Origin of the sequence: Rhizobium bangladeshense, assembly GCF_017357245.1 — a bacterium.
Taxonomy (GTDB): domain Bacteria; phylum Pseudomonadota; class Alphaproteobacteria; order Rhizobiales; family Rhizobiaceae; genus Rhizobium; species Rhizobium bangladeshense.
In genome coordinates this window covers 3957501-4180459 of sequence record NZ_CP071612.1, presented here as the reverse complement: position 1 = coordinate 4180459, position 222959 = coordinate 3957501, and the positions used below count along the sequence as shown (strand labels likewise).

Here is a 222959-nt window from a genome sequence, read left to right as displayed (position 1 = left end):
CTCCAGGGCGGAAGAGCCGCGCGATCGTCCGGTTCGGCGCAATCACCGTCCCGGCCGCGATCGGCCGTTCGGGGCGTACCATCCTCAAACGCGAGGGCGATGGCGCCACGCCGATCGCGGCGATGCGGTTGATATTCGGTTTCCGGCGCGGTGAACGGAACGGTCAACTCATCACCTCGCTTCCCATCCGGCGTATCCGCGCGGACATGCTCTGGTGCGACCAGCCCGGCGATGCCAACTACAACCGCCTCGTCCGGGCGCCCTTCGCCGCAAGCCATGAGGAAATGCGGCGCGGAGACGGCGTCTACGATATCTGCCTGGTTATGGACTGGAACATTTCCTCGCGGGCGCGCAATCGAGGTTCGGCGATCTTCTTCCATCTTATCAGACCCGGCTACGAGCCGACGGCCGGCTGCGTGGCCGTAAGCCTCAGCGATATGCGCCGCCTTCTGCCTCACCTTCGAAAGGGCACGATTGTCCGGGTCCTCTGATTGTCTTCAAGCCGCCGCCACCTATATGGTCTCGGTGACCGGACGCTCCGGCTGAAATGCGATCCGGGACGTCCGCAGGTGCGGACGCAATCCATGCCTCGTCCAATTCTTCAAACTCCCGGAGATATATTGTGACCGCTCAACCCATCATCACTTTCCATGACGGACATTCCATTCCCCAGGTTGGTCTCGGCGTCTGGCAAACGCCGCAGGAGATTGCCGCCCCGACGGTACGCACTGCCATCGCCGCCGGCTATCGGCATATCGATACGGCTTCGGGTTACGACAATGAAGAGGGCGTCGGCGAAGGCATCCGCTCGTCCGGCCTCGACCGCAAGGATATATTCGTCACCACCAAGCTCAGGAACACCGATCAGGGTTACGACAATACTTTGCGCGCCTTCGACGGCAGCCTCAAGAAGCTTGGTTCGGACTATGTCGATCTCTATCTCATTCACTGGCCGTCGCCGCATCGCGGCCTCTACACCGAGACCTGGAAGGCTTTCGTGCGCATCCGCGAAGAGGGCCGCGCCCGCTCGATCGGCGTGTCGAATTTCTATCCGGAACATCTCGAGCGCATCATCGGTGAGACCGGCGTCGTTCCGGTCATCAACCAGATCGAACTGCACCCCGACTTTCAGCAGAGGGCGGCGCAGGAGGCTCACAAGAAACTGAACATCGCCACCGAATCCTGGAGCCCGCTCGGCCAGGGCAAATTCATCTCGAACCCTGCCATCGGCGAGATCGCCAGGAAGCATGGCAAGACGCCGGCCCAGGTCATCATCCGCTGGCATATCGATACCGGCCTCGTCGTGATCCCGAAATCGGTCACGCCGTCGCGAATCGAGGAGAACTTCCAGGTGTTCGACTTCAAGCTCGATGCCGACGACATGGCGGCGATCGCCAAGCTTGACAATGCCGGCGCCCGCATGGGGCCGGATCCGATGACGGCGGCTTTCTGATCGCCGGTCACGCTCGATATAAAAGCCGCCCGATGCGCAGAGACGCGTCGGGCGGCTTCATCCTTCATTCCGCCGGACGGATCAGTTCCATTCGCGGATATCGACGAAGTGCCCGGCAATCGCGGCGGCGGCGGCCATGGCCGGCGAGACGAGATGCGTGCGGCCCTTGAAGCCCTGACGACCTTCGAAATTGCGGTTCGACGTGGAGGCGCAACGCTCGCCCGGTTTCAGGCGGTCGTCGTTCATGGCAAGGCACATGGAGCAGCCGGGCTCGCGCCAGTCAAAACCGGCGGCCTTGAAGATCTTGTCGAGGCCTTCGGCTTCAGCCTGTTCCTTGACGAGGCCGGAGCCCGGGACGATCATGGCGTTGACGGTCGCGGCGACCGTCTTGCCCTCGACGACCTTGGCAGCGGCACGCAGGTCTTCGATGCGGCCGTTGGTGCACGAGCCGATGAAGACGCGGTCGACGGCGATGTCGGTCATTTTCGTGCCCGGCTTCAGGCCCATATAATCAAGCGCCCGCCACTTGGAGGCACGCTTCGTTTCGTCCTGGATTTCGTCCGGGTTCGGCACGGTGCCCTGAACGGAGACGACGTCCTCCGGCGAGGAGCCCCAAGAAACGATCGGCGGCAATTCGGCGGCGTTCAGTTTGACGACGCGGTCGAAATGAGCGCCTTCGTCTGATTTCAGCGTCTTCCAATAGGCGATCGCCTGTTCGAGGGCTTCGCCCTTCGGTGCGCGCGGCTTGCCCTTGATATATTCGAAGGTGGTTTCGTCAGGGGCGATGAGGCCGGCGCGGGCGCCGCCTTCGATCGACATGTTGCAGATCGTCATGCGGCCTTCCATCGAAAGCGCACGGATCGCTTCGCCGGCATATTCGATGACGTAGCCAGTGCCGCCTGCAGTGCCAATCTCGCCGATGATGGCAAGAACGATATCCTTGGCGGTGACGCCCGCCGGCAGCTGGCCGTCGACCTGCACCAGCATGTTCTTCGCCTTTTTCTGAATCAGCGTCTGGGTGGCGAGAACGTGCTCGACCTCGGACGTGCCGATGCCGTGGGCGAGAGAGCCGAAGGCGCCGTGCGTGGAGGTATGGCTATCGCCGCAAACGATCGTCATGCCCGGCAGGGTGAAGCCCTGTTCCGGCCCGATGATGTGGACGATGCCCTGGCGTTTATCGTTCTCGGAATAATATTCGACATTGAACTCGGCGGCATTCTTGGCGAGCTGCTCGACCTGGATGCGGCTTTCCTCGTTCTTGATGCCGAGATGGCGGTCGGCCGAAGTGGGAACGTTGTGATCGACGACGGCAAGCGTCTTCTCCGGGGCGCGAACCTTGCGGCCGGACATGCGCAGGCCTTCGAAAGCCTGCGGCGAGGTGACTTCATGGACCAGGTGACGGTCGATGTAGAGAAGACAGGTGCCGTCTGCCTGTTCATCGACCAGATGGTCGTCCCAAATCTTGTCGTAGAGGGTACGCGGTGCGCTCATTGCGGTAAGTCCGTTTTTGGAAGCTTTTGAAAATCGGAAATAAGCGGATCAGGCTCCGCCGGCCGTCATTCGATCAACGAAGTCGGCTGTTGAGCGCACCGGAAACGCATGCGAAGAACCGCGCCGGCAGGCGATAATGATCCTGCAGCACGAAAATATGCGCGCCAGTGCATCTGAACTTGGATTCCATGGCGCTGGATATAGCGATTTTTGATGGAAACGGCAATTCGAATCATGAAGCTCTATCGCCGCGGCATCTGCTTCATCTTCTTCTCGATCCGCCGCAGCGCCAGCGACAGGCCGATTGTCAGGATCAGGTAGATATAGGTGACAATCGAGTAAGTCTCGAAGAAGCGGAAGGAGCCGGACGCATAGACCTTACCCATCTGAGTGATATCGGCCACGCCGAGCACGGAGACAAGGGAGGAGTCCTTCACCATCGAGACGAAATCGTTGGAGAGCGGCGGGAAGATGACCCCGATCGCCTGCGGGAAGACGACGAGCCGGAAGCGGCGGTAGCGCGATAAGCCGAGCGACTTTGCTGCCTCGATCTGGCCGATATCGACCGACTGGAAGCCGGCGCGGAAGATCTCGGCAATGAAGGAGGAATAGCCGATCATCAGCGCGATGATGGCCCGCCACATCAACGAGAGGTCGCGCACCAGGATCGGTTCGGCGACGCCGGCCTTCACCAAAGGTGTGATGATCGCGTTATAGGCCGCGACAAATCCCGGCGCTCCGACGAAGGCGACGTAGAAGAGCAGCACCAGGATTGGGATTCCGCGGATGATCTCGATGTAGAAGCGGGCGATCTGGCGCAGCACGACGCTGTCCGCCAGGCCTAGCAGCGCGATGCCGAGACCAAGCACCGTAGCCAGCGCAAAAGCGACGAGCGTCACAAATACGGTGACGCCGACGCCATTCACCACGGTGCGGAAGACCTGGGTGTAAATGTCGTTGGTGATGATAACGACGGCGAGAACGATGCCGATCAGGATAAGGACGGCCAGCCACCAGGGACGGTCGTCCTTCTCCTGTCGCGGGGATGGTTGTGGCGCCATCTGCGATCGCTCGAGGGACTATTCGCCCATCTTGTAGTCGAGAAACCACTTCTTGTTCAGCGCATCGAATGTTCCGTCAGCCTTCAGCGCGGCGATGGCGGCATTGACGGGAGCGACGAGATCGGAGCCTTTCGGGAAGATGAAACCGAAATCCTCGGTGCCGAGCGGTTCGCCGACCACCTTCAGTCCGCCGTTCGAGGAATCGACATAACCCTTTGCAGCGACGCTGTCGGTGAGGACGAGATCGACGTCGCCTGTCTTCAAGGCTTGCACGGTTGCGCCGAAGGTTTCGAAAAGTTTGATGCGCGGGTTCTGCTCGTTGCCGTCGAGGATTTCATAGACGGCGGTGTAGAAAGGCGAAGTGCCCGGCTGGGCGCCGATCAGGCCATCCTTGAAATCACCGAAGGACTTGGCGTCGGTGAAGCGTTTCTCATCGCCGCGCACCAGCATGAATTGCTGAGAGCGCATATAGGGATCGGAGAAGTCGACCTTCTGCTTGCGGTCGTCCTTGATGGTGATGCCGGTCATGCCGATGTTGTACTGGCCGTCGGAAACCGCCTGGATCATCGCGTCCCAGCTGGTGTTCTGGTACTCGACCTTGAAATTCAGCCGCTTGGCGATCTCATTCATCGCATCATATTCCCAGCCGATCGCCTTCCCTGATTTCGGATCGACGAACTGCAGCGGCGGATAGGCATTCTCGGTGACGACGACGACGCTCTTGCCGCCGAGGTCCGGCAGTTCGGCGGCCGATGCGGCGAACGGCAGAAGAGAAAGGGCGGCGAGGCCCGCAAGGACGGTACGACGAAACAGCATTGAACGCTCCAAATTGAACGCGAAAATTGTCACGGAAAATAGGCCTGTGGCAAGGCCGTCATCTGCACGGGCGCGCAAAAAACAGAAAAGGCGATCCGAAGACCGCCTTTCCAGAAACAGAATTTTGCGCAGATATTATTCTGCTGCCTTCTCGGCCTCGGCTGCAGCGGCTGCTTCAGCAGCGGCCTTGGCTTCGGCAGCCTCGGCTGCTGCCTTCTCGGCGGCGAGCGCCTGGGCTGCTGCAACCTTCTCAGCTTCGATACGGGCCTTTTCCTCGGCGACAGCAGCGCGCTCGGCGTCGTTGAGCTTGCGGGCGCGAACGCCGGTGTCTTCAACGATACGGGCGGACTTGCCGCGACGGTCGCGGAGGTAATAGAGCTTGGCGCGGCGGACCTTACCGCGGCGAACGACGTCGACGCTTTCGATCAGCGGCGAGTAGACCGGGAATACGCGCTCGACGCCTTCACCGTAGGAGATCTTGCGGACCGTGAAGTTTTCCTGCAGGCCGCCTCCGGAGCGGGCGATGCAGACGCCTTCATAGGCCTGAACGCGGGTACGGTTGCCTTCCGTGACCTTGACGTTGACGCGGACGGTGTCGCCCGGGGAGAATTCGGGAAGCGTGCGCTTGGCTTCGATCTTGGCGGCCTGTTCGGCCTCGAGCTGCTGGATGATGTTCATCGTCTTAACCTTTGGTTCTTCTGAAACAGCCAGAGCGCTCGACACTGATCCCTTGGGTAACCTCAGGATTTTGCCCTTGCGGGCGGGAGCGGATTCGCCATTCTTTGTTTGCTGGCAGACGGGGTTAACCCCATTTCCGCGTGCGCCAATACACGAAAGGCCGGCGCTTGTCATCCCTCGCACGACATTTTTGTGAAATGGCCGGCGGAATCAGCCGTTTTTATCGCGCTTCGCCTTTTCGAGCAGATCCGGCCGCCGCTCCTCCGTCAGTCGAACTGCCTGCTCGCGCCGCCATTTCTCGATCGCGCCGTGGTTGCCCGAGGTAAGAACCGAAGGAATTTCGCGGCCCTCCCACTCCTGCGGGCGGGTATAATGGGGATGTTCCAGCAGCCCGCCTTCGAAGCTTTCGTGCAGGCCGGAGAGGTCATTGCCCATGACGCCCGGCAGGATGCGGATGATCGCATCGAGCAGGACCAGCGCCGCTGGCTCGCCGCCCGACAGCACATAGTCGCCGATCGAGACTTCTTCCAGTCTACGCGCCTCGATTACCCGCTGGTCGACGCCCTCGAAACGGCCGCAGACGATGATGACGCCGTCACCCGCCGCAAGCTCGCGCACGCGCTGCTGCGTCAGCGGCCGGCCGCGCGGGCTCATCAGCAGGCGCGGGCGGAGGTCATCTTCACCGGCACTGTCGATCGCGCGCGCCAGAACGTCAGCCTTAAGCACCATGCCGGCGCCGCCGCCGGCCGGCGTGTCATCGACGGTGCGGTGTCTATCGGTGGCGAAGTCGCGGATCTGTACCGGATCCAGCGACCATTGCCCGCGCTCCATCGCCTTGCCGGCGAGCGAGAAACCAAGATGCCCCGGAAACATTTCCGGATAAAGTGTCAGTACGCGCGCGCGAAAAGCCATTACTTCTTCTTTTTTGGCTTGCCCGCGGTGAACGGCGAAAGCTCGGGGTCGTCGACCAGTCCCGCCGCCAGCGGATCGATCAGCAGCGTGCCGGCTTCAAGATCGATTTCCAGCACAGAGGCTTCCGAGAAGGGAATGAGAACCGGCCGCTTGCCCGGGCCCTTGAGCTCCAGCAGATCGCCGGCGCCGAAATCGAAGATGCCGGTGACCGTGCCGTAGCTGACGCCCTTGTTATCAAGCGCTTCGAGCCCTTCGAGATCGGCATAATAGAATTCGTCTTCCTCGAGCTCATCGTCCGGCAGGTTGTCTCGCTCGATATAGAGTTCAAGCCCGTTCAGCGCTTCGGCGGCGTTGCGGTCGTTGATGCCGCGGAAACGGACGACGACGACGTTCTTCATCTCGCGGATTTCGAGAATTTCGAAGCTGCGTCCGTCCATGCTGTGCAGATGGCCGTAATCGCCGATCGCCGTCGGATCGGCCGTGTAGGCCTTGGCGCGCACCTCGCCCCTGAGGCCCTGAGCGCCACCGATCGTTGCCATCAAAACCGGGTTTTCAAGCTTTGTCATGGGTTCCTACATGTGAAGCCGGAAGACAGCTTCTCATAAACGAAGTGCGGGCGATTGGAAACGAAAACGGGCGGCATGTCGCCATGCCGCCCGCTCGATAGGGAGAGGTCCCGATTATTCCGCAGCGTCGGCAGCAGCTGCAGCGGCGTCAGCGGCCTTTTGAGCCTTTTCGGCGGCGCGTTCCTGGGCGCGTTTGCCGGGCTTAGCCTTGATCGGGTTGTTCTTGGCTTCGCGCTTGGCAACGCCGGCTTCATCGAGGAAGCGCAGAACGCGGTCGGTCGGCTGGGCGCCGTTGTCGATCCAGTGCTTGATGCGCTCGGCGTTCAGCTGAACGCGCTTCTCATCGTCCTTGGCGAGCATCGGGTTCCAGGAGCCGAGGTTTTCGAGGAAGCGGCCGTCACGCGGGCTGCGCGCATCGGCGAGCACGACGTGGTAGTACGGACGCTTCTTGGAGCCACCGCGGGCGAGACGAATTTTCAGTGCCATGTTCTTTACTCCTTAGGCTTTTCTTGACCGCTTCGTAAGGCGGTAGGGTTATCGGGCTGCGGCGCTCTGTTCAGCGTGATCCGCAGCGATCTGCTCATGATGCCGGATGACTTCCTTGATGACGAAGTTCAGGAACTTCTCGGCGAAATCCGGATCCAGATTGGCGGCCTTCGCCAGCTGGCGAAGGCGTTCGATCTGGTATTCTTCGCGCGCCGGATCGGCCGGCGGCAGATTATATTTGGCCTTCAGCAGGCCGACCTCTTTCGTGCAGCGGAAGCGTTCGGCCAGCATGTGCACGAGAGCGGCATCTATATTGTCGATCGACTGACGATAGCTCGCGAGCTGGGCTTTGACGTCTGGATCAATCATGGGGCAAGCGATCCTTTCACTTCTTCTTCGGCAAGCCGGGCAATCCCGGGAAACCACCGCCAAGGCCCGGCAGCTTGGCGCCGCCGAGGCTAGGCAAACCACCCGGCAGTCCGCCGAGACCGGGCATGCCCGCACCCGGCTTACCAAGCCCCGCCGCTTCCGCCTGCTTCTGCAGGGCTTCTAACTGCTTCGGGTCGATATTCGAGAGGTCGGGCATGCCGCCCCCCATGCCGCCGCCAAGCCCCATCTTGCCCGCAAGGCCGCTCATCATCTGCTTCATCATGCCGCCTTTGCCCTTGCCGCCCATCATCTTCATCATATCAGCCATCTGGCGGTGCATCTTCAGAAGCTTGTTGATGGCGGCTGCATCGGTGCCGGAGCCGGCGGCGATGCGCTTCTTGCGCGAATGCTTGAGCAGGTCGGGATTGGCGCGTTCGGCCTTGGTCATCGACTGGATAATGGCGATCTGACGGCCGAAAAGCTTGTCGTCGAGACCGGCGGCGGCCATCTTGTCCTTCATGCCGGCCATGCCGGGCATCATGCCCATGATACCGCCCATGCCACCCATCTTCTGCATCTGGCGCAGCTGGTCGGCGAGGTCGTTGAGGTCGAATTTGCCCTTGGCCATCTTGGCGGCCATGGCGGCCGCCTTCTCGGCATCGATATTCTCGGCGGCACGCTCCACGAGCGAGACGATGTCGCCCATGCCGAGGATGCGGTCGGCGATGCGGCGGGGATGGAACTCCTCGAGCTCGCTCATCTTCTCGCCGACGCCGATCAGCTTGATCGGCTTGCCGGTGACGGCGCGCATCGAAAGGGCAGCACCGCCGCGGCCATCGCCGTCCATACGGGTTAGTACAAGGCCGGTGATGCCGACGCGTTCGTCGAAATTGCGGGCGAGGTTGACGGCGTCCTGGCCGGTGAGGCTATCGGCGACCAGCAGGATTTCGTGTGGGATCGAGCGCTTCTTGATGTCGGCCATCTCGACCATCAAGGGCTCGTCGATATGAGTGCGGCCGGCGGTGTCGAGAATGACGACGTCATGGCCGCCGAGCTTGGCCGCCTGCACGGCGCGGGCGGCGATATCGGTCGGCGACTGGCCTGCAATGATCGGCAGCGTGTCGATATTGGTCTGCGCGCCGAGCTGGCGAAGCTGTTCCTGGGCTGCCGGACGACGCGTATCGAGCGACGCCATCAGCACCTTCTTCTTATCGCGCGTCGACAGGCGATTGGCGATCTTGGCGGTCGTCGTCGTCTTGCCCGAGCCCTGCAGGCCGACCATCATGACCACGACAGGGGCCGGCGCATGCAGATCGATGCCTACACCTTCGCCGCCCAGCATCTCAACCAGTTCGTCATGCACGATCTTGACGACCATCTGACCAGGCTTGATCGACTTCAGGATCTCGGCGCCGACGGCTTTTTCACGCACGCGGTCGGTGAAGGAGCGGACGACATCGAGCGCGACATCGGCCTCCAGCAACGCGCGGCGAACCTCGCGCAGCGCTGCGGAAACATCGGCTTCCGAAAGCGCGCCACGGCCTGTCAGTCCATTAAGAATGGATCCAAGACGGTCCTGGAGGTTTTCAAACATCGGTTCTTCCTTGATACGTTTCGGGCGGGTTCGATATGCCCGGAAACGTCGTGCTTTTCCGTGACGAAAACAAGACGCAAAGCCAAAAAGCACCCGAGGGCGCATCGCGCTGTCGGGTGTTGACCTCCGGGATCTCGAAGTCCCGGTCGGCGGCTCGGAGTCATGCGGCTCGTCGCGGATTGGGCGCGATAAACAGGAAAGCGGCGGGAAAGTCAAGGTGAATACGCGGAACAGGCGCGTGGCCGGATGTCAGAGGCCCATGTGGCGGGCGGCCGCGAACGTTAAAACTTCTGCTCGCAGTCACAATCCACAATACAAGGTAGTTGCAAAATATTCCGCTTATGATTCTATTTTCTACTTAAGTGCATCCTGTAAAATGATTCGTGAATATCCTTGATGCCGGATGATCCGGCGGAGATATCGATGATGAATCCCGATATTGAAAGTTGGGCACTGGCACGAGCCCATCATATTGTTCTGAACGAAGGCCTTAGTCTTGCAAAGGCGGCACAGGACCTGGATCGAAAACGGTCCCGCTCGCTGGTCTACGAGCTGAGGAAGGTCATCACCGCCGCTATCGTCGAGGCGCATGCGGCGTCGTTCGAATCCGACGGCAGGCAGCGGTAGAAACCGGACTGCTCCGAAGGCTCAGTCGGCGGCAATGCCCCCGCGGCACTCACCCACTGGTAATTCCCTCGCATTTCCGCCATATACAGCCGAAAAGCGGACGGAATGACAATATGAGTGCAACGGTCGAATTCGCAAGGATGAACGGGCTTGGCAACAAGATCCTGGTCGTCGACATGCGCGGCCGGCCTGACAAGGTGACGCCCGCAGCGGCTGTGGCGCTCAATGCCGATCCGCAGACCGAGTTCGATCAGATCATGGCAATCCATGATCCGAAGGCCAAAGGTACCGATGCCTTCATCGATATCTTGAATTCCGACGGCTCGAAGGCGCAGGCCTGCGGCAACGGTACGCGTTGCGTCGTGCAGGCGCTCGCCGCCGAGACCGGCCGGAAGGCTTTCACCTTCCAGACGGTCGCCGGCATTCTCAATGCCGTCGAGCACGACGACGGGACGATCTCCGTCGATATGGGCAAGCCGGTCTTCGAATGGAACCGGATCCCGCTGGCGGAGGAATTTCACGACACAAGCCGTATCGAACTGCAGATCGGCCCGATCGACAACCCCGTCCTGCATTCGCCTTCCGCGATGTCGATGGGCAATCCGCATGCGATCTTTTGGGTGGACAAGGACGTGATGTCCTATGATCTCGCCCGCTTCGGGCCGCTGCTCGAAAATCACCCGATGTTTCCCGAACGCGCCAATATCACGCTTGCGCAGGTGACGTCGCCGACATCCTTGACGACGCGCACCTGGGAGCGTGGCGCGGGGTTGACGCTTGCCTGCGGCTCGGCCGCCTGTTCCGCCGCTGTCAGCGCCGCGCGTACCGGCCGTACCGGCCGCAAGGTGACGATCAACGTGGCGAGCGCCAAGCCGTCGGCGACACTTTCGATCGAATGGCGCGAGCGCGACGATCACGTCATCATGACGGGTCCTGCCGAATGGGAATGGTCGGGCCGGCTCGATCCCTCGACAGGCCTCTGGTCGCGTGATGGAACGCAAGAGGTCGAGGCACAGTGAGCGGCATCGAGGTCATTACCTTCGGCTGCCGCCTCAACACATATGAATCCGAAGTGATGAAGGTGCAGGCCGAGAAGGCGGGGCTCAACAACGCCATCCTGGTCAATACCTGTGCCGTGACCGGCGAAGCCGTGCGCCAGGCCCGCCAGGCGATCCGTCGGGCGCGGCGCGACAATCCGCATGCCCGCATCATCGTCACCGGCTGCGCCGCGCAGACGGAAAAAGAGACCTTCGCCGCCATGGCGGAGGTCGACGCGGTGCTCGGTAACGAGGAAAAGCTCGCGAGCGCCTCCTATCGCAGCCTGCCGGATTTCGGCGTTTCGGCCGAAGAGAAGCTGCGCGTCAACGATATCATGAGCGTCAAGGCGACGGCGCCGCAGATGGTCAGGCACATCGACGGCCATGTGCGCGCCTTCATCCAGGTGCAGAACGGCTGTGACCATCGCTGCACTTTCTGCATCATTCCCTATGGCCGCGGTAATTCCCGCTCGGTGCCGATGGGCGCAGTCGTCGACCAGGCCAGCAAGCTGGTCGACAGCGGTTATCGCGAAATCGTACTGACCGGAGTCGATGCCACCAGCTATGGCGGCGATTTGCCCGGCGCGCCGACCCTCGGGCTTCTCGCGAAGACGCTGCTGAAGCAGATTCCGCATATCCGCCGTCTCAGGCTTTCCTCGATCGACAGCATCGAGGCCGACGCTCATCTGATGGACCTCATTGCCGACGAGCCCCGCTTCATGCCGCATCTGCATCTGTCGCTGCAGCATGGCGACGACATGATCCTGAAGCGCATGAAGCGCCGGCATTCGCGCGCCGATGCGCTGCGGTTCATAGAGGACGCGCGGCGGCTCCGCCCGGACATGAGCTTCGGCGCCGATATGATCGCCGGTTTTCCGACGGAAACGGAAGAGATGTTCGCCAATTCCGTGCGGCTTGCCGAAGAGGCCGGCATCGCGCATCTGCACGTTTTCCCCTACAGCCCGCGTCCCGGGACGCCGGCCGCCAGAATGCCGCAGCTCGACCGGTCGCTGGTCAAGGATCGCGCCGCCCGGCTGCGCGCCACTGGACATAGGCTGCACCAATCCCATCTCGATCGCATGGTCGGAACCCGGCAGTGGCTGCTTGTCGAAAACAATGGCCTGGCGCATACGGAGAATTTCACGCTGGTCGCAGCCCCCGGTCTTCGCCCCGGCGAGCTTGTGCCGGCGACGATCACCGGCCACAATGGCAAGCATCTCGACATGCAATTGACGGCCGCAGCGGCCTGACTTTCACGGAATCCCCATGGCGCTCAGTTTCATCAAAAAGGTCTTCACCTTCGGCAAGCCGGCTGAAGAGCGCGTGCCCGAGGCAGTGGAGCGGGAACTTGAACCGCGCTCGCGCGACGAAGACCTGCCGATCGCGGAAGATCCTGTTCGTCCCGAGGAGATGGATACGGCAGGCGGGCCGGCCGCCGATGTCGGCGAGGGCGGGGCCGAGGAGCCTGTTGGGGCCGAAGCGGAAGTTCTGCTGCCGGCCGATCATTTGGGTGACATGGGTGTCGTGCCGCTTTCATTGCTGGAAGCTGAGGCGGTAGCGGAGGTGCAGGGCGAAATCCAGGCGCCTGTCGAAACCGTTGGGGAAACACCCCCCTCTGTCCCTCCGGGACATTTCCCCAACAAGGGGGGAGATCATTTGGAGCCTGACGCGCCGATTTCGGCTGAAAAAGTCGAGGAAGCCGCAGAAACGCCTCCAGAGGAGATTTCGCCTGAGATCGATGAGATACCAAACATCTCCGTTCAGCCGACCTCTCCCCTTGTGGGGGAGATAACCGGCAGGGCCGGACCCGTCGATGCGATCCCAGAACAGCCGAAACTTGAATCTCCCATCCTCCCCAAAGGCTTCGCCACCGGCCCGAAGGTTGCCGAACCCGAACCCGTTCTCCCCCAACCGAAGCTCAGCTGGTTCCAGCGCCTGCGCAACGGTCTCGCGCGCACCTCCTCGCAGCTCACCGGTCAGATCACCGCGCTCTTCACCAAGCGCAAACTCGATGACGAGACGTTGCAGGATCTCGAGGACTTGTTGATCCAGGCCGATCTCGGCGTCGAGACGGCAATGCGCGTCACCGATACGCTCGCTTCCGAACGCTACGGCAAGGATGTGACGGGCGAGGATGTCAGCCGCATCATGGCATCCGAAATCGCCAAGGTGTTGAAGCCCGTCGCCAAGCCGCTGCAGCTCGACCTCTCGCACAAGCCGCACGTCATCCTCGTCGTTGGCGTCAACGGCACCGGCAAGACGACGACAATCGGCAAGCTCGCGGCGAAACTTTCGGGCGCCGGGCTGAAGGTGATGCTGGCTGCCGGCGATACATTCCGCGCGGCGGCGATCGAGCAGCTGAAGATCTGGGCCGAGCGGACAAATTCCGAATTCATCGGCACCAAGCTCGGCGCGGATGCCGCCGGCCTCGCCTATGACGCCTTCGAACAGGCCAAGGCGAAAAAATGCGACGTGCTGATCGTCGATACAGCCGGTCGCCTGCAGAACAAGGCCGAACTGATGGCCGAACTCGAGAAGATCGTGCGCGTGCTCGGCAAACTCGATCCCGATGCGCCGCATACCGTGCTGCAGACGCTCGATGCCACGACGGGACAGAATGCGCTGAGCCAGGTTGAGATCTTCCGCAATGTCGCCGGCGTCAACGGGCTGATCATGACCAAGCTCGACGGCACTGCGCGCGGCGGCATTCTCGTCGCGATCTCTGCCAAGCACAAGCTGCCGGTCTATTTCATCGGCGTCGGCGAGGGTGTGGACGATTTGGAGCCGTTCGAGGCCGAGGATTTTGCTCACGCCATTGCCGGGCTTCCCCAATGATGCCACAGATATGCCGCCGAAAGCCTGCAAGGGACGGTCGGGAAACAGGTTTTCAGCAATAGCAGGTTTGAAGAGCGCATGACTACCGAAAGCGATATCACCCCGAGCGCGGCCGACCGCCATCATCCGATGCTGAAACTGGCGCTGGAACTCGGGCCGCTGATGATTTTCTTTTTTGCCAATCTTCGCGGTCAGTGGCTGGTGGAGAGATTTCCTGCTCTTTCGGAGCTGGGCGGTCCTCTGTTCGTCGCGACCGCTCTTTTCATGGCGGCGACGGTCATTTCGCTGACCGTGTCGAAGATCGTGCTCGGCCATTTGCCGATCATGCCCTTTGTCTCTGGCATCGTCGTGGTCATCTTCGGCTCGCTGTCGATCTGGCTGCAGAACGAGACGTTCATCAAGATGAAGCCGACCATCGTCAATACGCTCTTCGGAGTGGCGCTTCTCGGCGGGCTTGCCTTCGGCCGGTCGCTGCTCGGCTATGTATTCAATGCGGCCTTCCAACTCGATGCCGCGGGGTGGCGCAAGCTTACCATCCGCTGGGGCGTCTTCTTCCTGTTTCTGGCCGTGCTGAACGAAGTCGTCTGGCGCAATTTTTCCAACGATACCTGGGTCGCCTTCAAGGTCTGGGGCACGATGCCGATCACCATCATCTTCACGCTGGCGCAGATGCCGCTGGTGCTGAAACATAGCGTCAATCTGGAAACGGACGGCGAGACGTGAGCGCAGCAGACGCCGAATATCGAGCAAGACATCAGACCTTCTGGTTCGTCGCCTGCCTCGCGGTCCTGGTCGCCCAGGTCGTTGCCGAATATCTGATCGGCCGCGTACCGATCTGCGCCTGCGGCTATGTCAAGCTGTGGGAGGGCGGGGTCAATACCAGCGGCAATTCGCAGCATCTGTCTGACTGGTACACGCCGTCGCACATCATCCACGGCTTCCTGTTCTACGGGCTCGCTCACCTGGTCCTGCGCGGCAAGCCGCTTGCGGCAAGGCTGCTGCTGGCGCTGTTCATCGAATCCGCCTGGGAACTGTTGGAAAATTCGCCTCTTATCATCGACCGCTACCGCACGGCGACGATCGCGCTCGATTATTACGGCGACAGCATCCTGAATTCGGCGATGGACACCGTCTTCATGTGCCTCGGCTTCTTCTTCGCCTGGCGCGCGCCGGTCGCGCTGACGGTGGCGATCGCCATCTTCTTCGAGGTTTTCACCGGCTATGTGATCCGCGACAACCTGACGCTCAATGTGCTGATGCTGATCTGGCCCGTCGAGGCTATCAGGGTATGGCAGGGTGGGGGTTAATTCCGGTTTGCGGGAGCCGCTCTCCAAAAACCTACGACGCCTGCTTGCCCAGCGCCTTTTCCATCGCCGGAAACAGCCCTTCCTTCAGGCTGATATCGTCGAAGGGACCGACCCGCTTGTATAGGATGGTGCCGTCGGGGCCGACCAGATAGCTTTCCGGAATGCCGTAGACGCCCCAATCGATCGCCGCCTTGCCGTTCGGATCGACGCCGATCGCCTTATAGGGATTGCCGAGTTCGCCAAGGAAGCGCAGCGCGTTCTCGTTCTTGTCCTTGTAATTGATGGCGACGATGTTCAGCCGGCCATCTTTCGCGAGTTCCTTCAGGATAGGGTGCTCGTCACGGCAGGGGATGCACCAGGAGGCGAAGACGTTCACGAGGGTCAGCTTGCCGACGATCGCGGCGTCGGTCAGCGGCGGCAGGTTGGCGCCTTCGAGCGGTGGAAGGTTCAGCGACGGCGCCTTGGTGCCGATCAGGGCGGAAGGAATTTCGGCGATGTTCTTGCCATGGAAATCCTGATCGTAGAGCATCTTCGCAGCCGTCGCGGCAATGCCGCCGAATACGATCAGCGGCAGAAGCGCCAGCGCGTAGCGGCCAAATCCGCGCGGCTTGGCAGTTCTGGTTTCGGGTGTCTCGGTCATTCGCCGTCCTTCGGCCGCGCCGAGCGGCGGCGGATACCGGCGGCCTCGAGCGCTGCAAGCTCGCGGCGGCACGCCCTGCCGTCGGCCCAGGTCCACAGGATGATGGCGGTCGTCACCAATGCGGCGGCGCCATAGGATGCATAGACATAGAAGGCGTGGGTCAAGGCCTATTCCTCCCGGCTGGCCATGCGGGCGGCGAGACGGCGCTGGGCGGCGACGCGGCGGCGCCAGATCTCGTTTCTCATTGCCATGATGTGCAGCGTGAAGAAGAGCAGCGTGAAGGCGATGGCCATGACGAGGAGCGGGCGCAGAAATTCCGGATCGATCGCAGGGCCGTCGAGGCGCATCACGCTTGCCGGCTGGTGCAGCGTGTTCCACCAGTCGACCGAGAACTTTATGATCGGGATGTTGACGAAGCCGACCAGGATGAGCACGGCGGAGACGCGCGCCGCTCTGGATGGGTCATCGATGGCGCGGCTCAACGCAATGAGGCCAAGGTACATCAGGAAGAGAATGAAGACGGAGGTGAGCCTCGCATCCCAGACCCACCAGGTGCCCCACATCGGTTTGCCCCAGAGCGAGCCGGTGACGAGCGCGAGCAGCGTAAACGCTGCGCCGAGCGGAGCTGCTGCCTTGGCGGAGACGTCGGCCAACGGGTGGCGCCAGACGAGCGTACCGATCGCCGAGACGCTCATGATCGTGTAGCACATCATCGAAAGCCAGGCCGAGGGCACATGGATATACATGATGCGTACCGTCTCGCCCTGCTGGTAATCGCCTTCCGTGGCGAAGCTCAGATAAAGGCCGATCGCAAAACAGACGGCGGTGATGCCGGCCATCCAGGGAACGACTCGGGCCGCCAGCGCCAGAAACCGCGTCGGGTTGGCGAGATCGCTGATTTTGCTGATGGCAAGGCTGGTTTGGCTCATGCCCGCTTCCTTACCTTGATCCAGCCATTCCCGCAATCGAATGGCATTCAATCCGACGTGTTTCGCAGCGCCAAGGCGGCGGCGGCCGGACCGATGACCGCGAAGAAGAGCGTCAGTGCGATCAATATGAGGAAGGGCGGCAGGAATGGCGCCGGATCCTCGACTGCGGCATAGGTGGCGCTGACGCCGAAGATCAGCACGGGGATGGTCAGCGGCAGCACGAGGATCGAGACCAGCAAGCCGCCGCGGGGCAGGGCGACGGCGACGGCAGCGCCGACGGCGCCGATGAAGGTGATCGCGGGCGATCCGACGAAGAGCGTCAGCATGGTGGCGCCGATCGACGTCTCGTTCATGTTCATGAAGAGGCCGAGCAGCGGCGAGGCGATGACCAGCGGCAGGCTGGTGGCGGTCCAGTGGGCGAAGCATTTGACCAGCACGGTGAGCACGAGCGGCGTTTCCTGCATCAGCATCAGATCGAGCGATCCGTCATCACGCTCGGCCTGGAACAGGCGGTCGAGACCGAGAAGGGCGGCGAGCAACGCGCCGATCCAGACGATGGCGGGGCCGATGCGTGAAAGCAGCTTGAGATCCGGCCCGACGCCGAAGGGGATGACGGCGACGACGGTCAGGAAGAACAGCACGCCGATCAGTGCGCCGCCGCCGGCGCGGATCGAAAGTTTGAGGTCGCGGAGGAATAGGGCGGTCATGCGGGGCGGCTCTCTGCAGGTACGCAGGACGGGGCATCGACAAGCATCATCCCCATACCCTCTGATCCATGCCAGCAAAGCCCGTCATCTTCATCTCATGCACATTCTTCAATCCCAGCGGCTGATGCGTCGCCGCGAGCACGATTCCACCCTTGGCCAGATGGGTTTCGATCAATCCTGCAAACAGCCGGTCGGCGCTGGCGTCCAATGCCGCCGTGGGTTCATCGAGGATCCAGACGGGGCGGTGGGCGACGAGCAGCTTGGCGAAGGCGAAGCGACGCTGCTGGCCGGCGGAGAGATAACCGAAGGGAAGGTGGGTGATTCCCGAGAGGCCGACTGCTTCGGCGGCGTCTTCGAGAGGGAGGCCGGCGGCGGCAGGATGGCCAAGGAAGGACTGCCAGAATTCCAAATTCTCCGCAACCGTGAGCTCATCCTTCATCGCATTTCGGTGGCCGAGGTAGTGGCTGACCTCGCCGGGATGCCGGCCTTGCGGGCTCTCTTCATCGCGGAAGATGACAGTCCCTTTTTCGGGCTTGAGAAGACCGGCGGCAACGCGCAGCAAAGTGGATTTTCCCGATCCATTTTTGCCAGTCAGGACAAGCGTTTCTCCTGCCGTCAAGTGGAAGGAAACGTTTATGAAAATGAGATCCTCACCGCGTCTTGCAGCCAGATTTTCGGCGGTGAGTTGCATGCGTCGGTTCTTTCTTCGTTGCGGCTTTCGGAAGGCTCAAAAAATGTCTGGTTTTGGCAGTGCTCGGGTATGGCAAGTTTTTAGGAAATTATCTATAAGACCGGCAACCACGCCAGCGGTCGGCGTGAATTTCATCCTTGCGCCGAACTTGGAGCGTCTCCTCCACGTGCGGACAGCGGAAATGGCCGCACCCGCATCCTGATGTGCATTAAGTGCATAGGCGTTCGCACGACTGTGTTGGCTATCAGAACGGGGTCTCTCGTGTCTAAATCTCTTGACAGTTTCAATTGTCGTTCCATGCTTTCCGTGAACGGGAAGGACTATGTCTATTACAGCCTGCCCAAGGCTGAGGCAAACGGTCTGGCCGGCGTATCGAAGCTTCCCTATTCGATGAAGGTGCTGCTCGAAAACCTGCTGCGCTTCGAAGACGGCCAGTCGGTCACCAAGGAGCACATCCTCGCAGTCGCGGAGTGGCTGAACAACAAGGGTGCGGTCGAAAATGAAATCGCCTATCGCCCGGCGCGCGTGCTGATGCAGGACTTCACCGGCGTTCCCGCCGTCGTCGACCTTGCCGCGATGCGCGACGCGATGGTGTCGCTGGGCGGCGATCCCGAGAAGATCAACCCGCTCGTTCCCGTCGATCTCGTCATCGACCACTCGGTCATCGTGGACGAATTCGGCACGCCGCAGGCCTTCGCCAAGAACGTCGAGCTGGAATATCAGCGCAACGGCGAACGCTACCGCTTCCTGAAATGGGGCCAGCAGGCGTTCAAGAATTTCCGGGTCGTTCCTCCGGGTACCGGCATCTGTCACCAGGTCAATCTCGAATATCTCGGCCAGACCGTCTGGACCAAGGAAGAGGACGGCGAGACGATCGCCTATCCCGACACCTGCGTCGGCACGGACAGCCACACGACGATGATCAACGGTCTCGGCGTTCTCGGCTGGGGCGTGGGCGGTATCGAGGCTGAAGCCGCGATGCTCGGCCAGCCGGTTTCGATGCTGCTGCCGGAAGTCATCGGCTTCAAGCTTACCGGTAAGCTCAAGGAAGGTGTCACGGCGACTGACCTCGTTTTGACCGTCGTGCAGATGCTGCGCAAGAAGGGCGTCGTCTCGAAGTTCGTCGAGTTCTTCGGTCCAGGCATGGACAACATGCCGCTCGCCGACCGTGCGACGATCGGCAATATGGGGCCGGAATACGGTGCGACCTGCGGCTTCTTCCCGGTCGATGGCGAAACCATCAACTACCTCACCATGTCCGGCCGCACGCATGACCGGATCGCCCTTGTCGAAGCCTATTCAAAGGCCCAGGGCATGTGGCGCGAAGGCGATGGTTCGGATCTCGTCTTCACTGACACACTGGAACTCGACCTCGGCGACGTCGTACCGTCGATGGCCGGCCCGAAGCGTCCGGAAGGCCGCATCGCGCTCGAAAACATCGCTTCAGGTTTCGCGACGTCGATGGAAGCCGACTACAAGAAGCCGGGGCAGCTCAACAACCGCTACGCTGTCGAGGGCACCGATTTCGATCTCGGCCATGGTGACGTTGCGATTGCCGCCATCACCTCCTGCACCAACACCTCCAACCCGTCGGTGCTGATCGCTGCCGGCCTTCTCGCCCGCAACGCCGTCGCCAAGGGCCTGAAGACCAAGCCGTGGGTCAAGACCTCGCTCGCGCCCGGATCGCAGGTCGTCGGCGAATATCTTGCCAAATCCGGCCTGCAGGCCGACCTCGACAAACTCGGCTTCAACCTCGTCGGCTTCGGCTGCACCACCTGCATCGGCAATTCCGGTCCGTTGCCGGCGCCGATTTCCAAGACGATCAACGACAAGGGCCTGATCGTATCCGGCGTGCTGTCCGGCAACCGTAACTTCGAGGGCCGTATTTCGCCTGATGTCCAGGCGAATTACCTCGCTTCGCCGCCGCTCGTCGTCGCCTACGCTCTCGCTGGCACGGTCCAGAAGGACCTGACCAAGGAGCCGATCGGCGAAGACCAGAACGGCAACCCGGTCTATCTCAAGGATATCTGGCCGACTTCGCACGAGGTACAGCAGTTCATCCAGAAGTACGTGACACGCGAACTCTACGAAACCAAATATGCCGATGTCTTCAAGGGTGACGTCAACTGGCAGGCCGTTCAGGTTCCGCCGGGCCAGACCTATGCCTGGGACGACAACTCGACCTATGTCCAGAACCCGCCCTATTTCGTCGGCATGGGCAAGAAGGGCACCGGCGTCTCAGACATCAAGGGCGCTCGCGTCCTCGGCCTGTTCGGCGACAAGATCACCACCGACCACATTTCTCCGGCCGGTTCGATCAAGGCGGCATCGCCGGCCGGCGCCTATCTCATCGGCCATGACGTCGCCGTTGCCGACTTCAACCAGTACGGCACGCGGCGCGGCAACCATGAAGTGATGATGCGCGGCACCTTTGCCAATATCCGCATCCGCAACCACATGCTTGGCCCGAACGGCAAGGAAGGCGGCTACACCATCCACTATCCGTCGAAGGAAGAGACCTCGATCTACGACGCCGCCATGCAGTACAAGGCCGAAGGCGTGCCGCTCGTCATCTTCGCCGGTGTCGAATATGGCAATGGCTCTTCGCGCGACTGGGCTGCCAAGGGCACCAACCTGCTCGGCGTCAAGGCCGTGATCGCCCAGTCCTTCGAGCGCATCCATCGTTCGAACCTGGTCGGCATGGGCGTCATCCCCTTCGTCTTCGAGGAGGGCACGACCTGGCAGAGTCTCGGGCTCAAGGGCGACGAGCTCGTCACCATCGAGGGGCTTGATAAGATCAAGCCACGCGAGAGGAAGATCGCCAAGATCAGCTATAGCGACGGCTCCGTGAAGGAAGTTCCGCTGCTGTCGCGCGTTGATACGCTCGACGAGGTGATCTACCTCAACAATGGCGGCATTCTGCAGACGGTTCTGCGCGATCTCGCTGCCTGATTTTTAAGAGACCTCACTGATAATGGCCGCCGGAAAGCAGTTTCCGGCGGCTTTTTCTTGGCGGCGACAGTCTTTTCCAGAGGCTCACCTCAGGCGCGTTCCGGCCGAGTTGCGGTCTCACCCGTTCGTGATTTTTCGTTTGGAGCCGGAAGGATTATTCGTACGTTCATATCTCAGGGCCTTCGGTTCCAAACGCCGTCGGCGCTGAAAAAGAGGTGCAGGTGAATGTCCCCCCGTTTCTTGATTCCGCTGATCGCCGGTGTTGCTCTTGCAGGCTCGTTGCATGCCGAAGACGGCAAGCCCAGAGGCGTTGTCGAACTTTTCACGTCACAGGGTTGCTCCTCCTGTCCTCCCGCTGATGCCGCTTTCCGCAAACTGGTCAACCAGGGCGATGTCATCGCCCTCGCCTATCACATCGACTACTGGAATTATCTCGGCTGGGCCGATACGCTGAGTTCCAAGGAAAATACCGAGCGGCAGTACGGCTATGCCAGGACGATGGGCCGCAGCAACGTTTATACGCCGCAGGTCATCGTCAACGGACGCGGCCATCTTGCCGGCGCCGATCTGAACGGCATCAACAGCCGGATCGACAGCTACAGCAGCGAAGGCAACGGTCTGACCGTTCCGATCAGCGCCACGATGCGCGGCGACGAGCTGGAGATCAAGATCGGCGCCGGACAGGGCAAAGCCAATGTCGTTATGGTCTATTTCGACAAGGAGAAGACGATCAACGTCGAAAAGGGCGAAAATAGCGGAAAGAAGATCTCCTATCTGCACAGCGTCACCAATGTCGAAACCGTTGGGATGTGGGACGGCAAGGCGACCAGTCTGACGCTGCCGGCGAGCGTCCTGCAGCGTCCGCAGCTCGAGGGTTGCGCTATCCTGCTGCAGACGGCGACGGCGGACGGCGACCCGGCGGCGATCCTCGGCGCGACCGTGGTGATGGCGGGAAAAAACATCTGATATTCCACCCGTTTACGGGTGGAATGCCGGGCGGCCCGGCCGAGCGTATTCGGGGCTGGGGTTAAGGTCGATACGCTCCGCCGGGCCCTTTGGCGCGCTGGCGCCAAACCGGGATGCATAAATCCCCCGCAAATGAGGCGCTGTTTTGACTGAAATGCGGCAGTGCGGAGAAAGCGTCCTTTCTCCCCAGGCCATCGTACCTGCCTGCGTGGCGCCGCAGTGCGGCCTAAAGTGACAGGCCGCGCTCTTGCAATTTGCGGCGGCTCGGGCAAACTGTCACTCTCCTGTCACAAGCGGAGGCCTTGGAGACCTGATGACAGATCAGCCGGATTTGCGACACGGCGAAAGCCGCTCCGTCGACAATGGTTCCTCGGTCGTCGTCGATCTCAGGGAATACAAACAAAGCAAGGACCCGCTTCCGGTGACCTTCCACCGGCGCGAGCTGGATGCGATCCTCTGGATCTACGGCCGTATGGTCGGCGAGGGAGAATGGCGCGATTACGCCATCGATCATCTGAGGGACAGGGCGGTTTTTTCAGTCTTCAAGCGCTCCGGCGAGATGCCGCTCTTTCGGATCGAGAAGAACCCGAAGCTTGCCGCCAAGCAGGGCGCCTATTCCGTGATTAATATCAACGGCATGATCCTGAAGCGCGGTCACGAGTTGAACCAGGTGTTGAAGGTGTTCGACAAGGCCCTGAAGCTCGTCGACAAGTAGGCTTATCAACCCGCAAATAATGTGCCGGGATAGGCGGCCGCATCCGGATTGGTCGTCATGCCCTCGCCGAGGGCGCGCTGCATGAACATCGTGTCCAGCCAGCGCCCGTGTTTATATCCGGTGCCCCTCATCAGACCGACCTCCTCAAAGCCGGCTCCGCGATGAAGCGCGATCGAGGCGGGGCTGGCGCCGCCGATGACGGCAGCCATCTGTCGAAAGCCGAGCACGGTGCAGCGTTCGATCAGTTCGGTAAGGAGGGCCTTGCCGATACCTCGGCCGCGGGCTTCAGGCGCCAGATAGATCGAATCCTCCACCAGCCAGCGATAGGCGGGGCGCGTGCGAAAAGCCGAGGCATAGGCGTAGCCGAGCAGTATCCCGTCTCCATTTACGGCGGCGATATAGGGATAGTGCTGGCTGACGATCGCGGAGAAACGCTGGGCCATCTCGGCTTCGGACGGCGGTGCAATCTCGTAGCTCGCAACGCCATTTAGGACGGCTTCGCGATAAATACCGGCAATAGCGGAGATATCGGCTTCGGAGGCATCGCGCAACAGGAAGGACATTCGGCAACAAATCCATCGAGGGAGGTCTTTCAAACCACTCCGCTGAAGCCAGCGCAATAAAAAAGGCGGCCCGGAGCCGCCTTTTTCGATCGTGATAGACCTGCTTATTTACGGTTGCCCATGAACTGCAGCAGGAACATGAAGAGGTTGATGAAGTCGAGATAGAGCGTCAGCGCACCCATGATCGCCTTGCGGCCGGCAACAGCGACGTCATCAGCTTCGTAGTAGAGTTCCTTGATCCGCTGCGTGTCGTAGGCGGTGAGGCCTGCGAAGATCAGCACGCCGATTACCGAGATCGCGAACTGCAGCGCGGACGAAGCCAGGAAGATGTTGACGAGCGACGCGATGATCAGACCGAACAGGCCCATGATCAGGAACGAGCCTATCGCCGACAGGTCACGCTTCGTCGTGTAGCCGTAAAGCGACAGCGCGCCAAAGGAGGCGGCGGTCACAAAGAAGGTCTGTGTGATGCTTGACTGGGTGTAGACCAGAAAGATCGACGACAGGGACAGACCCACCAGCGCGGCATAGACCCAGAAGGTGGTCTGCGCGGCGGCCACGCTCATCCGGTGAATGCGGAAGCTCAGGAAGAAGACAGCCGCGAGAGGCGCAAGAATCACGACCCAGCGCAAGGGCGACTGGAACAGAAGCACGCCGAATTGGGTGAGCTGGCCGTCCTGGACCGCGAAGTTGAAGCCAAGATATGCGGCCACGCCCGTGATCGCCAGGCCCAGCGCCATCAGGTTGTAGACCTTGAGCATATATGCGCGCAGGCCTTGATCAATCATCTCGCCGGTCTGGACGCGGCTTTGATAGTTACGAAGATCAGCCATAGTTTCCTCTTACAAGCTCCGATGGAGATACGGTGTCGGGTTTTCGACCCGGGCGCCGCTGCGGAGCTCCAGCATGCCTGCAGACAATATGAGGCCTTCACCCATCGCAAACAAGGGGCTTGCGGGGGCTGCGCCGGTTAAATCGGCGTAAGGTGAAGGCTTTTCGGCCGCGCTATCTACCTAAAGCTCGCGCAGTACGGGCGCCGCCTTCTGTCCGAGGATGCGCCAGGTGCCGATGAGGCCGATGCCGACGGTGAGCACCAGTGCGGTGACGAGCGTCAGTCCCGCCACATCGGGCAGGAAGGTGGACGGCAGGCGCATGATGCGGGCGACGATGAACCAGGCAGCGGCGGCGCCGGCGATCAGCGAGAAAATCGCGGTCGCGAGCCCGAGGATCAGATATTCGTAGCTGAAGGCGCGGATCAGCATGGCGCGGGTGGCGCCGAGCGTCTTCAGCACCACGGCGTCGTGGGTGCGTGCCCGATTTCCGGCGGCGAGCGCACCGGCAAGAACGAGGACCGAGGCGACGAGGGCCACGGAGGCTGCGGCACGGATCGCGGTCGCAAGCTGCGCTACCAGCCGATTGACGATATCGATCGCGTCCTTGACGCGAACGCTGGTGATCGTCGGGTAGGCGTTGGTGACGGATTTCAGGATCGCTGCATCCTCGGCCGGCGTCGAGGAGGGATCTGTCAGCGTCGCCAGCCAGGCGTGCGGGGCGCCGCGGAAGGTATTGGGCGAGAAGACCATGACGAAATTGATCGACAGCGATTCCCATTCGACACGGCGCAGATTGGCGATCTTCGCCGTAATGTTACGTCCGAGGACGTTGACGGTGACGGTGTCGCCGATCTTGAGGCCAAGCTCGTGCGCCTCTTCCGAGGAGAAGGATACAAGCGGCTCGCCGCTGTAATCCTTGTCCCACCAGCTGCCTTCGCTGAGGGCGGCATTTTCCGGAAGCGCGTCGGCGTATGTGATACCGCGATCACCGTTCAGCACCCAGCGACCGGCGGCCGGCACGTTCATCTTGGTGACGTCTTCGCCGTTGAAGGCGACGATCCGGCCGCGCAGCATCGGCACTTCCATCAGCTTGCCCTTCGGCGCCTGCGCCTGGACGAGATTGCGGAAGGCGTCGACCTCGGCGCTCTGTATATCGACGAAGAAGAAGTTGGGTGCACCCTCGTTCATGCGGCCGGTCAATTGCTGGCGAAGGTTGCCGTCGATCAGCGTCAGCGTCACCAGCAATGCCAGCCCGAGGCCGAGCGAAAGCACCACCGAGGGGGTAAGTGCGCCGGGGCGGTGGATATTGCCGATAGCAAGCCTGAGGGCCGGCGAACTGACGCGCGGGCTGCGGCGCGCGAGCCAGGCGATTAAGGCGGCGACGAGGCGCAGGACGACGAAGGCGAAGACGATCGCACCGACGAAGACGACGGCGATGAAACGATCATAGGCGGTGAGGATGGCGAGGGCGGCAAGGCCCACCATGAAGAGGGCGGCCAGCAAGATATAGGGCCAGGACGGCAGACGGCGGGTCTCGAAGCCCTGCTCGCGGAACAGTGCGGTCGCCGGCACTTCGCGGGCATGGCCGAGCGGCAGAATGGCGAAAGCCAGCGTCGTCAGGATGCCGAAGAGCGTCGCAAGCACCAGCGCACCGGGATAGAGGGTCGGCGCGGTCGAGACCGGCAGGAATTGCGCCAGGAACTGCGCCGCAAAGATCGGCGACAGGGCGCCGATGACGAGGCCGATCACGATGCCGCCAAGGGAGATGATAGCGATCTGAAAGAGATAGATCAGAACGACGACAACTGCCGGAGCGCCGAGACATTTGAAGGTGGCGATTGTCGTGCGCTTGGAGTCGAGGAAAGCACGCACTGCATTGGCGACGCCGACGCCACCGACAACCAGCGCGGTGAGGCCGACCAGCGTCAGGAATTGCGAGAAACGGGTGATGTTTTCGGTGAGCGACGGTGCTGCGCGGTCGCTGGTACGGATCGCCCAGCCGGCGGAGGGAAACTCCCTGGATGCACGCGCCTGGATGCCCGACATCGTGCTCCTGTCTTCCAATCGGATCTTGTAGGCATGTTCGACCAAGCTTCCGGTCTGGATCAGCCCCGAGGATTCGAGCGCCTGCCGGCTGACCAGCAGACGCGGCGCAAAGCCGAAGCCTTCAGACAGCGCGTCCGGCTCGGTCTTCACCGTCCCGGTGATACTGAGTTTGACGTTGCCGAGCAGCAATTCGTCGCCAACCGCAAGGCCAAGCCGATCGAGAAGCAGAGGCGCTGCCAACGCGCCGTAAGTGCCACCTTGGCCGGAAAGCAGGGCTGCAAGCGGATAGTCCGGCTCTGCCTCGAACCGGCCGTAGAGCGGATAGGCGTCGTCGACGGCCTTAACCTCGACCAGCGCCTGGTCCGAACCGTCGGGCTTGCGGGCCATCGAGCGCAGGCCCGTTGAAACCGAAACTGTCCCCAGGCCTTCGAGGAAGCTCATTTCCTGAGGCGTCGCCTCGCGGTTGTTGAGTTCGAAACGCACGTCGCCGGCCAGCAGCTCCTGGCCCTGAGAGGCGATCGTGTCGGTAATCGACTGTGAAACGGAATTGACTGCGGCGATCGCCCCCGTGCCGAGCGCGATACAGGCGAGGAAGATGTAGAAGCCGCGAATGCCGCCGCGTAGCTCGCGGAGCGCCAGGCGAAAAGCGAGCGAAACACGCGGTGTAAGGATACTCATGCGAATGCCGCCTCGCTGTGGCGGGCGGCGCTGTCGCCTTCGATCCTTCCGGAGCGGACGCGGATCTGGCGCGAGCAGCGGTTGGCAAGCGAGACGTCGTGGGTGACGAGAAGCAGGGTCATGCCGCGTTCGGCCTGCTTGGCAAACAGCAGGTCGGCGATCTGGCGGCCGGTCTCGGTATCGAGATTTCCGGTCGGTTCATCGGCAATCAGCAAAGCGGGCGAGGGGGCGAGCGCCCTGGCGATAGCCACACGCTGCTGTTCGCCGCCGGAAAGCTGGCCGGGATAATGGTTCAGCCTCTGTCCGAGGCCGACCGAATTCAGCTCGCGATGAGCGATGTCGAAAGCATTGGGAACATTGGCGAGTTCCAGCGGCACGGCGACGTTTTCCAGCGCCGTCATATTGGCGATCAGGTGGAAGGACTGGAAGACGATACCGATATTGCGGCCGCGGAAATCGGCGACCTGATCCTCACTCAGGCTATGGAGCGGCGTGTCATTGATATTGATTTCGCCGCTGTCAAGCTTCTCCAGTCCGGCGAGCACCATCAGCAGGGTGGACTTTCCGGAACCGGAGGGACCGACGATGCCGACGGATTCTCCGGCGGCGATATCGAGATCGATGCCCTTCAGCACATGCACGGAGGCCGCGGCGCTGCCAAGGGTCAGATCGGCGCTCTTCAACTCGATGATAGTTTTTGCCAACGGAAATCGCCCTATATAAGCCCGTAATCGAATTGCCGCATAACGGCACCCCGCCAATCTAGGGAAAGCAGGATGAGATTTAAAGTTGCCGCCCTTCAATTCACCGTCATTGCCGTCTCGCTAATCTTTGCCGCCAGCGCAAATGCGCGGACGATCAATCTCGTCGGATTCGGGGACAGCCTGATGGCAGGCTATCAGCTGCCGCCCGGCGACGGCTTTCCCGAAAAGCTGCAGGCGGCCTTGAAGGGGAAGGGGTTCGACGTCGCTATCGCCAATGCGGGCGTCTCAGGCGATACGACGACTGGCGGCCTCGCCCGCATAGACTGGTCGGTGCCTGACGGCACAGATGGCGTCATCCTGGAGCTCGGCGCCAACGATGCGCTGCGGGGCATTCCGCCCGAAGAAAGCGAGAAGAATCTCGACCAGATGATAACGCGGCTGAAGGAACGCGGCATTGCGGTGCTCCTCGTCGGCATGATGGCACCGCCCAATATGGGCGCGGATTATGCCGCACGCTTCAATCCGATTTATCGGAAACTTTCGGAGAAACACGGAGTTCGGCTTTATGCATTCTTCCTTGATGGCGTGGTGCTCGATGCAGGGCTCAAACTCAGCGACGGCATGCATCCGAATGCGAAGGGTGTCGACGTCATGGTCGAAAAGATGGAAGCCGATGTCACAAATTTCGTCGAAGCGATTTCTTCTGTGAAGAAATAGGGGCTTGCGCGGCTCTTGATTGCGTGATTCCGTGTGAGCACCTGCAAAAGATTCGGGGAGTGCTCGTTATGCCGAGACTGTTTACCGCCCTCGAAGTTCCGCGCAATGCTGCAATGAGCCTTTCATTGCTGCGCGGTGGCCTCCCCGGAGCACGATGGATCGATGTGGAAAATTACCACATCACGCTACGCTTCATCGGTGATGTCGACGGTCGCACGGCCGATGAAATCGTTGAACGCCTTGACCGGATCGACCGGCCGGAATTCCAGTTTCGGCTCGAAGGCGTTGGCTCCTTCGGCTCGAAGAAACCGCATTCGGTCTGGGCCGGGGTTTCACAATCGCCCGAAATGTACGCCCTGCAGGCCGAGATAGAACGCATCTGCCAGCGCATCGGCCTGCCGCCGGATCCGCGCAAATTCACGCCGCATGTGACGCTGGCACGGCTCAAATCCTCGCGGCTCGACGACGTCGTGCAATATCTGACTGGACGCGGCAACTTCCACACCGCGACCTTCACGGCACCGCGTTTCGTGCTGCTTTCATCGCGCGAATCGGTCGGCGGCGGCCCCTATCTCACCGAAGAAGTGTTCCCGCTGCACGAGGGGCGCTCGGCGCCCAGCGTTCCCAGCAGGCTGCTGCAACCGGTCAAGAGCCTGGTATAGACCAGCTCGAAACCGTCTGGTCCGCCATAATAGGGATCGGGGATATTCTCTCCCGTTCCAAGCGCGGTATCGCCGAAAAGACCGATGTTCGCTCCGTCAGGCGCGATCCTCCCGAGCGCTGCCATGTTATCGCGGTCCATAGCCAGGATCAGACCGAAATCCCTGAAATCCTGCGGCTGGATGCGGCGGGCGCGTTGTCCCGAGATGTCGATGCCGTGGCTCCTCGCGATGGCGACTGAACGCCAGTCGGGCGGCTCGCCGTCATGCCAGCCGCCGGTGCCGGCGGAACCGATCGTGAAACAGCCGTTCAGGCCCGCCTCGGCGACGAGATGGCTAAATATTCCCTCCGCCAGCGGAGAACGGCATATATTGCCCATGCAAACGAAGAGGATGCTGATGCGTTTCATCGGTAGGCCTGTCGGATAGATGAGAGGAGCATGGCATGAAATGGGAAAAACTGGAACGGGCCGCTGCCGAGGCGCAATTGGCTGATCTCAAGGGCTGGGCGCTCAATGACGCGGCTTCGTCGATATCGAAAAGCTTCAAGTTTTCCAACTTCATCGAGGCTTTCGGCTTCATGACGGAAGCAGCAATCACGGCGGAGAAGCTCAACCACCATCCAGAGTGGTTCAACGTCTACTCCAAGGTGGAGGTAACGCTGAACACGCATGACGCCGGCGGACTGACGGAACTCGATTTCAAGCTCGCCAAGGCCATGGAGAAGGCGGCGGCCCGGCGTCTTGTTTAAAAGCTGAAGCGCCATCACCATATGCTTGCATGGACGAAAGGATGTGAGGGATGGACGACGTCAAATTCGGAGAAATCCTATTGCCGGGAGACGAGGACACGCAAAGCCGCCGGGAGAAGACCGTCCGGCAGAAATTCTGGCCGACCTTCCGTCGGGCGGTGCGGCAGGTTCCGTTTTCGCGCGATGTCGTCGCCGGTTTCTACTGCGCGCTCGATCCGCAGACACCGACGAAGGTGCGTGGCGTGCTGCTGGCAGCGCTCGCCTATTTCGTCATGCCCGTCGACATGATCCCTGACATTTTCGCTCTCGTCGGCTTTTCCGACGATATCGCAGTGCTCTCAGCCGCCTTCGCCATGGTGCGCGGCAACATCCGGCCGAGCCATTACGAGGCGGCCGACCGCGTTCTCGCCGACGGACCTGAGGAAGCGATGAAGACGATCTAGATTCATTCCTGCTCCAGCATCTTGCGAAGCTTGCCGAAAGCCAGCCGGATGCGCGATTTCACCGTGCCGAGGGGCAGCCCGGCCGCTTCTGCGATCTCCGAATGCGATTGGCCGAGAAAGAAGGCGGCGCGGAGCATTTCGCGCTGTTCCTCCGGCAATTGTTCGACTGCGGCGCGTATCTTGGCGTCGCGGTCATCATTGGCGACCATTTCGTCTGCGGCGATCTCGGCCGGCGGCAGCAGGGCCGGGTCGGTTTCGTCGAAAATGCGGGTGCTGGTGCGGCGCCTGAGGTCGATGCGGCGGTTGCGGGCAATGCGAAAGAGCCAGGTCGAAAGAGAAGACCGCGTGGAATCGTAGAGATAGGCTTTATGCCAGAGCACGATCATGATCTCCTGGACCAGCTCTTCGGCCTCGCTCGATGTCATCTTCTGGCGCATCAGCCAGGTCTTCATGCGCGGAGCGAAGTAATCGAACAGGATAGAAAAGGCCTGGTGGTCGCGATTATCTGCGACGGCCTTTGCGAGGGCAGCAAAACGCTGTCTTTCCTCGGCATCCATGTCGTCTCACCAGCCCCCTGCGGCGAAAATTTCGTCCCGGATTTCCAAAGCCTTAATGAGGTACAACGGAATTTTGAAAGGTCAAACTCTTGCCTGAATCTTTGTGTCTTAAATTCAGCCGAACGGCCGGCCGGTGCCATCGGCGCACGGCATCGCAGCCGATTTCAGCAAGGGGCAAAAGTGATAGTCGAGCTGAAATGACACAGGCACATACAAATCGCAGCTATTGTTGACCATTTGGTAACCTGAATTAAGTCAAAATAAAGCAGATCGTGATTATGCGCTGCCCGCTATGATCGCTTCGGGCCTTGAATCGCAAGAACCGGCAGGAATCCATGTTTGTAAGAAGTATCGTATCCGCCCTCGCCCTCACCCTGACAATGGCCGGAGTGGCGGCAGCGCAGCAGGCCGCGCCGACCCGCATTCAGCAGTTCCAGGCATGGGGCGCCTATTCCTACAAGTCGGGCAACAGCACCGTGTGCTACGTGCTGTCCGTTCCAACGGCCAAGCAGCCGGCAAGCGTCGACCACGGTGACAACTTCTTCATCGTCTCGCAGCGCCCGGGCCAGAACATCTCCTATGAACCGCAGGCGATGATGGGTTATACGGTGAAGGAAAATTCGAAGATCAACGTCGTTATCGACAACAAGACCTTCGTGATGTTCACCAAGGACAAAGCCGGCTGGGTCGAGAACGCTGCTCAAGAGCCGGCGCTCGTCGCGGCGATGAAGACCGGCCGTTCGATGACTGTGAGTGCCGTTTCGCGGAAGGGCACCGGCACCTCCTACAGCTACTCGCTGTCGGGCATCTCAGCTGCGCTGAAACAGATCGAAACCTGCAAATAAAAGGGTTTGGTGGATAAAGTTCCAAAAGGCCGGCCCTTGCGCCGGCCTTTGTTATTTTCCATCTATGGTGACGCGCGGGTAAAATGATGCTAAAGCCCGCGCAACAGCGGACAGATCGCGATACATCAGTCGCCGTTCCGCCATTCAATTTCTGCCAATGTGCCGCCACGCGCCTCAAGTCTTCCGGCTTACTCCTGAAGTCTGCGGGGCTTGAGGGGCGGTTTACGTGTTCGAACTCGGGATCAAAAGCTATGTCCGTCATGGATGCGATCGTTGTCACCAAGCCGCAGGCCGCGCGCGCCTCTTCCGGCGGCGAGAAGCCTTCCTTGATCGGGCTGTCGCGCGAAGAGATGGCGGCAGCACTCCGGCAAAAGGGCGTGGCCGAGAAGCAGATCAAGATGCGCGTCTCGCAGCTCTGGAACTGGATCTATGTGCGCGGCGTTTCTGATTTCGATCATATGACGAATGTCGCCAAGGACATGCGTGAAATGCTCAAACAGCATTTCACCATCGAACGTCCCGAGATCGTCGAAGAGCAGGTTTCCAACGACGGCACGCGCAAATGGCTGCTGCGCTTTCCGCCACGTGGCGCAGGCCGCCCCGTCGAGGTCGAGACGGTCTATATTCCGGAAGAAGGGCGCGGAACGCTCTGCATTTCCAGCCAGGTAGGCTGTTCTCTCACCTGTTCCTTCTGTCACACGGGGACGCAGCGCCTGGTGCGCAACCTGACGGCCGAAGAAATCCTCTCACAGCTTCTGCTCGCCCGCGACCGGCTCGGCGACTTTCCCGACCGTCATGTGCCGGTCGGCGCCATGGTGCCTTCGGAAGGCCGCAAGGTCAGCAATATCGTGATGATGGGCATGGGCGAGCCGCTCTATAATTTCGAGAGCGTCAAGCAGGCGTTGCTGATCGCTACGGATGGCGACGGCCTGTCGCTGTCCAAGCGACGGGTGACGCTTTCCACCTCGGGCGTCGTGCCTGAAATCTTCCGTACTGGCGAGGAGATCGGCGTTATGCTGGCGATCTCGCTGCATGCGGTGCGCGATGACCTGCGCGACATCCTCGTGCCGATCAACAAGAAGTACCCCTTGAAGGAGCTGATCGACGCCTGCCGCGACTATCCCGGTCTTTCCAACGCCCGGCGCATCACCTTCGAATATGTGATGCTGAAGGACGTCAACGACAGCCTGGAGGACGCAAAGGGGCTGATCAAGCTCCTGAAGGGCGTGCCGGCGAAGATCAACCTCATTCCGTTCAATCCCTGGCCCGGCACCAATTACCAGTGTTCCGACTTGGAGCAGATCGAGAAGTTCGCCGATTTCATCAACTCGGCGGGTTATGCCTCGCCGATCCGCACTCCGCGCGGGCGCGACATTCTTGCCGCCTGCGGCCAGCTGAAATCGGAGTCCGAACGCATGCGCAAGACCGAGCGGCTGGCTTTCGAGGCGATGATGATCGCCAATCACGGTGCCGACGACTGATCAGCAAGTTTGATCCTCGCTACAATTCTCCTGGATTGATTTAAGCATGCGCTTTTCCTAATAGTGCCGCCAAAATCATTCAGGAGGACACCCATGCGCCCGATTCTGCTCGCACTTGCCGCCACTTTGGCGCTTTCCCTTCCCGCCAGGGCCGATAATGTGACCGTTGCCGTGACGGCGATCGTCGAGCATCCCGCGCTCGATGCCACACGCAAAGGCGTTCTTGATGTGCTGACGGCGGCCGGCTACAAAGAAGGCGAGAATCTGAAATTCGTGTTCGAATCGGCGCAGGGCAATCCGGCGACGGCAGCCCAGATCGCCCGCCAGTTCGCCGGTGACGAACCCAATGTGATCGTGCCAATTTCGACACCCTCGGCGCAGGCTGTCGTGTCGGCGACGCGCGACATCCCTGTCGTCTTTACGGCCGTCTCCGATCCGCTCGGCGCCCAGCTTGTCAAGAACATGGAAAAGCCCGGCGGCAATGTCACCGGCCTTTCCGACATGTCGCCGGTCGCCGAACACCTGGCGCTGATCAAGGAAATCGTTCCGAACGCTAAAACGATCGGCTATCTCTACAACTCAGGCGAAGCAAATTCCGTTTCGCTGCTCGCCGTGCTGAAGGCTGACGCCGAGAAAGCGGGCCTGACGGTTGTGGAATCGGCCGCCACCAAGTCGGCCGAGGTCCAGGGTGCTGCGCGCGCCCTCGTCGGCCGCGCCGATGCGATTTACATCCCGACCGACAACACGATCATCTCCGCGCTCGAAGGCGCCGTCGCAGTTGCCGAAGAGAGCAAACTGCCACTCTTCACCGCCGATACGGATTCGGTTTCGCGCGGTTCGATCGCCGCCCTCGGCTTCAATTATTACGACGTCGGCAAGCAGACGGGCGAGATCGTCGTTCGCGTGCTGAAGGGCGAAAACCCGGGCGAAATCGCGGTCAAGACCGCTGCCGGCAGCGACCTGGTCGTCAACAAGGCGGCTGCTGCCAAGATGGGCGTCACCCTGCCTCAGAGCGTGCTGTCGCGCGCCAACAAAGTCATCGAATAAACAGCCATCGTTTCTTCGAGCAATCACATTCAGCCGCTCCCGTTTGCACGGGGGCGGCTGTAGTATTACAAGGCTCCGGTTTCGCGACGGGCGGAACGGAAACAAAAGGGGCTGAAAGCCTTGAGCCAAATCGCATTCTGGGGGGCCGTCGAGCTCGGTCTGGTCTTTTCCTTCGTCGCTCTCGGCGTCTATCTCGCCTTCCGCGTCCTCGATTTTCCCGATCTGACGGTGGACGGTTCCTTTCCGCTCGGCGCTGCGGTCACCGCGGTGCTGATCATCGCCGGCGTCAATGCCTGGCTTGCAGCCCTGATCGCCATGGCGGCAGGCGCGGCTGCAGGCATGGTGACGGCGCTTCTCAATGTGCGCTTCAAGATCCTCAACCTGCTCGCTTCGATCCTGACGATGATCGCGCTGTTTTCTGTCAACCTCAGAGTCATGGGAAAACCCAACGTCGCACTCATCAACGCCGACACGATGATCAGCCCGTTCTTCGGTCACGGCCTGCGTGATTTCTACGTGCGGCCGCTCTTCGTCGGCGTTCTTGTTATCGTCGCGCTGATTCTGGTCTGGCGCTTCCTGGAAAGCGATGCCGGGCTTGCCATGCGCGCAACCGGCGCTAATGCGCGCATGGCCCGCGCCCAGGGCGTCGACACCAGCCGGCAGATTTATCTCGGCATGGCGATCTCGAACGCGCTGGTGGCGTTCGGCGGCGCCTTGTTTGCCCAGACCAACGGCTTTGCCGACGTCACTTCGGGTGTCGGCACGATCGTCGTCGGGCTTGCGGCGGTCATCATCGGCGAAACGTTGCTGGGCCGGCGCGGTCTCTTGATCGCGCTCATTGGCTGTGTGTTTGGTTCGATCCTCTATCGCATCGCGATTCAGCTGGCACTGTCGAGCGACGTCATCGGCCTGCAGGCCTCCGACCTCAATTTCGTAACCGCGGTTCTCGTGACCTTCGCGCTCATTCTTCCCCGTCTTCGCCGAGGTGCCGCATCGTGATCAGCGTCAAGGACATCAAGGTCGTCTTCGGACGCGGCACGCCGCTGCAGAAGCAGGCGCTGAACGGCGTCAGCCTGACCATTGAACAAGGCTCCTTCGTCACCGTCATCGGCTCCAACGGCGCCGGCAAATCGACGCTGCTCGGCGTGCTTGCCGGTGACGTCCTGCCGAGCGAAGGACAGGTGCTGATCGGCAAGAGCGACGTGACGCGCAAATCGACGGCGGCGCGCGCGGGCCTGGTTGCGCGCGTCTTCCAGGATCCGCTGACGGGCAGCTGCGGCTCGCTGTCGATCGAGGAGAATCTTGCTCTGGCTGCACGGCGCGGCGAGAAGCGCGGGCTTGCGCCGGCGCTCGGTGGTAACAGGCGCGGCTATTTCAGAGAGCGGATCGCCGAGCTCAACCTAGGGCTGGAAAATCGGTTGAAGGACCGCATGGACCTGCTCTCGGGCGGGCAGCGGCAGGCCGTGTCGCTCGTCATGGCGACACTTGCCGGGTCCGAAGTGCTTCTGCTCGATGAACATACGGCGGCCCTTGATCCTGGCATGGCCGAGTTCGTGATGAACCTCACGCAGAAGATTGTTGCCGAGCGCAAGCTGACGACGATGATGGTAACGCATTCGATGCGCCAGGCGCTGGACTACGGTCACCGCACGATTATGCTGCATGGCGGCGAGATCGTTCTCGACGTGGCAGGCGAGAACAGGAAGAACCTGCAGGTCGAGGATCTGATCGCTATGTTCCGCAAGATGCGCGGCCAGACGCTCGATGACGATGCTTTGCTGATTGGCTGAGCCGAACCGCGGGCTGACCGGTAGCGCCGACAGCGGGCTGACCGGCAAGCCGACGGCGGCCTATCTTGCCTGGGTCAGCAGGATCTTGGCGGCGAAGATCGAGAAGACGCCGGCAAAGGTGTAGTCCATGCCGCGCAGAACCTTCTTGTTGTTCTGCAGCCAGGACGCCAGCCAGTCGGCGGCAAAGACGACTGCGGCATTGACGGGCATGCCGATCAGGATGAAGCAAAAGCCGAGAAACAGCAGTTTCTGCGTCACGGAGGGATCGCCGGCGCTGACGAATTGCGGCAGGAAGGTCATGAAGAAGATGATGACCTTCGGGTTAAGGAGATTGACCCAAAAGCCGGATGAGATGTTGGCAAGTGCGGTGCCCTTCTGCGTCTCGAGCTTGGCGACGGTGAGTTTCGAGCCGAAGCGGATCGCCTGCACCGCGAGCCAGAGCAGATAGGCGGCGCCGCCGGTCTTGAGGACCAGGAATGCGGTCGGCGAGGCGGTGATCAGCGCCGAGATGCCGAAGGCGACAAGCATGGTGTGGACGACAATGCCGAGGCTGGTGCCGACGACGACGAAAAGAGCCGCCTTCTTGCCCTGGGCGAGCGCGCGGCTGATCGAGAGCGTCATGTCAGGGCCTGGGGTCGCCGCGAGCAGCAGCGTCGCGGCAGCAAAGGCGAGAAGGGTGGGCAGGCTCGGCAGAAAATCCATGGCACACTCTGAAAGCCGGAAGTCTGGTGATCTCTTACCCGGCTTGGAGAAAATTACCAATCAAACCTTCTAATGCACGTCGCATTAAACTTGATTCATGCGACGCGCATTGGCCGTCTATTGCGGATGCCGTTATGCCGGAACCGCCATACGCCTCCGGGGCGGCACGCATCCGCCACCGATTACTTCTGTTCGAGGAAAGCCTTGAACTTCTCGGCATAATCCTTGTGCCAGCGCGACAGCGGCGGGCGGTTCTCGACGATATCGCCGGCCGCCCAGAGCATGCGGCGTTCGTCCACCGCGCGGGTCACGTCATTGTCGGGGCAGAGGATGTAGAAATCGCCGCGTTCGAGACTCTCGACCATGAAATCGACGGTCTGTTCCGGTGTCCAGGCGCCAGCCGGCTTTTCCGCGCGGTCACCCTTGGTGAGGCCGGTGAAGACGAAGCCGGGGATCAGCAGATGCGCGGAGATCTTCGACCCTTGGGTATTGCGTAGCTCGTGCTCGAGCGCTTCGGTAAAGACTTTCACGCCAGCCTTGGAGATGTTGTAGGCGGGGCTGCCCGGCGGCGTGGTAATGCCCTGCTTGGAGCCGGTGTTGATGATCAGGCCGGGCTCACCGTGGGACAGCATCTTGGGGCCGAAGACGCGGGTGCCGTTGACGACACCCATCAGGTTGACGGCGAAGATATGGTCCCAACTCGCTTGCGAACTGAAGATCGAGGTTTCCGGTCCGATACCGGCATTGTTCATCAGCACGTGCACGCGGCCGAAACGCTGGAGTACGGCGCGTTCGAGCGCCTCCAGGGAGTCCCGGCTGGCGACGTCGGTCTCGACCGCCATTACATCCTCTTCGCCGGCAATGGCTTTGAGCTCCTCGGCGGCATTGGCCAGCCGATCGCCGCCGAGATCGGCGATGACGACGCTCATGCCGCATCCGGCAAAATACTTCGCCGCCGCAAGCCCGATGCCGGAGGCGCCGCCGGTGATGACGGCAACATTGGACTTCTTGAAAATATCTTGAATATTGGTCACGGGGAAAGCCCCTCCTCGAGCGTTGTTCGCACGCAGCCGAATATGGGCGCCGCTTTCGCACTGTCAAACGCTATCGGCGCCATGCGCCGTCGCACTTGCCCTTGCGTCACGCGCCAATCTCGCTAAAAGTGCCGCGACACCGGGTTTTCGCCGGCCTTTATGCAACGGACCTCATCACCATGGCATCATACAAAGACGTGAAGAAAGTCGTGCTCGCCTATTCCGGCGGCCTCGACACCTCGATCATCCTGAAGTGGCTGCAGACGGAACTCGGCGCCGAAGTCGTCACCTTCACCGCCGATCTCGGCCAGGGCGAGGAGCTGGAGCCGGCGCGCAAAAAGGCCGAAATGCTCGGCATCAAGGAGATCTACATCGAGGACGTCCGCGAAGAATTCGTGCGGGATTTCGTCTTCCCGATGTTCCGCGCCAATGCCGTCTACGAGGGCGTCTATCTGCTCGGCACCTCGATTGCCCGGCCGCTGATCTCCAAGCATCTGATCGACATCGCCCGCAAGACCGGCGCGGATGCGATCGCTCATGGCGCGACCGGCAAGGGCAACGACCAGGTCCGCTTCGAGCTCTCAGCCTATGCCCTGAACCCGGACATCAAGATCATCGCGCCGTGGCGCGACTGGGCGTTCAAGAGCCGCACGGAGCTGCTCGCCTTTGCCGAACAGCACCAGATCCCGGTTGCCAAGGACAAGAAGGGCGAGGCTCCCTTCTCCGTCGACGCCAACCTGTTGCACTCCTCCTCCGAGGGCAAGGTTCTCGAAGACCCGGCGCAGGAGGCTCCCGAGTATGTGCATATGCGCACGATTTCGCCGGAGGCCGCGCCCGACAAGGCGACCACCATCAAGGTTGGCTTCCGCAAGGGTGATGCCGTCTCGATCAATGGCGTCGAGATGTCGCCGGCGACCTTGCTGGCCACACTCAACACCTATGGCCGCGACAACGGCATCGGCCGTCTCGATCTCGTCGAGAACCGCTTTGTCGGCATGAAGTCGCGTGGCGTCTACGAAACGCCGGGCGGCACGATCCTGCTCTCGGCCCATCGCGCCATTGAGTCCATCACGCTTGACCGGGGTGCTGCCCATCTCAAGGACGAGATCATGCCGCGCTACGCAGAACTCATCTATTACGGCTTCTGGTTCTCGCCGGAGCGCGAGATGCTGCAGGCGCTGATCGACAAGAGCCAGGAGCATGTCGAAGGCGAAGTGACGCTGAAGCTCTACAAGGGCAATGTCATGGTCATCGGCCGCGAAAGCGAAAAGTCCCTTTATTCCGATAAGCTCGTCACTTTCGAGGACGATCAGGGCGCCTATGACCAGAAGGACGCGGCCGGCTTCATCAAGCTCAATGCGCTGCGCCTGCGCACGCTCGGCAAGCGGAACCTCGCGAAGTAATCGCGAGTTTTCTTGGACTCGATACGAGCCCGCCGGCATTTTTGCCGTGCGGGCTTTTTCGTGGAATGAGGTAGCAAGCGCCACTAACACTTGGAGCTGTCAGGATGACCGAGTGAGGAGCGGACGGCGTTGAGTAATCTCCTATTGTGCCGCCTGACAACGCAAAGATCACTTTCGAGGAAAAGGGCGAATGGGCGAAATTCCAATCCGTTGTTTTGCTGTATCGGTCGTAGTCATCCGCCAACGAACGGCCGGACATGAGGTGCTGCTTTTACGCCGAAATCACACCTTGATTGGCGAGTGGTGCCAGGTTGCCGGCGGCATCGAGGACGGTGAGAAGGCCTGGGAAACTGCGTTACGAGAGGTCCATGAAGAGACAGGCCTGATCTGCGACTCTCTCTATTCCGCCGATATCTGCGAGCAATTTTATGAGGCTGATCGCAATGCTATCAGCATGCTGCCGGTCTTCGTCGGCGTTGTGGATGCCGAACAGACAGTTTTTCTCAACGATGAGCACAGCGAACTTCAGTGGGTATCATTCGCACAGGCTATGGAGATGGTGCCGTTCGCCGGGCAGCGCCATGTTCTAAAACACGTAGAGGCAGAATTCGTGAATCGGGAGCCCAATGGACATCTTCTCATCCATGAGATGTCGCGGAAAATTTAAACTTCTGCGAAGCCTGTGCCCGGTTTGAGACGTAAGCCACCGGCGCGGCAAGGGCAACGACCAAGTTCGCTTCGAGCTCTCCGCCTATGCCCTGCCCCGCCTTCTCGTTAGACGCCATCCTGCTGCACTCTTCTTCCGAGGACAAAGGTTCTGGAAGATCCGGCGCCGCCATTTGCCTGCGTCCGGGCGTTGCCGATACCCTCTCCGCGACGGTCAACGACCCCAGTTGACATGATCGCAAAATTGCGTCACTATAAGTGACATCAATACTTCATTAGAGACATAAAATGTCCCAACAGTCGCCCACACGAAAGTACAACTCTCCCTTACGGGAGTCGCAGGCCCAGGAAACACGAGAGCGCATCCTGCGCGCCACCTCAGACCTTCTCAACGGCAATGTCTTCGCGGACATATCCATGGACGATGTAGCGCGGTCTGCCGGGGTGGAGAGGCGAACCGTGTTCCGGCATTTTGCAACGAAGGAAGCGCTGTTCGACGCGTTCTGGGTCTACATTAACCAAAGTATGGATGCGGCGACCCTTCCTACGACCCTGGAGGAGCTTCTTCGCTCGCCGCTCGCCGCCTTTCCCCAGTTCGACAAGAACGAAGGTATCATTCGCGCCAGCCTTCATACGCCGACGGGTCACGCCATGCGGATGCGGACGGTCAAGGCACGACGCACCGCGTTCCAGACGTGCCTTGAACAGGCCAATCTGGATGTAAATTCCATGAGCGCCCGCAAGATCGAAGCGCTCTTCCACCTTCTCTACAGCGCCAGCGCCTGGGAAACGCTTAAGGACTACGGCGGATTGACAGGGAAGGACGCGGGACAGGTCGCCTCCTGGGCGATGCAGACGCTGTTGAAGGCTGCCGAGGCCGACGAGAACTGATCACACACATGCCGGCGAGAGCCGGCTCGACGATGGAGACGATGATGAATCAAGCATTCAAGACACGAGATACCGCGGACGCCCTTTGGGTCGTTCGCGACAAGGTGCAGTTCATGGGCGAAGTGCCGGAGAAGGGCTTGTCCATTCTGGAGGTGACCGTGCCTCCCGGTTCCGGTACGCCACCGCACAAGCACCAATCCGTCGAGATATTCCGGGTCCTGAGCGGCGAGATCACTTTCACTGTGTTCGACAGCGTGCCTCCCTCGCAAATGGTCGCGGGGCCGGGCGACGTTCTCATCCTGCGTTCCTTCCAGCCGCACAATTATGCCAATACCGGAAGCCTCCCGGCCCAGATGATCGCCGTCGTGGAAGACTCTATGAACCACTTCTTCCGCGACGTCGGCCAGAGCGAGGTACCGCCAGACGGTCCCCCTTCGGCGGAGGAAATCGGCGCGGTATTGGCGGCGTGCCAGAGGCACGGAATTGAGATCCTGGGCACATGATGGGTGGCCAGGCGAACGGCACATCCCTTGCCTCCCAATCGACAACGAGCCATCGCGGAAGCCCCGGACGCGGCGGCGGGATCGAGCCCGGCCGACGCCAACCGGAAGGTGATGACAACGTGCAGATTGCGATTGGAGCAGTTCAGCCTTTTACAGAGCGCAGAATCGCTCCAACAATTTCATGGCAGTGTAATCGCCCTTGACGGATGCCTGCCATCGCTTAGTCTGCTGCGATCATTCTCCGGAGCATGTCCATGACGCAGTCCCTGCTCTTCGGCGCCTTCCTGGCGGCGCTGTTCTATGTGCTCATTCCAGGGCCTGCATTTCTGCAGTTGCTCGGCATCGGCGCCGGGCAGGGACGCAAGGCCGGTGCCTTGTTCATGATGGGGCATCTGGTCGGGGATCTCATCTGGTCGTCGCTGGCGCTGATTGCGATCGTCGGGGCAAAGACGATCGGAACCTTCGTCTTCGATCTGCTTGGGCTCGCCTGCGGCTTCTACCTCGCCTGGATCGGCTGGAGCGCCGTCAACGCCAAGGCGAAAGCGGATGGGCAGGCGCTTGTGGTGGTCGAGCGGCCGTTCCGGCGTGGCTTGATTTTCGGCGTCACCAACCCGAAGGGTTATCCGGTGGCGCTTGCCACATTCACAGCGCTGGTCGCAGGCTCGGCCGGCGCGCTCGATTTCGAGGCGCTGCCGGTGCTTCTCGTTGTGTCCTTCCTGGGTTTCGTGACCGCCGACGTCATCCTGATCGGCGTCATTGGTGCGGGGGCAGTTCGCCGCTTCTATCGCGCACATGAGCGGCTGATCGTGCGCTCATCCGGCGTGCTGTTCATGGGCTTTGCCGCCCAGGCTCTATGGCATGCAACGCCCGGCCTCATCGGCTGGCGCAAGGCTTGACGCGCGTCGGTCCATGCCAGGCGCTTCAGCTCTGATGGATTGTGCAAGTCTCGGCGGCACGCGCTCGCTCAGCTGTTCAGGAAATTGACGATCGACTTCAACGTCTGAACTTCATGAGGATCGCCGATCGACATGGCGATCTGCAGCTGGTTCTTATAATAATCGAGGAAATTGAAACTCGTGCCGTCGGTGACGCTGGAGAGATCGATGATATTGCCGAGCGGATCGATCGCATGCATCGGCAGGGGTTCGGAGATCGCGGCGTAGGTGTTCTGATCAATCAGGCCGCTATCGAAGCTTTGGCGGGCGTAGTTGCGCAGCTCGCCAGGGCTGACTGCAGTGAAATCAGGCCCCTCCTCAAGATTGGCTTCAATCTGGAACGAGACCGAAGCCGGAGCCCTGGTCTCGATTTGAATGTCGGCAGTCTTCGAATTTCCTGCGTTATTAGGGTTGTTTTTGAACAGCAAACTCTGAGAAGACCGCAGGGAAAAAATTTCCATGGCGCATGTCCCCTGGCAGGAAGATCATCCGGAAACTAGCGCTTGCGCGTGATTCGCGTCAATCGTTAACAAATGGTTAATTTTCAACTGTCAAATCTTGTCCACCGGCTTTGGCTGACGTGCGTCACGTCGCCAGACAAGGCAAAAGCTCTGTCGCGGCGACATACCAATTCTGTGGCGGCTCTCCTATATTGACCATCCCCGCATACAAAAGGAATTCTCCGATGCCTTCTCAACAGAATTTCAATCCGGCGCTGGTCAACTGGGATGGCCTCCACGGCCTGCCACGTTTTGATGCCATCGATGATGGCGATTTTTCCGCCGCTTTCGACGCGGCACTCGCCGCGCATGAACAGGAGATCGACGACATTGCCGCAAACGGCGACGCGCCGACGTTCGACAATACGGTGGTGGCGCTGGAGATTGCCGGCGATGCGCTCTCGCGCGTTTCGGCGCTGTTCTGGAACAAGGCAGGCGCGCATACCAATGAGGTCATCCAGGCGCTGGAGCGGGAAATCTCGCCGAAGATGTCACGGCACTATTCAAAGATCGGGATGAACGCCGCGCTCTTTTCCCGCATCGATATGCTTTGGGAGAACCGCGAGACCCTCGGCCTGACGCTGGAGCAGACGCGAGTGCTGGAACGCCATTGGAAAGGTTTCGTCAAATCCGGCGCCAAGCTCGAAAAGGCAGAGCAGGAGAAGCTTGCGGAGATCAATGAAAAGCTCGCGGGTCTCGGCACGCAATTCGGCCAGAACGTGCTGGCCGACGAGAAGGCCTGGGCGCTCATGCTTTCCGAAGGCGCGGAGCTCGAAGGGCTGCCGGAATTCCTCCGCGACGCGATGGCGGCGGCGGCGCGTGAGCGCGGCGAGGAGGGCAAATATGCCGTGACGCTGTCCCGCTCGATCATCGAGCCGTTTCTGACCTTTTCGGAGCGCCGGGACCTGCGCGAACAGGCATTCAAGGCATGGGTCGCCCGCGGTGCAAACGGCGGCGAAACGGACAACCGCGCCGTCATCAAGGAAACGCTGACCCTGCGCCATGAGGTCGCGAAGATGCTTGGTTACCGCAATTTCGCCGAGTTGAAGCTCGACAACACCATGGCGAAGACGGCGGATGCGGTGAACGGCCTTTTGAGGGCTGTCTGGGCGCGGGCGGTCAAACGCGCCGGCGAGGAAGAGGTCGACATCGCGACGCTGATCGCCGAGGAAGGCCGAAACCATGAGGTGATGCCGTGGGACTGGCGCCACTACGCCGAAAAGATTCGGGCGCGGAAGTTCGATTTCTCCGAGGCCGAGCTCAAGCCTTATCTGCAGCTGGAGAAGATCATCGACGCCTGCTTCGACGTGGCGGGCCGGCTTTTCGGCATCCGCGCCGTCGAGAAGAAGGACGTGCCGGCGTATCACCCCGATGTCAGGGTTTTCGAAATCAGGGATCGCGACGACAGGCTCCTTGCCCTCTTCCTCGGCGACTATTTCGCCCGCAGTTCGAAACGGTCCGGTGCCTGGATGAGCTCGCTGCAATCGCAGCACCGGCTGGAGCTGAAGAACGGCCGCCGCGGCGAATTGCCGATCATCTACAATGTCTGCAACTTCGCCAAGCCCGCCGAGGGCAAGCCGGCGCTTCTGTCGCTCGACGATGCCCGAACGCTGTTCCACGAATTCGGCCATGCGCTGCACGGCATTCTTTCGAACGTCACCTATCCCTCGGTCTCCGGCACCGCCGTCTCGCGCGATTTCGTGGAACTGCCCTCGCAGCTCTACGAGCATTGGTTGACCGTCCCTGCCATCCTCAGGGAGTACGCCATGCATTTCGAGACTGGCGAGCCGATGCCACAGGTTCTGCTCGACAAGGTCCTAGCGGCCCGCACCTTCAATGCCGGCTTCAATACCGTCGAATTCACCTCGTCGGCGCTTGTTGACATGGCGTTCCATACGCGTGAACCTGTCGACGACCCGATGGCGGTACAGGCGGAGGTGCTGGCCGAGATCGGCATGCCGAAGTCGATCGTCATGCGACACGCCACACCGCACTTCCAGCACATCTTCTCCGGCGGTTACTCAGCCGGCTATTATTCCTACATGTGGTCAGAAGTTCTCGATGCCGATGCCTTTGCCGCCTTCGAGGAGACGGGAGACGCCTTCAACGGCGAAATGGCGCATAGGCTCAAGGAGAATATCTATTCCACCGGCGGCTCAGTCGACCCGGAAGATGCCTACAAGGCTTTCCGCGGTAAGCTGCCGAGGCCGGATGCGATGCTCGTCAAAAAGGGACTTGCGACCTTCGAGGAATTGACAGGCAGCGACGCATAAGACAGTTTGATGACAGATACCCATGCGGCATGGCGGCGGCCATGCCGCAGCTTTCGCGCGCGACCCCCTTTCGCAATCGCGAAAAAAACGGTAAGAGCGCGCCAAACGTAAATGGCGCGTCCACTTGGCGTAGCGCCCCAGCCTCAGAGATTATGACATATGGCACTTCGCAACATCGCGATCATCGCGCACGTTGACCATGGCAAGACCACTCTCGTTGACGAGCTCCTGAAGCAGTCCGGCTCGTTCCGCGAGAACCAGCGCGTCATGGAACGCGTGATGGACTCCAACGACATCGAAAAAGAGCGCGGCATCACCATTCTCGCCAAGGCGACCTCCATCGAATGGAGGGACACGCGCATCAACATCGTCGACACGCCCGGCCACGCCGACTTCGGCGGCGAAGTCGAGCGCATTCTCTCGATGGTGGACGGCGCGATCGTTCTCGTGGACGCTGCCGAAGGCCCGATGCCGCAGACCAAGTTCGTCGTCGGCAAGGCCCTGAAGGTCGGCCTGCGCCCGATCGTCGCCATCAACAAGATCGACCGTCCCGACGCCCGTGCCGACGAAGTGGTCAACGAAGTTTTCGACCTCTTCGCCGCCCTCGATGCGACCGACGAACAGCTCGACTTCCCGATCCTTTACGGTTCCGGCCGCGCCGGTTGGATGAACTACGATCCGGCAGGCCCAACCGACGAAGGCCTCGCACCGCTGCTCGACCTCGTCGTCAAGCACGTGCCCGAGCCGAAGGTCGAGGAAGGTCCGTTCCGGATGATCGGCACCATCCTCGAGGCCAACAACTTCCTCGGCCGCATCATCACCGGCCGCATCGCCTCCGGCTCTATCAAGCCGAACCAGGCCGTCAAGGTTCTCGGTCAGGACGGCAAGCTGATCGAACAGGGCCGTATTTCCAAGATCCTCGCGTTCCGCGGTATCGAGCGCCAGCCGATCGAGGAAGCGCATGCGGGCGATATCGTCGCCATTGCCGGCCTTTCCAAGGGCACGGTCGCCGACACCTTCTGCGATCCCTCGGTGACGGAAGCCCTGAAGGCGCAGCCGATCGACCCGCCGACCGTTACCATGTCCTTCATCGTCAACGACTCGCCGCTTGCCGGCACCGAAGGGGACAAGGTCACGAGCCGCGTCATCCGCGATCGTCTGTTCAAGGAAGCCGAAGGCAATGTCGCTCTGAAGATCGAAGAAAGCGCTGACAAGGATTCGTTCTTCGTCTCCGGCCGCGGCGAACTTCAGCTCGCGGTTCTGATCGAAAACATGCGCCGCGAAGGTTTCGAGCTTGCCGTTTCGCGTCCGCGCGTGGTCATGCACAAGGACGAGAGCGGCCAGCTTCTGGAGCCGATCGAAGAAGTTCTGATCGACGTCGATGAAGAGCATTCCGGCGTCGTTGTGCAGAAGATGTCGGAGCGCAAGGCCGAAATGGTCGAGCTTCGTCCGTCCGGTGGCAACCGCGTCCGTCTCGTCTTCTACGCGCCGACCCGCGGCCTGATCGGCTATCAGTCGGAACTGCTGACGGATACGCGCGGTACGGCGATCATGAACCGTCTGTTCCACAGCTACCAGCCCTACAAGGGCGAGATCGGCGGCCGCGTCAACGGCGTGCTGCTCGCCAATGAAGCCGGTGAAGCCGTTGCCTACGCCTTGTTCAACCTGGAAGACCGCGGCCCGATGATTATCGATGCCGGCGAAAAGGTCTATATGGGCATGATCATCGGCATCCATACCCGCGACAACGACCTCGAGGTCAATGTGCTGAAGGGCAAGAAGCTGACCAACATTCGCGCCGCTGGCAAGGACGAAGCCGTCAAGCTCACTCCGCCGATTCGCATGACGCTCGAGCGCGCCCTCTCCTGGATCCAGGAAGACGAGCTGGTCGAGGTCACGCCGAAGTCCATTCGCCTGCGCAAGATGTATCTCGACGCCAACGACCGCAAGCGGTTCGAAAAGACCAAGGCGGCTCTCTAAGAGCTCAGTCGTGACCGGTTTTAAACCCCGGCCCTTGCGCCGGGGTTTTTTATTGTGCGCTGCGCCGATTCCGGCTTGTGACATTCGTTAAAAAAGCGTTAAAATTTGATCATCGTCCACATGTTAAGTCTGTGGGCAATCGAGCCGAATGCATCGTTGCATATGGTTAATTGCCCGCGGCAGGACCAGAGTAAACGTTATGAAGACGTTGTCGATCGATGTCCGGCGGGCCGAACCGCACGATGCCCGAGCCATTTCGGAAACGCACAGGCTCGCCTGGCAACACACCTATGCGGGCATCATTCCGCATCGCGCGCTGACGCAGATGATCGAGCGACGCGGCGAAAACTGGTGGCGCAAGGCAACACGCGGACCCGCGACATTGCTGGTTCTCGATGTGGCAGGAACGGTCGCCGGCTATGCCACGCTCGGTCTCAACCGTGCTCGCGCCCTGCCGCAAGAAGGCGAAATCTACGAGCTTTATCTTCGCCCTGAATATCAGGGCATCGGCCTCGGCCACATGTTGTTCGGCGAGGCGCGCCGGCTGTTGAAGTCGCTCGGCTGCAACGGGCTGGTCGTCTGGTGCCTTGAAGAAAACGAGGCCGCCAGCCGCTTCTACCGCCATCATGGCGGGACCGATTTCTGCGAAGGCATGGAAAATTTCGACGACAAGCAGTTGAAGAAAATTGGTTTCATCTGGAACTGATGCGCTTTTCCGATACCTCGCTCACCTTCCGCTAGAATTTTGATCCAGTTGGGCGCTGGCGCCATCACGCATTGGTGATCTCCAATGTTGCGTTGCCGCATGAAACCGATTAACTGGCTGCGACCAAATTCAACCTCCCAGGAGTTTCGTATGCGCATCGACGCCGTTTCAATCGGTAAGAATCCCCCTGAAGACGTCAACGTAATCGTCGAGGTTCCGGTCGGCGGTCATCCGATCAAGTACGAAATGGACAAGGAGGCTGGCACGCTGGTCGTCGATCGTTTCCTCTATACGCCGATGACCTATCCGGGCAATTACGGTTTCGTGCCGCACACCCTGTCTGAAGACGGTGACCCGATCGACGTCCTGATCGCCAGCACCCGTCCGCTGGTCCCGGGCTGCGTCATCAACGTGCGCCCGATCGGCGTCCTGAAGATGGAAGACAATTCCGGCAAGGACGAGAAGATCATTGCCGTGCCGTCGCCGAAGCTGACGCTGCGTTACGAGAAGGTGAAGGATTATACCGATCTTCCGGAGATCACGCTGAAGCAGATCGAGCATTTCTTCGAGCATTACAAGGATCTGGAGCCCGGCAAGTGGGTGAAGATCTTCGGCTGGGGCGATTCCAAGGAAGCCGGCCAGCTCATCATCGAAGCCGTCGAGCGCGCCAAGAAGGCGAAGGGCTGATCCCTCAGCCTAATAAAGCTTCAAGCCTTTTTACCAAATCCTCCGGGTCTCCGTCGATCCGGAGGATTTTTTTGCGCGCAGTCTCGCCCGAGACGAGACTGACGCTGGATTTGGGAATGCGCAGCGACCGGGCGACCAGAAGGATCAGCGCCTTGTTGGCCCTGCCCTTCTCGGGCACTGATGTGACGCGTGCTCTCAGCAGGGTCTCGCCGTCGCCATCGGCCTCGATGCCATCGATCGCGTCACGCCCACCATTAGGTGTCAGCCGCATGGCGAGGCGGACATGATCGCCGGAAAGCCGCCAGGGAGGGCTCAAGCGACCAGCGGGTATAGTGTGGTCCAAAGGAAAGTACGCAGGAAGAAGATAATCACCAGCAGGATGATCGGAGAAATATCGATGCCGCCGAGATTCGGCAGCAGGCGGCGGATCGGCTTCAGCGCGGGTTCGGTGACATTATAGAGGAACATGCCGACCGAATTGACGAACTGGTTGCTGGAATTGATGACGTTGAACGCATAGAGCCAGGAGAAAACGGCACTGGCAATCAGTATCCAGGTGTAAATATTCAAAACCAAATCAATGGTTTGAAACAAGGCAAACATCGTCGTCTCCAATTGGTTGTTGACAGACATGTAGACATTGGCGACTAAACGGGCAAGTGCCGTGTCGAAACGCATGGCAGATCATGTTTAACGGGCGGCCTCACAGCCATTCCGGCGCCCGTTTCCTCGGACAAGGCCCATGTCGTTTTCGCCCACCGGAGACCGTTTTGCCGCGTTTCGGCATCAGTCCTACACGCGCTTCTTTTTCGCGCGTTTCCTGCTTTCCTTTTCGCAGCAGATCGTCAGCGTCGCCGTCGGCTGGCAGATGTACGACCAGACCGGCAAAGCGATCTATCTCGGCCTGATCGGGCTGGTACAATTCCTGCCGTCGCTGCTGCTCATCCTCGTCACCGGTTCTGTGGCCGACCGGCACAATCGCCGCGCCATCGCCGCTCTTTGTTCGCTGGTGAGCGCCCTCTGCACGCTGACGTTGCTCATCATGACGGCGACGGACACATTCGCGCCCTGGCCGGTCTTTGCGGTGCTTTTGATCTTCGGCGTCGAGCGCGCCTTCATGTCGCCGGCAGTGCAGTCTCTTGCGCCCAATCTGGTGCCTGAGCATGCCCTGTCCAATGCCATCGCATGGAACTCGTCGTCGTGGCAGCTCGCCGCAATCACAGGGCCAGTCATCGGTGGCCTGCTCTACGGCGTAAGCGCTTCGACCGCCTATACGGTGGCAGTCATCTTTTCCATCCTCGGCGCGGCTCTTCTCTTCATGATCCCGAGGCCGGAACAGAAGACGACGGGCGAGGCCAAGAGCTGGGCGATGATCCTCGGCGGCTTCAGCTTCATCCGCGCGGAAAAGGTCGTGCTCGGCGCGATCTCGCTCGATCTCTTCGCTGTGCTGCTCGGCGGCGCCACCGCACTGATGCCGATCTTCGCACGCGATATTCTGACGCTTGGCCCCTGGGGGCTGGGATTGTTGCGCGCCGCACCGGGCCTGGGGGCCATCGTCATGGCGATCTTCCTTGCCGCCTATCCGCTCAAGCACCGCGCCGGCCTCTACATGTTCATCGGCGTTGCCCTGTTCGGTGTCGGCACCATCGTCTTCGGCGTTTCGACCAATACCGAAATTTCGATCGCAGCGCTGGCGGTGATGGGCGCGGCCGACATGATATCGGTCTATGTGCGCGAGAGCCTGATCGCGCTCTGGACGCCCGACCACCTGCGCGGCCGCGTCAATGCGGTCAATATGGTTTTTGTCGGCGCATCGAACGAACTCGGTGAATTTAGAGCAGGTACGATGGCATCGATCTTCGGCGCGGTGCCGGCAGTCGTCGTCGGCGGTGTTGGAACCCTTGTCGTTGCAGCGATCTGGGCTTCCAGTTTTCCGAAACTGCGCAGGATCGACACGCTCGACGCGCCCGCCTGACCTCTTTAAGCGGGAGCGGGATTATGCGCGCAGAGGGATAGAGGGTGCCGCCTTCGCCGGTTTTCCCTCGAAGACGATATCGAGAAACTCTGTCAGCCAGGCTTTCAGCGGCGAGTCGAACAGCATGCGGCCTTCCAGATGTTCGCGGCCCTGCTGGGCGTTCGGCAGAATGAAGCGATGCGCGCCGTGCACGACCCAGCGATGCATCATCACCCGGGTGAGCTCGGCATGGAACTGCAGACCCCAGGCGTTGCCCTCGTATCGGAAGGCCTGGTTCGGGTAGGCATCGCCTTCGGCCAAAAGATCGGCGCCGTGTGGCAGCTCGAAGCCTTCGCGGTGAAAATGATAGACCATCTTCGGCCAGTGCATCAGCAGACGGCCCTTCTCGGTCGGGTGCAGCGGGTACCAGCCGATCTCTGTCGAGCCGTCGGCATTCGGCTGCACCTTGCCGCCGAGATGACGCACCAGCATCTGGGCGCCGAGGCAGATGCCGAGAAAGGGACGTCCTTCCCGCAGCGGAACCTCGATCCATGCGATCTCCTTCTTGACGAAGTCATCCGGATCATTGGCGCTCATCGGTCCGCCGAAGACGACGGCACCGGCATGGTCTTGGAGCGTCGTCGGAAGCGGATCGCCGAGGACCGGCCGACGGATATCGAGGCGGTAGCCTTTTTCAACCAGCAACTGGCCGACGCGGCCAGGACTGGACCGCTCCTGATGCAGGACGATGAGGACCGGGCGCCGGTCGCGGTTTGGGTTTTGCTCAGTCGGCATCATCTTGCGCAACCTGAACATCCGTGACCCTGGCGGCGGCCTCCTGCCGCTTCTGGATGCGTTCGCGTGAGGAAACCCCGAGCAGATCGGCTATGCGCCAGATGACGTGGTCTTCCATCTCGCTGCGCTCGCCATCGGCATAGACGATATCCCAGAGAATGCCGATCAGCTCAAGCCGTTGCTCGGTATCGAGATGGCGTTTCAGGTCGGCGGTGAAGCGATAGTAGTCGACGGCAGAGCTTTCGGCTTCGAAGCCGGCGGCCATCAAAGCATTGAGCTGCCGGCTGTCGAGCGAATACTGCTCCTTCAACAGCTTGCGTAGCCGCTTCTTTTCGCTTGCCTTGATCTGACCGTCTGCTTCCATGACCTGCATGCAGAGTGCCGCCACCGCGATGCGCGGATCATCGGGGGCAAAGCCTTTCTTCGGACGGTCGGCGGTGAGATTCTGGAAGAATGCCTGAAAGCGTTCGAACATGCGGGTTTCGTTCCGTCTCAGAAAAGGCGAAGCCGTGTCTTGGGTTCTGGTTCCGTCCTGGGATCGCGAACGCCGGGATCATCAGGCAGTCCGCCGAAAAAGGGCTTTGCTTCGTTCGGTAATGGCGCTTTGTCGCTGGTGGCGGGTTCGACGGGTTTCGGCTTTGCCGGTGCCGGGCGCACGGCCTCGGCGATCGTGGCGGCGCGTTCCAGCTCAATGATGCGGTGATCGTTGACCGGGCTTTCCGGTCTGACGTCACGCAGCGGCGGCAGCGTCTTCAGCGCAGTTTCGATCGAGGCGGGCGCTGAACCATCTTCGAGCGGCCCCTCGATCTGGCCGAAAGGCGCCTTCCATTCGAAGGCATCGAGGCGGCCGGTGACGGGCGACACCGGCAGCCATTTGTCGGACACGAAACCGTCCGCCACCCAGGCGGGATCGCGCGGGGCTTTCAGAGCCTGGGCCAGCCAGTGGCGCACGCGGCCCTGGTCGCCGGTTTCGGCTTCCTCTATGTCGGCCAGGAGCAGGAAGGCTGCTTCACGCGGCTCAATGCGCGCCGCCGCTTCCGCCTTGGCGCGCGCCTTGGCGAATTCCTGTGCGTCGAGCGCCGCCTGGGCAACGACGAGCAGGGATTCGACATTGTTCGGACGCATCGCTTCCAGCCGTTCGGCGCGCTTTAGCCGATCGAGCGTGGAATCGCCGCTGCGGGCTCTGACATAGGTCTGGCCAATCTCGGGATGAGGCGCCGATTTCCAAGCCTTTTCGAGGATCGAGGCAGCCTTGCGCAGGCCGCCTTCGCGGAACAATGCCTTTGCGCCAATGAGGGCGGCCGGAATGAAATCGGCGGCGAGCTTCAGCGCCTGGAGGGCATCATCGCGGGCTCCCGCCGGATTACCTTCCAGCTTCTCGGCAGCGCGCGCCGTCAGGAGCACGGCGTGCAGGCGGTTGGCCTCGGCCTTTTCGACGACGCGGGCGGCCTTCTGCTGTTCGAGCAGGCGGATCGCATCGTCCCAACGGCGGGCCTGGCTGCGATATTCGAGGGTCGCCTGGGCGGCCCAGGGCAGATAAGGGGCGTTGTCGGCGGCCTTTTCTGCATATTGGCGGGCGGCTTCGTTGGCTCCGAGACGGCGGGCTTCGAGATAGAGGCCGCGCAGGCCAAGTTCGCGCGTTTCCGGGTCGTTGGCCATGGCTTCGAACTTGGCGCGCGCCTCATCATGGCGGCCTTCGATCAGAGCAGCCTGAGCCTCGAGCAGGTTGATCAGCGGCTCCTGATCGGCGCGGATGAGGCCACGGGAGCGAGCGGCCATCTTGCGGGCGAGCAATGCATTGCCGGCGCCCGCGGCGATCAGGCCGGTCGAGAGCGCCTGATAGCCGCGGTCGCGCTTGCGGGCGCGGAAGTAGCGGGTCATTGAATGCGGCGACGTCCAGATCAGGCGGACGAACCACCAGGCGATCATCACGGCGGCGATGAGAGCGATGATCGCGCTGACTGCGACGATCAGCTTCGTCTGATAGATCTGGCCTTCCCATATCAGCGAGAGATCGCCCGGGCGATCGGCGAACCAGGAGAAGCCGTAGGCGAGAAGCAGCACGAGCAGGGCGAAGACGACGAGTCTGATCATGATCTCACCCTTCCTTGCCGGCACCGGCGACCGCCTTCGACAGCGCCCCGCCGACTAGTTCCTCGACGCGGATGCGCGCCTCCAGCGATTGTTTGAAGGCAGCGGAGGCCTGCTTGCCGGGAGCAGGAAGATTTTTCCATTCGGCAGAAGCGCCGGGCAGATCGCCGTTCTTCACCTTGTCCTCCAGGCGAGCGGCGATCGCTTCGACACTTTCGCCTTCGATATTGCCGACCGGACGGACGCTCACCAGTGATTTTGCACTCGCCATCAGCCGATCCGACCAGCTCTGGTCCGGATCCGGCTGGTTGACGGCTTCGACGATCGCTGTGGCAACGTCGGGAACCTGACGCATTAGCTCGGCACGCGAGGGAATGCCGGTCTCGGCGAAAGCGCGCAGGTCGGTAACGGCGGGATCGTCGGGTGCGACGCCGGCGAAGGTGTCGAGTTCGGCCAGGAAGGGGCCGCCGCGATCGATCGCCGCCTTTAGGGCGGCTGCCGCGATCGCCCGCGCGACGGCAACATCCTCGCGCGGCTCGTTGAGTTTCTTTTCGGCTTCGGCGAGACGCTTGGCGATATCGGCGTCGCTGCTCGTCTGCTGGTCGGAGGATTGAGCAATCGTCGAACGCAGCTGGTCGACTTGGCTGCTCAGCACTGCAATCTTCTGGTTGAGCGCCTCGACATTTGCCGGGTCGGCCGATGGTGCCGCTGCGGGATTCGTTGCAGCCGTTTCAAGCGCGGCGACACGCGTCTCAAGAGCGCCGTCACCCGTGTTTGCGGGATTGGCGGCGAGGTTGGCCACGGTCTGTTTCAAGGCGTCGATCTCGCCGGTGAGATCGGTGATCTCGGGCGAGGTCGTCTGTGGGGCGGAAGAAGCCGGGAGGTAACCGGCATATTGAATAGCGCCTGCGCCGAGCAGGGCGACGAGACCACCGAAAATGCCGGCGGCGATGAGACCGGCGGTGCCCGCACCCCTCGGCGCGGGCCGGTCGGCAGATGGCGTGAACGAAGGTTCGGCGGTTGCCGGCGTCTCCTCCACCGCCTCCGCTTCCGGCTTGCGTTCAGGTTCGGGCTGCCACACCGCTTCGGTTTCGGGCGGAGGGCCGGCATCGGCGGGGGTGCTGTCGGCATCGCCGGCACCATTGTTCACCGGCTTTTCGGTATCGGCTGCGGAGGCAAAGTCCTGTGCATCAAGGTCGATCGTGACCGGCTCATCGGCGCTTTTCGAATGGCGTGGCGGGTTTCCCGATACCATGAGGTCCTCTTTATCCTGCATTGCAACGAAACTAGACAGTGATGCCAATTAAGGGAAGAGGTTAGATCAAAATTGAGCGGTTTGAGCCTTTCCTGGTCAGAATGCATCAATCTGACCAGGAAAGGCTCAATAGCATTCAAAGCAGCGACAAAAGACTTTGCTCATCCGGCATGGCCGAAATCGCCACGGTTTTTTTCAGGGACGCCGGAATGACCTGCGCCACGGCCCGGCTGAGGCAGAGAAGGCGGGTGTCGCTGTGCTCCGACAGGGCAGACCGCAGCTCCGCTACGTGAAAAAAATCCTCCGCTGTCTGCCGGGAATAGAAAAGAACGGCGTCCGGGCGGTGGTCCGAAAAAAGAGCTTCGATCTCGGCCGGGTTAGGAGCGACCGGCTGCATGCGATAGCACTCGGCGACGGAAAAGCGGATGCCGAGTTGGCGCAATCTTCCTTCGAAGGTTTCGGCGCGCGGCATGCCGGCAAGGTAGAGCAACTCATCTGCTGCCTCAGCGGCGGCGAGATCGGCGAGGTCGCGACCGTTGCCTGAGGATGCGGCGACGGACCGGAAGCCAAGGCGGCGGGCCTCTTCCGCCGTAATCTCACCGACCGCAAAAAGCGGTCGGACAAGATGCGGACGCAGTTTCTCGCCGAGAGCCGACATGACCCTGACGGCTTCGGCGCTGGTCACTGCTATCGCGCCGCTGGTGGTTTCTAGTGCGTCTGCGGCTGCCGCACTATCGTGCTGTGGCCGGCGCAGCGGCAGCAGCAGAGGCTCGTGGCCCATATCGCGCAGACGTTGTGCTGTTCTTGTCGCCGAATGCGCGGGGCGGGTGACGAGCACACGCATGGCCGCTTCAGCGCCAGTCGTCGAAGAAGGCGCTGCCGGCTCTCGCACGCACATCCTGGCCGGCGCGGGTTCCGAGTGCGGCCGCATCGCGGCGGTGGCCATCGGTCGTCACCGCATGCTGGCTGCGGCCGTCGGGTGTGATGATCAGGCCGGAGAATCGAATGAGGTCACCTTCGCAGACGGCATAGCCGCCGATCGGCGTGCGGCAGGAACCATCGAGAGCGGCGAGGAAGGCGCGCTCGCAGGAGACGGTGTCGAAGGTCGTGGCATCGTTGACCGCCGCCAGCAGGTCGTCGATCCTCTGATCGCCGACGCGGCTTTCGAGGCAGATCGCCCCCTGCGCCGGCGCCGGCGGGAACGTGTCGGGGTCGAGGATATCGGTCAGCACCTCGACCTTGCCGAGGCGTTTCAGGCCGGCAAGCGCCAGCAGGGTCGCATCCACCTGCCCTTCTTCGAGCTTGCGCAGGCGGGTTTCGACCGAGCCGCGGAAGGTGATGACATTGATATCAGGCCGCATGCGGCGGATCAGCGCCTGGCGGCGCAGCGAGGAGGAGCCGACGGTGGCGCCATGCGGCAGGTCGATCAGCTTGCGCGCGGTGCGGCCGACGACCGCGTCGCGAATATCTTCGCGCGGCAGATAGGCGGAGAGGTGAAGGCCTTCCGGCAGGCGCGTCGGCATGTCCTTGGTGGAATGCACGGCAAAATCCAACTCGCCGCCGGCAAGCTTCTGTTCGAGCTCTTCGGTGAAGAGGCCCTTGCCGCCGATCTCGGCGAGCGATCGATCGGTGATGCGGTCGCCCTTCGTCGTCAGGACGACGATTTCGAACATCTCTTCCGGCAGATGATGCGCCGCCATCAGCCTGTCGCGGGCCTCATGCGCCTGGGCAAGCGCCAGCGGGCTGCCCCGCGTGCCGATCCGGAAAGGTTTTGTTTGCATCCGCTCTGTTCCGTTGTTACCGGAATTCTCGTAAACCGGTTTCCGTTCCATCGCAATCAACGAACAGGCCTCATGGTTCCCTTTCTGCGCATCCTCGGCATCGAAACAAGCTGCGACGAGACCGCCGCGGCCGTCGTCGAGCGTGATGCGGAGGGGCATTGCAACGTCCTGTCGGATGTCGTGCTTTCCCAGCTTGACGAGCACAGCGCCTATGGCGGCGTGGTGCCGGAGATCGCCGCGCGCGCCCATGTCGAGGCGCTGGACGAGCTGATCGAGCAGGCGCTGAAGCGCGCCAATGTGTCGCTGACAGATATCGACGCCATCGCCGCAACTTCAGGCCCGGGTCTGATCGGCGGGCTGCTCGTGGGATTGATGACCGGTAAGGCGATCGCCAGAGCCGCCGGCAAGCCGCTCTATGCGGTCAACCATCTCGAAGGCCATGCGCTCACGGCGCGGCTGACCGACGGGCTCTCCTTTCCCTATCTGGTGCTGCTCGTTTCCGGCGGCCATACCCAGCTGATCCTGGTGCGCGGTGTCGGGCAGTATGAACGTTGGGGCACGACGATCGACGATGCGCTCGGCGAAGCTTTCGACAAGACGGCAAAATTGCTCGGCCTGCCCTATCCCGGCGGCCCGGCGGTGGAGCGGATGGCGCGGGACGGCAATGCCGATCGCTTCGATTTTCCGCGCCCGCTCGTCGGCGAGGCGCGGCTCGACTTCTCCTTTTCAGGTCTGAAGACGGCGGTGCGGCAGGCGGCACAAGAGATCGCGCCGCTCAGCGATCAGGATGTGGCTGACATTTGCGCATCGTTCCAGAAGGCGATTTCGCGCACACTGAAGGACCGCATCGGTCGCGGCCTGCAACGCTTCAAAACGGAGTTCCCGACGACCGGCGAGAAGCCGGCGCTCGTCGTTGCCGGCGGAGTCGCCGCCAATCTCGAACTGCGCGGCACGTTGCAGGCGCTCTGCGCCCGGAACGGTTTCCGCTTCATTGCGCCGCCGCTCAGCCTCTGCACCGACAATGCGGTGATGATCGCCTGGGCGGGGCTCGAGCGCATGGCGACCGGCGTAGAGCCTGATACGCTTGACGTGCAGCCGCGTTCGCGCTGGCCGCTCGATGCTAACGCCGAAACGCTGATCGGCTTTGGAAAGAGAGGAGCCAAGGCATGAGCGAAAAGATCGCCGTCATCGGATCCGGTGCCTTTGGGACGGCGCTTGCCGCCGTCATCGCCCTTGCCGGCCGCGGTGCCGTGACGCTCGTCGGGCGCAATCCATCGCTGATGGCCGATCTGAAGAGCGAGCGGCTGCATGATGCCGTGCTGCCCGGCATTATCCTGCCGGAATCGCTCGAATTCTCGGCCGAGGCGGAAGCGGTCGCCGGCGCCTCAATCGTGCTTTTTGCGATGCCATCGCAGGCGCAGGCCGATGCGGCGCGGCAATATGGTCCCTATCTGTCGAAGGATGCGGTTGTCGTCACCTGCGCCAAGGGCATCGAGCGAACAACGGGCAATCTTTTGACCGACATGCTGGAGCGGGAACTGCCGGACCATCCGGTTGCGGTTCTCTCCGGCCCGGGATTTGCCGCCGATATCGCCAAAGGACTGCCGACGGCGATGGCGATTGCGGCTGACGACATCGAGACAGCGGAGCGGCTCGCTCAGGCGATCTCCGGGCGAACATTCCGGCTCTATGCCTCCACCGACCGCGTCGGCGTCCAGCTCGGCGGCGCGCTCAAGAATGTGCTGGCGATCGCCTGCGGCATTGTCGAGGGCCGCGGCATCGGCGAATCCGCCCGCGCGGCGTTGATTGCGCGCGGGCTGGCGGAAATGTCGCGCTTCGTCGTGGCCAAAGGCGGTCAGGCCGATACGGTGCGCGGACTTTCAGGTCTCGGCGATCTGGTACTGACGGCGACGAGCCATCAATCTCGAAACCTGCGTTTCGGCATTGCGCTCGGGCGCGGCGAAAAGACCGATCCCGTGCACGGCGCTCTGGTGGAGGGTGCGCTCGCCGCCTCCGTTGCCTCCCGCCTTGCCGCGGCGCTTTCGATCAGCATGCCGATCACCGATGCCGTTTCCGCCATCATCGAAGGCAGGCTCGACATATCAGACGCCATCGAGCAGTTGATGACGCGTCCAATCACCACCGAATAGGAGAATAGACATGCTTTTCGCCCTGCTCTGCAAGGACAAGCCGGGACATTCCAACGTCCGCATGGAGACGCGGCCGACGCATCTTGCCTATCTCGACAAGCTCAATGCCGAAGGCAAGCTCTCCATGGCCGGCCCTTTCCTCGATGATGAGGGCAAGGCCTGCGGCAGTCTGGTGCTCGTCAAGGCGGAGACGGCGCAAGAGGCAAAGGCGCTTGCCGATGCCGACCCTTACGCCAAGGCCGGTTTGTTCGAAAGCGTTGAGATCAAGCCGTTCAACTGGGTCTTCAATAAGCCGGAGGCGTAAACATGGCGCATTGGCTCTATAAATCGGAACCTGCCTCCTGGTCCTGGGAGCAGCAGAAGGCCGCCGGCGACAAGGGCACGGAATGGACGGGCGTGCGCAACTACTTGGCGCGCAACAACATGCGGGCGATGCAAATCGGCGATAAAGGATTCTTCTACCATTCCAATGACGGGCTGGAGATCGTCGGCATCGTCGAAGTCGCAGCCCTGTCGCATCCAGACTCCACCGCCAAGGGCGATCCGAAGTGGGATTGCGTCGATATCCGCGCCGTCATGGACATGCCGAAGCCAGTGACGCTGAAGGACATCAAGGCGAACGAGAAACTGTCCAAGATGTCGCTCGTCACCTCCATGCGCCTTTCCGTGCAGCCGGTGACGGATGATGAATGGGCCGAAGTCTGCCGCATGGGCGGGCTCGACAATCCGCCGCGCTGAAAACTTTGAAGACCGACCCGGAAGCCTTCATCCGCGCCAATACCAGTCTGATGCCGCCGCCGCACGTGCCGGAGATTTCTCTCTATCTGGCGAGCGAGGCGCATGAACTCTGGCTGAAGACGGAGGAGGAACTGGAAGCAATCGGCCTGCCGCCGCCCTTCTGGGCATTTGCCTGGGCGGGCGGGCAGGGACTGGCGCGCTACATCCTCGATCATCCGGACATGGTGCGCGGCAAGCGGGTGCTGGATTTTGCAAGCGGCTCCGGTCTTGTCGGCATTGCGGCCGTCATGGCCGGCGCCCGCGAGGTCATGGCTGCCGATATCGACCCCTGGGCGCAGACGGCAATCCGGCTGAATGCCGGGGCCAATCATGTTGCAGTCGGATTTACCGGCGCCGACCTGGTCGGTGCGAGCGTCGAGGCTGACATTGTGCTTGCCGGCGACGTCTTCTACGACCGCACGTTCGCCGATGCGCTCGTCCCCTGGTTCTCGAGACTGGCGGCCGAGGGCAGGCCGGTGCTAGTCGGCGATCCCGGGCGCAGCTATCTGCCTCGGGACCGGCTGGAATTCTGCGCCGCCTATCAGGTGCCGGTGACGCGGGCGCTGGAGGACAGCGACGTCAAGAAGACGACGGTATGGCGCTTCGTGGCCGGTTAATACAGAACTCTATAGCGCGTCGCGATTTTTCGACATGGTTTAAGGCCGGATGACGCAGACATTGGCTTCATAGGAGCAGGGGTCGTCCTGGATGGCAACGTCGATGACCTTCGCCTTCGGCGCGAGCGGCTCAGGCCGGATTGCGGGATAGTAGCCGTAGCTGTCGCCCCCGACATAGGTTCCGCCATCGGTCTCGTAAACATAGGAAGACCCGGAATAGCTTCCGCCGCCGTATCCGCCGGCTGCCTGGGGAAGGAGCACGACGAGACTGCCGCGGGCGATGCGACTGGCTCCCGCCGGCGAAAACTGCTTCAGCATCGGCATCCGCTTTCTGCCGTGTCGATGGCCATAGGCGCTGTCGAAACGAATGCCGCGGTCGCGCCAGCTCACCCTTTCGCCGAGTTGAAATCCGTCGTGGAAAACACGGCGATGGCCGGAAAAGCGATGATCGTCGCGGCGCTCGCCCGCCATTGCGGGAAGTGCAGCCAGCGCGGCAAGGGCAAGCAAGGTAACTCTCGACAGACGGGGAAACATGGATGCCGGCCTCTGGAATTGCGATCGTTAACAAATCGTTAACGCCAGATTGCGCCAAAAGCCGTGGCTTGTCCATGCGCGCCGGCGGAGTGGCTGAAATATTGAGCGCCAAAGATCAGTTTCGTTAGCCCGCAAACTTCGCGGTAACCCGAATCGATTAAATTAGAAGCAGACAGCAATTGTGCTTGTCGTATGGCTGTCCGGTGATTAAACGTCGCAATTGATGCAACGCACACAGAGGATTTTGTCATTCGTGTGGTTGACTGAGAATGCTCCGAAACCCGGGAGCGCAGAGAAGCCGCCGCGAGGTTCTGATGGCGAACGTGACAAATAACCGGCCCCTGTCGCCGCATTTGCAAGTCTATAAACTTATTCCCACCATGGTCATGTCCATCGTCCACCGCATCACCGGTGGCGCGCTTTACGTCGGCACGTTGCTCGTCGCCTGGTGGCTGATCGCGGCGGCAAGCGGCCAGAGCTCATACGACTGGGCAAACTGGGTGCTCGGCAGCCTGCTCGGCAAGCTCGTGCTGCTCGGCTATACCTGGGCACTGCTGCACCACATGCTCGGCGGCTTCCGCCATCTCATGTGGGACCTCGGCTACGGCTTCGAGAAGGAAGTCTCGACCAAGCTCGCCATCGCCAACGTCATCGGATCGCTCTGTCTGACCGTGCTGGTCTGGGCGATCGGCCTCCTCATTCGCTTCTGAAGGTCCTCTCATGGATATGCGCACCCCCCTCGGCAAGGTTCGCGGGCTCGGCTCCGCCAAGGAAGGCACGAGCCATTTCTGGCGTCAGCGGCTGACTGCGGTCTCCAATATTCCGTTGATCCTGTTCTTCGTCATCTTCATGATCGCCTATGCCGGCGCGCCCTACGCGGATGTGGTTCGCGCCCTGTCGAACCCCTTCGTCGCCGTCGTCATGGGATTGATGGTGATATCGGGCGTCATCCATATGAAGCTCGGCATGCAGGTCATCATCGAGGACTACGTTCATGGCGAATTCGGCAAGATCGCTCTGCTGATGCTGAACACCTTCTTTGCGATCGTGATCGCCAGTCTCTGTCTCTTCGCCATTCTGAAAATCGCATTCGTAGGATAAGATCGACATGGCACCGACCTCACCCGCCCAGAATGGCAAGGCCTACAAATATGTCGATCACTCCTATGACGTGATCGTCGTCGGCGCCGGCGGCGCGGGCTTGCGCGCGACGCTCGGCATGGCCGAGCAGGGTTTCCGCACCGCCTGCATAACCAAGGTGTTCCCGACCCGCTCTCATACGGTTGCGGCCCAGGGCGGCATTGCCGCCTCGCTGCGCAACATGACGCCGGATAGCTGGCAGTGGCATCTCTATGATACCGTCAAGGGTTCCGACTGGCTCGGCGACGTCGACGCCATGCAGTATCTCACCATGGAAGCGCCGAAGGCGGTCTACGAGCTCGAGCATTACGGCGTGCCGTTCTCGCGTAACGAGGAAGGCAAGATCTACCAGCGCCCGTTCGGCGGCCACATGCAGAATTACGGCGAAGGCCCGCCGGTACAGCGCACCTGCGCTGTCGCCGACCGTACGGGCCACGCCATCCTGCATACGCTCTACGGCCAGTCGCTGCGCAACAATGCCGAATTCTTCATCGAATATTTCGCGCTCGACCTGATCATGTCGGAAGACGGCAGCCGCTGCACCGGTGTCATTGCCTGGTGCCTCGACGACGGCACGATCCATCGCTTCGCCGCCAAGATGGTGGTGCTGGCGACCGGTGGCTACGGCCGCGCCTATTTCTCGGCGACCTCGGCCCATACCTGCACCGGCGACGGCGGCGGTATGGTGGCGCGTGCCGGCCTGCCGCTGCAGGACATGGAATTCGTGCAGTTCCACCCGACCGGCATCTATGGTTCGGGCTGTCTGATCACCGAAGGCGCGCGCGGCGAAGGCGGCTACCTCGTCAACTCCGAAGGCGAACGCTTCATGGAGCGTTATGCGCCTTCGGCCAAGGATCTTGCCTCGCGCGACGTCGTCTCGCGCTGCATGACGCTGGAGATCCGCGAAGGGCGTGGCGTCGGCAAAAACAAGGACCACATCTTCCTGCATCTCGACCACCTCGATCCGGCCGTTCTTCATGAACGCCTGCCGGGGATTTCCGAGAGCGCCAAGATCTTTGCCGGAGTCGACGTCACGCGCGAGCCGATCCCGGTTCTGCCGACCGTTCATTACAATATGGGCGGTATTCCAACCAACTATTGGGGCGAAGTGCTGAATGCCGACGGCGCCAATCCGGAACGGATCATCCCCGGCCTGATGGCTGTCGGCGAAGCCGGCTGCGCCTCGGTGCACGGCGCCAACCGCCTCGGCTCCAATTCGCTGATAGACCTTGTGGTCTTCGGCCGCGCCGCCGCGATTCGCGCCGGCGAGGTGATCGACCGCGCCGAGCCGATTCCGCATCTCAACGTCGCCGCCTGCGACAAGATCATGGATCGTTTCGACGGCCTGCGTCACGCTAGCGGCGGCACGCCGACGGCGGCGCTGCGCGAGAAGATGCAGCGCGCCATGCAGGAGGACGCGGCCGTGTTCCGCACGCAGGAATCGCTGGAATCCGGTTGCCGGCGCATTTCGGCGATCTGGCAGGAAATGCGCGATCTGAAGGTCACCGACCGGTCGATGATCTGGAACTCCGATCTCGTGGAAACGCTCGAGCTGCAGAATCTGATGGCGAACGCCATTACGACGATCTACGGCGCCGAGGCCCGCAAGGAGAGCCGCGGTTCGCACGCCCGCGAGGATTATACCGAGGGCGCATTCGCCGGCCGCGACGACCTCAACTGGCGCAAGCATACGCTCGCCTGGGTGAACGACGCAGGCGAGGTGAAACTCGACTACCGGCCCGTTCACACCGAGCTGATTGCCGAAGGCATCGATCCGTACAAGATCGAGCCGAAGGCGCGCGTCTACTGATCTCAAGAGGAACCTGGCATGGTTGAACTCGCTCTTCCGAAGAACTCCCAGATGCGCGAAGGCAAGGTCTGGCCGAAGCCGGCCGGTGCGACGAACACGCGCGAATTCCGCGTCTACCGCTGGAGCCCGGACGACGGCCAGAACCCGTCGATCGACACTTTCTACATCGATGTCGACGATTGCGGCCCGATGGTGCTCGATGGCCTGCTCTACATCAAGAACAAGATCGATCCGACGCTGACGCTGCGCCGTTCCTGTCGCGAGGGCATCTGCGGCTCCTGCGCGATGAACATCGACGGCACCAATACGCTCGCCTGCACCAAGGGCTTGGATGATATCAAGGGCGCGGTAAAGGTCTATCCGCTGCCGCATATGCCAGTCGTCAAGGATCTGGTGCCCGATCTCAGCAACTTCTACGCCCAGCATCGCTCAATCGAGCCCTGGCTGAAGACGGTGTCACCGACGCCGGCCAAGGAATGGAAGCAGAGCCATGAGGACCGGCAGAAGCTCGACGGCCTCTATGAATGCATCCTCTGCGCTTGCTGCTCGACCTCCTGTCCGAGCTACTGGTGGAACGGCGACCGTTATCTCGGTCCGGCCGTTCTGCTGCAGGCCTATCGCTGGCTGATCGATTCCAGAGACGAGGCGACCGGCGAGCGTCTCGACAATCTCGAGGATCCGTTCCGCCTCTACCGGTGCCACACGATCATGAACTGTGCGCAGACCTGCCCGAAGGGCCTCAACCCAGCCAAGGCAATCGCCGAAATCAAGAAGATGATGGTCGAGCGCCGGGTCTGATCACTGCGGGAGCTCGCAAGGACTCGGGCGGAGATCCACGCGCGCAACACGTTCCTGACAAATTCTATGTGCAGGAAGTTTTGCAGCGGGGCAGTTGAACTGTATCGTTTTTCGGTTAGTTGTTGTCACGGGCAATTTATGCAGCCCGACTTGATTAACCAAAGCGAATTACGATAATCGGGCCTATCTCACGCCCGTTTCTTTGCGGCTATAGCCGAATTCAGGAGTATGATGATGCAGTTGCGATATGCGATAACAGGTCTGGTGGTGGCTCTCGCGCTAGCCGGTTGTCAGCGTACGGCATATGATTACAGCTCCAACTCGAATGCCGGGCCGGCGCCGTTGACGGCGCAGCCTGTCCCCTCGGTGCAGGGCGGGCAGCTTCCCCCGCCGACCGGCAGCGCGCAGTTTCCGGCCGCGCCGACGGCGACGGCACCGATGCCTGGGGCACAGTCCGGCGCCATGGCTGCGAATGCACTCGACGTCACCAAGGAATCGATGGTCGGAAGCTGGCGCGTCAACGGCAGCTGCGACATGTTCCTGACGCTCACGAATCTCGGCAGCGGCTCGCGTGGCGGCACGCGCGGCTGCGTCGGCGAGCTGACGGCGATGGGCTCCTGGGAGGTGGCGGGCAAGCAGGTGCTGCTCAAGGATCGTTCGGGCAACCAGATCGGCAGCGTCTACAAGACGGCCGACAATCGCTTCCAAGGCCAGACGAATACAGGTCAGCAGATCAGCCTCAGCCGGTAAATGAGCTGGCGCGGTAAATGAACCGGCCGGCAACTGAACCGGCGGGGGTAAGCGATCCGGCGGCGCCCGCCGATGACTGACAGGCGGACATGCCCTCATGCAGCCAATGCCAGATTATGCGCTCAGCGTTTGCGAACAGCTTAAATCGCTGACGCTGGCCGGTGCGTTGCAGGTCGATTCCGCCCAGATGGACGTGGCCAAAAGCCTGGATCGCGTGCTTGCCGGGCTGAAGCAGCTGCGGCCGGCGGCAAAGGCGAGCGCGCTTGGCTGGCTGTTTGCCAAGAAGAAGAAAGCCGCCGACGGCATCAAGGGGCTTTACATCCACGGCAGCGTCGGACGTGGTAAGACCATGCTGATGGATATGTTCTTCTCGATGGCGCCGTGCAGGAAGAAGCGGCGGGCGCATTTCCATGAATTCATGGCGGATGTTCACAGCCGCATCGCGGCGCACCGGCTGAAGCTCAAGAACGGCGAGACGAAGCAGGCCGATCCGATGCCGCCGGTCGCCGCAGCCCTCTATGAGGAAGCGGAACTGCTCTGCTTCGATGAATTCACCGTCACCGACATTGCTGACGCGATGATCCTGTCGCGGCTGTTTTCCGAACTCTTCGCGCGGGGATGCGTGCTGGTCGCAACTTCGAATGTCGAACCGGACAATCTTTACAAGGATGGTCTCAATCGCGGCCTGTTCCTGCCCTTCGTCGCCCTGCTCAAACAACATGTCGATATTGTTACCCTGGATTCGCCGACCGATTACCGGATGGAAAAGCTGAGCAGCCAGCCGGTCTATCTGGTGCCGATCAACGACCACAATGACATGGCGATGGAAGCGTCCTGGACGCAGGCGCTGCATGGACGCAAGGCGCAACCGCTCGACATTCCGATGAAGGGGCGCTCCATCCACGTGCCGCTTGCCGCCGACCGGATGGCGCGGTTCTCTTTCGCCGATCTCTGCGACAAGCCGCTCGGGGCTGCGGACTTCCTGGCCATCGCCGAACGGTTCGATACCGTCTTCCTCGACCACGTTCCCTTGCTCGGGCCGGAGAAGCGGAACCAGATCAAGCGATTCATCATTATGGTCGATACGTTCTATGATCATGCCGTGCGGCTTTATGTATCGGCGGCGGCGATGCCGGAGGAACTGCTCGTCACCCGCCGGGGTACCGAGGGGTTTGAATTCGACCGCACGGCATCACGACTGTTCGAGATGCGAAGTGCCGAATATCTTGCGCTGCACCATGCGAAACGTGCCGCCGAGTAACAATCAAGTGACAAAATCTCTTACGTTTACGTAAGAAATTTGTTATCTAAACGATTGAAAATGCTGCATCAAAATTAATGGATTGCCATTTTTGGGCTTTGGGTCTATGCGATTGCGTCATTGAGCGGCCTTGCAGCGTCGTTCGACGAATTTGATCGCAAAGGAAACAGCGAAATGGCGCGTAACAAGATCGCACTCATTGGTTCTGGTATGATTGGTGGCACGCTGGCGCATCTCGCCGGCCTGAAGGAGCTGGGCGATATCGTCCTCTTCGACATCGCCGACGGCATCCCCCAGGGCAAGGGTCTCGACATCGCACAGTCCTCTCCGGTCGAAGGTTTCGACGCCAATCTGACCGGCGCCAGCGACTATTCGGCGATCGAAGGCGCTGACGTCTGCATCGTCACCGCCGGGGTCCCGCGCAAGCCGGGAATGAGCCGCGACGATCTTCTCGGCATCAACCTTAAGGTCATGGAGCAGGTCGGCGCCGGCATCAAGAAATATGCGCCTAACGCTTTCGTCATCTGCATCACCAACCCGCTCGACGCCATGGTCTGGGCGCTGCAAAAGTTTTCCGGCCTCCCGGCGAACAAGGTCGTCGGCATGGCAGGCGTTCTCGATTCCTCGCGCTTCCGTCTCTTCCTCGCCAAGGAATTCAACGTCTCCGTTCAGGACGTGACGGCCTTCGTTCTCGGCGGCCACGGCGACACGATGGTGCCGCTCGCCCGTTACTCGACGGTCGGCGGCATTCCGCTCACCGACCTCGTCACCATGGGCTGGGTCACCAAGGAGCGCCTCGAAGAGATCATCCAGCGCACCCGTGACGGCGGCGCCGAAATCGTCGGCCTCCTGAAGACCGGCTCGGCCTATTATGCGCCGGCCGCCTCGGCGATCGAAATGGCCGAATCCTACCTCAAGGACAAGAAGCGCGTCCTGCCTTGCGCTGCTCATCTCACTGGCCAATACGGCGTCAAGGACATGTATGTCGGCGTTCCCACCGTCATCGGCGTCGGCGGCGTCGAGCGCGTCATCGAGATCGACCTCAACAAGACCGAGAAGGAGGCCTTCGACAAGTCGGTTGCCGCCGTCGCCGGTCTCTGCGAGGCCTGCATCAACATCGCGCCTGCCCTGAAGTAATTGGCGCTGAAGTAATCGAAACAGGGATAGACCCATGAACATTCATGAATATCAGGCCAAGGCTCTGCTGAAGGGCTATGGCGCGCCAGTTGCCGAGGGTGTGGCAATTCTCAAGGTTGAAGAAGCGGAAGCGGCCGCCAAGTCGCTTCCCGGCCCGCTTTACGTAGTCAAGAGCCAGATCCATGCGGGGGGCCGCGGCAAGGGCAAGTTCAAGGAACTGTCGGCGGAAGCCAAGGGCGGCGTACGTCTCGCCAAGTCGATCGAAGACGTTGTTGCCAACGTCAAGGAGATGCTCGGCAACACGCTGGTGACCGCGCAGACCGGTGAAGCCGGCAAGCAGGTCAACCGCCTCTATATCGAGGACGGCGCCGACATCGAGCGCGAACTCTACTGCTCGCTGCTGGTCGATCGCTCGGTCGGCAAGGTCGCCTTCGTGGTCTCCACCGAAGGCGGGATGGACATCGAAGCTGTCGCCCACGATACGCCCGAGAAGATCCAGACGATCGCCATCGATCCGGAAGCCGGCGTGACGGCGGCCGACGTCGCCAGGATCTCCGCCGCCCTCGAGCTCGAAGGTGCAGCCGCAGAAGACGCCAAGTCGCTCTTCCCGCTGCTCTACAAGGCCTTCAACGAGAAGGACATGTCTCTTCTCGAAATCAACCCGCTGATCGTCATGAAGAATGGACATCTGCGCGTCCTCGACGCCAAGATGTCGTTCGATGGCAATGCGCTCTTCCGTCACGACGACGTCAAGGCGCTGCGCGACGAGACCGAGGAGGACGCCAAGGAAATCGAGGCCTCCAAGTGGGATCTCGCCTATGTCGCGCTCGACGGCAATATCGGCTGCATGGTCAACGGTGCCGGCCTCGCCATGGCGACGATGGACATCATCAAGCTGTACGGCAAGGAGCCGGCCAACTTCTGCGACGTCGGCGGCGGCGCCGGCAAGGAGAAGGTCGCTGCGGCCTTCAAGATCATCACCGCCGACCCCAAGGTCGAAGGCATCCTCGTCAACATCTTCGGCGGCATCATGAAGTGCGACGTCATTGCCGAGGGCGTCATTGCCGCGGTCAAGGAAGTCGGTCTCAAGGTTCCGCTGGTCGTGCGCCTTGAAGGCACCAATGTCGAGCTCGGCAAGAAGATCCTGAACGAGTCGGGTCTCGCGATCACGGCGGCTGACGACTTGGACGATGCGGCCAAGAAGATCGTCGCAGCGATCAACGGCTAATTTGAGGGATCGAAAGAATGTCCATTCTCGTCAATAAAGACACCAGGGTCCTCGTTCAGGGTCTGACCGGCAAGACCGGAACCTTCCACACCGAACAGGCGCTCGCTTATTACGGCACCCAGATGGTCGGCGGCATCCACCCGAAGAAGGGCGGAGAAACCTGGACCGGCTCCAAGGGCGAAAGCCTGCCGATCTTTGCAACCGTTGCAGAAGGCAAGGAAAAAACCGGCGCCGACGCGACCGTCATCTACGTTCCGCCGGCCGGCGCCGCCGACGCGATCATCGAGGCGATCGACGCCGAGATCCCGTTTATCACCTGCATCACCGAAGGCATCCCCGTCATGGACATGGTGCGCGTCAAGGCTCGCCTCGACCGTTCCAAGTCGCGCCTGCTTGGGCCCAACTGCCCGGGCATCCTGACGCCGGAGGAATGCAAGATCGGCATCATGCCGGGCTCGATCTTCCGCAAGGGTTCGGTCGGCATCGTGTCCCGCTCGGGCACGCTGACCTATGAAGCCGTTTTCCAGACCTCCAATGAAGGCCTCGGCCAGACGACGGCTGTCGGCATCGGCGGCGACCCGGTCAAGGGCACCGAGTTCATCGACGTGCTGGAGATGTTCCTCGCCGACGAAGCCACGACGTCGATCATCATGATCGGCGAAATCGGCGGCTCCGCCGAAGAAGACGCAGCCCAGTTCCTGAAGGACGAGGCCAAGAAGGGCCGCAAGAAGCCGATGGCCGGCTTCATCGCCGGCCGTACGGCACCGAAGGGCCGCACCATGGGCCATGCCGGCGCCGTGGTATCGGGCGGCAAGGGCGACGCTGAATCGAAGATCGCGGCGATGGAATCGGCAGGCATCAAGGTGTCGCCGTCTCCGGCTCGCTTGGGCAAGACGCTGGTTGAAGTCCTGAAGGGCTAAAACCACCTATGGACCGGGCGGAGGAACGACATCTGCGCCTTCCGCCCGGCTCGCATACGAGACCAGCAGATGCGTCGCGGACAGGCGGCGATCGGAATGCGGCGGCCGGCAATCGATCCGGCAAATTCATCAAAGTCAGGAGGCGGACCGAAGCGTCCGCATATCACCATGGCACGGCAAGAAGCCAACGAGCAATTTCAGATCACCTCGTTTCTGGATGGCGCCAACGCGGCCTATATCGAGCAGCTCTATGCGCGCTACGAAGAGGATCCGGCGTCGGTCGACGATCAATGGCGCACCTTCTTCAAGGCGCTGGAAGACGATCCGAGCGACGTGAAGAAAGCGGCCAAGGGTGCTTCCTGGCGCAAGAAGAACTGGCCGCTTCCGGCCGGCGGCGACCTGGTGTCGGCTCTCGACGGCGACTGGGGTATCGTCGAGAAGGTGATCGAGACCAAGGTGAAGGCCAAGGCCGAGGCTCAGGGCAAGCCCGCCGACACCACCGACGTGCTGCAGGCGACGCGCGATTCCGTGCGCGCCATCATGATGATCCGCGCCTATCGCATGCGCGGCCATCTGCACGCCAAGCTCGACCCCCTCGGCATCGCCGCTGCCGTCGACGACTATCGCGAGCTGTCGCCGGAAAATTACGGCTTCACCGCTGCCGATTACGATCGCAAGATCTTCATCGACAACGTGCTCGGCCTGGAATATGCGACCCTTCGCGAGATGATCGAGATTCTCGAGCGCACCTATTGCTCGACGCTCGGCGTCGAGTTCATGCATATCTCCAATCCTGAGGAGAAGGCGTGGATACAGGAGCGCATCGAAGGTCCGGACAAGGGTGTGGCCTTCACGCCTGAAGGAAAGAAGGCGATCCTTTCCAAACTCGTCGAAGCCGAAGGCTACGAACAGTTCCTAGACGTCAAGTTCAAGGGCACGAAGCGTTTCGGCCTCGACGGCGGTGAATCACTGATCCCCGCATTGGAGCAGATCCTGAAGCGCGGCGGCCATCTCGGTCTCAAGGAGGCCGTGTTCGGCATGGCCCACCGCGGTCGCCTGAACGTGCTCTCCCAGGTGATGGGCAAGCCGCACCGCGCCATCTTCCATGAGTTCAAGGGCGGCTCCTACGCCCCTGACGAAGTCGAAGGCTCGGGCGACGTCAAGTACCATCTCGGCGCTTCCTCCGACCGCGAATTCGACGGCAACAAGGTGCACGTCTCGCTGACGGCGAACCCGTCGCATCTTGAAATCGTCGATCCCGTCGTCATGGGCAAGGCCCGCGCCAAGCAGGACATGAGCGCCACCGTCTGGGAAGGCGACATCATTCCGCTTTCCGAACGCGCAAAGGTTCTGCCGCTGCTGATCCATGGCGACGCGGCCTTTGCCGGCCAGGGTGTCATTGCCGAAATCCTCGGCCTGTCGGGTCTGCGCGGCCATCGCGTTGCCGGCACCATGCACGTCATCATCAACAACCAGATCGGCTTCACCACCAATCCGGCCTTCTCGCGCTCGTCGCCCTATCCGTCCGACGTCGCCAAGATGATCGAGGCGCCGATCCTGCACGTCAACGGCGACGATCCCGAAGCCGTGGTCTATGCGGCCAAGGTCGCGACCGAATTCCGCATGAAGTTCCACAAGCCCGTGGTGCTCGACATGTTCTGCTATCGCCGCTACGGCCACAATGAAGGCGACGAGCCGTCCTTCACGCAGCCGAAGATGTACAAGGTGATCCGCGGCCACAAGACCGTGCTGCAGCTCTATGCGGCGCGCCTGGTCGCCGAAGGCTTGGTCACCGAAGGCGAAGTGGAGAAGATGAAGGCCGATTGGCGCGCGCATCTCGAGCAGGAGTTCGACGCCGGCCAGCACTACAAGCCGAATAAGGCCGACTGGCTGGACGGCGAGTGGTCGGGCCTGCGCACCGCCGACAATGCAGACGAACAGCGCCGCGGCAAGACTGCAGTGCCGATGAAGACGCTGAAGGATATCGGCCGCAAGCTCTCGGAAATCCCCGCTGGCTTCAATGCGCACCGCACGATCCAACGTTTCATGGAAAACCGGGCCAATATGATCGCCACCGGCGAGGGCCTCGACTGGGCGATGGCCGAAGCGCTCGCTTTCGGCGCGCTTTGCCTAGAAGGCCACAAGATTCGCCTGTCCGGTCAGGATTGCGAACGCGGCACCTTCTCGCAGCGTCATTCGGTTCTCTACGATCAGGAAACCGAGGAACGTTATATACCGCTCGCCAATCTTTCACCGACGCAGGCCCGCTACGAAGTCATCAATTCGATGCTTTCGGAAGAGGCTGTGCTTGGCTTCGAATATGGCTACTCGCTGGCCCGCCCGAATGCGCTGACGCTCTGGGAAGCGCAGTTCGGCGATTTCGCCAATGGAGCACAGGTGGTCTTCGACCAGTTCATCTCGTCGGGCGAACGCAAGTGGCTGCGCATGTCCGGCCTCGTCTGCCTGCTGCCGCACGGCTATGAAGGCCAGGGTCCGGAGCACTCTTCGGCTCGCCTGGAGCGCTTCCTACAGCTTTGCGCGGAAGACAACATGCAGGTCGCCAATGTCACGACGCCGGCGAACTACTTCCATATCCTGCGCCGTCAGCTGAAGCGCGACTTCCGCAAGCCGCTGATCCTGATGACGCCGAAGTCGCTGCTGCGTCACAAGCGGGCCGTTTCGACGCTTGCCGAATTGGCCGGCGAATCGGCTTTCCATCGCCTGCTGTGGGACGATGCCGAGGTGATCAAGGACGGCCCGATCAAGCTGCAGAAGGACAACAAGATCCGCCGTGTCGTCATGTGCTCCGGCAAGGTCTATTACGATCTTCTGGAGGAGCGTGAAAAGCGCGGCATCGACGACATCTATCTCCTGCGCGTCGAGCAGCTCTATCCGTTCCCGGCAAAGGCGCTCATCAACGAGCTGTCGCGCTTCCGCAACGCCGAGATGGTCTGGTGCCAGGAAGAGCCCAAGAACATGGGCGCATGGTCGTTCATCGACCCCTTCCTCGAGTGGGTGCTTGCCCATATCGACGCGAAGTACCAGCGTGTCCGCTATACCGGCCGTCCGGCCGCCGCCTCGCCGGCGACGGGCCTGATGTCGAAGCATTTGTCACAGCTCGCCGCATTCCTCGAGGACGCATTGGGCGGCTGAAATCAAGGGGGGCGCAATGGCTTACTTCTTTATGAGACTGCTGCCGCCGCGCCCCACTTTCCCGCATGATGGGACGGGGGAGGAAATCGCGGCGATGAAACGCCACGTCGATTACTGGCATCGGCACGCCCTTGCGGGATCGGCAATCGTCGTCGGTCCGGTGTTCGAAGGGGAAGGCGCTTTCGGCATGGCAGTGGTGGAGGTCGAAGATCAGGCGGCGGCGCAAGCTCTTGCCGACGGCGACCCGATCATCGCTTCCGGTCTCGGGTTCCGTTTCGATGTCCTGCAGATGCCCTCAATCATTTTGCGGCCGCCCGCCGTCTGAAACGCATAAACGAAAACACACGAAATCAGGATTTGAACAATGGCCACAGAAATCCGCGTTCCAACTCTCGGTGAATCCGTCAGCGAGGCAACCGTCGGCACCTGGTTCAAGAAGGTCGGCGACGCCATCAAGGCCGACGAGCCGATTCTGGAGCTTGAAACCGACAAGGTGACCATCGAAGTTCCCGCACCCGCTTCCGGCACGCTTTCGGAAATCGTCGCCGCTGCCGGCGAGACCGTCGGCCTCGGCGCGCTGCTTGGCCAGATCGCCGAAGGCGCCGGCGCAGCCGCCGCACCGGCAGCAGCTGCACCGGCCGCCGCTCCCGCTCAACCGGCCCCGGCTGCTGCCGCCCAGCCGGCTGCCGCTGCTGCTGCATCGTCGTCGAGCGCCTCCGTCTCCACCATGCCGCCGGCACCGGCGGCTACGAAGATGCTGGCTGAAAGCAATCTTTCCGCCGATCAGGTCGACGGCAGCGGCAAACGCGGCCAGGTGCTGAAGGGCGATGTCATTGCCGCCGTCGCCAAGGGCATTTCCGCTCCCACCGCGGCACCGGCTGCAGCGCCTGCGGCTGCGCGCGGGCCTTCGACGGTCGAGGATGCCTCGCGCGAAGAGCGCGTGAAGATGACGCGCCTGCGCCAGACGATCGCCAAGCGCCTCAAGGACGCCCAGAACACCGCCGCCATGTTGACCACCTATAACGAGGTGGACATGAAGGCGGTCATGGATCTGCGCAACAAGTACAAGGACGTTTTCGAGAAGAAGCACGGCGTGAAGCTCGGTTTCATGGGCTTCTTCACCAAGGCTGTGACGCATGCGCTGAAGGAACTGCCGGCGGTCAATGCCGAGATCGACGGCACCGACATCATCTACAAGAACTACTGCCACATCGGCGTCGCGGTCGGCACGGACAAGGGTCTCGTGGTTCCGATCGTTCGCGACGCCGACCAGATGTCCATCGCCGAGATCGAAAAGGAAATCGGCCGCCTGGGCAAGGCAGCCCGCGACGGCCAGCTCTCGATGGCCGACATGCAGGGTGGCACCTTCACCATCTCGAACGGCGGCGTCTACGGTTCGCTGATGTCCTCGCCGATCCTCAACGCGCCGCAGTCTGGCATCCTCGGCATGCACAAGATCCAGGAGCGGCCGGTCGCGATCGGCGGCCAGGTGGTCATCCGTCCGATGATGTATCTGGCGCTGTCCTACGATCACCGCATCGTCGACGGCAAGGAAGCGGTGACCTTCCTCGTGCGCGTCAAGGAGAGCCTGGAAGATCCGGAACGCCTGGTTCTCGATCTCTAAGGGAGCTTTTCGATGCGGAAGCGGATCATGCGAGCGGCGCGCCTTCTCCTTTGCGCTGCCGCCGCGCATGCCCCGGTCCTCGCATCGGCCGCCGGCTGGGATGTCAGCAAGGCCAGCAGCAATTTCGAACTGGTGACGCTTGATGATGCCGAACTCTCCAGCCGGTCGATCGACGTGGTCCATATGGGCGATGTCGAGCTGACCTCGGGGCGCATTGTCGCCGCTGATCCGCTTGCCCAGCCGGATCGTCCGGCGCTGGCAAGAACAGTTGCGCCGGGCGACTATCCGGTGACGCTCTACCGTGCCTTCGGGCGCATCGCGGCGGCCAGCATGCGGTTTGCCGAGGGCAAGCCCGATCACTGGGAACTGGCCGTCCTCCCCGGCCAGGACCCGGCGACACTGAAGGACGACGAGATCTTCGGCTATCCGGTCGATGCCGGCGTCGGCTGCTACATGGACGCCGATACGCTGGGGCGGATCGATGAGCGCGAAGCGCAGGTCCAAGCGCAGAAGCCGGATGCCGATATCAATTATTACGATGACGTGCTGGCGTCGGAGCTTGACGCCAATAAGCGCCACTATGCACTGCACCGGCCGGTTGCCGGCAAGAAGGGCAATGTTGCGGTGTTCTGGAGCGGTTGGGGCGACGGTTTCTATCCTGTCTTCTGGGGCCTCGACAAGGATGGCCACCCGCTGGTTCTGTTGACGGATTTTGGTGTGATCGAGAATGCCGACGGGCGGCGAGAGCCGAAGGTGCAATGAGCGGGGCGGTCGGGATCATGGCAGGATGGAGTGGCGTGGCTGCGATTGCAGCTGCCGCGTTTTTCGCAGTTCCGGTCGCCGCGTTCGCCGTCGATTGCAAACAGGAGCAGGCCGTCTACGTCGACCGTGACGGCGCCTATGAACTGCGTTTTGCACCGCTGAATTCTCCCTCGGCTGCCGCCAGCAATCAGTTCAAGGTCAGTGCGCTCAAGACATCCGTGGTCATGGAAGGCTATGTGATGCCATCGGAAGATCCGGTGCGCGCGATCGGCATCCTGATGTTCAACTGCCCGGAGGGAGACGCGACCGGCGCCGATCTCGATGCCTGCACCGTCTGGCAGGGCGCCGTCTACGGCATGAATGCCAAAGGCGAGGTCGACAATCTGCAGCCGGAGGGTGCCGCGGCGGCCGAAAAGATCGTACTTCCCGGCCTTGGTCCCGCCATCCGTGAATCGAGCGCCTGGGGAGAGGGCAAGGCTTCGGTGGCGCCTTGGGACGTGCTGACTTTCAAGGAGTGTGCGACATGAATGATGCACCTGTTGTTCTCGTGACCGGCGGCAGCCGGGGTATTGGCGCCGCGGTCTGCCGGCTCGCCGCGCGGCAGGGCTGGCGCGTGGCGGTTAATTATGCCTCCAGCCGACAGGCGGCCGAGGCTGTCGTCGCGGCTATTGCCGGAGAGGGCGGCGAGGCGGTGGCCATCCAGGGCGATGTAGGCAAGGCTGCCGACATCGCTGCGATGTTTGCCGCGGTCGATCGCCATTTCGGCCGGCTCGACGGGCTCGTCAACAATGCCGGCATCGTCGACTATCCGCAGCGGGTCGACGAGATGTCGATGGAGCGGATCGAAAGGATGCTGCGCGTCAATGTGACGGGCTCCATCCTCTGTGCGGGGGAGGCCGTTCGCCGCATGTCGAGCCGTCACGGCGGACAGGGCGGTGCGATCGTCAACATCTCCTCAATGGCCGCGATCCTCGGCTCGGCGACGCAATATGTCGATTATGCCGCCTCGAAGGCCGCTATCGACACATTCACGGTCGGGCTTGCGCGCGAGGTCGCAGCCGAGGGCATTCGCGTGAATGCCGTCAGACCCGGGATCATCGAAACCGATCTGCATGCTTCGGGCGGACTGCCGGACCGGGCGCGCGAAATGGCGCCGTCGGTCCCGATGCAGCGTCCGGGCACAGCCGAGGAGGTGGCGGACGCTATCCTCTATCTTCTTTCTCCTTCCGCCTCCTATGTAACGGGCGCGATCCTCAACGTGAGCGGCGGTCGCTAGAAGGACACGGCGAAAAACAGCATGCCATATATTCTCGAATTCCTCGGCCTGATGGCTCTCGCGCTGTCGCGCGCAGCCGCCTAAACGAAAAATCCAAAGGGAAAGAAGCAATGTCTTACGATGTGATCATTATCGGAACCGGCCCGGGCGGCTATGTCTGCGCCGTCAAGGCGGCCCAGCTCGGCCTTAAGGTGGCCGTCGTCGAAAAGCGCGCGACCTATGGCGGCACCTGCCTGAACGTCGGCTGCATTCCGTCGAAGGCGCTGCTGCATGCTTCCGAAATGTTCCATCAGGCGGGCCACGGGTTGAGTGCGCTCGGCATCGACGTTCCCGCGCCGACGCTGAACCTTGGCAATATGATGGCCCACAAGGACGCGACGGTGAAGTCGAACGTCGACGGCGTCGCCTTCCTCTTCAAGAAGAACAAGATCGATGCCTTCCAGGGCGCCGGCAAAATCGTCTCGGCCGGCAAGGTTTCCGTCACCGCCGAAGACGGCACGGCGCAGGAAATCGAAGGCAAGAACATCGTCATCGCCACCGGTTCGGATGTCGCCGGCATTCCCGGCGTGCAGGTCGAAATCGATGAGAAGACCATCATCTCGTCGACCGGCGGCATTGCGCTGGAAAAGGTGCCGGAAACGCTGATCGTCGTCGGCGGCGGCGTCATCGGCCTTGAACTCGGCTCCGTCTGGTCGCGTCTTGGCGCAAAGGTCACCGTCGTCGAATATCTCGACACCATCCTCGGCGGCATGGACGGCGAAGTCGCAAAGCAGTTCCAGCGCATGCTCGCCAAGCAGGGCATCGATTTCAACCTTAGCGCCAAGGTCACCGGCGTCGAGAAGGGCGGCAAGGGCGCCAAGGTGACGTTCGAGCCTGTTAAGGGCGGCGACAAGGTGACGCTCGACGCTGAAGTCGTGCTGATCGCCACCGGCCGCAAGCCCTACACCGCAGGCCTCGGCCTGGAAGAGGCGGGCGTGGCGCTCGACAATCGCGGCCGCGTCGAGATCGACGGCCACTTCAGGACCAATGTCGCCGGCATCTATGCGATCGGCGATGTGGTCAAGGGCCCGATGCTGGCCCACAAGGCGGAAGACGAGGGTGTCGCGCTTGCCGAAATCCTCGCGGGGCAGCATGGCCACGTCAATTACGACGTGATTCCGAGTGTCGTCTATACCCAGCCGGAAGTCGCTTCGGTCGGCAAGACCGAGGAGGAACTGAAGGCGGCAGGCGTCGCCTATAAGGTCGGCAAGTTTCCGTTCACCGCGAACGGCCGCGCCCGCGCCATGCTGGCGACCGACGGCTTCGTCAAGATCCTCGCCGACAAGGAGACCGACCGCGTGCTCGGCGGCCACATCGTCGGTTTCGGCGCCGGCGAGATGATCCACGAGATCGCCGTGCTGATGGAATTCGGCGGATCGTCGGAAGATCTCGGCCGCACCTGCCATGCACATCCGACGATGTCGGAAGCGGTCAAGGAGGCCGCGCTCGCAACTTTCTTCAAGCCGATCCATATGTAGGTTGTCGGCAGCCCTAGGAAAATGCGCAGCCGCTTGCCGCGAGGCGAGCGGCTATTTTATTTGCCGCGCATCGGTCCATTTCCGAGTAGCCTAATTGACAGCGGTTACCGTAAAGCCCTGCTTGCGCAGCAGCTCGATGACGCCGTCCTTGCCGGGCAGGTGCAGGGCGCCGACGGCCATGAAGACATTGCCGCCGTCGAGGATCGGGGCGGCACGCTCGGCCATCACCTTGTTGCGATCGAGAATGACGCGCTGTTCGAATGCGGCGTAGTCGCTGGTCTCGTCGACAGTTGCCGGCGTCACTGTCTTCAGCATCGGCATGGTCATGCCGATATCGCCGGAGAGGTAGAGATCGGTCATCGTTTCGACGACGTCGTTCATCTTGGCCCCTAGTTCCAGCGTCTCGATCAGCGACTTCATATGAAATTCGACCGGCAGATCGGCCATGGCCTGGATCTGCTCGGCAAGGGTTTCCAGCCCCTTGACCTCCTTGCCTTCGGCAACGGCGTCGCTGGCGATTTTCTGGTCGAGAAATTGCACGCCTCTGGCCTTGCGAGCGAGCTCGCAGGCCGGAAGAGCGACGGCGCTGGAGATCATCCATGGTCGCATCCGGGAAACGGCGCTGAGCGGGATACCACGCTGCTTCAGGCCGGCTTCCAGGCGCTTGTAATCCTCGGCAGAGAGCAGCTTGTCGATCGTCGTGCCGTCGGTGAACATCGTCAGTTCCGGCCGTGCGAGCAGGGCGGCGGTCGCCTTGCGCTCATCGAGGATCTCGTCGGATTCGATAATAATGGTATGCGCTGTGTCATGGGCGGTCTGGGCGCGCGGCGGCAGGGCAAGCACACGGGGATCGGTCACATGCATGCTGCCGAGCAGCCATGAAGGGGCAAGTCCAGGCTTCTCGATCTTCCAGAAGATGCCCTTGCCGTTCGGCGTTGCCTCGGCTTCCTTTACCGCCTCGGCATATCGGGCGGGGTCGTTCTGCTGCAAGTCGACCATGAGATTGCGGCCGGTGCAGGCTGCGTCTTCGGCCGCCGCCGGCCTTGCAGCCAGGAAGGCGACAAACAGCGCTGCAACAAGCAGCATGTGGAAGGCTGCAATCAGCCAGAGCAGCAGATTGCCGGGTACTGCGAGGAAAAAAGCCCGGCGGCCGATTGAAGTCGTCATCTTGATGTTCCGGTCAAATGCCCTATCGCTTCTGCTCTACGCCTGGCTTGCGCATAATCCTTTAAGAGAATGCGTTAACGAACACTTAGCGCATCTCATCGGGGCGGATTCATGGGCGCTGAGGATGTCGGATGCCGTCGTCACATGCGCTGCACATTCTGCACGAGATGCATCAGGCGCGCGGATGGGCTCGGTCATACACCTCGAGCAGCCGGGAAGCATCGACGCCGGTATAGACCTGCGTTGTGGAAAGGCTGGCGTGGCCGAGCAGTTCCTGAATCGTGCGGAGATCGCCGCCGCCGGCAAGCAGATGGGTGGCGAAGGAGTGGCGGAGCGCATGCGGCGTTGCCGTCTCCGGCAGGCCGAAGGCGCCGCGTAGCTTCTGCATTGCGCGTTGGATGATCGCCGCCTGCAGCTTGCCGCCGCGGGCGCCGCGAAACAGCGGCTCACCGTTTTCGAGATCATATGGGCAGAGCGCGCGATATTTCTCGACCGCGTCGAAAACCACGGGCAGAAGCGGCACGAGCCGCGTCTTGTTGCCTTTGCCGGTGATGCGCAGCGCTGTGGCGCTCTTCGGCAAGTCGGCGGGAACGAGATTCAGCGCCTCGGAGATGCGCAGGCCGCAGCCGTAGAGCAGGGTCATCACAGCTGCATCGCGCGCAGCGATCCAGGGTTCGTCATGCAGTTGGGCTTCATCGCTGACGATGGTGATCGCCTGCGTGTCCGACAACGGCTTGGGTAGCGACTTCGGCTGTTTCGGCGAACGGATCGCCCCGGCGCCGGCGGCATTGACCAAGCCCTTCTTTTCGAGGTGGCGCAACAGGGAACGAAGGCCGGCGAGATTGCGGCCGAGCGAACGGGCGCCGGAGCCTTGCCTGCGCCGGGCGGCCAGGAAGGCGCGGAAATCGGCGGGGCGCAATTCCCTGATATCGGCGAGGGTCGCCGGGCCGGCGAGATGACCGGTCAGGAAAGTCAGAAACTGGCGGGTGTCGCGCTCATAGGCATCGAGCGTATGTTCGGAAAGACGGCGTTCGCGAGCGAGGTTTTCGAGCCACGCAGCGCGTTCCGCCATCAGGCGCGGGTCGGCGATTACAAGCAGTTCATTCACGTCGCTGGCCTTGAATTTGCCTTCAAGTCCGCCAATTTGAAGCAGGAACGGTTATGGAATTGCTAATGCCGGCCAAGCCTTTGTCACGCTTCGATCATATTGTACTGCGATAGCTTATAGCCCACAGACAGGATCTTTCATGGCCCGGCGCGATTCCATGACGGCTTTCGGACAACTCGCGGAAGCGATCGCACTTGTTTCACAGGGAAAGCCCGGTCATATCGTCGACACGCTGATTGCCGAACGCGGCCAGAGGATCGTAAAAAATCCATTCTGGCCGGTCATGCGGCCGTTCCTCTTCACGCTTCTGCGCTACAACAAGGCGATCGAATTCGCCAATGCGGTTGCCAACATGCCGGGTTTCCAATCGTTCGAATATCTGAGCGGCGTACTGAAGCTCGACATCGGCGTCGCCAACGGCGAACGCATCCCTGATAGCGGCGGTTTCATCCTCGTGAGCAATCACCCCACAGGCATTGCCGACGGCGTCGCCGTATTCGACCTCCTGAAAACACGCCGGCCCGATATGATGTTCTTTGCCAATCGCGATGCGATCCGCGTCAACCCGCGTTTTGCCGAGATGGTCATCCCGGTCGAATGGCGGGAGGAGCACAAGAGCAAGCTGAAGGCGCGCGAGACGCTGCAATTGACGAACCACGCGGTGCGGGAAGGCAAGGCGACGGTACTCTTTCCATCAGGCCGGATCGCCTATTGGGCGAACGGCCGGCTCAACGAACGTCCCTGGAAGACCTCGGCGGTCGGGCTGGCGCGCAAGTATAATCTGCCGATCCTTCCCGTCCACATGAGGGCGCGCAATTCAGGCCTTTTCTACTGGCTGGCGAAGTGGTCGACGGAGCTTCGCGACATGACGGTATTCCACGAACTCTTGAACAAGCGTGGCGACCGCTTCGATTTCGTGATCGGCAATCTCATTCCCGCCGAACATCTGGACGGCGACCTCAACGAGGTGACGAAGGCGCTGGAGAAACATACGGTGCACGACATGGCGCGCGATGGCGACACGATTTTCATACCGGTCGGCGGCCCAACCGCGGCGACGCCGCGCGAGATACCGGTTCTTGCCGTCTAGTTGCGTTGACATCGCCGTGGCGATCGAAATCCGCAACTTCCGTGACCGTTTGCCGGAGGCGATGGCGGGGCTTGCGCGCGACGCCCGGCAGGAAGGTTATCTCCATATCGGCCGGCTTATCGATGAGTGGGCAGTTGGCGATATCCGTTTCGCGCGTGACGGCGAAAGGCTGCTCGGCGCCTTTGCGGGCGCAGCACTCGTTGCTGTCGGCGGCATGACCATCGAACCCGCCATGCGGGAAGCGTTGCGGATGCGGCGTTTCTACGTTCGCTTTGGGATGCGCGGTCGCGGCGTCGGCCGGATGCTTGCCCTGGCTCTTCTGGATCACGCGCGGCTCTTCTGCCGCTGCGTCACCGTGCACGCGGGGAATGATGGTGCAATGAAGTTCTGGGAGTCGCTTGGGTTTCGTCCCGTTAAACAGGATAGCTATACCCATGTTCTCGAGCTGCGCGGTTGAGGCCAGATGGCACGTCATCATTGGTAGTCCTCGGCAATCATGCTTGCCGCCTTCGATCCGATCGCCATTGCCGGTGCGTTAGTATTGCCTGACGGGATAAAGGGAATGATGGAGCAATCGATCACCCTCAGCCCGTCCACGCCGCGCACGCGCAGCCTGCCGTCGACGACCGACATGGGATCCGTCTCCGGTCCCATCCTCAGGCTGCCGGCAGGATGGTAATTCGTCTTGACCGTCTGGCCGGCGAATTTCGTGAGCGACGCCTCGTCCTGGAGCGATCGTCCCGGGAGGATTTCCTCGGCGATCTTGCCCTTGAAAGGTTCCGTCTCCAACAGCCGGCGTGCCGTCTTCAAAGAGGCGAGCGTCAGGCGCAGGTCGTCGGGATCACCGAAGAAATTGCAATCGACGAGCGGTTGGTCTGCGGGGTTCGGCGAGCGCAGCTTCACACTGCCACGCGCCTTCGGTCTCAGCAGGCAGGATGTGAACGTAACTCCGTAGGTCGACTTGGCCGATGAGACGTCGCGGTCGAGATAGACGATCGGCGCGCAATAAAGCTGGATCGTCGGGCGGTCGCCGCCATCTGGATCGTAGAAGAGGCAGGATTCGATGCCCGTCGTGGTGACGGGACCGGTATTGAACAAGAGATATTGCAGGCCGTTTCGGATCATCGGCCAGCCGCGATCCTCGCCGAAATAGCCGGATTTCGATTTCGTCGAGGCGATGACGGGCACTTCGTGATGGTCCTGGAGATTGGCGCCGACACCGGGAAGATCGGCGGCAACGGCGATGCCGTGTTCGCGAAGGTGGTCGGCCGGGCCGATGCCGGACAGCATCATCAGCTTGGCGCTGTTGTAGGTGCCGGCGGCGACGAGCACCTCGCGTGTGGCCAATACCCTGCGGCTCTCGCCATTGCTGGTGTAAACGACGCCGACGGCCCGTCCGCTTTCGATCAGGATGCGATCGACACGGGCCCGCGTCACGATCTTCAGTCGGCTGTCGCCGCCAAGAGGATCGAGAAAGGCTTTCTTGGCATCCGATCGCTCGATGCGCCTGCCCCATGACGCAAAGGTGTGCTGCATGATGCCGACGCCGTTCTGCCGCGCGCCGTTGAAGTCCGGATTATACGGATGGCCAAGTCCCTGGGCCGCCAGGATGAAATCTTCCGTCGTATCGGAGATATGGCGCGGCTCCGATACACGCAGGTTGCCCGAAATTCCGTGATAACGGTTGTTGAAGCGGCTATTGGCCTCGATGCCCTTGAAGTGGGGGAGCATGTCCTCGTAGGACCATTCACTTCCATTGCCGAGATGGGCGGCCCAGCCGTCGTAATCTTCCTTCTGGCCGCGCATATAGACCATGGCGTTGACAGCGCTGCCGCCGCCGAGAGCGCTGGCGACCGGCACGATCGGCCCCCGCCCGCCGAGCTGGGGTTGCGGCACCGTATGGTGCATCTCGAGAAAATCGTCGCGGGCGAGATATTTCATATAGCCGGCGGGAAAGGACATCAGCCTTGCCGTATCGCGCGGTCCGCGCTCGACGATAAGAACGGAAAAGCCGAAGTCGCGCACCAGCCGCATGGCGGCAACGCATGCCGCAGATCCGCCGCCTGCTATGACGAAGTCGAAATTCCTGTCGGCCGTCATGCGCCGATCTCCTTGAGATGGACGGCCTGGCGCGCCAAAAGGCGCTCGACATCGGCAATGTCGAGCGCCGAAAGCCTGGGGCCCGGCTTCCGCAAGGCGGGGGACTTGATGACGCCGCGCTTGGCAAGGACATATTTGCGGCAGGCAAGACCTATGCCCTGCTGCTGTTCGTAGCGGGCGAGCGGCAGATAGGCATCGAAGATTTCGTGGGCGCGATCGGGATTGCCGGCGCCATAGGCCTCGACGACGCCGACCATCATCTCGGGATAGCAGAAGCCGGTCATGGCGCCGTCGGCGCCGCGGCCCATCTCCTCCGGCAGGAAAAGTCCGCCATTGCCGCAGAGGATGGAGATGCGCCGCATGCTGCCTTTGTCGCTGGCCGCGCGAAGCGCGGTGATTTTCGACAGGCCCGGCCAATCCTCATGCTTGAGCATGACGCAATTGGGCACCTCCCTGACCACGCGCTCGATGACCGCTGGTGCGATCGTCACATTGGTGGTGAGCGGATAGTCCTGCAGCACGAAAGGCGTATCACCTAGGGTTTCACCAACCGACTGGTAGAAGGCGAAGACCTGGTCGTCGGTTCTGACGGTCCAGGGCGGGGCAACCATGACGCCGGCAGCACCTTCGCCCATGACGGCTTTGGCGAGCTCGCCCATTGGAGCAAGTCCGGGCGCCGACACGCCGACGACCACCGGCAGGCGCCCGTCAAGGCGCTTCAGCACACGCTCGACCACGGTTCGCGATTCCTCGGCGGTCAGCTTTGGTGCCTCGCCGAGTTGGCCGAGCACCGTCAGGCCGGTGACGCCGGCGCCTTCATAGAAATCGACCATGCTGTCGATGCTTTCGAGATCGAGCGCGCCGTCATCGGCAAAGGGAGTTACGGCGATAACGTAAACGCCCTTGGCGTCCTCGGTCAGTCTGGCCATTCGTGCTCTCCGATTCAGCTGTCGAACAAATCTTCCGGCAATCTATGCGGCCAATCGCTTGCCCGGCAACCTTTTCGTCAAGGCGTGGCCCAAATTGGCGAGTCTTCGCAATCCACATTCCCGGCCGATCGGCCACCACGTCTTTGCGGTTCCAATTCCATCGATTTGCGGGCATGGTCTCGCGCGATGAGCATAGATTCGTCCGATCTCTTTGGCGCCCTTTTTGAAGCACCGCCCGCGAACCGAACGGTTCCGGTGCTGGTGCCGATGCCGGCGCCGAAACCCTATTCCTACTCGGTGCCGGAGGGCATGGCGGTCGAGCCCGGCTCGGTCGTGCAGGTGCCGCTTGGGCCGCGGCAGGTGATCGGCGTCGTCTGGGACGGCGGCGAAGATGGCGTCGATCCGAAGAAGCTTCGGCCGATCAGCCATGTCTTCGATTGCCCGCCGCTTTCCAAGGAGATGCGGGATTTCATCGATTGGGTGGCGAGCTATACGCTCTCCCCGCCCGGCCTCGTGGCGCGCATGGCGCTCAGGGCGCCGAACGCCTTCGAGCCGGAGCCGATGGTGGAGGGGCTGAAACTCGCTGGCGGCGAACCGGAGCGGATGACGCCGGCGCGCGCGCGCGTGCTCGCGGCCGCTTCAGACGGCCTGTCCTGGACGCGCAGCGGTCTGGCGCATGCGGCAGGCGTTTCGACCAGCGTCGTCGACGGACTGATCACGCTCGGCATTTTCGAGACGGTGTTTCTGCCGCCGCCGCCCGTTGTGGCGATGCCGGATCCTGACTTTGCCGCCGCACGCCTCGAAGGACCGCAGAAAGAGGCGGCGGCGGAGATCGTCTCCGACATCCGCAGGGGCGAATTTTCGGTGTCTCTGATCGATGGTGTGACCGGCTCCGGCAAGACCGAAGTCTATTTCGAGGCGATCGCCGAGACGCTGAAACGGGGCAAGCAGGTGCTGATCCTGCTGCCGGAGATCGCGCTGACGGCGAGTTTCCTGGAGCGGTTTCAGGATCGCTTCGGGGCAAAGCCCGCCGAATGGCATTCCGACCTCGCCCCGCGCATGCGCGAAAAGGTCTGGCGCCAGGCGGTGACCGGCGAAGTGCGGGTCGTGGCCGGGGCCCGCTCGGCGCTCTTCCTGCCTTTTGAAGATCTTGGCCTCATCATCGTCGACGAGGAGCACGATCCTGCCTACAAGCAGGAGGATCGCGTTTTCTACAATGCCCGTGACATGGCCGTGGTGCGTGGCCGCATCGGCGATTTTCCCGTCATCCTGGTCTCTGCGACACCGTCAGTTGAAAGCCAGGTCAACGGGCAGATCGGGCGCTACAGCACCGTCCACCTGCCCACGCGTTTCGGCGACGCGGCGCTGCCGGACCTGCATCTCATCGATATGCGCCGGCACCCGCCGGAGCGCGGCGGCTTCCTTTCGCCGGTGCTGATCCGGGCGATCGGAAAGACCGTGGAGAGGCGCGAGCAGGCGCTGCTCTTTCTCAATCGTCGCGGATATGCGCCGCTGACGCTCTGCCGGGTCTGCGGTCACCGCTTCCAATGCCCGCAATGTTCGAGCTGGCTGGTCGAGCATCGCTTCCGCAAGCAGCTGCAGTGCCATCAATGCGGCCATGCCGAGCGCACACCGGAGGCGTGCCCGGAATGCGGGACGCTTGACCATCTGGTCGCCTGCGGGCCCGGCGTCGAGCGTATCGCCGAAGAGGTGGAGCGGCATTTCCCGGAGGCGCGGACGATCGTCCTCTCCTCGGATATGTTGGGTGGGGTGAAGCGGCTGCGGCTGGAACTGGATGCGATCGCCAAGGGTGAGGCCGATATCGTCATCGGTACCCAGCTCGTTGCCAAGGGCCATAATTTTCCGCTGATGACGCTGGTCGGCATCGTCGATGCCGATCTCGGCCTTGCCAATGGCGATCCGCGCGCGGCCGAGCGCACCTTCCAGCTTCTGTCGCAGGTGACGGGGCGCGCCGGGCGCACCGGTCTCAAGAGCCATGGGCTGCTGCAGACCTACCAGCCGCAGCATCCGGTCATGCAGGCGATTGTATCCGGCGATTCCGACGCCTTCTACGAGCGTGAAATCACCGAGCGCGAAAGCGCGGCATTGCCGCCATTCGGCCGGCTCGCCTCCATCATCGTTTCGGCCGAAACGCGCCACGACGCGGAAAATCATGCGCGCGGCATGCGCAACGCGGCACCCCAGGTCTCCGGCATCTCAGTGCTCGGCCCGGCGGAAGCGCCGCTTGCCCTGGTGCGCGGCCGCCACCGCTTCCGCCTTTTGGTCCACGGACGGCGCAACTCCGACATGCAGGGGTTTCTGCGGGCGATGTTGTCGCAGTCGCCGAAGGAGCGCGGATCGGTGCAGGTACAGCTCGACATCGATCCCCAGAGTTTTCTCTAATGGCGCCATTTCCTCCTTTTCCGGCCCATGTCATAAAACACCGATTCTTCGGGGTGATTTGAGGCTGATGCATGGAGTTTTATTTTCCGACCGAGCTCGGCGAGCAGCTGGCTTTCTGCTCTGCCGCTTTTACGGCGCTGGCCGGCTTCATCATGATGTTTGCGCCGGGCCACGCCTTCCGTCTTCTTGGCCTGCAGGTGCAGGAGGGGCGGCGGGAAGGATATGGCGAGGGGCGGTCGATGGGCGGCTTCTATCTCGGCTTCGGCCTTTCGGCGATCCTGCTTGCACAGGACTGGATCTATATGGCGCTCGGCGCCTCTTTCAGCATGGCTGCCTTTGCGCGGATCATATCCATCCTGTCCGATAAGGGGAGCAATCTGGTCAACAACTTACTTCTGGTTGTGCAAGTCGCGCTGGCTGCGCTGCCGATGCTCTATGTTTTCGGCTTCATTCAAACGTGAGTTTCACCGGCGGCCGACGGCTTGCTCGGCCTGTCCGCAAGCCGTTGCGCAATTTTGCGGACAGAAATTCATGTGAAAGGCGTATTCGGGCATTACGCGTGTTGCGAGTCCGAACATCCTATGTTAGACGGACCCCGAATTTCGGAAGAAGCAAGAGGCTTCTCTTGTGATTTCTGGGGGAAATCAAAACGAATTCAAGATCATAGGTTCGGCGCCCGCCGAAAGCCGGATTTTGGATTGAAATCAGGGAAATTTGTGCCAGTGGCAGACACGTCCCAGCTTACTTCTGGTGTTGCAGAGCGCTATGCCTCGTCGCTTTTCGAGCTGGCGCTCGAAGAGAACGCCGTCGGTACCGTCGCTGCAGACCTTGACCGTTTCCAGACGATGCTGGATGAGAGCGACGACCTGAAGCGCTTCATCCTGAGCCCTGTTTTCTCTGCCGAGGACCAGTTGAAGGCGATTATCGCCATCAGCGAGAAGGCAGGCATTTCGGGCTTCTTCGCCAATTTCCTGAAGGTCGTGGCGCGTAACCGCCGCCTGTTTGCCCTGCCGGGCATGATCAAGGCCTTCCGGCTGATCGCCGCCAATCATCGCGGCGAAATCTCCGCCGATGTCACCTCGGCCCACGCTCTCTCCGCAGAGCAGGAAAATGAATTGAAGGTGGCGCTGAAGGGCGTCACCGGCAAAGACGTGGCGATTGCCGTCACGGTTGATCCGTCAATTCTTGGTGGTCTGATCGTCAAGGTCGGGTCCCGTCAGATTGATACGTCTCTTCGTACCAAACTCTCTACCCTTAAGCTTGCATTGAAAGAGGTCGGCTGATGGATATCCGCGCCGCGGAAATTTCCGCAATTCTCAAAGACCAGATCAAAAATTTCGGCAAAGAGGCAGAAGTCTCGGAAGTCGGCCAGGTTCTCTCCGTCGGTGACGGTATTGCTCGCGTTTACGGCCTGGACAACGTCCAAGCCGGTGAAATGGTCGAGTTTCCCGGCGGCATCCGCGGCATGGCCCTGAACCTTGAATCCGACAATGTCGGTGTCGTTATTTTCGGCTCCGACCGCGACATCAAGGAAGGCGACACCGTCAAGCGGACCGGCGCCATCGTCGACGTTCCGGTCGGTCCGGAACTGCTCGGCCGCGTCGTCGACGCGCTCGGCAATCCGATCGATGGTAAGGGCCCGATCAATGCGACCCGCCGTTCGCGCGTCGACGTCAAGGCCCCGGGCATTATTCCGCGCAAGTCGGTTCATGAGCCGATGTCGACCGGTCTCAAGGCAATCGACGCGCTGATCCCGGTCGGCCGCGGCCAGCGCGAGCTTGTCATCGGCGACCGCCAGACCGGCAAGACCGCCATCCTGCTCGATGCCTTCCTCAACCAGAAGGCCATTCACGACAACGGTCCCGAAGGCGAGAAGCTTTACTGCGTCTACGTCGCCGTGGGCCAGAAGCGCTCCACCGTCGCTCAGTTCGTCAAGGTGCTCGAAGAGCGCGGCGCACTGAAGTATTCGATCATCGTTGCGGCTACCGCTTCCGATCCGGCGCCGATGCAGTTCCTGGCCCCGTTTGCCGGCTGCGCCATGGGCGAATATTTCCGCGACAACGGGATGCACGCGCTGATCGGTTACGACGACCTGTCCAAGCAGGCCGTGTCCTACCGCCAGATGTCGCTGCTGCTGCGCCGTCCGCCGGGCCGCGAAGCCTATCCGGGCGACGTTTTCTACCTGCATTCGCGTCTCCTCGAGCGCGCAGCGAAGATGAACGACGACAAGGGCGCCGGTTCGCTGACCGCTCTGCCGGTCATCGAAACGCAGGGCAACGACGTGTCGGCCTTCATTCCGACCAACGTGATCTCGATCACCGACGGCCAGATCTTCCTTGAGACCGACCTGTTCTATCAGGGTATCCGCCCGGCCGTTAACGTCGGTCTCTCGGTTTCCCGCGTCGGCTCTTCGGCGCAGATCAAGGCGATGAAGCAGGTCGCCGGCTCGATCAAGGGCGAACTTGCTCAGTATCGCGAGATGGCCGCTTTCGCTCAGTTCGGTTCGGACCTCGACGCCGCAACGCAGCGTCTCTTGAACCGCGGTGCACGCTTGACCGAACTCCTGAAGCAGCCGCAATTCTCGCCGCTGAAGACGGAAGAGCAGGTCGCCGTAATCTTCGCCGGCGTCAACGGCTACCTCGACAAGCTGCAGGTCGCTCAGGTCGGCAAATTCGAGCAGGGCCTGTTGTCCTATCTGCGTTCGGAAGGCTCCGCCATCCTCGATGCGATCCGCACGGAAAAGGCTATCAGCGACGATACCAAGGGCAAGCTTACGGCTGCTCTCGATAGCTTCGCCAAGTCTTTCCAGTAATCGGGCCCTAAGTTAGGACGGATCACGGATGCCTTCACTCAAGGATCTGAAAAACCGGATCGCCTCCGTCAAGGCGACGCAGAAGATCACCAAGGCGATGAAAATGGTCGCCGCGGCGAAGCTTCGGCGTGCGCAGGAGGCGGCCGAGGCCGCCCGGCCTTACTCGCAGCGCATGGGTGCGGTTCTGGCGAACATTGCCAAGGCCGTCACCGATGCGGATGGCGCACCGGCGCTGATGACCGGCACCGGCCAGGACAAGGTCCATCTTCTGGTGGTCTGCACGGCCGAACGCGGTCTCTGCGGCGGTTTCAATTCGCAGATTGCCCGCTTTGCCCGCGACCATATCCGCAAGCTGCAGGCCGAAGGCAAGACGGTGAAGATCTTCACCGTCGGCAAGAAGGGTTACGACATCCTGCGCCGTGAATACGCGTCGCTGATCATCGAGCGCAAGGAATTGCGCGAAGTCAAGAAGATCGGTTTCGAGAATGCCGACCAGATCGGCAAGCGCATCATCGAGATGTTTTCCGCCGGCGAGTTCGACGTCTGCACGCTGTTCTACTCCGAATTCAAGTCGGTGATCAGCCAGGTTCCGACCGCGCAGCAGTTGATCCCGGCCAGGGCTCCGGAAGCCGTCGCCGAAGATGCCGCCCATGCCGGCGCCGTCTACGAATACGAGCCGGATCCGGCGTCGATCCTCGGTGATCTGATCCCGCGCAACATCTCCGTCCAGGTCTTCCGCGCGCTCCTTGAGAACGTCGCAGGCGAGATGGGCGCCAAAATGAGCGCCATGGACAATGCGACGCGCAATGCCGGTGAGATGATCAACAAGCTGACGCTGAACTACAACCGTCAGCGTCAGGCTCAGATCACCAAGGAACTGATTGAAATCATTTCGGGCGCGGAAGCGCTCTGAGTTAGGGAAAGAGGGTAAGAAAATGGCTGAGGCAGCTACCCGCTCTGTCGGCAAAGTCACCCAGGTTATCGGCGCCGTCGTCGACGTTGCTTTCGAAGGCGAACTGCCGGCGATTTTGAACGCGCTTGAAACCGACAACAACGGCAACCGCCTGGTTCTCGAAGTCGCTCAGCATCTGGGCGAGAACGAAGTGCGCACGATCGCGATGGATTCGAGCGAAGGTCTCGTTCGTGGCCAGCAGGTTATCGATACCGGCGCTCCGATCTCGGTTCCGGTCGGCGATGAAACGCTCGGCCGCATCATGAACGTCATCGGCGAGCCGGTCGACGAAGCTGGCCCGCTGAACACCGCTCACAAGCGCGCCATCCACCAGGACGCTCCAGCTTACGTCGAGCAGTCCACCGAAGCGCAGATCCTCGTCACCGGCATCAAGGTCGTCGACCTTCTCGCCCCTTATGCGAAGGGCGGCAAGATCGGTCTGTTCGGCGGCGCCGGCGTCGGCAAGACCGTTCTGATCATGGAACTGATCAACAACGTCGCCAAGGCGCACGGTGGTTACTCGGTGTTCGCAGGCGTGGGTGAGCGTACCCGCGAAGGCAACGACCTTTACCACGAAATGATCGAATCGGGCGTCAACAAGCACGGCGGCGGCGAAGGCTCCAAGGCTGCGCTCGTTTACGGCCAGATGAACGAACCGCCGGGCGCCCGCGCTCGCGTCGCCCTGACCGGTCTGACCGTCGCTGAGCATTTCCGCGATCAGGGTCAGGACGTTCTGTTCTTCGTCGACAACATCTTCCGCTTTACCCAGGCTGGTTCGGAAGTGTCGGCTCTGCTCGGCCGTATTCCTTCGGCCGTGGGTTATCAGCCGACGCTCGCAACCGACATGGGTCAGATGCAGGAACGCATCACCACGACGACGACCGGCTCGATCACTTCGGTCCAGGCTATTTACGTTCCGGCCGACGACTTGACCGACCCGGCGCCGGCAACCTCGTTCGCCCACTTGGACGCAACGACCGTTCTGTCGCGCTCGATCGCTGAAAAGGGCATCTATCCGGCCGTCGACCCGCTTGACTCCACCTCGCGCATGCTCGACCCGATGGTCGTCGGCGAAGAGCACTACGAAGTGGCCCGTAAGGTTCAGTCGACACTGCAGCGCTACAAGGCCCTGCAGGACATCATCGCCATTCTCGGCATGGATGAATTGTCCGAAGAGGACAAGCTGGCGGTTGCCCGCGCCCGTAAGATTGAGCGCTTCCTGTCGCAGCCGTTTTTCGTTGCCGAAGTCTTCACTGGTTCGCCGGGCAAGCTCGTCGCCCTCGAAGACACGATCAAGGGCTTCAAGGGTCTCGTTAACGGCGAATACGACCACCTGCCGGAAGCCGCCTTCTACATGGTCGGCTCGATGGACGAAGCTATCGAAAAGGCCAAGAAGCTCGCTGCTGCTTGATGAGCGATGCTCAGGACGAGATATTCTGCTGCGACTCCCTCAAAGGGATCGTGGCAGAACTTCCGGAACCGGCCGCGCCGACTGTCTATCGTGCCGATAACGGCGTGCTGATGATGGTTGTCGGATTGGTTCAGACGGAGGAAGGCATCGGATATCTCGACCAGGCGATACTGCACTGCCCGTTCTGCGGGACAAAATTGCAAGATGCAAAAGCCATAGCCGAGAAGGTAAGTCACTGATGGCTGACAATTTCAACTTTGAGCTCGTTTCACCGGAGCGTCTGCTTCTGTCGGAGATGGTGACGGAGGTCGTCATTCCCGCGACCGAGGGCGAGATGACCGTCATGGCGCACCACGCGCCTACAATGACGACGATCAAGCCGGGCGTGGTGAGCGTGCGTTCGGCTTCCGGCAAGAAGCAGGACTATGTGGTGTTCGGCGGTTTTGCCGATATTCTGCCGACGGGCTGCACATTGCTCGCCGAATCCGCCGTTCCGGTCGAGGAACTCCATAAGGACGAACTGACCCGCCGCATCGAAGCTGCCCGCAAGGAGCTCGAACATGCCGAGCTGCACGAGCACAAGTCGAAGCTGGAGCACTTCATCATGGAACTGACGCACCTTCGCGGCATCGTCCAGCAGGATTGATCAGACCGACAGCATCAATGAAAGGCGGCCTCGAGGGCCGCTTTTTTGTTTCTCCTGTCTTCCAGCGAAGGTCGAAGCGGCGTCGAGCAGGCGCTGCCGTGAAGAACATTTCCCAATTGCATCCCTCTTCCTGGCGACTCAGGATCAGTGATGCACCACCGCCCCCAGGGACCGCACATCTAGAGCTTTTCCTGGTTAGATCGAATCATTCTGTTAGCTCAAACGAGTCGAATGGTTGACCGGCCGGCGCGCGCCGTAGCGCAGCTCTACGGCCAGCCGGCCCGGTCGATCAGGCGAACCGTTTCAGCCAGCCTTCCCGCAGATGTGCCTGCAAATCTGCAAGCCGAATCGCCGGACGCACTTATCGCTTCGCCACGGAGTCGCGGTGCGGCCGGTGGGCCGGGCATGTCTGGTCAGCATCAAAGGCGATCGGCTCGGACGTACCATGGGGCATGCCCGTCGCCAATCGTCGCCTTTGCCCTGACGAAAACCTGCTCCGTCAGAATGCTTCCATCTAACCGAAAAGCTCTAGAAGCCGGTGCCGCCGCGTAGCTCGATGACCAGCGTCTTCAACAGGATCTTAAAGTCGAGCAGCAGGCTGAAATTTCTGACATAATAGATATCGCAGGCGATGCGGGCCCGGGCTTGCAATGGCCTTGCCGTTGGTCCGCGCCAGCCGCGTGTCTGCGCGAGGCCGGTGATGCCGGGGCGCATGATGTGTCGATGGTGGTAGTTCGGCACCAATTCTTCGTATAGCCTGCCGGCCGCGCGCATGTTGATGGCGTGGCAGCGTGGGCCGACCAAGGACATGTCGCCCTTGAGGACGTTCAGAAGCTGCGGCAGTTCGTCAATGTTGGTCCTACGGAGCAGAGCGCCGATGCCGGTCACCCGGCTGTCGCCCTTGATAGTCTGTTGAACGCCGCTCGGATCGCAAGCGTCCGTGTGCATCGAGCGAAACTTGAAGACGGTGATCTTCCGGCCGTTCAGGCCCCAGCGGATCTGACGGAAGAACACAGGACCGCCATCATCGAATTTGATGAAGAGAGCGATTGCCAGGAAAAGCGGGGCCAGCACGAGGAGAGCGCTCGCCGAGATGACGATGTCGATCAGCCGCTTTGCGGCCAGACGCAGAGCCGTCGTTCCTTCGACATCGAAAAAGCTGTCCGGCTGGCGAATGTTGGAGTTCGCTACAACCAGGGTCCTGGTTTTGTCTTGACGCTGAGACGGATCGAAGCGTGAACTCGTCTTCGAAGTAAAAGCATTCATTACTCAAGGCCCAAAAAGTTTAGATGCGATATTGAAGTGCAGCGAGACAGATACATGCTCGCGCATGGTTTGTCATCGTTATAAATAAGAAATCGGTAATCATAAAGACGCCAAAAAAGGGAGTATTTCCCGTTAACCTTAACGCCTCTAGTTGAGGTGCAGTCGAAATTATACTTTGAAAGGAGTAGCCCGATCAGGTGGGCTTGATGTCAAGCGATTGCCGAAGTCGATCGCCGGCCGTTCCAACAGATAATAACTCAGGCTTGCCACCAGAAAGACGAGCGCGACCGTCAATCCGCAGGATTGCAGCCAACCGGTGACGACATTGGCCGAGGCGGCGCCGAACGAGTTGGGATCAAGTCTCTGAATCAATGTGAGGATAATCTCCTGCCAGATATAAATGCCGAAGGAGATCTTGGCGATGTAGCGGACGGGAGCGTTGTCGAGCAGCCTGCCAAGGTATTGGGAATGGCTGAGCGAAACGAGCGCCGTTGCGACTGCCAGCGGAAAGACGGGAAATCCGTAAGGGATGTCAAGCCAGCCATAACCTTCGGCCGAGCCGCCAGGCGATATCAGGAGGCGGAAACCGGCAGTCGCAAGGGCCAGGAGTGCCATTGCATCGAACCAGGAGGAGCGCCTTGCGGGCAACATGATTTCGATGCCGGCGGCAAGGGCGCCGAGCGCGAAAACGGCGAAGAAGCCGATCGGATTATACTTGGGCATCCATTCCTTCGCCCCACCCTGCAGGCCATATGCCCAGCCGCGGCCGATATCGTCGAGCGCAAAAAGGCTCAGAATCGCCAAATGGGCAAGGAGTACGACGACAATGACGCAGAGCCAGGCGAAGCGGGCGAGGAACGGGCGCTGCCGCAGCGGGGGCCAGCGAAACAGCAGGAGAAAGCAGGCCGGCAGGAGCACGTAGCTGGTCGCTTCGAAGGGAATGGACCAGAGCGGCCCATTAGCTTCGACAGGAAAGAGCGTGCGCCAATGCCACTGGCTCATGAACAGCAGTCCGGAGACGTAGCGGACGACGAGCTCCGGCGTCACCGGCAGGGCAAGCAGGGTCAGGCCGAGAACGAAGCCGACGCTGGCCGCGACCCAGAAGCCCGGAGCGATGCGCGCCGACCTGCGGATGGCGTAGTGCCTGAGGCTCGGCATGGCGCCGCCGGCGTCGAGCGCGCGCCAGAAGGGGCGGGCAAGCAGAAAGCCGCTGAGCACGAAGAAGATCGCGACGCCGAAATTGCCGAAGCGGAGGACATTTGCCGTCGTCGCCAGTTCGTCCGGAATTCTGCGCATATCCAGCCGGAGCGCGAGATGATGAGCAAGCACCAACAAGCAGGCCATCGCGCGCAGAAAGTCGGCTCCGGCCAGCCTGTCCTGTGATCGCATTTCGTTCCCCGCCCTGCCCGATTCGGCTCAAACCGTTCAAGCTCAAAGCATTGCCGCGGAAGGCCGCGTCGGCAAGACCGGAGCGGGATCAGCCGAGGAGTTCGTTCGTATAATAGGCGGAAAAGTCCGGCTTTTCCTTGAGAACGGTGCCATTCGCATCGACCAGGATGCCGTTCTCGACCAGGAAGCCGCCGATGGCCTCGGCCTTTGCCGGGTCAAGCGTGCCGATCACACCGGCCTCGGATCTCAGGAAATGGCCTTCGATCAACGCCTTCTGAGATGCTCTTACCAGTTCCGTGTTCATCAGAGCACCGTTACTTCCGGCAATCAGCAAGTCGCAGGCTTCGTCGGGATGGTCGATGGAGTAGACATAGCCTTGACGCGTCGCCTGGATGAAGGCGCGGGCGTGTTCTCGACTTGCCGAGAGATAGGCGTCGCTGGAAACGATGACCGTCGTCTGCTCGTCTGGAATGCCATAATCAGAATAGTGGAAGCGGCCGATCTTCCGGTTTTCCAGTTCGGCGGCGATGCCTTCCCAGGTGTAGATCTCCAGCGTGAAGTCAATCGAGCCATTGTCCAGCGCCTCATAGGCGGAGGTGCCGAGGGTGACGGTCTTGACGTCCCCCTTGCCGCCGTCATTGCGGATCATCGCCGAGACCAACGCGCTCTCCCAGGTGCCACCGAAGCCGCCATAGGTCTTGCCGTCGAGATCTCGAGGCCTCTTGATGTCGTCGCGCCCGCCCTTGAAGATCAGGCGTGCGGTTTCCGTCTGGACGACGCCGTAGACCATCTTCACGTCACCGCCGCCGGCACGCTGCGTTAGGGCCTCGATCTCGCTGCTGATGCCGAAGTCGGCAACTCCGTTCGACACCAGCGTGCCGGCGCTGGTGTCGGTAAAGGGTAGAATCTCGACATCGAGGCCGGCGGCCGCATAAAAGCCCTTCTCCTTGGCGACGTAAATGCCGATATGGTTCGTGTTGGGCGTCCAGTCGAGCGCGATGCGAACCTTTGCCGGCGCCGATTGAGCAAAGGCGGCGCGGCCGGCGAGGCTTGTTGCGATAGCGGCGAGAATCGTCTGTCGACGGGTGAGCAGCAGCATGGTGACCTCCTCAGGTCTCTAGAGATGATGCCGAAAATTGTGAGCGGTTTTCGGACGACATCAGGCTCTAACTCTTTAAATCAGAACAGGATTCAGATTTTAGGCCGACGGCCTAAAATCATCCTGTTCTAGCGGATGAAGCAGGGTTTGCAGGATTTCGGTCTCTATCGCCTGGGCCGCCGGCGAGCCGAGGTCGGCGATGCTTCTCGGGCGGGGCAGGGGAACGCGGAATTCGCGGATGACGCGCGCCGGACGGGCAGACAGCACGTAGATCCGATCGGAGAGAAAAACGGCCTCACGGACATCGTGGGTGATCAGCAGCGCCGTCCAGCGATGTTCGGTCCACATGCCTTGCAGCCACTCCTGGATCTGCGTGCGGGTCAGCGCATCGAGCGCGCCGAAGGGCTCGTCGAGCAGAAGCATGTCCTGTTTCTGGATGACGGTGCGCAGCAGCGCAGCACGCTGGCGCATGCCGCCGGAAAGGGAGGCGGGGTAGTGATGTTCGAAGCTGGCGAGGCCGAACCGATCGAAGAGCGGCGCAACAGCGGCGCGGGCGGCCCGCCGGCTCATGCCCTTCACTTCCAGCCCGAGGGCGGCATTGTCGATGATCCGGCGCCAGGGCATCAGCGCATCGCGTTGCGGCATGAAGGCAAAGGAATGTGGCGTCTCTTCCAATGCCGCACCATTAAAAAACATGTTGCCGGAATCGGGCCGCAGCGCCTGCGTCAGCAGTCTCAGAACGGTCGATTTTCCGGAACCGGATGGGCCGACGATCGAGACGAACTCGCCGTTTGCGACAGCGAGCGAAATGTCGCCCAAAACCTTCATGCCGTCGAAGGACTTCGAGATGTTGCGCAGCTCAAGCATCTGACCGGTCATCGGCGTCGTTCCTGGGATGGCTGCCAGGGCATGACGAAACGCTGGATCAGCAACGTCAGCGCGAAGAGGCAGAGCGTCAACAGAGCGCTGACGATAACGGCGGCAAGCACCAGATCGGGACGGAAATTGTTCTTGGCGTTGAGGATATAGATGCCGAGGCCGCGCGCGGCACCGGCATATTCGGCGAAAATTGCGCCGACGACGGCATAGGTGATCGAGATCCTGAGGCCGGCGAAGAAATAGGGCAGCGAGGAGGGAAGCCGCGCCAGGCGGAAAATGCGCCAGCGGCTCGCTTTCATCGAGTTCAAGAGCTCGGCAATGTCACGGTCGGTCGCCTCATAGCCCTGAAGCAGAGCGACGAGCAGCGGGAAGAAGGTGACGAGCGCCACCAGCAATATTTTCGGCAAGAGGCCGAAACCGAACCACAGAACGACAAGAGGTGCGATCGCCACCAGCGGCAAGGTCTGGCTGGCGATGAAGATCGGCAGCAATGCGCGGCGCATGAAGGGCATGAAGTCCATCAGGATGGAAGAGACGAAGGCGAAGGCGAGTGACAGCGCGAAACCGCCGAGCGTGGCACCGAGCGTCGGCCAAGTGTTTGATATCAGTGCCTCTCGGTTCAGCCAGCCCTGGATAAGGATGCGCGAAGGTGCCGGCAGGATGGAAGGTTTTATGCCGGAAAGATCGACGTAAAGTTCCCATGCCGCGAGAAAGGCAAAGCCTGCGAGCAAGGCGGGCATCGCGCGATAGATGGCGAGGCGGAGCGTCGCAAGACGCGAATCCGATGGTCGTGGCGATGTCATCGGCGTTCGATTTCAGGCTTTCGTCGGGCCGTTCGTGGCAACTTGTCGACGGCATCGGTCTCGATGCGCGGCCGCACCCGCTTGAGGGCGATTGCCATGACGGTAGCGATAATGATGCAGGCGGAACTGCCGGACGTGGGGTAAAGTGACACTTGCGCGCCGGAAAACATTTGGACCTCGCTCCGCTGGCATTACCCAGATCAGCTTAGAAGGGTCCGGAGACTTGCACCTCGCATCTCAGCCCCGGCGACACGGAGCTCCCCTGTTATTGCAGCGAAAACTATCATTCGGGTCTTCCTGCCGCAACCGCAAAATTGCAAAGCAGTCCGTCTGGCCGGATGGGACCGCAGATAAAAAACACCCGGACGGAGGTCCTGTCCGGGTGTTTTCCGAGGTTCCGTACCTGCCGGGAACGGAACCCGAGCGCTCACCTCTCAGGCGGCTATTCGGCAGGGGTGATCGGTATGGCGGCAAGCGTCGATGTCGTCATTTCACCTGTATCGATCGACGGTCTCACCGTCGCTCTTGCCTGCGCCGCGGCTTCACGGCCGAGGGAGGAGGGGTTATAAAACCTCAACCAATGTTGAGGTCAATAGGAATGAATACGGTTTCTGCAACGCCGCTCGGAAGGCTTCTGACGGTCGGAGAAGTGGCGCAACGCAGTGGTCTTGCCGTATCGGCGCTGCATTTCTATGAGGCCAAGGGGCTGATCTCGAGTATCCGCACGCGCGGCAACCAGCGGCGCTACGGACGCGATGTGCTTCGCCGGCTCGGCATCATCAAGGTGGCGCAACGTGTCGGCATTCCGCTTTCGGAAATCCAGACGGCATTTGCCTCCCTGCCGCAGGGACGCACGCCGACAGTCGCCGACTGGCAGACGCTGTCGGCGCGCTGGAAGAATGAACTCGATGCGCGAATCAGGCAGTTCAGCCTGCTGCGAGACCGCCTGACCGGCTGCATCGGCTGCGGCTGCCTGTCGATCGAAAGCTGCCCTTTGCGCAATCCCTTCGATCGACTCGGCGAGGAAGGGCCGGGCGCGCGGCTGCTGGAGGCCGAAAACGAAGTATGAGCTTTCAGGGGAGAGCCCTAGCCTCTCGCGGAAAGATGATGCCTGCCTTTCTTTCGGCGGGCGCGCTCATATGTTAAGGGCGAATGGCGCAACAGGCGGCATTGTCCGCGAGGAGGACGGCTTCGTGTTCCATCCGAGACTATTCGAAAATCGCAATGTCGTCGTGACCGGCGCCGGGCGGGGCATCGGCCTCGAAGTGGCGCGGCAGTTTCTGGACTGCGGCGCGAAAGTGATCGTCCATACCGGTCGCAAACCCGAACGGGACCTGCCGGATTTTCTGCTGACGGCTGAATCGGAAAGGCGGGCGCTGCTGTTGCACGCCGATTTCACCGCCGTCGGCGGTGCTGCGCAATTTGCTGAAAATGCGCTCGCCTTTTTCGACAAGGTGCATGTGCTGGTCAACAACGCCGGCACCATGCTCGGCCGTTTTCCGGCTGCGACACTGACTGACGCAGATTATGAAACGATCGTCCGCTTGAACCAGACGTCGGTGGTGGCGCTGACGCGTGCGTTGCTGCCGGCATTGAAAGCCGCGCAAGGCGCTGCCATCGTCAACACCGTTTCAATTTCCGCGCTCACCGGCGGCAGTCCCGGTTCTTCGATTTATTCTGCCTCGAAAGCCTTCGTTTCAACCTATTCCAAGGCGCTTGCCCGCGAACTTGCGCCGGATGGCATCCGCGTCAATTGCGTCTCGCCCGGAACGATCGAGACGGATTTCCATGAGCGCTATTCCTCCCGCGAGAAGCTGGAGCAGACGAGAAAGTCCATTCCCTTGCAGCGGCTGGGCACAGCGGAGGATTGCGCTCCGGCCTATCTGTTCCTGGCGGCACCCTCCCTCTCCGGGTACATTACCGGCCAGGTCCTCGAGATCAACGGCGGCCAGCTTATCTGCTGATTTAGTTAGACCTTTTTTGACATTTCATCACTTTTGGCAAATTCGCGTGTGCGAATATGCTATTGTGCTGATCCGCCTTTTCGCTTCCCTTCCGAGATGTCGAATGCCATTGCCCAAACCCGTGCCGGGAATGTCCGGTCAGGAACTGCACAAACTCGCTGGAAGCGCCCGTGAGGCGAGCGATCTGCTGAAGGCGCTGGCACACCAGACCCGGCTTCTGATCCTCTGCATACTCGCCACCGAGGAGCGGACGGTCGGAGAAATCGAAAACATTCTCGGCATTCAGCAGGCGATGGTCTCGCAGCAGCTCGCGCGTTTGAGGCTCGAAGGCCTCGTCAATACGCGCCGTCAGGGCAGGCTGGTCTATTACAGTATCGGCAATGCCAGCGTGGCTGTCTTCCTAGAATCACTGTTCGATCTTTTTCCGGCTGCTGAAAACAATTAGTACGCGCTCTTGCGGAGCACGGTTGCTGCGTCGAAGATAGGCTGATCCGGATGGTTCCACGCCGGATCGGGAGACCGGATGATCGACAAGCTGGAATTTTTCATCGCCCTTGCCAACGAAAAGCACTTCGGCCGAGCCGCGGAGGAATGCGGGATATCCCAACCGACGCTCTCGGCCGCCATCAGGCAGCTTGAAGATCAGCTTGGTGTAATGCTGGTGCAGCGCGGCTCACGATTTCAAGGGCTGACGCCGGAGGGGCAGCGCGTGCTTGAATGGGCGCGGCGCATCGTCGGCGATGCCCGCACCATGCGCGAGGAGATGCGCGCAGCGCGTCGCGGTCTTTCCGGCCACATTCGCCTCGCCGCCATTCCGACCGCGCTCGCCATGCTTTCGCGCATCACCACGCCCTTTCAGGAACGACATCCGGGAGTGACCTTCTCGATCGTCTCGCGAAACTCGCTGCAGGTGCTCAGCATGCTCGAAAATCTCGAAATCGACGCCGGCATCACCTATCTCGAAAACGAACCGCTTGGCCGCGTGACGACCGTGCCCCTTTATGCCGAGCGTTATAACCTCATCACGGCCGCAGGGAGCCCGCTGTCCGATCGCGACAAAGTGACCTGGCGGGAGGTCGGCGATCTTCGGCTTTGTCTATTGACTGCCGATATGCAAAACCGGCGCATCATCAATCGGCACCTGACGGAAGCAGGCGCCACTGTCCATCCGACTCTCGAATCCAATTCGATGATCGTGCTGTTCTCACATGTCAGGACCGGACGCTGGGCGAGCATCATGCCGCGGAATGTCGCCAAATCCTTTGGTTTTCCGGTTGAAATCCGGATGATTCCAATTGTCGAGCCGGAGGCCCACCATCTGGTCGGCCTCGTCGCACCCTATCGCGAGCCCTTCACCCCGCTCGTATCGGCCTTGTTGCACGAAGCGAGAGTGCTCGTGCAGGATGAGGAACTCTGATAGGAAAAACCTATTAATCCACAAGACAGCTTTATTGATCGTCATTGGCTTCCCTGAGATGCTGTCTCGGTGATGGCACTCGGCTGGGGGAGGTCGGCCATCCCGAAAGAGCAAGCCACTGGGAGGGCTGCCTGATGACCATTCATATCGCCGGAGGCGATATCGCAGCGCGTACGCGTACCATCGTCGCGGACCTTCGCTTCCTTGAGGGGCCGCTGCTTCCCATTCTGCACGAGGTTCAGCGAGAATTCGGTTATGTGCCGCAGGAAGCTGTGCCTGTGATCGCGGAGGAGCTGAACCTCTCACGCGCCGAAGTGCACGGGGTGATGACATTCTATCACGACTATCGCGACCATCCCGCCGGCCGGCATGTGCTGAAGCTGTGTCGCGCCGAGGCTTGTCAGTCGATGGGCGGCGACGCGCTGGCTGAACGCGTCAAGACGTTGCTCGGGATCGATTTTCATCAGACGACCCCCGACGGCGCCGTAACGCTGGAGCCGGTCTACTGTCTCGGCCTCTGCGCCTGCGCCCCGTCGGCGATGCTCGACGGCGAGGTTTATGGCCGGGTAGACGGTCAGATGGCGGCGGAGCTCGTTGCGGAGGCACGTCGATGACAGTCAAGATTTATGTTCCGCGCGATGCCGCTGCGCTGGCGCTCGGAGCCGAAAAGGTGGCAAAGGCGATTGCCCAGGAGATCGCCGCCCGCGGCCTCGATGCAGAGATCGTGCGCAACGGCTCGCGCGGAATGTTCTGGCTGGAACCACTTGTCGAAGTTGAAGTCGCCGGCAAGCGCATCGGCTACGGGCCGGTGAAGGCAAGAGATGTGCCTGCCCTGCTTGATGCGGAAATGCTGAACGGGGGCGATCATCCGCTCTGTCTCGGGGAGGTTGAAGACCTCCCGTTCCTCAAGGAACAGACCCGCCTGACCTTCGCCCGTTGTGGCATCATCGATCCCCTTTCGCTCGGCGATTACGAGGCGCATGGCGGCCTTGCCGGCCTCCGCCGCGCCGTTTCGATGAGATCGGTCGATATTGTCAAGGAAGTCACAGATTCCGGCCTGCGCGGACGCGGCGGTGCGGGCTTTCCTACAGGCATCAAGTGGAAAACCGTTCTCGATGCCGCCGGCGAGCGCAAATATATTGTTTGCAACGCCGATGAGGGCGATAGCGGCACCTTTGCCGATCGCATGATCATGGAGGGCGATCCCTTCGTGCTGATCGAAGGCATGGCGATTTCAGGCCTTGCCACCGGAGCCACGAAGGGCTTCATCTATACGCGTTCGGAATATCCGCACGCGATCGCGGTGATGAGCGAGGCCATCGGCATTGCCCGGCAGGCCGGGATTCTCGGCCCGTCTGTGCTTGGCTCGGGCCGCGGCTTCGATATTGAGGTGCGTACCGGGGCCGGCGCCTATGTCTGCGGTGAAGAGACCGCTTTGCTGAACAGTCTCGAAGGCAAGCGCGGTGTCGTGCGCGCCAAGCCGCCGCTGCCGGCGCATAAGGGGCTGTTTGACTGTCCGACCGTCATCAACAATGTGATTTCGCTCGCCTCCGTGCCTGTGATCATGGAGAAGGGTGCTGCCTTCTACCGCGATTTCGGCATGGGGCGCTCGCGCGGCACCATTCCGCTTCAAATCGCCGGCAATGTCCGATACGCCGGACTCTATGAAACCGCCTTCGGTCTTTCGCTCGGCGATATCGTCGACAGGATAGGCGGCGGTACGAGGACCGGCCGACCGGTCAAGGCGGTTCAGGTCGGCGGGCCGCTCGGAGCCTATTTCCCGCGGGCGCTGTTCGACACGCCGTTCGATTACGAAGCCTTCGCCGCCAAGGACGGACTTATCGGCCACGCCGGCATCGTCGTCTTCGACGATACGGCTGATATGCTGAAACAGGCGCGTTTCGCCATGGAATTCTGCGCGGTCGAAAGCTGCGGCAAGTGCACGCCCTGCCGCATCGGCTCGACACGCGGCGTGGAGACGGTAGACAAGATTGCGCACGGTATCGAGCCGGAGAAGAACCGGGTGTTGCTTGCCGACCTTTGCAACACGATGAAATTCGGCTCGCTCTGCGCGCTCGGCGGCTTCACACCCTATCCCGTCATGAGCGCCATGACGCATTTCCCGGAGGATTTTTCGCCGGCGCCGATAGTGGAGGCGGCCGAGTGATGACCTTCCAAGTTACATCTGCACGCCCTGACTTGCTCAATTCCGTTTCCGTACAGGAGGCCGACCATGTCTCTCATCCATGAAATCGACTACGGCACTCCCGCTTCGAAATCCGAAACCATGGTAACGCTCACCATTGATGGGCAGCAGATCAGCGTGCCGGAGGGCACCTCGATCATGCGCGCATCGATGGAAGCCGGCATCGAGGTGCCGAAGCTCTGCGCCACCGACATGGTCGATGCCTTCGGCTCCTGCCGGCTCTGCCTCGTCGAGATCGAGGGCCGCGCCGGCACTCCAGCCTCCTGCACGACGCCGGTGGCGGCAAACATGGTGGTGCACACGCAGACGGGGCGATTGAAGGACATTCGCCGCGGTGTAATGGAACTCTATATCTCCGACCATCCGCTCGACTGTCTCACCTGCGCCGCCAATGGCGACTGCCAATTGCAGGACATGGCGGGTGCCGTCGGGTTGCGCGACGTACGCTACGGCTATGAGGGTGACAACCACGTCAAAGCGCGCAACAACGGCGATATCAATCTGAAATGGATGCCGAAGGACGCGTCCAACCCCTATTTCACTTACGATCCCTCCAAATGCATCGTCTGTTCGCTTTGCGTGCGCGCCTGCGAGGAAGTGCAGGGCACCTTCGCGCTGACAATCGAAGGGCGGGGTTTCGGCTCCCGCGTCTCACCCGGCATGCATGAGAGTTTCATGGATTCCGAATGCGTCTCCTGCGGCGCCTGCGTTCAGGCCTGTCCGACGGCGACGCTCACGGAGAAATCTGTGATCGAGATCGGCCAGCCAGAGCACTCGGCCGTCACCACCTGCGCCTATTGCGGCGTCGGCTGCTCCTTCAAGGCGGAGATGCGCGGCGAGGAACTGGTGCGCATGGTGCCGTGGAAGGACGGACAGGCCAATCGCGGGCATTCCTGCGTCAAAGGCCGCTTCGCCTACGGCTATTCCACGCATAAGGACCGTGTTCTCAACCCGATGATCCGTGAAAAGGTCAGCGATCCCTGGCGGGAGGTAAGCTGGGACGAGGCCTTCGCGCATGTGGCGTCGGAGTTCCGCCGCATCCAGTATCAATATGGCCGCGACTCGATCGGCGGCATCACCTCCTCACGCTGCACCAATGAGGAAACCTATCTGGTGCAGAAGCTGGTCCGCGCCGGTTTCGGCAACAACAATGTCGATACATGCGCCCGCGTCTGCCATTCGCCGACCGGTTACGGTCTCGGCCAGACATTCGGGACCTCGGCCGGCACACAGGATTTCGACAGCGTCGAACATTCGGATGTTGTCGTAATCATCGGCGCAAACCCGACCGATGGCCATCCGGTGTTTGCCTCGCGACTGAAGAAGCGGCTGCGCCAGGGGGCGAAGCTCATCGTCATTGATCCCCGCCGTACAGATATCGTCCGGTCGCCACATGTCGAGGCTTCCTACCACCTGCCGCTGAAACCGGGCACCAATGTCGCGGTCATGACGGCGCTGGCCCATGTAATCGTCAGCGAAGGGCTCTATGACGAGACATTCATCCGCGAGCGCTGCGACTGGTCGGAGTTCGAGGATTGGGCGGCTTTCGTCGCCGAACCGCAGCATAGTCCGGAAGAGACGGAGATTTTCACCGGTGTGCCGGCCGCGGATCTGCGCGGTGCAGCAAGGCTCTATGCCACGGGCGGCAACGGCGCGATCTACTACGGCCTCGGTGTCACCGAACACAGCCAGGGTTCGACCACCGTCATCGCGATCGCCAACCTGGCGATGGCAACAGGCAATATCGGCCGTCCCGGTGTCGGCGTGAACCCGTTGCGCGGCCAGAACAATGTGCAGGGCTCCTGCGACATGGGCTCTTTCCCGCACGAGTTGCCCGGTTACCGGCATATTTCCGACGATGCGACGCGCGATATTTTCGAGAAGCTCTGGGGTGTAAAGCTCAACAACGAGCCGGGCTTGCGTATTCCGAACATGCTGGACGCAGCGGTCGACGGTTCGTTCAAGGGCATCTATATTCAGGGGGAGGATATCCTCCAATCCGATCCCGATACGAAACACGTCGCGGCCGGGCTTGCCGCAATGGAATGCGTCGTCGTGCAGGACCTGTTCCTCAACGAGACCGCCAACTACGCCCATGTCTTTCTGCCGGGCTCGACCTTCCTCGAGAAGGACGGCACGTTTACCAATGCCGAGCGGCGCATCAACCGCGTTCGCAAGGTGATGACGCCGCGCAACGGCTATGGCGACTGGGAGGTGACGCAGAAGCTTGCCCAGACCATGGGGCTCGACTGGAATTACGCCCATCCGTCGGAGATCATGGACGAGATCGCCGCGACAACGCCGAGTTTCGCGCTTGTTTCCTACGATTACCTGGAGAAGATGGGCTCGGTGCAGTGGCCCTGCAACGAGAAGAACCCACTCGGCTCGCCGATCATGCATGTCAACGGTTTCGTCCGCGGCAAGGGCAAGTTCATCCGCACTGAATATGTGGCGACCGACGAGCGCACCGGCCCGCGCTTCCCGCTGCTGCTCACCACCGGCCGCATTCTCAGCCAGTATAATGTCGGAGCGCAGACACGCCGGACCGAGAACCTCGTCTGGCACGCGGAAGACCGGCTGGAGATCCATCCGCACGATGCCGAACAGCGCGGCATCCGCGATGGCGATTTAGTGAAGCTCGCCAGCCGCTCCGGCGACACCACGCTCCGGGCGCTGATCACCGAGCGCGTCGCGCCGGGCGTCGTCTATACGACCTTCCATCACCCGAATACGCAGGCCAACGTCATCACCACCGACTTTTCCGACTGGGCGACCAACTGCCCGGAATACAAGGTGACGGCGGTGCAGGTCTCGCCCTCCAACGGGCCGAGCGAGTGGCAACTCGAATACGACGAGCAGGCACGGCAATCACGCCGCATCGCCGGCAAGCTGGAAGCGGCGGAGTGACGATGCGAGGCGGTTTGGTGTTGCCGAAGAGGGAGCGTGCGGCATGACTTTCTCCACGACCGCCCGTGCTCCCGAAACCGCCCGACGCAACGGCATCATGCAGAGCGGTTCTCGTATTGTGCCGGAGGAAGTGCCGATCGCCTTTTCCTATGGCGGCAGCTCGCATGCGGTGATGATGGCGACACCCGCGGATCTTGAGGATTTCGCCGTCGGCTTCAGCCTGACCGAAGGGATTATCGCCAAGCCGGTGGAAATAACAGCCATTGAGATACTTGAGGGCGAGCAGGGCATCGACGTTCAGGTCAGCCTTGCCGACGACGTCGCCGATCGGTTGCGGGCGCGCCGCCGCAGCATGGCCGGGCCGGTCGGCTGCGGGCTCTGCGGCATCGAATCGATCGAACAGGCAGTGCGGCCGGTGCCCGATGTCTCCACATCGGCGTTGACCCTGTCTCATGCGGATATCGTTCGGGCCGTTTCGCTTTTGAACGAGGCGCAGCCGCTGCATCGGGAGACGCGGGCCGTACATGGCGCTGGATTCTACCTTCCCGGCAGCGGGCTCATTGCGGTCCGTGAAGATGTCGGCCGGCACAACGCGCTGGACAAACTTTGCGGCGCCGTCATCCGCGCCGGCGAAAGCGGCGGAAACGGTGCAGTCGTCGTGACCAGCCGGCTGTCGGTCGAGATGGTGCAGAAGGCGGCGATCCTCGGCAGCCCCGTGCTCATCGCCATTTCAGCGCCGACGGCCCTCGCGATCCGCACGGCCGAAGAGGCAGGCATGACGCTCGTCGCGCTGGTGCGCGGGGAGGATTTCGAGATTTTCACACACCCGCACCGCATCTCGCCCGGAAGCATCGCCGATGTCGCATGATACCAAGACCAAGCTTGTCTACATGGCAAACCAGATCGCCACCTTTTTCAAAAGCCAACCGGAAAGCGAGGCTGCGCAAGGGGTCGCCTTGCACATCAATAAGTTCTGGGAGCCGCGCATGCGGCGGCAATTATTCGAAATTCTCGAAAAGGAGGAAAACGGTCTGGATGCTCTGGTGCTTCAGGCCGCTCCCATGATCCGCAAGCCGGAAGCGAAAACGAACCAGGTCCGGTAATCATAAGAGGTGCCGTGCGCGAGGAGGCAGCAGTTCACTGCCTGCACAAACGCCGCTGATTAATTAATCGATTTAAGGATGAGATGATGCAGCAATCCAAAATGTCACAGTGTCCTTGGCGCGTCTGAAAAGACGGGCGGCACTGGATTTTATAGCGAGGTCTGAAACAAGGAGGAGTTGTTCATGACTGCAGCGGAAACACGTACGGACGGAGCGTTGGCGGGCTCGGGCCTGCTTGATCGCGAAAGGATTATCGCAAGGCCTGGTTTCAACAGGTGGCTGGTGCCGCCGGCGGCGCTTGCGATCCATCTCTGCATTGGCATGGCCTATGGCTTCAGTGTGTTCTGGCTGCCGCTTTCCAAGTCGCTCGGGATCACCGCCTCGACGGCTTGCCCGGACCTGACGCTCGCCTCCGCGCTCTTCACCACGACCTGCGACTGGCGCATTGCTGATCTCGGCTGGATCTATACGCTGTTCTTCGTTCTGCTCGGCTCGTCCGCCGCGATCTGGGGCGGCTGGCTGGAAAGGGCCGGCCCGCGCAAGGCCGGCGTCGTTTCCGCCTGCTGCTGGTGCGGCGGCATCGTGCTTGCCGCCTTCGGCGTCATTACTCATCAGCTCTGGTTGATGTGGCTCGGCGCCGGCGTCATTGGCGGCATTGGTCTCGGCCTCGGCTACATCTCGCCCGTCTCGACGCTGATCAAGTGGTTTCCCGACCGGCGCGGCATGGCAACCGGCATGGCGATCATGGGCTTCGGCGGCGGCGCGATGATCGGTGCTCCGCTTGCCAATCTGCTGATGAATGCCTTCAAGACCGACACGTCGGTCGGCGTCTGGCAGACCTTCATCGTCATGGCGGCGATCTACTTCGCCTTCATGATGGGCGGCGCCTTCGGCTATCGCATTCCGCCGACCGGCTGGCGCCCTGATGGTTGGACGCCGCCGGCGGCCAAAAGCACCATGATCACAACCAAGCACGTGCATCTGCGCAACGCCCACAAGACCAAGCAGTTCTGGCTGATCTGGGCCGTGCTTTGCCTCAACGTCTCGGCTGGCATCGGTGTTCTCGGCATGGCCTCGCCGATGCTGCAGGAAATCTTCGCCGGTTCGTTGATCGGCTTGCCGGATGTTGCCTTCGCGCAGCTCGACGCCGGGCATAAGGCATCGATCGCCACGATCGCCGCCGGCTTCGCCGGGCTTCTTTCGCTCTTCAACATCGGCGGACGGTTCTTCTGGGCGTCATTGTCGGACAAGATCGGCCGCAAGAATACCTATTACAGCTTCTTCATCATCGGCATCGCGCTCTATGCGCTGGCGCCGACCTTCGCCGGCATGGGCAACAAGGCGCTGTTCGTTCTCTCCTTTGGGATCATCCTGTCGATGTATGGCGGCGGCTTCGCAACGATCCCGGCCTATCTTGCCGATATCTTTGGCACCCAATTCGTCGGCGCCATCCACGGCCGGCTGCTGACGGCCTGGGCAACGGCGGGCATCGTCGGACCTGTCGTCGTGAACTATATCCGCGAAGCCCAGATCGCCGCCGGCGTCGCACCCGGGCCGACACTTTATACCGGGACCATGTATATCCTCGCCGGCATGCTGGCGCTCGGCCTCATCGCCAATGCGTTGGTCAGGCCGCTTCCGGACAAATGGTTCATGTCGGATGATGAGGTCGCTGCGCTGCAGGCGAAATCGGCGGCCGTCAATGCCGGGCCGACAGGCTCCTTCGGCATCGGCACAGGCGGGCTGGATTCCAAGGCGATGCTCGCCTGGGCCGTCGTTGGCATTCCGCTGCTCTGGGGCGTCTGGGTGACGCTTAAGGCGACTTTCGCTCTCTTCGGATAAGCACTCGAACGCGCCGGCTTCGAGGCGGCGCGTTTCCGTCCGGCTGAAGGGAAGGTGGCGGAATCAGAACTCTTCCCAGCTCTGCGAATTTGCTGCGGCAGCGGCATGGGTCTTTGCTACCCGTGCGACGAGGTGGAGGGCCGGCGAACCCATCGGCCTTGGCTCGGGCTTGCTGAAGGCCTGGGCCTGACCCGGGAGGCGGAACTTCGCCAGCAGGACGCGCAGCGTTTCGGCTTCCCTGGCAAGGCTGTGGCTGGCAGCGGTGCTTTCCTCGACCATCGCCGCGTTCTGCTGCGTCGCCTGGTCCATGGTATTGACCGCCTGGTTTATTTCCTTGAGGCCAATCGCCTGTTCCTTCGTTGCTCTGACGATCGCTTCGACATTGCCATCGATGTCGCCGACCTGCGCGACGATTTCCTCAAGCGCCTGTCCGGTCTGGCCCACGAGACCGACGCCATTTCTGACGAGCTCGCTCGATGTATTGATCAGTGCTTTGATCTCCTTGGCCGCTTTGGCGGAGCGCTGGGCGAGCTCGCGAACCTCCTGGGCAACGACGGCGAAACCCTTGCCGGCTTCCCCGGCGCGCGCCGCCTCTACGCCGGCATTCAGCGCCAGGAGATTGGTCTGGAAGGCAATGTCGTCGATGACGCCGATGATGTTGTTGATCTCGCGAGAGGACTGTTCGATCTGATCCATGGCCGCGACGGCATTGCGGACGACGACGCCGGATTGCTCAGCGCCTTGCTTCGTCTTGGTGACGAGCCGGCCGGCTTCCTCGGCACGACGGCTGGAATCATTGACCGTCGTGGTAATCTCCTCCAGCGCGGCCGCCGTCTCTTCGATCGAAGCAGCCTGCTGTTCCGTCCTCTTGGAGAAGGTGTCGGCTGATGCACCGATTTCGCGCGAGCCGGCGGCAATCGCATTGGCGTTTTCGCCGATCGTCTTCATGGTTCGGGCGAGGTCGCTGATCGCCGTGTTGAAATCGTGACGCAACTGCTCCATCGACGGAACAAAAGACGTATCCACCGTCCGTGTGAGATTGCCCTCGGAGAGATCGCGCATGGCGGTGCCGAGCAGGGCAATGGCGCTCATCCGCTCCGTGACGTCGGTAGCAAACTTTACTACCTTGTAGACTTTGCCGTTTGCATCGAGGATCGGATTATAGGCCGCCTGTATCCAGGATTTGCCGGCCGCCCTTGCCGAACCGGACAAATTCGTTGGCAATGAATTCGCCGCGCGCCAGCCGCTTCCAGAAATTGGCGTAGTCCTCGGTGCGAGCGTAGGCGGGATCGCAGAACATGCTGTGGTGCTTGCCGGCGATGTCGGCGAGCGAGTAGCCCATGGCGCTGCAGAAATTGTCGTTGGCGGTCAGAATCTCGCCTGTCGGCGTGAATTCGATTACCGCCTGCGAGCGTGAGATCGCCTCCAGTTTGCCGGCATCCTCGACCGCCTTTCTTTTCACAGCGGTGATATCGGCTGCGAATTTCACGATCTTGAACGGCTTTCCGCCCTTCAAAACAGGATTGTAGGAAGCCTGGATCCAAATTTCCCTGTTGCCCTTGGCGAAGCGCTTGTAGGCACCAGCGTCATATTCGCCGCGTCCGAGCCGCGCCCAGAACTCGCGGTAGGTATCCGTTGCCGTGTAGGCGGGCTCGCAGAACATGCTGTGATGCTTGCCGAGGATCTCGCTCAGGCCATAACCAAGCGCAGCGCAGAAGTTTTCGTTGGCCGCAAGGATATTTCCCTTGAGATCGAATTCGATGATCGCCTGCGATTTGGAGATGGCGTCAAGAATGTATTTCGAATCGGAGGATAGACCAAACATTCCCGTCCCTCTGAAGTCCACAGCTCCCGCTGCTCCGGCCTGATAGAAGCGAAGCGGGGCATTCCGTGGACCGGAAACGTGTCATCCGTAGGCTTCGTAAACCATAGTGCTGAAGCATAGTTAAAATTGCGTATAGAAGCTATCACTAACGTTTGAGTATAGTGGCTGCCGCAAGCTCAGATCGGCTGTAACGGGCAATATAAAACCGCCGGAGAGCGGCGGTTTTTCAAGTCCCAATTGTTCTGACAGGTCAGGCCGCCAGCTCATCTGTCTCGTTTTCCTTGAACATCTTGGCGAGGTTCAGGAAGCAGATCATGCCGTTTTCCGACGCGATGATGCCTTCGCAGAAAGCGCGGTCGAAGGAGGCGGTTACTTCAGGCACCGGCTGAACCTGGCTCGAGGAGATGGTGAGAATATCCGAGACGCGGTCGACGAGCATGCCGATGACCATGCTATGCACTTCAGCCACCACGATGGCGCTGCGTTCGTTGGCGACCGTGCTCTTCATGCCGAGCTTATAGGCGAGATCGATGATCGGGATGACCGAACCGCGCAGGTTCATGACACCTATGACATCGGCCGGCGAATGCGGGATCGGGGTCGAAGGCGCCCAGCCGCGGATTTCGCGTATGGTCGTGGTCTTGACGCAGAATTCCTGATCATGCAGGCGGAAGGCAATGATCTCGAGCGTATCGCCGCTGAAGCTAGTGGAATTGATCGTGGCCATTAGAATTCTTCCCAACTGTCGTAAGTCAAAGCAGAAGCGGTGCGCCACCATTGGCGCCGACGAGCTTTGCCTTCACACCCGCGATGTCTTTGCATACTCAAAGCATCGTTACGGCTAGCGACGACATTAACGGAAGAGTGTTGCCCAAATCTAAATCGGGAACGGGATTGCGAAGGTTTTCGGCCTTGATCTACTTCAACTGATGGTCTTTTCAATCTGCGAGACGGCCCAATCGACCTGCTCCCTCGTTATAACAAGTGGCGGAGCGAGGCGAATCGTGTGGTCGTGGGTATCCTTTGCGAGAAGGCCGCGCTCCTTCAGCGCATGGCAATATTGCCGTGCGCCGCCGGCTTCGGGTTCCAGCTCGATCGCCATCATCAGGCCACGGCCACGCACGTCTCTGACGATGTTGGAGCGGATCGACCTCAAGCCTTCGAGGAAATAGTCGCCCATGACGGCGGCGTTCTCGATCATGCCCTCCTCCACCAGCACCTTGAGGGCCGTGCGCGCCACCGCACAGGCGAGCGGATTACCGCCGAAGGTCGAGCCGTGTTGGCCGGGTTTCAGCACGCCGAGCACCTCGGAATTCGAAAGCACAGCCGATACGGGATAGAACCCGCCGGACAGCGCCTTGCCGATCAGCGTCACATCGGCCTCGATACCTTCGTGTTCTTCGGCCAGCAGCTTGCCGGTGCGGCCGAGGCCGGTCTGGATCTCATCGAGGATCAGGGTGATGTTGTTTGCGGTGCAGAGCTCCCGGATGCGGGTGAAATAACCGGCCGCAGGGATGATGACGCCGGCTTCGCCCTGGATCGGCTCGATCAGAGCCGCCACGGTATTGCCGTTGATCGCGGCCTCGAATGCCTCGGCATCGCCGAAGGGAATGATGCGGAAGCCCGGTGTATAGGGTCCGAAGCCGGTGCGAGCGTCGGGGTCAGTGGAGAAACTGATGATGCTCAGCGTGCGGCCATGGAAATTGTCGGCGCAGACGATGATCTCCGCCTTCCCCTCCGGCACGCCCTTGACCTCGTATCCCCATTTGCGCACCGCCTTGATGGCGGTTTCCACGGCTTCGGCGCCGGAGTTCATCGGCAGGATCTTGTGCGAACCGGTCAGCGCCGCGAGCTCTTCGTAGAGATGAGCGAGCTGGTCGTTGCGGAAGGCTCGAGAGGTGAGCGTCAACCGCCCCGCCTGCTCGACCATGGCGGCAAGGATCTTCGGATGGCAGTGGCCCTGATTGACTGCGGAATAGGCGGAGAGACAATCGAGATAACGATTGCCGTCCGTATCCCAGACATACACGCCTTCGCCGCGTGTGAGCACCACATCGAGCGGCTTATAATTGTTGGCGCCGAGCCGCTGTTCCGTCGCGATCAGTTTTTCCGAAGTGTTCATGGCGCTGCTCCCTCAGCCTTGTCTATGCGGCGCGTGTCGGACGATCGAAGATGCGGCGGCCGAACAGGCTTGCCGTCAGTTCCACCAGTATGCGGGCGCTCTTGCCGCGATCATCGAGAAACGGATTGAGTTCGACAAGATCGAGCGACGAAACGAGGCCGCTGTCCGAAAGCATTTCCATGACAAGATGCGCCTCGCGGAAGGTTGCACCGCCGGGCACCGTCGTACCGACGCCGGGGGCGATGTCGGGATCGAGAAAATCGACATCGAGGCTGACATGCAGCAGGCCATTGGTCCTGGCGACGGCGTCGAGAATCTCCCGCATGATGGCGCCGATGCCCTGCTCGTCTATCGCGCGCATATCGAAGACGTTGACGCCGTGTTCGTGAATTTCTTCGCGCTCGCGCGCATCGACTGAGCGAATGCCGACCTGGAAGACGTTCCTCGGATCGACGAAGGGACGGTCCTTCGGAAGAATTTCGGCGAACTCCGCCTCGCCGCAGAAGAAGGCGACGGGCATGCCGTGAATATTGCCGGAGGGCGACGTCGCCGGAGAGTTGAAATCGGCATGGGCATCGAGCCAGAGCACGAAGAGCGGGCGTCCCTTGCTGGCGGCATAGCGTGCCATGCCGGAGACGCTGCCCATCGACAGGCTGTGATCGCCGCCAAGAATCAGCGGAAAGCGGCCTGAAGCGGCGACGTCATAGACGCTGCTTTCCAACGCCCGCGTAAAGGCACCGACGATTCTAAGATTGTGGGCTTTCGGGTGATTCGGCAGATCCATAGCCGGCACGATGCAGAGATCGCCGATATCGGCAACGTCGTGGCCGAGATCGATCAGCGTCTGGTCGACGCCGGCAATCCGCAACGCCGCGGGGCCCATGGCGGCACCTCGGCGACCGGAGCCTTCTTCCAAAGGTGCGCCGATGAGGGTGACAGGTCGCGATTGCGCATTCATTCGAGGGCTCCGTGTTGAGGCCTGTTTCGGCCGATATTGGGATAAAGGGCCGGCGGCAAAAAGATGGAAAAGTGTCAGAAATGGGTTATGATTGCGCAGATTGATAAAGCTATTTTGACAAAGTGTTCGACGTGGACGATCTCGATACGGAACTTCTGAGTGCGCTTCGCCACAATGCTCGCATGTCCATCTCCTCGCTGGCGGCAATGACCGGTGCATCGCGGGCAACGATCGCTGCCCGTATCGACCGGCTGGTCGCCAGCGGCACCATCGTCGGCTTCACCATCCGCACCGGTCACGAGACGCGGTCCGCCGGTGTGCGCGCCATCGTCATGATCGAGGTGCTCGGCAAGCTCGCAGACAGGGTGGCCGACCAGCTCAGGGGGCTGCCGCAGGTGCGCGCGCTTCACAGCACCAATGGCAAATGGGACTTCGTCGCCGAGCTGGAGGATCGCGACCTTGCCTCCTTTGACGAGACGTTGCGCCGAATCAGGTTGATCAACGGCATCAATTCGACCGAGACCAACATTCTGCTCAAAACGAGCAAGACGGGCTTTTAAGCCGCTTTAATATTCCCGTTCATAGACGATGCCTGCTTCGCCGGCGCCGTTACCGCCAGCGGCTCCCCGCAACTTCACGCCGCGGCCGACGTCGAGATTGATAATTGCCTTGGCGCCGGCCGAGCCACCCTGCTGCAGTTCGAAATACGTGCGATCGTTGAGGTAGCGGCCGACGCTGACACTCGTCTGGCCCTTCTCGTCGGTGCTGACGTCGAAATCGTCGACGCCGAGCTGGTTGCGCAGGCCTTCGAAAAGCGATGTGGAGCGGTTGCCGGCCAGCTGGCTGACGGCATCGGCGAGCTGGGCTATCTGCACCGGCGAGAGCTTCGACATCGACTGGCCGAAGATCAACTGCGCCAGCACCTCGTCCTGCGGCAGTTGCGGCGAGGAGGAGAAGGTGATCGAAGGATCGGTAGCAAGGCCTGAGACATCGACCGTCAGGGTCGTCGTGCCGGAGGTGGAGGTCGCTTCCATGTCGAGCGCCGGCGTCAGGTCACCGGCGAAGGTGATTTTGCTCTTGTCGGAGAAATTGAGGCGACGATTGAGAATGGTCAGCCGGCCGCGGCGCATCGTAAAGCCGCCGGTGACTATGGGTGCTGCCGCCGTTCCGCGGATCGTCACGCGGCCTCCAAGCTCGGCATCGATGCCGCGGCCGCGCACGAAGATCTGCGAGGGCGCATCGATTTCGAGGTCGAGCGTCAAAACGGAGGATTTCTCGCCCGGCTTTCGCTCGCCTTCATCGCGAAGCTGCGCAAGCACTGCCCGCGGTGCATTCTTATGCCGGATGTCGATTTGGCTGAGGGAGGTCGGCAATTTTTCCGGGACGGTGATCGAGGTCTTGTCCAGCCGTAATCTGCCGCTCAGCGTCGCACTCATGATCGGCCCGCGCAGGCCGAGTGTCCCGTTAACTGTCGAGACGACAAGCGTTCCGTCGACATAGACCGCCTTGTCGAGCTTGATCGAAATGTCGGCGGGGAAACCACCGGCCGGCTGGATGCCGATGGTGCCGCTTACTGAAATGGTGCCGCCGCCGCCAAGATTGCCGTTGAGGCGCGATATGACGGCTTGCTTACCATTGAAGGTGACGGTGGCTGCGAGATTGTTGACGGCAAGATTGCGCCTGACGTCGACGAGCTTTGCGCCTGATGTCGAGACAGTGCCGTTGATGACGGGGGCTGCGGCCGTTCCGCCAATCTCAAGATCAACCTTGGCGACGCCGTCGGCGACGAAGCCTTGCTGCGCGAGCGGGGCACCAAGCACGGCGAAGGGAACATTGCCGTTGAAGCGCATGTCGATGGCGCGGTTGCCCGATATCACCACGCTGCCGCCGCCCTTCAGCGACATGCCGGCGTCACCGGCAAGGCTGGTGTCGAGCGTCAGCCTGCCGCCGGCGAGCTTGCCGGATGCTCCGACGCTGAGTGGCGCCAGGCCGGCGCCTTTCGTCTGGCTGGTCGCGGCATTCTTCCAGTCAACCTTGAAGTCGACGACGGGCGAGGACAGCGCGCCTGTCGCCTTGGCCGTCGCCGAGATCGTGCCTTCGGCTCCGATGCCAGGTACAAAACCGTTGGCGATGGCGGCCGGGACATTGGCCGCGTTCGCGGTGACATCGATCGATCGGATCGTTGTGCCTGCAATGGAAAGATTACCGGCGGCTTTCAGCGAAATGCCGCCGCTGCCGCTGAGGTCGGCATCGAAATCCAGCCGGTCGCCGGCATATTTTCCCGTCGCCGCCAAGGCAAGGCGGGAGAGGCCGGCGGCCTTGGTGTGGCTGGTCGCGGCATCTTTCCAGTTCAGCTTGAAATCGACGATAGGGTCTGCCGGCGTTCCCGAAGTCTGGGCGCTTGCCGACAGAGTGCCTTCGGCACCGAGGCCGGGAACAAAGGCATTGGCGATACTGGCCGGCAGCGCGGGAATATCGGCATTGACCGAGAGGTCCCGGATGGCGTTTCCGGCAATCACGGCCCCACCCGTCGCCTTGGCCACCACGCCGTCCTTGCCGGCAAGACTGGCATCGAAGTCGACCCTGTCATTGGCGAACTTACCGGAGGCCGCGGCACTCAAGCCTGACAAGCCGCTGCTTCTGGTCTGGGCGGTGGAGGCATTCTTCCAATCGAGCTTGAAATCGACGGCGGGCTTGGGAAGCGCCCCCGAGGCGGATGCCGTTCCCGACACCATGCCCTCCGCGCCAAGACCCGGAACAAAGCCGTTGGCAAGGGCTGCGGGCAGATTGGCGAGATCAGCTTTGACGTCAAGGTTGCGGACCGAGACGCCCGATATCGCGACATTGCCTACGGCATTTAGCGAGAGGCCGTCCTGGCCGCCGAGATTGGCGTTGAAGTCGAGCTTGTTGTCGGCCAGATGCCCCGATGCGACAAGCGCGAGGCCCGAAAGGTGCGCGCTTCTGGTGTGGCTGGTTGCGGCATCCGTCCAGGAGAGTTTGAAATCGGCCTGCGGCGCAGCGGGTGTTCCGGCCGCAGACACTGTGCCTGATATGGTGCCACCGGCTGCCAGATCGGGGACGAAGGCGTTGGCGAGAGCAGCCGGAAGCTTGGCGACTTCGGCATCGACCTTCACGCTGTCGATTGCCGTACCGGCGAGAGCGACATTGCCGATGGCATTTAACGAGAGACCTTGATCGCCACTGGCTGCCGCGTTGAAATCCAGCTTGTTATCGATAAATTTCCCCGCCGCGGTTATGCCGAGAGCGGCAAGGCCGGCACGCTTCGTATGGCTCGTCGCAGCGTCTTTCCAGTTAAGGTCAAAATTGGCAGTCGGCGCGGACAGCGAACCCGCAGCCGAGACCTTGCCGGAGACGGCCCCCTCGGCGGCAAGACCGGCGACGAAGCCGTTTGCGAGGCTTGCCGGGATATCTGAGAGCGTCGCATCGGCCGCGACGGTGCTGATTGCCGTGCCGGTAATGGCGAGATTGCCGTTCGCCTTGAGCGAGAGGCTGTCGGCGCCGGCGACGGCGGCGTCGAAATCGAGCTTGTTGTCGGCGAAGTTTCCGGACGCGGTGACGCCGAGGCCGGCGAGGCCGGCGCGCTTCGTGTGGCTCGTTGCGGCGTTTTGCCAATGGAGATCGAAATCGGCGGTCGGAGCTGCAAGCGATCCGCTGACCGCGACCGTTCCGGAGAGCGCGCCTTCCGCTGCAAGATCGGGGACGAAGCTGTTGGCAATAGCCGCGGGGATATTGGTCAGCGTTGCGTCAACCCTAACCGCACCGATCGTCGTTCCGGTGATGTCCACGTTGCCGTTCGCTTTAAGCGAGAGGTTGCCGGCGCCGCTGGCCGCAGCGTCGAAATCGAGCTTGTTGTCCGCGAATTTGCCGGAGGCAGCCACGTCAAGACCGGCGAGGCCGGCGCGCTTCGTGTGGTTCGTCGCAGCACTTTTCCAGGCGAGATCAAAATTGGCGGTCGGAGCCTTAGGGGAACCGGAAGCGGTCACCTTCCCCGTGATCGCGCCTTCGGCGGCGAGATCGGAAACGAAACCATTGGCGACATGCGCAGGCAGATTAAGGATATCGGCGTCGATATCGAACACCGGTGCCGTCGGATCAGCCAGCGCGACGTCGCCGGCAGCCTTGAGTGAAAGGCCGTCGGCCCCGCCGATCGTCGTATCGAAATCGAGCTTCTTGTCGGCAAATTTGCCGCTGGCGACGATGCCGAGCGGTGCGAGGCCCGCGCCCTTGGTCTGCCCTGTCGTCGCATCCTTCCAGTCGAGTTTGAAATCGGCGATGGGTGCTGCCGGCGTTCCCGTCACAGCAACCGTTCCCGAGATGGTGCCGCCGGCCGAAAGATTCGGCACGAAACCATTGGCGAGTGCCGCCGGCAGCTCCTTAATGACGGCGTCGAGCTTCAGCGTCTCGCCGGCCGTACCCGTAACGCTTACCGTGCCGGTGCCGGTGCGAACCGTCATCCCATTCAGATTGGCGACACCGCCGCCGATTGTGACCTGTGTCGGTGCGGCAAGCTCGACACTGATGTTGCGGGGGCTGGCCGAAAAACGATCGAGATTGAGATCGACCGCGCCGCCCCCCGGCTCGATATCGCCGGCTGCCAGTACGGGATTGCCATCATAGGTCGCATCAAGATCGAAGTCGGTCCGGTCCTGCTGCTTGGAAAAGCTGAGCGACAGTCCGCCAAGCTTGTTTGCGCCGGCAGCCAGCTCTTCGGCACGGACCGTGCCATTTGCCGCAAGGGCGCTGAGATCGCTGACCGTGAGGTCGATATCCGGCTTGACGATCGCAAGCGTATCGCGGCGGATCGAGGCGCCTGATGCAATGAGCTTGACCGCAATCCTGCCGCCGTCGCTGTCGATCCCGATTGAACCCTTGAGATCTCCTTCGGCTTTCTGTCCGCCGAGGGCTGCCAGCAGGCCGATCCTGGGGAAATCGAAGGTCAACGCGCCCGAGGGCGTCAGTGAGGGTGAAAGCTCCAGATTGCCGGTCAGGCGGTTGCCGCCGATATCGGCGGTCAGTGCGGGAATGGTCGTCCTGCCGTTCGCAGAGCGGATGTCGCCGTTGATGCCGATCGGTTGGCCGTCGATCGTGCCGGTCGCCGCAAACTTCCCCTGCGGCGCCTTGGGATCGGCGATACCCGACAGATCGATATTGAGGTTGACGAACCGCCGATCGGCTATTTCAAGGCTGGGAGTTTTGACATTGGCGGTCACTGAGACCGCCGGCAGTTCGCCTCCGACCCTCAGCGCATAACCCGCTCCGCCGCTCGCGCCCGCAACCAGCTTACCGATATCGGGCAGCCGACCTGAAAGATCAGCGTTGAGCATCGTGCCATCAAGCGCGACATTGCCGGCGGCTTCAAGCGTGCCGGATTTCAGGACGAGGTTGGACAGCGCGAATCTCGACGGGATGGTGCCGGTCACCTGGCTTTCGAGGGAGATCGGCTGGTCGAACCTGCTCGTTGCCGCGGCCGGCAGGGCCGTCGGTTCGATGATCACCTTCACATTGCCGGTCAGCGCGCGGTCCGCCAGCCGGTAGGAGCCGTTGAGGCTGCCGTTGATATTGGCGCTTTCGACAGTGGTGCCGTTGAAACCGATGCCGCCGGGCGAAATCTGGAGCGGCGAGGCGATCGTGATAGGCCCTTGGACTGCACGATTGAGATTCGGTTCGGCAAAGGTCGCGTCCCCGGCTACGAGGCGCAGCTGGACGCTGCCGGAGCGGGAGGCGAGGTTGAAGGAGTCGCTCTTTGCCGTCAGCTTCACGTTGCCGATATCGGCCTGCGGAAGAGTTGCGCTGTCGAGCGAGCCGCTGACGTTCAGCCGGGCGGTCTGCGCGTCACCAGTGAGGGCTAGATTAAGGCCGGATATCAGGAAGCGCGCTTCGCCCTCGGCGAGCGGCCAGCGAAAATCGACGGGTCCGGACGTGCCGAGCAGATTGGCGTTCAGGCTGTTGTTGCCGGCCGGATCAAGCGCTCCCGATGCGGCGATGACGACGCTGCCGGTGGCGATATTGCCGGTCTGGATATCAATCTTGCCACGATCGTCGAAGGTGGCGGCAAGGTCGATATTGGTTTGCCCGGCGAAAAGCGGCCGGAATGCCGCGGGCAGAAGCGAGCTCAGGTCACCGCCGCCCTTGAGGTCGAGATGGTGCAGCCCGTCTGGAGCAATCGAATGCCGACCCTCGATCGCAGCGCGCTGTTGTCCGTCAAGCGCCGCCTGCATTTTTCCTGTCCAGTCCGATATCGGTCCCTGGCCGTCGAGGTCGATGTTGACGGCCGGATTGCCAGGCAGGCCGAGGAAGCCCGCCAGAAGCCCGCCCTTCGGCTCGGCAAGCTGCGCCTTCAGCTGCAGCCGGTTTTCGGCCGGCGCGTAGGCGATATCGGCGGTAAGCCGCGCATCCGGGACCGCGTGGCGGCTGACATTGATCATCGCTTCGCCGCCGTCGCCATCCGCCGACAGGCTGCCTTCGGCGGCGAGCGCGAAAGCGCGCCCGGCAAAGGATTCGGCCAGTTTGATATCGGGCAGGGCCACGCGGTCGACATCGATCTTGACCGGAAGAGTGAAGCCGCCGGAATTCTCGGCGCTGGGCCGCGAGGGCAGGGTGCGCACCGGCTTTCGCAGCACGTTGATCGTCTCGATCTGGAACCGCTCGGCGTGGAATGTTCCCGTTAGCAGCGCTAGCGGGTTCCAGTCGATCGTCACACCGTGAATTTCCGCAAAAACGCCTCTCGTGTCGGAAAGGGAGATTTCGGCAGCGCGTAGCCCGCCGGTCAAAAGCCCTTCCGGTTCGCGTACCTCGATCGTCATGTCGCGGTTGGAGAGGGTGGAGGCGATTCTCTCCGTGACGATCCGGGCCCCAAAGGAGGTGAAGCCGAAGATCGCAAGTGCCGCGACGGCGAGAATCAAAATGGCGCCTACGGCATAGGCGGTGACCCGCACGATCCAATTGACGATTTTTGCCAGCGTTTGCATCGCGCGGACTACCCCGTTTTCATGCGGCCCATCGATCGGAAGGAGCCGGAATCGGCAATCCTAGAAGGATTGGCCAATGCCGGCATAAATTCCATAATCTGTGCCATCTTCGTACTTGTTCAGCGGCACGGCAAAATCAAGCCGCAGCGGGCCGAAAGGTGTGGCATATCGTATTCCCGCGCCGGCGCCGGCGCGGATATCGGAAAAATCCGGGAAGGTGCTGTCGGATACGGTGCCGACATCGATGAAGGGCACGAGGCCGATTGTATCTGTGATCTGGATGCGGGCCTCCAGCGAGCCGGTCACATAGGAGCGGCCGCCGGTGGCCTCGCCATTGTCGTTGTAAGGCGAAATCTCCTGATAGCTGTATCCGCGCACCGAACCGCCACCGCCGGCAAAAAAGCGCTGCGTTGCAGGAATATCCTCGATTCCGCCGCCGCCGATCAGCACGCCGGCGGCGACCTTGCCGGCAAGCACGAGGCGATCCTCGGCGCCGAACGGCAGATAACCTGAGATCGAGCCTTCGAACGCCGCATAGGGTGTGCCATTGAAAATCTCGTAGCCTGGCTTTGCCGACACGGTCGCGCGATAGCCTTCGGTCGGATTGAACTTATCGTCGCGGGCGTCACGATCATATTGGAGCGGCAGGGCGATGGTCAGATAGTCATTGGTGCCGAAGGCGTCGTCATCGCGCTCCCAGCTGACTTCGCCGCTCGCAGACACCGTATCCTTGTCGGTCAATTCATAGGAAATGCCCAGCGAGGCGGTGACGAGCGTCGCGTTATAAGCGTCCGGATTCTGGGTCTTGGCGACGATGCCGGCCTTCAGCGTGGCGGCGGGGAAGAAGGCGCCGGGCTTAGTGAAGAGAATGCCGGCGGAATAGTCGAGGCTGCCGACATCGGTGGTTTCGCCGAGCCGCGAGACCGAGCCCTCGATCCTCAGCGTCTCGGCTTCGCCGAACAGGTTGCGGTGGCCCCAATAGCCCTGGACGCCGAAGCCGTCGGTGGTGGAATATTGCGCGCCGACGCCGAAATAGCGCCGCTTGCCTTCGGAAACTTCGATCGTCATCGGCAAGGTGCCGTCCGGTGCCAGCGCATCGCCTTCGTGGATGGTGACGCTCGAAAAGACGCCGAGCGCGCGAAGCCGCTCGCCGGCCTTCTTCAGCCTTTCCGGGGAATAGGCGTCCCCTTTGTTCAACCGGGAATAGCGCTGGATGAAACCTGGCCGAACGGTTTTTTCGCCGGTGACACCGACATCGCCGATAGGGGCGACAGGCCCGCCCTCGGCAGCAAGCACGATGTCGACCGTGTCGCTCCTGTGATCGGCGACGACCTTGCGTTCGGTCAATTTGGCGAAAGGCCGGCCTTCGCTTTTCAACTGCTCAACTATTCTGTCGCCGGCTTTGATGATGGCGAGCGAGCCGGCCTCGGCACCTGGGGCGAGGTCGTAATCGGCGGGATTGCGATCCGCGGCGTCGCCGCCGAATTGCACCTCTCTGACCCTGAAAACGGGGCCGGGTGTTATATCGACGGTAACGGGGATCGGCCCGGAGCGGTCGAATGTCGGGTTGGGCGGCAGGTCGTCGATGTTCCTGCCATCGATGGTGATCGTCACCACGCCGCCGTAACGCGCCTTTTCGTACAAGGCGGCGATCAGCCGCTCGCGATCATCACGCGCCTTAACGACGATGCCGAGATCGCCGGAGACGGGCTGTTTCTGATCGCTGACGAGACGAGAGCTATTTTCCAGCGCTTCCCTAAGATCAGGATCGGCGGTGTCGGCCTTGAGCTCCACTTGGTAGCGCACAGGATCGGGCACCTGTTCGCTCTCGTCCTCTTCCTTGCCGAAGATGGTGATGCCGAAAAGCTTGAAGGCGTAAGCATCGCCGATCAGGACCGGTGAGAAAGCAGCTGCCGCTGCGACCACCATCATGGTGCCTGTTCGCCGATACGCAGTACCTGTTTTCGGGCCTATCCCTCTAATCCGCATCCGCTGCTTTTGGTTACGCCTACATGAAGCTTCGTTGCCCAGCCGTGAACAGCTTAGCGGCAAAATCGCGCAGGGTGTACCATTTTAAATTGCCCACGCGCTAATTCAGCACAAAAAATCCCGGATGTGTGTCCGGGATTTCCTGTTTTTGCCGTTTGTGAGCGCTCTCAGCGCGGGCAAGCGTCGATGTAACGGCGGCCATAGCGGTCGCGATAGTAGCACTGGCCGGGCTGTTCGGCGACGCTGCCGATGAGGGCGCCCGACACGCCGCCGATAGCGGCACCGACCGCCGCGCCACGGACATTGCCGGTGACTGCACCGCCAATGACGGCGCCGGATGCAGCGCCGATACCGGCGCCTTGCTGGGTGGGCGTGCAGCTTGCGACCGACAGGCCGATCAGTGCGAGTATGACAGCTTTTTTCATCTCTTTTCTCCTGGGTTGTCGCCCAATGGGCATAGGCCGTCCCTATTGTTTTTTTTAGGCTAGCTCAAAAACTATGTCGGAAGAAAGGGTTGTCCACTGTTGGATTGATTTTTTTGCAATGAGGACCTGGTTGCGCGCCCGAGCGGTCTACGCGATTTTCCACCGCTTTCGGCTGCATCGATCCACTCGCTCGCGCCTCGCAGATTTTTTATCTGGAATCATTCGAAAAACTGCGCCTTTTGCCGCAGTTGATGTTAAAGCAGAAGGTAAGCATTGACGCGCGGACGGTCGGTCGGCAAGAACGGCCGCGCGATACTGGAGCAAATGATGGATTTCGAAGCGTATTTCAAAAACGAGCTGGACGGGCTTCATGCCGAGGGCCGCTACCGCGTTTTTGCCGATCTCGAACGTCACCGCGGCAACTTTCCGCGCGCGACGCGCCATACCGCGAATGGCGAGCAGGAAGTCACGGTCTGGTGCTCCAACGACTATCTCGGCATGGGCCAGAACCCGAAGGTGATCGAGGCGATGAAGAGCGCCATCGACCACTGTGGCGCGGGTGCGGGAGGCACCCGGAATATCTCTGGCACCAACCATTACCACGTCCTGCTCGAGCGGGAGCTTGCCGATCTGCACGGCAAGGAAGCAGCACTGATCTTCACCTCCGGCTATGTCTCCAACTGGGCCGCACTCGGCACGCTCGGCGCGAAAATTCCCGGCCTGATCATCTTCTCCGATGCGCTCAACCATGCCTCGATGATCGAGGGCATCCGTCATGCCAAATGCGACAAGGTGATCTGGAAGCACAATGACGTCGCCGATCTCGAAGCCAAGCTTGCGGCCGCCGATCCGAAGGCGCCGAAGCTGATCGCCTTCGAGAGCGTCTATTCGATGGACGGCGACATCGCCCCGATCCGGGAGATCTGCGATCTGGCCGACAAATACGGCGCGATGACCTATCTCGACGAGGTGCATGCGGTCGGCATGTACGGCGCGCGCGGCGGCGGCATTGCCGAGCGCGAGGGGCTGATGGACCGGCTGACTGTCATCGAGGGCACGCTCGGCAAGGCCTTCGGCGTGATGGGCGGCTATATCGCTGCTTCCGCGGCGCTGTGCGATTTCATCCGCTCCTTCGCCTCCGGCTTCATCTTCACCACGGCGCTGCCGCCGGCATTGGCCGCCGGTGCGGTCGCCTCGATCCAGCATCTGAAGGTCAGCCAGTTCGAGCGCGCCCGCCATCAGGACCGGGTGCGCAGGCTGCGCTCGCTGCTCGACCAGCGTGGCATTCCGCATATGCACAATCCCAGCCATATCGTGCCGGTGCTGGTCGGCGATGCGGCCAAGTGCAAGTGGATCTCCGACCTGCTGCTCGACAATTGCGGCGTCTACGTCCAGCCGATCAACTACCCCACCGTGCCGAAGAAGACCGAGCGGCTGCGCATCACCCCGACGCCGTTGCACTCCGACGCCGACATCGCCCATCTCGTCGACGCCCTGCATTCGCTCTGGTCGCGCTGCGCGCTGGCTAGGCACGTGGCCTGAAACTTTTAACATCGCGTGGTTCGAATCGCGGCCAGAATCTCCGTCGGAGGTTCTGGCCGGATTGTTTTGCGCCCTAAACCTCTCACTGCCTGAACAGTGTCATCCGGTGCTGGTGCATTGGAACATGCCCTCTGTCTCGAAGACCCATTGGTTCCGGTTGCACTTACTTTCACCCGAGCATCGTCTTTCCATCATGGCTTTTCGATTTGGATGAGAAAACCTTTTCTCACTTGACAGTTGGATTGGTAAAAGCTTTTCTCAGGCCACTTCGGAAGGAGGAAGGTCTGAACATATCGGGAGGAAAAAGGGGCAGGATCACCATCCACGAGGTGGCGTCTGCTGCCGGGGTGAGCATTTCGACGGCGTCGAAGGCGCTCAACGACACCGGCCGTATGGGAGCGGAAACGCGCGAGCGGGTGAAGCGGATTGCCGGTGAAATCGGATATCGGCCGAATGCGCTGGCGAGGGGTCTTCTCAGCAAACGCAGCTTCACCATCGGACTGCTGACGAATGATACTTACGGCCGTTTTACGCTGCCTGTAATGGCCGGCATTTCGGACGCTCTGGTCGATCACGGCGTTTCGGTTTTCCTCTGCGCCATTGAGGACGATCCGGCGCTCGCCCAGATCCATGTGGACGCGATGCTGGACAAGCAGGTGGACGGCATTATCGCGACCGGCAAGCGGCTGGACAGGCGTCTGCCTGTCGACCTGTCGAATTTGCACGTGCCTGTCGTCTACGCCTTCACGGAGGGGACGCAGAACAGCGTTACGTTTCGTTCGGATGACGAACAAGGTGCGAGGCTTGCAGTCCAGTGGCTCGCAAAGATCGGGCGGCGGCGGATTGCGCATATCACCGGGCCGAAGGACTTCTTTTCGGTGCGGGAGCGGGCCGGCGCCTATCATCAGGTGGCCGGCCACCGCGAGCCGGTGCTCTATGGCGTCTGGTCTGAAAGCTGGGGCCATGAGGCGGTGGAGCAGCTTTGGGAGAGACCCGGAGAAAAACCGGATGCGCTCTTCTGCGGCAACGACCAGATCGCCCGGGGTGCCACGGATGCGTTGCGCGAGCGCGGCGTCAAGGTGCCGCAGGACGTCTCGGTGATCGGCTTCGACAATTGGGAGATTGTCGCGGCCCAGACACGGCCGCCGCTGACGACGGTTGATATGGAGTTGAAGGAGCTCGGGCGGCAGGCCGGATTGACGGTGCTCGCGCTTGCGGAAGGACGGCCTGTCGAGCCGGGAGTGAGGAAATTGCCCTGCCGGCTGATCATCCGGCAGTCATGCGGGGGCAAGGCTCCCGAGGAATGAAATCAGGGAAATGAGCAAAGGCGCGAGGAGATGCGCCATATTGGGAGGAATGTCATGATCAAGCGTCTACTGGCGGCTACCGGCATCGCTACCTTGTGCCTGGTGTCGGCTGCATCGGCCGCCGAGAACGTCGAAATGTGGGTTCGCTCGGGGATCGGCGACGCCTTCAAGAAGGTTGTCGAGGCCTATAATTCGAGCCATGAGAACAAGGTCGTGATGACCGAAGTGCCGTTCTCCGAGCTGGTGCAGAAATATGCGACGGCGATTGCCGGCGGACAGGCGCCCGACGCGCTTTCGATGGATCTCATCTATAACCCTGCCTTTGCCGCCGCCGGGCAGTTGGAAGACCTGACGGACTGGGCGAAGTCGCTGCCCTATTTCAACTCGCTTTCGCCATCGCATGTCCGCCTCGGCACATACGAGGACAAGATTTACGGCCTGCCGCTTTCGGTCGAGACCTCGGTCTTCGCCTGGAACAAGGATCTCTACAAGAAGGCCGGTCTCGACCCGGAAAAGGCGCCGGTGAGCTGGGACGAAATCACCGCCAATGCGGAGAGGATAAGGGCATTGGGTGAAGACACATACGGTTTCTATTTCTCCGGCGGCGGCTGCGGCGGCTGCATGATCTTCACCTTCACGCCGCTCGTCTGGGGTGCGGGCGCCGATATTCTCTCGGCCGACAGCAAGACGGCGACGCTCGATACGCCTCAGATGCGCAAGGCCGTCGACATCTACCGCAACATGGTCAAGAAGGACCTTGTACCCGCGGGTGCGGCCAGCGACAACGGCACGAACTTCCTGACTTTCACAAATGGCAAGATCGGCCAGCAAAGCCTCGGCGCCTTCGCCATCGGCACACTGGTGACCCAGCATCCCGAGATCAATTTCGGCGTGACCCTCATCCCCGGGGTCGACGGCAAGCCGTCCTCCTTTGCCGGCGGCGACAACTTCGTCATCACCAAGGGCACGAAGAAGATTGATGCGGTAAAGGACTTCCTCGGCTATATCTATTCGGAAGACGGGCAGAAGGTCATGGCTAAATATGGTAGCCTGCCGACGCGCGGCGATATCGCCGATAAGGTGCTCGAGGGCCTCGATCCACGCATGCAGGTTGGCCTCAACGCGATCAGTGTGGCCAAGACGCCCTATACGCTTCAGTTCAACGACCTGATCAACAGCGCCAACGGCCCATGGGCGACGTTCACCAACGCCGCGATCTTCGGCGACGACGTCGACGGTGCGTTCTCGAGCGCCCAGTCGGAAATGCAGTCGATCATCGACAGCGGCCAATAACTCTCCCAAGGCCGCGGCCGGGGAGCGGTGGCAGCTTCCCGGCCAACTTCATTGACAGATGCGGAGCGTTTCGATGACCGGTCCCGGTTCGAATACCCTATTGCCTCGGCGAAAGCGGCGGCGCAGATCGAACTGGCGCGGCCCTCTCTACATCGCGCCGGCCATGGCGCTGGTCATCGTCTTCTTCGTCATGCCGGTTCTCTTTACGGGATGGATGAGCCTTCACAACTGGCCGCTGATGGGGGCATCGCGCTGGATCGGCTTCAACAACTATTTCCGCATGGTCAACGACACCCGCTTCATGGCGGCGCTGAATTTCACGGCCTATTATACCGTGATCGTCACCATCGCGATCTTCGCCGTTGCCTTTCCGCTGGCAATCTTCGTCGAGAAGGAACGTCAGTTCGTCGGCACCTATCGTACGATCATCTTCCTGCCCGTCGTCGTCGGCCTTGCCACAGCCTCGCTGCTGTGGGTCTGGCTCGCCAATGTCGATAGCGGCTTCATCGGCCCGGCCTTGAAAGCGCTCGGTCTTCTGGAAAAGAGCCCCAACCTGCTTGCGACTTTCGACACCGCCTTCCTGACTGTCGTGGTGATGGTCGTCTGGAAGATCGCCGGCTTCACCATGATCATTCTACTGACCGGGCTACAGGCCATTCCGTCCGAGCTGACGGAGGCCGCCCGCATCGACGGCGCCGGCCGCTGGCAGCGTTTCAGGCATCTGACGCTGCCGCTGATGCGCAAGACGATCGCGCTGGCGCTGATCGTCTCCGTCACCGGCTCGATCCTGGCTTTCGACCAGTTCTACATCATGACGGCGGGTGGCCCGCAGAACAAGATGATCTCGGTGGTCTATTACATCTTCAACCAGTCCTTCGTGTCGTTCAACCTCGGTTATGGTGCAGCGCTCTCGATCGCGCTTCTCGCCATCCTGGTCGCCATCAGCATCGTGCAGCTCTGGCTGCTTCGCGTCGGGGAGGAGCGCCCATGAGCACGTCAAGGGAGCGCCACGCGCGCAAGGCCATCCGTACGAAGTCGGCCTATCATCTCACAGGCATCGCGATCTCGGTCTTCTTTCTCGCCCCCTTCGTGATCACGCTTCTCGCCTCCTTCCGGCCGGGCACCGAATCCAGCCTGCCGCCCTTGCCGCCATGGCCGACATCCGGCGTCAGCTTCGATGCCTATGCGCTGCTCGATACGTTCGGCGCCGGCATCTGGCGGCACATGATCAATTCGCTATTCGTTTCGGTCGCCACGGTGGTGCTCACCGTTCTCGTCAGCCTGCTCGCCGGCTACGGGTTTTCGCGTTACCGCTTCCCGATGAAGAATGTGCTCTTCGTGCTGATCATCGCCACGCTGATGATCCCATTCCAGTCGATACTGACGCCGCTCTTCATCATCCTGGCAAAACTCGGTCTCAACAATTCGCTGCTCGGGCTGACGCTCGTCTATGTGACGCTGCAGCTGCCTTTCTCCGTCTTCATGATGCGCAACGCCTTCGACGCCGTGCCGAAGGAAATCGAAGAGGCCGCCCGGATCGACGGCGCGCGCGATCTGAGGCTCTTGGCGCGTGTTCTGCTGCCGCTGGTGCTTCCCGGTGTCGCGACGGTGGCGATCTTTGCCTTCCTCAATGCCTGGAACGAGTTTCTCGCCGCGCTCGTGCTGCTTTCCAGCAATGAGAAATACACCTTGCCGGTGCTGATGACGGCGGTTCGTGCCGGGCGGCTCGGCGCCATTAACTGGGGAGCGGTCCAGGCTGGCGTCGTCGTCATGACGATCCCCTGCCTGATCGTCTTCCTGCTGCTGCAACGCTACTACATGCGCGGTCTGATGGCCGGCGCGGTGAAATGATCCCAAGAAGGTAGAGCCCATGACCAAATCAAGCAACGACCGCCAGTTTCGTCCCGTCGCCGTTCCCGATGTCGAGCTCGGCGGCTTCTGGGGCAAATGGCAGGATGCAGTCTGCAATTCCACCGCCGAGACCCTGCTCGACCGCTGCGTCGAGGCCGGCATGCTCAAGGCGATCGACGTCAGCCAGCCGAGCCCGGGCATCGTCATTCCCATTCAGCCATGGGGAGGGACGACGCAGATGTTCTGGGATTCCGACCTCGGCAAGTCGATCGAGACGATCGCCTATTCGCTCTATCGCCGGCCCAACCCGCAGCTCGAGGCGCGCGCCGACGAGATCATCGACATGTATGAGAAGATGCAGGACAAGGACGGCTATCTGAATGCCTGGTTCCAGCGCGTCGAGCCATCCCGCCGCTGGACCAACCTGCGCGACCATCACGAGCTCTATTGCGCCGGCCATCTGATGGAAGCCGCGGTCGCCTATTATCAGGCGACTGGCAAGCGCAAGCTGCTCGACATCATGTGCCGTTACGCCGATTACATGATCAAGGTTTTCGGCCACGGTGAGGGACAGATCCCCGGCTATTGCGGCCATGAGGAAATCGAACTGGCATTGGTCAAGCTTGCCCGCGTGACCGGCGAGAATAGATATCTCGACCTCTCGAAATTCTTCATCGACGAACGCGGCACCGAGCCGCACTTCTTCACGGCCGAGGCTGCTCGCGACGGCCGCAGCGCTGCCGACTTCCATCAGAAGACCTATGAATATGGTCAGGCGCACCTGCCGGTGCGCGAACAGACGAAGGTCGTCGGCCATGCGGTGCGCGCGATGTATCTCTATTCCGGCATGGCCGACATCGCCACCGAATATAAGGACGACAGCCTAACGGCGGCGCTAGAAACGCTCTGGGACGATCTGACAACCAAGCAGATGTACATCACCGGCGGTATCGGCCCGGCCGCATCCAATGAAGGTTTTACCGACTATTACGACCTGCCCAATGATACGGCCTATGCGGAGACCTGCGCCTCAGTCGGGCTGGTCTTCTGGGCGAGCCGCATGCTCGGGCGCGGGCCGGACCGGCGTTATGCCGACGTCATGGAACAGGCGCTCTATAACGGCGCGCTGCCCGGCCTTTCCACAGACGGCAAGACCTTCTTCTACGACAATCCGCTCGAAAGCGCGGGCAAGCACCATCGCTGGAAATGGCACCATTGCCCATGCTGCCCGCCGAATATCGCCCGCCTGGTGACGTCGATCGGCTCATACATGTATGCCGTTGCCGATGACGAGATCGCCGTGCATCTCTATGGCGAAAGCACCGCCCGGCTAAGGCTTGCCAACGGCGCCGAGGTGGAGCTGGAGCAGGCCACCAATTATCCGTGGGACGGCGCCGTCGCCTTCACTGCCAGGTTGGCAAAGCCTGCCCGATTCGCGCTGTCGCTACGCATTCCGGATTGGGCGGAGGGCGCAACACTCAGCGTCAACGGGGCGATGCTCGACCTCGGCGCCGATGTTCGCGATGGATATGCGAGGATCGACCGCGAGTGGGCGGACGGCGACCGCGTCGCCCTTTACCTGCCGCTGGCGCTTCGGCCGCAATATGCCAATCCGAAAGTGCGCCAGGATGCCGGCCGCGTCGCCTTGATGCGCGGCCCGCTCGTCTACTGCGTCGAAACAACGGATAATGGCGACGATCTCAACACCATCGTCCTGCCCCGCGAACTCCCGGCCGCCGAAACCGTCGTGCTGAGGGAGCTCAACGATGCTGTCGCCCTCGATCTCAAGGTTGAGCGCGAGGAAACCTCAGGCTGGGGCACGCCGCTTTATCGCAAGGCGCCGGCCGAAAGGCAGGTCGCCACGGCGCGTTTCGTGCCCTATCATCTCTGGGACAATCGTGCGCCCGGAGAGATGCTCGTCTGGGTCCAGTCGGGCAAATAGGTCGCTTGGGGATGACGAACGGTATGGGTAACAAGAGCGTCGTGCTCCAGGACGTGCGGAAAAGCTATGGCAGTCTGCCCGTGGTCCACGGAATCGACCTGACAATCGCGGAAGGCGAATTCGTCGTCTTCGTCGGTCCTTCCGGCTGCGGAAAATCGACGCTGCTTCGCATGATCGCCGGCCTCGAGGACGTCACCGACGGCGAGATCGAGATCAAGGGGCGCCTCGTCACCGATCTCGATCCGTCCGAGCGCGGCATCGCCATGGTCTTCCAGTCCTACGCGCTCTATCCGCATATGAGCGTGCGCGACAACCTGGCCTTCGGCTTGAAGATGGCGCGTACGAATGCCGCCGAGATCGAGACGCGCGTCAAGGCTGCCTCCGCGATCCTGAAGATCGACCACCTGCTCGACCGGCGGCCAGGGCAGCTTTCCGGCGGCCAGCGCCAGCGTGTGGCGATCGGCCGGGCGATCGTGCGCAAGCCCGACGTCTTCCTGTTCGACGAGCCGCTCTCCAATCTCGATGCTGAATTGCGCGTGTCCATGCGCATCGAGATCGCCCGACTTCACCGCGAGCTCGGCAACACGATGATCTATGTCACACACGATCAGACTGAGGCGATGACGCTCGCCGACAAGATCGTCGTGCTGCGCGACGGCCGCGTCGAGCAGGCCGGAACGCCGCGGGAAATCTACGAAGATCCCGCCAATACATTCGTCGCGGGCTTTATTGGCTCGCCGAGGATGAATCTCCTGAACGCCCGATGGGGCGAAGGCGGCCTGGTCGACGTCGCCGGCGGGCGCATCGAAAGCGGCCTGCCACCGGCAGACAGGCCGGCCGGTGCGGCCGTGACGCTCGGCCTGCGGCCGGAGCACCTGCAGGTGGCATCCGAGCTCACAGGTAGCCTGACGGCAAGGGTCGATTTTTCGGAATATCTCGGCGGAACACAGTTTCTCTATTGCCAGCTCGGTGATGGCCAGTCGCTCACCGTCGAGCACCGGTCGCCGACCAGCATTGCGGCCGGTGAGCAGATCAGCCTGCAGTTCGAGCCGTCGACTTGCCGATTGTTCGGCGAGGGCGGCAAGCGGCTACGATGATTGCAGCCGGCCGAGCCCTTATCCAACGAGATCAAGCTTCATCAGCTCCGCCGCCCGCTGCCGGGCTTGCCTGTCGGCGCTAAAGACCTCATCCATGCCGGCAGCCGGCGGCAGACCGGCCAGATCGTCCATAACCCTCTCCGTCACCTCGGCCATTGCGAGGAAGGACAGGCGCCCTTCGATGAAGGCCTCTAGCGCCACTTCCTTGGCGCCGTTCAGAACCGCGCCCTGAACGCCGCCTCGCGTCATTGCGAGGCGCGCCAGCCGCAGCGCCGGAAACCGGACCTCATCGGGCGCCTCGAAATCCAATCTCGCGAGCCTGGCGAAATCCAGCCGCTCGACCGGCAGATTAGGCCGGCGCGGAAAAGACAGCGCATAACCGATGGCCGTGCGCATATCGGGCGCGCCGAGCTGCGCCAGCACCGAACCGTCGGTATAACCGACCATGGAATGAATGATCGACTGCGGATGGAAGATCACCTCGATCTGCTCGGGCTTCAGCCGAAAAAGGTGACGGGCTTCGATCATCTCCAGCGCCTTATTGAACATTGAGGCACTGTCGATCGAGATCTTCAAGCCCATCGACCAGTTGGGATGGGCGCGCGCGGTTTCCACCGTCACGTCGGCCATCTCCTTCAACGAGGCGGTACGGAAGGGGCCGCCCGAGGCGGTCAGGATGACACGCTCGACGGCATGGCGCTGGTTCTCTTCCAGCACCTGGAAAATCGCATTATGTTCGCTGTCGACGGGAAGCAGCCTGCCGCCGCCTTCCTGGATCGCCTTGATGAAGAGATCGCCGGCCGAGACCAGGCATTCCTTGTTGGCAAGGGCGATATCGGCGCCACGGCGTGCGGCAGCCAGTGTCGGTGCGAGACCGGCGGTGCCGACGATTGCCGCCATCACCCAGTCGGCTTCGCGGTCGGCCGCCTCCATAAGGCCGGATTTGCCCGACGCAACCGTGATGCCGCTGCCGGAAAGTTCGTTTTTCAGCGCATCATAATGCCGATCATTCGCCGTCACCGCCAGCCGTGCGCCGAAGGCTCTGGCCTGTCGGGCGAGCAGCTTCACATTGCCGTTGCCCGTCAGGACGGAAATTTCGAAGTTCTCGCGCCCGCCCAGATGTTCGACGACATTGAGGGTATTGCGGCCGATCGACCCAGTCGAGCCGAAAATGCTGAGGCGCCGCGGCGCGGTTTTGCCGGTCATCATATGGAATTTCGCGAAAAATTTCTCTCGTAGGCTCAGGCTCTACTAGGGTTTGGAGGGGGCGGCAAGTGTGCGGTGCAGCAGATTTCAACCCCTAAGGGGTTTACAGAGCGGCGACGGGATGTGATGCTAATAACATTCCGGAAGGGATCGTGATTCCCATGCGGCGCTCATGGCCGGATGGATATTCGAGGCGCTGCGGCGTCTATTCGAAAAACAGGCACTTAGCTGCCACCGGCCTTTCCGGCCAGACATTAAATCGAGGATGACATCGGATGGATGGCTCGGCCGGCAGCCTATCCGCGTCCGTTGTGAGCGCTTTCGTGCGGTATCGTCCGGCGAGCAGCGGGTGTCAAATCTAGACGATCTGAGAGCATGACGACATTCAAGATAGCCATCATCCTTTTCGCCATCCTGTCTTCGCTCGCCGTGGCCGCAAAGGCGGACGACCTGCTGATCTGGTCGCCTGCCAAGGTTTCGGATCGATCGTACAGGGCGACGATGGGTTTTCGTCTGCCGGCGGAATGGGAGACGAGCGCCGGTGCCGACGTCGCATTGGCCGCGACAAACGGCGGCGCGCCGCTGCCCGATTCCGAACAGGCTATGCTCTGGGGCAAGATTAGCAAAACAGCTGTTACGCCGGCAGGCCAGTCGCAGCAGGGCGCTCGGGTCAGCGTCGACACGCTGCGCGGCAGCGGCGCTCTGACGCTCAGCCGCTCGCGCAGTTGGATACTGTCGGATTCGCTCGACATGCAAACAAGCCGGTCCATCAGCGTCCAGTATGACGCAGTCGACGCTCAGCAGGCTTCGGTGACAGCGTCGCAGGCGCTGAAATTGATCCATCCCTGGACGGGAACCTCGCTTTCGGCGGGCGCAGGTATCAGCAATGCGAGCGGCGACTTCTCGAGTACGGTAGGGGTCAATCAGGCGATCCTGCCGAACCTCAACCTCGACGCCTCGGTAAGCAATCCGTTTTCGTCCGATGAGGCAGGCAGCGTCAATCTTCGCTATCGCGTGGAGTGGTAGCGGCACGAAACCAAACGGGGCCGATGGCGTTTCTTCCTCAGGTTTGACGGAGGAACGGTAGATGGTTTTCAAAGAGCCGACATTTCATGGGCTTGCGCCTGAAGTGGAAGCGGAGATCGCTAACCGCGCATCCCTCGAGGCAGCTGTCGCCAACGCATTGGCGGTCGCCGGCGGCATCGATGCGTCGGATGTGGAGGTGACGATGGAGGAAGATCAGGTCGTGTTGACCGGCACCGTCGGTACTGTCGGGGAGATCGAACGGGCAACCGCCGTCGCCAGGGCAGTCGAAGGCGTGACTGCGGTGCAGAACCGAATCCTGCTCAGCGGGTCTGCTGTGGGCGAGCCGCATTGATATAATCGAAACTTGCCTTGCTTGCGATCGCCGTCTTGCCGGCGGTCGCACGCTGTTACACCGGCGCTTGGCCGATCAGCCGGCGAAGCGCTCGACGAGGAACGATGAGCCGGCCAGCCGATCGGTTTTCTCGGTGGTCATCGGCCCCTGCGGCTGATAGGCGATAGCGAGCAGCAGAGCGCTGACGGCCACATAGGTGATCGCAAGAAAAGCCATCTTGATATACATGATCAATACTCCCGTTTCGCCATAAACGCGGCTGACATTGCGAAGTTCCTGATGACGAGATCAGATGAAAAGCTCGGACTGGGAGGAACGGCCGGGGCTTAACGCGTTGGATGCCCTAGCGGCAGATCCGAGTCCTTGACGATAATATGCCGTGAGGGCGATTTTTGCGTCCGGGTAAAGCAATCGCGCGAGAAGCGCTGCGACATCATATGACAGCGATAATAGGGGCGATGCGATAACAGGGTCGTTCGCAATTGCGGTAATATGGATGGGCGCTGCCGTCGTGATGGTGATGCTGGCTGCCGCGGACGGCATGGCTGACAAAGCAGACGCTGCCGCGAGTTTTGGTCGCGCAATCAACTCGTCGGAAGCAAGCAGGTTGGATCACATTGCGCCGCTGATTGTGAAGGCAGAAACCTTTACGGCTGCGGATCGTTAGCGCAGGAAGCAGCCGGAGGCATGGATCATGGGACCGATTGCAAGGATCTTCGCCATCGTCGCTGGACTTGCCGGCGGCGCGGTTTTTTCGCAAGCGCCGGAATTCACTCAACAATATCGCCAGCGGATCGGCGGGGCGATCGATGAGTTGCGCGTCATCGTCGAGGACTTCAACCGCCAAGCCGCCCAGCACCAACTTGACCGCCAGCAGGCGCTGAACGCCTATGCCCAATCCTCCGACGATTTCCTGCGCGACCGCGGCGTCTCCATGCAAAGCACGATCACGCGTTATGAAAAACTGCAGTCGCAGCAGCTGAAGCTCGGCGTCGCCGCGCCCGTCGCCAAACCTTTTGTGTTGCTGAGGAATGCGGATGATGTGGTTTTCGCCAATACCTGGCGCGACTTCGTGCCCGGGTTGCCGATGAGCTTTGCCGGCCTCGTTTGGGGCGCAATCGGTTTTGTCTGCGGGCTGGTTGTGGCGGCGCTGCTCGGATTAGGGGCACGGCGGATCATAAGAAAACGAGGAGTCTATCGCCAAGTGCCTCGAGCTTGATAGGGGCAACGCGGCTAGGGTCGATCTGCAAGGGGAGGTCAGCCATTCCACTCCGGCAGGGCCATCTGGGCTAGCCTATGAAAATGGTGATCCCGGCGCGATTCGAACGCGCGACCCCCAGATTAGGAATCTGGTGCTCTATCCTGCTGAGCTACGGGACCACTTGCATGCCATGCATACAAAAGGCTTGGCGCGAAGCCAAGCCTTAATTCTTGTCAGAGGCCAAGGCGCTGTTCGGCAAGCCGGACCCAGTAGGAGATGCCGTGGGCGATGGCTTCGTCGTTGAAGTCGTAGGCCGGGTTATGCAGGCCGGCGCTGTCGCCGTTGCCGATGAAGATGAAGGCGCCGGGGCGGGCGTTCAGCATGTAGGAAAAATCCTCCCCGCCCATCATCGGATCGATTTCAGCGTTGACGTTCGCGTCGCCGGCAATGGCGCTGGCGGTGGCGACCGCGTGCTCGGTCTCATCGGGGTGGTTGACGGTGACGGGATAATTTCGGTTGAAGCTGATCTCTGCCTCGGCGCCATGGGCTGCGACCACGCCTTCGACGATCTGCCGGAAGCGTGTTTCGGCGAGGGTGCGCATCTCGTCGTCCAGGGTGCGGACCGTGCCCGCGAAGATCGCGTCATTGGGAATGACGTTATGGGCGAAACCGGCATTGAACTTGGTCACCGAGACGACGACGGAACTGATCGGATCGGCGGTGCGCGAGGCGATCATCTGCAGGTTGCCGACGATCTGGGCGCCGATCGCGATCGGGTCGATCGTCCGGTGCGGCTGGGCAGCGTGGCCGCCGCGACCCTTGATGGTGACGGTGAATTCGTCGGTCGCCGCCATGATCGCGCCTTTGCGGGTGGCAAACTGGCCGACGGGCAGTCCCGGCAGGTTATGCATGCCGTAGACCTCTTCGATTCCGAAGCGCTCCATCATGCCGTCCTTCACCATCAGGTTGCCGCCGCCGCCGCCCTCTTCGGCGGGCTGGAAGATCACGGCGACATTGCCGTTGAAGTTCCGGTTCTCGGCGAGGTATTTCGCCGCGCCGAGCAGCATGGCGGTATGGCCGTCATGGCCGCAGGCATGCATCTTTCCCGGCGTCTTCGAAGCCCAGGGCTTACCGGATATCTCGGTCAGCGGCAGGGCATCCATGTCGGCGCGCAGGCCGATCGTACGGCGGCCTTCGCCCTTGCCCTTGATCAGGCCGACGACGCCGGTGCGGCCGATGCCGGTGACGATCTCGTCGACGCCGAATTCCTTGAGCTTTTCGGCCACGAAGGCGGCCGTGTTTTCCACCGCGAAGAGAAGCTCGGGCCGGGCATGGATATGCCGGCGCCATTCGGCGACTTCGTCCTGCAATTCGGCGGCTCTGTTCAAAATCGGCATACTGGCCTTCCTGTTATCAAACCTGACAATCGTTGATCGCTTCACAAGGGCGTGAGGCTCATGCAAATTACTTCGTCAATGACCTTTGCCATGTCATAGCCATATAGGCTAGATAGATGAAGCTTTCGAGATTTCCTGATATCTGAAGGATGAGCCGTGTCGACGAGCCACTTTGGTTTATTTGCCGCAGTGCGGCCGCTTAGCTTCCTGGTCGCCGCGACTGCCGGTTTTCTTGCTTCCGTTCCGCTTGCCCAGGCAAATCCGCATATTCTCGTCGACGTGCAGACCGGCCGCGTGCTGGAGCATGAAGAAGCCTTCCGCAAATGGTATCCGGCCTCGCTCACCAAGCTGATGACCGTCTATACGGTCTTCGACGCGATCCGCGCCGGCCAGATCAGCCTCGATACGCCCATCGTCATCAGCAAGCGCGCTGCCGCGCAGCCGGCCGCCAAGATGTATTTCAAGCCGGGCCAGAAGCTGACGCTCGACAGCGCACTGAAGATCCTGCTGGTGAAATCGGCCAACGACGTCGCGGTCGCGGTTGCCGAAGCCATCGGCGGCACGCAGGAGGGCTTCGTGAACCGGATGAACGGCGACGCGCTGAAGCTCGGCATGACGGATTCGCATTTCGTCAATCCAAATGGTCTGCCGGGCAAGGGGCAGTATACGACGGCGCGTGACCTTGCTGTGCTGACGGTGGCGCTGCGCCGCGATTTTCCGCAATATGCCAGTTATTTCGCGCTCGAGGGCTTCACCACCGGCCAGCAGAACGTGCCGAGCCTCAACATGCTGATCGGCCGCTTCGCCGGCGCCGATGGTATGAAGACCGGCTTCATCTGCGCCTCGGGCTTCAACCAGATCGGTTCGGCGACGCGCAACGGCCGCACCCTCGTCTCCGTCGTGCTCGGCACCGACAGCCTGGCGGCGCGCGCCGATGCGACGGCGAACCTTTTGCAGAAGGGCTTCACCACGCAGTTCTCTGGCAACGACACGCTCGGTTCGCTGAAGCCGTATGGGCCGGGGCAAGACCAGGTGACCGACATGACCGCCGATATCTGCAGCGCCAAGGGCGCCAAGGTGCGCAGTGAAACCCGCGATGAGGTCGGCCGCATGAAGGTGCACTCGCCCTATATCCTGGAGATGGACCACGACCCGCGATTCGTGTTTGCCGGCCTGATCCCGGGTCAGGATCCGCAGCCGGCCGAGCAGCCGGAAAAGATGGCGAGGGGCGATACGGCCGGAGCAATCGCCAACGTGCCGGTGCCGATGCCGCGCCCGACAGCTTTTTAAGGTCTGATCGATGAGCGCGTTCAACAACAGGATTCCGGTCACCATCCTGACCGGCTTTCTCGGCGCCGGCAAATCGACGCTGCTGAACCGCATCCTGAAAGATCCGATGATGAAGGATGCAGCCGTCATCATCAATGAATTCGGCGATGTCGGCATCGATCATCTGCTGGTCGAAAGTTCCGGCGATTCGATCATCGAATTGTCCGACGGCTGCCTCTGCTGCACCGTGCGCGGCGAGCTGGTGGATACGCTGGCGAACCTGATGGACGCCGTGCAGACAGGCCGCGTCAAGCCGGTGAAGCGCGTCGTCATCGAAACGACCGGTCTTGCCGATCCGGCGCCGGTCATGCAGGCGATCATGGGCAATCCGATCATCGCCACCAATTTCGAGCTCGATGGCGTCGTCACGGTCGTCGATGCGGTCAACGGGCTGCAGACGCTCGACAATCACGAGGAAGCGCGCAAGCAGGCGGCCGTCGCCGACCGGCTGATCGTCTCGAAGACATCGATGGCCGGGGCAACGACGGAGCTGGAGCAGCGCCTGCGGACGCTCAATCCGCGCGCGGCGATCATGGATGCCGACGGCGCCGAGGCCGGCAGCGCTGCCGTGTTGGTGAACGGGCTCTATGATCCGGCGACGAAGATCGCCGATGTCGGCCGCTGGCTGCGGGATGAGGATGCGCACGATGCGCATCACCACCGTCACGATCATCACCATCATCATGACGGCGACGATGAGCAGGTCGGCGATGATCAACATCACCACGGCCATCACGGTCACCAGGATGCGCACGACATCAACCGTCACGACGCCTCGATCCGATCCTTCTCGATTATCGAGGAAAAGGCGATCGATCCAGTGGCGCTCGAAATGTTCATCGATCTCTTGCGATCGGCCCATGGCGACAAGCTGCTGAGGATGAAGGCGATCGTTTCCGTTTCGGACCGTCCGGACCGGCCGCTGGTGCTGCACGGCGTGCAAAGCATCTTCCATCCGCCGGTGCGGCTTCCCGCCTGGCCTGACCCGAAGGACAGGCGCACGCGCATGGTGCTGATCACCAAGGATCTGCCCGAAGCCTTCGTGAAGGATCTCTTCGACGCCTTCCTCGGCAAGCCGCGCATCGATACGCCCGACCGTGCGGCGCTCTCCGACAATCCGCTCGCCATTCCCGGCATGCGGATCTAAAGCGCCCTGAACTTTACGTGATCTTCTTCAGGCCTTGCGTTTAGGGGCGCTTGAAAGCCATCTGGCCTGCTGGCCGCTCAGCAGGGTGCGGTAGCGCTCCTGGCTTGCGGTCAGGTGAGCGCGCATGGCGGCGCGGGCGGCTTCCGGGTCGCCGGCAGAAATCGCCTTCAGAATGGCCAGATGTTCGCGCTGCAGCCCTTCCTGATAGTCGCGCGACAGCGTGCTGTCCGTGCCCCAGGGCGAGGCGATGTCGCAGGGGATCGCCCGCATGCCGAGCGCATCGAGAACTTCGACATAATATGAATTGTTGGTGGCAGCAGCAATTTCCCGGTGGAAAGCGAAGTCGCTCTTGCCCGTTGCTTCGCCGCGCTCGAGCAAACGGTCGAACTCGAAGAAGGCTTCCTGGATCTGCGCCTCCTGGGCGGCATTGCGCCGCAGCGCGGCGAGGCCCGCGCTTTCGATCTCTAGACCCATGCGCACTTCGATGACGTTGAGTGCATGGGAAATCTTGTTGCCGACATCGAGGCTGATCGCGCCGAAGGCGATCGTTGGATGATTTTTGACGAATACGCCGGCGCCCTGGCGGGCCTCGACGAGGCCGTCGGCGGCAAGGGTTGCAATCGCCTCGCGGACAACAGTGCGGCTGACGCCGAAAAGCTCACCCATCCGCGTTTCCGTCGGCAGCTTCTCGCCGGGCGCGTAACCCCCGGACAAGACCTGTGTGCGGATGGCCGAAACCACGCTTTCGGAAAGTTTCGGCTTCCGCTCGATCCTGAGATCAACGGCTGTATCGGCCGCCATGTCGGTCTCCTATTTGAACATGGCCGGCAGCCACAGCGAGATTGCCGGGATATACGTAACTAAGCCGAGGACGACGAGGCCTGCACCATAGAACGGCCAGATCGAACGCATAGCTTCCCAGACTGAAATCTTGCCGACTGCGCAAGCCACGAATTGCACTGCGCCGACCGGAGGCGTGTTCAACCCGATACCGAAATTCAGGATCATGATCACGCCAAAATGCACCGGATCGACACCATAGGCCTGCGCCACAGGCAGGAAGATCGGCGTGCAGATAATGATGGTCGGCCCCATGTCCATGAAGGTGCCAAGCACGAGCATGAGGACATTGAGCAGGAGCAGCACTGTCAGCGGGTCGTCGGCGACGGACTTCATCCAGATGACCAGCGAAGCCGGCACCTTGAGGAAGGCCATCAGCCAGGAGAAGGCGGCAGCCGTGCCGATGATCAGAAGCACCATCGCCGTCGTACGCACGGCGCCTTGAGTGGCGTGGACAAAATCCTTCCAGCCCATCTGTCGATAGACGAAGAGGGTTACCAGCAGCGCATAGATAACCGCGATGCACGAGCTTTCAGTTGCGGTGAAGATGCCGGACCTCACGCCGCCAAAGATGATGGCGATCAGCAGCAGCCCGGGCACAGCGACAGCGAGCAGATGAGCGGCCACCGCAAAGCCGGGGAAGGACTCGGTCGGGTAACCGCGCGAGCGTGCCACGACGTAGGCGGTCGCCATCAGCGCAACGGCGAGGAGCAGACCGGGCAGCACGCCGGCGGTGAACAGGTCCGCGACGGATATCTTGCCGCCGGCGGAGATCGAATAGATGATCATGTTGTGGGAGGGCGGCAGCAGCAGCGCGATCAGCGCCGCCATTGAAGTGACGTTGACCGCGTAGTCAGCGCCGTAGCCGCGTTGCTTCATCTGCGGGATCATCAGGCCGCCGACGGCTGCGGCTTCCGCCACCGCCGAACCGGAAATGCCGCCGAACAGCGTCGCGGTGACGATGTTGACCTGGCCGAGGCCGCCGCGCACGTGGCCGACCAGCGACGCCGCGAAGGCGACGATGCGGCTTGCGATGCCGCCGCGGACCATCAGATCGCCGGCATAGATAAAGAAGGGGATGGCAAGCAGCGAAAACACGCTCATGCCGGAATTCAGCCGCTGAAAGACGACCAGCGGCGGCAGGCCCATGTAGAGCACCGTGGCGAAGCTGGCGACACCGAGACAGAAGGCGATGGGCGTACCGATCAGCATCAGGGTGGTGAAAACACCGAACAGGATCCAGAGTTCCATCGCGCTACACTTTCAATTTGATGTTCGGGTCAGCATTGATGTGCTCCATCTCGACAGCGATTTCCGTCGGCAGGGCTTCATCCAGCGCATCGTCAATCGGTTCGCCGGCGAGGCGCAGCACAATGCGCTCCAGGGAGAAGATCACGGCAAGTACGCCACCGGCGCAGAGCGGTAGATAGTCGAACGCACCTGAGATGCCGAGCGACGGCAAGGTGGTGTTCCAAGTCAGGCTCACGAGCGCGCCGCCGTACCAGATCATGCCGGCGCCGAAGGCGAGAATGACCACGTCCGAGATCATGCGCAGAACGCGCTTACCGGATTTCGGCAGCACATAGAGCAGCACGTCGAACCCAAGATGATTGTTCTCGCGGATGCCGACGGCGGCGCCGAGAAAGATGAACCAGCTCATCAGCATGACCGAGCCAGGCTCCGTCCAGCTCGGCGAGTCGTTCAGCACGTAACGGCAAAATACCTGCCAGGCGACGAAGACGGTCATCAGTACCAGGCCGATGCCGGCGAGCCACAGGGCGGCGTTGCTCAGGCGCGTCAGGAAATTGGCGACGGGGGTCAGGTTATTCGACATAAGGGCCTCGTCGAAATTGGTCGCTCACTCGCCCTTAACGGGCGGATCGAGAGATGGGCACGAACGGCGGAGAACCGGAGTGGAGATGGCTCCACCCCGATAGCTTACTCGCAGTCCGCAAGGCAGGCTGCTGTTACTGCACAGCCTTTACATCCTCGACCATCTTCTTCAGCACGTCGTCCTTGACGTGCTTCTCGTAAACTGGGGCCATGGCGTCGATGAAGCCCTGCTTCTCCGGCGTTGTGATCTGCGCGCCGAGCTTTTCGACATTGGCGCGCGATTCAGCCACCTTGGCTGCCCAGAGCTCGCGCTGCTTGGCAACACTGTCCTTCGCCGCCTGCCTGAAGATCTCCTGATCCTCCGGCGTCAGCTTTTCGAAGGCAGCCTTGTTCATGACGAACACCTCCGGCAGGATCGTGTGCTCGTCGAGCGAGTAATTCTTTGCCACTTCGGCGTGCTTGGCCGTGTCGTAGCTCGGGAAATTGTTTTCCGCGCCGTCGATGACGCCGGTCTCGATCGCCGAATAAACTTCGCCGTAGGGCATGGGCGTGGCATTGGCGCCGAGGGCCGCCACCATGTCGACGAAGATATCGGACTGGATAACGCGGAACTTCAGACCCTTCATGTCGGCAACCGAATTGATCGGCTTGGTCTTATTATAGAACGACCGAGCGCCGGCATCGTAGAAGGCCAGCACGACGAGGCCGGCAGGTTCGAACGCCTTCTTGATCTGATCGCCGATGGCTCCGTCCATGACCTTGTGCATGTGGTCTTCCGAACGGAAGATATAGGGCAGTGCGGGAACGATCGATTCCTTCACCGTGCCGTTGAAAGGCGCCATCGACACACGATTCAATTCGATCACGCCCGAGCGCACCTGCTCGATCGTGTCCTTCTCCTCGCCGAGCTGGGCGGAATGGTACACTTCGACCGAATAGCGGCCCTTGGTGCGCTCCTTGACCAGCTCGCCAAAATATTTGACGCCCTCGACTGTGGGATAACCGTCAGGATGGGTATCGGATGATTTCAGCACGGTTTGAGCGCTGGCGGCGCTGCTCATGAACGCGGCAGCGACCATCAGACCTGCTGCCAGCTTAACGAAGTTTTTCATGCTATCCTCCCGTATTGCATGACAATTCACTTTTCATAATCGGCACACCAGCTTTGCGAATACAAGGACAGAACCCTGCACACGCCGCCTTTTCCGGCCATTCCACAATCAGGCACTGGCGTCGGTACGATTGAAAAGGCGTGTGGGAAGAGGCCAACCGGGCATGCCGATGCGGATCGATCGTGCCCATCGAACCGATGGCACGGCTGTTTTCATCTACATGCAGGTGCTTTCGCTCTTCCCGTGGAAACAGAAGACTTGGATCGACCAGCCTCCCCTATCCTGCCGCTCCTCCAACCGGCTCATTATGGCTAAAACCACCATGACATAATGTCAACATACAAAAGCTGGAAAGTTGTATGATGAATTTTCAGCGTCGATCGAGCGATGGTCGGCGGCGGGAGCACGACCGGGAAAAATTGTAGGCGCGCCACGGCGGCAGCCGCTTTGGAATGGATATCTAGCGCTTGCGGATCAGAAAGCGGTGGCCGCTTTCAGTTTTTTCGGTCTCGACCAGCTCGTGGCCATCCTCATTGCAGAAATGCGGCATGTCGATCACTGCTAAGGGATCGCTGGTATCGACGAGGATGAGCGCGCCGCTTGCCATGGCGGCAAGCTTCCTGCGTGTCTTCATCACGGGCAGCGGGCATTTCAGGCCGCGAAGATCGTAGAGAACGGGGTTCAAGCCGTTCAGTTCCGCGCCCAGAACTTCCAGAATGGCTTCTTTGCCGCGGCGTCGGCCGTTTCCTGCGGTTCTGGCGCGGTATAGGCGAGCGGATTCTGCATCGGCACCGGCACGACTGCAGGTGTTGCGGCGGCGACGGCCGTTGCCTGGGACTGGGTCGTTGCTTGGGGCTGGGCCGGCGCTGCAGGTGTCGCGCCTGCAGCGGAGTTGGCGGTGAGGCTCTGGGCGGTGCGCTTGGCCATCAGGTCTTCGAGTTCGGCGATCTTGACCATGCGGCCGGCTTCGAGCGACGTGCCGGTCGGCGCGAACGCAAGTTCGCGGCCCTTGCGCAGCTTGGCGACCACGGCCTTGCGCTCGGCCTCGGACGGGTCGTACCAGGCAAGGCCTTCATATTTGCTCATCGCCTTGGCATAGTCGGCTTCATAGGTCTTGCCATAGGAGGCAAGCGCTGCCGTCAGTGCCGGCGGCGTCGACATGGCAGGGCATTTGCCCGCGGCATTGAAGGCGCCGCCATCGGTCGCCTGCTGATTGAAGACGTATTTCTTTTCGCAGACGTTCACCTCTGGCGGACGCTTCGTCACTTCGAAATTGTCGTAGCCGACCTTCAGCATCTTCCAGAAGTCGTAGTTCGGGTCGAGGCGATGCTTGACCATGTTTTCCGCGGTCATGCGGAAGGGGAACGCCTGCAGCTGCACCGTCGACTGGCCGCCCTTGAAGGCATCGCGGGCAAATGCATAGATCTCCAGCACCTGCTGGTCGGTCATCGAATAGCAGCCGGAGGACGAGCAGGCGCCGTGGATCATCAGATCGGAGCCGGTGCGGCCGTTCACCGCGTCGTAGCGGTTCGGAAAGCCGGTGTTGATCGCCAGATAATATTTCGAGTTGGGATTGAGGTTGGCGCGTGTCAGCTCGTAGAAGCCTTCCGGCGCCTGCCGGTCGCCAGTCTTGATCTTCGGACCGAGACGCCCGGACCAGGCGCAGATCTTGTAATCGGCGATCTTGTCGAAACGGTTGTCGGTCTTCGCCTTCCAGATCTCGAGCGCCCCTTCTTCCTTGAAGATGCGGATCATGATCGGCGAATTGCGATCCATGCTCTTGGCGGACATCTGGGCGAGGATATGGGGGGGAAGCGGCTGCTCGACCTTGTTCTTGACCTTGGAGAGATCGACCTGCGCGGTTTCCAACGCGTCATTGCAGCCGGACAGAGCCAGCGCCATGAGGGAAACATAGGCAAAATGACGTATGCGCATTCAAACTAGCCCATAAAGATGATGCGACCCGGTCCGCCTATCGAGTCCGGGCACGACGCGGAATCATAAGTGGCTTATACTTCACAAATTCTTAACAGCCTATGACTTGCCCGGAATACCCCCGCAAGCGCAAATGTCACAGATAACATTAATGTGGCCAAGGTTTGGCCGCAATCGACGCGGTGCCAAGTCTTGCTTTAGAGATTGCGGCCCATATTCAAGAATTTTTGACGCCGCTCGTTGCGCAGCTGCTCGCCCGAACGCGATGCCATTTCGCCCAGTGCATTGGCGATGACATCCCCGGTTGCCGCTATCACGCTGTCGGGATCGCGATGCGCGCCGCCGAGCGGCTCGGAAATGATGCCGTCGATGACGCCGAGCGATTTCAGGTCTTCGGCGGTGATCTTCATGTTGGTTGCCGCCTCGCGGGCGCGGGTGGAATCGCGCCAGAGGATGGAGGCCGCCCCTTCCGGCGAGATGACGCTGTAGATCGAATGCTCGAGCATATAGACCCGATTGCCGGTGGCGATCGCGATCGCGCCGCCCGAACCCCCCTCGCCGATAACGACGGAAACGAGGGGAACCTTTACGCCGAGACACATCTCCGTCGAGCGAGCGATCGCCTCGGCCTGGCCGCGTTCTTCAGCGCCGACGCCAGGATAGGCGCCGGCCGTATCCACCAGCGAAATGACAGGCAGGCCGAAACGGTCGGCCATTTCAAGGATGCGGATCGCCTTGCGGTAGCCTTCGGGGCGGGGGCTGCCGAAATTGTGCTTCAGGCGCGTCTTGGTGTCGTTGCCCTTTTCCTGGCCAATGACGGCGACCGGCTGGCCGCGAAAGCGGGCAAGGCCCGCCTGGATCGCGGCATCCTCGGAAAATTTGCGGTCGCCGGCGAGCGGCGTGAATTCCTGGAACAGCGTCTTGGCGTAATCGACGAAATGCGGCCGCTGCGGATGGCGGGCCACCTGCGTTTTCTGCCAGGGATTGAGCTTGGAATAGATTTCGACGATCGCTTCGCGGACGCGAACCTCCAGCCTGTCGATCTCATCGGTGGTGTCGATGCTCTCGTCTTCCGTTGCGAGCTTCTTCAGCTCGATGATCTTGCCTTCGAGGTCGGAGATCGGCTTTTCGAAGTCGAGATAATTGTGCATGAGGTGCGTTTCCGTTCCTTGTGCCCGGGGCGTTTTCCTGGTTCCGCCCCTTGTCGCCGGTCCTATTCGTGCTTTTTCGCCTGTTTGGCAAGGGGGTGATGAGTCTGGACGAGCTGCTGCAGCCGCTCTTCGAGGACATGCGTGTAGATCTGTGTGGTCGAAATGTCCGAATGGCCGAGGAGTTCCTGCACGACGCGCAGATCGGCGCCGTTGGCAAGCAGGTGGCTGGCAAAGGCGTGGCGCATGACGTGCGGCGAGATCAGCGACGGCGTCAGGCCGGCGCGGATCGCCAGGTTCTTGAGGTCGCGCGCGAAAACCTGGCGCGGCAGATATCCCTCCTTGGAGGCGGCGGGAAAGAGCCACGGGCTTTCCTGCGGCTCCTTCGCCGCCGCGTTTTCGGCCGACAGCAGGCGTCCATAAGACTTCAGGGCTGCAATCGCCGAGTGCGACAGCGGCACCAGGCGCTCCTTGTTGCCCTTGCCGCGGATCATCAGGAAGCGGCCCTCCTGGTCGAGCACGCGGGCGGGAAGCGAGACGAGTTCGGTGACGCGCATACCGGTGGCATATAGCAGTTCCAGCAGCGCCAGCATGCGCAGGCGCTGCAGTTGGCCCGGGGCCGGGTCGTCGGCTTCGGCCTGCGCTTGCGACAGCAGCCTGCCGACCTCCTCGACCCCCATCGTCTTCGGCAGCGGACGCCCCTTCTTCGGCGCGTCAAGCACGCCTGTGGGGTCGTCGGTCCGCAGACCCTCGGCATAGAGGAACTTGTAGAATTGCCGCATGGCGGCGAGCCGGCGCGCCTGCGAGGAGGGCTTGAAACCTTGGCGCGCGAGCGAGGCGAGATAGGCGGCCAGATCGGTGGAGGCGGCCTCAGTCAACCTTATGCTGCGGCCCTTCAGGAAAGCGCTGATATCGTCGAGGTCGCGCTGGTAGGATTGCAGAGTGTTGGCGGCAGCACCGCGTTCGGCGCTCATCATTTCCAGGAAGGATTCCACGTGCGCCCGGCTTAGATCCATCATCTCACTCACTTCCCCGTTGTGTCGATCGTGCCCGTCGCCGGCGGGTTCACTCGCTCGGAGGGGATACGGATCGTCACGTCACGCGGCTCGGGCTCGACGAAGGTCACGAGCGCCCACATCGCTCCGTAAACCGTCCCGGCGAGGATCGCGCAGAAGAACAGGAAACGGAACAGGGTCGGCATCCGGCAACTCCTTCATGCTCTGCTTCTGTTATAAGAGCGTATTCGCAAGTGCAAGAAGCGCCATTCAAGCCATGATTCCCTTGTGCGCGACTTGACGCTCCACCTGCATTTGTCGATACGGTTTGCAAACAAAGTGTGAATGGACCGATGAGTGAACCACTGCTGACCGTTGCTGACAGCCTGAAAGACAGAGCTCGCGCCGCGCTCGGTTCACGCAATCTGATCCTCGTCGGCCTGATGGGCGCCGGAAAATCCTCCGTCGGGCGCATCGTCGCCAGTCAACTCGGCATTCCCTTCATCGACAGCGATCATGAAATCGAACGGGTGTCGCGCATGACGATCGCCGAACTTTTCGCAGCCTACGGCGAGGAAGAGTTCCGGGCACTGGAAACGCGGGTGATGAAACGGCTCTTGAAGAGCGGACCGCGCGTCGTCTCCACCGGCGGCGGCGCCTTCATCAACGAGCGCACGCGCAGGCATATCAAGAAGGGTGGCCTTTCGATCTGGTTGAAGGCGGATATCGACGTGCTGTGGGAGCGGGTCAACAAGCGTGACACGCGGCCGTTGCTCAAAACCGAAAACCCGAAACAGACGCTCGAAAACCTAATGAACGCGCGTTATCCGATCTATGCGCAGGCAGACCTCACCGTACTCTCGCGTGATGTGCGCAAGGAAATCATGGCAGACGAGGTGCTGAAGGCTGTGGTCGAACAGAAAGAAAGTGCAGCATCATGAATGCGATAAGCTCCACCACCGCCGTCCAGACGGTGCATGTGCCGCTCGGCGAGCGCGCCTACGATATCCTTATCGGACCGGGGCTGATTGCGCGGGCCGGCGCTGAGATCGCCTCGCGCCTCAAGGGCCGCAAGGCGGCTATTGTCACCGACGAAAATGTCGCTCCGCTCTATCTCGGCGCCCTCGTCGCGAGCCTCGATGCGGCGGGCATTGTCTCGGCAGAGATCGTGCTGCCCGCAGGTGAAAAGACGAAGAGCTTCGAACATCTCATCGATGTCTGCGACAGGGTGCTGGAAGCCCGCGTCGAACGCAACGACTATGTCATCGCGCTCGGCGGCGGCGTTATTGGGGACCTTTCGGGATTTGCGGCGGGAATCGTCCGCCGCGGCGTGCGCTTCGTCCAGGTGCCGACTTCGCTGCTGTCGCAGGTCGATTCCTCGGTCGGCGGTAAGACCGGCATCAATTCCCCCCGGCATGGCAAGAACCTGATCGGCGTCTTTCATCAGCCGGACCTGGTTCTGGCCGATACGGATGTGCTGAATACACTGAGCGAGCGAGAATTCCGCGCAGGTTACGCCGAGGTCGCAAAGTATGGGCTCATCGACAAACCGGGTTTCTTCGCCTGGCTGGAAGCGAACTGGAAGTCGGTGTTTACCGGCGGCTCCGCCCGCATCGAGGCGATTGCCGCCAGCTGCCGGGCCAAAGCCGACGTCGTCGTTGCCGACGAGCGTGAGACCGGTCAGCGGGCGCTGCTCAACCTCGGCCACACGTTCGGCCACGCGCTGGAGGCGGCGACCAGCTATGACAGCCGCCGCCTGGTACATGGCGAGGGTGTCGCGATCGGCATGGTGCTGGCGTACGAGTTTTCCGCACGAATGAATCTTGCTAGCCCAGACGATGCGCAACGCGTCGAAAGGCACCTGAAGGAGGTCGGCCTCCCGACTCGCATGGCGGATATTCCGGGCGAGCTGCCGCCGGCGGAATCGCTGATGGATGCGATTGCACAGGACAAGAAGGTCAAAAGCGGCAAGCTCACCTTCATTTTGACACGCGGTATCGGTCAGTCCTTCGTCGCCGATGACGTTCCGGCGTCCGAAGTAATCAGCTTTCTGCGGGAAAAACATCCTTGACGACGATCGACGGCGTTCTGACATTTCTCGCGGCCTATTGGCCGGAGATTCTTTCGATCACCGCGCTCGTGCTCCTGTCTGCCTTCTTCTCCGGCTCGGAGACCGCGCTCACCGCCGTTTCGCGCAGCCGCATTCATACGCTCGAGGTCAACGGCGACGAACGCGCCGGCCTGGTCCGGCAGATGATCGAACGGCGCGACCGGCTGATCGGCGCGTTGCTGATCGGCAACAATCTCGCCAACATCCTCTCCTCCTCTATCGCCACCAGCCTGTTGCTCGGGCTGTTCGGCAGTTCGGGCGTGGCGCTGGCGACGCTCGCCATGACCATCATCCTCGTCATCTTCGCGGAAGTGCTGCCGAAGAGCTGGGCGATCTCGACGCCGGAACGCTTCGCGCTTGCTGTCGCACTTCCCGCCAGACTCTTCGTCGCCGTCGTCGGCCCGGCGTCCTCCTTCGTCAATGCTGTTGTGCGGCAGATCCTGGCGCTCTTCGGCATCAATCTGTCGCGGGAAGTATCGATGCTGACGGCGCATGAGGAGCTGCGTGGCGCCGTTGATCTCCTGCACCGCGAAGGATCGGTTGTTAAGGCCGACCGCGACCGCCTCGGCGGCGTGCTCGACCTTAGCCAGCTGGAACTATCCGACATCATGGTTCATCGCACCAAGATGCGGGCGATCAATGCCGACGATCCGCCGGAAGCGGTGGTGCGGGGCATCCTCGAAAGCCCCTACACGCGCATGCCGCTGTGGCGCGGCACGATCGACAACATCATCGGCGTCGTCCATGCCAAGGATCTCCTGCGGGCGCTTGCCGAGCCGAACATGGAGCCGCAGAACCTCGATATCGTGAAGATCGCCCAGAAGCCGTGGTTCGTGCCCGACAGCACCAATCTCGAGGACCAGCTCAATGCCTTCCTGCGGCGCAAGCAGCATTTCGCCGTTGTCGTCGACGAATATGGCGAGGTCCAGGGCATCGTTACGCTGGAGGATATTCTGGAGGAAATCGTCGGCGACATTTCCGACGAGCACGATATCGACGTGCAGGGCGTGCGTCAGGAAGCGGACGGCTCGGTCGTTGTCGATGGCAGCGTGCCGATCCGCGACCTCAACCGGGCGCTCGACTGGAACCTGCCCGACGAGGAGGCGACGACGATCGCCGGCCTCGTCATCCATGAATCGATGACCATCCCGGAAGAGCGCCAGGCCTTCACCTTCCACGGCAAGCGTTTCGTCGTCATGAAGCGGGAAAAAAACCGTATCACCAAGCTGCGCATCCGGCCCGCGCAGGAGGACGATACGAAACCAGCCTGATCCGGCTTGGATTGTCTGCTTCCTATATCCATATAGGCTGTTGTGCCGCTACCAGCGGGTGGGTTCACCGGGCGCCGCCGGTTCGACGGCCAGCGCGTGCAGGCCGGCATCGAGCTCCGGTTTCAAGAGGTCGGTGATCGCCCGGTGGCGCGCCAGGCGGGAGAGGCCGGTAAATCTTGCTGAAACGATCCGCACCCGCATGTGGGTTTCGCCGGTGCCCGTGATGCCAGGCTGGTGGCCAGCATGCAGATGGCTCTCGTCGATGACGCTCAAGCGTTCGGGCGCGAAGGCTTCGACAAGTTTTTCTTCGATGCGGGTCCGCAGGGTCATCATCCGGTCTTGCTGCTTCGCGAAAAGGGTTCCCACCAAGCCAGCAACATTCGCGTTTGTCAATTCTTGTTGTCACCTCGCGACAGCCCCATAATTAGCGCCGTCATGAGACTTGATTCCAAATATTTCGATCGCATCCGGACACGCCGCAAACGCGAGCAGGAGGCAGAGCAGGCACCGCCTACCTGCCAGTGGGACGGCTGCGACAAAAAAGGTTCGCACCGCGCGCCTGTGGGACGCAATGCGGAAGGTCAGTTCTTTTTGTTCTGCTTCGAGCACGTCAAGGAATACAACAAGGGCTACAATTATTTCTCCGGCCTTTCGGACGGCGAGATCGCGCGCTACCAGAAAGAGGCGATCACGGGCCATCGTCCGACATGGACCGTCGGCGTCAACAAGTCGGCCAAGGACAGTCCGCTGCATTCGGAAGTCCGCTCCGGTGCCTATACACGTGTTCGCGATCCCTTCGGCTTCGTCAAGGAAGGCGGCAAGAGCAGCGGCCCGCGCTTTCCCCAGGCGCGCAAGCTGAAATCGCTCGAAAGCAAAGCCTTCGATACGATGGGCCTCAACGCCAATGCGACCTCGGCGGAGATCAAAAGTCGCTACAAGGAACTGGTCAAGAAGCACCATCCGGATGCCAATGGCGGCGATCGCGGCTCGGAAGAGCGTTTCCGCGCGGTCATCCAGGCCTATCAATTGTTGAAGCAGAACGGTTTTTGTTAGTTCCCGTCCTTGCTCTTGGGCTTCAATCGGGTATGGTCCAAATCGGCTGAGGCCGCAGGCAAACGCGGCTCCTATCTGCGTGTTTTTCCGACATCGCCTCGGCCGACCTTCCGGACGCGGCGTTTCTTGTCCGGGACTCTTTCAAGAATGCTCGCAAGCGGTCATCATCCCGCCGAGGTTTCGTTTCAGTCCCGGAGAAGTATCGCCGACGTTCCGACCTGGACGGGCGCGGAATAAAATCGCGGCGTCACGGTTGCGACATGGCCTGAGACAGTTTGGCCGGGTGGCTTCACCCGCCTTGGAGACATGATGAGCAAGATCGACCTCGATATTTCAGAACTGCCCGACACCACCGTTTCGGTCCGCGAGACCTTCGGCATTGATTCCGACATCCGCGTTCCCGCCTACAGCAAGGGTGACGCCTATGTGCCGGATCTCGATCCTGATTACCTGTTCGACCGCGAGACGACGCTCGCCATTCTCGCGGGCTTCGCGCATAACCGCCGCGTGATGATCTCCGGCTACCACGGCACGGGCAAATCCTCGCATATCGAGCAGGTGGCGGCGCGTCTCAACTGGCCTTGTGTGCGCATCAACCTCGACAGCCATGTCAGCCGTATCGATCTCGTCGGCAAGGACGCGATCGTCGTCAAGGACGGGCTGCAGGTCACGGAGTTCAAGGATGGCATCCTGCCCTGGGCCTATCAGCACAATGTCGCGCTGGTCTTCGACGAATATGACGCCGGCCGTCCCGACGTGATGTTCGTCATCCAGCGCGTGCTGGAATCCTCAGGCCGCCTGACGCTGCTCGACCAGAGCCGCGTCATCCGGCCGCACCCGGCCTTCCGCCTGTTTGCCACCGCCAACACGATCGGCCTCGGCGATACGACAGGCCTCTATCACGGCACGCAGCAGATCAACCAGGCGCAGATGGACCGCTGGTCGATCGTGACGACGCTGAACTACCTGCCGCATGACCACGAAGTGAACATCGTCGCCGCCAAGGTGAAGAGCTTTGGCAAGGACAAGGACGGGCGCGAGATCGTGTCGAAGATGGTCCGTGTTGCCGACCTCACGCGCGCCGCCTTCATGAACGGCGATCTTTCGACCGTCATGAGCCCGCGCACGGTCATCACCTGGGCCGAGAATGCCGAGATCTTTGGCGATCTCGCCTTCGCCTTCCGCGTCACCTTCCTCAACAAGTGCGACGAGCTGGAGCGCCCGCTGGTCGCCGAGCACTATCAGCGCGCCTTCGGCGTCGAGCTGAAGGAAAGTGCCGCGAACATCGTTCTCGGAGCCTGAGACCGACCGATCATGGCAGCTCGCGGTGACAATTCGAAAGCAAAGCCAGGCGCGCCGGTCGACGTGGAGCCATTGCGCCGGGCGATAACCGGCTGCGTGCGCTCGATCGCCGGCGACGGCGACGTCGAAGTGACCTTCGCCAATGAACGGCCGGGCATGACGGGCGAGCGCATCCGGCTGCCGGAGCTTTCCAAACGGCCGACGGCGCATGAGCTGGCGGTCACCCGCGGGCTCGGCGACTCCATGGCTTTGCGTCTTGCCTGCCATGACGAGAAGGTGCATGCGACGATGGCGCCGCAGGGCTCGGATGCGCGGGCGATTTTCGATGCGGTCGAGCAGGCGCGCGTCGAATCGATCGGCGCACTGCGCATGGAGGGCATGGCGTCGAACCTGCGCTCCATGACAGAGGAGAAATATTCCAAGGCAAACTTCACGGGTATCGAACGCCAGGAAGATGCACCGATCGGCGAAGCCGTTGCGATGATGGTGCGTGAGAAACTGACCGGCCAGCGGCCACCGGCATCCGCCGGCAAGGTGCTCGATCTATGGCGCGGCTTCATCGAGGACAAGGCGGGCTCCGAGCTCGACAACCTGTCGGAGGCGATTAATGACCAGCAGGCTTTCGCCAGGGTTATCCGCAATATGCTGTCGGCCATGGAAATGGCGGAGGAGTACGGCGACGACGACAGCGAAGCCGACAATGACGATCAGTCGGAGCAGGAAGACCAGCCGAGCGGCGATGAGCAGGACCAGGACGAGGTCGACGAGGATGCCGGCACCGATGCCGCCCCTGTGGAAGACAGCGAGGTCGCCGACGAGCAGATGGAGGACGGCGAGACCGAAGGCGCCGAGATCTCCGACGACGACATGATGGAAGAAGGTGAGGACGATTCGGAAACGCCGGGCGAGACCCGCCGTCCGAACACGCCTTTCGCCGATTTCAACGAGAAGGTCGATTATCACGTCTATACGGAAGAGTTCGACGAGATCATCACCGCCGAGGAACTCTGCGACGCCGCCGAACTGGAGCGCCTGCGCGCCTTCCTCGACAAGCAACTGGCGCATCTGCAGGGCGCGGTCGGGCGTCTGGCCAACCGGCTGCAGCGCCGCCTGATGGCGCAGCAGAATCGCTCCTGGGATTTCGACCTGGAGGAGGGCTATCTCGACACGGCCCGACTGCAACGCATCATCATCGATCCGATGCAGCCGCTCTCCTTCAAGATGGAGCGCGACACGCAGTTCCGAGACACTGTCGTCACCCTGCTCATCGACAATTCTGGCTCGATGCGCGGCCGGCCGATCACGGTTGCCGCGACCTGCGCCGACATTCTCGCCCGCACGCTGGAGCGTTGCGGCGTCAAGGTCGAAATTCTCGGCTTCACCACGAAAGCCTGGAAAGGCGGCCAAGCACGCGAAACCTGGCTTGCCGGCGGCAAACCGCAGACGCCGGGCCGTCTGAACGACCTGCGACATATCATCTACAAGGCGGCCGACGCACCGTGGCGGCGGGCGCGCGCCAATCTCGGTCTGATGATGCGTGAGGGCCTGCTCAAGGAAAATATCGACGGCGAGGCGCTGATCTGGGCGCATAATCGTCTGCTTGCCCGTCGCGAGCAGCGCCGCATTCTAATGATGATCTCGGACGGCGCGCCGGTCGACGATTCAACGCTGTCGGTCAATCCGGGCAACTATCTCGAGCGGCATCTGCGTGCCGTCATCGAGCAGATAGAGACGCGCTCGCCTGTGGAATTGCTCGCGATCGGCATCGGTCACGACGTGACGCGCTACTATCGCCGCGCTGTGACGATCGTGGATGCGGACGAGCTTGCCGGCGCGATGACCGAACAGCTTGCCTCACTCTTCGAAGATCAATCCGCCCGGCCGCGCGGCGGCCGGTTACGCCGTGCCGGCTGACGCTCCTGGAAGGAAAAACGCGGAATGATGGTGAAGCGCCTCTGCCGCGCGGCATCGGTTTTGCTCTGCCTCGCGGGGAGTGTTTCCGCGTCCCTCGCTGGCGACGAGATCCCCGTCATTAGCCGGCAAATTACCGATTTCAGGATCGGGTCATCGGAGACGAAGTTCGGATCGCTGGAATTTCTCGGCGGGCTGGAGATGGTTTCCAGCCGCGCGCTGTTCGGATCGCTTTCCTCCATTCGTTTCCGGCAGGACCAGAAACACTTCATTGTCGTGCTCGATACCGGCCAGTGGCTGACCGGCAGAATCGAGCGTGACGACAGGGGCAGACTTTCGGGCCTTTCGGCCGTCGAGATCACCCCGTTGAAGGACCGCGCCGGTCGTAGCCTTGAGGGCAAAGGACATATGGATGCCGAGGGGGTGGCGCTCGACGGCGACAGGATATTGGTCTCTTTCGAGCAGGCCCATCGGGTCGACGTCTATCCCGATCCCGGCTTTGCCGACTCGCGTGCGATTACTACCCTGCCCATCCTCGTCCCGCGCAAGATGCTGAGAGACAATCGCGGTATCGAAACCATTGCGGTTTCGCCCGCCTCCAGTCCGTTGAAGAGTGGCGTGGTCATCGTCTCCGAGCGCGGCCTCGACAGCGAGGGCAACCGGGCGGCGGCAATTCTCAACGGGCCGCTGGAAGGGCTATTCTCGATCAAACGCGACGGCAGCTTCGACGTCACCGACGGCGCCTTCCTGCCGAATGGCGATCTGCTGCTCCTGGAGCGGCGGTTCAATATGGCCGAAGGCATAGGCATGCGGCTTCGGCGCATCAAAGGCGCCGATATCCGGCCGGGTGCCGTCGTTGATGGCCAATTGCTGCTTGAAGGTAATTTCAACTCGCAGATCGACAACATGGAAGGGCTGGACGTGTTTCAGACCGCCGACGGCACGACCCACATCATTATGGTGTCGGACGACAACCACTCGATCCTGCAGCGCAATCTGATGCTGGAATTCCGTCTCTCCGATAGCCGTATGGTCAGCGCGGCGTCAGATTGACGTCACATGCCTCGACTATCCCATTGTCGCATCGAGAGGAGCCTTCGGAGGGACAATCATGGTGCATATTCATATCACAGGCGCGTCCGGTTCCGGCACAACGTCACTCGGCCATACACTTGCCGAACGGCTCGATCTTGCCCACCTCGATACAGACGATTTCTTTTGGCTGCCGACCGACCCGCCATTCACGACGCCGCGGGATGCCGACGAACGCATTCGGCTGCTGCTTGCGGAAGCGGCACGGCATGACGGCTGGGTCCTCTCCGGATCGGCGCTCAAATGGGCGAGGCAGATCGAGCCGTTCTACAATCTGATCGTGTTCCTCAGGATCGAGCCGGAGCTGCGGATGGCGCGGATCCGCGCGCGGGAGATCGCCCGCTACGGAGACAGGATCGGCCCAGGCGGCGATATGGAAATCAAAAGCGGGGAATTCATGGAATGGGCGGCAAGTTACGATACGGCCGGTCCGGAACGCCGCAGTCTTGCGGCGCATGAGCAATGGCTGGAAACGCAGAAGGCCCCGGTTTTGCGGCTCGATTCGTCAAGGGATACCGATGATCTGGTTGCAGAGGTTCTGCTGCATCCTGCAATCGCCACCGGCGCGGTCCGGCAGCGTCGTTGAAGGCTTTAGCTGACGCGTGCGGGCTGCATCGGCCGCAGCACGTTCATCAGCGCGCCATAGGGCAGCAGCATGACGAGGCCGACGATCATCTTGACGGCGAAATCGCCGATCGCCCAGGAAATCCAGCGTGGCGCCTCAGCGGCGAAGATGCCGAGGACAGGAGCTGCTTCCAGCGCAAAGGGTTCGTTCGGACCGAGGAAGACGAAAAACGCGGCAAAGGACAGCGAGAAGAACATCACCGTGTCGAGCGCCGAGCCGACCAGCGAGCCCAAGAGCGGCGCGCGCCACCAGGCCTGGCGGCGCAGGCGGTTGAAGACGGCGATATCGAGCAATTGTCCTGCAAGGTAGGCGGAGCCGGAGGCGATGGCGATGCGTGGCACCGAAGTGAAGAAGGACAGCGTCACGCCGACGACAAAGCCGGCAAAGACGACCTTACGCGCAGCCTGCGGACCAAACTGGCGGTTGGTCAGATCGGTGATCAGGAAGGCGACTGGATAGGAAAAGGCGCCCCAAGTCAGGATGTCTGCGAGATTGATGCCGGCGACTTCAACGTTCAGCGGGAACTGGACGAGGAAGTTTGACGCGACGACGACAAGCGTCATCAGAGCGACATAGGCAACGGTATAACGCGTCGTCAGCATTTTTTTATCCTGGGTGATGCCACCAGTTGGAGAGACGGACCGACAAAGCAAAAGGCTTGACCGGTATTATCCGTGCAAGCCTTTTGAAGCCGTATGAAGAAGTGCAGAAGCTTACGCAGCAGCGGCTTCGGCGGTCTTCTTGACGATCTGACGACGCAGCAGGCGCGCGCGCATCGACAGTTCGTTTTCGCTTGCCTTGATCAGGAAGGCATCGAGGCCGCCACGATGCTCGACAGAGCGAAGAGCAGCAGCCGAAACGCGAAGACGATAACGCTGGTTGAGAGCGTCCGAAATCAGCGTTACCTGGCACAGGTTCGGCAGGAACCGGCGCTTGGTCTTGTTGTTGGCATGGCTGACATTGTTACCAGTCAGGACGGCCTTGCCGGTCAATTCGCACACGCGGGACATGGAACACCTATTCTTGTTTTTCTCGGGCCACCGAATTGCTATCCCCGGCAAAACCGGGCTCGCAATCCAACAGGCATGATTGGAAAGTTGCGGTTCTATAGTCAGAGAGCCTGCGCGCGTCAAGCCAATCCTTGGCCTTTCCCGCAATTCTGTCAAAAAGCTGCTGTTTTCTTCCCTTTGCGGCAGGAGTATAGAGCACTCGGCAAGGCTGCCGACCGCGGCAAGACAAGGCTTCACTCATGGCTCATTCGGGCAGACGCATTTTCATTTCGGCTATCGCCGCACTCCTTGCCATACCGGCATCGGCGGCCGAGGTCCAGCATCAGACGGTATACCGGGTAACGCTGGCCGGCCTGCCGATCGCGCGTGCCGCGTTCCTGACTCAGATCGAGGACGATCACTCTTACAAGATTGCGGGTGATATCAAGTCCGCCGGCCTTGCCGATCTCATCAAGACCATCTCGGCAAAGACCAGCGTCACCGGCGTCGTCCGTAACGATCGGCTGCAGGCGCTGAAATATTCGCTCTATTATAAGAGCGGCAAGAAGGCCCGCGTTTACGAGGTCAGCTATCGCAACGGCAACATCATATCGGCGACGACGACGCCGCCGCCGAAACGGCCGAAGAACTGGATCGACGTCACGCCTGGCGACATGCGTTCGGTGCTCGATCCGATCTCCGGCCTGGTCTTCACCGGGGATACCAAGGTCTGCTCGCAGACGCTGCCAATCTTCGACGGCGAGACGCGCATGGATCTGGTACTCTCGCCGAAGGGTGACGAGGATTTCAAGACCGATGGCTTCAAGGGCAAGGCGATCGTCTGCGGCGTGCGCTTCGTGCCGCGTTCCGGCTACAAGAAAGGCCGAAAGGATATCGACTATCTCAGCAAGAGCGACCGAATGGAAATCTGGTTTGCCAAGTCGGACGCGGCAAATGTATACGCTCCAGTTTACGTGCGCATTCCAACCGAATATGGAATGGTGACGATCACTGCCGTCAAATACGGCAGTGTCAGCTGACGGAGCTTTGGCCTCCGAAGGGGGACAAGTGAAGCTTCGTGCAACTGCGATCGGCTTTACGGCCATACTGATGTGGTCTTTCCTGGCGCTGTTTACGGCTGCCTCGGGCAAGATGCCGCCATTCCAGCTTTCGGCCCTGTGCTTTGCGATCGGCAGTATTCCCGGCCTCCTGGTGCTCATCAACAACCCGTCGCGGCTGGCGCTGCTGAAGCAGCCGGCCAGGGTCTGGCTGACGGGCATTGCCGGACTGTTCGGCTACCATTTCCTCTATTTCACCGCGCTCAGGAACGCGCCGGCGGTGGAGGCTGGACTGATCGCCTATCTCTGGCCGCTGCTGATCGTCGTCGGCTCGGCGCTGCTGCCGGGTGAACGGTTGCGCTGGTATCACGTGGCTGGCGCGCTTGCCGGGCTTTGCGGCACTTTCCTGATCGTCAGCCGCAACGGCATCGATTTCGACGGCGCATATGCGGTCGGCTATGGGGCGGCCTTCCTCTGCGCCTTCACATGGTCGGGCTATTCGCTGCTGACCAGGCGTTTCGAAGCCGTTTCCACTGATGTCGTTACCGGCTTTTGCCTTGTCACTTCCGTCCTGTCGCTCTTCTGCCATCTCGCCCTGGAGGCGACCGTCTGGCCGGCAACGATGTTCGAATGGATCGCCATCGTCGGGCTCGGGCTCCTGCCTGTGGGGGCCGCCTTCTACGCATGGGACTATGGCGTCAAGAACGGGGATATCCAGATCCTCGGTGCTGCAAGTTATGCGGCGCCGTTGCTTTCAACGCTTATCCTGACGCTGTTCGGCTTTGCCGAGCCGAGCTGGCGCATCGCTCTCGCCTGCCTGCTCGTCACCGGCGGGGCAGTGCTGGCTGCCCAGGAAATGTTCCGCCGCAAAAGCCCGGCACAGCCCGCGGCAGCGGAATGAGCCTCAGCCGCCAGGCTTCCAATCTTTCGGCGCCATCTCGAAGCTTGAAAATTCGAAACCGGGCGAAACCGTGCAGCCGACCAGGGTAAAATCGCCAAGCGGCTCGGCCGATTGCCACCAATTGGCGGGAATGATCGCCTGCGGTCGCTCGCCGGCAGGAAGGTTGGTTCCGAGCGTCAGGGTCTCGCTTGTCACCCCGTCCTGCGACCGGTGCAGCGCCAGCGGCGCACCGGTGTAATAATGCCAGACCTCGACCGCGTCATGGACGCGATGCCAGTGCGAACGCTGTCCCTTTGTCAGCAGATAATAGATGGCCGTGGAATGGCCGCGCTCGCCACCCGCGGTGTCGCGGAATGTCTGCACGTACCAACCACCTTCGGGATGCGGCTGCATGCCGAGTTCGCGGATAATCTCCTCAGGCGACATTAAAAATGGTCCTTGCGCCTGCGGATCTCGGCAAAGACTTCTTCGTTCGTCTTGCCTTCCATGATCAGATTGCGGCGGATCGCCGGATCGGCAGCGCGCAGAAACGGATTTGTTTCCTTTTCCAGCCCCAGCGTCGTCGGGATGGTGAATTTGCCTTCTGCGCGCAAGCCCTCGATCTCGGCGGCGCGGCTCTTCAAGCGCTCATTGTCGGGGTCAACAGTCAGTGCGAAGCGGGCGTTGGATAATGTATATTCGTGTCCGAAATAGACAGCGGTCTCGTCCGGCAGCACGGCAAGCTTCTGCAGCGAATGCCACATGTCGGCGGCCGGGCGTTCGAACAGGCGGCCGCAACCGAGCGCAAACAGGGTGTCGGCCGCAAAGAGCAGCTTATCGTCGACGAAGTGATAGCAGATGTGACCGGCGGTGTGACCGGGGGTCTCAATCACCTTGACCGCGTGATCGCCGAAAAGGAAGCTGTCACCATCGGCCATTGTACGGTCGAGACCGGGAATGGCGATGGCCTCGTTGATCGGACCGATGATCTCGCAGCCGAACTGCTCCTTCAGCGCCAGGTTTGCGGCGACGTGATCGGTATGGTGATGCGTATTGAAGATGTGGCTGATCTTCCAACCACGCCGTGTCGCCGCTTCCAGGATCGGCGCCTCCTCCGGCGCATCAATCGCTGCGGTGAATCCCGTCTCCGGATCGTGCACGAGCACGCCGAAATTGTCGGTGCGGCAGAGAAAGACGTCTAATTCCAAAGGTTTCATCTTCAAACAATCCCTTGTCCCACGACTCTTGCGGAATGTAGTGGGTCCGGCCTTGAAGTCCAACCGCCCGCTGATAACATTTGTCGCAATGCACGCCGATATCGTCGACCTACGTCAATTCTATCACTCCGACCTCGGGCGTCTTGCCGAGCAGTCGATCGCCATGGCGCTCTCATCGCTCTGGGTGAGGCTACCGCAGGAGCGTCTTGTCGGTCTTGGTTATGCCGTGCCCTTCCTTGACCGCTTCCAGGCCGATACCGAACGCACTTTCGCCTTCATGCCGGCCGGACAGGGGGCGGTGAACTGGCCGATGGGTTCACTGTCGTCGACGACGCTTGTTTTCGACGAGGAACTGCCGCTGCCGGATTCCTCGATCGACCGGGTGCTGATGGTGCATTCGCTGGAATTCGCCGAAAGCCCGCGCGAGACGCTGAAGGAGCTCTGGCGGGTGCTGGCGCCGGGCGGACGGCTTGTTATCGTGGTGCCGAACCGGCGGGGGGTCTGGGCCCGCATGGAACACACCCCTTTCGGTTCGGGCCGGCCCTATTCCCGCGGTCAGCTGACGCATCTCCTGCGCGAAACGAATTTCACCCCAGGCGCGACCGCCGAAGCGCTGTTCTTTCCGCCCTCCAAACTCAGGACCATCCTTCGACTTCGCCGTGCCTTCGAGCGGGTCGGCCGCACCTTATGGCCGGCTTTTTCTGGTGTCATCATCGTCGAGGCGCAGAAACGGCTCTATCAGGGACTGCCGGTCGCCGCACGCGCCTCCCGCCGCGTCTTCGTGCCGGTTCTCGCACCCCACGGCGTGCCGACCACGCGCAGCAGATGAAGAGCAGGCCGGCGTTCTCCGGCCGCTTGGGTGCCGCCCATGCCTCTCGACAACAATCACATTCCGCTTTAATGCCACTTTGGTGTTTTCAGCCGGATTTCACGGCAATTCCAAGGTCGAACCCATGAGCGTTGAGATGAGCAAGCCCGTTCCGCGTCCCGGTATCCTCGATATCGCGGCCTATGTGCCGGGCAAGGAACATGCGCCGGGCGTCGCCCGCGTCTACAAGCTCTCATCCAACGAAACGCCGCTCGGCGCCAGCCCAAAGGCAATCGAAGCCTTCAGGGCGGCTGCCGACAATCTGGGCCGTTATCCTGACGGGCAGGCCATAGAACTGCGCGAGGCAATCGCCGCCGTGCACGGTCTCAATCCGGCAAACATTCTCTGCGGCAACGGTTCCGACGAACTGCTCGGCCTTCTCTGCCATGTCTATCTCGGCGCCGGTGACGAGGGCATCATCACCGAGCATGGCTTTCTCGTCTACAAGATCCAGATCCTTGGCGCAGGCGCCACGCCTGTCGTCGTCAGAGAAAAGGATTATACGGTCGATGTCGATGCGATCCTTGCCGCGGTCACGGAAAGAACCAAGATCGTCTTCGTCGCCAACCCCGGCAACCCTACAGGCACTTATGTTCCCGTCAGTGAAATCCGCCGTCTGCAGGCCGGACTGCCGAAACACGTCGTGCTCGTGCTCGATGCCGCCTACGCCGAATATGTGCGCCGCAACGATTATGAAGCCGGCATCGAGGTCGTGTCCTCCAACTCAAACGTCGTGATGACCCGCACCTTTTCGAAGGCTTACGGTCTCGCGGCGCTGCGTGTCGGCTGGATGTATGCGCCGAGCGAGATCGTCGATGCTGTGAACCGCGTGCGCGCGCCGTTCAACCTCAACGCGCCGGCCATCGCCGCCGGTGCCGCGGCCATTCGCGACCAGGCCTTTGTTCAGCAGGCCGTCGCCTTCAATCAGACATGGATCGAGACGCTGACCCAGGCGCTGGAAGCCATCGGGCTGAAAGTGACGCCTTCGGTCGCCAACTTCGTCCTCATCCATTTCCCGGAGGTCGATGGAAAGCGGGCGTCCGATGCAGACGAATTCCTTACGAGCCGCGGCTACATATTGCGCGCCGTGCGCGGCTATGGTTTCCCCAATGCGCTTCGCATGAGCGTCGGTCCCGAAGAAGCCAATCGTGGCGTCATCGCCGCGCTCGGGGAATTCATGGGACGTCAGGCATGAGCGTGCATTTCGATCGCATCGCGCTGATTGGCATAGGCCTGATCGGCTCTTCGCTTGCTCACGATATCCGGCGGCTCGGGCTTACCAAAGAGATCGTCGTCGCGACACGCAGCGTCGAGACATTGCAACGTGCCGAAGAGCTCGGCCTCGGCGACCGCTATACGACCTCTTCTGCCGATGCCGTGAGAGATGCCGACCTCATCATCGTTTCGGTTCCGGTCGGCGCTTCGGAAAGCGTGGCGAAGGAAATCGCCGGCAATCTCAAGGGTGGCGCGATCGTTACCGATGTCGGCTCTACCAAAGCGTCGGTGATCGCGCAGATGCAGCCGCATATGCCTGACAACGTGCACTTCATCCCCGGCCATCCGCTGGCCGGCACGGAAAAATCCGGCCCGGACGCCGGTTTTCCAGGCCTCTTCGAAGGCCGCTGGTGCATCTTCACGCCGGTTTCGGGAACCGACGAGACGGCGCTGAAGCGGCTGCGCAGTTTCTGGGAAGCGCTTGGCTCGAAGGTCGACGAGATGGATGCGGAGCATCACGACAAGGTGCTCGCGATCGTTTCGCACCTGCCGCATATCATCGCCTACAACATCGTCGGCACCGCCGACGATTTGGAGACGGTGACGGAGTCCGAGGTCATCAAATATTCGGCTTCCGGCTTTCGCGACTTCACTCGTCTGGCCGCTTCCGACCCGACGATGTGGCGCGACGTCTGCCTGCACAATCGAGATGCGATCCTTGAGATGCTGGCGCGTTTTTCGGAAGATCTCGCCTATCTGCAGCGCGCGATCCGCTGGGGCGAGGGGGACAAGATTTTCGAACTCTTCACCCGCACGCGCGCTATCCGTCGCTCGATCGTCCAGGCGGGGCAGGATGTCGACGCGCCTGATTTCGGCCGCCCCCACGCGCTTGATAAGAAGTAGCTGCCGCGATGGTGGCGGTGGCGAGCGCGAGCGAGGCGGATATCGCTTGGCTGGTGCGCGAGGATGCCAGAACAGGCAAGGCATGGGTGTCACGATGCGTGGCTCTCGGCGAATATCTCGTCGCCAGGGAAGCCGGCGAGATCGTCGGCTTCCTGCGTTTCTCCCGCTTCTGGGGCAGGGTTCCCTATATGGAAATGATCCGCATTCTGCCCGGCCACCGCCGATCGGGCGTCGGCACCGCCTTGTTTCTTGCCTGGGAGGAGGCGATGCGCGGCGAGGGCGCAAGCCTGCTGATGACGTCGAGTGAATGCGACGAGAGCCGGCCTCAGGACTGGCATCGCCGCAACGGGTTTATCGAAACCGGCTCGATCGAGCTGCCCGGCCTGCAATCGGTGCCGGCAGTGTTTTTCATCAAGCAGATCGGTTAGATCGGCGGAATCCGACCGAGCGGAATGAAGCCGCTGACGGTGGCGTTGCCGCGGTCGACGACAAGATCGACCGAGACCTTGTCCTTGCCGCCGGCAAGCGACTGCAGGAGCTTCGTCGCCGTGTTGACGGTCGATGCAATATCTGGAAAGGCCTGTTTCAGGCTGTCGCCCCAGGGGCCGAGGCGTTCGATCTCAAGCTTGAATTTCCCCGAGAGAAAGCCCTGCTCATCGAATGAAAAGGGACCGGTGAGCGTCATCACCTTGCCGTCGCCGATGTCGGCAACGATACGCCGCAGTTCGCCGGCAGAACCGTTGAGGCCGTGCGGGTCGCTGCCGTCGATCAGACCGGCCTTGCCGGCGATCGTGAGATCCACGCTGGCTGACAGTTTCGGGAAAAGCTGCGGCCAGTCCTTGATCGCAGTTTTCGCATCCTGCACCGAGATCGCGCCGTCGAGATCGGCGCCGTTCTGGCGCAGGTGAATTTCCGTGCGGGCCGCATCAAGGTTGATGGTCTGGCCGGTGAACGAGGAGACCGCCGTCGCCTTAAGGCCCTCGATGACGGTTGAGCTGCGGTCGATACCCTGCAGCCTGGTCGCAAGACTTGACTGAAGGTTCGCCCACTGAGCCGAGATCGCAAGGCCGTTGGTGGTGCGGATTTCGGCCGGCGAATCGAGCTCCCATACGATATTGCCGGGCGCATAGACCTGGGCGGCCGAGCGCAACGCGCCGAAGGTGGCGGAGACGCCGTTCACGTTGTCGTCGACATCGACCTTGGAGCAGAACAGACCGATGCGGAAAGGATAGCCGCGGAACTGGATATCGGCGCATTCGCCGGTGACGCCAGCTTGGTCCCGTGGCGCGATTGCTTTCAGCACCGTCGTCTTCAACGCCGACGCGGCATAGAACCAGCCACCGGTATAAAGCGCGATCACCAGGAGGATGCCTCCACCGAGCAACCAGAATTTCTTGCCGCTGCCGGTTTGGCTGCTGCCGGATCGGCTTGACGCTGCCATGATGTTCTCCAATGGTGAATCGCAAATTGATTCCGGTCTGGCGTGCGATATGGACGAATTTTGGGTGTTTGGCTACGGCTCGCTGATGTGGAATCCGGGCTTTGAGTTCCTGGAGCGGGCAGAGGCTCTGGTGCATGGTTACAGGCGTTCGTTGTGCGTGCGCTCCTTCGTCCATCGCGGCACGCGCGACAATCCGGGCCTCGTTCTCGGTCTCGACAGGGGCGGAGCTTGCCGCGGCATGGCATTCCGTATTTCGCCCGACAAATGGGACGAAGTGATTGATTATCTCCGCGCCCGCGAGCTCGTCACCAACGTTTATCTGGAGCGCCGTGTGCGATTGCAGTTTGCCGGCGGTCGTAGGATGGAGGCGGTCGCCTACATCGTTGATCGCGACCATGAGCAATATGCGGGCAGCCTCGATGCGCTTGCGGCAGCGCGGGTGGTGAACGAGGCGAAGGGCCAGTCCGGTCCGAACGATGCCTATGTCTTCAACACACTCGCGCATCTGAAGCAGATGGGTATTCGCGATCATTGGCTGGAGCAGGTCGTCAGCGAAGTGGAGCGGCTGCGCGAAGCCTGAGATCAGGCGGTGGCTGCCTTCACTTTGCGCAGCTCCCTCAATCTTTCAACTGCGGTTGGCGGCAAGGGCAGATGCGGATTGCGTTCGACGGTCTCGATGAGGAGTTCGTCGCTCGCCCGCTCCGTCACCTCCATCAGGTGCGCGAAGAAGGCGTCGGGATCCATTCCCGGCATAATCGGCGGCAGGACCTTCACCTTGAAGTGGCCGGGATAACGACGGAAGCTCCGCCGCGGCCAGAAGAGCCCGGGATGCATGGCGACAGGCACCACGGGAATGCCAAGGTCGCGATACATCCGGGCGATGCCGTATTTATAGAGCGGCTCTGCACCCGGCGGACGGCGCGTTCCCTCGGGATAGATGATGAGCTGGCGGCCGGTCGCGAGCTCTTCTTTCGTGCGTCTCAGCACGTCTACCATCACCTTGCCGCGGGCGCCGCGATCGACCGGGATCATGCGCTGCTTCTTCGCATACCAGCCAAAGAGCGGGATCCACATCAGCTCGCGCTTCAGGATGTAGACCGGGTCCTTGAGCTTGGGCAGCAGCGCATAGGTGTCCCAGAATGACTGATGCTTCGGCGCCAGGATATAGCTGCCATCAGGCAAGTTCTCCAGACCCTCGATCTCGAAGGTCGTGCCGACGATCACGCGCATCAGCCAATGGTTGGAGCGCGCCCAGTTCTTCGGGATCTCATAGGCGGTCAGGCGCGGCACCACGAAATAATAGGGCGAGAGCACGATCATCCGGATGATGAGGTTGGCGTAGAAGATCGTGTTGAAGAGGACGGAACGCAGGGCGGTCATGAAATTTTCCCGAGGCAAGCTCACGCGACCGGCCTACACGATATTGCCCGTCATAAAAAGCGTTTGATGCCGCTCCGATGCAAAAGCTCAGTCCGACGCGGATACGCCTGCCGAGCGCAGTCCCGTATGACGGCCGAAGCCGGTGATGTTGCGGACGCCGGCCAACAGCACCTTTGCATATTCGGCCAGCATAACCCGCATCGCGTTCGGGTCGGTAAACCAGTTGCGGGTCTTCAGATCCGAATTGACCACCGGATAGGGAATGAATTCGATGTCTGGGTCGACATAGGAGAGTTCCGCGAGACTGCGCGGCATATGATAATTGTTGGTAACGACGAGAACGCTTCTGTATCCCTTGGCGTGGATCCAGTTGGAGGTCTCCTCGGCGTTGCCGATCGTGTCTATCGCATCATGGCCGATATCGACGCAGCAGGAGAAAAGATCGGCCGAGCCTTGCGTCATCTTGCGAATCTGCGCCGGCGTCGTCGTCGGGTGGACGCCCGAGATCAGCAGTCGCTTGCCTGCCCCCTTCTGCAGCAGTTCCACAGCCTGGTCGATGCGCTGGTAGCCGCCAGTCAGCACGACGATCGCATCCGCCTTCGGCTCGACCGGGGGCTTCAGCGTTGTCACAGAATCGGCAAACCGCAGGAAGCCGCCGAACACCAGAGCGATCACCAAGACGCAGCCAAAGCCGCCCCAGCGCAGCAGGCGGCGGATCGGGCCGCGCCGCGGCGGCAGGCCCGCCGGATGATCAAGCTCCGGGTCCTGGCGAATCGGGTTGCGTGTCGTATGGCCCATGGTCATGAATCGTGATTATACGCTGATTGCGGCGCGGAACAGACGTTTTCACGATAAAACGGCATGGCATGGTCAACTTGCGATGCCGTCGGTGCGTGTCGGATCCGAACGCAATGTATCGATTTCGTAGATCGTCCGCATGACGGTCAGCCGCGCCGTGACGGTCGTCAGAAGCGCGATGACGATCATCGTCGCGAAGATGCCGGCATAGCCAAGCACGCCGACGGAGAAGGTGCCGAACAGCGCGGTCGCCTGATCCGTCTCCGGCGTCGCAAGCGTGCGGCTTTGCCAGAAGCCGGCGGTGGCGAAGAAAAGAGCGGCAAGCGCGCTGCCGACCGCCGAGCCTTTAAGGCTGATTTTCAGGAAATGCTTCTGAAATTCGGTGGCGACGAAGGAGCTCTCTGCACCGACGAAATGCAGCACTTCGACGATGTGACGGTTGCCCGACAGCGCACCGCGCGTGGCGAAGACAACGGTGAGCACCATGGCTGAGAAGACCAGAAGCAGGACGCCGGCGCCGATCAGCACCATCGTACGCGCCATCGAGACCAGCCGGTCGACCCAGGTGCGATGATCGTCGAGGGTCGCCTGCGGGATGCTGTCCTTCAGGAGGCCCCGCATCGCTTCGAAATCGGGCGGATTGTTTTCGTCGATGGTGATGACGACGAGACGGGGAACGGGCAGGTCCTTGAGATCGAGGCCAGGCCCGAGCCATGGTTCCAGCAGACGGGCGGTGGCTGCCTCGTCAACGATCTGGCCGCTTTTGGTGCCGACGAATGTCAGCGCCAGGTCGCGCGCCTGCGTCAGCGCCTTTTCCATGTCGAGATTGTCATCCGGCTTGATCTGAATGGTGATCTCGCGGGAGATCTGGCTCTCCCAACTTGCCGCCGTCGAGCGCACCATGCTGACGCCGCCGAGCGTCAGGCAGGCGAGAAATGCCATGATCGATATGACCACCATCAGAGCGTTGCCCTGAATATTGGAGGGCGGCAAGATCGGCGCGGTCGGACGCACGCGCATTTCCGGCCGCTTCTGCTGGGCCGCAGCCTTGGCCGGCGCCTTCTCTCGCTTCCTGGACGGGGGCTCAGTCATAGATATCGAGATGCCCCTCCGAGAGGATCATACGGCGGGCTTCCACCTGTTCCATCAGCGCCAGGTCGTGGGTGGCGATCACAACCGCCGTACCAAGCCGATTGAGTTCGAGGAAAAGATTGAGCAGGCGCCTGGCCATCGGCGGGTCGACATTGCCGGTGGGCTCGTCAGCCAGCAGGACCTCCGGCCGATCCATCAGCGCCCTGGCGATGGCTGCGCGCTGCTTCTCTCCGCCGGAGAGGACCGGCGGCAGCACGTTGATGCGTTCGCCTAGCCCGACCCATTTCAAAAGTTCCAAAACGTCGGTTTTATAGGAGCTTTCCTCTTTACCGCGCACCCGTAAGGGCAAAGCGACATTCTCATAGGTGGTGAGATGGTCGAGCAGGCGAAAATCCTGGAAGACGATGCCGACGCGCCGGCGCAGCAGCGGCAGTTCCGGCCGGGGAATTTCTGAAATGTCGCGCCCGAACATGCGGATCAGTCCACGCGTCGGCTGAAGCGACATGAACAGCAGCCGCAGCAGCGAGGTCTTGCCGGCGCCGGATGGGCCCGTCAAAAATTGAAAGGATTTCTTCGGAATGTCGAAGGTCAGGTCCCGGAGGATTTCCGGGCCCATGCCATAGCGCAAACCGACATTCTCGAAGTGAATCAACGGGCAGCTCAGTCTGTTCTTGGTTTCACAGTGTGACTTGTTAACCAACACCGTTAACAGCCGGTAAACTTTGCCGGAAAGACGCCCGTTTGATGGCAATCTTTGCGAAGCATTAACCATTAAAATTTACGACTGAGGAGGATTCGTTTCAATGCCAAGATTATCGCTGGCAGCGAAACCATGTGGACATCTGCGAGGCAGCCACCATGGAAGCATCCTCCTTCAGCCGCCGGACGGCGGGCCAGGCCTATGATTTCCTGCCACCCGAACCCGCACGCCGCCAATATCGTTCGACACACCCTGCCGATGTTTCCGACGCCGAATTCGTGACGGTCGGCAAAGCCCGGACGAGGGATTTCGGTTCCCGGATCCATAACGACAACGGCAGGCGCATGGCGGCAGCCAGCGCCGGGCGGCCGCCGCTTCTGCTGACGATCGCTGCTTCCGCTATGCGAAGCGCGGAATCCTGGCTGCAGCACGCGTCGCTACGCAGCTTCGCGGTACTGGTGCTGGCGCTCGCCGTGCTCGCCTTCGGGCTTGCAGGCGGCTTTTCCGGACTTTCCGCCGAGGGCGCCTCTTCGAGAGCGCCGCTGCATTTCACCCATGTGACCGTGACGCCGCGTGATGCGAACGGCATGCGAGTGCTCGTCATCAACGGCATCATCGAAAACGAAAGCGGCACCACGCAGACGGTGCATCCGATCCGCGCCGATCTGGTGACCGACGAACGGCTGACGGCAAGCGTCGTTATTGATCCGCCTGCTGACGTCATCTACGACGGCCAAAGCCGGGGCTTTTCGGCCCGCGTCCAGCACTCTGGCAGAAAATTGCCGGAGGTCCGGCTTTCCTTCCTGCCGTAGAAGTAACGGGATTCGTGATGGCTTTCCGCCACAGGGCGCGCCAATCCCGTTGATTTCATAACCGGCGAGGCTGTTTCAGGCGCACATATGTGCTAACGGCTTACCCTTCTTTTCATGGAGCAAGCCCCTATGCCTGTCGTGCGCGGAAAAAACATCGAGCCGCTCTTCACCGCCGAGCAGATCGCCGAGCGCAATCATGAGATGGCGCGGGAGATCGCCAACGGCCCGACCAAGGATCTGCTCGTCATCGCCGTGCTCAAGGGCTCCTTCATCTTCGCCGCCGACCTGATCCGCGCCCTGCACGACACCGGGCTTGCCCCCGAGGTCGAGTTCATCACGCTGTCGAGCTACGGCAGCGGTACGGTTTCGCAGGGCGTGCGCATCGTCAAGGATATCGACAGCGACGTGCACGGCCGAGACGTCCTTCTGATCGACGATATTCTCGAGTCCGGCCGGACGCTGCTTTTTGCCAAGGAACTGCTCTTCGAACGTGGCGCGCGCAACGTCACGATCGCCGTGCTGCTCGACAAGCGGGTCAAGCGCAAGGAAAAGCTGGAGGCCGATTATGTCGGCTTCGAATGCCCCGATTACTTCGTTGTCGGCTACGGCATGGACGTCGCCTATGCGTTTCGCGAATTACCCTTCGTCGGCGTGGTGACCGGCGACGCGTGAGCGGAAGAAGGCCTCGCCTGATTGTCGGCGAAGACGGCTTGTTAACCATCTCGTCCATCGCTTTGCCATCTTTACCTATCGAAAAGGAAAGTCTGGTGATTTCCGTCGCGGGGCTGAAGACGGAGCAATGCACATATGGCAAGAATTCTGATTACGGAAGACGAGGATTCCCTACGGTCTTTCGTAGCCCGGGCCCTGCGGCTCGACGGTCACGAGACCGATGAAGCGGCCGATGGAGCCGAGGGACTGGAAAAGCTGAAGGACGGGGCTTATGACCTGCTGCTTTCGGACATCCGCATGCCCGTGATGGACGGCATCGAGCTTGCCCATCAGGCAAAGCACGCTTTTCCCGGCTTGAAGATCCTGCTGATGACCGGCTATGCCGAACAGCGCGAACGAGCCGACGATCTTGCCGAAAAGATCATCGACGTCGTCGCCAAGCCATTCGCGCTTCCTGACATACGCAAGGCGGTCGCCCGCGCTCTCGTCGCGTAAAACTGCGCAGCGGTCTTGCGGTCGCGAACATGCAAAACCAAAGACTAAAGCGCGGCAAGCGATACTGAAAGATCGCAACGCGCTTTAGAAGTCAATTCCCGTGCGGGGTGGTGGCATAGGTCTACTGGATGTCCAGCAGCCGTTCGAGATATCGCCGTTCCATCTCCTGTGGCGGATTGTTGCCCAGCTTCTCGCGGATCGCGTCGAGGATTTCTCGTGCCCGCTGAACGTCGATTTCGTCGGGGACCTTCACGTCGTTGTCGCCGAAGTCCGGTCCTTGGGTCTGGCGCAGCCGGCCGAGCGGGTCGCGGCCGTTCTGGTCGCCCTGTCCCACCTGCCCGTTCGGGCCTTGTCCCTGTTGGCCTTGCTGCGCCTGCATCATCTGGTTCATCATGTCGCGGGCGCCCTGGCGAAGTGCCTCCAGCGCCCGGCCCTGGCCCTCGATTGCCGGCTGGCCGCGGCCTTGGCCGAGTTCACGGCCGGCGCCTTCCATCTCGCGCTGCGCCTGGCCGAAGCCCGGGCCCGGCTTCATGCCCATCTCGCCAAGGCTCTTCTGCAATTCGCCAAGCTGCTTGCCCAGCGCGTCCTGGCGGGAGCGCAACTGTTTCAGTGCCTCGCGCAGTTGCTCGGCCGTCATCTGGTCGGAGGGCTGCTGGCTTTCCTGGCCTTGCTGGCCCTGTTGCTGATCCTGCGGCTGGCCGTTCTCCCCGGGCGGCATCTCGTCGAGCAACGGATCATTCTCGCCCATATCGAGCTCGCCGCGCTGCATGCGATCCTTGAGCTGCTGATCAAGGCGGAACGTCTCTTCCATCAGTTTCTGCTGGTCGCGCAGGATCTCCCCGAGTTTATCGATCTGCTTGCGGGCTTCGCTGTTTTCCTGGCCCTGCTGGCCGCGCTGCGGCCGGCCGGCCTGGAGGTTGTTCATCATGCGCTGCAGTTCCGAGAGCATCTGCTGGGCCGCGTCGCGATTGCCGGAGCGAGCGAGATTCTCGATCTGGTCCATCATCCGCTCCAGATCCTGCTGGCGCAGGATGTTCTGCGCGTTCTGGTTCTGCTGCATCATCGGGGCATTCTGCATGCGCTGGGCAAGCTCGGTCAGATAGTCCTGCATCGCCTTGCGCAGCTCGTCCATCAGCTTCTTGATCTCTTCGTCGGGCGCGTTGCGGTTCAACGCGTCGGCGAGATTCTGCTGGGCCTGGCGCAGCTTCCGCTCGGCAAGCGAAAGGTCACCGTCCTCCATTCCGAGGGCAATCTCCCAGAGATACTGGGCGGTATCCTTCAGCGCCTCCTCGCTCTTTGCTAGTTTCATGCGGGTCAAGGCGGATTCCAGCAACAGGAAATTGGTGAGCTTGGGGATCGTTTCCTCGGGGCGAATGGTCAGCGCCTCGTTCAGGGCGATCGCCTGCGGCATCTTGCGGGTATCGAGCGCGAAAACCTGACGTTCCTCGGCGACGGCTGCGGCGAGCGGCTCGTTGAAGGGTCGCGAGGGCAGAGTCATCTCATAGGGCGGGCTGCGGCCGGTCTGGCCGGCGGCATCCTTGGCGACGAGGGTGATGCGCACGAGCTTACCGGCAAGCGGATGTTCGGTCAGATTCCGGCTTGTCACGCCCTTGGCGTCACGAGCGTTGCGGCGGGGGACATCCAGCCGGTATTCCGGCAGCGGGTAGAGCGGCGTCGCGGTCGGATCGGCTCCGACCGGAACGATCTCCGCATGGGCCTCCTGAACGCCATAATCGTCCTTGACGGTGAACCCGATCTCGAGCGCGCCGTTGACGCTTGGCTTCGGTAAGCCGTCGAAAGCGATTTCCGGCGCCTTGTCCGGAAGGACGTCGAAGCTCCAGCGGCGGCCGTTGACTTCAAGCGCGCCATTCTCCTCGAGCTTCATCACATGTGTCTGTGCGACGGCGATCTGGCCGGCCGGCATAGCATTCGGCTGGTCACCCGTGGTTGCTGTCGCCTGCTGGGGCCTTGTGTCCGCCTGCACGGCGATATCCCGCGCCTCGCCGTTTGCCTTGCGGAACACGACCTTTTCGGCCGTCTTTCCGCCGCTGACGCGCACAGTGAGACCGGAAAACTGCGGAATGCCGATCGGCGCCTGTTCGCTGCCGTCGGCGGTCAGGTAAATCGGTGCGCGGCCAGTATAGGAGGGTGGCGTCACCCAGGCGTCGATGCGAACGGCCGGATTGACCGCCACCTGCTCGGGCGCCGCCTGCAACGCGTCGCCGATCGAGCCGCCGTTGATCGACAGCGAATAGCCAAAAGCGGTAACGAGCAGCAGAGCAGGGATGGCGCGCAGGGCGAAGCGGTCATGTGCTGCGATATCGGGTCGCGGCATGCCGGCATCGAGCGCGGCGATTTTCTCGGCCATGCGCACCTGGTGTTCGCGCCAGAGCGCCCGCGCGAAGGGCGTATCGAAAACCGGCTCGTCTTCCTGGACGGCGACCGGCTGGTGCGGCAGACCATTGCGCTCTTCCAGCATGCGATCGGCTTCAGCGGTTTTCGGCCAGCGCAGATGGCGGAAGGGGACTAGCGAGACGAGGAACGCCGCGGAAAAGGAAATCAGCAGCAGGATGCGCAGCCAGTCCGGCACGCTGCGGAAGATGCCGAACCAGGAGGCTGCGAGATAAATGGCGATGACGGAGAGGACCGGCATCAGCGGTGGCAGCAGCTGCTCGCAGAAGAGCACGATGCGCGCCAGCAGGCGTTTCGTCGTTACCAACCGGGCAAGCGAAGGACGGAGCGCAAATGCACCTTTTTTCTGCCTTGAGGGGCTTGTCATCGGTCCGGTCTCCGCGATCTGGCGTTCTGGTACAGAGGGCGCTTCCGGCGATTGCGGGGCAATACGCTCATGAACGAAAGGATAACACTCTTTGTGGCGAAGGCGAGGGCGAGCGGCCGGTAATAGCGCCTTTTCACGTTTATTCGCCAAAAAGTGATGGTTGCTTCAAGCGCGGCGCGATCTTTCAGACAGCGCTTCGCGCTTCAGTTCTCTGTTTTACGCAGGCCGCGATCCACACTTTCGCGTGACGTGTTTAGTCGAGCCAAGCCGGAACCGAGTCGAGGCTGATCAATTCGGCATAGGTTCTGCGGGGGCGAATCGCGTGGAAATCGCTGCCCTTGACCAGAACCTCCGGCACCAGCAGGCGGCTGTTATAGGTCCCGGCCTGGACGGCGCCATAGGCGCCGGCAGTGCTGACGGCCATCAGGTCGCCGGGTTTCGGCATCGCCATTTCGCGATCGAGCGCCAGATAATCGCCGGTCTCGCAGACGGGGCCAACCACGTCGGCGCGGATACGTGGCGCGTTCGCCGCCGAAATCGTCACCGGACGGATCTCGTGATAGGCCTCGTAGAGTGTCGGACGGATGAGGTCGTTCATTGCACCGTCGACGATGACGAAGGTCTTCTCGCCGCCATCCTTCACATAGAGGACTTCGGTCACCAGGATGCCGGCATTGCCAACAATCAGCCGGCCGGGCTCGGTGACGATCTTGCAGTCCAGACCGCGCAGCTGGTTCTTGACGATCGCCGCATAGGCGTCCGGCAGCGGCGGCGGATTGTTGTCATCCTTATAGGGCACGCCGAGGCCGCCGCCGATATCGACGTGATGGATGGTGTGGCCGTCGGCGCGCAGCGTCGCAACGAGGTCCCGAAGCAGCTTGAAGGCGTCATCGAACGGCTGCAGCTCGGTGATCTGGCTGCCGATATGCATGTCGATGCCGGTGACCTCGATGCCCGGCAGCTTGGCGGCATGGGCGTAGATGGCGCGGGCCCGCTCCCAGGAAATGCCGAACTTGTTTTCCTTCCTGCCGGTCGAGATTTTCGAATGCGTCCTGGCATCGACGTCGGGATTGATGCGGAACGAGACCGGCGCCTTTTTGCCGGCGCTGACGGCGCGCTGGTTGAGGATCTCGAGCTCGGGTTCGGATTCGACGTTGAAGCAGTAGATGCCCGCCTCGAGAGCGAAATCCATTTCGGACGGGGTCTTGCCGACACCGGAAAACATGATGCGGCTTGCCGGAATGCCGGCGGCGAGCGCGCGGCGCAGTTCCCCTTCCGAGACGACGTCGATGCCGGCGCCGAGGCGGCCCAGCGTTTTCAGCACCGCCTGGTTCGAATTCGCCTTCATCGCATAGCAGACCATCGAGTCCATATCGGCGAAAGCCTCCGAGAAAACCCGGTAATGGCGTTCCAGCGTCGCGGTGGAATAGACGTAGAAAGGCGTTCCGACCGCCTTGGCGATCTCGGGAACGGGAACATTTTCGGCGTGCAGGACGCCGTCGCGGTACTCGAAGTGGTTCACGGGCTTATGCCTTAAAGAAGAGGATCGAGAAGGAAGGGCTTATCGACGGTTCCCGGCTGTTTCGTGGGTTTGGAAACGTCACCTTCCTTGGTTGCCGCAGCACTCGGCGGATCGAGATCGCCCTTGCGTCCGCATCCGGCAACGGCAAGGCCGACGACGGCGAGAACCACCGTCAGGCGGACGAGATGCGGCAAGCTCTTCTGCATGGATATCCTCTTGTGCGAGACATGGTGGCATCTTCATAGCGAAGTTTATCCACCTTGTGCACCCCGATTGTTGGGCGCCCATTCCGCGCCTGCGGCAAGGCTTGGCTGCTTTGCGCCCATGCTGCTAGCTCTCAGTTGCGGGCGCGCCAGAAAGCGATCTGCCTGCGCACCTCGGACGGCGCCGTGCCGCCGAAGCTCTTGCGGCTGGCGACCGAGGCCTCGACCGTCAGCACGTCGTAGACCTTATCGGTGATAGCAGAATGGATCGCCTGCAGGTCGGAGAGCGGTAGGTCCGCCAGCTCGCAGCCCTTGCTCTCGGCGAGCGCCACGGCGCGGCCGGTCACATGGTGGGCATCGCGGAAAGGCAGGCCCGCTTCGCGCACCAGCCAGTCGGCGAGGTCGGTTGCCGTCGAATAGCCGGAGCCGGCCGCTGCCTTCATGCGCGCTGTGTTGACGGTCATGTCGCGCACCATGCCGGTCATGGCGGCGATCGCCAGTTCCAGGCTCTCGGCTGCGTCGAAGACCTGTTCCTTGTCTTCCTGCATGTCCTTTGAATAAGCGAGCGGCAGGCCCTTCATGATCGTCAGCAGTGCGATCAGCGAGCCGTTGATACGGCCGGTCTTGGCACGCACCAGTTCGGCCGCATCCGGGTTCTTCTTCTGCGGCATGATCGAGGAGCCGGTCGAGAAGGCGTCGGACAGCCGCACGAAACCGAATTGCGGGGTCGACCAGATGACGATCTCTTCCGCCAGGCGCGACAGATGCATGCCCGTAATCGCGGCAATCGCCAGGAACTCGATGGCGAAGTCGCGGTCGGAGACCGTATCGATGGAATTGCGGGTCGGCTCGCGGAAGCCCAGGGCCTTCGCCGTCATGTGACGGTCGATCGGATAGCCGGTGCCCGCAAGGGCGGCAGCGCCGATCGGGCTCTCGTCCATATGCTCGATGGCATGGCGCACACGCGAGCGGTCACGGCCGAACATTTCGACATAGGCCATGCAGTGATGGCCGAAAGTGACGGGCTGAGCGGTCTGCAGATGGGTGAAGCCCGGCATAACGCTTTCGGCATGTTCCTCGGCTCGATCGAGGAAGGCGGCGATCAGGCCGGTCAGCATCCGTTCGGTCTTCTCAAGCTCTTCCTTCACCCAGAGGCGGAAGTCGAGCGCCACTTGGTCGTTGCGCGAGCGGGCGGTGTGCAGCCGGCCGGCAGCCGGTCCGATCAGCGTCGCCAGGCGCGCTTCGATGTTCATGTGGATGTCTTCGAGCCGGCGCGAGAATTCGAAATTGCCGCTTTCGATCTCTGCCAGGATCGTGTTCAGCCCGTGAACGATCTTGTCGTTATCGTCCGATGAAATGATCCCCTGATGGGCGAGCATCGTCGCGTGGGCGATGGAACCGCGGATATCCTGCGCGAATAGCTTCTTGTCGAAACCGATCGAGGCATTTATCTCCTCCATGATCGCGTCCGGGCCGGAGGCGAAGCGCCCACCCCACATCTGGTTGGAGGATTTGGTGTCCGTGTTGCTCTCGGCCATGGAAGATGCCCGTCCTGGAGAATGAAATGACGACAAGAAAACCTTTCGGCCTGCCGTCCGTAAAACTGATCGCAATCGCCGCCGTTGCAGGCGTTGTTGCCGGTGCGGCAGCGGTATACGTGAAGGAGACGGGGATTGGCAATGGCGTCAGTGATAGCACTTCTGCCGAGTGCTCGCTGGCAAAGGAGCGCGCTGCCAATCTGACGCCGCTCATGAAGGGTCAGGTTGCCGCCATGGTCGCCGCCGGCGAGCCGCGCAAGCTGACAGCGGTTTCGTTCAACGGCCCCGACGGCAAGGCGATCACGCTCGACCATTTTGCCGGCAAGACCGTGCTTCTCAATCTCTGGGCCACGTGGTGCGTGCCCTGTCGCGAGGAGATGCCGGCCCTCAACGCGCTGGAAAAGAGCATGGGAAGCGACAAGTTCCAGGTCGTGCCGGTCAATATCGATACCGGTGACGACGAGAAGCCGAAGGCGTTCCTGAATGAGATCGGCGTTGATGCGCTGCAGCTTTACCGCGACAATACGATCAGCGTCTTCAACAGCCTGAAGAAGGAAGGGCTCGCCTTCGGTCTGCCGGTGACGCTGCTGCTCGACGATAAGGGCTGCCTGATCTCCGCCATGAACGGGCCTGCCGCCTGGGACAGCGAAGATGCAAAGGCGCTGATCAGGGGTGCGATCGGGTCGTGAGTGCGCTCAGGAGTCCCCGTCTCCTCTTATGAGGAAGACGCCAGCGAGTCCGATCAGGACGCAGCATTGCAGCAGGAACATGGGTGTTTCGGTAGACATGGCGTTTCCTCCCGTTCCCGACAAGGAAAGCATTTGGCGGGCGTGCGGTCCACTCGCCCTTTCTGATGATGTCTGTTTATCGTGTCGGGACAGGCACTTCGCCACGATAATCGTAGAAGCCGCGGCCGGATTTGCGGCCGAGCCAGCCGGCTTCGACATATTTCACCAGCAGCGGGCAGGGGCGATATTTTGAGTCCGCCAGGCCGTCATGCAGTACCTGCATGATCGACAGGCATGTGTCGAGGCCGATGAAATCGGCAAGCTGCAGCGGCCCCATCGGATGGTTGGCGCCGAGCTTCATCGCCGTATCGATGGCGTCCACGGTGCCGACACCTTCGTAGAGCGTATAGATCGCCTCATTGATCATCGGCAGCAGAATGCGGTTGACGATGAAGGCCGGGAAGTCTTCGGCGACGGTGACGGTCTTCTCCAGCGAGCCGACGAACTCCTTGGCGGCGGTGAAGGTCTTCTCGTCGGTCGCAATGCCGCGCACCAGCTCGACCAGTTTCATCACCGGCACCGGGTTCATGAAATGTATGCCCATGAAGCGTTCGGCACGGTCGGTGGCGGCAGCAAGCCGGGTGATGGAGAGCGATGAGGTGTTGGTGGCAAGCAGCGCTTCCGGCTTCATCACCGGACAAACCTGGCTATAAATTTTGCGTTTGACGCTTTCGTCCTCGGTGGCCGCCTCGATGACGAGATCGGCCGGGGCGAGATCGTTGATATCGGCGGAGCCTGATATACGCGACAAGGTCGCCTTACGTTCCTCATCGGTCATCTTGCCGTTCGTCACCAAGCGCGCGAGATTGCCGTTGATGGTGGCGAGGCCGGATTCGATACGGTCCTGCGAGAGATCGTAGATGTGAACCCGGTAACCTGCGGCGGCCGAAACATGCGCGATGCCGCAGCCCATCTGGCCGGCACCGATAACACCAATATTCTTCAACACCGCGTTCATCTCCAAACCCCCGCTCGGCATTCGCCCCCGCGCTGCCGCATTATTAGCAAAACTGCCGGACGAAGGATCGCCCGGCAGTAAGTAGTAGACCGATAAAAGATAATTTTCCAGTCATTCGCAAGTGCGAAAGAAAGGCATTTGCCTCGCTCAGAGCGCCTTTTGCAATTCCGGCAGTGCCTCGAAGAGATCGGCGACGAGGCCGTAGTCGGCGACCTGGAAGATCGGCGCCTCCTCGTCCTTGTTGATGGCGACGATCACCTTACTATCCTTCATGCCGGCAAGGTGCTGGATGGCGCCTGATATGCCGCAGGCGATATAGAGATCGGGCGCCACCACCTTGCCGGTCTGGCCGACCTGCCAGTCGTTCGGGGCATAACCGGCATCGACCGCGGCACGGCTGGCGCCGACGGCGGCACCGAGCTTGTCGGCAACCGGCAGGATGACTTCCTTGAACTTCTCGGCCGAGCCGAGCGCCCGGCCGCCGGAGATGATGACCTTTGCCGAGGTCAGTTCCGGACGTTCCGAGGCCGACAGCGCATCGGAGACGAAACGCGACAGACCCGGATCGGAGACAGCCGGGATCGCCTCGACGGAAGCGGATCCGCCTTCCGCTGCAGAGGCGAAGGAGGCGGTGCGTACGGTGATCACCTTCTTGGCATCGCTTGCCTGCACCGTCTGAATGGCGTTGCCGGCATAGATCGGCCGCTTGAAGGTGTCGGGGCTGACGACCTCGACGATCTCCGAGATCTGGGCGATGTCGAGCAGGGCTGCCACCCGCGGCAGCACCGTCTTGCCGACCGAGGTGGCGGCCGAGACGATCGTGTCATAGGAACCGGCGAGCGAGACGATCAGGTCGGCAAGCGGTTCGGCGAGATTGTTGGCGAGCGCATCGCTTTCGGCCAGCAGCACCTTGGAGACGCCGGAAAGTTTTGCCGCCTCATCGGCGGCAGCCTTGGCAGCCTTGCCGGCAACGAGAACATGCACATCCGAGCCGATCTGGGAGGCTGCCGTCAGAGCCTTGGCGGTCTGGTCGGAGAGGTGATTGCCGTCATGGTCGGCCAGAAGAAGAATGGTCATGATAGTTGCTCCTGTTCCTGCCCGATTACAGCACGCCGGCTTCGTTCTTCAGCTTGTCGACGAGTTCGGCGACCGACTTGACCTTGACGCCGGCCTTGCGGCCGGACGGCTCCTCGGTCTTCAGCACCTTCAGCCGCGGCGTCGTGTCAACGCCGAAATCGGCCGGAACCTTCTTCTCCAGCGGCTTCTTCTTCGCCTTCATGATGTTCGGCAGCGAGGCATAACGCGGCTCGTTCAGTCTGAGGTCGGTGGTGACGACCGCCGGCAGCTTGATCTCGATCGTCTGCAGGCCGCCATCGACCTCGCGGGTCACCGTCGCTTTGTCGTCACCGATCTCGATCTTCGAGGCGAAGGTCGCCTGGGCGGTGCCCAGCAATGCCGCCAGCATCTGGCCGGTCTGGTTCGAATCGTCGTCGATCGCCTGCTTGCCTGTTATAACAAGCCCCGGCTGTTCGGCTTCGGCCACCCCTTTGAGGATCTTGGCCACAGTGAGCGGCTCGACGGCGTCGTCGGTCTCGATGAGGATCGCCCGGTCGGCGCCCATGGCGAGCGCCGTCCGCAGCGTCTCCTCGGCCTTGGCCGGGCCGATCGACACCACCACCACTTCCTCCGCCTTGCCGGCTTCCTTCAGCCGCAGCGCCTCTTCCACCGAGATCTCGTCGAACGGGTTCATCGACATCTTCACATTGGCAAGCTCGACACCCGTGCCGTCCGGCTTCACGCGGATCTTCACGTTGTAGTCGACAACCCGCTTGACGGGCACGAGAATCTTCATGGGGCCTTCCTTCAATAGAGATTGGTTTCGCGAGGTTTTTGGAAAATGCGCGCTCAGGCGCCGCTTCGATTGTCGAATGGCGACATGGATACGCGTTTTTCCTCCAAATACAACGCTTGCATGACGCCAGCCGGGCTTCGCTCCGGCAATATATGGACGTTTACGTTCACGTCAATATGTCGGTCAGCCTCGGTCTCGGCCCCAAGGAAGACGCTGCCCGCTTCGCCCGCCTGTGCCCGCTGCCACGGCGTCAGCCTCATCCCTGACGGCGCGGGGCGTTACAATTTGCCGGTCGAAGAGCGGCACACCGGGGCGGCGCAGCACGAGGATCAGAAGGGCACCGGTAAGAATGCCGCCGACATGGGCGCCCCAGGAAACGTCGCCGTCCGGCGCAATCGCCAGCATGAAGAATTGTTGTCCGATCCACAAAAGCAGCGGCACGAAGGCCGGCAGGGGCAAGGGCACGCGCAGAAACACCAGCACCCAGACCCTGACGCGCGGATGCAGCATGACATAGGCGGCAACGACGCCTGAGATCGCTCCGGAAGCGCCAACCAGCGGCGCTTCCGACGTCATTGTCAGCAGACCGTGGCAAAGGGCGCCGCCAGCCGCGCAGAGCACATAGAAAAGCAGGAAACGCAAATGCCCCATCGCATCCTCGACATTGTCGCCGAAGACCCAGAGGAAGACCATGTTGGAGGCCAGATGCCAGAAGCCCGTATGGATGAAAGCATAGGTGATGTAGGTGAATGGCTCCGGCACAATTTCCAATCCCTGTGCCAACTGCGCGTGTCCGAAGGCGACGGCCGGGATGTAGCCGAGGCCGACCGTCGTCGCCTGAGCCGCCAGTTCGCTCTCCAGGCTGGTGAAGAGCCAGACGGCGAGATTCAGCGCAATCAAAGCCAGCGTCACCCACTGGACCCTGATGTGCTTCAGCGTATTGGCATCGTGAAGTGGTATGAACATAAGGCCCCCCGGCGATCGTGATCGCGGCAAACCTATCGGTTTTTTCCCGGAACCCAAAGCACATCCGCACGACCTCGGTCATTTGCGTGACGGGCCGCGACGAAGAGAAAATCCGAGAGCCGATTGATATATTTCATCGCTTGCTCGCCGACGATTTCACCGTCTCTGCGTGCAAGCGTCACCATGAGGCGCTCGGCCCGGCGTGCGGTCGTGCGGGCCAGATGCAGATGTGCGGCGGCCGGGCTGCCACCCGGCAGGATGAAGGATTTCAACGGATCCAGATCGGAGTTTAGCCGATCGATATCGCGCTCGATCCTCGCGACCTGAGTCTCGACGATCCGTAAAGGCTCATAGGCCGGGGGGGCGCCCGTGTCGGGAGTGGCAAGATCGGCGCCGAGGTCGAAGAGATCGTTCTGGATCGACATCAGCATCGCGTCAAGCTCGGGCAATCCTGTCGTGTAAAGCCGCGCCACGCCTATCGCGGAATTGGCCTCGTCGATCGTGCCGTAGGCCTCGACGCGCAGGTCGTCCTTCCTTCGGCGTCCACCGGAAGCCAGCCCGGTCGTACCGTCGTCGCCCGTCTTGGTGTAGATCTTGTTGAGTTTTACCATGCAGCACCGCCTGCTGGCGGGAGGATTGTAGCACCACCCCAACCTCCCTCATGCTCGGGCTTGACCGGAGCACCCACACCGAATCCATCAGCAGCCGTGGAATGGATACTCGGCTCAAGGCCGAGGATGACGGAGAGTGGATTTGGCCTTTTCGCCAAGCTTGATGCTGACTGAAGAGACACCTCATCTGGCATCCACGTCTCCTCTGTCATTCCACTTCGTCATCAACCCACCACTCCATGGTTTTCCGTCAGGTCGGACGGCCGCCGCCGGTGAACCATAGTGTCAGCATGATCAGGACGACGGCGATTGCCTGCAACAGGACGCGAAGCTGCATCAGCTTGTTGGAGAGGTTGGCATCGCCGCCCTTCATCATGTTGAAGAGGCCGCGGATCAGGACCAGGGCGACGAGGCCCATGACGATGATCGCAAGGATATAGGTGGCCGTGGACATGGCATTCAACTTTCTCGGTCAATCGGTCCAGCGCATCAGATTGTAGAAGAGGTCCGCCGGAAGCAGCCGCTTCAGGAGCATGCCCTGTTTAGCCGGAGTCGTTACAGGATAATGTGGCCTTGGTTTTTTCGAGTTCAATGCGTGTTTCAATACCGAATAGACCGCGTCCGGGCCAAGTTTATGGCGGTTGACCGGCCCCGAGCCGTCAAGCCTCGCCAACTGTCTGGTATAATCGGCTGCGTGCGGCGAATTCCCGATGTCGATGTTTTCCTTGAACTTTGCGAGCGCATTGGCGGTAAAGCGCGTGGCGATCGGCCCGGGTTCGATCAGGCTCACATGGACGCCGCTGCCATGGAGTTCCATGCGCATGGTGATGCTGAGGCCCTCCAGCGCAAATTTCGAGGCGGTGTAGGCACCGCGATAGCGGTAGGGAACCAGGCCGAGAATGGAGGAGCATTGCACGATCCGTCCGTGACCATGCTTGCGCATGGAGGGAAGGACCTGCCGCGTCAATTCGTGCCAGCCGAAGAAATTCGCCTCGAACTGCGCACGCAGCGCCGCCGTTGAGAGATCCTCGACGGCACCAGGCTGGCCATAGGCGCCGTTGTTGAACAGCGCGTCGATGCGGCCGCCGCTGCGGTGGAGGACCGTGGCCACCAGACCGGAGATGGTTTCGACCCTGGCATAATCCATCACGAAGGCTTCGATGCCGTCGGCTTCCAGTGCGGGCAGATCATCCGCATTGCGCACCGTTGCAAAGACGCGCCAGCCATCAGCTTTCAGCGCTCGGGCGCAGTAGGCGCCGATGCCGGAGGAACAGCCGGTGACGACGATTGTAGGCTGTTCCGCCATGGAATGATTCCTGTACAAAATGAGACTCGTTTCCCATATTCGGCCAAACGACACAATCTGGAAAACCGGAGACGGAATGCCGAAGGCGCTGCGCACGATATACGACGTGGTCTATGACGCGATCTGTCATATGGTGGAGGATGACGGCTTTGCGATGGCCAGCCACGTGGCGCTCTCGAGCCTGCTTGCGGTTTTCCCCTTCCTGATCTTCGGCACGGCGCTTGCCAGCTTCCTCGGCGCCGATCAGTTTTCCTCGACTGCCATCCATCTGATCTTCGACACCTGGCCCGAGGCGATCGCCAAGCCTCTCGCTGACCAGGTGCTGCAGGTTTTGACCATTCCTCGCGGCGGGCTGCTTACAATTTCGGTGCTGGCCGCCGCCTATTTCGCCTCGAACGGCGTCGAGGCGTTGCGCATCTCGCTCAACCGCGCGTACAGGGTGCAGGAGACGCGGCCTTGGTATTTCACCCGCCTCGCAAGCCTGGGCTACGTGCTGATCGCCGTCATCATCTTCGCCGCGATCAGCATCCTCCTCGTTGCCCTGCCGCTGGCCCTCGATTATGCGCGCGGCTGGTTTCCGCTGTTTGCCGATACGCTCGACATCGTCTTCAGCTGGCGCGTCTACGGCACGCTCGTCGTGCTCACCGTCGGGCTGCTCGTCGTGCATCTCTGGCTGCCATCAGGCAAGCGGCGGGTCTTCGACGTTATTCCGGGCGTCTTGCTGACGCTGCTTCTCTGGCTCGCCGGTGCGCTGATCTTTGCCTATTATCTCGCGACCTTTGCCAACTATACAGCCACGTATGCCGGTCTCGCCTCGGTTATGATCGTGCTGATCTTTCTCTACATGGTCGGTGTCATCTTCATCATTGGTGCGGAGATCAACGCGGCGCTGATCAAGTTCCGCGTCTTCCGGATGTTCTCCCATACACTTTCGATCGTCGGCAGAGAGCGTGTCGAGCGACGGTCAGAGCCCGACAAGGCGGCGAATATCGGCCCCTGACATGCCCCGGGCACGCAATTCGGCAAGGCCGCTGTCACCTTCGCTTTTCGACAGCTTGCGGCCATCGGCGTCGAGAATGAGACGATGGTGGTGGTAGAGGGGCTGGGGCAGGCCGAGCAGCACCTGCAGCAGCCGGTGCACCGATGTAGCGTGGAAGAGGTCAAGCCCGCGCACGACATGGGTGACGCCCTGCAGCGCATCGTCGACGACCACCGAAAGATGGTAGCTGGAGGGGGCATCCGAGCGCGACAGGATGACGTCTCCCCAGACCTCGGGTTCGGCGGCGATTTCGCCCGTCCTGCCGTCGCCGGTTTCCGTCCAGAACAGCAGTTCGCCGATCAGGTCGAGCGCCCTGCGCATATCGAGCCTCCAGGCGTGCTTTTTCCCGGAGGATACGATATCGCGCCATTCGGTCTCCGGCCGCTCGCGATCAACCGGCGGATAATGCGGCGTGCCGTCGGGATCGCGCGGCCAGGATTGCCCCGTTGCTTCGTAGGCGGAGACGCGCGCCTTCACCTCGCCGCGTGTCAGGAAGGCCGGATAGACCAAGCCGCGCTCGATCAGCGCGTGGAGCGCTGCCTGATATTCGGGGAAATGTTCCGACTGGCGCCGCACCGGGCTTTCCCAATCGATTTCAAGCCAATCGAGGTCCCTCAGGATGCCGGCCTCGAATTCAGGGGTGCAGCGCGTCTGGTCGATATCCTCGATGCGCAGCAGCAGGCGGCCCTTTGCGCTTTCAGCCATGTCGCGGTTCAAGATGGCTGAAAGCGCATGGCCGAGATGCAGCGATCCGTTGGGGCTCGGAGCAAAACGAAAGACAGGTTTTTGACGCTCGCTCGTGGTCATGCTTTCTTCTGCCACGGATTTCAGTTTCGAACCACTGGGAGGACGGGTGCAGATCATCCGCAACGACCATGACGTCAGGCTGGGGCTCGAAGCGCTGCTGCGCCTCGACCCGCGCCTTTCCCCGATCGCCGCGGATGCGGGGCCTCTTCCACTGCGGCTGCGCGAACCGGGTTTTGCCGGCCTTGCCCATATCATCGTCTCGCAAATGGTTTCGCGCGCCAGCGCCGAGGCGATCTGGCGCCGCATGCTGCCTGCGGACGGGCCGCTGACGGCTGAAGGTTACGTGCTGCTTGCCCCCGATGCATGGCGGCAATTCGGTCTGTCGCGCGCCAAGGCCGACACGCTGTCGCGGGTCGCTGAAGCCGTTGCCTCCGGTCGTCTCGATCTTTCCGCACTCTGCCTGAAGCCGCCGCATGAAGCGCTTGGCGAGTTGACGGCGCTGAAGGGCGTCGGCCCGTGGACGGCGGAGGTCTATCTGATGTTCTGCGGCGGCCATGCCGACGTCTTCCCGGCCGGCGACGTCGCGCTGCAGAACGCCGTCGGCGCCGCGCTTGGACTTGCGGCGCGGCCGCAGGCAAAGGCGCTTGCGAAGCTTTCCGAGATCTGGTCGCCGTGGCGCTCGGTGGCCGCCCGGCTTTTCTGGGCCTATTACGCCGTGAAAATGCGACGCGACCTATTGCCGATCGGCTGATCGGCCACGCTCTTCAAATTGCCTTTATCCTCTGAATTTATTGGACTTCACAATCCTGTAACAACCGGCCTAATATACAGGTGCAGATGCCGAATCGATCAGGAGAGTCCCTTGACGATTGCAGTCTCCCCGCAGGCCCTGCCGGCGCTCGTCCTGAACGCCGACTACCGGCCGCTGAGTTATTACCCCTTGTCGCTTTGGTCCTGGCAGGACGCGATCAAGGCGGTGTTTCTCGACCGTGTGAATATCATCGCGGAATATGAACATTCGGTTTCCTCACCGAGCTTTTCGATGCGGCTTCCGAGTGTCGTGTGCCTGAAGACTTACGTTCAGCCGTCCCGCAATCCCGCCTTTACCCGGTTCAACGTCTTCCTTCGCGACCGGTTCGAGTGCCAGTATTGCGGCTCTCACGACGATCTGACCTTCGATCACGTCATCCCGCGCGCCCATGGCGGCGAGACGACCTGGGAGAATGTCGTGGCAGCCTGCTCGCCCTGCAATCTGCGCAAGGGCAGCAAACTTCCGAAGCAGGCGGGCATGTTCCCGGCGCAAAAGCCCTACCAGCCAACGGTGCAGGATCTCCATAATAACGGCCGGCTGTTTCCGCCCAACTATCTGCATGAAAGCTGGCTCGACTATCTCTACTGGGATACCGAACTGCAGCCCTGATAGGGCTCGCCTCAGGCAGATTTGCGGACGCCGACGAAGGCGAAAGCTGAGAGCAGAATGCCTGCGATCACGTTCCAGCCTGCAAAAGACAGGCCAAGCACTCTCAGCGCTGCATCGGTGCAGGATGGGCCTTTGATCGCATTGAGTTCGGTCAGCAGATCGCCGGCATTGCTCGTCATGCCGTTTGCAGTCGTCGAGCAGGTCGCCGGCCCTGGCCAGAAATGCCATTCCACGCCGGCGTGATAGACGCCCATGCCAGCCGTCACCAGCATCAGGACACCGGCCGCGAGAATGAGCGCCCGGGTGATCCAGTTCGGCAGGCCGACGAGCGAGGAGACCGCGCCGATAATGGCGATCGGGATGGCATAATAATAGGGCTGGCGCTGCAAGAGGCAGAGCGCACAGGGAATATAGCCGCCGATATATTGGAAGCCGAGCGCCGCGCCGACTGCTGCCGCCATGCCGATGGCGAGCAGCAGGGAATAGGTAAAGCCGGGGCGGGCGAGCGGCGAGGGGGTGGCAGTCATGGCGGAACTCCGCAAGTGTCCTAGTGAGCGAAAGAGCGGTAGCCGACATATAGCACGATCAGGGCACCGGCACCGACGCCGACGATCTGGCCGAGGCGCTTCTCGATGAAATGGCGGATGGGCTCGCCGTAGCGGCGCAGCAGCCAGGCGAGGAACAGGAAACGCGCGCCGCGCGCCACGATCGCCGAAACGATGAAAAGACCGAGGTTGACGTGGATGACGCCGGACAGGATGGTCACGATCTTGATCGGCGGCAGATGTGCGAGGCCTGAGGTAATAAGCAGCAGGAGGATCGTCTCGTAGGTGACATACGCCTTCATCTGCTCAAAGGCGTCGAGCTTGCCGTAGAATTCGAGAACCGGCCGGGCCACCGTCTCATAGGCGTAATAACCGAGTGCCCAGCCGGCGATACCGCCGAGGACAGAAGCCAAGGTCGCCACGACAGCGTAGCGATAGGAGCGTTCCGGCTTGGCGAGCGCCATCGGCAGGAAAAGTACGTCGGCGGGAACGAGAAAGACGGAGCTTTCCACGAAGGCGATAACGGCGAGCCAAACTTCGGCCGATTTGCGCGAGGCCAGCGACATGGTCCAGTCGTAAAGTCTGCGAAGCATCCCATTCCTTTCCTGTTGCGGTGCAAAAAGCTTTAGGGTCCATGTGCGGCGCTGTAAATGGTTGCCCGTGTCCTTCGTGCCACCGCTGTCTAAAAATTTTGTGATACCGAGGCGTCGCTGCCCCTCCCCGGATTTCATAGGATTGCGAATCGGCCATTCTACGGCAAGGTTGGTATCGTCGACGTGCAGGGTGGCATGAGAATGTTCAAAGTGATCGAAGGCGGCCTTGGGCGAGCCGTCCAAATGAATGACCGGGCCGAAGCGGGTCCGGGACCGAGCAGGGAAGACGTGCGCCGGGAAGCGGCGCGGCGACTCAACGAGAGCGGTTATCACATGTCCCGCGTCCGCGAATTTGTCACCGGCGCGCCGATGGTTGCGTCCCTGAAATACCTGTCGCTGCAGATCGATTTCGCAGCCGAGACCTTGTCGCGGCTCGACCCGATCCCGGATGATTTCCGCTCCGATGGCTACTGGCCGGCGGGTTGAGACGATCACCGCCTCAGGAAAGATCCATTGATTTTTCCCATTGCTGGCGCAGCACGTTCATCTCCGTGCGTTTCTGCGCCATTTCGCTGACGATGGCGCGCAGATTGGGGTGGTGCGACATGAACATGTTGAAATCGCGCCGCTCCAGCACTTCGAACTGGCAGAAGTCGACGGCGATGACGTCCGCCGTGCGCCTTCCACCGCTCAGCAGCGCCATTTCGCCGAAGAAGGAACCCGGTTCCAGGCGGATCGCTCCGCTGGCGAGCCGCACTTCGACCGCGCCTGAGGAAATGAAATACATGCTGTCGCCGCGGTCGCCGCGACGGATGACACGTTCGCCGGGTGGAGCCGACCTCGCCTTGAAAAGCAGCAGCAGCTCTTCCTGCGCATCCTCGCCGACCTGGGAAAACAACGGGAAGGTTTCGATCAGCTGCTGCATCTTCAACTGATGCTGGCGTTCGCGTTCCTCGCCGAGCGCTCTGATCTTTTCCAACTCTTTGCCGAGCGTCTTCTGCCTTTTTCTGCCGAAGCTTTCGAAGAGCACGGGCCAGTTCGAATGGATATATTTCCTCATGCCTTCGGTCGCGAAGATCACAATCGGGTTGAGTGTGATCGACAGGATCGCTGCAGCAAGGATCAGATCCTGGCCTTCATGCGGCAGAAGCCCTAGCGAGACGCCGAGGCCAGCGAGGATGAAGGAAAATTCGCCGATCTGGGCAAGACCGCCGGCCAGGGCCAAACCCATGCCGATCGGATATCGCAGCAGCATGACGATCGCGAAGGTGATGACGGCCTTGCCGAGGATGACGAGCGCCAGGGCGCCGATCACGGCCAGCGGCTGGCGCACAAGAATCGAGGGATCGAAGAGCATGCCGACGGAGACGAAGAACAGCACGGAGAAGGCGTTCTGCAACGGCAGCGAATCGGCCGCCGCTCTGTGGCTGAGCTGGGATTCGCTCATGACGACCCCGGCGAAAAAGGCACCGAGCGCAAAGGAGACGCCGAAAATCGCCGCCGAGCCGAAGGCGATGCCGAGCGCGATCGCCAGCACCGTCAGCGTGAAGAGTTCGCGCGAGCCGGTGCGGGCGATCATGGTCAGCAGCCAAGGCACGATACGGGGGCCGAGGAAGATCGCCATGGCGGCGAAGGCCAGCACCTTGAACAAGGTCAGCCCGATCGTCAGGGCGAGCGGCAGCTCGCCGAGGCCGTGATTGGTCGCATCGACGGCGTGGCCGCCGAGAAGCTCTGCCAGCGCCGGCAACAGCACCAGCGCCAGTACCATCGCCAGATCCTCGACGATCAGCCAACCGACGGCGACGCGCCCGCTTGGCGCATTGACGAGATTGCGCTCCTCCAGCGCTTTCAGGAGCACGACCGTACTCGCCACCGAAAGGCTGAGTCCGAAGACGATGCCGGCGCCAAGGCTCCAGCCCCAGAGCTTGCAGAGGCCTATGCCCAGCAATGTGGCGAGGAAAATGCGGCCGATCGCACCTGGCACGGCGATACCGCGTACAGCGAGCAGATCGGAGGCCGAAAAATGCAGGCCGACGCCGAACATCAGCAGGATGACGCCCATTTCGGCGAGCTGCCCGGCAAGGGCGGTGTCGGCGACGAAGCCCGGCGTGAACGGGCCCATCAGGATGCCGGCCATCAGATAGCCGACGAGCGGCGGCAGTCGCAACCGGTCGGCGCCATAACCGAGGACTGCCGCGAAAACGAAACTGACGGCGACCGTCGCGATGAGTCCTACTTCCTGATGCACGTCTGCCCTCGTCTGATGGTAACGGCCGCCACCTTGGACGAAGCTCAAGCAAAATTAAATAGTTGATTTGCGTTTTGCGGCTGGTCTGGGAGGCGTCGGCCTAGTCGCGAACAATAAATTCCACTTCGATTCCAGAATGACAGGTTTGCCGCTGATGTCGGAACCACTTCCCTTTTGCTTCGTAGGCCCTTTAGACAAGGAGAAAGGACATGAGAAAGATCAATCTGAACTGTGCCGTGGCGGCCCTTGCCACCTGCTCGTTTGCAGCGCCTGCTCTCGCGATGATTATCGTTACGAGGGGGCCGGCATTCACCATGAGTGAACGCGGCGTCACTTTCGGTGCTGTGCGCAAACGTGAGCACCGCCGCTATCGACATGATGGCTGCGAAACCAGGTGCGCCCCCCGTCAGACCGATGAAGGCGAGGTGACCAGGACGGCAAGGCGCTGCTATTGACGAAAATTCGCTACAAGGACGAAACCCGGGCCCCTTGCTAGCCGGGTTTTCTCCTTTCATGGGCACGGACAGCTCATTGCGGTGGTGGAAGTGATCAGGCGGTGTTATGAGCACCCATTCGTTCGAAGCGCATTCCCAGCGCATAGAACCCCGCACAGGAAATTTCATTATGATTGAGCTTACCCCATCCCAGATCGCCGCACTCAAACTCGCGAGGGGTGGAGATCTTTATCCTCAGCCGGCGAACAAATGGACGCATCAGAACGCGACGGTGACCTACGCAAAGACCGACCGCTGGAAAGAGCGGCCGCAGAAGGTGAAATCGGTCACGGCAAAGACGCTGGGCGAGTTGAACGAGCCGGGCTTGCTCGAGCGGCGGCACCTCAACGATGACGCATCGAAAGATGTTTACGGCATCACCATGGCCGGCAAGATGTGGCTGCTGAAGAACAAGTAGTTTTCGGTCAGACGTGCATTCGTTCCGTGCTTCCGCGTCAGCTCGATGATGCGGAGGCGCGACACGATTGTAATGGGGATGATGGTGCCGCTAAGCGGAGCATATGAACCAGTCCGCCTTTGTTCCTGACGGACTGCGGCGAGACAGCCTCCGTTTGGCTGCTCTTTTCGGCTCGCCGAGCCGCAGCTCACAGAGCGTAGATGGTGCCCCATGCCGGGGTCGAACCAGCACTTCTTTCGAAACTCGATTTTGAGTCGAGCGCGTCTACCAATTCCGCCAATGGGGCAACGGATACGGACGGGCGGCTGTCTAACATGCGAGCACCCGCGCGCGCAAGACGGGCCGGCGAAGTTATCGCAATGGAGCGTTGGAGGATCCGGCCTGGTTTCGAAAGGCCGGATCTCTTTTCATATCAGTGGGCGGCGGCAGGTGCCGCGCTGGGAAGGCCGGACTTCTTCAGCGTGATCGCGAGAAGCGAGGCCAGGAGGCAGAAGGCGCCGGCTACGAAGAAGGCGGGCAGGTAGCTCGACAATTCCGTGCGCGATAAGCCGGCGCCATAGGCGGCGGTGGCGGCGCCCAGCTGATGTCCGGCAAAGACCCAGCCGAAGACGATGCCGGCCTTTTCTCGGCCGAAGCGGTCGGCGGCGATCTTGACGGTCGGCGGCACGGTAGCGATCCAGTCGAGACCGTAGAAGATGGCAAAGATGGAAAGGCCGTAGAAGCTGAAATCGCTGAAGGGCAGGTAGAGCAGCGAGAGGCCGCGCAGACCGTAGTACCAGAACAGCAGCCAACGATTGTCGAAGCGGTCGGAAAGCCAGCCGGAGCCGATGGTGCCGAAGAAATCGAATATGCCCATGACGGCGAGCACGCTGGCGGCAGCCACCGGCATGATGCCGAAATCGCCGCAGAGAGTGACGAAGTGGGTCTGTATGAGGCCATTGGTGCTGAGGCCGCAAATGAAGAAGGTGGAGAAGAGGATCCAGAACGTCGAGGTCGTCGAGATTTCGCGGAGCGTGGTGATCGGCGTCATCAGCGCAGCGCCGAGCGTGGTGCGCGGCGGCGCAGGCGCGACATGGGTTTCTCCGAGTGACGGCAAGTTCACGTCCGAGGGGCGGTCGCGCATGAAGAGTAGGACGAGAAGGGCGGCAGCCATGATCATGGCGCAGACGAAGAACACGGTGGCACGCCAGCCGTAACGTTCGGTGAGTTCCGCCATCAGCGGCAGGAAGACCAGCTGGCCGGTAGCCGAACTTGCCGAGAGCATGCCGACGACAAGGCCGCGATGCTTGACGAACCAACGCGCCGATACCGTTGCCGCCAGCACCATCGCCGTCAGACCGGTGCCGAAGCCGACGACGATGCCCCACAAGGCCAGCAGATGCCAAAGCTTGGTCATGAAAAGCGAGCCGATGAAGCCCGAGCCGATCAGCGCCATTGCAAAGACGATGACTTTTCGCACGCCGAAATAATTCATGAAGGCGGCGGCGAACGGACCCATGAGGCCGAAAAGGATCAAGCGTACCGCCAGTGCGGACGAAATCTGTGAGGTCTCCCAGCCGAACTCGTCCTGGAGCGGTTTGATCAGGACGCCGGGCGCACCCATGGCGCCTGCCGTCACCAGCATGGTCAGGAAGGTCGCGGCAACGACGATCCAACCATAGTGAATGTTGCGCCGGGCAAGAGAGGAGGCAAGGGCCGTGGAAACCATAAGGGAAATTCCGTTCGAACTTAGGTGGGAAGCAGTTTTACATGATGGTCATCATAATTCTTGCTTATTGATGATGGACATCATATATTTTGTCAAGCGACTATTTCTGGAGACGAAGATGCGGGTCAGCCGCGAGAAATTTGCCGAAAACCGGGAGAGGATCCTCAGTGTTGCCGGCGTGCTCTTTCGAGAGAATGGTTTCGACGGCGTCGGCGTCGCTGACATCATGAAGGCGGCGGGGCTGACGCATGGTGGCTTCTACGGCCATTTCAGCTCCAAGGACGAGCTGACGCTTGAGGTCAGCCGCAAGCTGATCGACAAGGTCGAGACGCGCTGGAAGGAACATATTGCCGAGTCTCCGGACAGGCCGCTGCAAGCACTTCTCGACCATTATATCCACTGGCGCACGGTTGACGATCCGGGCGGCAGCTGTGTCTTCGCGACCTTGATTCAGGAGGTGAGCCGCAGCCGCGGCGCGGTTCGCGCTGTCTTCAGCGACGGGCTGTCCGTGCTGGTCGACACGCTTGCCGATATCGTTCCCGGCGAGACCGAGGAGGAGCGCCGCGCCAATGCCGCGACGACCCTCTCATCAATGATGGGGGCCGTAATTCTTGCCCGCGCCGTCGAGGACAGGGCGCTTGCCGAGCAATTTCTGGTGACGATGCGCCGGCAGCTCGATCCCGCCAATCGGACATAAATCCCGATCGCGGAGCCGATGCTCCGACCCTATCCAGGCCAGGCAGAACAGGGAATTTCATGTCCTTCTGCCTGCCGACCGGCCACTATTTGAAGCCGGCGACGGCATGCGGGATGTAGGGCGCTTCGAGTGCAGCGATTTCATCGGCGGTGAGTTTGACGGACAGCGAGGCAACGGCATCCGTCAGGTGGTTCGGTTTGGATGCGCCGATGATCGGGGCGGTCACCATGCTCTTCTGCAGGATCCAGGCGGTGGCGACCTGAGCGCGCGAGATGCCGCGGGCTCTGGCGATTTCGGCGACGGCATCGACGATCTTGCGGTCGGCATCGATGGACTGGGTGTAAAGCGTCTTGCCGAATTCGTCGGTTTCGCTGCGGGCCGTCGTCTCGTCCCAGTCGCGGGTCAGGCGGCCGCGGGCCAGCGGGCTCCAGGGGATGACGGCAATTTTCTGGTCTTCGCAGAAGGGCAGCATTTCGCGCTCCTCCTCGCGGTAGAGCAGGTTCAGGTGGTTCTGCATGCTGACGAACTCGGTCCAGCCGTTCAGCCGGGAGACGTAGAGCGCCTTGGCGAACTGCCAGGCATACATGGATGAGGCGCCGATATAACGCGCCTTGCCCGATTTCACGATGTCATGCAGCGCTTCCAGCGTTTCCTCGATCGGCGTCGTATAGTCGAAACGATGAACCTGATAGAGGTCGACATAGTCCGTGCCGAGGCGGCGCAGGCTATTGTCGATCTCGTCGAAGATCGCTTTGCGCGACAGACCGGCACCATTCGGGCCAGGTCGCATGCGGTTGAACACCTTGGTTGCCAGCACGATGTCCTCGCGTTTGGCGAAGTCCTTGATGGCGCGGCCGACAATCTCCTCCGACGAGCCGTTGGAATAGGTGTTTGCTGTGTCGAGAAAATTGATGCCGAGGTCGATCGCCTGCTTGATCATCGTCCGACTCTCCTCTTCCCGCAGGCTCCAGGCATGATTGCCGCGCGCAGGGTCGCCGAAGGTCATGCAGCCGAGGCAGATTTTCGATACTTCGAGGCCGGTCTTTCCAAATTTGACGTATTCCATGAAACGACTCCAGAATTGAGATAACCCCCACGCGGCGTTTCAACATCTAGTGCTAAGCCGCCAAAGATGCAGGGGGACTGAACGAGGAATCTGCGGATGGTAAGTACAACGATGCGTGATGGGCAGCAGTTGGTCTGTGGCTTGCGCATCCGCGCCTCAAGGTGTTAGCTGCTGCAGCATTTCACCGGAATCCGACTATGAGACTGCCGTCCCTTGATCGTTATGACGATCTCTACCGCGATTTTTCCTGGCGGATTCCAGAGGATTTCAACATCGGCCGCGCCGTCAGCGACGAATGGGCGGCGCGAGATCCAGAGCGCGTCTGTCTGGAGCATTTCAGCGAGGGCGGCGACCATCTTTCACTGACCTATGGCGAACTTTCCGGTGCCTCTTCGGCGTTCGCGAATGCGCTGGCGTCGCTCGGCATCGAGCGCGGCGATCGCGTTGCTCTGCTGATGCCCCAGTCCTTCGAGACCGTGATTGCGCACGTCGCGATCTATAAGATGGGTGCGATCGCCCTGCCGCTGGCTTTGCTGTTCGGCGTCGAGGCGCTTGAATATCGGCTGAGGATCTCAGGTGCGGCGGCGATCATCACCAATGATTTCGGCCTCGATCGCGTCCGGCAGATCCGCGACCGTCTGCCGGAGCTGCGACATGTGATCAGTGTCAGCAACGCTGCCGACGCCCTCTCCTTTGCCGATCTGACCGCCTCGCATGCGCCGGTCTTCGAGGGAGAGAAGACAAAGCCCGACGATCCGGCGCTGATGATCTTTACCTCGGGCACGACCGGGCCGCCCAAGGGCGCTTTGCATGGCCACCGTGTTCTGCCCGGGCATATTCCCGGCATGCAGTTCGCCCATGAAGGGTTTCCAAAGGCGGGCGACAAGGTCTGGACCCCGTCCGACTGGGCCTGGGCGGGCGGTCTGCTCAATGCGTTGCTGCCGAGCCTTCTGCTCGGCGTTCCGGTCGTCTCATCGCCGGCGCAGAAATTCAATGCCGACATGGCCTTTCGGATCATGGCGGAGATGAAGGTGCGCAACGCCTTCATCCCGCCGACGGCGCTTCGGCTGATGCGGTCTGTTTCCGATCCCAGGTCGCAATATGATCTGGTGCTGCGCACCATCGGCTCGGCGGGAGAAGCGCTCGGCCGGGAGACCTATGATTGGGCGCGTCGCACGCTCGGCATCACCGTCAACGAATTCTACGGCCAGACAGAGTGCAATTTCGTGCTGTCGTCGAGTGCCGCCTTTGGCGTCACGAAGGCCGGGGCCATTGGACGGGCGGTGCCTGGACATCGCGTCGCGATCGTCAGCGAGGCCGCCGACGAATTGCCGACGGGCGAAGCCGGCCAGATCGCCATCGCCAGTGCCGATCCCGTCATGTTCCTCGGTTATTGGAACGACGCGGCGGCGACCGAGCGAAAATTTCTCAAGGGCTGGCTGCTTACCGGCGACATCGGCCGGCAGGACGAAGACGGCTACGTCACCTTCGAAGGCCGCGACGACGACGTCATCACCTCGTCCGGATACCGCATCGGCCCGGCCGAGATCGAGGATTGCCTGATCGGCCATCCCGCCGTGCAGCTTGCCGCAGCCGTCGGCAAACCTGATGCCGTGCGCACCGAGATCGTCAAGGCCTACATCGTGCTGTCGCCCGATCATTCGCCGAGCGAGGCGCTGGCCGCCGAAATCAGGGAATGGGTGAAGATGCGGCTTTCGATGCACGAATATCCGCGCGAGGTGGAATTCGTCGAGTCGTTGCCGCTGACGACAACAGGCAAGGTGATCCGCCGGCTGCTGCGGGAGAAAGCTGCGGCTGAGGGCTAAGCATTCCGGAGTTGCTTAGCCTCGGCCAGCGAGCGACATAATCTTCTCGCGCAGCATCTTCGCCATGTTGCGGGTGCTGCGATACATGTGGAGCTGGGCGGCGACCTGGCGCATGTCGCGGTCGCCGTTCTGCGTCAGGCCGATGACCAAGGTCCCCATCTCCTCGCGCTCCTGCCAAAAGCGGCTCATGATCGGGTGGTCGGAGACGGCGCAGGAATCCGAGCGCACGATGTTGGCATCGTCGAGGTGCCATTCCGTGAGTTCGCTCATCAGGAGCTTGCCCGGCGAATAGCGGGCATAGTTCTCGTCATAGGCCGTCTTCCAGGTATAGGCCTCGCCGCCCATCATCAGCACCACGATGGCGGCGATGGCCTTGCCGTTGAGATCAATCGTATGGATGCGCACGGCGTCGACGGCGGCAAGGTTCGAGACGGCCTCGCGCGCGAAGGCGGTATGATAGCGATCGGTGACGAGAGCGCTTCGCCGCTTGCCTTTCCAGCCGCCGGCTTCCATCGCCAGAAACTCCTCGAACCGGATGTGGACTTCGCGCGGCTGGCGCGCGACGGCGTAGACGGCCGTTCCCTGTTCCTCCAGCAGGCGCCACTGGCGGCGCATCTCGCGCATATGCGAGGAGGATATGGTTTTGCCGAGATAGGCAGGCGCCTCCTCCTCGCTCTGCAGCATCGGTCGCAAATAGGGATTGGCCACAGTGAGCGGAAGGTTGCGGCTGAGTGCCACGGCCTTGAGCATGCGCACGAAAATTCCGTTCAACCTCAGATCCGGCAGGACCAGGGTGCTCGGCAGGTTGAGATCAGGAACGGTCAGCCCCTCGAAGAAATTGTCGAGGGTTTCGGCCGCATCTTCGCTATCGACGAGCGGCGTGCCGAGCGGGCCGAAGCTGTTCGACCAGCCGCGGATGATCGAGGGGCCGACCGCAAAACCGGGTCTATCGATGGAAAACGGGAGGAGGAAGCGCATCCGGCTGCGGCCGGCATTGTGGTCGCGGATCAGGGCGAAGTTCACCTGCCGGTCTTCGATCCGTGGCATGGCGGGCGCGAGGAAGCGGCCGGAGAAAAAGACGTTCGGCTCCATCGCCCGGTTGGAGAGGAAGTCGAGCTCGTCCTGAAGTTCGTAGCCGAGCTTGCCGGGGTAGAGGCAGAGTTCGCGCCCCGGCCGGCCGATCTCGGCGCGGGCCTCGGCCTGCGGCGCTTCGAAATGCAGCGCCGCAAGATCATGAATCATGCGGTTGGAGATACTGTCGGTGCTTTCGGTGACTGGGGGCAGGCGCACCATCTATCGAACTCTCATTTCTGGCGTTGCGGCGGAGGGGCTGGCGAAGGCGAAGAGAATGATGCCGAGCGAGCGGCGCACGGCGACATGCAGGAGGATAGCCTCGACCGCCATGGCCGAGGCCGTGGCGACGGCGGTGCCTTCGATGCCGTAATGCGGGATCAAAGAAAGGTTGAGGCCGACATTGGCGGCCAATGCTCCGGCATAGAGCGTGACACAGAGGTTCTGCTTGCCGGCCATCATCAGCAGCGTTTCGGCCGGGCCGACCAGTGACTTGGCAAGGATGCCGGCAAGCAGGATCGCCATCAGAAGATAACCTGACGTGAAGGCGTCGCCAAACAGCGACAGCAGCAGATGGCCGGTTGCGAGCACGACGAGGCCGACCCCGAGCGCCGGCCAGAAAGTCCAGCGGGCGGCGTCGGCGGCGGCGGCCGCCAGCTGAGCATGGTCGCCTTCGGCGATAATCGAGGAAAAGCGCGGGCCGGAAGCCGCCTTGACCGAGAAATTGATGAAATGCACCAGCGCCATGGTCTTTGCGGCGGCGAAATAGATGGCGACGTCGTGCGGCTCAAGAAAAATGCCGACGACGATGACATCGGAATTGGTGAGCAGGAAACTCACACCCTCGATCAGGAAGATCGGGAAGGCGACGCTGAGCCAGGCGAGGAATTCGACCTTGCGCGGCCCCTCATCATAATGCCGGCGAAGGCGGTGGAGTGTCGCGCCATATTGGCCAAGCGCAGTGACGAAGGTGGCGGCAAGCGCCGCCTGCATGGCGGTGACGGCCGTGTGCTCTGCGCCAACCGCAATCGCAGTCAGCATGAAGGCGATGATGAGGATCGGCCGGATGATGTAGACCGGGCTCAGCGCCATCACCGGCCAATGGTTCGCCCGCGACGTGCCTTCCAGTATGTCGCCAAGTGCGATCATCGGCATGGCAAGCAGGCCTAGGAAGATCGGGACGAGATAATAGGTCTCGATCATATCCCCGAACAAATGCAGGCCGATCATGCCGGCGGCGAGCATTACCGTGCCGGAAAGCATTGCGAATATGCGTGCCGTGCCTGTCAGGCCGCGGATTTCATCGAAGGCGCCCGCCGCCTTGTATTGCGGGAGAAAGCGCACGATCGCGGTGTGGAAGCCAAGGCAGGAGAGATCGCCGAAGACGACGATCAGCACCCAGACGAAAACGAAGATACCATATTCATACTCGCCCATCAGCCGTGCGAGCACGATCTGCGAGATGAAGGCGAGTGCGGCACTGAGGATGCGGATCGAGAAGGCCGTCAGCGCCATGCGCCGGGCTGCAGCCTTTTCGCCACGTTCGGTGAACATGGCGGCAAACATTCGCAGCGTACGGCCGCCGATCGGGCGCAGGCCCGCGGGCAGCACTTTCTCCGCTGTTTCTATGACCGCCATGATAAACACGCAAAACTCTGAGGTCAGGCAAATCGTCCCTGAAGTCTTGACAGAACAGGGTTAAGAAACGGTTCCGGATTTGGGACTGCCATTCGACTGTAAAGGCAGAGTTTTCGGTGCTGCCGCAGAAAAGAAAATGCCGCCCGGAGGCGGCATTTTCCAGCTTTTGCATCTTGATTCAGACCTGCTCGAAGGCGCCGTGGCAATGCTTGTACTTCTTGCCTGAGCCGCAGGGGCAGGCCTCGTTGCGCCCAACCTTGCCCCAGGTGGCAGGGTCGTCGGGATTGCGGTTCTCGGGCGAGACCATGACTTCGGAGGCTTGGTAGATCGGGGCGAAATCGTCTTCGCCTGTCGTCGGATCCAGGTGATGAGCCTGCATCACCGGCGGTTCGGGCTCGGCGGGCGCCTGCTGCACCAACTCGACGCGCATCAGCTGGGCGGTGACGGCCTCGCGCAGATTGTTGAGGAGGCCGGTGAAGAGTTCGAAGGCTTCGGACTTGTATTCCTGCAACGGGTCGCGCTGGGCGTAGCCGCGGAAACCGATGACTGAGCGCAGATGGTCGAGGTTGACGATGTGCTCGCGCCAGAGATGATCGAGCGTCTGCATGACGATCGAGCGTTCGACATAATGCATGATGTCGTCGCCGAAGCGCTCCGCCTTTTCGGTGAAGGCGGCGTTGGCAGCTTGTGTCAGGCGCTCGCGAATATCGTCCTCGCCGATGCCTTCTTCCTTGACCCACTCCTCAATCGGCAGATCGAGGTTCAGGATGTTGGTAACGCCGGTCTTCAGGCCGACGGCATCCCATTGCTCGGCATAGGCGCGCTCGGGGATATGCTTTTCGACAAGATCCTCGATCACTTCGCGGCGCATGTCGGAGACGGTCTCGGAAATATTGGTCGATTCCATCAGCTCGAGACGCTGCTCGAAAATCACCTTGCGCTGATCGTTGAGGACGTCGTCATACTTCAGCAGATTCTTGCGGATATCGAAGTTGCGGGCTTCGACCTTCTTCTGCGCGCGCTCGAGGGCCTTGTTGATCCAGGGATGGACGATCGCCTCGCCCTCCTTGAGGCCGAGCTTGGTCAGCATGCTGTCCATGCGATCGGAGCCGAAGATGCGCATCAGGTCGTCCTGAAGTGAAAGGTAGAATTTCGAGCGGCCGGGGTCGCCCTGGCGGCCGGAGCGGCCGCGCAACTGGTTGTCGATGCGCCGGCTCTCATGGCGTTCGGTGGCGATGACGTAGAGACCGCCGGCGGCGAGCGCCTTCTGCTTGAGCTCCTTGATCTCCTCGACGATCGCCTGGACCCTGGCGTCGCGCTCCGTACCGGCTTCGACTTCGCCGAGTTCGCGTTCAATACGCATTTCCAGGTTGCCGCCGAGCTGAATGTCGGTGCCGCGGCCGGCCATGTTGGTGGCGATCGTGACGGCGCCCGGCACGCCTGCCTGGGCGACGATATAGGCTTCCTGCTCGTGGTAGCGGGCGTTCAGCACCTGGAAGTCGTTGAAGCCCTGCTTGCGCAGGCGCTCGGCGAGCAGCTCCGACTTCTCGATCGAGGTCGTGCCGACGAGCACCGGCTGGCCGCGTTTATGAGCATCGAGGATTTCGTCGATGATCGCCTTGAACTTTTCGTCGAAGGTCCGATAGACCTCATCGTCCTCGTCGATACGCTTGATCGGCAGGTTGGTCGGGACCTCGATGACATCGAGATTGTAGATATTGCCGAATTCCTCCGCTTCCGTCTGCGCCGTGCCGGTCATGCCGGCGAGCTTGTCGTACATGCGGAAGTAGTTCTGGAAAGTGATCGAAGCGAGCGTCTGGTTTTCCGGCTGGATCTGTACCTTTTCCTTGGCTTCGAGTGCCTGGTGCTGCCCCTCCGAATAGCGCCGGCCCGGCATCATGCGGCCGGTGAATTCATCGATGATGACGACTTCGCCGTTGCGGACGATGTAGTCCTTGTCGCGCTGGAAGAGTTTGTGGGCCTTCAGTGCATTGTTGATGTGGTGGACGATGGCCACATTCTCGATGTCGTAAAGGCCATTGCCCTTCAAGAGGCCGGCCTGGCGGAGCAGATTTTCCAGCTTCTCGGTGCCTTCTTCGGAGAAGTTGGCGGAGCGCTGCTTTTCGTCGATTTCGTAATCGCTAGGCTCCAGCAGCGGAATGAAGGCGTCGATCGTATTGTAGAGTTCGGAGCGGTCGTCGAGGGGGCCGGAGATGATCAGCGGCGTGCGCGCCTCGTCGACGAGGATCGAGTCCACTTCGTCGACGATCGCGAAATTGTGGCCGCGCTGGACCATCTGATTCTTCTCGTACTTCATGTTATCGCGCAGATAATCGAAGCCGAGCTCGTTGTTGGTGGCATAGGTGATGTCGCAGGCATAGGCGGCGCGGCGCTCCTCGTCGGAGAGACCGTGGACGATGACACCCGTGGTCATCCCGAGGAAGCCGTAGACGCGTCCCATGTTCGCGGCATCGCGCTGGGCGAGATAATCGTTGACGGTGACGACGTGCACGCCCTTGCCGGAAAGCGCGTTCAGATAGACCGGCAGCGTGGCCACGAGGGTCTTGCCTTCGCCGGTCTTCATCTCGGCGATCGCATTCGAGTGCAGGATCATGCCGCCAATCAGCTGTACGTCAAAAGGTCGCAGGCCGAGAACGCGGCGCGAAGCCTCGCGCACGACGGCGAAGGCGGGAATCAGAATGTCGTCGAGCGTTTTGCCTTCGGCAAGAAGAGCACGGAATTCGACGGTCTTTGCCGCGAGCTGCTCGTCCGTCAGGGCTTTCGTCTTCTCTTCGATGGAGTTGATCGCAGTGACGTTCGGCTGGAAGGACCGCACGCGGCGATCATTGGACGACCCAAATAACTTGCGGGCTATACCGCCAAAGCTGACCATGTGACTGGTCCTTTCTCAATATTCATCCGCCACGCTTCTTGTCCGCGGCCCAGCCGAAAATCAGGCGCACGCCTTTGAAACGCCCGGAAACTGTTCTGGACGCGAGGTTGCGTGACAGATAAGAGGGGGGTCGAATGATGTCAACGGATTTGGCGGATACAGAAAGGCCACAATCCGGTGTTGATGGCTATTTTGAGCTGGAATAGGCGACGCTGAAGCCGGCGATGTAACTGTGAAGGGTTATTTGATGTTGAGCACCAATAAATTCGCCACGCTGGCGTTTGCAACTTTCGTTGCATTCCAGGCTCCGGCCCATGCAGAGGACGCCGTCATCGCCAAGGTCGGCAATCTTGAGATCCACCAGTCTGAACTCGATCTCGCCGTCGCCAACCTCGATCCGCAGCTGGCACAGCTTCCCGACGACCAGAAGAAGGTCGCAGCCCTGTCCGCCGCCATCGATGTGAAGCTGCTTGCGGCCGGCGCTACGACGGAGAAGCTCGATCAGACCGACGAATTCAAGAGGCGCATGCAGTATCTCTCCGATCGCGAGCTGCACAATGCCTATTTCAAGAAGCACGTCGTCGACACCGTGACCCCTGAAGAAATCAAGGCTCGCTACGACAAGGAGGTCGCAGCCCTGCCGAAGCAGGAGGAAGTCCACGCCCGCCACATCCTGGTCAAGACCGAGGACGAAGCCAAGGACATCATCAAGCAGCTCGACGCCGGCAAGGATTTCGCCGAACTTGCCAAGGAGAAATCCACCGACCCGAACAAGTCGGAAGGCGGCGATCTCGGCTATTTCTCGCGCGGCCGCATGGTCAAGGAATTCGAGGACGCGGCCTTCGCGCTCGAGAAGGGCACCTATTCCAAGACGCCCGTCAAAACCGATTTCGGCTATCATGTCATCAAGGTCGAGGACAAGCGCGACGCTCCGCCGCCGCCTTTCGACCAGGTGCAGGACCAGGTTCGTCAGCTCGTCATGCGCGACAAGTATCTTGCCCTCCTCAACCAGGCCAAGTCGTCTGCCAAGATCGAGATCTCGGACGAGGCGCTACGCAAGGGTTACGACGAGGCCAACAAGCAGCCGGAGCCCGGCGCCGAACCCGCCCAGCCGGCGCCGAAGCAGTAATATCCGCATCAGGGCCCGGTTCTTCCGGGCCCTTCGTTATCGTTGTTGTCGCATTTCCGGACGGCGAGCCGGTTCTTCAGTCGCCGGGAAATGCTCATTGGCAGGTTTCATCATGTCCGGTTCCGTTTCGCCGCTCGCCCCGAAATCCTTCGTCCCGATGCCTTCGCTGCGCGGCGTGCGCATGGCGACCGCTTCGGCCGGCATCAAGTACAAGAACCGCACCGACGTGCTGATGATGGTCTTCGACAAGCCGGCATCGGTCGCGGGCGTCTTCACCCGTTCCAAATGCCCTTCGGCGCCGGTCGATTTCTGCCGTGCGAACCTGCCGCACGGGAGTGCACGCGCCGTCGTGGTCAATTCCGGCAACGCCAATGCCTTTACCGGCATGAAGGGCCGCCAGGCCACAGCGCTGACGGCGAAGTCGGCTGCTGCGGCAATTGGCTGCAGCGAGAATGAGATCTATCTCGCATCGACCGGCGTCATTGGCGAACCGCTCGATGCCACCAAATTCTCAGGCGTCCTTGACAGGATGCAGGCCGAGGCGACCGGCGATTTCTGGTTCGAAGCCGCCAAGGCGATCATGACCACCGACACTTATCCCAAGGTTTCGACCCGCAGCGCCGAGATCGGCGGCGTCGCCGTGACCATCAACGGCATTGCCAAGGGCGCCGGCATGATTGCGCCCGACATGGCGACGATGCTCTCCTTCATCGTCACCGATGCCGACATCGCGCCCGCAGCGCTACAGGCGCTTTTGTCCGACGGTGTCGGGCCGACCTTCAACTCGATGACCGTCGACAGCGACACGTCCACCTCCGACACGCTGATGCTGTTTGCGACGGGTGCGGCGGCCGAAGACGGCCAGCCGCACATCGACCGCGCCGATGATCCGCGTCTTGCCGCTTTCCGGGCAGCCCTGAACGAAGTGCTGAAGGATCTGTCGCTGCAGGTGGTGCGTGACGGCGAAGGCGCCACCAAAATGCTGGAAATCACCGTGACCGGCGCCGAGAGCGATGCCGCCGCCAAGCGCATCGCGCTGTCGATCGCCAACTCGCCGCTGGTCAAGACGGCTGCTGCGGGCGAAGACGCTAACTGGGGACGTGTCGTCATGGCAGTCGGCAAATCGGGGGAGATGGCGGATCGCGACCGGCTTGCCATCTGGTTCGGCGATATCAGGGTCGCGGTCAATGGCGAGCGCGATCCCGACTATTCCGAGGAAGCAGCCTCGAATGTGATGAAGGCACAGGATATCCCCGTCAAAGTCGATATCGGCCTCGGCACTGGATCGGCAACCGTCTGGACCTGCGACCTCACCAAGGAATATGTTGCGATCAATGGCGACTATCGGAGCTGATCGTCCATTGGTGCAGGCATCCATATCTTCGCAGAATCTGCCGCTGGTCCGCAGGCTGGAGGCCGTCGGCTTTCGCGCCTGGCCGGCGGCATCCGTGCAATATGACGGCAGCTGGCAGGTGCGGCTGACCGCGGGCCATCCGTCCAACCGGCTGAATTCCATCGTGCCGCTCGATCCCTCGGATCATCGCGATGTCGAGATCCGTCTGGAAAAGGCGAGCCGGAAATTCGAGGCCTATGGCCGCGCCGCCGTCGTCCGCCAGACGCCGCTCGCGTCGCCGGTGCTGATCGAGCTTCTCAGCGCCCAGAACTGGACACGGTTCGACGAGACCGTGGTGATGACCTGCAATCTGGCCGAGGCTGAGCTGCCGGATACGCTCGATCACCTGCCAACCCATGACGTCGGCCGTTTCGTCGATGCCAACCTGGCGGTCGACGGGGCGCCGCCGAGCCTGAAACCGGCGCTTGCCGAAATCATTTCGGCGATCAAGCCGCCGTCGGGTCTCTTCATGATCGAGAATGCGGTGGAGGGACCGCTTGCGACCGTGCTCTGCGTCCAGGACAACGATCTTGCCGGCATCATGTCGCTTTCGGTCTGCGAAACGCGTCGGCGCGAGGGGCTCGGCACCGAAATCCTGACCTCGGCGCTGCGCTGGGCGCGCATGCGCAGCGCCCGCTCGGCCTGGCTGCAGGTCAAGCTTTCCAATCGTCCGGCCATTGCGCTCTACGAGCGCCTCGGTTTTCGCGGCGCCTATCACTATTGCTATTGGCAGCGGGAGTCGCGATGAGCGAGGCAGGTCGGAAGATATTGCTGGTCGCCGCCTGTGCGCTGATCGATGCCGACGGGCGTATCCTATTGGCACAACGTCCCGAGGGAAAGTCGCTGGCCGGGCTCTGGGAATTTCCCGGCGGGAAGGTAGAACCCGGCGAGACGCCGGAGGAGACGCTGGTGCGCGAACTCGAGGAAGAGCTCGGCATCAAGACCAAGATCGCCTGCCTGGCGCCGTTCACCTTCGCCAGCCATTCCTATGAGACGTTTCACCTGTTGATGCCGCTCTATATCTGCCGGCGCTATGAGGGCATTGCCCAGGGCCGCGAAGGGCAGGCTTTGAAATGGGTGCGCGCGCAGGCCCTTCGGGATTACCCTATGCCGCCGGCCGACGAGCCGCTTATCCCGATGTTGCAGGATTTACTTTAGCGTTAGCTGATTATTGTTGTGCAGCCGCGTTTTCCGCTGTGGATATTAATGGATCGTTTAACACCTTCTGCCAAAGATCAGCCTCAATCAAGCATCTGGCGTGCGTATTTAAAAGGCTTGACGTCATGGACGATGATTTCTGGAAAGCTGTCCGGGAAAAGGAACGGGCTGCGTCTGCCTCGCGCAGGACGGGCGCGCTCAATATCGCCCTTCTCTTTGGCACGGCCGTGGTCGCGCTAACGCTGATCCTAACCCCGATGCTTGCGGATTCCTCCAAGAAAAGCGTCTTTGCGAGCGCGCCGGTTGATTTCGATACGATCACAACCGGGTCGATTCCGAAGAACGAAAGCGGCAAGCACTATACGATTCGCCGTAGCGTCCTTCAGGATACGCCCGGCTCCGTCTGCGTCGTCCAGGGCTACGGCGTCGGCGCCGGCTGCTGAAGCCGGTTGCTTGGAATGACTGCCATCGCCCGGTGGCCGTGGAATTGATCGTTGCAGGCGTTCACGCAGAGGGTTGGGTAATGCGTCTTTGGAAAGCATTTCTTGCAGATGACACAGGTGCGACGGCGGTCGAATACGGCCTGATCGCCGCCATCATTTGCACTGCGCTTGTCTCGGGTCTCGGCATCTTCACCGGCAGCCTGCAGAACGTCTTCAACATGGTCACCAACAATATCACCGTCAATTGAAGAAGCTGCCGATGATCACTGCCTGAGCTTGTGTTCGTCCACTTTCAGGGCGTCGGCAAGACGTGCTTTGGCCGTGCCCGGCTGAAGCGGCTTCTGCTGGCTCTCATGCGGAGCCCATCCGGAGACATAGATGATCGAGAATGTCGCGCGAATGCGTCCATCGGCATCGGAATATCGCTCGGCGTAGATCTCTGCGGCGCGCAGGAAGAAGGCCCGCGTCAGCGGCATGCGACTACGGGCGGCAAGCGGATTGCTCATGCCCATCGCCCTGAGATCGCGCATCAGCGGAAAGAGCGAGTCATATCGGACCGTATAGTTCTCAGCGTCGATCACCGGCAGGGTGAAGCCGGCGCGCTGCATCAGACTGCCGATATCGCGCACATCAGCGAAGGGGATGACGCGGGGGCTTGCGCCGCCCGTCATCTCGAGCTCGGCAGCCAAAAGCACGTCGCGCAGCTCCTGCAGCGTGCCGGCGCCGGGGATGGCCGCCAGGAACAGGCCGTCCGGCTTCAGAGCGCGGCGAACCTGGATGAAAACGCCAGGCGTGTCGTTGGTCAGATGCAGGCTGAGCGGCGCAAGGATGAGGTTGGTCAATTGGGGCGCAAGCGGCACCTCCTCGAGCGGCGCCTCGACAAGGGTTTCGCCCGGGCCCGCATAGGCCTTCTCGCTTTCGACGCGGATCATTGTGCCAATCTTGCCCGTCGCCATTGCCGCGCGGGCGGCTGCACCGGTTGTGCCATGCAATTCAACGGCGGTTTCGAAGCGCCGCTCGACGACAACAAGCCTCTCGGCCATTTCCTTGGCTGCGATCTCAAGCAGGAAGGCGGCTTTCAGGTCATTATTGACAAGCGCGCGATGACGGTGTGCGGCGATCAGGGCTCTATCGAAGATCGTTTCCATGGTATGTCCATAGTCCCGGCTGGCTGCAGCGGCAAGGCGATTTTCCTTTCGAAGAGAACAGGCTAGTCTCGACCTTATGAAACGGATCCACTCCGAAAGACCGGCGGATTTGCTCCGGGCGCATCTCCTGCGACCGTTTTCGGCGCTTGCCGATTTTCTCTATCCGCCCGCCTGTTCCGTCTGCGGCATTTCGACCGGCGGCCATCGTGGGCTGTGCGCGAAATGCTGGTCCGGCATCCGCTTCATCGAGCGGCCCTATTGCGAAGTGCTCGGCATTCCCTTCTCGCATGATCTCGGCGCCGGCATCCTCAGCGCAGAGGCGATCGCCAATCCCCCGCCTTTCGACCGATTGCGGTCGGCGGCGACGCATGACCATGCGGTCCGCGATCTTGTTCACGGGTTGAAATATCGCGATCGCACCGATCTGGCGCCGATGATGGCCGGCTGGATGCTGCGTGCCTCCGACGGTGCGGTCGAAAGCTGCGACGCGCTGGTCCCGGTGCCGCTGCACCGCACTCGCATGCTGGCCCGTAAGTTCAACCAGGCTGCCGAACTTGCCCGCCATGTGGCGAGGCTATCGGACAAACCGCTGCTTGCCTCCACGCTCATCCGTCTCAAGCGCACCAGCCAGCAGGTCGGCCTCGGCGCCAAGGCGCGCGAGGACAATGTCAGAGGTGCTTTCGCGATTGCCAAAGGCTGCGAGAGCGACGTTTTCGGCAAGCGTATCGTGCTCGTCGACGACGTCTATACGACTGGGGCAACGGTCGCCGCCGCAAGCCGGACGCTGCGTAAGGCGGGTGCGGCGGATATCACGGTTTTAACCTTTGCAAGGGCCATTTCCGAGCCTATATGACAGAAAATACCCGGCATTCGTCTGGAGATATCATGGTACCCGTCACGATCTATACACGGCAGTTCTGCGGCTATTGCGCCCGCGCCAAGTCCCTGCTCGAACAAAAGGGCGTCGAATATGTCGAGCACGACGCCACCTATTCGCCGGATCTACGCCAGGAGATGATCGGCAAGGCAAACGGGCGGACGACCTTCCCGCAGATCTTCATCGGTGCCGAGCATGTAGGCGGTTGTGACGATCTCTTCGCGCTGGATCGAGCCGGCAAGCTCGACCCGATGCTGGCGGCCTGAAGGAAGATCCGATGAGCTTCAAGGCCGCCGCTGTTCAGATGTGCTCCGGGGTCGATCCCGCAAGGAATGCCGCCGCCATGGCGCGGCTGGTGCGCGAGGCTGCAGCGCAGGGCGCGACCTATGTGCAGACGCCTGAAATGACGGGCATGCTGCAGCGTGACCGCGATGCGGCACGCGCCGTGCTTGCCGACGAGACGCACGATATCATCGTCAAGACGGGCTCCGAGCTTGCCAGGGAACTCGGCATCTACATGCATGTCGGCTCGACGGCGATCGCGCTCGCCCATGGAAAGATTGCCAATCGCGGCTTCCTCTTTGGTCCTGACGGCCGGATTCTAAATCGCTACGACAAGATTCATATGTTCGACGTCGATCTCGACAACGGCGAGAGCTGGCGCGAGAGCGCCGCCTATACCGCGGGCTCGGAGGCACGCGTCTTGTCGCTGCCCTTTGCCGAAATGGGTTTTGCCATCTGCTACGACGTCCGCTTCCCGGCGCTTTTCCGCGCTCAGGCCGTTGCCGGCGCCGAGGTGATGACGGTTCCTGCCGCTTTCACCAAGCAAACCGGTGAGGCGCATTGGGAAATCCTGTTGAGAGCACGGGCGATCGAAAACGGCGTCTTCGTCGTTGCCGCAGCGCAGGCGGGCCGGCATGAGGACGGGCGCGAGACCTTCGGCCACTCGATGATCATCGATCCCTGGGGCACCGTGCTGGCCTCGGCCGGCGCAACAGGCGAGGCGGTCATCGTTGCCGAGATCGATCCCAGCGCGGTCAAGGCCGCCCATGACAAGATCCCGAACCTGAGGAACGGTCGGGAATTCTCGGTCGAGAAGATCGCGGGGGCAGTCGCAGGAGGCGTCGCCGCTTGATCCGCTATTCCCTTACCTGTGACAATGCGCATGAATTCGAAGGCTGGTTTTCAGAAAGCGCCGATTTCGACCGCCAGCTCGCGAGCGGCTTCCTGACCTGCCCGGTCTGCCATTCCGCCGCCGTGTCCAAGCTCCTGATGGCGCCCTCGGTGTCGACCGCGCGCAAGAAGGATGAGAGGCAGACGTTGGCGATGGATGCCATGCGCCGGGAGGCCCTGCAAAAGCTGAAAGAGGCAGTTGCGGCCGTCAAGGCCAATTCCGAGGATGTCGGCACGAAATTTCCCGAGGAAGCCCGCAAGATCCATTATGGCGAGGCGGACGCCCGGGGCATCATCGGCCAAGCAACCGTCGACGAGGCGCAGGCGCTCGTCGACGAAGGCATCGAGATTGCTGCCATTCCCGTTTTGCCTGAGGACGTAAACTGAGATGCAGTCATGCATATGGCCACGGGAGCAGATGCTGAAATGTAGCATTGGCTGCCGGAATTATACCGTCCGCTTCGCCAGCAGCATGTAATTCACGTCCATGTCTTTGGACAGGTTCCACTGGTTGGACAGCGGATTGAAGAAGACGCCGGTTCGATCGGTAATCTCAAGGCCGCTTGCCGTGAGCGGCTTTTCCAGCTCTTCCGGGCGCACCAGCTTTTCATATTGATGGGTGCCGCGCGGCAGCCAGCGCAGGATGTTTTCGGCGGCGAAGATGGCGAGCGCCGCCGCCTTCAGCGTGCGGTTGATCGTGGCGATGAAGATCAGGCCGCCGGGGCGGACCATTTTGGCGCAGGTCCTCATGAAGAGCTCGACGTCGGCGACGTGTTCGACCACTTCCATGTTCAAGACGATATCGAAAGTCTCGCCGGCATCGGCGAGTTCCTCGGCAGTGACGGCGCGGTAGTCGACCGAGACGCCGGAACCGTTCGCATGGGTCGAGGCGATGCCGATATTCTTTTCGGAAGGATCGGCGCCGACCACGGTGGCGCCCATGCGGGCAACAGGCTCGGACAACAGGCCGCCGCCGCAACCGATGTCGAGCACGCGCAGACCTTCGAGCGGGCGCGGGCTCTTCCGATCACGGCCGAAATTCTCGCAGGCCTTGTCTCTTATATAGGCGAGGCGGACGGGGTTGAATTTGTGCAGCGGCTTGAACTTGCCGGTCGGGCTCCACCATTCCGCCGCCATCGCCGAGAAGCGGTCCACTTCGCCCTGGTCGATCGTGCTTCTGGCGCTTTCTGTCATCGTCCGCTCCTTCGTTCGTGAGATCTGAAGTCGGACGATCGGTGGCATAAGTCAAGGGGCTGAGATCAGGAGGCGGACGGGTGCGGAACCGCCAGGCAACTGCTTTTATCGCCCACGCTTGCCTCCCCCCGCCAAACTCGCTAAGAGACGCCGCAACTTGAGGCCTTTGGGGGCCTGGGCATTAGAGCGGTTCCAGAATCTGGGATCTGGCTCTTTCACCGAGCGGTCACCCCTGGGCTTCGTTATGCCGGGTCCGGTTTTCCGCTTTCCGGCGCAAGTCGTGGTAGGGGCATATGGCACGCATCGTAATGAAATTCGGCGGCACGTCCGTCGCTGACCTGGACCGCATCAAGAACGTTGCCCGCCATGTGAAACGCGAAGTGGATGCCGGCCACGAGGTGGCGGTGGTCGTCTCTGCAATGTCCGGCAAGACCAATGAACTGGTCGGCTGGGTGCAGGGCATGCCCAAGGTCATCGGCGCCAACTCGCCATTTTACGATGCTCGGGAATATGATTCGGTCGTCGCCTCCGGCGAGCAGGTGACCTCGGGGCTGCTGGCGATCGCATTGCAAGCGATGGATATCAATGCGCGGTCCTGGCAGGGATGGCAGATCCCGATCCGCACGGACAATGCGCATGGTGCGGCCCGGATTCTCGAGATCGACGGTTCCGACATTATCAAGCGGATGGGCGAGGGGCAGGTCGCCGTCATTGCCGGATTCCAGGGGCTGGGGCCGGACAACCGCGTCGCCACCCTCGGACGCGGCGGCTCAGACACGTCGGCCGTCGCCATCGCGGCCGCTGTCAAAGCGGATCGCTGCGATATCTATACCGATGTCGACGGCGTCTACACGACCGATCCGCGCATCGTGCCGCAGGCGCGCAGGCTGAAGAAGATCGCCTTCGAGGAAATGCTTGAGATGGCCTCGCTCGGCGCCAAGGTGCTGCAGGTGCGCTCGGTCGAGCTTGCCATGGTGCACAAGGTGCGCACCTTCGTGCGCTCGTCTTTCGAAGATCCCGATGCTCCGGGCATGGGCGATCTGTTGAACCCGCCCGGAACACTGATTTGTGACGAGGATGAAATCGTGGAACAGGAAGTAGTCACCGGCATCGCCTATGCCAAGGATGAGGCTCAGATCTCGCTTCGCCGTCTTGCCGACCGGCCGGGCGTTTCCGCCGCGATCTTCGGGCCGCTTGCCGAATCCCATATCAATGTCGACATGATCGTCCAGAATATTTCCGAGGACGGGTCGAAGACCGATATGACCTTCACCGTGCCGTCGGGCGACGTGGAGAAGGCGATCAAGGTGCTCGGCGACCATAAGGAGAAGATCGGCTACGATGTCGTGCAGAACGAATCGGGCCTGGTGAAAGTCTCCGTCATCGGTATCGGCATGCGCAGTCATGCCGGCGTTGCCGCGACCGCGTTTCGTGCACTTGCCGAAAAAGGCATCAACATCAAGGCGATCACTACCTCCGAGATCAAGATTTCCATCCTGATCGACGGTCCCTATGCAGAACTCGCTGTCAGGACTTTGCATTCCTGCTACGGTCTGGATAAGAATTGATTCCCAGTGGGCGGCCTGCCCCTTCAGGTTGAGGAGACGAGGGCCGGCCTGCCGGGACTGAGTGCGTTGTTTCGGGAGCTTGAGACGCCATGAGAGACCTTTCCGGCGGTCCGCGCGTGCTGCTCAGGCGGCTGCGCGAGTTGATGGCAGAGCCGCTGGAGCCGCAGGATCGTCTTGACCGAATCGTCCGCCAGATCGCCGGCAATATGGTGGCGGAAGTCTGCTCCGTCTATGTGCTGCGCGCCGACGGCGTGCTTGAACTCTATGCGACCGAAGGCCTCAACCGCGAAGCCGTGCACCTGGCGCAGCTGAAGATGGGGCAGGGCCTCGTCGGCACGATCGCCGCCTCGGCGCAGCCGCTGAACCTTTCCGACGCGCAGTCGCATCCGGCCTTCCGCTACCTGCCGGAGACGGGTGAAGAAATCTACCATTCCTTCCTCGGTGTGCCGATCTTGAGAACCGGGCGCTCGCTCGGCGTTCTCGTCGTGCAGAACAAGGCGAGCCGCAACTATCGCGACGAGGAGGTGGAAGCGCTCGAAACGACAGCGATGGTGCTTGCCGAGATGATCGCCACCGGCGAGCTCAAGAAGATCACCAAACCGGGCCTCGAACTCGACCTGACACGATCAGTGACGATCGACGGCGATACTTACAACGACGGCATAGGCCTCGGCTACGTCGTCTTGCATGAGCCGCGCATCGTCGTCACCAACCTGCTGAACGAAGATGCGGAGAAGGAGATCCGGCGGCTGGCGGAGGCCATGGGCTCGCTGAGGATCTCGATCGACGACATGCTGTCGCGCCGTGACGTGTCGATGGAAGGCGAGCATCGCGAGGTGCTCGAAACCTATCGTATGTTCGCGCACGACCAGGGCTGGGTGCGCAAGCTCGAAGAGGCGATCCGTAACGGCCTGACGGCAGAAGCGGCAGTCGAAAAGGTGCAGAGCGACACCAAGGCGCGGATGATGCGGTTGACCGACCCTTATCTGCGCGAACGCATGCATGACTTCGAGGATCTGGCAAACCGACTGCTCAGGCAGTTGACGGGTTATACAGGCCGGACGACCGCGGAGGGCTTCCCGAACGATGCGGTCATTCTGGCGCGCGCCATGGGGGCGGCCGAGCTGCTCGATTATCCCCGTGCCAATGTGCGCGGACTGGTGCTGGAGGAAGGGGCGGTGACGAGCCATGTGGTGATCGTCGCGCGCGCCATGGGCATTCCCGTCATCGGCCAGGCGGCGGGCGTTGTAGCGCTCGCCGAGAATGGCGATGCCGTGATCATCGACGCCGATGAGGGGCATGTGCATCTCCGGCCGATGGCCGATCATCGGCGCTCCTACGAGGAAAAGGTGCGCTTCCGCGCCAGGCGGCAGGAGCAGTTCCGGGCACTGCGCGCCATCGAGCCGGTTACCAAGGACGGCCAGCGGATCTCGCTGATGATGAATGCCGGTCTGCTGGTCGACCTGCCGCAGCTTTCGGAATCGGGTGCGGAGGGCATCGGTCTCTTCCGCACCGAGCTGCAATTCATGATCGCCTCTACCATGCCGAAGGCGGAAGAGCAGGAGCAGTTCTATCGCAATGTGATCAAGCAGGCGGCGGGCCGCGCTGTCACATTCCGCACACTCGATATCGGCGGCGACAAGGTCGTCCCTTATTTCCGTGGCCACGAGGAGGAAAATCCCGCACTCGGCTGGCGTGCGATCCGGCTGTCGCTCGACAGGCCGGGATTGTTGCGCACCCAACTGCGCGCCCTGCTGAAGGCATCGGCCGATACCGAGCTGAAGCTGATGGTTCCGATGGTGACGGAGGTTTCCGAGCTGAAGATGGTGCGCGAACTCCTGCAGAAGGAAGTGCAGCATCTGTCGCGCTTCGGGCACGGGCTGCCGCGCAAGCTGCAATTCGGAGCGATGCTGGAGGTGCCCGCGCTGCTCTGGCAGCTTGATGAACTGATGGAGGCGGTCGATTTCGTCTCGGTGGGTTCCAACGACCTCTTCCAGTTTTCTATGGCGGTCGATCGCGGCAATGCGCGGGTGTCGGATCGCTTCGATCCACTCGGCAAGCCGTTTTTGCGGATCCTGCGCGATATCGTGCGCGGGGCGGATCGGAACAAGACGCCGGTGACGCTCTGCGGCGAGCTTGCCGGCAAGCCGCTTTCGGCAATGGCGCTACTCGGCATCGGCTTTCGGGCGATCTCGATGTCGCCCGCCTCGATAGGGCCGGTGAAGGCGATGCTGCTTGGGCTTGATGTCGGGGCGCTGGCGAAGGTGATGGACGAAGTGCTCGACGATCATCGCAGCACGGAGCCGATGCGCGAGGTGCTTGCCCGCTTCGCCGAGAGCCACAATATTCCCCTTTAGACAAATATAGCAAGAATCGGAGTGAAGGGTGGCGAAGCTTCCCGTTGAAAAGATGCGCGAGCTGGAACGCCGTTTCGGCGAGATTGAGGCGCGCATGTCGGCTGGTCCAACCGCCGATGTCTATGTGAAGCTCGCATCCGAATATTCCGAGCTACAGCCCGTCGTGACGAAGATCCGCGCCTATGAGAAGTCCGGCGCCGAGCTCGCCGATCTCGAAACGCTGCTCGAGGACAAATCGGTCGATCGCGAGATGCGCGATCTCGCCGAACTCGAACTGCCCGAAGTAAAAGCGCGGATCGAGGCGCTGGAGCAGGAAATGCAGATCCTGCTTCTGCCGAAGGACGCAGCCGACGAAAAGAGCGCGATCCTGGAAATCCGCGCCGGCACCGGCGGCTCGGAAGCTGCGCTTTTTGCCGGCGATCTTTTCCGGATGTACGAGCGTTTTGCCTCGGAAAAGGGCTGGAAGGTGGAAGTGCTCTCGGCAAGCGAGGGTGAGGCCGGCGGCTACAAGGAAATCATCGCGACGATCACAGGCCGGGGCGTCTTCGCCAAGTTGAAATTCGAATCCGGCGTGCACCGCGTGCAGCGCGTGCCGGAGACCGAAGCGGGCGGGCGCATCCATACCTCGGCCGCCACAGTGGCAGTGCTGCCGGAAGCCGAGGAGATCGACATCGAAATCCGGCCGGAAGATATCCGCATCGATACGATGCGCTCTTCGGGCGCCGGCGGTCAGCACGTCAATACGACGGACTCGGCGGTGCGCATCACCCATCTGCCGACCGGCATCGTCGTCACCAGCTCGGAAAAATCACAGCATCAGAACCGCGCCAAGGCGATGCAGGTCTTGCGCTCCAGGCTCTACGATGCCGAGCGGCAACGGGCCGACAGCGAGCGCTCGGCCGATCGCAAGAGCCAGGTTGGCTCCGGCGATCGTTCGGAACGCATCCGTACCTATAATTTCCCGCAGGGACGGGTAACCGACCACCGCATCAATCTGACGCTTTACAAGCTCGACCGGATGATGGAAGGCGAGATCGAGGAGGTCGTCGATGCATTGATGGCCGATTACCAGGCAAGCCAGCTGGCGCAGCTCGGCGAGCAACAATGAGCGCGACGGTTGCCGATATGCTTGCTGAAGCGCGCCGTCGTTTCACAGAGGCGGGCATCGTCGATGCGGCAACCAATGCGCGACTGCTTGTCGCAGGCCTTTTGAAACAGTCGTCGACCGAGCTGTTGACGCGATCGGCCGAGAAGCTTTCACCTGAGCAGATCGAAGTGATTTTTAAGGCGATGGAACGGCGGCTTGACCATGAGCCTGTGCATCGCATTCTTGGCGAGCGGGAATTTTACGGCCTGCCGCTTTGCCTATCGGCGGAGACGCTGGAGCCGCGGCCGGATACGGAAATCCTGGTCGATACGGTGCTTCCCTATCTCCAGGACCTTGCAAAGATCCACGATCATCTCCATATTCTGGACATAGGAACCGGGACCGGGGCGATCTGCCTTGCGCTTCTGAGCGAGTGTTCCGATGCGTCAGGTGTCGGCAGCGACATATCGGCGGATGCCCTAGGCACGGCAAGATCAAACGCGGAAAGAAACGGGTTGCAGGATCGCTTTCAGGCCATACAGTCGAGATGGTTCGACAACATCCATGGCTCCTTTCACGCGATTGTCTCAAATCCGCCCTATATTGCCTCCAAGGTCATTCACGATCTCGCTCCCGAAGTGACGAAATTTGATCCGGTTGCAGCGCTGGATGGCGGCCCGGATGGGCTTGACGCCTACAAAGCCATAGCCAAGGATGCGGCAAGGTTCATGAGGCCCGATGGGGTTCTCGGACTGGAAATCGGCTACGATCAGCGAAACGATGTGACGGCGATCTTCGAAGCGAAAGGCTTCAGGTGCCTCAAATCCGTGAAAGATTATGGCCAGAACGACAGGGCGCTCGTGTTCGCGCTCGCGTAAACGGCGATAATTGCGGCATTGAACGGGACATTATTGTTATTGCGAAGAAAAGGCTTGGATTTCCCAGGGAAGCAATATAGGTTGCGGACACGTGTTGGGCAGATAGGAATGAACGAGATTCGTTCGGTACTTGGTTTGCCTCGGGGGTCCGCTCTTTTAACGAGAGTTTCAACGGTTGAACACGACCCAACGCGTGAATCAGTCAAACTGACTTGAGAACCAAGCGGCAGGTCGGCGCAGAGGCGCAGTATGCTCGCGGCACAAAGGTCCTGACCCGGTTTTCCGGTCATGGCGGTTGGTGCCATGTATCCATCACAAACAGAGAATTCAGGTGAACGATCTATGAGGCCAGGACAGCAAAACAAGCGCGGTCGAGGGCGTGGTAACAACAATAACAACGGCGGCGGCGGAAATAATAACAACAATTTTAACCGCAAGGGCGGCAATCCGCTGACTCGGACCTATGACAGCTCCGGTCCCGATGTGAAGATTCGCGGTACCGCACAGCATATCGCCGAGAAATATGCGCAGCTTGCCCGTGATGCCCAGAGCTCTGGCGACCGCGTGATGGCCGAGAACTATCTTCAGCACGCCGAACATTACAATCGCATCATCGCCAGCGCTCAGGCGCAGATGCAGGAGCGGTTCCAGCGCGACGACCGCGGCGACTTCAATGACCGCGACTCGGCGGATCGCGATAGCGACGACATTGATAACAACGAAAATGACGGCGATGATGTCGCTGTCGTCCAGCCGCCGCAGAGCAGGCAGCACCAACCGCAGGCACAGCCGCAGCCGGTTCCCGCCGCCGCGGCGCCTGCCCAGGCACCCCAGCCCGAAGTCATCGACGGAACCGGGCCCCAGCCGGAGATCGAGGGTATTCCCGCCGAGGTCGCCATGGACGAGGAAGGCTCCGCCGCTCAGCCGCGCGAACGGCAACCCCGCCGCCGCAGCGCCGGCAATCGTCCCCGCCGGCCGCGTCGGGGCGCAGAGGGCGATGCAGCCAGCGAGGGCGAGAGCACTTCCGCCGAGGCGCCTGTGTTGGCGGACGTCGCATCGGAATAAGAGATATCGGTCCTCGCTTCAGGAAAAGCCGAGGGCTCAGGTCATCTACTCGAATTTGCTTGAAAATCCCCGGCCTTCCGCCGGGGATTTTCATTTTCCGGGCTCTTTAAACTCTTCGGGCCGGGTACCATATTCTCCTCGAACTGCTTCGCCCAAATCCCAAATGGGTCAAGCGCGGCCTGCCTTTTCAGGGGGTCGATCTCAATCATCGGTCTGCGCCTCGTAAGGGCAGGGCGATCAATGGAGGTAGAATATGAATATCGAGAAATATTCCGAGCGGGTGCGCGGTTTCATCCAGTCGGCCCAGACTTACGCGCTGGCGCAGGGCCATCAGCAATTTTCACCCGAACATGTGCTCAAAGTCCTGCTCGATGACGATCAAGGCATGGCGGCGTCGCTGATCGAGCGTGCCGGCGGCGATGCCAAGGCTGCTCGCCTTGCCAATGACGCGGCTCTTGCCAAGATGCCGAAGATATCGGGCGGCAACGGCAACATCTATCTGGCGCAACCGCTCGCCAAGGTGCTTTCGACCGCCGAAGAGGCGGCCAAGAAAGCTGGCGACAGTTTTGTCACGGTCGAACGTCTGCTGCAGGCGCTGGCGATCGAATCCTCGGCCTCTACCTATTCGACGCTGAAGAATGCAGGTGTAACAGCCCAGGGTCTCAACCAGGTCATCAACGATATCCGCAAGGGACGGACGGCAGATTCGGCCAGTGCCGAGCAGGGCTTCGATTCACTTAAGAAATTCGCCCGCGACCTCACCGGTGAAGCCCGGGAGGGCAAGCTCGATCCGGTGATCGGCCGCGACGACGAGATCCGCCGCACCATCCAGGTCCTGTCGCGCCGCACCAAGAACAATCCGGTGCTGATCGGAGAGCCGGGCGTCGGCAAAACGGCGATTGTCGAAGGTCTGGCTCTGCGTATCGTCAACGGCGACGTGCCGGAATCGCTCAAGGACAAGAAGCTGATGGCGCTCGACATGGGCGCGCTGATTGCGGGTGCGAAATATCGCGGCGAATTCGAAGAGCGGCTGAAGGCTGTTCTCAACGAAGTCCAGGCGGAAAACGGCGAGATCATTCTGTTCATCGACGAGATGCACACGCTGGTCGGCGCCGGTAAAGCCGATGGAGCGATGGATGCCTCCAACCTTCTAAAGCCTGCGCTTGCGCGCGGCGAGCTGCATTGCGTCGGCGCCACCACGCTCGACGAATATCGTAAACATGTCGAGAAGGATCCGGCCCTTGCCCGCCGCTTCCAGCCTGTCGTCGTCGACGAGCCGACGGTGGAAGATACGATCTCGATCCTGCGTGGCCTCAAGGAGAAATACGAGCAGCATCACAAGGTGCGCATCGCTGATGCGGCGTTGGTCGCGGCCGCGACGCTGTCCAATCGCTATATCACGGATCGCTTCCTTCCCGACAAGGCGATCGATCTGATGGATGAGGCGGCAGCGCGGCTGCGCATGCAGGTGGACTCCAAGCCGGAAGAGCTCGACGAACTCGACCGTCGCATCATTCAGATGAAGATCGAGCGCGAGGCGCTGAAGAAGGAAAATGACGTGGCTTCCGCCGACCGGCTGAAGCGGCTGGAGACCGAACTCACCGCGCTCGAAGAGGAGGCCGATGCGCTGACGGCCCGCTGGCAGGCGGAAAAGCAGAAGCTCGGCCTCGCCGCCGATCTCAAGAAGCAGCTCGACGATGCCCGCAACGAGCTGGCGATCGCCCAGCGCAAGGGTGAATTCCAGCGCGCCGGTGAGCTGACCTACGGCGTCATTCCGGATCTCGAAAAGCAGCTGGTCGAAGCCGAGAAGCAGGACGGCGAGCGCGGGGCGATGGTGCAGGAGGTGGTCAGCCCCGACAATATCGCCCATGTCGTTTCCCGGTGGACCGGCATTCCGGTCGACAAGATGCTGGAAGGCGAACGCGACAAGCTGCTTCGGATGGAAGACGAGCTGGCGAAATCGGTGATCGGCCAGGGCGATGCGGTTCAGGCCGTGTCGCGGGCGGTGCGGCGCGCGCGTGCCGGCCTGCAGGACCCGAACCGGCCGATCGGCTCGTTCATCTTCCTCGGCCCGACCGGCGTCGGCAAGACGGAGCTTACCAAGGCTCTCGCCCGCTTCCTCTTCGATGACGAGACGGCGATGGTGCGCATGGACATGTCGGAATACATGGAGAAACACTCCGTCGCCCGGCTGATCGGCGCGCCTCCCGGCTATGTCGGCTACGATGAAGGCGGAACGCTGACGGAAGCCGTGCGCCGCAGGCCGTATCAAGTCGTGCTGTTCGACGAGATCGAGAAGGCGCATCCCGACGTCTTCAACATCCTGCTGCAGGTGCTTGACGACGGACGCCTGACGGACGGCCAGGGGCGGACGGTCGACTTCCGCAATACGATGATCATCATGACCTCGAACCTCGGAGCCGAATATCTGACGCAGCTTAGGGACGGCGATGACAGTGACACCGTTCGCGAGCAGGTGATGGACGTCGTGCGCGGGCATTTCCGGCCGGAATTCCTGAACCGCATCGATGAGATCATCCTCTTCCACCGCCTAAAACGCGAGGAGATGGGTGCAATCGTCGACATTCAGCTGAAGCGGTTGGTAGCATTGCTGTCCGAACGCAAGATCGTCATCGATCTCGACGAGGAAGCCCGCCATTGGCTGGCGAATAAGGGGTACGATCCGATTTACGGCGCAAGGCCGCTGAAGCGGGTGATCCAGAAGTTCGTGCAGGACCCGCTGGCCGAGCAGATCCTGTCGGGCCAGGTGCCGGACGGATCGACTGTCAAGGTGACCAACGGTTCGGACCGGCTCCAGTTCAGCACGCGGCAGACGGTGAGCGCAGCGGCTTAATCTATTTTGTCGAGGAATGGGAAATGGCGGCTTCGGCCGCCATTTTCGTTTACAGACTACTTGCTCGCCACCTGATCCGGCGTCTGGTTGTTCAGCAGCGTATCGATACGCTTTCGCTCGTCTTCGAATTTCGCCAGCGCCTGGCCCTGCAGCGATTTTCCGCCGGGGAGTCGGATGCGCAACGGATCGACCTTGGTGCCGTTGACGATCAGCTCGTAATGCAGGTGCGGGCCGGTGGATTCACCCGTCGTGCCGACCCAGCCGATCACTTGGCCCTGACGTATTTTCGCGCCGGGAACGACGCCCTTGGCGATGGCGCTCTGGTGATTGTAGGAGGATTCATAGCCGTTGGCATGGCGGATGATCGTCTGGTTGCCATATCCGCCGGAATCCCAGCCGGCTTTTTCGACCGTGCCGTTGCCGGCGGCGATGATCGCCGTGCCGCGGGGGGCTGCCCAATCGACGCCGGTATGCATTCGGGCGAAACCGAGGATCGGGTGGCGGCGCATGCCGAAGCCCGACTTGAAAATGCCGTTCGGGACCGGATTGCGCAGCAGGAACTGGCGGATGCTCTTGCCGTTCTCGTCAAAATAATCGACCGTGCCGTCGTCGGGATCCTGGAAGCGATAGAAGCGCGTCTGCGTATCGCCGAAACGGGCATTGACGTAGAGCAGTTCGGAATCTTCCGTCGCCTGGCCGGTGCTGTCGGCGACGGAGAAGAATGCCTCCAGCTTATCGGTCGGTCTCAACTGCGCCTGGAAATCGACATTGCTTGCGAGCAGCTTGATGATCAGCGCGGTCATATCCTTGGTCATGCCGTAGGAAAGGGCGGCGCGATAGATGCCGTCATAGACGCGCGGGAGGTTCTGTCCGGGCGGCGGAGCGAAGGTATTGTCGTCGAAGGCCGTAGCGATGGCGTCCAGCATCGGCGGCTCGCTGCCGGGCACATACTTGCCCTTGTCGTCGAGAGCCACGGTGACCAGATGGCGTGTTCCGCGATAAACGCTGGCCCGGATGATCTTTGCCTGTTCACCCTTCTGGATGATGCCGATACGCAGCACGTCGCCTTCTTCGAGATCGCTGGTTCCCAGCTGCTGGGCGATGAAGCCGGCAATTCCGTCGGCATATTGCTGCGGATAGCCTGAATCAGTCAGCGCCTTGGCGATCGGTGCATCGACGCGCACCGGGAGGATATCATCCGCGAATTCCTCGGTCTGCGGCGTGATCGATTCCGATGCCGAGACCGTCATATTCTGCTCGAGCACGCGGGCGGACAGGCCGGCGGTCAGATCAACATCGGCTTCCTCGTTAGAGAAACGCCGTGGATCGACGTAGTAGAGAGCCGCGAGCTGCGTGTTGCCGTCGGTCAGCACGGAGCCGTTGGAGCGGACGTTTTCTTCGACCTCCTCGAGCGAAAGGCCAGAGGCCATCTTCATGCCGGGCTTGCCGGTCGGGAAGGGAATGGTCTTCAGGCTGACTTCGGATTCGACATCGGAGCCATAAATTGCGCCGGTGCGGCTCTGCGGAGCGGGCTGAGGTTCGTCGGCGGAAAAGATCGCCAGAGGATCGAAATCCGGGTAGTCTTCGGTCGCCACATGGTTAGCGGCCAGCGTCATCTTCACATGCGCGAACGGCTGGCGGCGCACGACCTCCTTCTCGCCGTCATGGACGACGGTCGAAACTTCCATGATCGCCCGGTCGGAAGGTTTTGCAGCGATGGCGGGCGCGATCAGCCTGCCGCCACGGACCACCGTCGTATCCACATGCGCCTCTGCGGCAGCACTCGCATAGGCCTCGGCAGGAATCGCCAGCTGCTGGCGGCCGTCGAGGGCGGCAAAAAGGGCGACGCCCATCAGGACAGAGGATGTGATACCGGTGAGGAACGTGCCCGAGAGCCAGCGCAACGAAACTTCGC

Annotated in this window: 219 protein-coding genes, 2 tRNA genes, 2 pseudogenes and 1 riboswitch (2 of these 224 cut by a window edge); of the genes and pseudogenes, 128 read left to right on the top strand and 95 right to left on the bottom strand. The window is 61.5% G+C overall.

Annotated elements, in window-relative coordinates:
* Positions 1-491, top strand: the 3' portion of a protein-coding gene (locus J2J98_RS20175) for a L,D-transpeptidase family protein (RefSeq protein ID WP_207601944.1). It extends 31 nt beyond the left edge of the window; only the last 491 of its 522 coding nucleotides appear in the window; its start codon lies beyond the left edge, outside the window; its stop codon occupies positions 489-491.
* Between the two features lie 131 nt (positions 492-622).
* On the top strand, positions 623-1453 hold the full coding sequence (locus J2J98_RS20170) for an aldo/keto reductase (protein ID WP_064708031.1): 831 nt from the start codon (positions 623-625) through the stop codon (positions 1451-1453).
* A gap of 81 nt (positions 1454-1534) precedes the next feature.
* Here the strand turns inward: J2J98_RS20170 and leuC are convergent, their stop codons facing one another.
* The 9 genes from leuC to ffh form a co-directional block, all read right to left on the bottom strand.
* Positions 1535-2944, bottom strand: a complete 1410-nt coding sequence (gene leuC / locus J2J98_RS20165; protein ID WP_064708030.1) for a 3-isopropylmalate dehydratase large subunit — start codon at positions 2942-2944, stop codon at positions 1535-1537.
* Positions 2945-3186: 242 nt separating this feature from the next.
* Positions 3187-4005, bottom strand: coding sequence for an amino acid ABC transporter permease (locus tag J2J98_RS20160; protein ID WP_207601943.1), 819 nt, complete (start codon positions 4003-4005; stop codon positions 3187-3189).
* Positions 4006-4023: 18 nt separating this feature from the next.
* The gene (locus J2J98_RS20155; protein WP_064712587.1) at positions 4024-4821 is read right to left on the bottom strand and encodes a basic amino acid ABC transporter substrate-binding protein; all 798 of its coding nucleotides are present in this window, start codon (positions 4819-4821) and stop codon (positions 4024-4026) included.
* Between the two features lie 135 nt (positions 4822-4956).
* On the bottom strand, positions 4957-5499 hold the full coding sequence (rplS, locus tag J2J98_RS20150; RefSeq protein WP_064708028.1) for a 50S ribosomal protein L19: 543 nt from the start codon (positions 5497-5499) through the stop codon (positions 4957-4959).
* A 210-nt stretch (positions 5500-5709) separates the two neighbouring features.
* The gene (gene trmD / locus J2J98_RS20145) at positions 5710-6411 is read right to left on the bottom strand and encodes a tRNA (guanosine(37)-N1)-methyltransferase TrmD (protein WP_207601942.1); all 702 of its coding nucleotides are present in this window, start codon (positions 6409-6411) and stop codon (positions 5710-5712) included.
* Positions 6411-6977 (bottom strand): ribosome maturation factor RimM, encoded by a 567-nt coding sequence (gene rimM / locus J2J98_RS20140; RefSeq protein ID WP_207601941.1) that lies wholly within the window; start codon positions 6975-6977, stop codon positions 6411-6413. The genes trmD and rimM overlap by 1 nt, the downstream gene beginning before the upstream one ends.
* A gap of 114 nt (positions 6978-7091) precedes the next feature.
* Positions 7092-7463 (bottom strand): 30S ribosomal protein S16, encoded by a 372-nt coding sequence (rpsP, locus tag J2J98_RS20135; protein WP_064708026.1) that lies wholly within the window; start codon positions 7461-7463, stop codon positions 7092-7094.
* A 48-nt stretch (positions 7464-7511) separates the two neighbouring features.
* Entirely contained in the window at positions 7512-7832 is a 321-nt protein-coding gene (locus tag J2J98_RS20130; RefSeq protein ID WP_012485540.1) for a chorismate mutase, read from the bottom strand.
* A 16-nt stretch (positions 7833-7848) separates the two neighbouring features.
* Positions 7849-9426 (bottom strand): signal recognition particle protein, encoded by a 1578-nt coding sequence (gene ffh / locus J2J98_RS20125; RefSeq protein WP_207601940.1) that lies wholly within the window; start codon positions 9424-9426, stop codon positions 7849-7851.
* 423 nt (positions 9427-9849) lie between these two features.
* On the opposite strand from ffh, the gene J2J98_RS20120 reads away from it, so the two are divergent.
* The 6 genes from J2J98_RS20120 (at position 9850) to J2J98_RS20095 (ending at position 15232) form a co-directional block, all read left to right on the top strand.
* Complete coding sequence (locus J2J98_RS20120) at positions 9850-10053, top strand: hypothetical protein (protein ID WP_064708224.1); 204 nt, start codon at positions 9850-9852, stop codon at positions 10051-10053.
* Positions 10054-10166: 113 nt separating this feature from the next.
* Positions 10167-11072, top strand: coding sequence for a diaminopimelate epimerase (gene dapF, locus J2J98_RS20115; RefSeq protein ID WP_207601939.1), 906 nt, complete (start codon positions 10167-10169; stop codon positions 11070-11072).
* On the top strand, positions 11069-12340 hold the full coding sequence (gene mtaB / locus J2J98_RS20110) for a tRNA (N(6)-L-threonylcarbamoyladenosine(37)-C(2))-methylthiotransferase MtaB (protein WP_207601938.1): 1272 nt from the start codon (positions 11069-11071) through the stop codon (positions 12338-12340). The genes dapF and mtaB overlap by 4 nt, the downstream gene beginning before the upstream one ends.
* 16 nt (positions 12341-12356) lie before the next feature.
* The gene (ftsY, locus tag J2J98_RS20105) at positions 12357-13925 is read left to right on the top strand and encodes a signal recognition particle-docking protein FtsY (protein WP_207601937.1); all 1569 of its coding nucleotides are present in this window, start codon (positions 12357-12359) and stop codon (positions 13923-13925) included.
* Between the two features lie 78 nt (positions 13926-14003).
* A complete protein-coding gene (locus tag J2J98_RS20100) occupies positions 14004-14648 on the top strand; it encodes a septation protein A (protein WP_138396375.1) in 645 nt (214 codons plus the stop codon).
* Positions 14645-15232, top strand: a complete 588-nt coding sequence (locus tag J2J98_RS20095) for a DUF2585 domain-containing protein (RefSeq protein WP_138396374.1) — start codon at positions 14645-14647, stop codon at positions 15230-15232. The genes J2J98_RS20100 and J2J98_RS20095 overlap by 4 nt, the downstream gene beginning before the upstream one ends.
* A gap of 31 nt (positions 15233-15263) precedes the next feature.
* On the opposite strand, the gene J2J98_RS20090 is transcribed toward J2J98_RS20095, so the two are convergent.
* Genes J2J98_RS20090 through ccmA form a run of 5 tightly spaced genes read right to left on the bottom strand, consistent with a single transcriptional unit; the run spans position 15264 to position 18199 of the window.
* Complete coding sequence (locus J2J98_RS20090) at positions 15264-15872, bottom strand: DsbE family thiol:disulfide interchange protein (RefSeq protein ID WP_064708019.1); 609 nt, start codon at positions 15870-15872, stop codon at positions 15264-15266.
* Positions 15869-16036, bottom strand: coding sequence for a heme exporter protein CcmD (ccmD, locus tag J2J98_RS20085; RefSeq protein ID WP_138396373.1), 168 nt, complete (start codon positions 16034-16036; stop codon positions 15869-15871). The genes J2J98_RS20090 and ccmD overlap by 4 nt, the downstream gene beginning before the upstream one ends.
* A gap of 3 nt (positions 16037-16039) precedes the next feature.
* Positions 16040-16801: a heme ABC transporter permease gene (locus J2J98_RS20080; protein WP_064708017.1), complete on the bottom strand. Its 762-nt coding sequence runs from the start codon at positions 16799-16801 to the stop codon at positions 16040-16042.
* Between the two features lie 47 nt (positions 16802-16848).
* On the bottom strand, positions 16849-17508 hold the full coding sequence (gene ccmB / locus J2J98_RS20075) for a heme exporter protein CcmB (RefSeq protein ID WP_207601936.1): 660 nt from the start codon (positions 17506-17508) through the stop codon (positions 16849-16851).
* 46 nt (positions 17509-17554) lie between these two features.
* Positions 17555-18199, bottom strand: a complete 645-nt coding sequence (ccmA, locus tag J2J98_RS20070; protein ID WP_207601935.1) for a heme ABC exporter ATP-binding protein CcmA — start codon at positions 18197-18199, stop codon at positions 17555-17557.
* A gap of 261 nt (positions 18200-18460) precedes the next feature.
* Here ccmA and acnA point away from each other — a divergent pair, with 261 nt between their 5' ends.
* The 3 genes from acnA to J2J98_RS20055 all read left to right on the top strand — a co-directional run bounded on the left by acnA (position 18461) and on the right by J2J98_RS20055 (position 22832).
* A complete protein-coding gene (gene acnA / locus J2J98_RS20065) occupies positions 18461-21151 on the top strand; it encodes an aconitate hydratase AcnA (protein WP_207601934.1) in 2691 nt (896 codons plus the stop codon).
* A gap of 225 nt (positions 21152-21376) precedes the next feature.
* A complete protein-coding gene (locus tag J2J98_RS20060) occupies positions 21377-22117 on the top strand; it encodes a DUF1223 domain-containing protein (protein ID WP_207601933.1) in 741 nt (246 codons plus the stop codon).
* 313 nt (positions 22118-22430) lie between these two features.
* Entirely contained in the window at positions 22431-22832 is a 402-nt protein-coding gene (locus J2J98_RS20055) for a DUF2794 domain-containing protein (protein ID WP_064708012.1), read from the top strand.
* 5 nt (positions 22833-22837) lie between these two features.
* Here the strand turns inward: J2J98_RS20055 and J2J98_RS20050 are convergent, their stop codons facing one another.
* From J2J98_RS20050 to J2J98_RS20035, 4 genes are all read right to left on the bottom strand, one after another.
* Complete coding sequence (locus J2J98_RS20050) at positions 22838-23395, bottom strand: GNAT family N-acetyltransferase (RefSeq protein WP_138396369.1); 558 nt, start codon at positions 23393-23395, stop codon at positions 22838-22840.
* Between the two features lie 104 nt (positions 23396-23499).
* On the bottom strand, positions 23500-24228 hold the full coding sequence (locus J2J98_RS20045) for a Bax inhibitor-1/YccA family protein (protein WP_064708010.1): 729 nt from the start codon (positions 24226-24228) through the stop codon (positions 23500-23502).
* Positions 24229-24408: 180 nt separating this feature from the next.
* Positions 24409-26952: an ABC transporter permease gene (locus tag J2J98_RS20040; RefSeq protein ID WP_207601932.1), complete on the bottom strand. Its 2544-nt coding sequence runs from the start codon at positions 26950-26952 to the stop codon at positions 24409-24411.
* A complete protein-coding gene (locus J2J98_RS20035; protein ID WP_088677533.1) occupies positions 26949-27656 on the bottom strand; it encodes an ABC transporter ATP-binding protein in 708 nt (235 codons plus the stop codon). Before J2J98_RS20035 ends, J2J98_RS20040 begins: the two co-directional genes overlap by 4 nt.
* Before the next feature lie 72 nt (positions 27657-27728).
* Here J2J98_RS20035 and J2J98_RS20030 point away from each other — a divergent pair, with 72 nt between their 5' ends.
* Both J2J98_RS20030 and thpR read left to right on the top strand, forming a co-directional pair.
* Positions 27729-28373, top strand: a complete 645-nt coding sequence (locus J2J98_RS20030) for an arylesterase (protein ID WP_064708007.1) — start codon at positions 27729-27731, stop codon at positions 28371-28373.
* A 68-nt stretch (positions 28374-28441) separates the two neighbouring features.
* Complete coding sequence (thpR, locus tag J2J98_RS20025) at positions 28442-29035, top strand: RNA 2',3'-cyclic phosphodiesterase (RefSeq protein WP_207601931.1); 594 nt, start codon at positions 28442-28444, stop codon at positions 29033-29035.
* Here thpR and J2J98_RS20020 read toward each other — a convergent pair.
* On the bottom strand, positions 28942-29442 hold the full coding sequence (locus J2J98_RS20020; RefSeq protein ID WP_207601930.1) for a low molecular weight protein-tyrosine-phosphatase: 501 nt from the start codon (positions 29440-29442) through the stop codon (positions 28942-28944). The genes thpR and J2J98_RS20020 overlap by 94 nt on opposite strands.
* A 35-nt stretch (positions 29443-29477) precedes the next feature.
* On the opposite strand from J2J98_RS20020, the gene J2J98_RS20015 reads away from it, so the two are divergent.
* Together J2J98_RS20015 and J2J98_RS20010 are read left to right on the top strand one after the other, a co-directional pair.
* A complete protein-coding gene (locus J2J98_RS20015) occupies positions 29478-29783 on the top strand; it encodes a 4a-hydroxytetrahydrobiopterin dehydratase (protein ID WP_207601929.1) in 306 nt (101 codons plus the stop codon).
* 50 nt (positions 29784-29833) lie between these two features.
* Positions 29834-30226 carry a YkvA family protein gene (locus J2J98_RS20010; RefSeq protein ID WP_064708004.1) on the top strand — a complete coding sequence of 131 codons (393 nt, stop codon included), beginning with the start codon at positions 29834-29836 and terminating at the stop codon, positions 30224-30226.
* A 2-nt stretch (positions 30227-30228) separates the two neighbouring features.
* Here J2J98_RS20010 and J2J98_RS20005 read toward each other — a convergent pair whose 3' ends face one another.
* Complete coding sequence (locus J2J98_RS20005) at positions 30229-30783, bottom strand: sigma-70 family RNA polymerase sigma factor (RefSeq protein WP_064708003.1); 555 nt, start codon at positions 30781-30783, stop codon at positions 30229-30231.
* A gap of 335 nt (positions 30784-31118) precedes the next feature.
* Between J2J98_RS20005 and J2J98_RS20000 the strand changes: the two genes are divergently transcribed.
* The 5 genes from J2J98_RS20000 (at position 31119) to J2J98_RS19980 (ending at position 35946) form a co-directional block, all read left to right on the top strand.
* On the top strand, positions 31119-31628 hold the full coding sequence (locus J2J98_RS20000) for an invasion associated locus B family protein (protein ID WP_064708002.1): 510 nt from the start codon (positions 31119-31121) through the stop codon (positions 31626-31628).
* Between the two features lie 251 nt (positions 31629-31879).
* On the top strand, positions 31880-33109 hold the full coding sequence (rlmN, locus tag J2J98_RS19995; RefSeq protein ID WP_207601928.1) for a dual-specificity RNA methyltransferase RlmN: 1230 nt from the start codon (positions 31880-31882) through the stop codon (positions 33107-33109).
* Positions 33110-33202: 93 nt separating this feature from the next.
* Positions 33203-34156: an ABC transporter substrate-binding protein gene (locus J2J98_RS19990; protein WP_207601927.1), complete on the top strand. Its 954-nt coding sequence runs from the start codon at positions 33203-33205 to the stop codon at positions 34154-34156.
* A 120-nt stretch (positions 34157-34276) separates the two neighbouring features.
* Positions 34277-35155, top strand: a complete 879-nt coding sequence (locus J2J98_RS19985; protein ID WP_207601926.1) for an ABC transporter permease — start codon at positions 34277-34279, stop codon at positions 35153-35155.
* On the top strand, positions 35152-35946 hold the full coding sequence (locus J2J98_RS19980; RefSeq protein ID WP_064712543.1) for an ABC transporter ATP-binding protein: 795 nt from the start codon (positions 35152-35154) through the stop codon (positions 35944-35946). The genes J2J98_RS19985 and J2J98_RS19980 overlap by 4 nt, the downstream gene beginning before the upstream one ends.
* A gap of 60 nt (positions 35947-36006) precedes the next feature.
* On the opposite strand, the gene J2J98_RS19975 is transcribed toward J2J98_RS19980, so the two are convergent.
* Positions 36007-36648 (bottom strand): LysE family translocator, encoded by a 642-nt coding sequence (locus J2J98_RS19975; RefSeq protein ID WP_207601925.1) that lies wholly within the window; start codon positions 36646-36648, stop codon positions 36007-36009.
* Positions 36649-36830: 182 nt separating this feature from the next.
* Positions 36831-37682 carry an SDR family NAD(P)-dependent oxidoreductase gene (locus J2J98_RS19970; protein ID WP_207601924.1) on the bottom strand — a complete coding sequence of 284 codons (852 nt, stop codon included), beginning with the start codon at positions 37680-37682 and terminating at the stop codon, positions 36831-36833.
* 179 nt (positions 37683-37861) lie between these two features.
* On the opposite strand from J2J98_RS19970, the gene J2J98_RS19965 reads away from it, so the two are divergent.
* From J2J98_RS19965 to J2J98_RS19945, 5 genes are all read left to right on the top strand, one after another.
* Positions 37862-39085, top strand: a complete 1224-nt coding sequence (locus tag J2J98_RS19965; RefSeq protein ID WP_138396359.1) for an argininosuccinate synthase — start codon at positions 37862-37864, stop codon at positions 39083-39085.
* A 190-nt stretch (positions 39086-39275) separates the two neighbouring features.
* Positions 39276-39752 (top strand): NUDIX hydrolase, encoded by a 477-nt coding sequence (locus tag J2J98_RS19960; protein ID WP_207601923.1) that lies wholly within the window; start codon positions 39276-39278, stop codon positions 39750-39752.
* Positions 39753-40039: 287 nt separating this feature from the next.
* Entirely contained in the window at positions 40040-40642 is a 603-nt protein-coding gene (locus J2J98_RS19955) for a TetR/AcrR family transcriptional regulator (RefSeq protein WP_207601922.1), read from the top strand.
* Positions 40643-40683: 41 nt separating this feature from the next.
* Entirely contained in the window at positions 40684-41145 is a 462-nt protein-coding gene (locus tag J2J98_RS19950) for a cupin domain-containing protein (protein ID WP_246569383.1), read from the top strand.
* A 254-nt stretch (positions 41146-41399) separates the two neighbouring features.
* Entirely contained in the window at positions 41400-42041 is a 642-nt protein-coding gene (locus J2J98_RS19945) for a LysE family translocator (RefSeq protein WP_064707995.1), read from the top strand.
* 68 nt (positions 42042-42109) lie between these two features.
* Here J2J98_RS19945 and J2J98_RS19940 read toward each other — a convergent pair whose 3' ends face one another.
* Positions 42110-42541: a hypothetical protein gene (locus J2J98_RS19940; protein WP_207601921.1), complete on the bottom strand. Its 432-nt coding sequence runs from the start codon at positions 42539-42541 to the stop codon at positions 42110-42112.
* Between the two features lie 224 nt (positions 42542-42765).
* On the opposite strand from J2J98_RS19940, the gene J2J98_RS19935 reads away from it, so the two are divergent.
* The 4 genes from J2J98_RS19935 to ppa all read left to right on the top strand — a co-directional run bounded on the left by J2J98_RS19935 (position 42766) and on the right by ppa (position 48226).
* Entirely contained in the window at positions 42766-44853 is a 2088-nt protein-coding gene (locus J2J98_RS19935; protein ID WP_207601920.1) for a M3 family metallopeptidase, read from the top strand.
* Positions 44854-45012: 159 nt separating this feature from the next.
* Entirely contained in the window at positions 45013-46833 is a 1821-nt protein-coding gene (typA, locus tag J2J98_RS19930; RefSeq protein WP_064707992.1) for a translational GTPase TypA, read from the top strand.
* Between the two features lie 199 nt (positions 46834-47032).
* Positions 47033-47539, top strand: coding sequence for a GNAT family N-acetyltransferase (locus J2J98_RS19925; RefSeq protein WP_064707991.1), 507 nt, complete (start codon positions 47033-47035; stop codon positions 47537-47539).
* 150 nt (positions 47540-47689) lie between these two features.
* A complete protein-coding gene (gene ppa / locus J2J98_RS19920; protein WP_064707990.1) occupies positions 47690-48226 on the top strand; it encodes an inorganic diphosphatase in 537 nt (178 codons plus the stop codon).
* A gap of 4 nt (positions 48227-48230) precedes the next feature.
* Here ppa and J2J98_RS19915 read toward each other — a convergent pair whose 3' ends face one another.
* Together J2J98_RS19915 and J2J98_RS19910 are read right to left on the bottom strand one after the other, a co-directional pair.
* Positions 48231-48542, bottom strand: coding sequence for a DUF167 domain-containing protein (locus J2J98_RS19915; RefSeq protein ID WP_064712551.1), 312 nt, complete (start codon positions 48540-48542; stop codon positions 48231-48233).
* The gene (locus J2J98_RS19910) at positions 48539-48829 is read right to left on the bottom strand and encodes a YggT family protein (protein ID WP_011427104.1); all 291 of its coding nucleotides are present in this window, start codon (positions 48827-48829) and stop codon (positions 48539-48541) included. Before J2J98_RS19910 ends, J2J98_RS19915 begins: the two co-directional genes overlap by 4 nt.
* A gap of 139 nt (positions 48830-48968) precedes the next feature.
* On the opposite strand from J2J98_RS19910, the gene J2J98_RS19905 reads away from it, so the two are divergent.
* Positions 48969-50201 carry an MFS transporter gene (locus tag J2J98_RS19905; protein WP_207601919.1) on the top strand — a complete coding sequence of 411 codons (1233 nt, stop codon included), beginning with the start codon at positions 48969-48971 and terminating at the stop codon, positions 50199-50201.
* A 21-nt stretch (positions 50202-50222) separates the two neighbouring features.
* On the opposite strand, the gene J2J98_RS19900 is transcribed toward J2J98_RS19905, so the two are convergent.
* The 6 genes from J2J98_RS19900 to hemC all read right to left on the bottom strand — a co-directional run bounded on the left by J2J98_RS19900 (position 50223) and on the right by hemC (position 56102).
* Complete coding sequence (locus J2J98_RS19900) at positions 50223-50996, bottom strand: glutamine amidotransferase (RefSeq protein WP_207601918.1); 774 nt, start codon at positions 50994-50996, stop codon at positions 50223-50225.
* Positions 50965-51450, bottom strand: a complete 486-nt coding sequence (locus J2J98_RS19895) for a tellurite resistance TerB family protein (RefSeq protein ID WP_064707987.1) — start codon at positions 51448-51450, stop codon at positions 50965-50967. Before J2J98_RS19895 ends, J2J98_RS19900 begins: the two co-directional genes overlap by 32 nt.
* A 17-nt stretch (positions 51451-51467) precedes the next feature.
* Complete coding sequence (locus J2J98_RS19890) at positions 51468-53072, bottom strand: heme biosynthesis protein HemY (RefSeq protein WP_207603166.1); 1605 nt, start codon at positions 53070-53072, stop codon at positions 51468-51470.
* Between the two features lies 1 nt (position 53073).
* Positions 53074-54342 (bottom strand): COG4223 family protein, encoded by a 1269-nt coding sequence (locus tag J2J98_RS19885; protein ID WP_207601917.1) that lies wholly within the window; start codon positions 54340-54342, stop codon positions 53074-53076.
* 115 nt (positions 54343-54457) lie between these two features.
* Positions 54458-55165, bottom strand: a complete 708-nt coding sequence (locus J2J98_RS19880; protein WP_207601916.1) for a uroporphyrinogen-III synthase — start codon at positions 55163-55165, stop codon at positions 54458-54460.
* 7 nt (positions 55166-55172) lie between these two features.
* Positions 55173-56102, bottom strand: a complete 930-nt coding sequence (gene hemC / locus J2J98_RS19875) for a hydroxymethylbilane synthase (protein ID WP_138396350.1) — start codon at positions 56100-56102, stop codon at positions 55173-55175.
* 72 nt (positions 56103-56174) lie between these two features.
* Between hemC and tsaD the strand changes: the two genes are divergently transcribed.
* Genes tsaD through J2J98_RS19850 form a run of 5 tightly spaced genes read left to right on the top strand, consistent with a single transcriptional unit; the run spans position 56175 to position 59646 of the window.
* Positions 56175-57272: a tRNA (adenosine(37)-N6)-threonylcarbamoyltransferase complex transferase subunit TsaD gene (tsaD, locus tag J2J98_RS19870; RefSeq protein WP_207601915.1), complete on the top strand. Its 1098-nt coding sequence runs from the start codon at positions 56175-56177 to the stop codon at positions 57270-57272.
* Positions 57269-58252: an NAD(P)H-dependent glycerol-3-phosphate dehydrogenase gene (locus J2J98_RS19865; RefSeq protein WP_207601914.1), complete on the top strand. Its 984-nt coding sequence runs from the start codon at positions 57269-57271 to the stop codon at positions 58250-58252. The genes tsaD and J2J98_RS19865 overlap by 4 nt, the downstream gene beginning before the upstream one ends.
* Before the next feature lie 10 nt (positions 58253-58262).
* Positions 58263-58556, top strand: coding sequence for a YciI-like protein (locus J2J98_RS19860; protein WP_064707981.1), 294 nt, complete (start codon positions 58263-58265; stop codon positions 58554-58556).
* A gap of 2 nt (positions 58557-58558) precedes the next feature.
* Positions 58559-58990 carry an EVE domain-containing protein gene (locus tag J2J98_RS19855; protein ID WP_064712556.1) on the top strand — a complete coding sequence of 144 codons (432 nt, stop codon included), beginning with the start codon at positions 58559-58561 and terminating at the stop codon, positions 58988-58990.
* Positions 58991-58995: 5 nt separating this feature from the next.
* On the top strand, positions 58996-59646 hold the full coding sequence (locus J2J98_RS19850; protein WP_064707979.1) for a class I SAM-dependent methyltransferase: 651 nt from the start codon (positions 58996-58998) through the stop codon (positions 59644-59646).
* Between the two features lie 39 nt (positions 59647-59685).
* Here the strand turns inward: J2J98_RS19850 and J2J98_RS19845 are convergent, their stop codons facing one another.
* Positions 59686-60180, bottom strand: coding sequence for a hypothetical protein (locus J2J98_RS19845; RefSeq protein ID WP_207601913.1), 495 nt, complete (start codon positions 60178-60180; stop codon positions 59686-59688).
* Between the two features lie 314 nt (positions 60181-60494).
* On the opposite strand from J2J98_RS19845, the gene sdhC reads away from it, so the two are divergent.
* From sdhC to lpdA, 16 genes are all read left to right on the top strand, one after another.
* On the top strand, positions 60495-60890 hold the full coding sequence (gene sdhC, locus J2J98_RS19840) for a succinate dehydrogenase, cytochrome b556 subunit (protein WP_064707977.1): 396 nt from the start codon (positions 60495-60497) through the stop codon (positions 60888-60890).
* A gap of 10 nt (positions 60891-60900) precedes the next feature.
* Positions 60901-61281, top strand: coding sequence for a succinate dehydrogenase, hydrophobic membrane anchor protein (sdhD, locus tag J2J98_RS19835; protein ID WP_020922476.1), 381 nt, complete (start codon positions 60901-60903; stop codon positions 61279-61281).
* A gap of 7 nt (positions 61282-61288) precedes the next feature.
* Positions 61289-63130: a succinate dehydrogenase flavoprotein subunit gene (gene sdhA / locus J2J98_RS19830; protein WP_064707976.1), complete on the top strand. Its 1842-nt coding sequence runs from the start codon at positions 61289-61291 to the stop codon at positions 63128-63130.
* 18 nt (positions 63131-63148) lie between these two features.
* Entirely contained in the window at positions 63149-63928 is a 780-nt protein-coding gene (locus tag J2J98_RS19825) for a succinate dehydrogenase iron-sulfur subunit (RefSeq protein WP_004679254.1), read from the top strand.
* A gap of 234 nt (positions 63929-64162) precedes the next feature.
* Positions 64163-64678 carry a protease inhibitor Inh/omp19 family protein gene (locus J2J98_RS19820; RefSeq protein WP_138396343.1) on the top strand — a complete coding sequence of 172 codons (516 nt, stop codon included), beginning with the start codon at positions 64163-64165 and terminating at the stop codon, positions 64676-64678.
* Positions 64679-64775: 97 nt separating this feature from the next.
* Positions 64776-65939, top strand: a complete 1164-nt coding sequence (zapE, locus tag J2J98_RS19815; RefSeq protein ID WP_207601912.1) for a cell division protein ZapE — start codon at positions 64776-64778, stop codon at positions 65937-65939.
* Positions 65940-66113: 174 nt separating this feature from the next.
* Entirely contained in the window at positions 66114-67076 is a 963-nt protein-coding gene (gene mdh / locus J2J98_RS19810) for a malate dehydrogenase (protein WP_207601911.1), read from the top strand.
* 34 nt (positions 67077-67110) lie between these two features.
* Positions 67111-68304 (top strand): ADP-forming succinate--CoA ligase subunit beta, encoded by a 1194-nt coding sequence (sucC, locus tag J2J98_RS19805; RefSeq protein ID WP_207601910.1) that lies wholly within the window; start codon positions 67111-67113, stop codon positions 68302-68304.
* A gap of 17 nt (positions 68305-68321) precedes the next feature.
* Positions 68322-69224: a succinate--CoA ligase subunit alpha gene (sucD, locus tag J2J98_RS19800; RefSeq protein ID WP_138396340.1), complete on the top strand. Its 903-nt coding sequence runs from the start codon at positions 68322-68324 to the stop codon at positions 69222-69224.
* 168 nt (positions 69225-69392) lie between these two features.
* Entirely contained in the window at positions 69393-72377 is a 2985-nt protein-coding gene (locus tag J2J98_RS19795; RefSeq protein ID WP_064708218.1) for a 2-oxoglutarate dehydrogenase E1 component, read from the top strand.
* 16 nt (positions 72378-72393) lie between these two features.
* Positions 72394-72702 (top strand): YciI family protein, encoded by a 309-nt coding sequence (locus J2J98_RS19790; protein WP_064707971.1) that lies wholly within the window; start codon positions 72394-72396, stop codon positions 72700-72702.
* A 39-nt stretch (positions 72703-72741) separates the two neighbouring features.
* Positions 72742-74001 (top strand): 2-oxoglutarate dehydrogenase complex dihydrolipoyllysine-residue succinyltransferase, encoded by a 1260-nt coding sequence (gene odhB, locus J2J98_RS19785; protein ID WP_207601909.1) that lies wholly within the window; start codon positions 72742-72744, stop codon positions 73999-74001.
* Positions 74002-74013: 12 nt separating this feature from the next.
* Positions 74014-74763, top strand: coding sequence for a DUF4241 domain-containing protein (locus tag J2J98_RS19780; RefSeq protein WP_138396338.1), 750 nt, complete (start codon positions 74014-74016; stop codon positions 74761-74763).
* Positions 74760-75290 (top strand): hypothetical protein, encoded by a 531-nt coding sequence (locus J2J98_RS19775; RefSeq protein ID WP_207601908.1) that lies wholly within the window; start codon positions 74760-74762, stop codon positions 75288-75290. The genes J2J98_RS19780 and J2J98_RS19775 overlap by 4 nt, the downstream gene beginning before the upstream one ends.
* Positions 75287-76039, top strand: a complete 753-nt coding sequence (locus tag J2J98_RS19770) for an SDR family oxidoreductase (RefSeq protein WP_064712561.1) — start codon at positions 75287-75289, stop codon at positions 76037-76039. The genes J2J98_RS19775 and J2J98_RS19770 overlap by 4 nt, the downstream gene beginning before the upstream one ends.
* 110 nt (positions 76040-76149) lie before the next feature.
* On the top strand, positions 76150-77556 hold the full coding sequence (lpdA, locus tag J2J98_RS19765; protein ID WP_207601907.1) for a dihydrolipoyl dehydrogenase: 1407 nt from the start codon (positions 76150-76152) through the stop codon (positions 77554-77556).
* Positions 77557-77646: 90 nt separating this feature from the next.
* Here the strand turns inward: lpdA and J2J98_RS19760 are convergent, their stop codons facing one another.
* Both J2J98_RS19760 and J2J98_RS19755 read right to left on the bottom strand, forming a co-directional pair.
* Positions 77647-78723 carry a TraB/GumN family protein gene (locus tag J2J98_RS19760; protein WP_207601906.1) on the bottom strand — a complete coding sequence of 359 codons (1077 nt, stop codon included), beginning with the start codon at positions 78721-78723 and terminating at the stop codon, positions 77647-77649.
* Positions 78724-78895: 172 nt separating this feature from the next.
* On the bottom strand, positions 78896-79831 hold the full coding sequence (locus tag J2J98_RS19755) for a tyrosine recombinase XerC (protein ID WP_207601905.1): 936 nt from the start codon (positions 79829-79831) through the stop codon (positions 78896-78898).
* 139 nt (positions 79832-79970) lie between these two features.
* Here J2J98_RS19755 and J2J98_RS19750 point away from each other — a divergent pair, with 139 nt between their 5' ends.
* Positions 79971-80921, top strand: coding sequence for a GNAT family N-acetyltransferase (locus J2J98_RS19750; protein ID WP_207601904.1), 951 nt, complete (start codon positions 79971-79973; stop codon positions 80919-80921).
* Positions 80922-80937: 16 nt separating this feature from the next.
* Positions 80938-81378 (top strand): GNAT family N-acetyltransferase, encoded by a 441-nt coding sequence (locus J2J98_RS19745; RefSeq protein ID WP_207601903.1) that lies wholly within the window; start codon positions 80938-80940, stop codon positions 81376-81378.
* A gap of 17 nt (positions 81379-81395) precedes the next feature.
* Here the strand turns inward: J2J98_RS19745 and J2J98_RS19740 are convergent, their stop codons facing one another.
* Both J2J98_RS19740 and J2J98_RS19735 read right to left on the bottom strand, forming a co-directional pair.
* Positions 81396-83021, bottom strand: a complete 1626-nt coding sequence (locus J2J98_RS19740) for a GMC family oxidoreductase (RefSeq protein ID WP_207601902.1) — start codon at positions 83019-83021, stop codon at positions 81396-81398.
* On the bottom strand, positions 83018-83950 hold the full coding sequence (locus J2J98_RS19735; protein ID WP_207601901.1) for a dihydrodipicolinate synthase family protein: 933 nt from the start codon (positions 83948-83950) through the stop codon (positions 83018-83020). Before J2J98_RS19735 ends, J2J98_RS19740 begins: the two co-directional genes overlap by 4 nt.
* A gap of 186 nt (positions 83951-84136) precedes the next feature.
* On the opposite strand from J2J98_RS19735, the gene J2J98_RS19730 reads away from it, so the two are divergent.
* The 8 genes from J2J98_RS19730 (at position 84137) to J2J98_RS19695 (ending at position 92174) form a co-directional block, all read left to right on the top strand.
* Positions 84137-86353: a primosomal protein N' gene (locus tag J2J98_RS19730; protein ID WP_207601900.1), complete on the top strand. Its 2217-nt coding sequence runs from the start codon at positions 84137-84139 to the stop codon at positions 86351-86353.
* A gap of 71 nt (positions 86354-86424) precedes the next feature.
* Positions 86425-86814 carry an AGROH133_08824 family phage infection protein gene (locus J2J98_RS19725; RefSeq protein ID WP_207601899.1) on the top strand — a complete coding sequence of 130 codons (390 nt, stop codon included), beginning with the start codon at positions 86425-86427 and terminating at the stop codon, positions 86812-86814.
* A 255-nt stretch (positions 86815-87069) separates the two neighbouring features.
* Complete coding sequence (locus tag J2J98_RS19720) at positions 87070-87636, top strand: F0F1 ATP synthase subunit delta (RefSeq protein WP_064707958.1); 567 nt, start codon at positions 87070-87072, stop codon at positions 87634-87636.
* Positions 87636-89165 carry a F0F1 ATP synthase subunit alpha gene (atpA, locus tag J2J98_RS19715; RefSeq protein WP_064707957.1) on the top strand — a complete coding sequence of 510 codons (1530 nt, stop codon included), beginning with the start codon at positions 87636-87638 and terminating at the stop codon, positions 89163-89165. Before J2J98_RS19720 ends, atpA begins: the two co-directional genes overlap by 1 nt.
* A gap of 28 nt (positions 89166-89193) precedes the next feature.
* Positions 89194-90078, top strand: a complete 885-nt coding sequence (locus tag J2J98_RS19710) for a F0F1 ATP synthase subunit gamma (protein WP_064707956.1) — start codon at positions 89194-89196, stop codon at positions 90076-90078.
* Between the two features lie 22 nt (positions 90079-90100).
* Positions 90101-91528, top strand: coding sequence for a F0F1 ATP synthase subunit beta (atpD, locus tag J2J98_RS19705; RefSeq protein WP_064707955.1), 1428 nt, complete (start codon positions 90101-90103; stop codon positions 91526-91528).
* Complete coding sequence (locus J2J98_RS19700; RefSeq protein ID WP_064707954.1) at positions 91528-91767, top strand: hypothetical protein; 240 nt, start codon at positions 91528-91530, stop codon at positions 91765-91767. The genes atpD and J2J98_RS19700 overlap by 1 nt, the downstream gene beginning before the upstream one ends.
* Positions 91767-92174, top strand: coding sequence for a F0F1 ATP synthase subunit epsilon (locus J2J98_RS19695; RefSeq protein WP_010053653.1), 408 nt, complete (start codon positions 91767-91769; stop codon positions 92172-92174). The genes J2J98_RS19700 and J2J98_RS19695 overlap by 1 nt, the downstream gene beginning before the upstream one ends.
* Positions 92175-92702: 528 nt before the next feature.
* Here J2J98_RS19695 and J2J98_RS19690 read toward each other — a convergent pair.
* The 5 genes and pseudogenes from J2J98_RS19690 to J2J98_RS19670 all read right to left on the bottom strand — a co-directional run bounded on the left by J2J98_RS19690 (position 92703) and on the right by J2J98_RS19670 (position 97610).
* Positions 92703-93440 carry a sugar transferase gene (locus J2J98_RS19690; RefSeq protein ID WP_064707953.1) on the bottom strand — a complete coding sequence of 246 codons (738 nt, stop codon included), beginning with the start codon at positions 93438-93440 and terminating at the stop codon, positions 92703-92705.
* Positions 93441-93608: 168 nt separating this feature from the next.
* Positions 93609-94829: an acyltransferase family protein gene (locus J2J98_RS19685; RefSeq protein WP_207601898.1), complete on the bottom strand. Its 1221-nt coding sequence runs from the start codon at positions 94827-94829 to the stop codon at positions 93609-93611.
* An 88-nt stretch (positions 94830-94917) separates the two neighbouring features.
* Positions 94918-95928 (bottom strand): ABC transporter substrate-binding protein, encoded by a 1011-nt coding sequence (locus J2J98_RS19680; protein WP_064707951.1) that lies wholly within the window; start codon positions 95926-95928, stop codon positions 94918-94920.
* A gap of 67 nt (positions 95929-95995) precedes the next feature.
* Positions 95996-96807, bottom strand: a pseudogene (locus J2J98_RS19675) (ABC transporter ATP-binding protein).
* Complete coding sequence (locus J2J98_RS19670) at positions 96804-97610, bottom strand: ABC transporter permease (RefSeq protein WP_138396327.1); 807 nt, start codon at positions 97608-97610, stop codon at positions 96804-96806. The pseudogene J2J98_RS19675 and the gene J2J98_RS19670 overlap by 4 nt, the downstream one beginning before the upstream one ends.
* A gap of 160 nt (positions 97611-97770) precedes the next feature.
* A riboswitch (TPP riboswitch) is annotated at positions 97771-97884 on the bottom strand.
* A 324-nt stretch (positions 97885-98208) separates the two neighbouring features.
* Between J2J98_RS19670 and soxR the strand changes: the two genes are divergently transcribed.
* The 10 genes from soxR (at position 98209) to J2J98_RS19620 (ending at position 109049) form a co-directional block, all read left to right on the top strand.
* A complete protein-coding gene (gene soxR, locus J2J98_RS19665) occupies positions 98209-98679 on the top strand; it encodes a redox-sensitive transcriptional activator SoxR (RefSeq protein WP_207601896.1) in 471 nt (156 codons plus the stop codon).
* A 124-nt stretch (positions 98680-98803) separates the two neighbouring features.
* Entirely contained in the window at positions 98804-99574 is a 771-nt protein-coding gene (locus J2J98_RS19660) for an SDR family NAD(P)-dependent oxidoreductase (protein ID WP_138396413.1), read from the top strand.
* A 103-nt stretch (positions 99575-99677) separates the two neighbouring features.
* Positions 99678-100019 (top strand): ArsR/SmtB family transcription factor, encoded by a 342-nt coding sequence (locus tag J2J98_RS19655; RefSeq protein WP_207243758.1) that lies wholly within the window; start codon positions 99678-99680, stop codon positions 100017-100019.
* 78 nt (positions 100020-100097) lie between these two features.
* Entirely contained in the window at positions 100098-100991 is an 894-nt protein-coding gene (locus J2J98_RS19650; RefSeq protein WP_064707947.1) for a LysR family transcriptional regulator, read from the top strand.
* A 134-nt stretch (positions 100992-101125) separates the two neighbouring features.
* The gene (locus J2J98_RS19645) at positions 101126-101605 is read left to right on the top strand and encodes a formate dehydrogenase subunit gamma (RefSeq protein ID WP_064707946.1); all 480 of its coding nucleotides are present in this window, start codon (positions 101126-101128) and stop codon (positions 101603-101605) included.
* Positions 101602-103158: a formate dehydrogenase beta subunit gene (locus J2J98_RS19640; RefSeq protein WP_138396324.1), complete on the top strand. Its 1557-nt coding sequence runs from the start codon at positions 101602-101604 to the stop codon at positions 103156-103158. The genes J2J98_RS19645 and J2J98_RS19640 overlap by 4 nt, the downstream gene beginning before the upstream one ends.
* A gap of 66 nt (positions 103159-103224) precedes the next feature.
* Positions 103225-106104 (top strand): formate dehydrogenase subunit alpha, encoded by a 2880-nt coding sequence (fdhF, locus tag J2J98_RS19635; RefSeq protein WP_138396323.1) that lies wholly within the window; start codon positions 103225-103227, stop codon positions 106102-106104.
* A gap of 43 nt (positions 106105-106147) precedes the next feature.
* On the top strand, positions 106148-106972 hold the full coding sequence (gene fdhD, locus J2J98_RS19630) for a formate dehydrogenase accessory sulfurtransferase FdhD (protein ID WP_207601895.1): 825 nt from the start codon (positions 106148-106150) through the stop codon (positions 106970-106972).
* Positions 106962-107207, top strand: coding sequence for a formate dehydrogenase subunit delta (locus J2J98_RS19625; protein WP_138396322.1), 246 nt, complete (start codon positions 106962-106964; stop codon positions 107205-107207). The genes fdhD and J2J98_RS19625 overlap by 11 nt, the downstream gene beginning before the upstream one ends.
* A gap of 183 nt (positions 107208-107390) precedes the next feature.
* Positions 107391-109049: an OFA family MFS transporter gene (locus J2J98_RS19620; RefSeq protein ID WP_207601894.1), complete on the top strand. Its 1659-nt coding sequence runs from the start codon at positions 107391-107393 to the stop codon at positions 109047-109049.
* Between the two features lie 63 nt (positions 109050-109112).
* On the opposite strand, the pseudogene J2J98_RS19615 reads toward J2J98_RS19620, so the two are convergent.
* The 4 genes and pseudogenes from J2J98_RS19615 to rocF form a co-directional block, all read right to left on the bottom strand.
* Positions 109113-110874 (bottom strand): annotated as a pseudogene (locus J2J98_RS19615) (methyl-accepting chemotaxis protein).
* Positions 110875-111124: 250 nt separating this feature from the next.
* Positions 111125-111601 carry a chemotaxis protein CheW gene (locus tag J2J98_RS19610; protein WP_064707940.1) on the bottom strand — a complete coding sequence of 159 codons (477 nt, stop codon included), beginning with the start codon at positions 111599-111601 and terminating at the stop codon, positions 111125-111127.
* A 195-nt stretch (positions 111602-111796) separates the two neighbouring features.
* Positions 111797-112996: an ornithine--oxo-acid transaminase gene (gene rocD, locus J2J98_RS19605; RefSeq protein ID WP_207601893.1), complete on the bottom strand. Its 1200-nt coding sequence runs from the start codon at positions 112994-112996 to the stop codon at positions 111797-111799.
* Between the two features lie 22 nt (positions 112997-113018).
* Positions 113019-113954: an arginase gene (rocF, locus tag J2J98_RS19600; protein ID WP_138396319.1), complete on the bottom strand. Its 936-nt coding sequence runs from the start codon at positions 113952-113954 to the stop codon at positions 113019-113021.
* Between the two features lie 122 nt (positions 113955-114076).
* Between rocF and J2J98_RS19595 the strand changes: the two genes are divergently transcribed.
* A complete protein-coding gene (locus tag J2J98_RS19595) occupies positions 114077-114514 on the top strand; it encodes an Lrp/AsnC family transcriptional regulator (RefSeq protein WP_171049295.1) in 438 nt (145 codons plus the stop codon).
* Between the two features lie 6 nt (positions 114515-114520).
* Here the strand turns inward: J2J98_RS19595 and J2J98_RS19590 are convergent, their stop codons facing one another.
* The 3 genes from J2J98_RS19590 to J2J98_RS19580 all read right to left on the bottom strand — a co-directional run bounded on the left by J2J98_RS19590 (position 114521) and on the right by J2J98_RS19580 (position 123357).
* Positions 114521-120943 (bottom strand): translocation/assembly module TamB domain-containing protein, encoded by a 6423-nt coding sequence (locus tag J2J98_RS19590; RefSeq protein ID WP_207601892.1) that lies wholly within the window; start codon positions 120941-120943, stop codon positions 114521-114523.
* Positions 120944-121003: 60 nt separating this feature from the next.
* Positions 121004-122932, bottom strand: coding sequence for an autotransporter assembly complex protein TamA (locus J2J98_RS19585; protein WP_171049294.1), 1929 nt, complete (start codon positions 122930-122932; stop codon positions 121004-121006).
* A gap of 167 nt (positions 122933-123099) precedes the next feature.
* Positions 123100-123357, bottom strand: a complete 258-nt coding sequence (locus tag J2J98_RS19580) for a YMGG-like glycine zipper-containing protein (protein WP_011427043.1) — start codon at positions 123355-123357, stop codon at positions 123100-123102.
* 327 nt (positions 123358-123684) lie between these two features.
* Here J2J98_RS19580 and hemA point away from each other — a divergent pair, with 327 nt between their 5' ends.
* The 7 genes from hemA (at position 123685) to J2J98_RS19545 (ending at position 132389) form a co-directional block, all read left to right on the top strand.
* On the top strand, positions 123685-124899 hold the full coding sequence (hemA, locus tag J2J98_RS19575; protein ID WP_207603165.1) for a 5-aminolevulinate synthase: 1215 nt from the start codon (positions 123685-123687) through the stop codon (positions 124897-124899).
* Positions 124900-125228: 329 nt separating this feature from the next.
* Entirely contained in the window at positions 125229-126206 is a 978-nt protein-coding gene (locus J2J98_RS19570; protein ID WP_138396730.1) for a LacI family DNA-binding transcriptional regulator, read from the top strand.
* 54 nt (positions 126207-126260) lie between these two features.
* On the top strand, positions 126261-127499 hold the full coding sequence (locus J2J98_RS19565) for an ABC transporter substrate-binding protein (RefSeq protein ID WP_064713710.1): 1239 nt from the start codon (positions 126261-126263) through the stop codon (positions 127497-127499).
* Between the two features lie 73 nt (positions 127500-127572).
* A complete protein-coding gene (locus J2J98_RS19560) occupies positions 127573-128490 on the top strand; it encodes a carbohydrate ABC transporter permease (RefSeq protein WP_207601891.1) in 918 nt (305 codons plus the stop codon).
* Positions 128487-129350, top strand: coding sequence for a carbohydrate ABC transporter permease (locus J2J98_RS19555; protein ID WP_207601890.1), 864 nt, complete (start codon positions 128487-128489; stop codon positions 129348-129350). The genes J2J98_RS19560 and J2J98_RS19555 overlap by 4 nt, the downstream gene beginning before the upstream one ends.
* Positions 129351-129369: 19 nt before the next feature.
* Positions 129370-131292, top strand: coding sequence for a glycoside hydrolase family 127 protein (locus J2J98_RS19550; RefSeq protein WP_207601889.1), 1923 nt, complete (start codon positions 129370-129372; stop codon positions 131290-131292).
* A gap of 11 nt (positions 131293-131303) precedes the next feature.
* Complete coding sequence (locus tag J2J98_RS19545) at positions 131304-132389, top strand: ABC transporter ATP-binding protein (RefSeq protein WP_207601888.1); 1086 nt, start codon at positions 131304-131306, stop codon at positions 132387-132389.
* Positions 132390-132407: 18 nt separating this feature from the next.
* Here J2J98_RS19545 and dxr read toward each other — a convergent pair whose 3' ends face one another.
* A complete protein-coding gene (dxr, locus tag J2J98_RS19540) occupies positions 132408-133598 on the bottom strand; it encodes a 1-deoxy-D-xylulose-5-phosphate reductoisomerase (RefSeq protein ID WP_207601887.1) in 1191 nt (396 codons plus the stop codon).
* 372 nt (positions 133599-133970) lie between these two features.
* On the opposite strand from dxr, the gene J2J98_RS19535 reads away from it, so the two are divergent.
* Together J2J98_RS19535 and J2J98_RS19530 are read left to right on the top strand one after the other, a co-directional pair.
* On the top strand, positions 133971-134621 hold the full coding sequence (locus J2J98_RS19535) for a hypothetical protein (RefSeq protein ID WP_207601886.1): 651 nt from the start codon (positions 133971-133973) through the stop codon (positions 134619-134621).
* Positions 134622-134682: 61 nt separating this feature from the next.
* Positions 134683-134973, top strand: a complete 291-nt coding sequence (locus tag J2J98_RS19530; RefSeq protein ID WP_207601885.1) for a BON domain-containing protein — start codon at positions 134683-134685, stop codon at positions 134971-134973.
* Between the two features lie 75 nt (positions 134974-135048).
* Here the strand turns inward: J2J98_RS19530 and J2J98_RS19525 are convergent, their stop codons facing one another.
* Entirely contained in the window at positions 135049-135201 is a 153-nt protein-coding gene (locus tag J2J98_RS19525) for a hypothetical protein (protein ID WP_207601884.1), read from the bottom strand.
* Positions 135202-135469: 268 nt separating this feature from the next.
* On the opposite strand from J2J98_RS19525, the gene J2J98_RS19520 reads away from it, so the two are divergent.
* Positions 135470-135640 carry a hypothetical protein gene (locus J2J98_RS19520; RefSeq protein ID WP_207601883.1) on the top strand — a complete coding sequence of 57 codons (171 nt, stop codon included), beginning with the start codon at positions 135470-135472 and terminating at the stop codon, positions 135638-135640.
* Between the two features lie 27 nt (positions 135641-135667).
* Complete coding sequence (locus J2J98_RS19515; RefSeq protein ID WP_207601882.1) at positions 135668-136192, top strand: DUF2937 family protein; 525 nt, start codon at positions 135668-135670, stop codon at positions 136190-136192.
* A gap of 84 nt (positions 136193-136276) precedes the next feature.
* On the opposite strand, the gene J2J98_RS19510 is transcribed toward J2J98_RS19515, so the two are convergent.
* Together J2J98_RS19510 and J2J98_RS19505 are read right to left on the bottom strand one after the other, a co-directional pair.
* Positions 136277-136353 (bottom strand) — tRNA-Arg (locus J2J98_RS19510).
* A 54-nt stretch (positions 136354-136407) separates the two neighbouring features.
* On the bottom strand, positions 136408-137571 hold the full coding sequence (locus J2J98_RS19505; protein ID WP_207601881.1) for a M20 aminoacylase family protein: 1164 nt from the start codon (positions 137569-137571) through the stop codon (positions 136408-136410).
* A gap of 156 nt (positions 137572-137727) precedes the next feature.
* On the opposite strand from J2J98_RS19505, the gene J2J98_RS19500 reads away from it, so the two are divergent.
* Complete coding sequence (locus tag J2J98_RS19500; protein ID WP_064707924.1) at positions 137728-138861, top strand: D-alanyl-D-alanine carboxypeptidase family protein; 1134 nt, start codon at positions 137728-137730, stop codon at positions 138859-138861.
* Positions 138862-138871: 10 nt separating this feature from the next.
* A complete protein-coding gene (locus tag J2J98_RS19495; RefSeq protein ID WP_207601880.1) occupies positions 138872-140047 on the top strand; it encodes a CobW family GTP-binding protein in 1176 nt (391 codons plus the stop codon).
* A gap of 27 nt (positions 140048-140074) precedes the next feature.
* Here J2J98_RS19495 and J2J98_RS19490 read toward each other — a convergent pair whose 3' ends face one another.
* The 9 genes from J2J98_RS19490 to J2J98_RS19450 all read right to left on the bottom strand — a co-directional run bounded on the left by J2J98_RS19490 (position 140075) and on the right by J2J98_RS19450 (position 148116).
* Positions 140075-140848, bottom strand: coding sequence for a FadR/GntR family transcriptional regulator (locus tag J2J98_RS19490; protein ID WP_138396704.1), 774 nt, complete (start codon positions 140846-140848; stop codon positions 140075-140077).
* Positions 140849-140857: 9 nt separating this feature from the next.
* Positions 140858-142138, bottom strand: a complete 1281-nt coding sequence (locus tag J2J98_RS19485; protein WP_138396705.1) for a TRAP transporter large permease — start codon at positions 142136-142138, stop codon at positions 140858-140860.
* Between the two features lie 4 nt (positions 142139-142142).
* Positions 142143-142721 (bottom strand): TRAP transporter small permease, encoded by a 579-nt coding sequence (locus J2J98_RS19480; protein ID WP_138396706.1) that lies wholly within the window; start codon positions 142719-142721, stop codon positions 142143-142145.
* A 133-nt stretch (positions 142722-142854) separates the two neighbouring features.
* Positions 142855-143832, bottom strand: a complete 978-nt coding sequence (locus J2J98_RS19475; protein WP_064707919.1) for a TRAP transporter substrate-binding protein — start codon at positions 143830-143832, stop codon at positions 142855-142857.
* Positions 143833-144292: 460 nt separating this feature from the next.
* On the bottom strand, positions 144293-144517 hold the full coding sequence (locus J2J98_RS19470) for a sulfurtransferase TusA family protein (protein ID WP_012485421.1): 225 nt from the start codon (positions 144515-144517) through the stop codon (positions 144293-144295).
* A 5-nt stretch (positions 144518-144522) separates the two neighbouring features.
* Positions 144523-145767, bottom strand: coding sequence for a L,D-transpeptidase family protein (locus J2J98_RS19465; RefSeq protein ID WP_138396707.1), 1245 nt, complete (start codon positions 145765-145767; stop codon positions 144523-144525).
* Positions 145768-145964: 197 nt separating this feature from the next.
* A complete protein-coding gene (locus J2J98_RS19460; RefSeq protein WP_207601879.1) occupies positions 145965-146918 on the bottom strand; it encodes an acetyl-CoA carboxylase carboxyltransferase subunit alpha in 954 nt (317 codons plus the stop codon).
* Positions 146919-146980: 62 nt separating this feature from the next.
* Positions 146981-147934, bottom strand: coding sequence for a site-specific tyrosine recombinase XerD (gene xerD / locus J2J98_RS19455; RefSeq protein WP_064707916.1), 954 nt, complete (start codon positions 147932-147934; stop codon positions 146981-146983).
* A 5-nt stretch (positions 147935-147939) separates the two neighbouring features.
* Positions 147940-148116: a hypothetical protein gene (locus tag J2J98_RS19450; protein ID WP_088390814.1), complete on the bottom strand. Its 177-nt coding sequence runs from the start codon at positions 148114-148116 to the stop codon at positions 147940-147942.
* 147 nt (positions 148117-148263) lie between these two features.
* Here J2J98_RS19450 and J2J98_RS19445 point away from each other — a divergent pair, with 147 nt between their 5' ends.
* Genes J2J98_RS19445 through J2J98_RS19435 form a run of 3 tightly spaced genes read left to right on the top strand, consistent with a single transcriptional unit; the run spans position 148264 to position 151291 of the window.
* Positions 148264-148851, top strand: coding sequence for a shikimate kinase (locus J2J98_RS19445; RefSeq protein ID WP_064707915.1), 588 nt, complete (start codon positions 148264-148266; stop codon positions 148849-148851).
* Positions 148848-149981, top strand: coding sequence for a 3-dehydroquinate synthase (gene aroB / locus J2J98_RS19440; protein WP_207601878.1), 1134 nt, complete (start codon positions 148848-148850; stop codon positions 149979-149981). The genes J2J98_RS19445 and aroB overlap by 4 nt, the downstream gene beginning before the upstream one ends.
* Positions 149978-151291, top strand: a complete 1314-nt coding sequence (locus J2J98_RS19435; protein ID WP_064707913.1) for an HlyC/CorC family transporter — start codon at positions 149978-149980, stop codon at positions 151289-151291. The genes aroB and J2J98_RS19435 overlap by 4 nt, the downstream gene beginning before the upstream one ends.
* A gap of 48 nt (positions 151292-151339) precedes the next feature.
* Here the strand turns inward: J2J98_RS19435 and J2J98_RS19430 are convergent, their stop codons facing one another.
* Complete coding sequence (locus J2J98_RS19430; protein ID WP_171049319.1) at positions 151340-151624, bottom strand: BolA family protein; 285 nt, start codon at positions 151622-151624, stop codon at positions 151340-151342.
* 102 nt (positions 151625-151726) lie between these two features.
* On the opposite strand from J2J98_RS19430, the gene J2J98_RS19425 reads away from it, so the two are divergent.
* From J2J98_RS19425 to J2J98_RS19405, 5 genes are all read left to right on the top strand, one after another.
* Complete coding sequence (locus J2J98_RS19425) at positions 151727-152344, top strand: J domain-containing protein (RefSeq protein WP_064707912.1); 618 nt, start codon at positions 151727-151729, stop codon at positions 152342-152344.
* Positions 152345-152653: 309 nt separating this feature from the next.
* Entirely contained in the window at positions 152654-153646 is a 993-nt protein-coding gene (cobS, locus tag J2J98_RS19420; protein WP_064707911.1) for a cobaltochelatase subunit CobS, read from the top strand.
* A gap of 12 nt (positions 153647-153658) precedes the next feature.
* A complete protein-coding gene (gene cobT / locus J2J98_RS19415; protein ID WP_207601877.1) occupies positions 153659-155560 on the top strand; it encodes a cobaltochelatase subunit CobT in 1902 nt (633 codons plus the stop codon).
* Between the two features lie 24 nt (positions 155561-155584).
* Complete coding sequence (locus J2J98_RS19410) at positions 155585-156610, top strand: esterase-like activity of phytase family protein (RefSeq protein WP_207601876.1); 1026 nt, start codon at positions 155585-155587, stop codon at positions 156608-156610.
* A 58-nt stretch (positions 156611-156668) separates the two neighbouring features.
* Positions 156669-157235 (top strand): ATP-binding protein, encoded by a 567-nt coding sequence (locus tag J2J98_RS19405; protein ID WP_207601875.1) that lies wholly within the window; start codon positions 156669-156671, stop codon positions 157233-157235.
* Positions 157236-157240: 5 nt separating this feature from the next.
* On the opposite strand, the gene J2J98_RS19400 is transcribed toward J2J98_RS19405, so the two are convergent.
* Together J2J98_RS19400 and rpmB are read right to left on the bottom strand one after the other, a co-directional pair.
* Complete coding sequence (locus J2J98_RS19400; RefSeq protein ID WP_064707908.1) at positions 157241-157876, bottom strand: VUT family protein; 636 nt, start codon at positions 157874-157876, stop codon at positions 157241-157243.
* A 111-nt stretch (positions 157877-157987) separates the two neighbouring features.
* A complete protein-coding gene (gene rpmB / locus J2J98_RS19395) occupies positions 157988-158284 on the bottom strand; it encodes a 50S ribosomal protein L28 (RefSeq protein ID WP_008527777.1) in 297 nt (98 codons plus the stop codon).
* A gap of 239 nt (positions 158285-158523) precedes the next feature.
* Between rpmB and J2J98_RS19390 the strand changes: the two genes are divergently transcribed.
* Together J2J98_RS19390 and yddG are read left to right on the top strand one after the other, a co-directional pair.
* Positions 158524-159303, top strand: coding sequence for a DUF3108 domain-containing protein (locus tag J2J98_RS19390; RefSeq protein ID WP_064707907.1), 780 nt, complete (start codon positions 158524-158526; stop codon positions 159301-159303).
* A gap of 28 nt (positions 159304-159331) precedes the next feature.
* Positions 159332-160222 carry an aromatic amino acid exporter YddG gene (yddG, locus tag J2J98_RS19385; protein ID WP_064707906.1) on the top strand — a complete coding sequence of 297 codons (891 nt, stop codon included), beginning with the start codon at positions 159332-159334 and terminating at the stop codon, positions 160220-160222.
* A 3-nt stretch (positions 160223-160225) separates the two neighbouring features.
* Here yddG and J2J98_RS19380 read toward each other — a convergent pair whose 3' ends face one another.
* Both J2J98_RS19380 and gloB read right to left on the bottom strand, forming a co-directional pair.
* Positions 160226-160648 (bottom strand): cupin domain-containing protein, encoded by a 423-nt coding sequence (locus J2J98_RS19380; protein WP_064713697.1) that lies wholly within the window; start codon positions 160646-160648, stop codon positions 160226-160228.
* Complete coding sequence (gene gloB, locus J2J98_RS19375; protein ID WP_064707904.1) at positions 160648-161418, bottom strand: hydroxyacylglutathione hydrolase; 771 nt, start codon at positions 161416-161418, stop codon at positions 160648-160650. Before gloB ends, J2J98_RS19380 begins: the two co-directional genes overlap by 1 nt.
* 52 nt (positions 161419-161470) lie before the next feature.
* Here gloB and J2J98_RS19370 point away from each other — a divergent pair, with 52 nt between their 5' ends.
* The 4 genes from J2J98_RS19370 (at position 161471) to J2J98_RS19355 (ending at position 164832) form a co-directional block, all read left to right on the top strand.
* On the top strand, positions 161471-162247 hold the full coding sequence (locus J2J98_RS19370) for a class I SAM-dependent methyltransferase (protein WP_064708213.1): 777 nt from the start codon (positions 161471-161473) through the stop codon (positions 162245-162247).
* Between the two features lie 136 nt (positions 162248-162383).
* Positions 162384-163481, top strand: a complete 1098-nt coding sequence (gene hisC, locus J2J98_RS19365; protein ID WP_171049320.1) for a histidinol-phosphate transaminase — start codon at positions 162384-162386, stop codon at positions 163479-163481.
* Entirely contained in the window at positions 163478-164404 is a 927-nt protein-coding gene (locus J2J98_RS19360) for a prephenate/arogenate dehydrogenase family protein (protein WP_064707902.1), read from the top strand. Before hisC ends, J2J98_RS19360 begins: the two co-directional genes overlap by 4 nt.
* 8 nt (positions 164405-164412) lie before the next feature.
* Positions 164413-164832: a GNAT family N-acetyltransferase gene (locus J2J98_RS19355; RefSeq protein WP_207601874.1), complete on the top strand. Its 420-nt coding sequence runs from the start codon at positions 164413-164415 to the stop codon at positions 164830-164832.
* Here J2J98_RS19355 and J2J98_RS19350 read toward each other — a convergent pair.
* Positions 164829-165845: a DUF2125 domain-containing protein gene (locus J2J98_RS19350; RefSeq protein ID WP_207601873.1), complete on the bottom strand. Its 1017-nt coding sequence runs from the start codon at positions 165843-165845 to the stop codon at positions 164829-164831. The two genes, J2J98_RS19355 and J2J98_RS19350, sit on opposite strands and share 4 nt — an antisense overlap.
* Positions 165846-165894: 49 nt before the next feature.
* On the opposite strand from J2J98_RS19350, the gene J2J98_RS19345 reads away from it, so the two are divergent.
* Positions 165895-166425, top strand: coding sequence for a gamma-glutamylcyclotransferase (locus J2J98_RS19345; RefSeq protein ID WP_064708212.1), 531 nt, complete (start codon positions 165895-165897; stop codon positions 166423-166425).
* Positions 166426-166427: 2 nt separating this feature from the next.
* On the opposite strand, the gene J2J98_RS19340 is transcribed toward J2J98_RS19345, so the two are convergent.
* The 4 genes from J2J98_RS19340 to ftsE form a co-directional block, all read right to left on the bottom strand.
* The gene (locus J2J98_RS19340) at positions 166428-167225 is read right to left on the bottom strand and encodes a lysophospholipid acyltransferase family protein (RefSeq protein WP_064707899.1); all 798 of its coding nucleotides are present in this window, start codon (positions 167223-167225) and stop codon (positions 166428-166430) included.
* An 87-nt stretch (positions 167226-167312) separates the two neighbouring features.
* Positions 167313-168029 carry a YdcF family protein gene (locus J2J98_RS19335; protein WP_171049321.1) on the bottom strand — a complete coding sequence of 239 codons (717 nt, stop codon included), beginning with the start codon at positions 168027-168029 and terminating at the stop codon, positions 167313-167315.
* A gap of 66 nt (positions 168030-168095) precedes the next feature.
* A complete protein-coding gene (locus J2J98_RS19330; protein ID WP_207601872.1) occupies positions 168096-169115 on the bottom strand; it encodes a cell division protein FtsX in 1020 nt (339 codons plus the stop codon).
* Positions 169108-169767, bottom strand: coding sequence for a cell division ATP-binding protein FtsE (gene ftsE / locus J2J98_RS19325; protein WP_004671394.1), 660 nt, complete (start codon positions 169765-169767; stop codon positions 169108-169110). Before ftsE ends, J2J98_RS19330 begins: the two co-directional genes overlap by 8 nt.
* A gap of 206 nt (positions 169768-169973) precedes the next feature.
* Between ftsE and J2J98_RS19320 the strand changes: the two genes are divergently transcribed.
* The 3 genes from J2J98_RS19320 to J2J98_RS19310 all read left to right on the top strand — a co-directional run bounded on the left by J2J98_RS19320 (position 169974) and on the right by J2J98_RS19310 (position 171794).
* Positions 169974-170627, top strand: coding sequence for a hypothetical protein (locus tag J2J98_RS19320; protein WP_207601871.1), 654 nt, complete (start codon positions 169974-169976; stop codon positions 170625-170627).
* Positions 170628-170756: 129 nt separating this feature from the next.
* Positions 170757-171299: a hypoxanthine phosphoribosyltransferase gene (hpt, locus tag J2J98_RS19315; RefSeq protein ID WP_064707896.1), complete on the top strand. Its 543-nt coding sequence runs from the start codon at positions 170757-170759 to the stop codon at positions 171297-171299.
* A 135-nt stretch (positions 171300-171434) separates the two neighbouring features.
* The gene (locus J2J98_RS19310; protein ID WP_064707895.1) at positions 171435-171794 is read left to right on the top strand and encodes a response regulator; all 360 of its coding nucleotides are present in this window, start codon (positions 171435-171437) and stop codon (positions 171792-171794) included.
* A 121-nt stretch (positions 171795-171915) separates the two neighbouring features.
* Here the strand turns inward: J2J98_RS19310 and J2J98_RS19305 are convergent, their stop codons facing one another.
* From J2J98_RS19305 to argH, 4 genes are all read right to left on the bottom strand, one after another.
* Positions 171916-174573 carry a TIGR02302 family protein gene (locus J2J98_RS19305; RefSeq protein WP_207601870.1) on the bottom strand — a complete coding sequence of 886 codons (2658 nt, stop codon included), beginning with the start codon at positions 174571-174573 and terminating at the stop codon, positions 171916-171918.
* A gap of 253 nt (positions 174574-174826) precedes the next feature.
* The gene (gene lysA, locus J2J98_RS19300; RefSeq protein ID WP_138396726.1) at positions 174827-176095 is read right to left on the bottom strand and encodes a diaminopimelate decarboxylase; all 1269 of its coding nucleotides are present in this window, start codon (positions 176093-176095) and stop codon (positions 174827-174829) included.
* An 11-nt stretch (positions 176096-176106) separates the two neighbouring features.
* Positions 176107-176301, bottom strand: a complete 195-nt coding sequence (gene lptM / locus J2J98_RS19295) for an LPS translocon maturation chaperone LptM (protein WP_138396727.1) — start codon at positions 176299-176301, stop codon at positions 176107-176109.
* Positions 176302-176432: 131 nt separating this feature from the next.
* Positions 176433-177836 carry an argininosuccinate lyase gene (gene argH, locus J2J98_RS19290; protein ID WP_064707891.1) on the bottom strand — a complete coding sequence of 468 codons (1404 nt, stop codon included), beginning with the start codon at positions 177834-177836 and terminating at the stop codon, positions 176433-176435.
* Positions 177837-177862: 26 nt separating this feature from the next.
* Here argH and tlpA point away from each other — a divergent pair, with 26 nt between their 5' ends.
* Entirely contained in the window at positions 177863-178525 is a 663-nt protein-coding gene (tlpA, locus tag J2J98_RS19285) for a thiol:disulfide interchange protein TlpA (protein WP_207601869.1), read from the top strand.
* Positions 178526-178700: 175 nt separating this feature from the next.
* On the opposite strand, the gene J2J98_RS19280 is transcribed toward tlpA, so the two are convergent.
* The 7 genes from J2J98_RS19280 to J2J98_RS19250 form a co-directional block, all read right to left on the bottom strand.
* Positions 178701-179582: a 3-hydroxybutyryl-CoA dehydrogenase gene (locus J2J98_RS19280; RefSeq protein WP_064713712.1), complete on the bottom strand. Its 882-nt coding sequence runs from the start codon at positions 179580-179582 to the stop codon at positions 178701-178703.
* Between the two features lie 147 nt (positions 179583-179729).
* The gene (locus J2J98_RS19275) at positions 179730-180659 is read right to left on the bottom strand and encodes an electron transfer flavoprotein subunit alpha/FixB family protein (RefSeq protein WP_207601868.1); all 930 of its coding nucleotides are present in this window, start codon (positions 180657-180659) and stop codon (positions 179730-179732) included.
* Between the two features lie 25 nt (positions 180660-180684).
* Entirely contained in the window at positions 180685-181434 is a 750-nt protein-coding gene (locus tag J2J98_RS19270; protein WP_207601867.1) for an electron transfer flavoprotein subunit beta/FixA family protein, read from the bottom strand.
* 183 nt (positions 181435-181617) lie between these two features.
* A complete protein-coding gene (locus J2J98_RS19265) occupies positions 181618-182400 on the bottom strand; it encodes a rhomboid family intramembrane serine protease (RefSeq protein WP_207601866.1) in 783 nt (260 codons plus the stop codon).
* Between the two features lie 32 nt (positions 182401-182432).
* Positions 182433-183011, bottom strand: coding sequence for a cob(I)yrinic acid a,c-diamide adenosyltransferase (locus J2J98_RS19260; RefSeq protein WP_064713739.1), 579 nt, complete (start codon positions 183009-183011; stop codon positions 182433-182435).
* Positions 183012-183261: 250 nt separating this feature from the next.
* The gene (locus J2J98_RS19255; RefSeq protein WP_064710624.1) at positions 183262-183465 is read right to left on the bottom strand and encodes a twin transmembrane helix small protein; all 204 of its coding nucleotides are present in this window, start codon (positions 183463-183465) and stop codon (positions 183262-183264) included.
* Between the two features lie 18 nt (positions 183466-183483).
* Complete coding sequence (locus J2J98_RS19250) at positions 183484-184317, bottom strand: SDR family oxidoreductase (protein WP_207601865.1); 834 nt, start codon at positions 184315-184317, stop codon at positions 183484-183486.
* A gap of 76 nt (positions 184318-184393) precedes the next feature.
* Between J2J98_RS19250 and J2J98_RS19245 the strand changes: the two genes are divergently transcribed.
* The gene (locus J2J98_RS19245; protein WP_064713737.1) at positions 184394-185317 is read left to right on the top strand and encodes a YihY/virulence factor BrkB family protein; all 924 of its coding nucleotides are present in this window, start codon (positions 184394-184396) and stop codon (positions 185315-185317) included.
* Here the strand turns inward: J2J98_RS19245 and gluQRS are convergent.
* On the bottom strand, positions 185282-186163 hold the full coding sequence (gene gluQRS / locus J2J98_RS19240) for a tRNA glutamyl-Q(34) synthetase GluQRS (protein WP_138396950.1): 882 nt from the start codon (positions 186161-186163) through the stop codon (positions 185282-185284). The two genes, J2J98_RS19245 and gluQRS, sit on opposite strands and share 36 nt — an antisense overlap.
* Between gluQRS and J2J98_RS19235 the strand changes: the two genes are divergently transcribed.
* Positions 186162-186854: a DNA-3-methyladenine glycosylase family protein gene (locus J2J98_RS19235; RefSeq protein WP_138396951.1), complete on the top strand. Its 693-nt coding sequence runs from the start codon at positions 186162-186164 to the stop codon at positions 186852-186854. The two genes, gluQRS and J2J98_RS19235, sit on opposite strands and share 2 nt — an antisense overlap.
* 111 nt (positions 186855-186965) lie before the next feature.
* Positions 186966-187523: an HNH endonuclease gene (locus J2J98_RS19230; protein WP_064710619.1), complete on the top strand. Its 558-nt coding sequence runs from the start codon at positions 186966-186968 to the stop codon at positions 187521-187523.
* Positions 187524-187534: 11 nt separating this feature from the next.
* Here J2J98_RS19230 and J2J98_RS19225 read toward each other — a convergent pair whose 3' ends face one another.
* Both J2J98_RS19225 and J2J98_RS19220 read right to left on the bottom strand, forming a co-directional pair.
* Positions 187535-188050 carry a disulfide bond formation protein B gene (locus J2J98_RS19225; protein ID WP_207601864.1) on the bottom strand — a complete coding sequence of 172 codons (516 nt, stop codon included), beginning with the start codon at positions 188048-188050 and terminating at the stop codon, positions 187535-187537.
* A 20-nt stretch (positions 188051-188070) separates the two neighbouring features.
* Positions 188071-188661: a YqaA family protein gene (locus tag J2J98_RS19220; RefSeq protein WP_064710617.1), complete on the bottom strand. Its 591-nt coding sequence runs from the start codon at positions 188659-188661 to the stop codon at positions 188071-188073.
* Between the two features lie 195 nt (positions 188662-188856).
* On the opposite strand from J2J98_RS19220, the gene J2J98_RS19215 reads away from it, so the two are divergent.
* A complete protein-coding gene (locus tag J2J98_RS19215) occupies positions 188857-189147 on the top strand; it encodes a hypothetical protein (protein WP_064713734.1) in 291 nt (96 codons plus the stop codon).
* A gap of 13 nt (positions 189148-189160) precedes the next feature.
* On the opposite strand, the gene J2J98_RS19210 is transcribed toward J2J98_RS19215, so the two are convergent.
* The gene (locus J2J98_RS19210; RefSeq protein WP_064710628.1) at positions 189161-190909 is read right to left on the bottom strand and encodes a cation:proton antiporter domain-containing protein; all 1749 of its coding nucleotides are present in this window, start codon (positions 190907-190909) and stop codon (positions 189161-189163) included.
* 209 nt (positions 190910-191118) lie between these two features.
* Between J2J98_RS19210 and J2J98_RS19205 the strand changes: the two genes are divergently transcribed.
* Both J2J98_RS19205 and J2J98_RS19200 read left to right on the top strand, forming a co-directional pair.
* On the top strand, positions 191119-191364 hold the full coding sequence (locus J2J98_RS19205) for a hypothetical protein (protein WP_207601863.1): 246 nt from the start codon (positions 191119-191121) through the stop codon (positions 191362-191364).
* A gap of 169 nt (positions 191365-191533) precedes the next feature.
* Entirely contained in the window at positions 191534-191821 is a 288-nt protein-coding gene (locus J2J98_RS19200; RefSeq protein ID WP_207601862.1) for a hypothetical protein, read from the top strand.
* Between the two features lie 201 nt (positions 191822-192022).
* Here the strand turns inward: J2J98_RS19200 and J2J98_RS19195 are convergent.
* Positions 192023-192107 (bottom strand) — tRNA-Leu (locus J2J98_RS19195).
* Positions 192108-192233: 126 nt separating this feature from the next.
* On the bottom strand, positions 192234-193529 hold the full coding sequence (locus J2J98_RS19190) for an MFS transporter (RefSeq protein WP_207601861.1): 1296 nt from the start codon (positions 193527-193529) through the stop codon (positions 192234-192236).
* Between the two features lie 118 nt (positions 193530-193647).
* Between J2J98_RS19190 and J2J98_RS19185 the strand changes: the two genes are divergently transcribed.
* Positions 193648-194226: a TetR/AcrR family transcriptional regulator gene (locus tag J2J98_RS19185; protein WP_207601860.1), complete on the top strand. Its 579-nt coding sequence runs from the start codon at positions 193648-193650 to the stop codon at positions 194224-194226.
* 85 nt (positions 194227-194311) lie between these two features.
* Here the strand turns inward: J2J98_RS19185 and J2J98_RS19180 are convergent, their stop codons facing one another.
* The gene (locus J2J98_RS19180; RefSeq protein WP_064713732.1) at positions 194312-195292 is read right to left on the bottom strand and encodes an aldo/keto reductase; all 981 of its coding nucleotides are present in this window, start codon (positions 195290-195292) and stop codon (positions 194312-194314) included.
* Positions 195293-195489: 197 nt separating this feature from the next.
* On the opposite strand from J2J98_RS19180, the gene J2J98_RS19175 reads away from it, so the two are divergent.
* On the top strand, positions 195490-197118 hold the full coding sequence (locus tag J2J98_RS19175; RefSeq protein ID WP_207601859.1) for an AMP-binding protein: 1629 nt from the start codon (positions 195490-195492) through the stop codon (positions 197116-197118).
* Positions 197119-197133: 15 nt separating this feature from the next.
* On the opposite strand, the gene J2J98_RS19170 is transcribed toward J2J98_RS19175, so the two are convergent.
* The 3 genes from J2J98_RS19170 to secA form a co-directional block, all read right to left on the bottom strand.
* Complete coding sequence (locus J2J98_RS19170; RefSeq protein ID WP_207601858.1) at positions 197134-198411, bottom strand: GNAT family N-acetyltransferase; 1278 nt, start codon at positions 198409-198411, stop codon at positions 197134-197136.
* Positions 198412-199827, bottom strand: coding sequence for a lipopolysaccharide biosynthesis protein (locus J2J98_RS19165; protein WP_207601857.1), 1416 nt, complete (start codon positions 199825-199827; stop codon positions 198412-198414). It abuts the gene before it with no gap.
* Positions 199828-200005: 178 nt separating this feature from the next.
* Positions 200006-202720: a preprotein translocase subunit SecA gene (gene secA, locus J2J98_RS19160; RefSeq protein ID WP_064713728.1), complete on the bottom strand. Its 2715-nt coding sequence runs from the start codon at positions 202718-202720 to the stop codon at positions 200006-200008.
* Positions 202721-202967: 247 nt separating this feature from the next.
* On the opposite strand from secA, the gene J2J98_RS19155 reads away from it, so the two are divergent.
* The 6 genes from J2J98_RS19155 (at position 202968) to J2J98_RS19130 (ending at position 207091) form a co-directional block, all read left to right on the top strand.
* Positions 202968-203849 carry a peptidylprolyl isomerase gene (locus tag J2J98_RS19155; protein WP_064713727.1) on the top strand — a complete coding sequence of 294 codons (882 nt, stop codon included), beginning with the start codon at positions 202968-202970 and terminating at the stop codon, positions 203847-203849.
* 112 nt (positions 203850-203961) lie between these two features.
* Positions 203962-205203, top strand: coding sequence for a bifunctional glutamate N-acetyltransferase/amino-acid acetyltransferase ArgJ (gene argJ / locus J2J98_RS19150; protein ID WP_064710627.1), 1242 nt, complete (start codon positions 203962-203964; stop codon positions 205201-205203).
* Positions 205184-205990, top strand: a complete 807-nt coding sequence (locus J2J98_RS19145) for a GNAT family N-acetyltransferase (protein WP_138396961.1) — start codon at positions 205184-205186, stop codon at positions 205988-205990. The genes argJ and J2J98_RS19145 overlap by 20 nt, the downstream gene beginning before the upstream one ends.
* Entirely contained in the window at positions 205987-206400 is a 414-nt protein-coding gene (gene mutT, locus J2J98_RS19140) for an 8-oxo-dGTP diphosphatase MutT (RefSeq protein ID WP_064710605.1), read from the top strand. The genes J2J98_RS19145 and mutT overlap by 4 nt, the downstream gene beginning before the upstream one ends.
* Before the next feature lie 125 nt (positions 206401-206525).
* Positions 206526-206843, top strand: coding sequence for a hypothetical protein (locus J2J98_RS19135; protein WP_064710604.1), 318 nt, complete (start codon positions 206526-206528; stop codon positions 206841-206843).
* A gap of 80 nt (positions 206844-206923) precedes the next feature.
* Positions 206924-207091, top strand: a complete 168-nt coding sequence (locus J2J98_RS19130; RefSeq protein ID WP_064710603.1) for a Flp family type IVb pilin — start codon at positions 206924-206926, stop codon at positions 207089-207091.
* 15 nt (positions 207092-207106) lie between these two features.
* Here the strand turns inward: J2J98_RS19130 and J2J98_RS19125 are convergent, their stop codons facing one another.
* Entirely contained in the window at positions 207107-207991 is an 885-nt protein-coding gene (locus J2J98_RS19125) for a methyltransferase domain-containing protein (protein ID WP_207601856.1), read from the bottom strand.
* Positions 207992-208067: 76 nt separating this feature from the next.
* On the opposite strand from J2J98_RS19125, the gene J2J98_RS19120 reads away from it, so the two are divergent.
* From J2J98_RS19120 to J2J98_RS19105, 4 genes are read left to right on the top strand one after another with little or no spacing between them, the layout of a single operon-like run.
* The gene (locus J2J98_RS19120) at positions 208068-208844 is read left to right on the top strand and encodes a ComF family protein (protein ID WP_207601855.1); all 777 of its coding nucleotides are present in this window, start codon (positions 208068-208070) and stop codon (positions 208842-208844) included.
* Positions 208845-208876: 32 nt separating this feature from the next.
* Entirely contained in the window at positions 208877-209134 is a 258-nt protein-coding gene (gene grxC / locus J2J98_RS19115) for a glutaredoxin 3 (protein ID WP_064710600.1), read from the top strand.
* A gap of 11 nt (positions 209135-209145) precedes the next feature.
* Complete coding sequence (locus tag J2J98_RS19110; RefSeq protein ID WP_064710599.1) at positions 209146-210003, top strand: carbon-nitrogen hydrolase family protein; 858 nt, start codon at positions 209146-209148, stop codon at positions 210001-210003.
* Positions 210000-210428, top strand: a complete 429-nt coding sequence (locus J2J98_RS19105; protein WP_138396966.1) for a DUF1178 family protein — start codon at positions 210000-210002, stop codon at positions 210426-210428. Before J2J98_RS19110 ends, J2J98_RS19105 begins: the two co-directional genes overlap by 4 nt.
* A 60-nt stretch (positions 210429-210488) precedes the next feature.
* On the opposite strand, the gene ubiG is transcribed toward J2J98_RS19105, so the two are convergent.
* Positions 210489-211235 carry a bifunctional 2-polyprenyl-6-hydroxyphenol methylase/3-demethylubiquinol 3-O-methyltransferase UbiG gene (gene ubiG, locus J2J98_RS19100; RefSeq protein WP_207601854.1) on the bottom strand — a complete coding sequence of 249 codons (747 nt, stop codon included), beginning with the start codon at positions 211233-211235 and terminating at the stop codon, positions 210489-210491.
* A gap of 293 nt (positions 211236-211528) precedes the next feature.
* Here ubiG and J2J98_RS19095 point away from each other — a divergent pair, with 293 nt between their 5' ends.
* From J2J98_RS19095 to clpB, 6 genes are all read left to right on the top strand, one after another.
* Positions 211529-212803, top strand: coding sequence for an aspartate kinase (locus J2J98_RS19095; protein ID WP_064710596.1), 1275 nt, complete (start codon positions 211529-211531; stop codon positions 212801-212803).
* Positions 212804-212892: 89 nt separating this feature from the next.
* Complete coding sequence (gene ptsP / locus J2J98_RS19090; RefSeq protein ID WP_138396968.1) at positions 212893-215160, top strand: phosphoenolpyruvate--protein phosphotransferase; 2268 nt, start codon at positions 212893-212895, stop codon at positions 215158-215160.
* Positions 215161-215188: 28 nt separating this feature from the next.
* Positions 215189-216268 carry a peptide chain release factor 1 gene (gene prfA / locus J2J98_RS19085; RefSeq protein ID WP_064713719.1) on the top strand — a complete coding sequence of 360 codons (1080 nt, stop codon included), beginning with the start codon at positions 215189-215191 and terminating at the stop codon, positions 216266-216268.
* Positions 216265-217125: a peptide chain release factor N(5)-glutamine methyltransferase gene (prmC, locus tag J2J98_RS19080; RefSeq protein ID WP_138396970.1), complete on the top strand. Its 861-nt coding sequence runs from the start codon at positions 216265-216267 to the stop codon at positions 217123-217125. Before prfA ends, prmC begins: the two co-directional genes overlap by 4 nt.
* Before the next feature lie 342 nt (positions 217126-217467).
* Positions 217468-218190 carry a DUF4167 domain-containing protein gene (locus J2J98_RS19075; protein ID WP_207601853.1) on the top strand — a complete coding sequence of 241 codons (723 nt, stop codon included), beginning with the start codon at positions 217468-217470 and terminating at the stop codon, positions 218188-218190.
* Positions 218191-218443: 253 nt separating this feature from the next.
* Positions 218444-221044, top strand: a complete 2601-nt coding sequence (clpB, locus tag J2J98_RS19070) for an ATP-dependent chaperone ClpB (protein WP_207601852.1) — start codon at positions 218444-218446, stop codon at positions 221042-221044.
* 56 nt (positions 221045-221100) lie between these two features.
* Here clpB and J2J98_RS19065 read toward each other — a convergent pair whose 3' ends face one another.
* Positions 221101-222959, bottom strand: the 3' portion of a protein-coding gene (locus tag J2J98_RS19065; protein WP_207601851.1) for a M23 family metallopeptidase. 82 nt of this gene lie beyond the right edge of the window; 1859 of the gene's 1941 nt are visible here — the last part of the coding sequence; its start codon lies beyond the right edge, outside the window; the stop codon is at positions 221101-221103.

What these genes read in the sequence shown, in the direction of transcription:
- leuC (WP_064708030.1), bottom strand. Translation starts at nt 2,944, where the DNA reads ATGAGCGCACCGCGTACCCTCTACGACAAGATTTGGGACGACCATCTG.
- J2J98_RS20160 (WP_207601943.1), bottom strand. Translation starts at nt 4,005, where the DNA reads ATGGCGCCACAACCATCCCCGCGACAGGAGAAGGACGACCGTCCCTGG.
- J2J98_RS20155 (WP_064712587.1), bottom strand. Translation starts at nt 4,821, where the DNA reads ATGCTGTTTCGTCGTACCGTCCTTGCGGGCCTCGCCGCCCTTTCTCTT.
- rplS (WP_064708028.1), bottom strand. Translation starts at nt 5,499, where the DNA reads ATGAACATCATCCAGCAGCTCGAGGCCGAACAGGCCGCCAAGATCGAA.
- trmD (WP_207601942.1), bottom strand. Translation starts at nt 6,411, where the DNA reads ATGGCTTTTCGCGCGCGCGTACTGACACTTTATCCGGAAATGTTTCCG.
- rimM (WP_207601941.1), bottom strand. Translation starts at nt 6,977, where the DNA reads ATGACAAAGCTTGAAAACCCGGTTTTGATGGCAACGATCGGTGGCGCT.
- rpsP (WP_064708026.1), bottom strand. Translation starts at nt 7,463, where the DNA reads ATGGCACTGAAAATTCGTCTCGCCCGCGGTGGCTCCAAGAAGCGTCCG.
- J2J98_RS20130 (WP_012485540.1), bottom strand. Translation starts at nt 7,832, where the DNA reads ATGATTGATCCAGACGTCAAAGCCCAGCTCGCGAGCTATCGTCAGTCG.
- ffh (WP_207601940.1), bottom strand. Translation starts at nt 9,426, where the DNA reads ATGTTTGAAAACCTCCAGGACCGTCTTGGATCCATTCTTAATGGACTG.
- J2J98_RS20120 (WP_064708224.1), top strand. Translation starts at nt 9,850, where the DNA reads ATGATGAATCCCGATATTGAAAGTTGGGCACTGGCACGAGCCCATCAT.
- dapF (WP_207601939.1), top strand. Translation starts at nt 10,167, where the DNA reads ATGAGTGCAACGGTCGAATTCGCAAGGATGAACGGGCTTGGCAACAAG.
- ftsY (WP_207601937.1), top strand. Translation starts at nt 12,357, where the DNA reads ATGGCGCTCAGTTTCATCAAAAAGGTCTTCACCTTCGGCAAGCCGGCT.
- J2J98_RS20100 (WP_138396375.1), top strand. Translation starts at nt 14,004, where the DNA reads ATGACTACCGAAAGCGATATCACCCCGAGCGCGGCCGACCGCCATCAT.
- J2J98_RS20090 (WP_064708019.1), bottom strand. Translation starts at nt 15,872, where the DNA reads ATGACCGAGACACCCGAAACCAGAACTGCCAAGCCGCGCGGATTTGGC.
- J2J98_RS20080 (WP_064708017.1), bottom strand. Translation starts at nt 16,801, where the DNA reads ATGAGCCAAACCAGCCTTGCCATCAGCAAAATCAGCGATCTCGCCAAC.
- ccmB (WP_207601936.1), bottom strand. Translation starts at nt 17,508, where the DNA reads ATGACCGCCCTATTCCTCCGCGACCTCAAACTTTCGATCCGCGCCGGC.
- ccmA (WP_207601935.1), bottom strand. Translation starts at nt 18,199, where the DNA reads ATGCAACTCACCGCCGAAAATCTGGCTGCAAGACGCGGTGAGGATCTC.
- J2J98_RS20060 (WP_207601933.1), top strand. Translation starts at nt 21,377, where the DNA reads ATGTCCCCCCGTTTCTTGATTCCGCTGATCGCCGGTGTTGCTCTTGCA.
- J2J98_RS20055 (WP_064708012.1), top strand. Translation starts at nt 22,431, where the DNA reads ATGACAGATCAGCCGGATTTGCGACACGGCGAAAGCCGCTCCGTCGAC.
- J2J98_RS20050 (WP_138396369.1), bottom strand. Translation starts at nt 23,395, where the DNA reads ATGTCCTTCCTGTTGCGCGATGCCTCCGAAGCCGATATCTCCGCTATT.
- J2J98_RS20045 (WP_064708010.1), bottom strand. Translation starts at nt 24,228, where the DNA reads ATGGCTGATCTTCGTAACTATCAAAGCCGCGTCCAGACCGGCGAGATG.
- J2J98_RS20040 (WP_207601932.1), bottom strand. Translation starts at nt 26,952, where the DNA reads ATGAGTATCCTTACACCGCGTGTTTCGCTCGCTTTTCGCCTGGCGCTC.
- J2J98_RS20030 (WP_064708007.1), top strand. Translation starts at nt 27,729, where the DNA reads ATGAGATTTAAAGTTGCCGCCCTTCAATTCACCGTCATTGCCGTCTCG.
- thpR (WP_207601931.1), top strand. Translation starts at nt 28,442, where the DNA reads ATGCCGAGACTGTTTACCGCCCTCGAAGTTCCGCGCAATGCTGCAATG.
- J2J98_RS20020 (WP_207601930.1), bottom strand. Translation starts at nt 29,442, where the DNA reads ATGAAACGCATCAGCATCCTCTTCGTTTGCATGGGCAATATATGCCGT.
- J2J98_RS20015 (WP_207601929.1), top strand. Translation starts at nt 29,478, where the DNA reads ATGAAATGGGAAAAACTGGAACGGGCCGCTGCCGAGGCGCAATTGGCT.
- J2J98_RS20010 (WP_064708004.1), top strand. Translation starts at nt 29,834, where the DNA reads ATGGACGACGTCAAATTCGGAGAAATCCTATTGCCGGGAGACGAGGAC.
- J2J98_RS20005 (WP_064708003.1), bottom strand. Translation starts at nt 30,783, where the DNA reads ATGGATGCCGAGGAAAGACAGCGTTTTGCTGCCCTCGCAAAGGCCGTC.
- J2J98_RS20000 (WP_064708002.1), top strand. Translation starts at nt 31,119, where the DNA reads ATGTTTGTAAGAAGTATCGTATCCGCCCTCGCCCTCACCCTGACAATG.
- rlmN (WP_207601928.1), top strand. Translation starts at nt 31,880, where the DNA reads ATGTCCGTCATGGATGCGATCGTTGTCACCAAGCCGCAGGCCGCGCGC.
- J2J98_RS19990 (WP_207601927.1), top strand. Translation starts at nt 33,203, where the DNA reads ATGCGCCCGATTCTGCTCGCACTTGCCGCCACTTTGGCGCTTTCCCTT.
- J2J98_RS19975 (WP_207601925.1), bottom strand. Translation starts at nt 36,648, where the DNA reads ATGGATTTTCTGCCGAGCCTGCCCACCCTTCTCGCCTTTGCTGCCGCG.
- J2J98_RS19965 (WP_138396359.1), top strand. Translation starts at nt 37,862, where the DNA reads ATGGCATCATACAAAGACGTGAAGAAAGTCGTGCTCGCCTATTCCGGC.
- J2J98_RS19960 (WP_207601923.1), top strand. Translation starts at nt 39,276, where the DNA reads ATGGGCGAAATTCCAATCCGTTGTTTTGCTGTATCGGTCGTAGTCATC.
- J2J98_RS19955 (WP_207601922.1), top strand. Translation starts at nt 40,040, where the DNA reads ATGTCCCAACAGTCGCCCACACGAAAGTACAACTCTCCCTTACGGGAG.
- J2J98_RS19950 (WP_246569383.1), top strand. Translation starts at nt 40,684, where the DNA reads ATGATGAATCAAGCATTCAAGACACGAGATACCGCGGACGCCCTTTGG.
- J2J98_RS19945 (WP_064707995.1), top strand. Translation starts at nt 41,400, where the DNA reads ATGACGCAGTCCCTGCTCTTCGGCGCCTTCCTGGCGGCGCTGTTCTAT.
- J2J98_RS19940 (WP_207601921.1), bottom strand. Translation starts at nt 42,541, where the DNA reads ATGGAAATTTTTTCCCTGCGGTCTTCTCAGAGTTTGCTGTTCAAAAAC.
- J2J98_RS19935 (WP_207601920.1), top strand. Translation starts at nt 42,766, where the DNA reads ATGCCTTCTCAACAGAATTTCAATCCGGCGCTGGTCAACTGGGATGGC.
- typA (WP_064707992.1), top strand. Translation starts at nt 45,013, where the DNA reads ATGGCACTTCGCAACATCGCGATCATCGCGCACGTTGACCATGGCAAG.
- J2J98_RS19925 (WP_064707991.1), top strand. Translation starts at nt 47,033, where the DNA reads ATGAAGACGTTGTCGATCGATGTCCGGCGGGCCGAACCGCACGATGCC.
- ppa (WP_064707990.1), top strand. Translation starts at nt 47,690, where the DNA reads ATGCGCATCGACGCCGTTTCAATCGGTAAGAATCCCCCTGAAGACGTC.
- J2J98_RS19910 (WP_011427104.1), bottom strand. Translation starts at nt 48,829, where the DNA reads ATGTTTGCCTTGTTTCAAACCATTGATTTGGTTTTGAATATTTACACC.
- J2J98_RS19905 (WP_207601919.1), top strand. Translation starts at nt 48,969, where the DNA reads ATGTCGTTTTCGCCCACCGGAGACCGTTTTGCCGCGTTTCGGCATCAG.
- J2J98_RS19900 (WP_207601918.1), bottom strand. Translation starts at nt 50,996, where the DNA reads ATGTTCAGGTTGCGCAAGATGATGCCGACTGAGCAAAACCCAAACCGC.
- J2J98_RS19895 (WP_064707987.1), bottom strand. Translation starts at nt 51,450, where the DNA reads ATGTTCGAACGCTTTCAGGCATTCTTCCAGAATCTCACCGCCGACCGT.
- J2J98_RS19885 (WP_207601917.1), bottom strand. Translation starts at nt 54,342, where the DNA reads ATGCAGGATAAAGAGGACCTCATGGTATCGGGAAACCCGCCACGCCAT.
- J2J98_RS19880 (WP_207601916.1), bottom strand. Translation starts at nt 55,165, where the DNA reads ATGCGTGTGCTCGTCACCCGCCCCGCGCATTCGGCGACAAGAACAGCA.
- hemC (WP_138396350.1), bottom strand. Translation starts at nt 56,102, where the DNA reads ATGCAAACAAAACCTTTCCGGATCGGCACGCGGGGCAGCCCGCTGGCG.
- tsaD (WP_207601915.1), top strand. Translation starts at nt 56,175, where the DNA reads ATGGTTCCCTTTCTGCGCATCCTCGGCATCGAAACAAGCTGCGACGAG.
- J2J98_RS19865 (WP_207601914.1), top strand. Translation starts at nt 57,269, where the DNA reads ATGAGCGAAAAGATCGCCGTCATCGGATCCGGTGCCTTTGGGACGGCG.
- J2J98_RS19860 (WP_064707981.1), top strand. Translation starts at nt 58,263, where the DNA reads ATGCTTTTCGCCCTGCTCTGCAAGGACAAGCCGGGACATTCCAACGTC.
- J2J98_RS19855 (WP_064712556.1), top strand. Translation starts at nt 58,559, where the DNA reads ATGGCGCATTGGCTCTATAAATCGGAACCTGCCTCCTGGTCCTGGGAG.
- J2J98_RS19845 (WP_207601913.1), bottom strand. Translation starts at nt 60,180, where the DNA reads ATGTTTCCCCGTCTGTCGAGAGTTACCTTGCTTGCCCTTGCCGCGCTG.
- sdhC (WP_064707977.1), top strand. Translation starts at nt 60,495, where the DNA reads ATGGCGAACGTGACAAATAACCGGCCCCTGTCGCCGCATTTGCAAGTC.
- sdhD (WP_020922476.1), top strand. Translation starts at nt 60,901, where the DNA reads ATGGATATGCGCACCCCCCTCGGCAAGGTTCGCGGGCTCGGCTCCGCC.
- sdhA (WP_064707976.1), top strand. Translation starts at nt 61,289, where the DNA reads ATGGCACCGACCTCACCCGCCCAGAATGGCAAGGCCTACAAATATGTC.
- J2J98_RS19825 (WP_004679254.1), top strand. Translation starts at nt 63,149, where the DNA reads ATGGTTGAACTCGCTCTTCCGAAGAACTCCCAGATGCGCGAAGGCAAG.
- J2J98_RS19820 (WP_138396343.1), top strand. Translation starts at nt 64,163, where the DNA reads ATGCAGTTGCGATATGCGATAACAGGTCTGGTGGTGGCTCTCGCGCTA.
- zapE (WP_207601912.1), top strand. Translation starts at nt 64,776, where the DNA reads ATGCAGCCAATGCCAGATTATGCGCTCAGCGTTTGCGAACAGCTTAAA.
- mdh (WP_207601911.1), top strand. Translation starts at nt 66,114, where the DNA reads ATGGCGCGTAACAAGATCGCACTCATTGGTTCTGGTATGATTGGTGGC.
- sucC (WP_207601910.1), top strand. Translation starts at nt 67,111, where the DNA reads ATGAACATTCATGAATATCAGGCCAAGGCTCTGCTGAAGGGCTATGGC.
- sucD (WP_138396340.1), top strand. Translation starts at nt 68,322, where the DNA reads ATGTCCATTCTCGTCAATAAAGACACCAGGGTCCTCGTTCAGGGTCTG.
- J2J98_RS19795 (WP_064708218.1), top strand. Translation starts at nt 69,393, where the DNA reads ATGGCACGGCAAGAAGCCAACGAGCAATTTCAGATCACCTCGTTTCTG.
- J2J98_RS19790 (WP_064707971.1), top strand. Translation starts at nt 72,394, where the DNA reads ATGGCTTACTTCTTTATGAGACTGCTGCCGCCGCGCCCCACTTTCCCG.
- odhB (WP_207601909.1), top strand. Translation starts at nt 72,742, where the DNA reads ATGGCCACAGAAATCCGCGTTCCAACTCTCGGTGAATCCGTCAGCGAG.
- J2J98_RS19780 (WP_138396338.1), top strand. Translation starts at nt 74,014, where the DNA reads ATGCGGAAGCGGATCATGCGAGCGGCGCGCCTTCTCCTTTGCGCTGCC.
- J2J98_RS19775 (WP_207601908.1), top strand. Translation starts at nt 74,760, where the DNA reads ATGAGCGGGGCGGTCGGGATCATGGCAGGATGGAGTGGCGTGGCTGCG.
- J2J98_RS19770 (WP_064712561.1), top strand. Translation starts at nt 75,287, where the DNA reads ATGAATGATGCACCTGTTGTTCTCGTGACCGGCGGCAGCCGGGGTATT.
- lpdA (WP_207601907.1), top strand. Translation starts at nt 76,150, where the DNA reads ATGTCTTACGATGTGATCATTATCGGAACCGGCCCGGGCGGCTATGTC.
- J2J98_RS19760 (WP_207601906.1), bottom strand. Translation starts at nt 78,723, where the DNA reads ATGACGACTTCAATCGGCCGCCGGGCTTTTTTCCTCGCAGTACCCGGC.
- J2J98_RS19750 (WP_207601904.1), top strand. Translation starts at nt 79,971, where the DNA reads ATGGCCCGGCGCGATTCCATGACGGCTTTCGGACAACTCGCGGAAGCG.
- J2J98_RS19740 (WP_207601902.1), bottom strand. Translation starts at nt 83,021, where the DNA reads ATGACGGCCGACAGGAATTTCGACTTCGTCATAGCAGGCGGCGGATCT.
- J2J98_RS19735 (WP_207601901.1), bottom strand. Translation starts at nt 83,950, where the DNA reads ATGGCCAGACTGACCGAGGACGCCAAGGGCGTTTACGTTATCGCCGTA.
- J2J98_RS19730 (WP_207601900.1), top strand. Translation starts at nt 84,137, where the DNA reads ATGAGCATAGATTCGTCCGATCTCTTTGGCGCCCTTTTTGAAGCACCG.
- J2J98_RS19725 (WP_207601899.1), top strand. Translation starts at nt 86,425, where the DNA reads ATGGAGTTTTATTTTCCGACCGAGCTCGGCGAGCAGCTGGCTTTCTGC.
- atpA (WP_064707957.1), top strand. Translation starts at nt 87,636, where the DNA reads ATGGATATCCGCGCCGCGGAAATTTCCGCAATTCTCAAAGACCAGATC.
- J2J98_RS19710 (WP_064707956.1), top strand. Translation starts at nt 89,194, where the DNA reads ATGCCTTCACTCAAGGATCTGAAAAACCGGATCGCCTCCGTCAAGGCG.
- atpD (WP_064707955.1), top strand. Translation starts at nt 90,101, where the DNA reads ATGGCTGAGGCAGCTACCCGCTCTGTCGGCAAAGTCACCCAGGTTATC.
- J2J98_RS19700 (WP_064707954.1), top strand. Translation starts at nt 91,528, where the DNA reads ATGAGCGATGCTCAGGACGAGATATTCTGCTGCGACTCCCTCAAAGGG.
- J2J98_RS19695 (WP_010053653.1), top strand. Translation starts at nt 91,767, where the DNA reads ATGGCTGACAATTTCAACTTTGAGCTCGTTTCACCGGAGCGTCTGCTT.
- J2J98_RS19690 (WP_064707953.1), bottom strand. Translation starts at nt 93,440, where the DNA reads ATGAATGCTTTTACTTCGAAGACGAGTTCACGCTTCGATCCGTCTCAG.
- J2J98_RS19685 (WP_207601898.1), bottom strand. Translation starts at nt 94,829, where the DNA reads ATGCGATCACAGGACAGGCTGGCCGGAGCCGACTTTCTGCGCGCGATG.
- J2J98_RS19680 (WP_064707951.1), bottom strand. Translation starts at nt 95,928, where the DNA reads ATGCTGCTGCTCACCCGTCGACAGACGATTCTCGCCGCTATCGCAACA.
- J2J98_RS19670 (WP_138396327.1), bottom strand. Translation starts at nt 97,610, where the DNA reads ATGACATCGCCACGACCATCGGATTCGCGTCTTGCGACGCTCCGCCTC.
- soxR (WP_207601896.1), top strand. Translation starts at nt 98,209, where the DNA reads ATGAATACGGTTTCTGCAACGCCGCTCGGAAGGCTTCTGACGGTCGGA.
- J2J98_RS19655 (WP_207243758.1), top strand. Translation starts at nt 99,678, where the DNA reads ATGCCATTGCCCAAACCCGTGCCGGGAATGTCCGGTCAGGAACTGCAC.
- J2J98_RS19650 (WP_064707947.1), top strand. Translation starts at nt 100,098, where the DNA reads ATGATCGACAAGCTGGAATTTTTCATCGCCCTTGCCAACGAAAAGCAC.
- J2J98_RS19645 (WP_064707946.1), top strand. Translation starts at nt 101,126, where the DNA reads ATGACCATTCATATCGCCGGAGGCGATATCGCAGCGCGTACGCGTACC.
- J2J98_RS19640 (WP_138396324.1), top strand. Translation starts at nt 101,602, where the DNA reads ATGACAGTCAAGATTTATGTTCCGCGCGATGCCGCTGCGCTGGCGCTC.
- fdhF (WP_138396323.1), top strand. Translation starts at nt 103,225, where the DNA reads ATGTCTCTCATCCATGAAATCGACTACGGCACTCCCGCTTCGAAATCC.
- fdhD (WP_207601895.1), top strand. Translation starts at nt 106,148, where the DNA reads ATGACTTTCTCCACGACCGCCCGTGCTCCCGAAACCGCCCGACGCAAC.
- J2J98_RS19625 (WP_138396322.1), top strand. Translation starts at nt 106,962, where the DNA reads ATGTCGCATGATACCAAGACCAAGCTTGTCTACATGGCAAACCAGATC.
- J2J98_RS19620 (WP_207601894.1), top strand. Translation starts at nt 107,391, where the DNA reads ATGACTGCAGCGGAAACACGTACGGACGGAGCGTTGGCGGGCTCGGGC.
- J2J98_RS19610 (WP_064707940.1), bottom strand. Translation starts at nt 111,601, where the DNA reads ATGGCCACGATCAATTCCACTAGCTTCAGCGGCGATACGCTCGAGATC.
- rocD (WP_207601893.1), bottom strand. Translation starts at nt 112,996, where the DNA reads ATGAACACTTCGGAAAAACTGATCGCGACGGAACAGCGGCTCGGCGCC.
- rocF (WP_138396319.1), bottom strand. Translation starts at nt 113,954, where the DNA reads ATGAATGCGCAATCGCGACCTGTCACCCTCATCGGCGCACCTTTGGAA.
- J2J98_RS19590 (WP_207601892.1), bottom strand. Translation starts at nt 120,943, where the DNA reads ATGCAAACGCTGGCAAAAATCGTCAATTGGATCGTGCGGGTCACCGCC.
- J2J98_RS19585 (WP_171049294.1), bottom strand. Translation starts at nt 122,932, where the DNA reads ATGCGGATTAGAGGGATAGGCCCGAAAACAGGTACTGCGTATCGGCGA.
- J2J98_RS19580 (WP_011427043.1), bottom strand. Translation starts at nt 123,357, where the DNA reads ATGAAAAAAGCTGTCATACTCGCACTGATCGGCCTGTCGGTCGCAAGC.
- hemA (WP_207603165.1), top strand. Translation starts at nt 123,685, where the DNA reads ATGGATTTCGAAGCGTATTTCAAAAACGAGCTGGACGGGCTTCATGCC.
- J2J98_RS19565 (WP_064713710.1), top strand. Translation starts at nt 126,261, where the DNA reads ATGATCAAGCGTCTACTGGCGGCTACCGGCATCGCTACCTTGTGCCTG.
- J2J98_RS19560 (WP_207601891.1), top strand. Translation starts at nt 127,573, where the DNA reads ATGACCGGTCCCGGTTCGAATACCCTATTGCCTCGGCGAAAGCGGCGG.
- J2J98_RS19555 (WP_207601890.1), top strand. Translation starts at nt 128,487, where the DNA reads ATGAGCACGTCAAGGGAGCGCCACGCGCGCAAGGCCATCCGTACGAAG.
- J2J98_RS19550 (WP_207601889.1), top strand. Translation starts at nt 129,370, where the DNA reads ATGACCAAATCAAGCAACGACCGCCAGTTTCGTCCCGTCGCCGTTCCC.
- J2J98_RS19545 (WP_207601888.1), top strand. Translation starts at nt 131,304, where the DNA reads ATGACGAACGGTATGGGTAACAAGAGCGTCGTGCTCCAGGACGTGCGG.
- dxr (WP_207601887.1), bottom strand. Translation starts at nt 133,598, where the DNA reads ATGATGACCGGCAAAACCGCGCCGCGGCGCCTCAGCATTTTCGGCTCG.
- J2J98_RS19535 (WP_207601886.1), top strand. Translation starts at nt 133,971, where the DNA reads ATGACGACATTCAAGATAGCCATCATCCTTTTCGCCATCCTGTCTTCG.
- J2J98_RS19530 (WP_207601885.1), top strand. Translation starts at nt 134,683, where the DNA reads ATGGTTTTCAAAGAGCCGACATTTCATGGGCTTGCGCCTGAAGTGGAA.
- J2J98_RS19525 (WP_207601884.1), bottom strand. Translation starts at nt 135,201, where the DNA reads ATGTATATCAAGATGGCTTTTCTTGCGATCACCTATGTGGCCGTCAGC.
- J2J98_RS19520 (WP_207601883.1), top strand. Translation starts at nt 135,470, where the DNA reads ATGGGCGCTGCCGTCGTGATGGTGATGCTGGCTGCCGCGGACGGCATG.
- J2J98_RS19515 (WP_207601882.1), top strand. Translation starts at nt 135,668, where the DNA reads ATGGGACCGATTGCAAGGATCTTCGCCATCGTCGCTGGACTTGCCGGC.
- J2J98_RS19505 (WP_207601881.1), bottom strand. Translation starts at nt 137,571, where the DNA reads ATGCCGATTTTGAACAGAGCCGCCGAATTGCAGGACGAAGTCGCCGAA.
- J2J98_RS19495 (WP_207601880.1), top strand. Translation starts at nt 138,872, where the DNA reads ATGAGCGCGTTCAACAACAGGATTCCGGTCACCATCCTGACCGGCTTT.
- J2J98_RS19490 (WP_138396704.1), bottom strand. Translation starts at nt 140,848, where the DNA reads ATGGCGGCCGATACAGCCGTTGATCTCAGGATCGAGCGGAAGCCGAAA.
- J2J98_RS19485 (WP_138396705.1), bottom strand. Translation starts at nt 142,138, where the DNA reads ATGGAACTCTGGATCCTGTTCGGTGTTTTCACCACCCTGATGCTGATC.
- J2J98_RS19480 (WP_138396706.1), bottom strand. Translation starts at nt 142,721, where the DNA reads ATGTCGAATAACCTGACCCCCGTCGCCAATTTCCTGACGCGCCTGAGC.
- J2J98_RS19475 (WP_064707919.1), bottom strand. Translation starts at nt 143,832, where the DNA reads ATGAAAAACTTCGTTAAGCTGGCAGCAGGTCTGATGGTCGCTGCCGCG.
- J2J98_RS19465 (WP_138396707.1), bottom strand. Translation starts at nt 145,767, where the DNA reads ATGCGCATACGTCATTTTGCCTATGTTTCCCTCATGGCGCTGGCTCTG.
- J2J98_RS19460 (WP_207601879.1), bottom strand. Translation starts at nt 146,918, where the DNA reads ATGCACAATTATCTCGACTTCGAAAAGCCGATCTCCGACCTCGAAGGC.
- xerD (WP_064707916.1), bottom strand. Translation starts at nt 147,934, where the DNA reads ATGATGGATCTAAGCCGGGCGCACGTGGAATCCTTCCTGGAAATGATG.
- J2J98_RS19450 (WP_088390814.1), bottom strand. Translation starts at nt 148,116, where the DNA reads ATGCCGACCCTGTTCCGTTTCCTGTTCTTCTGCGCGATCCTCGCCGGG.
- J2J98_RS19445 (WP_064707915.1), top strand. Translation starts at nt 148,264, where the DNA reads ATGAGTGAACCACTGCTGACCGTTGCTGACAGCCTGAAAGACAGAGCT.
- aroB (WP_207601878.1), top strand. Translation starts at nt 148,848, where the DNA reads ATGAATGCGATAAGCTCCACCACCGCCGTCCAGACGGTGCATGTGCCG.
- J2J98_RS19430 (WP_171049319.1), bottom strand. Translation starts at nt 151,624, where the DNA reads ATGATGACCCTGCGGACCCGCATCGAAGAAAAACTTGTCGAAGCCTTC.
- J2J98_RS19425 (WP_064707912.1), top strand. Translation starts at nt 151,727, where the DNA reads ATGAGACTTGATTCCAAATATTTCGATCGCATCCGGACACGCCGCAAA.
- cobS (WP_064707911.1), top strand. Translation starts at nt 152,654, where the DNA reads ATGAGCAAGATCGACCTCGATATTTCAGAACTGCCCGACACCACCGTT.
- cobT (WP_207601877.1), top strand. Translation starts at nt 153,659, where the DNA reads ATGGCAGCTCGCGGTGACAATTCGAAAGCAAAGCCAGGCGCGCCGGTC.
- J2J98_RS19410 (WP_207601876.1), top strand. Translation starts at nt 155,585, where the DNA reads ATGATGGTGAAGCGCCTCTGCCGCGCGGCATCGGTTTTGCTCTGCCTC.
- J2J98_RS19405 (WP_207601875.1), top strand. Translation starts at nt 156,669, where the DNA reads ATGGTGCATATTCATATCACAGGCGCGTCCGGTTCCGGCACAACGTCA.
- J2J98_RS19400 (WP_064707908.1), bottom strand. Translation starts at nt 157,876, where the DNA reads ATGCTGACGACGCGTTATACCGTTGCCTATGTCGCTCTGATGACGCTT.
- rpmB (WP_008527777.1), bottom strand. Translation starts at nt 158,284, where the DNA reads ATGTCCCGCGTGTGCGAATTGACCGGCAAGGCCGTCCTGACTGGTAAC.
- J2J98_RS19390 (WP_064707907.1), top strand. Translation starts at nt 158,524, where the DNA reads ATGGCTCATTCGGGCAGACGCATTTTCATTTCGGCTATCGCCGCACTC.
- J2J98_RS19380 (WP_064713697.1), bottom strand. Translation starts at nt 160,648, where the DNA reads ATGTCGCCTGAGGAGATTATCCGCGAACTCGGCATGCAGCCGCATCCC.
- gloB (WP_064707904.1), bottom strand. Translation starts at nt 161,418, where the DNA reads ATGAAACCTTTGGAATTAGACGTCTTTCTCTGCCGCACCGACAATTTC.
- hisC (WP_171049320.1), top strand. Translation starts at nt 162,384, where the DNA reads ATGAGCAAGCCCGTTCCGCGTCCCGGTATCCTCGATATCGCGGCCTAT.
- J2J98_RS19360 (WP_064707902.1), top strand. Translation starts at nt 163,478, where the DNA reads ATGAGCGTGCATTTCGATCGCATCGCGCTGATTGGCATAGGCCTGATC.
- J2J98_RS19355 (WP_207601874.1), top strand. Translation starts at nt 164,413, where the DNA reads ATGGTGGCGGTGGCGAGCGCGAGCGAGGCGGATATCGCTTGGCTGGTG.
- J2J98_RS19350 (WP_207601873.1), bottom strand. Translation starts at nt 165,845, where the DNA reads ATGGCAGCGTCAAGCCGATCCGGCAGCAGCCAAACCGGCAGCGGCAAG.
- J2J98_RS19345 (WP_064708212.1), top strand. Translation starts at nt 165,895, where the DNA reads ATGGACGAATTTTGGGTGTTTGGCTACGGCTCGCTGATGTGGAATCCG.
- J2J98_RS19340 (WP_064707899.1), bottom strand. Translation starts at nt 167,225, where the DNA reads ATGACCGCCCTGCGTTCCGTCCTCTTCAACACGATCTTCTACGCCAAC.
- J2J98_RS19335 (WP_171049321.1), bottom strand. Translation starts at nt 168,029, where the DNA reads ATGACCATGGGCCATACGACACGCAACCCGATTCGCCAGGACCCGGAG.
- J2J98_RS19330 (WP_207601872.1), bottom strand. Translation starts at nt 169,115, where the DNA reads ATGACTGAGCCCCCGTCCAGGAAGCGAGAGAAGGCGCCGGCCAAGGCT.
- J2J98_RS19320 (WP_207601871.1), top strand. Translation starts at nt 169,974, where the DNA reads ATGGAAGCATCCTCCTTCAGCCGCCGGACGGCGGGCCAGGCCTATGAT.
- hpt (WP_064707896.1), top strand. Translation starts at nt 170,757, where the DNA reads ATGCCTGTCGTGCGCGGAAAAAACATCGAGCCGCTCTTCACCGCCGAG.
- J2J98_RS19310 (WP_064707895.1), top strand. Translation starts at nt 171,435, where the DNA reads ATGGCAAGAATTCTGATTACGGAAGACGAGGATTCCCTACGGTCTTTC.
- J2J98_RS19305 (WP_207601870.1), bottom strand. Translation starts at nt 174,573, where the DNA reads ATGACAAGCCCCTCAAGGCAGAAAAAAGGTGCATTTGCGCTCCGTCCT.
- lptM (WP_138396727.1), bottom strand. Translation starts at nt 176,301, where the DNA reads ATGCAGAAGAGCTTGCCGCATCTCGTCCGCCTGACGGTGGTTCTCGCC.
- argH (WP_064707891.1), bottom strand. Translation starts at nt 177,836, where the DNA reads ATGGCCGAGAGCAACACGGACACCAAATCCTCCAACCAGATGTGGGGT.
- tlpA (WP_207601869.1), top strand. Translation starts at nt 177,863, where the DNA reads ATGACGACAAGAAAACCTTTCGGCCTGCCGTCCGTAAAACTGATCGCA.
- J2J98_RS19280 (WP_064713712.1), bottom strand. Translation starts at nt 179,582, where the DNA reads ATGAACGCGGTGTTGAAGAATATTGGTGTTATCGGTGCCGGCCAGATG.
- J2J98_RS19275 (WP_207601868.1), bottom strand. Translation starts at nt 180,659, where the DNA reads ATGACCATTCTTCTTCTGGCCGACCATGACGGCAATCACCTCTCCGAC.
- J2J98_RS19270 (WP_207601867.1), bottom strand. Translation starts at nt 181,434, where the DNA reads ATGAAGATTCTCGTGCCCGTCAAGCGGGTTGTCGACTACAACGTGAAG.
- J2J98_RS19265 (WP_207601866.1), bottom strand. Translation starts at nt 182,400, where the DNA reads ATGTTCATACCACTTCACGATGCCAATACGCTGAAGCACATCAGGGTC.
- J2J98_RS19260 (WP_064713739.1), bottom strand. Translation starts at nt 183,011, where the DNA reads ATGGTAAAACTCAACAAGATCTACACCAAGACGGGCGACGACGGTACG.
- J2J98_RS19255 (WP_064710624.1), bottom strand. Translation starts at nt 183,465, where the DNA reads ATGTCCACGGCCACCTATATCCTTGCGATCATCGTCATGGGCCTCGTC.
- J2J98_RS19250 (WP_207601865.1), bottom strand. Translation starts at nt 184,317, where the DNA reads ATGGCGGAACAGCCTACAATCGTCGTCACCGGCTGTTCCTCCGGCATC.
- J2J98_RS19245 (WP_064713737.1), top strand. Translation starts at nt 184,394, where the DNA reads ATGCCGAAGGCGCTGCGCACGATATACGACGTGGTCTATGACGCGATC.
- J2J98_RS19235 (WP_138396951.1), top strand. Translation starts at nt 186,162, where the DNA reads ATGCTTTCTTCTGCCACGGATTTCAGTTTCGAACCACTGGGAGGACGG.
- gluQRS (WP_138396950.1), bottom strand. Translation starts at nt 186,163, where the DNA reads ATGACCACGAGCGAGCGTCAAAAACCTGTCTTTCGTTTTGCTCCGAGC.
- J2J98_RS19225 (WP_207601864.1), bottom strand. Translation starts at nt 188,050, where the DNA reads ATGACTGCCACCCCCTCGCCGCTCGCCCGCCCCGGCTTTACCTATTCC.
- J2J98_RS19220 (WP_064710617.1), bottom strand. Translation starts at nt 188,661, where the DNA reads ATGCTTCGCAGACTTTACGACTGGACCATGTCGCTGGCCTCGCGCAAA.
- J2J98_RS19215 (WP_064713734.1), top strand. Translation starts at nt 188,857, where the DNA reads ATGAGAATGTTCAAAGTGATCGAAGGCGGCCTTGGGCGAGCCGTCCAA.
- J2J98_RS19205 (WP_207601863.1), top strand. Translation starts at nt 191,119, where the DNA reads ATGAGAAAGATCAATCTGAACTGTGCCGTGGCGGCCCTTGCCACCTGC.
- J2J98_RS19200 (WP_207601862.1), top strand. Translation starts at nt 191,534, where the DNA reads ATGATTGAGCTTACCCCATCCCAGATCGCCGCACTCAAACTCGCGAGG.
- J2J98_RS19190 (WP_207601861.1), bottom strand. Translation starts at nt 193,529, where the DNA reads ATGGTTTCCACGGCCCTTGCCTCCTCTCTTGCCCGGCGCAACATTCAC.
- J2J98_RS19185 (WP_207601860.1), top strand. Translation starts at nt 193,648, where the DNA reads ATGCGGGTCAGCCGCGAGAAATTTGCCGAAAACCGGGAGAGGATCCTC.
- J2J98_RS19180 (WP_064713732.1), bottom strand. Translation starts at nt 195,292, where the DNA reads ATGGAATACGTCAAATTTGGAAAGACCGGCCTCGAAGTATCGAAAATC.
- J2J98_RS19175 (WP_207601859.1), top strand. Translation starts at nt 195,490, where the DNA reads ATGAGACTGCCGTCCCTTGATCGTTATGACGATCTCTACCGCGATTTT.
- J2J98_RS19170 (WP_207601858.1), bottom strand. Translation starts at nt 198,411, where the DNA reads ATGGTGCGCCTGCCCCCAGTCACCGAAAGCACCGACAGTATCTCCAAC.
- J2J98_RS19165 (WP_207601857.1), bottom strand. Translation starts at nt 199,827, where the DNA reads ATGGCGGTCATAGAAACAGCGGAGAAAGTGCTGCCCGCGGGCCTGCGC.
- secA (WP_064713728.1), bottom strand. Translation starts at nt 202,720, where the DNA reads ATGGTCAGCTTTGGCGGTATAGCCCGCAAGTTATTTGGGTCGTCCAAT.
- J2J98_RS19155 (WP_064713727.1), top strand. Translation starts at nt 202,968, where the DNA reads ATGTTGAGCACCAATAAATTCGCCACGCTGGCGTTTGCAACTTTCGTT.
- argJ (WP_064710627.1), top strand. Translation starts at nt 203,962, where the DNA reads ATGTCCGGTTCCGTTTCGCCGCTCGCCCCGAAATCCTTCGTCCCGATG.
- J2J98_RS19145 (WP_138396961.1), top strand. Translation starts at nt 205,184, where the DNA reads ATGGCGACTATCGGAGCTGATCGTCCATTGGTGCAGGCATCCATATCT.
- mutT (WP_064710605.1), top strand. Translation starts at nt 205,987, where the DNA reads ATGAGCGAGGCAGGTCGGAAGATATTGCTGGTCGCCGCCTGTGCGCTG.
- J2J98_RS19135 (WP_064710604.1), top strand. Translation starts at nt 206,526, where the DNA reads ATGGACGATGATTTCTGGAAAGCTGTCCGGGAAAAGGAACGGGCTGCG.
- J2J98_RS19130 (WP_064710603.1), top strand. Translation starts at nt 206,924, where the DNA reads ATGCGTCTTTGGAAAGCATTTCTTGCAGATGACACAGGTGCGACGGCG.
- J2J98_RS19125 (WP_207601856.1), bottom strand. Translation starts at nt 207,991, where the DNA reads ATGGAAACGATCTTCGATAGAGCCCTGATCGCCGCACACCGTCATCGC.
- J2J98_RS19120 (WP_207601855.1), top strand. Translation starts at nt 208,068, where the DNA reads ATGAAACGGATCCACTCCGAAAGACCGGCGGATTTGCTCCGGGCGCAT.
- grxC (WP_064710600.1), top strand. Translation starts at nt 208,877, where the DNA reads ATGGTACCCGTCACGATCTATACACGGCAGTTCTGCGGCTATTGCGCC.
- J2J98_RS19110 (WP_064710599.1), top strand. Translation starts at nt 209,146, where the DNA reads ATGAGCTTCAAGGCCGCCGCTGTTCAGATGTGCTCCGGGGTCGATCCC.
- ubiG (WP_207601854.1), bottom strand. Translation starts at nt 211,235, where the DNA reads ATGACAGAAAGCGCCAGAAGCACGATCGACCAGGGCGAAGTGGACCGC.
- J2J98_RS19095 (WP_064710596.1), top strand. Translation starts at nt 211,529, where the DNA reads ATGGCACGCATCGTAATGAAATTCGGCGGCACGTCCGTCGCTGACCTG.
- ptsP (WP_138396968.1), top strand. Translation starts at nt 212,893, where the DNA reads ATGAGAGACCTTTCCGGCGGTCCGCGCGTGCTGCTCAGGCGGCTGCGC.
- prmC (WP_138396970.1), top strand. Translation starts at nt 216,265, where the DNA reads ATGAGCGCGACGGTTGCCGATATGCTTGCTGAAGCGCGCCGTCGTTTC.
- J2J98_RS19075 (WP_207601853.1), top strand. Translation starts at nt 217,468, where the DNA reads ATGAGGCCAGGACAGCAAAACAAGCGCGGTCGAGGGCGTGGTAACAAC.
- clpB (WP_207601852.1), top strand. Translation starts at nt 218,444, where the DNA reads ATGAATATCGAGAAATATTCCGAGCGGGTGCGCGGTTTCATCCAGTCG.